This window comes from Streptomyces sp. NPDC042336 (assembly GCF_055581985.1).
This window is the reverse complement of the sequence record NZ_JBVJEA010000011.1, coordinates 110,271-318,001: the sequence shown is the minus strand read 5'-3', so window position 1 is coordinate 318,001 and position 207,731 is coordinate 110,271. Positions and strand designations below refer to the sequence as shown.

Below are 207,731 nucleotides of genomic sequence, written 5' to 3'. Positions count from 1 at the left end.
GGTGCTGGACCGGTGCCTGCACCACCTGCGGACGGCCCCTACCCAACCCACAAAGCCGCCGCAGACAGCCCAGAACCTAACGAAGCACTACTAGGGCCCGTCCGGCGGATCAACTCGCGGAAGGGGCACGGCACCTCGCCGACGCGATCGTGCCCCCGCGCGGGCCCGGTCGGGAGGGGAAGTTGCGGAGCCGCGCGTGCGGCATGAACGGCCGTACGGTCTCCGGGTCCCGGTGGCCGGTCAGTCGCCGGTCGGGCGGACCCGGATGTGCATGCGTTCGCCCTGGGCGCCGTACAGGGCGATCCACTCGACGGACCGGTCCCCGGCGTTGGCGATGCCGTGCGGTACGCGGGTGTCGAACTCCGCCGTCTCGCCGGGCGTCAGGATCAGGTCGTGCTCGCCGAGGGCGAGGAGCAGACGGCCGGAGAGGACGTAGAGCCACTCGTGGCCCTCGTGCGACCCCTGCTCGGGGCGTGGCGTCCACTCGGTCCGCGGGGTGGCCGGGGCGGGCAGGATCTGCTTGTAGGCGTGCAGGCCGTCGTTCGGGTTCCGGGTGAGCGGGACCCAGGTCTGTCCGTGCCGGGTGAAGGGGCGGGGGTGGACGCGGGGGTCGCCGGTGCGCGAGCCGACGAGTTCGTCCAGGGGCAGCCGGTGCGCGCGGGCCAGCGGCAGCAGGTGCCGCAGCCCCGGCTCGCGCTGCCCCGACTCCAGCCGGGACAGGGTGCTCACGGAGACGCCGGTGACGGCGGCGAGCTGGGCCAGTGTGAGCCCGCGGGCCTGCCGGATGGCACGCAGACGCGCCCCGAGCGAGGTCATCACCTGTGCCGTCTCGTCGTCGTCGCCGCTCATGGGACAACTGTCCCCCATCCGACCTCCCGGAGGACCGGGGGACCGGGGGGCCGGCGGGCCGTGCGTGTTCCCGGCGTAGGGGGAAGACTCGACGGCATGCGGACTGCGTACAGCGTGGAAACGGTCAGGAACGCCGAACGGGAGCTGATGGCCCGGCTGCCCGAGGGGGCGCTGATGCAACGGGCCGCGGCCGGGCTGGCCGCCGCCTGCGCCCAGGTGCTGGCACGGGTGGCCGGACGGGTCTACGGCAGCCGGGTGGTGCTGCTGGTCGGCAGTGGCGACAACGGCGGCGACGCCCTGTACGCGGGCGCGCGGCTGGCCCGGCGGGGCGCGGGCGTGACGGCGGTGCTGCTCGCGCCGGACCGGGCGCACGGCGGCGGGCTGGCGGCGCTGCGGCGGGCCGGGGGGCGGGTCGCGCAGGGCGGGGCTTCAGGTGCCGCCGGGGAGGCGATCGCACGCGCCGACCTGGTCCTGGACGGCATCGTCGGGATCGGCGGCAAGGGCGGGCTGCGGGAGGCCGCGGTGCCGCTGGCGGACGCGGCCGCGCGGTCCCGGGCCGTCGTCGTCGCGGTCGACCTGCCCAGCGGGGTCGACGCGGACACGGGCCAAGTGCGCGGGGACGCGGTCCGCGCCGACCTGACGGTGACGTTCGGGACGCACAAGCCGGGGCTGCTGATCGATCCGGCGCGGGAGTACGCCGGTGCCGTGCGGCTGGTGGACATCGGCCTGCCGCTGCCCGGCGAGGCGGCCGAGCTGGAGGCGTTGCAGCACGCGGACGTGGCACGCCTGCTGCCGGTCCCGGCGGCCGAGAGCGACAAGTACCGGCGCGGGGTCGTGGGCATCGCCGCCGGGTCGGCCCGCTACCCCGGCGCGGCCGTGCTCGCCGTCGCGGGCGCGCTGCGGGGCGGGGCCGGGGCGGTGCGGCACATCGGCCCGGCCGGGGACGCGGTGATCGCCCGCTTCCCGGAGACGCTCGTGTCCGACCAGGGGCCGAAGCGGGCGGGGCGGGTGCAGGCGTGGGTGGTCGGGCCGGGCGCCGGTGACGACGCGGCGACGGTGGCGGAAGTGCTGGCGGCCGAGGTGCCGGTACTGATCGACGCGGACGGCCTGCGGCTGGCCGACGCGGACGCGGTACGGGCGCGCACGGCACCGACGCTGATGACCCCGCACGCCGGGGAGGCGGCGGCGCTGCTCGGGGTGGGCCGGGAGGAGGTCGAGGGCGCCCGGCTGGCCTCGGTGCGCGAACTGGCGGCGCGGTACGGGGCGACGGTGCTGCTGAAGGGCTCGACGACCCTGGTCGCCGGTGCCGATGGCGGCCCCGTCCGGGTCAACGCGACGGGGACCTCGTGGCTCGCCACGGCCGGCAGCGGGGACGTGCTGTCCGGCCTGGCGGGGTCACTGCTCGCGGCGGGCCTGTCGGCGGTGGACGCGGGGAGCGTGGGCGCCTACCTGCACGGCCTGGCGGGGCGCTTCGCGACGGAGGGCGCACCGGCGGGGGCCCACGACGTGGCGGAGGCGGTCCCGCGGGCCTGGCGGGACGTGCGCGAGGGCTGAACCGCCCCGGGGCCGAGTCCGGTTTCCCCGGCCGGTCCGGCACCGGCCGCCGGGGAACCGAACCACCGGCCGCCGGTGAACCGAACCATCGCGGACCTACTCCACCGTCACCGACTTCGCCAGGTTCCGCGGCTGGTCCACCTCGTTGCCGCGGGCCGTCGCCAGTTCGCAGGCGAAGACCTGCAACGGCACCGTCGCCACCAGGGGTTGCAGCAGGGTCGGGGTGGCCGGGATCCGGACGAGGTGGTCGGCGTAGGGGACGACCGCCTCGTCGCCCTCCTCGGCGATGACGATGGTGCGGGCGCCGCGGGCGCGGATCTCCTGGATGTTGGACACGATCTTGCCGTGCAGGATCGACCGGCCACGCGGGGACGGCACCACGACGACGACCGGCAGGCCCTCCTCGATCAGCGCGATCGGCCCGTGCTTCAGCTCGCCCGCCGCGAAGCCCTCGGCGTGCATGTACGCCAACTCCTTGAGCTTGAGGGCGCCTTCGAGGGCGACGGGGTGGCCGACGTGCCGGCCGAGGAAGAGCACCGTGTTCTTGTGGGCGAGCGAGCGGGCCAGTTCGCGCACCGGGTCCATCGTCCCCAGGACCCGTTCGACCGCGCCGGAGATGCCGGACAGGTCGCGGACGACGTCGCCGATCTCGTCGCCGTACTTCGTGCCGCGCACCTGGCCCAGGTACAGGGCGACCAGGTAGCAGGCCACGAGCTGGGTGAGGAAGGCCTTGGTGGAGGCGACGGCGACCTCGGGGCCCGCGTGCGTGTAGAGCACGGCGTCGGACTCGCGGGGGATCGTCGAGCCGTTGGTGTTGCAGATGGCGAGGACCCTGGCGCCCTGTTCGCGGGCGTGGCGCAGGGCCATGAGGGTGTCCATGGTCTCGCCGGACTGGGAGATCGCGACCACCAGGGTCCGCTGGTCGAGGATCGGGTCCCGGTAGCGGAACTCGCTGGCCAGCTCCACCTCGCAGGGGATCCGCGTCCAGTGCTCGATGGCGTACTTGGCGATCAGCCCGGCGTGGAAGGCCGTACCGCAGGCGATGACGACGACCTTGTCGACCTCCCGGAGCACCCCCTGCGGGATGCGCACCTCGTCCAGGCTCAGCGTGCCGGAGCCGTCGACACGGCCGAGGAGGGTGTCGGCGACGGCCTTCGGCTGCTCGGCGATCTCCTTGAGCATGAAGGAGGCGTAACCGGCCTTCTCCGCGGCCGAGGCGTCCCAGTCGACGTGGTAGGAGCGGACGTCCGCCGGGGTGCCGTCGAAGCCGGTGACGGTGACCCCGTCCCGGCGCAGCTCGACGACCTGGTCCTGGCCCAGCTCGACGGCGTCCCGGGTGTGGGCGATGAAGGCCGCGACGTCCGAGGCGAGGAAGTACTCGCCCTCCCCCACGCCCACCACGAGCGGCGAGTTGCGGCGCGCGCCCACCACCACGTCCGGCGCGTCCGCGTGCACCGCGACCAGGGTGAACGCGCCCTCCAGCCGCCGGCACACCAGCCGCATCGCCTCGGCGAGGTCGGCGCAGGCCGAGTACTCCTCGGCGAGCAGGTGGGCGACGACCTCGGTGTCGGTCTCGGAGGGCAGTTCGTGGCCGCGCTCCGCCAGCTCGGCCCGCAGCGGCGCGAAGTTCTCGATGATGCCGTTGTGGACCACGGCCACCCGGCCCGCGTTGTCGAGGTGCGGGTGGGCGTTGGCGTCGGTGGGTCCGCCATGGGTGGCCCAGCGGGTGTGGCCGATGCCGGTGGCGGCGGACGGCAGCGGGTGTTCGGACAGTTCCTTGTCGAGGTTGACGAGCTTGCCGGCCCGCTTGGCGGTGGCCAGGCCGCCGTCGGAGAGCACGGCGACACCCGCCGAGTCGTAGCCCCGGTATTCGAGCCGCTTCAGTCCGGCCATCACGACATCGAGTGCCGACTGAGGCCCTACGTATCCCACGATTCCGCACATAAGCGGCAGCCTACGAGCAGGATCGCCCACCCGGCGGCCGAAAAGCGGGCTCGCTGTGCCCGAAATCGGAAATTCCCACCCGGGTACGAACGGCGTCCGCGCGCCGGGGCGTCAGCCGAGCTTGGCGACCTGCGCGTCGACGACCTCGGCGGGGACCTGGAATTCCGCGCCGGTCATCATCGAGGACAGGTTGACGGCGCTGAAGGTGGCGAGGGTGGCGCCCTTGCGGACCGCGACGAGCTTCATGAGCCCACTGCCGTCCCCGCCGGTGGCCACACCGATGTTGACGGTGAGCCCTTCGTCACCGGCCTTGAGGCGACCCGAGCCGCTCACCTCGGTGACCCGCATCCTGTCGCTGCCCACGGTGGCGTCGAAGCCGCCCGCGCACTTCTCGACGGCCGCCTTCAGACCCGCCATCGCCTGCTCGGCGCCGCCGTCCGCGTAGGAGGCGACGTTCAGCATGATCTTGTTCACGTCGACGTCGGTCATGTCCTGGCCGTCCGGGCCCTTGCTCTGGGAGGGCGACTCCGACTGGCCCTGCCAGGAGCGCTGCACGTCCGCCGCCGGCTCGCCCTGGGCCACCGCGCCCTGGGCGTGGACGAGCGGCAGACAGGACTTGTCGTCCACCGAGATCTGGTCCTTGGCCACCCGGTCGTCCGCCGACAGTTCGGTGGCGACCTCGCCGTTCTTGACGTCGGCCTGGGCGAGGACGACCTTCTCCAGCTCGGCGGCGGTCAGCGCCTTGCCCGCCGGCGCGGACGCTCCGGCACCCTCCGCCGGGGCGGACCGCTCCGCCTTCGCCTTGTCGTCGCCGGCCGCGCCGTCGTCGTCCGACGACCCGCCGCAGGCGGTGACGAGCAGGGCCAGGGCGGCGGCGGAGGCCGCGAGGGCGGTACGGCGGACAGCGGTCGAACTCACGTCGGCACTCTTTCGTCGGGATACGGGTGGGACCGAAGGGTCAGGTGATGTCGAATCGCGCCGGATTCTGTCGAGTCCCGTCAGGATGGAGGTGTGAATCCGGTCGACTTTGCCCGCACCTTACCTACGGCAATCGCACGTACGATCGAAACCGGCCACCCGAGACCCGACCGTGATCTCGCCGGAGCGTGACACACCCCACCTGCCGCCCCGTTCGTACTCCGTTAACAATGGACTGTGATCTCTCCGGTCCCCTCGATCCCCCGGAGCGCCCACCGGTCCCGGCCGGAGGCGACTCCCTACGTCGACCTCACCCGCCCCGAGTGGAGCGCGCTGCGCGACAAGACGCCGCTGCCGCTGACCGCCGAGGAGGTCGAGAAGCTGCGCGGCCTCGGCGATGTCATCGACCTCGACGAGGTGCGGGACATCTACCTTCCGCTGTCCCGGCTCCTCAACCTCTACGTCGGCGCGACCGACGGACTGCGCGGCGCGCTGAACACCTTCCTCGGCGAGCAGGGCTCCCAGTCCGGCACCCCCTTCGTCATAGGGGTCGCCGGCTCGGTCGCGGTCGGCAAGTCCACCGTCGCCCGCCTGCTCCAGGCGCTGCTCTCCCGCTGGCCCGAGCACCCGCGCGTGGAGCTGGTCACCACCGACGGCTTCCTGCTGCCGACGCGGGAGCTGGAGGCGCGGGGCCTGATGTCGCGGAAAGGTTTCCCCGAGTCGTACGACCGCCGGGCGCTGACCCGGTTCGTCGCCGACATCAAGGCGGGCAAGGCTGAGGTGACCGCCCCGGTGTACTCCCACCTGATCTACGACATCGTCCCGGACCAGCGGCTCGTCGTCCGCCGCCCCGACATCCTGATCGTCGAGGGCCTCAACGTGCTCCAGCCCGCGCTGCCCGGCAAGGACGGCCGCACCAGGGTCGGCCTCGCCGACTACTTCGACTTCAGCGTGTACGTCGACGCGCGCACCGAGGACATCGAGCACTGGTACCTCAACCGCTTCCGCAAGCTGCGCGAGACCGCCTTCCAGAACCCGTCCTCGTACTTCCGCAAGTACACGCAGGTGTCGGAGGAGGAGGCCCTCGACTACGCCCGCACCATGTGGCGCACCATCAACAAGCCGAACCTGGTGGAGAACGTGGCGCCCACCCGCGGCCGGGCCACCCTCATCCTGCGCAAGGGCCCCGACCACAAGGTGCAGCGGCTGAGCCTGCGCAAGCTGTGAGGCGGGCGGCGCGCGCGGGACGGCCGACGCGATAGAAATACCGGATGCTGCATCTGCGCCTGATCACTCCGGCCGACCGCACCGACGAGGTGGTCCGCCTGATCGACCGTACGGTCGGCACCACCCATCTCGTCGTCCTGCCGGGCGCCGCCCGCGAACCCGAGGGCGACGTCGTCATGTGCGACGTGGCCCGTGAGGCCGGTGACGAACTCATCAACGGTCTGCGGGCGTTGGGCATCGACAGCTGCGGCGCCATCACCGCCGAGAACATCGACCTGTCGCTGTCCGACCGCGCCGACCAGGCGGAACGGGACGCGCCCGGCGAGGCCGCCGACGCGGTGCTGTGGGAGCAACTGGAGGAGGCGACGCACGAGGAGTCGACGCTCTCCATCACCTACGTCGCCTTCATCACGCTGGCCACGATGATCGCGGCCTGCGGTGTCGTCCTCGACAACGCGATCCTGATCGTGGGCGCGATGGCGGTCGGCCCGGAGTTCGGCCCCCTCGCCGGCATCTGCACGGCGATCGTCCAGCGGGCCCCGCGGCTCGCCCTGCGCTCGGCGATCGCCCTGCTGGTGGGCTTCGCCGTGGCGATGGCGGTGACGGTGGGCTTCAGCTGGATCATGGACGCCCTCGACCTGTTCAGCGAGGGCAAGCTGGAGGGCGACCGCCCCAACACCGGCTTCGTCTACGCCCCCGACGCCTTCTCCTTCGTGGTGGCGGTCCTCGCCGGCGTCGCGGGCACGCTGTCCCTCACCTCGGCGAAGTCCGGCGCCCTGGTGGGCGTCGCCATCTCGGTCACCACGGTCCCGGCGGCCGCGAACGCCGCCGTCGCCCTGAGCTTCGGCGACACCAACCAGACGGTGGGCTCCACCGAACAGCTCCTGCTCAACCTGGCAGGCATCGTGGTCGCCGGAACCCTGACACTGCTGACCCAGAAGGCTCTGTGGTCGACTCAACGAGGCCGGATGAGCAAGTCCGCCTAGGGGCGCGGGGAACTGCGCGACAGGCCACGACGCATCCCGCAGCCCGCATCACACAGACCCCCCACCCCGAACCCGGCGTCGAAAACTAGCCGAGCGCGGACTTCACCACATCGGCCAACCGCCCCGCCACGGACCGGGCCTGCTCGATGTCCGCGGCCTCCACCATCACCCGCACCAGCGGCTCGGTCCCGGAGGATCGCAGCAGCACCCGCCCGGTGCTCCCCAGCTCCCGCTCCGCCTCGGACACCGCCGCGGCCAGCTCGGCAGAGGTACTCACCCGCGACTTGTCCACGTCCGGCACATTCACCAGCACCTGCGGCAGCCGCTCCATCACGGAGGCGAGGTCCCGCAGCGTACGCCCGGTCTGCGCGACCCGCGCCGCCAGCATCAGGCCGGTCAGCGTGCCGTCACCCGTCGTGGCGTGGTCGAGGATGATGACGTGGCCGGACTGCTCGCCGCCGAGGGCGTAGCCGTGCTCCTTCATCGCCTCCAGCACGTACCGGTCGCCGACCCCGGTCTGCACGAACTGGATGCCCTCGCGCTCCATGGCGAGCTTGAAGCCCAGGTTGGACATCACCGTCGCGACGACGGTGTCCGAGCGCAGCGCCTCCCGCTCCCGCATCGCGAGCGCGAGCACGGCGAGGATCTGGTCGCCGTCGACCTCCGCACCGGTGTGGTCCACGGCCAGGCAGCGGTCGGCGTCGCCGTCGTGGGCGATGCCGAGGTCGGCGCCGTGCTCGACGACGGCGGCCTTGAGCAGGTCGAGGTGGGTGGAACCGCAGCCGTCGTTGATGTTGAGGCCGTCGGGCACCGCGCCGATGGTGACCAGTTCGGCCCCGGCCCGCGCGAAGGCCTCCGGCGAGACCCGGGAGGCGGCGCCGTGCGCCTCGTCGAGGACGATCTTCAGTCCGTCGAGGCGGTTGGGGAGCACGCCGACGAGGTGGGCGACGTACTGGTCGAGCCCCTCGTCGTAGTCCCGGACGCGGCCGACGCCGGCGCCGGTCGGACGGTCCCAGGGGGCGCCGGTGCGGTGCTCGGCGTAGACGGACTCGATGCGGTCCTCCAGCTCGTCGGCGAGCTTGTGGCCGCCGCGGGCGAAGAACTTGATGCCGTTGTCGGGCATGGCGTTGTGACTGGCGGACAGCATCACGCCGAGGTCGGCGCCGAGCGCGCCGGTGAGATGGGCCACCGCGGGCGTCGGCAGCACACCGACCCGGAGCACGTCCACCCCGGCGCTGGCCAGGCCCGCGACCACCGCGGCCTCCAGGAACTCCCCGGAGGCGCGTGGGTCCCGGCCGACCACCGCGGTCGCCCGGTGCCCCGCGAAGGTGCCCGCCTCGGCCAGTACGTGCGCCGCGGCGACGGAGAGGCCCAGTGCCAGCTCGGCCGTCAGATCCGCGTTGGCGACACCGCGCACGCCGTCCGTGCCGAAGAGTCGTCCCACTTGTCCTCCTGAGGAAACGTCAGTTCGGAAGCGGCTGCCGATGAGTGCGGCCCACGCAGTCGGCTCCCGAAGGCCCGGGCGCACAACGCCCGACCAACGATCACATAAGCCTTAGAACGTCTTGTGCCGTTATACGCCCAACGGCAGGGATAAACGAATGCCCCGGCAGCACAGTGGCGTGCCGCCGGGGCGTTCGGAGTACAGGCAGCGAAGCTTAGCGCTTGCTGTACTGCGGGGCCTTGCGGGCCTTCTTCAGACCGGCCTTCTTCCGCTCGACCGCGCGGTCGTCGCGGCGCAGGAAGCCGGCCTTCTTGAGCGCGCCGCGGTTGTTGTCCACGTCGGCCTCGTTCAGGGCGCGGGCGACACCGAGACGGAGCGCACCGGCCTGGCCGGAGACGCCACCACCCGCGATGCGGGCGATGATGTCGTAACGGCCCTCGAGCTCGAGCACCTTGAAGGGCTCGTTGACTTCCTGCTGGTGCACCTTGTTCGGGAAGTAGTCCTCGAGGGTGCGACCGTTGATCTTCCACTTGCCGGTGCCCGGGACGATCCGGACACGGGCGATGGCGTTCTTGCGACGGCCCAGGCCGGCGGCCGGCTGGGGCTCGCCGAAGGCGGAGGCCATGGACTCCGAGGTGTACTCGCCCTCGACGGGCACCTCGGACTCGGTGGTGTAGCTGTCGATGTCGATCTCTTCGAGCGGCTGCTCGGCAGTGGTCTCGGCCACGATGCTCCTCAGATTCTCTTCAGTCTTAGGGGGTGGCCGGACTTACTGCGCGACCTGGGTGATCTCGAACGGCTGCGGCTGCTGCGCGCCGTGCGGGTGCTGGTCACCCTTGTAGACCTTCAGCTTCGAGAGCATCTGACGGCCCAGGGAGTTCTTCGGGAGCATGCCCTTGACGGCCTTCTCGATGGCCTTCTCCGGGTTCTTGTCCAGAAGCTCGTCGTAGCGGACCGAGCGCAGACCGCCCGGGTAGCCGGAGTGGCGGTACGCCATCTTCTGGGTCCGCTTGTTGCCGGAGAGGTGCACCTTGTCGGCGTTGATGATGATGACGAAGTCACCGGTGTCGACGTGGGGCGCGTAGATCGGCTTGTGCTTGCCGCGCAGGATGGAGGCCGTGGTGGAGGCCAGACGCCCCAGGACGACGTCCTGAGCGTCGATGACGTGCCACTGGCGCGTCACATCGCCGGGCTTGGGGCTGTACGTACGCACGGTTCGTAGCCTTCGCTTCTTCAGTGAGTGGTCCTGACATTGGTCACCGAAGACGATCACGACAGCCCTGACCGCACTGCGGTGACGCATACCGCGTGCAGGTCGCTGGTCATCGGTCCCGGTGGACCGGTGTAAGGGCCCCTCACGTGAGAATGAGCAAGCCAATACACATACGACTGTGCAGAATACCCGGGCCCCGGCGGCCGGGTCAAAACGGGGCCGCGGGGGCCCGCTCCCGCTCCGGCGCACGCCCCCGGGGCACCCGGTCGTCCGCGCCCGCCGGACCGGTCCGGGCCTGCCGGGCGACCGTGACCGCCAGCACGCACAGCGTGAACGCGTCCCGGAAGGCCCGCCGCCGCTCCCCCTCCAGCCAGGGCCAGGTCAGACCGGGTGCCTGGGGCACCAGGGCGATCCAGAACCACACCCCGCGGGCCACCGATCCGGTGTACGGCAGCCCGGCGAGCAGCAGCGGCAGGGCGACCAGGAGGTAGTGGTCGTAGGACGGCCGGGAGACGAGGAACGCCGAGAGCATCAGGCCCGCTCCGGTCTCCGCGAGCCGCAGCGGGCCGGGGTCGGCGCGGCGCCAGCGCCGGTAGGCGCAGAGCACCCCGGCGCAGGCCGCCGCCACCGCGAGCCCCTGCGCGAGCGCCGGTGGCACCCCGAGCCGGGGCAGTACGGCAGCCGGGGATGCCTCGTAGAGCCGGACGAAGCCGTCGTCGCCGTGCAGCAGGAAGGGCAGGGTGCGGGTGAAGAAGCCCGCCGGGTCGGGCATCGCCAGGGCCGCCGCGGCGGACGCCAGCGCCGGCACCAGGACGGCCGCGGCCAGCGCCCGCCACCGGCCGGCGAAGAGGAAGAGCAGGACGACGGGTGCGAGCAGCGGCTTGAGCGCCACGGCCGCCCCGATGACCACGCCCGCCCCCGTCCAGCGCCCCCGGCTCGCCAGCAGCAGGGCCAGCGGCAGGGCCACCGCCGCCGTCACCGTCCAGTTGCCGAGCCGCACCAGGTGCCCGAAGGGCGCGAAGCCCAGCGCGAGACCGGTCAGCCCGAGGACCGCGAGCCGGCTGCCCAGCGGCACCCGGTGCAGGCGCAGCGCGCAGGCCCAGGCCAGGGTGAGCAGCACGGTCACCGCGCAGGGCACCAGCACCCGCAGTACGGCGCCCGGCAGCAGCGCCTGCGGCACCGCGGCCAGGACGGCGCTCGGCAGGTAGAGGAAGTGCGGGTCGTCGTAGGGGGAGCCGCCGGCCAGCCAGGTGCGGGCGGCCCGCACGACGATCGCGTTGTCCATCCCGCCGTCCGGGGTCGTGCGCGCCGCGTGCACGGCGGACGCCGCCAGCACCGTCACGAGCACCGCCCACGGATGCCTTCCCACCGGTCGCACCAACCACCCGGAGATGTCGCTTTTGCCCGTCCGCATGAACGGAACGCTAGGCCCTGCGGCCCCCAAGTCCCCGCACCAGCACGCCCCTCGGCCCGTCTAAGATGCGCCCCATGAGCTTTGGGCAGGGGGGACCTCAGTCGCAGTGGGATCCCTGGACACCGCAATCGCAGCAGCCGCAGTCTCAGCAGTCGCAGCAGCCCTGGAACAGCGGGAACAGTGACGACACCCCGGACTGGGCCGCGCTCGCCGAGGCCTCCGAGGCCCGTGCCAAGCGGCGCCGGCTGTTCCTCATCGGTGGCGGGGCGCTGGCCACGGTGGCGATAGCCAGTGCCGTAGCGGTGGCCGTGGTCTCGGCGAACGGCTCGGACCAGGCGTCCGACGGCCCCTCCTCGCAGCTCCCGTCGACGGCGGACATACCCAGCGCGACGGCCACCGAGCCTTCCTTCGCCCCGACCAGTGCCCCGCCGCCGCTGGACCCGAAGGACTTCGTCTCCAGCGTCAAGAAGGACAAGGCCCCGCTCAGCCCGGACCTGCTCTTCCCCGGGACCCAGCTGACCATGGGCGACACGGTCTACAAGAAGGGCCCGACGGCCGACACCCGCACCTGCGGCTCCGCCGCGCAGGGCACCCTGCCGAAGGTCCTCGACACCAACGAGTGCACCCGCCTGATCCGCGTCACCTACACCCAGGGCGACACCGCAGTGACCGTCGGCGTGGCCGTCTTCGACACCGAGGCGCAGGCGGCGAAGGCGAAGAAGGACGCCGACAAGAAGAGCATCGTCCGCTCCCTGTCCGGCGGCGGCGTCAAGTCCTTCTGCACCGGCGCCGTCTGCCGCTCCACCACCAACTCCTACGGCCGGTACGCCTACTTCACCGTCGCCGGCTTCACGAACGGCAAGGACGTCACGGAGAAGTCCACCGGCGTGTTCCGGGCCGGTGACGACCTGGCCGAGTTCGCCTTCCGGCAGATCCGCCGGCGCGGTGAGGCCCAGGCATCGGCGGCGGCGGAGAGCTGAGCGCCCACCGCTCCCCCGCTCAGCAGCAGCCGGCTCCCGGCAGCGACCGCTTGTTGCGCGCCTCCTTGTTCCGGGCGGCCAGCAGCTCGTCGGCCGGGTAGCCGACCTCCTCCAGCGTCAGCCCGTGCGGCCGTACGACGTGCACCGCCGAGTCCCGTACGCCCGCGGCCAGCACCTTCGCCGGCCAGTCGGGCCCGCGGTGGCCGTCGCCGACGAACAGCAGCGCCCCGATCAGCGAGCGCACCATGTTGTGGCAGAAGGCGTCGGCCCGCACGGTGGCGGTGACGATCCCGTCCTCGCCCCGCAGGAGACTCAGCTCCTGCAGCGTCCGGATGGTGGTCGCGCCCTCCCGCTTCTTGCAGTAGGCGGCGAAGTCGTGCTCGCCCAGCAGGCCCCGGGCGGCCTCGTTCATGGCGTCCACGTCGAGCGGCCAGTCGTGCCACAGGACGTGTCCGCGCAGCAGCGGGTCGACGCCGCCGGGGTTGTCGGTGACCCGGTAGGCGTAGCGCCGCCAGACCGCCGAGAACCGCGCGTTGAAGCCGCTCGGCGCCTCGCGCAGGGCCCAGACCCGCACGTCCCTCGGCAGCCGCCCCGCGAGCCTCTTGAGGAGCTTCACGTGGTGCTCGGCCCACACCTCGCGCGGCAGGTCGACATGGGCGACCTGCCCCCGAGCGTGCACCCCGGCGTCGGTCCGCCCCGCCACGGTCAGCTCGTACGTCTCCCGCGACCGGGTGACCGTACGCAGCGCGTCCTCGATCTCCCCCTGCACGGTCCGCCGCCCCCCGGCCTGCTTGGCCCACCCGGAGAACTCGCTCCCGTCGTACGAGAGATCCAGCCGCACCCGCACGAACCCGGCCTCAACTTCGTCACTCACCCAGAGATCCTCTCACCAACACGAAAGCGGGCCCGCCCTTGAAAAGGACGGACCCGCAAACGCCGTTAAGGGGCGCGGGGAACTGCGCGACAAGCCACCACGAACCCGCGGCCGCCGACGCACAGCCCCCGGCAGACGCTTACGCGTCCTTGGACTCCTCGGCCGGAGCCTCGTCGGCCTTGGCCGTGTCGACCTTGGCCTCGGCAGCCTCGGTGCCCTCGGCGTCCTTGGCCGCACGCTTCGTCGCGGCCTCGGCCTCGCCGGTGGCCTGCTGCGCCACGGTCAGCGCCTCGACCAGCTCGATGACGGCCATGGGCGCGTTGTCACCACGGCGGTTGCCGATCTTGGTGATCCGCGTGTAGCCACCGGGACGGTTCTCGTAGCGCGGGCCGATCTCGGTGAAGAGCGTGTGGACGACGCTCTTGTCCGTGATCACCTGGAGCACCTGACGGCGGTTGTGAAGGTCGCCCTTCTTCGCCTTGGTGACCAGACGCTCGGCGTACGGACGCAGCTTGCGCGCCTTCGCCTCGGTGGTGGTGATCCGGCCGTGCTCGAAGAGGCTCTTCGCCAGGTTGGCGAGGAGCAGCTTCTCGTGCGCGGCACTGCCGCCCAGACGGGCACCCTTGGTGGGCTTCGGCATGGTGTTTCTCCTAGGTGTCTGCCCCGGCCGTATCAGGTACCGGAGTCAGTATCCGAGCAGGCGGTCGCCTGTCGGAGACCCCGCGCCCCAAAGGGGCGCGGGGAACTGCGCGACCAGCCACAGCGGGCCGGCAGCCAAAACGAACCGTCGAACCCGAGCGCTCAGTACTGCTCGGTCTCCACGAAACCGGCGTCCGCGTCGTCGTCGGCGCCGAAGGCGTCGGCGGCAGCGGTCGGGTCGAACCCGGGAGGCGAGTCCTTCAGCGCGAGACCCATACCGGCGAGCTTCGCCTTGACCTCGTCGATGGACTTCGCACCGAAGTTGCGGATGTCCAGGAGGTCGGCCTCGGAGCGGGCGACCAGCTCACCCACGGAGTGGATGCCCTCGCGCTTGAGGCAGTTGTACGACCGAACGGTGAGCTCCAGCTCCTCGATCGGCAGCGCCAGATCGGCGGCGAGCGCGGCGTCCGTCGGGGACGGACCCATGTCGATGCCCTCGGCGTCGATGTTCAGCTCGCGGGCGAGACCGAACAGCTCGACCAGGGTCTTGCCGGCGGACGCCATGGCGTCACGCGGACGCATGGCCTGCTTGGTCTCGACGTCGACGATCAGCTTGTCGAAGTCGGTGCGCTGCTCGACACGCGTGGCCTCGACCTTGTACGTGACCTTCAGGACCGGCGAGTAGATCGAGTCGACCGGGATGCGGCCGATCTCCTGGCCCACCTGCTTGTTCTGCACGGCGGAGACGTAGCCGCGACCGCGCTCGACGGTCAGCTCCATCTCCAGCTTGCCCTTGCCGTTGAGCGTGGCGAGGACGAGGTCGGGGTTGTGCACCTCGACACCGGCCGGGGGCGCGATGTCGGCGGCGGTGACCAGACCCGGACCCTGCTTGCGCAGGTACATCACGACGGGCTCGTCGTGCTCCGAGGAGACGACCAGCTGCTTGATGTTGAGGATCAGGTCGGTGACGTCCTCCTTGACGCCCGGCACGGTGGTGAACTCGTGCAGGACACCGTCGATGCGGATGCTGGTGACAGCAGCGCCGGGGATCGACGAGAGGAGGGTGCGGCGCAGGGAGTTACCGAGGGTGTAGCCGAAGCCCGGCTCCAGCGGCTCGATGACGAACCGGGAGCGGAACTCGTCGACGACCTCTTCGGTCAACGAGGGACGCTGAGCGATCAGCATGTGGTGATCCTTCAGTCAGGGGCGCCCGCTATTTGACGCCCGACTAGTACTGCAAGGGTACGGGCGGCACGACCCGAAGGAGCCGTACCGCCCGCAAAACCCTGGTGAAGCGTTGAAGCGATGTCGCCGTGAGGCGAGATCAGACGCGACGACGCTTCGGCGGACGGCAGCCGTTGTGCGGGGTGGGCGTGACGTCCTGGATGGAGCCGACCTCGAGACCGGTCGCCTGGAGCGAACGGATGGCGGTCTCACGACCCGAACCCGGGCCCTTGACGAACACGTCGACCTTGCGCATGCCGTGCTCCTGCGCGCGACGGGCAGCCGACTCGGCGGCCATCTGCGCGGCGAACGGCGTGGACTTCCGGGAGCCCTTGAAGCCGACGTGGCCGGCGGAGGCCCAGGAGATCACGTTGCCGGTCGGGTCCGTGATGGACACGATCGTGTTGTTGAACGTGCTCTTGATGTGCGCGTGGCCGTGAGCGACGTTCTTCTTTTCCTTGCGGCGCACCTTCTTGGCAGCGCCCTGACGTCCCTTGGGGGGCATGTCGTTCTCCTACGGGAGGTGGTCGGTCCTACAGCGAAGACCGCTGGACGGCGAAGTCCGCTGCGGACTACTTCTTGCCCGGCTTCTTCTTGCCGGCGATGGCGCGACGCGGGCCCTTGCGGGTGCGAGCGTTGGTGCTGGTGCGCTGACCGCGGACGGGCAGACCGCGACGGTGGCGCAGACCCTGGTAGGTGCCGATCTCGACCTTGCGGCGGATGTCGGCCTGCACCTCGCGACGGAGGTCACCCTCGGTCTTGATGTTGTTGTCGACGTACTCGCGGATCGCGACGAGCTGCTCCTCGGAGAGGTCCCGAACACGGGTGTTCGGGTCCACGCCGGTGGCGGCGAGCGTCTGCTGCGAGAGCGTCCGGCCGATGCCGAACACATAGGTGAGGGCGATCTCCACGCGCTTTTCGCGCGGGATGTCAACACCGGAAACGCGTGCCATTCAATGGCTCCAGTTGATTGTCGGAGGTCTTCCACAGAACCGGCGCCCAGCCGCCGTACCAGGTACGAACTGGGTCCCCGGCCTCCGAACCGGGGGTGTCGGGCGATGGCTCGCCCGGGTTCTGCGTATGAACATATTCAGCTCGCGTCGCGCGAAGTCATGCGAATCGCGGAGGGAACGGTCAGGCTTCAGCCCTGGCGCTGCTTGTGGCGCGGGTTGTCGCAGATGACCATGACCCGACCGTGACGGCGGATCACCCTGCACTTGTCGCAGATCTTCTTGACGCTCGGCTTGACCTTCATGGGTGTGAGGTTCTCCGGGTCAGTTGCCGGCGGCCCCGCGCGCGGAGCGCACGGGACGTGGGCAAGATCTACTTGTACCGGTAGACGATCCGGCCACGCGTCAGGTCGTACGGAGACAGCTCCACCACGACCCGGTCGTCAGGGAGGATGCGGATGTAGTGCATACGCATCTTGCCGCTGATGTGTGCCAGGACCTGGTGGCCGTTCTGGAGCTCGACCTTGAACATGGCGTTCGGAAGAGACTCGACGACAGTGCCCTCGATCTCGATGGCACCTTGCTTCTTGGCCACGCTTCGCCCTTCGAATCGACTACCTTGATCGGCTCCTGCGCTTCCTCGTGCCTCACGGATGCGATCTGTGAGGACATGCGTATGCACGAGAGCCGACGAGTCAGTCTACGTCAGCAAACCCGGAAAGGCGAAACGAGGAAGTCTGCCCCGGTAGTGAGATCGTTATGCAAGGGGGTCGGGCGCCGCCGTGATCCCCAGCTCCGCCAGCTTCGCCTTGCCGCCGTCGGGCGCCGTCAGGACCAGCGGGCCCTGTTCCGTCAGGGCCACCGAGTGCTCCCAGTGGGAGGACCAGGTGCCGTCCGTGGTGATGACCGTCCACTCGTCCGACAGGACCTCGGTGCGGGGGGTGCCGAGCGAGACCATGGGCTCGATGGCGAGGCAGAAGCCGGGGACGAGCTTCGGGCCCTTGCCGCGGCGCCGGTCGACGTAGTTCAGCAGATGCGGGTCCATGTGCATCTCGGTGCCGATGCCGTGGCCGCCGTAGTCCTCGATGATCCCGTACTTGCCGCCGCCGGGCTTGGGCTGGCGGCGGATGTAGGTCTCGATGGCGCGGGAGACGTCCACCAGGCGGTTGCCCTGCTTCATGGCCGCGATGCCCGCCCACATGGACTCCTCGGTCACCCGGGACAGCTCGACCAGCTCCGGGGAGTGACCGGAGCCGACGAAGGCCGTGTAGGCGGCGTCGCCGTGCCAGCCGTCGATGATCGCGCCGCAGTCGATGGAGATGACGTCGCCGTCCTTGAGGACCACGTCGTCGGACGGGATGCCGTGGACGACGACCTCGTTCACCGAGGTGCAGATGGTGGCGGGGAAGCCGCCGTACCCGAGGAAGTTCGGCTTGGCGTCATGCTCCGCGAGGACCTTGCGGGCGACCTGGTCCAGGTCCCTGGTCGTCGCGCCGGGCACGGCGGCCTCGCGCGTGGCCGCGTGGATGGCGGCGACGACCAGCCCCGCTTCGCGCATCTTGGCGATCTGCTCGGGGTTCTTGATCTGCACCATGGGGGCTGCGGCCTTTCTGGACGGGACCGGGAGGGGAACAAGGGGCCGGGGCGGGAACCGCTTCCCACGATACGGGGCGGAGCCACCCCACCCCACAGCACAGCCGCGGCCCCCTGAGCGAGGGACCGCGGCTGCAGCCGGGCGGAGTACTACTGGTCGCGCTTGAGCGCCTCCAGCGCACGGCGGGTGACCTCGTCCACGGGGCCCGTCGCCGCGATGGTGGCGACCAGGCCCTGCGACTTGTAGTAGTCGATGATCGGCTCGGTCTGCGTGTGGTAGACCTCCAGCCGCTTGCGGACCGTCTCCTCGGAGTCGTCGTCCCGCTGGTACAGCTCGCCGCCGCAGACGTCGCAGACGCCTTCCTTCTTCGGCGGCGTGTACGTCACGTGGAAGACGTGGGCCGAGTCGTTGCGGCAGACGCGCCGGCCGGCGATCCGCTTGACGACCTCGTCCTCCGGGGCCTCCAGGTCCAGCACGGCGTCGAGCTTCATGTCCTCGGTCTCGAGCAGCTCGTCCAGCGCCTCGGCCTGGGAGACGTTGCGCGGGAAGCCGTCCAGCAGGAAGCCGCCCTCGGCGTCGGGCTGCTCCATGCGGTCCTTCGCCATGGCGATGGTGACCTCGTCCGGCACGAGATTGCCGGCGTCCATGTAGGACTTCGCGAGCTTGCCCAGTTCGGTCTGCTGGCTGATGTTCGCGCGGAACAGGTCGCCCGTGGAGATGTGCGGAATGTGCAGCGTCTCGGCAAGGCGGGTGGCCTGCGTTCCCTTTCCGGCACCCGGAGGCCCGACGAGGACGATTCGCATCAGCGGAGGAACCCTTCGTAATTGCGCTGCTGGAGCTGGCTCTCGATCTGCTTCACCGTCTCGAGACCGACACCCACGATGATCAGGATGCTGGTGCCGCCGAACGGGAAGTTCTGGTTTGCCCCGAAACCAGCCAACGCCATTGTCGGGACGAGAGCGATCAGACCCAAGTACAGCGAACCCGGCCAGGTGATCCGGTTGAGTACGTAGCTCAGATACTCAGCGGTCGGTCGGCCAGCCCGGATGCCCGGGATGAAGCCACCATACTTCTTCATGTTGTCCGCGACTTCCTCGGGGTTGAACGAGATGGCCACGTAGAAGAAGGCGAAGAAGACGATCAGGAAGAAGTACAGGATGATGTGCGGCGTCGCCGCCGTGTCCGCGAGGTTCTTCGTGATCCAGGTGGCCCAGCCCGCCGTCGAGTTCGAGAACTGGACGATCAGTGCCGGGATGTAGAGCAGCGACGAGGCGAAGATGACGGGGATGACACCCGCCTGGTTCACCTTGAGCGGGATGTACGTCGAGGTACCGCCGTAGGACCGGCGGCCGATCATCCGCTTCGCGTACTGCACCGGGATGCGGCGCTGGGCCTGCTCCACGAAGACCACGAGGCCGACCATCACCAGTCCGACGAGGATGACCGTGCCGAACTCGATCCAGCCGTCGGCCAGCTCACCCTGCTTCTTGATGGCCCACAGGGCGGACGGGAAGGTCGCGGCGATCGAGATGAACATCAGGATCGACATGCCGTTGCCAATGCCGCGGTCGGTGATCAGCTCGCCGAGCCACATGACGACGCAGGTACCGGCGGTCATGCAGATCACCATGACGATGGTGGTGAAGATCGCCTGGTCGGGGACGATCTGACCGGCGACGGTGCAGCCGGAGAAGAGCGCGCCGCTGCGGGCGGTGGCCACCAGGCCGGTGCCCTGGAGGATGGCGAGCGCGACGGTCAGGTAGCGGGTGTACTGCGTGATCTTCGCCGTACCCGCCTGGCCCTCCTTCTTGAGGGCTTCCAGGCGCGGGATCACGACGGTCAGCAGCTGCAGAATGATGCTCGCCGTGATGTACGGCATGATGCCGAGCGCGAAGACCGTGATCTGCAGCAGGGCGCCACCGCTGAACATGTTGACCAGGCCGAAGAGGCCCTGGTTGCCGGACGCCTGGTCCACGCACTCCTGGACGTTCTTGTAGTCGACGCCTGGAATGGGGATGTGGGTACCGAGTCGGTACACCACGATGATGCCGAGCGTGAAGAGCAGCTTCTTGCGCAGGTCGGGCGTCTTGAACGCCCGGGCGAACGCGGTGAGCACGGTGCCTCCTGCGACCCCCGCGCTACTGCGTCAAGGGTGACGGTCTTGAGGTTCGACTGACGACTGATAAGTGGACGGCTAAGGGAGTAACGCTGAACCGCCGCCAAGAGTGCCTCATGTGACGCACCCGTGAAAGAGGGCAGCGCAGGCCACCTTACCGGCGGGAGCACTTCCCTTGGAACGACCAACCGGGGATACCCCTTTTGTGGGGCATCCCCGGTCGGGAGCGCTCAAGTCATCGAGACGCCTGAAGGGTTCAGACGAGCTCGGTGACGGTACCGCCGGCGGCGGTGATCTTCTCCTTGGCGGAGCCGGAGACGGCGTCGACCGTCACCTGCAGCGCCACGGAGATCTCGCCCTGGCCGAGGACCTTGACGAGGCTGTTCTTGCGAACGGCACCCTTGGCCACGAGGCCCTCGACGGTGACCTCGCCACCCTCGGGGTACAGCGCGGCCAGCTTGTCGAGGTTCACGACCTGGAACTCGGTCTTGAACGGGTTCTTGAAGCCCTTCAGCTTCGGAAGACGCATGTGGAGGGGCATCTGGCCACCCTCGAAGCGCTCCGGAACCTGGTAACGGGCCTTCGTACCCTTCGTACCACGACCGGCCGTCTTACCCTTCGACGCCTCACCACGACCCACACGGGTCTTGGCGGTCTTGGCGCCCGGGGCGGGACGGAGGTTGTGGATCTTGAGCGGGTTCTGCTCCGCCATGATCAGTCGACCTCCTCGACCGTCACGAGGTGGCGGACGGTGTGCACCATTCCGCGGAACTCGGGGCGGTCCTCCTTGACGACCTGCGTGTTGATCCCCTTGAGACCAAGGGAGCGCAGGGTGTCACGGTGGTTCTGCTTGCTGCCGATGTAGGACTTGACCTGCGTAATCTTGAGCTGCGCCATGATTACGCACCCGCCCCGGCACGCGCACGGAGAAGGGCCGCGGGGGCGACGTCCTCGAGCGGCAGACCACGGCGGGCCGCGATCTCCTCGGGACGCTGCAGGCCCTTGAGGGCCTCCACGGTCGCGTGCACGATGTTGATCTGGTTGTCGGAGCCGAGCGACTTCGACAGCACGTCGTGGATACCGGCGCACTCGAGCACGGCGCGCACCGGACCACCGGCGATAACGCCGGTACCGGGGGACGCGGGCTTGAGCAGCACGACGCCGGCAGCCTTCTCACCCTGGATGGGGTGCGGGATGGTGCCCTGGATGCGGGGGACCTTGAAGAAGTGCTTCTTGGCCTCCTCCACACCCTTGGCGATGGCGGCCGGCACCTCCTTGGCCTTGCCGTATCCGACACCCACGGTGCCGTCACCGTCGCCCACCACGACCAGCGCGGTGAAGCTGAAGCGACGACCACCCTTCACAACCTTGGCGACGCGGTTGATCGCGACTACGCGCTCAACGTAAGCGGTCTTCTCGGCGGCACCTGCGCCACCGTCACGGCCCTTCCGGTCCCGCCGCTCGCCGCCACCGGCACCGCTGCCGCGGCGCTGGGGTCCAGCCATTGGAATTACCTCTCTCTGTTTCCGCTAGCGATACGGAACCGGCTCAGAACTTCAGTCCGGCTTCGCGGGCGGCGTCCGCCAGGGCTGCGATGCGCCCGGCGTACTGGTTGCCACCACGGTCGAACACGACGGCCTCGATGCCGGCGGCCTTGGCACGCTCTGCGACCAGGGCGCCGACCTGCTTGGCCTGCGCGGACTTGTCGGCCTCGCCACCACGGATCGAGGTGTCCAGGGTGGACGCCGACGCAAGGGTGTGACCCTTGATGTCGTCGATCACCTGGGCCACGATGTGGCGGTTCGAGCGGGTAACGACCAGACGGGGACGCTCCGCCGTACCCGAGAGATTCTTGCGAATCCGGATGTGGCGGCGCTTGATCGCGGCGCGCTTGTAGGCGTCGCCCTTCAGGATCTTCTGTCCGTATGCCATGGCTTACTTACCCGCCTTTCCGACCTTGCGGCGGATGACTTCGCCCTCGTACTTGACGCCCTTGGCCTTGTACGGGTCGGGCTTGCGCAGCTTGCGGATGTTGGCCGCAACCTCGCCGACCTTCTGCTTGTCGATGCCCTCCACCGAGAAGTGGGTCGGGTTCTCCACCTTGAAGGTGATTCCCTCGGGGGCCTCGACGAGGATCGGGTGGCTGTAGCCGAGGGAGAACTCCAGGTTCGAACCCTTGGCGAGCACGCGGTAACCGACACCGCTGATCTCGAGCTTCTTCACGTAACCCTGGGTCACGCCGGTGATCATGTTCGCCACCAGCGTGCGGGACAGGCCGTGCAGGGCCTTGCTCTGACGCTCGTCGTTGGGGCGGGTGACGTTCAGCACGCCGTCCTCACCCTTGGCGATGTCGATCGGCGCCACGACGGTGTGAGTCAGCGTGCCCTTGGGGCCCTTGACCGAGACCGTACGGCCGTCGATGGTGACGTCCACGCCGGCGGGAACCGCGATGGGGAGCTTGCCGATGCGCGACATAGCTGTTTCCTCCGTTCCCTTCCGTTACCAGACGTAGGCGAGGACTTCTCCGCCTACGCCCTTCTTGCCGGCCTGCTTGTCGGTGAGGAGCCCGTGGGACGTGGAGATGATCGCCACGCCGAGGCCACCCAGCACCTTGGGCAGGTTGGTGGACTTCGCGTACACCCGGAGACCGGGCTTGGAGATCCGCTTGATGCCCGCGATGGAGCGCTCACGGTTCGGGCCGAACTTCAGCTCGAGAACGAGGTTCTTGCCGACCTCGGCGTCCTCGGTCTTCCAGCCCGTGATGAAGCCCTCCTGCTGGAGGATCTCCGCGATGTGAGACTTGATCTTGGACGCCGGCATCGTCACGGAGTCGTGGTACGCCGAGTTCGCGTTCCGCAGACGCGTAAGCATGTCTGCGATCGGATCAGTCATGGTCATGAATTGGCCTTCGGCCTCTCTCGCCGGGGTTTCCTGGTGCGCCATCCCTCTCCCCGATCCGAGACGGGACGGGTGCGGCGCGGTGGACCTACGGCGTAGTAAGCAGTCATTTGCGGGCGCGGCCCGCAGGCGTGCGGGCGGCAGACGCCCAACCCCGCAAGCCTACGGCATACGAGGGCGGGCCTCTGCCGACCCAGTTGCTTACCGAGAGTCTGAATAACCCGGGATTACCGGATTACCAGGAGCTCTTGGTCACGCCCGGCAGCTCGCCGCGGTGAGCCATCTCACGAAGGCACACGCGGCACAGGCCGAACTTGCGGTAGACGGAGTGCGGACGGCCGCAGCGCTGGCAGCGCGTGTAGCCGCGGACACCGAACTTGGGCTTGCGAGCAGCCTTGGCAATCAGAGCCTTCTTCGCCATCTCGCTCACGCCTCCTTGAAGGGGAAGCCGAGGTGACGGAGGAGCGCGCGGCCCTCAGCGTCGTTGGTCGCCGTGGTCACCACGGTGATGTCCATACCCCGGGTGCGGTCGATCTTGTCCTGGTCGATCTCGTGGAACATGACCTGCTCGGTGAGACCGAAGGTGTAGTTGCCACGGCCGTCGAACTGCTTGGGGGACAGACCACGGAAGTCGCGGATGCGCGGCAGCGCCAGCGACAGGGTGCGGTCCAGGAACTCCCACATGCGGTCGCCACGGAGCGTGACGTGGGCGCCGATCGGCTGGCCCTCACGCAGCTTGAACTGCGCGATGGACTTGCGGGCCTTGGTGACGGCCGGCTTCTGACCGGTGATGGTGGTCAGGTCGCGGATCGCGCCCTCGATCAGCTTCGAGTCACGGGCGGCGTCGCCGACACCCATGTTGACCACGATCTTCACGAGGCCGGGGATCTGCATGACGTTCTCGTAGGAGAACTCCTCACGCAGCTTGCCCGCGATCTCCTCGCGGTACTTCGTCTTGAGACGCGGAGTGGTGGTGGTAGCCATCAGATGTCCTCACCCGTCCGCTTGGCAACGCGGATCTTGTTGCCCTCGTCGTCGAAGCGGTAACCGACGCGCGTGACGACCTTGTTGCCGTCCTTCTCCACGACCAGCTGGACGTTGGAGACGTGGACCGGCGCCTCGGTGGTCACGATGCCACCGGCCTGCGAACCGCGAGCGGTCGGACCGGCCTTGGTGTGCTTCTTGACCCGGTTGACACCCTCGACCAGGACGCGGTCCTCACGGGGGAAGGCCGCGATGACCTTGCCCTGCTTGCCCTTGTCCTTACCGGTGATGACCTGGACCAGGTCGCCCTTCTTGATCTTCATGCTCACAGCACCTCCGGCGCGAGGGAGATGATCTTCATGAACTTCTTCTCGCGCAGCTCACGGCCGACCGGGCCGAAGATACGGGTGCCGCGAGGGTCGCCGTCGTTCTTCAGAATGACGGCGGCGTTCTCGTCGAAGCGGATGTACGAGCCGTCCGGACGGCGGCGCTCCTTGACGGTGCGAACGATGACCGCCTTGACGACGTCACCCTTCTTCACGTTGCCACCGGGGATCGCGTCCTTGACGGTGGCGACGATGACGTCACCGATACCCGCGTAGCGGCGACCGGAGCCACCGAGCACACGGATGGTGAGGATTTCCTTCGCACCCGTGTTGTCGGCGACACGCAGTCGCGACTCCTGCTGGATCACGTCTATCTCCTGAATGTCTGCCGGTTCCCCGGGAGCCGATCACTGGGTGAACGGCTCCCGGAGCCTGGCGGAACTGTCCTGCGGGGAATGCCCCGCAGGAACGTACTTTGGGAATTCGCTTGCGCGAATTGCCTACTTGGCCTTCTCGAGGACCTCGACGACGCGCCAGCGCTTCGTCGCGGACAGCGGCCGGGTCTCCATGAGGAGCACACGGTCGCCGACGCCCGCGGAGTTCTGCTCGTCGTGAGCCTTGAGCTTCTCGGTACGGCGGATGACCTTGCCGTACAGGGCGTGGGTCACGCGGTCCTCGACGGCGACGACGACGGTCTTGTCCATCTTGTCGCTGACGACCAGACCCTGCCGGGTCTTGCGGAAGCCGCGCGCGGCCTTCGTCTCTTCAGTCACGTTGCTCTCGCTCATCAGGCGCTCTCCACCGTCTCGATGCCCAGCTCGCGCTCACGCATCAGGGTGTAGATCCGGGCGATGTCCTTACGGACGGCCTTGAGCCGACCGTGGTTCTCGAGCTGGCCCGTCGCCGCCTGGAAGCGGAGGTTGAACAGCTCTTCCTTGGCCTCGCGGAGCTTCGCCAGAAGCTCCTCGTTGCCCAGCTCGCGCAGCTCGGACGCCTTGGTACCGGCCGACATCACGCTTCACCTGCCTCGCGCTTGACGATCCGGCACTTCATCGGCAGCTTGTGGGCCGCACGAGTCAGCGCCTCACGGGCGATCTTCTCGTTGGGGTAGGACAGCTCGAACATGACCCGGCCCGGGTGCACGTTCGCGATCCACCACTCCGGAGAACCCTTACCGGAACCCATGCGGGTCTCGGCCGGCTTCTTCGTGAGCGGGCGGTCCGGGTAGATGTTGATCCAGACCTTGCCGCCACGCTTGATGTGGCGGGTCATCGCGATACGGGCCGCCTCGATCTGGCGGTTGGTCACGTACGCCGGCGTGAGGGCCTGGATGCCGTACTCGCCGAACGCGACCGTCGTACCGCCCTTGGCCTGACCACGGCGCTTCGGGTGGTGCTGCTTGCGGTGCTTGACCCTACGGGGGATCAGCATGTCGGTCAGGCCTCCGTTCCGGTGCTCTCAGCCGGAGCGGCAGCGGCGGGCGCCTCGGCCTTGGGGGCCTCGGCGGCCGGAGCCGACTGCTGCTGCGGCTTGCGACCGCGCCGCTCGCCACCGCGGCCACCACGGGCCGGGCGGTCGGCGCCACCGCGGGCCGGGCGGTTACCCGCACGGGCGGCAGCGTTCTCGGCGCGGACCTCGGCGATGTTCTTGACGTCGCCCTTGTAGATCCAGACCTTCACACCGATGCGGCCGAAGGTCGTCTTGGCCTCGAAGAAGCCGTAGTCCACGTTCGCGCGGAGCGTGTGCAGGGGCACACGGCCCTCGCGGTAGAACTCCGAGCGGGACATCTCGGCGCCGCCGAGGCGGCCACCGCACTGGATCTTGATGCCCTTGGCGCCGGCCTTCATCGTGCCCTGCATGCTCTTGCGCATGGCGCGACGGAAGGAGACGCGGGAGGAGAGCTGCTCGGCGACGGCCTGGGCGACCAGCTGAGCATCGGTCTCGGGGCTCTTGACCTCGAGGATGTTCAGCTGGACCTGCTTGCCGGTGAGCTTCTCGAGCTGACCGCGGATCTTGTCGGCCTCCGCACCGCGGCGGCCGATGACGATGCCCGGACGAGCCGTGTGGATGTCCACGCGGACGCGGTCACGGGTGCGCTCGATCTCGACCTTGGAGATGCCGGCGCGCTCCATGCCGGACGTCAGCATCCGACGGATGGCGACGTCTTCCTTGACGTAGTCCTTGTACAGCTTGTCGGCGTACCAACGCGACTTGAAGTCGGTCGTGACACCGAGCCGGAACCCGTGCGGGTTTACCTTCTGGCCCATTACCGGGTTCCTTCCTTGCTGCTGACGACCACGGTGATGTGGCTGGTCCGCTTGCGGATCCGGTAGGCGCGGCCCTGGGCACGCGGCCGGAACCGCTTCAGGGTCGGGCCCTCGTCGACGTACGCCTCGGAGATGAAGAGGCTGTCGGCGTCGGTGTGGTCGTAGTTGTGCGCGGCGTTGGCGATGGCGCTGTCCAGCACCTTGCCGACCGGCACGCTCGCGGCCTGCGGGGCGAAACGCAGGACCGCCTGAGCCTCCGTGGCATCCATGCCACGGATGAGGTCCACCACGCGGCGGGCCTTCATGGGCGTGACGCGGATGTACCGCGCCTGGGCCCTGGCTTCCATGGTTGTCCCTTCAGTGTTTGTCATGGTCATTCCACCCCGCTGTTAGCGGCGCTTCGACTTCCGGTCGTCCTTGACGTGACCCCGGAAGGTGCGCGTCGGCGAGAACTCGCCGAGCTTGTGGCCGACCATGGACTCGGTGACAAACACCGGGATGTGGGTCTTGCCGTTGTGCACCGCGATCGTGTGGCCGAGCATCGCCGGGACGATCATCGAGCGACGGGACCAGGTCTTGATGACGTTCTTGGTACCGGCTTCGTTCTGCGTGTCCACCTTCTTGATCAGGTGGTCGTCGACGAAGGGTCCCTTCTTCAAGCTACGAGGCATCTCAACCCGTCCTTAGCGCTTCTTGTTCGTCTTGCGGCGGCGGACGATGTACTTGTTCGACGCCTTCTTGGGCGAACGAGTACGGCCTTCCTTCTTGCCCCAGGGGGACACCGGGTGGCGACCACCCGAGGTACGGCCTTCGCCACCACCGTGCGGGTGGTCCACCGGGTTCATGACCACACCACGCACGGTCGGGCGAACGCCCAGCCAGCGCTTACGGCCCGCCTTGCCCCAGTTGATGTTGCTCTGCTCGGCGTTGCCGACCTCGCCGACCGTGGCGCGGCAGCGCTGGTCGACCAGGCGGATCTCTCCGGACGGCATGCGCAGGTGGGCCATCGTGCCCTCCTTCGCGAGCAGCTGCACGGAGGCACCGGCGGAGCGGGCGAACTTGGCGCCGCCACCGGGACGGAGCTCGATCGCGTGGATCGTGGTACCGACCGGGATGTTGCGGAGCGCCAGGTTGTTGCCCGGCTTGATGTCGGCCCCGGGACCGTTCTCGACGCGGTCGCCCTGCTGCAGGTTGCGCGGGGCGAGGATGTAGCGCTTCTCGCCGTCCGCGTAGTGCAGCAGCGCGATGCGCGCGGTGCGGTTGGGGTCGTACTCGATGTGCGCGACCTTCGCCGGCACGCCGTCCTTGTCGTGCCGACGGAAGTCGATGACACGGTAGGCGCGCTTGTGTCCGCCACCCTGGTGGCGAACGGTCACACGACCGGCGTTGTTACGGCCGCCCTTGCTGTGCAGCGGGCGGACCAGCGACTTCTCCGGCGTGGACCGCGTGACCTCGACGAAGTCGGCGACGCTGGAGCCACGACGGCCCGGCGTAGTCGGCTTGTACTTGCGGATTCCCATTTCTCAGTCCTCGTCCGATTCCGGACGATCCGGACCTCCGTCAGGAGGTCGGACCGCCGAAGATGTCGATACGGTCGCCCTCGGCGAGGGTCACGATCGCGCGCTTGCTGTCGGCACGCTTGCCGAAGCCCGTGCGGGTCCGCTTCCGCTTGCCCTGGCGGTTGATCGTGTTGACCCCGGTGACCTTGACCGAGAAGACCGCCTGGACGGCCTCCTTGATCTGGGTCTTGTTGGAGCCCGGGGCGACGACGAACGTGTACTTGTTCTCGTCGAGGAGCGCGTAGCTCTTCTCCGACACGACCGGCTTCAGCAGCACGTCACGGGGGTCCGTGAACGCCTTGCTGGCCGGGGTGACGACGGTGTTCTTGCCCTCGGCCTCGTGGCGGCGCGCCTTGGCGACGCGCGCGGCCTTGGCGGCCTTGGCCGCCTTGGAGGCGATGCTCGGGTGACGCGTAGCCATCAGGCTTCGCTCCCTTCGGTGTCAGCGGCCTTGTTGGGGCCAGACACGAAGGACTCGAAAGCGGCCTGGGTGAAGACCACGTCGTCCGAGACGAGAACGTCGTACGTGTTCAGCTGGCCCGGCTCCAGGATGTGGATCTGGGGCAGGTTGCGGGCGGACAGCCACGCGGCCTCGTCGGCGCGGTCGACGACCAGGAGCAGGTTCTTGCGCTCCGAGATCTTGCCGAACAGCGTCCGGGCGGCCTTCGTGGACGGGTTCTCGCCCTCGATGACGCCGGTGACGACGTGGATCCGGTTGTGGCGGGCCCGGTCGGTGAGGGCGTGGCGCAGGGCCGCGGCCTTCATCTTCTTCGGGGTCCGCTGCGAGTAGTCACGCGGCTGCGGGCCGTGGACGACGCCACCGCCGGCGAACTGCGGCGCACGGGTCGAACCCTGGCGGGCGCGGCCGGTGCCCTTCTGGCGGTACGGCTTCTTGCCGCCACCACGGACCTCGCCGCGACGCTTGGTCTTGTGCGTGCCCTGGCGGGCAGCGGCGTTCTGCGCGACGACGACCTGGTGGATCAGCGGAATGCTGATCTTCTCCACGCCGAAGATCTCCGCGGGGAGCTCGACGCTTCCGGTCTTCTCGCCGGCAGGCGAAAGGATGTCAACAGTGCTCATCGGTTACCTCAGGCCCCCTTGGCCGCGGTGCGGACCAGGACGAGGCCGCCGTTCGGACCGGGAACCGCGCCCTTGATGAGCAGCAGACCCTTCTCCGCGTCAACGGCGTGGACGGTCAGGTTCTGGGTGGTGACCCGCTCGTTGCCCATGCGGCCGGCCATGCGGAGGCCCTTGAACACGCGGCCCGGGGTGGCGCAGCCACCGATGGAACCGGGCGAGCGGTGCTTGCGCTGGGTGCCGTGTCCGGCGCCGAGGCCCTTGAAGTTGTGACGCTTCATGACACCGGCGAAGCCCTTGCCCTTGCTCTTGCCGGTCACGTCGACCTTGATGCCGGCCTCGAAGACCTCGGCGGTGACTTCCTGACCGAGGGTGTACTCGGCGGCGTCGGCCGTTCGGATCTCGACGAGGTGGCGACGGGGGGTGACGTCGGCCTTGGCGAAGTGGCCCTTGAGGGGCTTGTTCACCTTGCGCGGGTCGATCTCGCCGAACGCGATCTGGACGGACTCGTAGCCGTCGACGTCGTTCGTGCGGACCTGGGTGACGACGTTGGGGCCGGCCTTGACAACGGTGACCGGAACAACGCGGTTGTTCGCGTCCCACACCTGCGTCATGCCGAGCTTCTCGCCCAGGATGCCCTTGATCTGCTTAGCCATTCTCAGATCACCGGCCTTCAGAGCTTGATCTCGATGTCGACACCGGCCGGGAGGTCGAGTCGCATCAGAGAGTCAACGGTCTTGGGGGTCGGGTCGAGGATGTCGATCAGGCGCTTGTGCGTGCGCATCTCGAAGTGCTCGCGCGAGTCCTTGTACTTGTGCGGCGACTTGATGACGCAGTACACGTTCTTCTCAGTGGGCAGCGGCACCGGGCCCGCGACCGACGCACCAGTGCGCGTCACCGTCTCGACGATCTTCTTCGCCGAGGAGTCGATGACCTCGTGGTCGTAGGCCTTGAGCCGGATGCGGATCTTCTGTCCCGCCATGGCTACTCAGTAGTCCTGTCTCTCGTAACGCTCTGGACCCGGTGGTCCTTGTCCATTCCGCTCCCCCTCCGACCCACGCGGTCGGGCGTGTCGCGCTCTCGCTGACATGGATGTCCCTTTTCGGGACTTCCCTGCAGTGGGAGTCGCGGGCCCTTCCGGAACCGCAGACCGGGGGCGAGAGGCCCACCGGGTGCCTGGCCTGCACCCCGCTGACACTTCCCGGAAGATTCCCGTACGTCCGCCCCTGATCAGGGACGACGAGTACTGTGGGACTCGCTTCCGGTCCCCCCGGCGGGAGGCGCGCAGCATCGGCACTCGACCGAGCAACCCCGCTAGTCTGCCATACGGGGCGCGGGGCTGGCCAATCGGGCGGCCGGAGAGAATACCCCGGGGGTGGCGGAGATCAAACCCGGGCAGCGGGGCCGGACGGTCACGCCGTCAAGACACCCCGAGCGACTGATCCAGAATCTCGTCGTATGCCCGGAATCCTGCCTTTCCTTCCTCCGGTGCGTCGGACTCGGGTCGCAGGATCCCAGGCAGGTGCGCGACACGCCACATGCGGAAGACCACGCCGGGAGTGCTCCCGCCGCTCGGGTCCGCCAGGCCGCAGGCGATTGTCAACACCTCGACTATCTGCTCCCCACCCCGGACGGCCTCTGTGCCGGCCGCGACGGCCGCGGTGACGAGCGCCTGGAGCAGAAGCGTGAGCTGCAGGTCCGCTGCCATACGGCACATGCGGCGGACCAGCGCCGGCTCCTCCAGCTTCGCCAAGGGCTCGGGGACCCCCGTGACACCCGCGGACCACAGGAGCAGGAACGCCGCGGGCACGTCATGATCGCGCAGCCGTCCCAGCTCGTCGACGACGGCCATGCCCGAGTCGCTGAACCGGCATACCGACCGGATACCGCTGAGCAGGCGCTCCACGTCCTCGGACCGGTCGTCCAGGAAACGGCCGACCGAGACGTCCGAGACGGACCAGGAACCCGTGGCGTTCACGGCCCCGACCTCCACGACACCGCCAAGCGGGCCGAAGACACCACGAGCCAGCATGCTCTCCGACATGGGAACGATCGAACCTGCCACTACCGCGCTCCTCGCAAGACTCTAAAATTGGCCCATCATGTGCTGAATCACCGCATCTCGCTGCGGAAGTACGCGCGGAGAACCTGCGTTCAGGATGTCGACCCCCTGCTGAGTGTCCACGAAGTACTCCGGCTGGCGCCCGGCGGGCCCGCTGTGCTCGCGGAGCACCGAATCGGCGAACGATCTCGGCACTTCGGTCCGGACCACGACTCCGTCGGGACCGGCGTACTGTGTGGCGGCCCTGTTGAAGTCGTCGGTCAGGTACACGCCGGCATCCGGTGTGTATTCGCGCTGCATGTCGTGGGAGCGACCCAACGAGAATTCCCCGCCGCTCCAGTCCCGCGAGCCATGATAAAGAACCACGCTTTCCTCGTCGCACGACATCAGACCGAAGGGGTCCGTCTGCCGCCACGGATGGGTCACGTAGCTGTAAGGATCCGGAGCGGGCGCCAGTCCGAGTGGGTCCAGCGAGGTGTAACGGCCGCTCTCCGGGTCGTAGTGCCGGTGGTAGTTGTAGTGCAGTCCTGTCTCTTGGTCCTGGTACTGCCCGGGAAAGCGCAGCGGGGTGTACGCCTCGCTTTGCCGGGGCCAGGCCGTAGCACCCCATAGCGTCCGGTGGGATCTCCAGCTCACATCGCCCTGTGGATCGACGAGTTGGGTCGGAGTTCCGACCAGATCGGTGACGATCGCGAAGAAGCGGGCGTCCACCTCTTCCTGCGTCGCCGAGTCGGTCAGACGTTCAGTCTGGGCGATCGGTCGCAGGCCGGAGTGGTCCCAGGTGAGGGTGACCGCATTCGGCAGAGCCGGGCCGATGGTGGTCTCCTCCACGAGGACCGGGCCGTCCCACGTGAAATCCGTACGCTCCACGACTGAATGACCGTCGTCGCCGAGTCGCTCCTTGGCGATACGACGACCGAGAGGGTCGTAGGAGTAGCGCCAGGCCGTGCCGTCCGGGGTCGTGACAGAGGTCAGTCGGTCCTCGGCGTCCCAGACGTACCGCCAGACTGCGGGCTTCCGGGACAGGCGCCTCTTGCGGCGCTCCACGACCCGTCCGGCAGCGTCGTGTACGTAACGCACTCCTCCCGCACGCTCCAGGCGACTTCCGGCGTAGGTACGGCGGTCTTGCGCCGCGTCCAGTCCCGGATAACCGGACCATGAAGCAGAAGTGATGTGTCCTGCGACGTCATAGTCGTAGCTTTCCGAACGGCCCTCCGCCTCCAAGCCCCTGACGCGCCCCATCGCGTCGGTGTGAAGAACGACAGGGCCGTCGATGACATCGGAAACCCGGCTCGGACCGTGGTGTACTCCGTAGCTGTATTCGCGGCCCTGGACCAGCCGGTCCGCGGTCGTCCACCGTTCTTCCACGGGCCGACCGCTCGCGTCCCAGGTCTGGTCGAGGCGCAGCGAAGCATCGATGCGACGGCTGATTTCCTGTCCGGCGGCATCGTGACCGAATTCGATGGCGTGGCCGGAAGTACTCAGACCGATCATTCGTCCGACGGCGTCATACCCGTACAGGGCACGCGCACCGGAGGGCGTGACTCGCTCGACACGACGGCCGGTGGAGTCGTACGTCGACACCGTCGATCGGCCGTTCACCCACTCGGCGACGACCCGCCCGGCGAGATCCCGCTCCAGCCTCAGGTCGCAGCCCGGCCCCACGGCGCGGACCAGCCGTCCCATGGCGTCGTGGACGTACTCGGTGGACTCGGCGCCGACAACCTTGGAACGAAGCCGCCCCATCGGGTCGTACGTGAACGCGACCTCCTGGCTCGTCGGGTTCACCCGCCGCGACAACCGGCCGGCCGCGTCCCGCTCGTAGGTTGTCCGCTGCTCGTCGAAGTCCGTTTCGGCAACGAGCCGGCTGGCCGCGTCGTAGATATACGCCCAACTCAGACCAAGGGGGTTGATCGCACGCGTAAGCCGCAGTGACGCGTCGTACTCGAATTCGTACCGTCCTCCATCGGGTTCCGTCTGCGCGGTGAGCAGGTCGAAAGGACCGTATTGGAAGGTCGTCAGGGCGCCGTTCGGCTTCACGTGGGACGTGCAGTTGCCCTCACCGTCGTACGTCCACGTCTCCTGGGTGCCGTCGGGGCCGAGGACACGGGTCGGGCGACCTTCGACGGTCCACCACAGCCTGGTCGTTTCTCCCAAGGGACCCGTGATGGCGCTGAGCCGGCCGAAGGAGTCGTACGTGCGTATGGTGCGCTCCCCCAGAGCACTGGTGGTCTCGCAGCGTAGGCCCGCGGCATTGCAGCGCACTGTCGTCGTGGCGCCGAGTGGGTCGGTCACCGACGCGATGGACCCGTGGGCGTCGTAGGCGAACCGCGTGCGGGCACCGTCAGGTGCGATGGTCTCAAGCCGGTTGCCTCGTGCGTCGTAGGTGTGTTGCCAACTCGTCCCGTCCGGCAGGTTGACGCGGGTCGGCAGGTGCAGGGAGTTGTACACCACGGTGACGACGCCACCGTCCGGCAGCGAGACGTGCGTCGGCCGACCGACCGCGTCCACCTCATAACGCGTGCTGTGCCCAAGGGAATCGGTGCGGGAGAGCAGGTGGTGGTGGTCGTCGTACTCGGTTCGAGTGCAGTGGCCAAGGGGGTCGATCTCGGCAATGACCTGGCTGTTGTCGTTGACAACGAACCGAGTGGTCGCACCGTCGGTCGTCGTATGACTGGTGACGCGGCATCCCGGCCAAGCGGAGAGTGCCTCGTCGTACGTGAACGTGCCCGCGACGTGTCCGGCTTGTCCGGCCTGTGAGACACATCGCCCGTGATCGTCGTAAACGTAGGTGTACCGGTGATTGTTGCGGTCGGCCCATGACGTCATGCGCAAGTACTCGTCGTAGGTGAACGCGAGGGCCAAGCCGGATGAGTTGACGACCTCGGTGAGGTTGCCGTCGTCGTAGCCGTATCGCCTGACAACAATGTCCGAACCGTCCTCCGCATCGGTCAGACGCAGGGCGGTGACACGACCGTCGGAGGTGGTGAATGTGATGTGGTAACCACCCGAGTGCCGGATCCCGAGCGGAGCGCCGGACTCGTCATACTCGAAGGTGAGGCTGTTGGCGTTACGGTCGGTGATGCTGGTGATGCGGGCAGCGCCGTCGGGCTGTGGAGCGAAGCGGCGGCTGAGACCGGTCCAGGGTTCGTCCACTCGATACGTCCCGTCGGCCTCCCGGCTGAGGGGCATACGGGGCCCCGACTCGGGCAGCCAGAGATGCCCTGCCTCGTTTTCGACGCGGTAGACGAGGATCATTCCGTCCTCCGTGACGAAGTAGACGCCGTCCGCCTCCATCTCCAGACGTTGATCCAGGGTCGAGGACCAGCTGGGTCCGAACCACCATCCGCATCCGTAGTTGGACGCGGCGCGGCGAATGAACGTCAGGGGCAGGGTTCCGGGAAGGGACACGTCCGTCTCGACCAGGAACGTCTCTCCAGTAGCGACGTCGACCGGGTCACCGCAGCCTCGGATCTTGCTCTTCAGCCGGTTGTAGGCCCCCTTGGCGCCGTCGGCCACCACTGTCTTGGCGTTTTTGGCGACGCCTCGCGCGCTGAGGGCCATGCCCTTCAGGCCCGTCTTGCCCAGTGCCTTGGCGCCCTTGGCCAGTCCGCCGAGGGTGGTGAGGCCCTTCATGCCGGGTATGCAGTCCAGGGCCGCGAATCCGACGTCCCACAGGGATGCCTGGCCCTTGCGATATTTGTTGAGCGTGTCCGCGAGGACGACGAGGGCGGCGACGAGGACGATCGCGCCGAGGATCGGGCCGCCGATGATCATCGCGACGATGCCGACGACGGCGACGACGACCTTGCAGACCGCGACGATGGTGTCCCAGTTGTCGGAGAACCAGTCCCCGACGTCCTCCCACCACGACCGGTTCTGGATGCCGGCGTCGGACGCCTCGTCGATCTTGTTCTTGGCCTCCCGCGCCGCATCCTCACGCATCTTGCGCGCGTCCTCGGCCATCTTCTTCGCCGCGTCCAGCGCCCCCTGCGCGGAGTCGACGGCGGACTGGGCGTCGGCGTGAGCGGTCTTGGCGTGCTGGACGTCACGGGTGGCGGCCCGGACCTTCGCCTCGTCCGGCTTGTCCGCGTCCGACTTGCTGCCCGTCGGATCGTCCTTGTACTTGTCCGCCTCCTTCGACGCCCGCGTCACCCACGAGTCCGCCGAGGACAACTTCGACTGCGCCGACGTCAGGTCCTGGCGGGCCTCCCGCGCCTTGACCAGCGCCCTGTCCGCCAGCGCCTGCGCCCGCTCCAGCTTCGGCCAGAAGTCCGCGAGCGCGTCACCGCACATCCCGTACGACTTCTCCAGCTTCCTCAAGTTCTTGGGAACGCCGGAGAACTCCTCCTTGAAGACCGTCGCCGACTTCCCCGCCCACTCGGCCAGGGTCGACTCCCCCGCCATGCCCTTCACCAGACGCAACGCCTCCGACACATCGTCGGCGAAGTCGTGCAACGTCTTGGCGAGCGTGCGCACCCGCTGCGGATCCCCCGGGGTCGGGTCCTTGTCCAGGTCCAGCACATGCCAGTCACTCGGCCTGTGGCCCACCATCCCCGCAACCCCCGTCAACTCACGCGTCGCACCAGCAACCACCCGTACGCACACGTGAACTTACGAGGGAGAAGTAGTCCGCGTCCAGGATCACGTCGGCATCGCGGATGACGCCCACGATGCCGACGCCGCCCGTGACGGCTCCGCACAGGTCGCTCAGGCAGTCCACCAGGGCGTCCCAGTTGGCGCTCATCGTCCGCGCATGGCCTTCCAGGCGTCGGTCGCCGCGTAAGCGCAGCTCAGCCGCCACGCGTCCAGCTTGTTCCGCACCGTTGAGACGACGCTCCAGCACTTCAGCCACGTCGGCAGTCGTCGGAACGGTACGAAGGTCAGGGTGTCGTCGATGGCGTTGATCGCGATGCTCGTGCGGCCGGGGCCTTCCGCCCGCAGTGCGGCGTACAACTCCGGTGTCAACGCGCCGTTGAGGCGAGCCGCCGTCCCTGCCGCGGTGAAGGCGAACCCTCGCTGGGCTACGTCCGGGAGTTGCATCGCCCGCACGATCCGGGGTGACGCCTCCTCCAGCGAGCAGTTGAAGGCGAGTCCGATGGCCGCCGTGCCGAGGCTCCTCTCCCCGCGCTCGAAAGCGGCGTCCCATTCCTGCGGGTCGTTCAGGGCAAGCAGTCGTTCGCCTGTCTGCCAGTTCCAGTCGGTCGTCATGGCCAACGTGCTTCCCGTCTTCCGCCGGGGACCGAATTGCCGGGTTCGCGCCGCATCGGTGTCATCCCCGCAGCGTCCAGAACCGAGAGTCCCGGGGCGGGGCCGGGTGGACGGGGAGGCGGGTGAAGTCGATGTGGGCGTCGGCTTCCGGGTCGCCGGTCGGCGGGAGCAGGTGGTCGCCGCGGGCGTAGTAGGCGGGCAGGGCCCAGAACTCCGGGGCTTCGTGGCACAGGAGGTCCGGGTACGGGCCGACCTCCAGGTCCGCGTACTGGCGGTTGATCCTCGCCACCGCCTCCGGGCGGGAGATGCCGCAGCGGTCCACCAGTACGTCGACCATGTCGCGGAAGTACTCCAGCATTCCCTCGTCCAGGTCGAGGACGAATTCCTCGGTCACCGGGGCCCCCGCGCCCCTCAGTCCACGAACCGGAACGTCGACGTGATCGCGTCGAAGATGTCGAAGAAGGAGTCCGCGAGGTCGAGGACCTGGCTGCTGCCCGCGACCAGGGCGACCTTGCCCTCCTGGCCCGGGACCGGGATGTACGTCTGCATGAGCACCGCGCGGACCGTGCGGTTCAGGGCGTCGCCCGGGACCGGGATGTCCTCCACGCCCTGGGTGCGGGCCGCGGGGCCCACGCCGGGGATGTCGACCGTGGTGACCTTGCGCCAGGAGTCGCCGGGCTTCCTCGCCTCCTTGACCGCGAGCTGGGCGGCTATGGCGCCCGGGTCGGTGGGGAGGGGGTCACCGGATGACGTGCGGCCGCCGATCAGGGAGACCGTGACCGAGCCCGTGATCGGGGTGTCGCCGCCGAAGCTCTCCGCCATGCAGCCGCAGTACAGCGCGCCCGACTTCCAGGCGTCGGACGCCGCCTTCTGGAGGAAGGTGACGTACGCGGATCGGGAGGGCTTCAGTTCCGGGTACCGGCGGATGCGGTCGTCGACCATGCGGCGGATCGAGTCGTCCCGTGACTCCGGGCGTACGTCGAACTCCCACCAGGATTCGGGCACCTTGATGCGGAAACCGCCCCGTTCGACGGTCAGTGCCTCCGTGTAACGGGCCATGGCGCGCCCGGCCTCCCCCGTCAGTCGCTCGAACAGTTGCCCCGTCATCGTCCCACACGGCCCGCGCGCCCTAAGTGCAGAAAGTCGTTCACCTGTTTGGACGAAAACCTGCTGTGGCCGCTGTAGACATGCGGCAGCTGATGTGGTTAGTCTTCTGCCGTAGCCAAGAGTCAGTGAGGCGCGGCAGAGACGAACTGCCCGCATGTGGAACAGCAGGATCAGCAGGACCAGCAACACCGAAAGAAGTACGACACGGAGAGAAGGAGGAGGACGCCATCAGGATCGCCCGGTCGAGGACGTTCTCACCGGGTACCGCAGGCCCCGGAACGGAAGGTGGTCCCACGGTCACGCATCCGCGATCCCTCAACAGAAGGCCGGCAGTGCAGTAGGCCGGCAGATGGTGTTACAAATCCCTCGGGGCCTTGGTGCCGTACGGCACCAAGGCCCCTCGACGCATTCCGCCTACAGAGGTGCAGATGACCGCAGACACACCGCTCCACCGAATCGACGACGACGACTACCCCGCGTACACCATGGGGCGGGCGGCAGAGATGCTGGGCACGACGCCCGCCTTCCTGCGGGCCCTCGGCGAAGCCCGGCTGATCACTCCCCTGCGCTCAGAGGGTGGTCACCGTCGCTACTCCCGCTACCAGCTGCGCATCGCCGCGCGCGCCCGCGAGATGGTCGACCAGGGAACGTCCATCGAGGCGGCCTGCCGCATCATCATCCTGGAAGACCAGCTCGAAGAGGCTCAGCGCATCAACGAGGAGCTGCGACGCGGTGGCGCCGGGGCGGCCGGGGACAAGACCGGGAGTGCCCGTTCCGGCCGGTAGTGGCACCGACCGGTCCGCCCGGGCGGGCCTGCGGATAAAATCCGTTTCCATGTCGAAGCCTGACGAGCTGATCATTGACATCGCTGCCCGTGTGGAGTCCGCGCAGAGCAGTCGGATGTCCTTGACCGTGGTCACCCACGGTGCTGTCATCACCGGTCGCCTGGCCCCCGAGTCCGTGTGGAGGAAGCGGGTGTCGGAAGTGCTGACCGACTCCGCGGACCTCAGCGACTTCTCCGCCGTATTCGATGCCCCGGCCGAGCGGGAGGGGGCGCCCACGCACCTGCACTTCCATGTCGCCCGGATCCTCCAGGGCACGATGGGGATCCCGGAGACGGGCGGGATGTACCGCGTGGCGATCGAGGACGTCACCGCCTGGACGGTGGGTGACTTCAGCTACTCCGACCACTGAGGGGCGAGGCGAAGGGGCCGGCACCGTCGGCGGCGATGTCGCGCAGGCGGACCCGGTCCGTGTACGCGGAGCCGTTCCGTACGGCGGTCAGCCGGGCACGGGTGACCAGGGCGGTGTACTGGCCGTCCTCGTCACAGACGACCAGGTGACCCGTGCGGGCGGCGGCCATGACGGACAGCGCCACCTCTACGGTCATGTCGCCCCAGACCTGCGGTCCGGCCGCGTCCACGGCGTCGGCGACCGTCCTGTGCGCGGGAGTGGTACTCGTCGAGCGGGGGTGCGTCTGGAGCAGCGTCAAGAAGTGCCTCCTGCAGAGATGGGCAGAGATGGCCGGCTTTCCGGTCAGGACGGTTCCAGGCACGGGAATCCGCGTACGTGAATTCCCGGAATTTCACGGGAATTCACGGATTCCAGAGATTTCAGGGATGCAGCTGGGGCCCGCACCCCGAAGGATGCGGGCCCCAGCTGCAAGTGCGTCAGGCGAGGACGATGTTCTCGGCCGTCGGGCCCTTCTGGCCCTGCGCGATGTCGAAGTTCACCTTCTGGCCTTCGAGCAGCTCGCGGAAGCCCTGGGCGGCGATGTTCGAGTAGTGGGCGAACACGTCAGCGCCGCCACCGTCCTGCTCGATGAAGCCGAAACCCTTTTCCGCGTTGAACCACTTCACGGTGCCAGTAGCCATGTCATTTCTCCTTCGGGGCAGTGCACCGGCGCCCGCACTGTACGGACGCCGTGTCGCCGCGTTGATCACCCCGACCGGAAAAAGACCGGTGTCAAAAATTCGGGAACCACAACTGCAACTGATAACGACAGTAGCACGTCGAAGCGCCCGATACGCGCCGATCAATTTCCCCGAGTTCGGCGCTGCAAGGAAACTGGCGGCGCGTTCCGTCAAACCCTCTCCCCGCGGATACAGATTTACGGGCGCCCATTTCGCAGGAATTATTCGGCGGGCGGGTTCCGTCAGATGACGCCCTGCGCCAGCATCGCGTCGGCCACCCGCTCGAAGCCGGCGATGTTCGCGCCGGTGACGTAGTCGCCGGGGGCGTCGTAGCGCTCGGCGGTCTCGTGGCAGGTGGTGTGGATGCTGGTCATGATGTCCGCCAGCTCCTCCTCGACGCGCGCCGCCGTCCACGAGGTACGGGCGTGGTTCTGCGCCATCTCCAGGGCGCTGACCGCGACACCGCCCGCGTTGGCCGCCTTGCCGGGGCCGAAGGCGACGCCGGCCTGCTGGAGCAGGTGGACGGCCTCCGGGGTCGTCGGCATGTTCGCGCCCTCGGAGACCGCCTTGACGCCGTTGCGGATCAGGGCCGCGGCGTCGTTCTCGTCCAGTTCGTTCTGCGTGGCCGACGGGAGGGCGAGGTCCGCCGGGACCTCCCAGACGCGGCCGCCGGGGACGAAACTGGCCGAGGCGCCCCGGCGCTCCGCGTACGCGTCGACGCGGCCCCGCTCGACCTCCTTGATCTGCTTGAGCAGGTCGAGGTCGATGCCCTTCTCGTCGACGACGTAGCCGGAGGAGTCCGAGCAGGTGATGGCGTTGGCGCCGAGGGCGGTCAGCTTCTCGATGGTGTAGATCGCCACGTTGCCGGAGCCCGAGACGATCGCGGTCTGGCCCTCCAGGTCCTCGCCGCGCTCGCGCAGCATCGCCGCCGCGAAGAGGACGTTGCCGTAGCCCGTCGCCTCCGGGCGGATCAGCGAGCCGCCCCAGCCCTGGCCCTTGCCGGTGAGGACGCCGGACTCCCAGCGGTTGGTGATCCGGCGGTACTGGCCGAAGAGGTAGCCGATCTCCCGGCCGCCGACGCCGATGTCCCCGGCCGGGACGTCGGTGTGCTCGCCGATGTGCCGGTACAGCTCCGTCATGAAGGACTGGCAGAACCGCATGACCTCGGCGTCGCTGCGCCCGTGCGGGTCGAAGTCGCTGCCGCCCTTGCCGCCGCCGATGCCGAGGCCGGTCAGCGCGTTCTTGAAGATCTGCTCGAAGCCCAGGAACTTGATGACGCCCAGGTTCACCGACGGGTGGAAGCGCAGGCCGCCCTTGTACGGGCCCAGCGCGCTGTTGAACTCGACGCGGAAGCCCCGGTTGACGCGGACGCGGCCCTGGTCGTCCTGCCACGGCACCCGGAAGATCACCTGGCGCTCCGGCTCGACCAGCCGCTCGATGAGGCCCGGCTCGGCGTACTCGGGGCGGGCCGCGACGACCGGGGCGAGCGTTTCCAGGACCTCGTGCGCGGCCTGGTGGAACTCCGGCTGGGCCGGATTGCGGTGCTCGATCTCCGTGAGGAGGTGGTCGAGAGTGGTCTGCGTCTCGCTTCGCGTCGTCACAGGGGCCCTTTCTGGCACGGCGGGCACCGGTCGCGTGCAGCGACCGGTGGGAGGCGCTCGGCGCCGTTGCCGCGCGCGGGACACTTAAGTGTTACGCGCATGTAAACCTCGTGGCCAGCACCCGATCACTGGATGAGACGAAGGCCTCCCGGCCCGTCGGCGGCTACGGGCCACGGGCTACGGGCCACGGGTTACGACGGCTACGTGTCGCCGTTGAGCATCTCGGCGGTCAGGACGTTGCCCGCGACGCCCCAGCCGCCGTCCGGGACCTCGTCGACGAGGACGACCGTAGTCGGGCGGGCGCGCTCTCCGTAGATCTCCGCGTAGAGGTCGGTGGTGCGTTCGACGATCTTCTTCTTGTCCTCCGCCGAGAGAGTGCCCGCGGGGACCTTGAAGTGGGCGAAAGGCATGTCAGATCATCCCTCCGTTGGCGCGCAGGATCTGGCCGTTCACCCAGTGCCCGGCGGGGCTGCCGAGGAAGGCGACCACGGCGGCGATGTCCTCCGGGGTGCCCAGCCGCTCCAGGGGCGGGGTCTTCGCGAGCCGGTCGATCTGCTCGGGCGTCTTGCCGTCGAGGAAGAGGTCGGTGGCCGTCGGGCCGGGGGCGACCGTGTTCACGGTGATGTCCCGCCCGCGCAGCTCGCGCGCCAGGATCATCGTCATCGCCTCCACGGCGCCCTTGCTCGCCGCGTAGCCGCCGTACGTGGGGAACTGCGTCCCGACGACGGACGTCGAGAACCCGATGAAGGCGCCACCGGCACGCAGCCGCCGCGCCGCCTGCTGGGCGACGACGAAGGTGCCGCGGATGTTGGTGCGGTGCATGGCGTCGAGCGCGGCCAGGTCCAGGTCGGCGATCGGCGACAGCGTCATCCGCCCGGCCGCGTTCACGACCACGTCGACGCCGCCGAACTCCTCCTCCGCCCGGTCGAACAGCGCGCCGACCTCCTTCTCCTCCGCCACGTCGGCCTGTACGGCGACGGCGCGTCCGCCGGCCCCGGTGATCGCGGCCACCGCCTCGTCGGCGGCCTCGGCGCCGTGGGCGTAGTTCACGACGACGGCCAGGCCGTCCTCGGCGAGCTTCTGCGCGACCGCACGGCCGATGCCGCGCGATCCGCCGGTGACGATCGCCACGCGGGCGTCCGTCACTGTGTTCTGGTTCGTGTTCGTGGTCATGCGTCCACGATGCGCCCGGCCGGGCGGCGCAGCCAGGGGATGCCATCCCCTGGGTCACCGGCCCGGCCCCGCGCAGAATGGACCGCATGAGCGCTGTGAAGTACGCCGAGCTGGGAGCGTTCCTGCGGTCGCGGCGGGAGCGCATCCGTCCCGCCGACGTCGGACTCCCGGCCGGGCCGCGCCGCCGGGTGCCGGGGCTGCGCCGCGAGGAGGTGGCCCAGCTCGCCGGGGCGTCCGTGGACTACTACAACGAGCTGGAGCGCGGCGCCGGGTCCCAGCCGTCCGAGCAGATGATCGCCGCGCTGGCGCGTGCGCTGCGGCTGTCCGCCGACGAGCGGGACTACCTGTACCGGCTCGCCGACCGGCCGGTGCCCGTGCAGGGCGGGCCCGCCTCGCACGTGCACCCCGGCATGCTGGACCTGCTGGAGCGGATGGCCTCGACCCCGGCGCAGGTGATCACCGACCTGCACGTCACCCTCGTACAGAATCCGCTGGCGGTGGCGCTGCTCGGGGACCAGTCCGGTTACCGGGGGCCCCGTGCCAGCTTCGTGCACCGGTGGTTCACCGAGCCGGAGGCCCGGCTGCTGTATCCCGAGGCCGACCACGAGAGCCAGTCCCGCGCCTTCGTCGCCGATCTACGGGCCGCCGCCGCCCGGCGGGACGCGAAGGACGCGGAGGTCGGCTCGATGATCCGCACGCTGCTCGGCGTCTCCCCCGAGTTCGCCTCCCTGTGGGCCGACCACGAGGTGGCCTTCCGGCGCGACGACCGGAAACGGCTGGTCCACCCGGTGATCGGCCTGATCGAGGTCAACTGCCTCAACCTCTTCAGCGAGGACGGCCGCCAGCGGCTCCTGTGGTTCACCCCGGCCGTCGGGACCGACAGCGCGGGGCTGCTGGAGTTGCTGGCGGTCGTCGGAACGCAGGAGGTCAGCGCTGCGACGCGTACGGCAGGAAGCTCGCCCAGGCGGCAGGGGTGAGGGCGAGGCGGGGGCCGTCGGTGTCGGTGGTCTTGGAGTCACGGACGTGGACGGTGCCGGGGGTGACGGCCAGCTCGACGCAGGAGTTGCCGTCCGTACCGCTGCTGTAGCTGCTCTTGAACCAGACCAGTTCGGTCTCGCGGATCATGTTTCTCCCAGCAGTTTTTCGATGAAGGCACGTGACTCTCTCGGTGGGAGAGCCTGCGCCCGGATGGTGCCATACCGCAGCTCAAGGATGCGCAGCTCCCTGGGCTCAGCAGTCGGCCGACCGTTGAACGCACCATCGCTACGTCCCACTGCCGTGCCATCCGGGAACTTCAGCAGCTCGATCTTGCCGTCCACACCCGGGTGGGCTTCCGTGTTCGTCGGCATCACCTGAAGCGAGACGTGGTTCAACGATCCCACCTCCAACAGGCGTTCGAGCTGCTGCTGCCTCACCATTGTGCCGCCAACCGGCCGTCGCAACGGTGCCTCTTCCAGGACGAAGTGGATCGACGGCGCCGGATCGCGTTCGAAGACCGACTGCCGAGCCATACGGGCAGCCACCATGCGCTGTACGTCGTCTGCGGAGTACGACGGCTGGGCCGCTTCCATGAGCGCGCGGGCATGCTCCGGTGTCTGCAACAGCCCATGGACGCTGTTGCACTCGTAGATACCGATCTCGACCGCGTTGCCCTCCAACTTCCCCAGCTCCCGCACCTTCTTCGGGTACCGGACCTTCTTCACGTCCTCCCAGGCGGCCGAGATGAGCCCACCGGCCCCCAACACCTCGTCGGCCCTGTCCAGGTACTCCTGCCGGGGGATCCGCCTGCCGCCCTCGACCTTGTAGACGAGGTCCTCCCCGTACCCGACCGCCACTCCGAACTCGCCGGCGCGCATCCCCGCGGCCTCGCGACGAAGCCTCAACTGCCGTCCCACCGTGGTGATGACCGCGACGCCCCACTCGTCGTCCGGGTCGACTTCCCACCCCGACTCGTCCGTCTCCACCGTCATCCCGCACCCCTTCGTCGTACTCGCCGTGTTGCCCCCAGCGCCCTACCCGTACGGCGTGTGCCGACAGCCCCGACAGCGATGGACAACCACCGGACAGTCACGGCACGTACCCGCTGAGTCACTTTTCACGGTACGCACACGCCGCCACGCTGAGTGACGTGAATCAGAAATCCGCCGAACTCCCGGCGTCCGTCCGCAACTTCAGCGTGCAGCTGTCTCCCACGCCACGCGGTGCCCGCCTCGCCCGCCTGCTCGCGACCGAGCAGCTCCGCTCCTGGGGGCTGCCCCTGGATCCTGCACGGCTCCTCGTCGCCGAGCTGGCCAACAATGCGAGCGCCCACGGACGCGTCCCGGGCCGCGATTTCCGGCTCACGCTCTACGTCGTCGGCGACACCCTCCGCATCGAGGTGACCGACACCAGAGGCCAGGAGCTTCCCCACCCCCAGCCGCCCTCCCCCGAGGCCGAATCCGGCCGTGGCCTGCTGCTGGTGGAGGCGCTGGCGAGCCGCTGGGGGGTGACGGAGGGCCGCTTTCCGCGCAAGACGGTCTGGGCCGAACTGCGCTGTACGCCGCCGGAACCCACGTTCTGAGGTTCCGGCGCCGCCGGTGCCCTACAAAAGAAAAAACCGGGGGAAATGACCCCCACCAAGCCCCACCCCTCCCGCCCGAGGCGCGTCATCACTCGGGCGGGTGAACATCACCGGCTGAGTTGGATTTCCGGTCCCCCAACTCCCCTACTCTCAGCGCAAGCAAGAACATCCGAAACAACCGAAAAAGACTTCGGCCCCCGCTGGGACTGGCATCCCGGAGCGAGGGCCTAACCACCAAGGAAGCAAACCCTAGGAACTTCCCGATGGATACCCAAAACCCTAGCGCGCCCCCGCGCGCCCAGTCAGCCCCCGCCGCCGATCCGACCCGTACGCGTCGTCACGCTGGCGGCATCGTCCACGACAACACCCGCCACACCACCCGCTTCGTGGTGATCGGCAACCACCTGGTCCAGCACAAGGAGCTGTCGCTCCTGGCGATCGGCCTCAGCTGCGACCTCCAGTCGCTGCCCACCGGCGCGGGCGCCGACATCAAGTCGCTCGCCGCCCGCTTCCCGGAGGGGCCGACCCGTATCGCCGCCGCCCTGCGCGAGCTGGAGGCCCACGGCTACCTGCGCCGCGAGCGCCACCGCACCGAGACCGGCCGGATCGTCACCCGCACCGTCTCCTGCAACCAGCCGCGTCACCGGCGCGAAGCAGCCGACACGGGCTGCCCGCCCGCGAAGCGCACGCCTCCGTCGCCCCGCCGTACGGGACCCAAGGCGCTCCCCGCCGTACCGCAGCCCGGCAGCAAGGCCCCGGCCCTCCTCCAGACGGCCCTCGACCTCCTGGCCGACCTGCGGCGACACGACGCCCGTCTGCTGCTCTCCGCGACGGAGACGGCCCACCTGGTCCCAGGGGTCGCAGCCTGGCTGGAGCGGGACGTCGGTCCCGGCGCCGTACGGCACGCCCTGACCGCCGGCCTCCCGGACGAGCCCCTGCGCCGCCCCGCCGCCCTGCTGGCCCACCGCCTCACCGACCGACTGCCACCGCCGCCCCCGTTCCGTACGCCGTCGGCCGCCATGCCGCCGCCGCGCCAGCCACTCCAGAACTGCGAGGGCTGCGACCGCGGCTTCCGGGCCCCGGACTCCGAGACCCACTGCCGCGACTGCCGAGAGCCCAGGCGTCCCACCCCGTCAGCCCGCTCGTCCCAACCGTGAACAGGACCCTCAGCGCCGTGCCTGCATTCTCACGCCCCTGCCGTCCGGGCGACTGACCTGGCCAGTGCACTCCCGGGAGGACATCGGACGAGGCTTTCGCCAAGGCCGACGAACTGGTCAGAGCGGCGGAGGAGTGGAAACCCCGCCCTCAGGCCACCGTGGAAACACAGAACGGATGACCCGCCGGGTCCAGCAGCACGCGCCAGCGGTCCGGCGACGGCTGGAACTCCGGCTTGGTCGCGCCCAGGGCGAGCAGGCGGGCCTCCCCCGCGTCCAGGTCGTCGACGCCGACGTCGATGTGGGCCTGCTTCTCCTGGTCGGTGCCCGGCCAGGTCGGCGGGCGGTAGTCGGGGAGGCGGCAGAAGCCGAGGCCGGGCGCGCCGTCCTTGCCGCCGAGGAGGTAGAAGTCGTCCGTGTTGAAGGCCACGGGGAGGTCGAGGGCCTCGCCCCAGAAGCGGGCCAGTGCGGCGGGGTCGGAGCAGTCGAAGGTGACGGCCGAGTAGCGGAAGGCCGGTGCCGAGGTGTGCTGCGTTGTCGTCATGGGAGAGACCGTAGGACGTGACCAGGACAGGTTCGGTCCTGGTCATGTCGGTCGACCGTGGCAGACTTCCAAACCGTGCTCAGTACTTCCGCCCGGCTGCTGCGGCTGGTCTCCCTGCTCGCCGTCCGTCCCGCCTGGACCTGCGGTGAGCTGGCCGAGCGGATGGAGGTCACGGAGCGGACGGTGCGGCGGGACGTGGCGCGGCTGCGAGAGCTGGGGTACACCGTCGACTCCGACCCGGGGCCCTGGGGCGGGTACCGGCTGCGGCCGGGGACGCGTACGCCGCCGTTGATCCTGGACGACGAGGAAGCCCTCGCCGTGGCCGTCGGGCTGCGGGAGGCCGCGCTGAGCGGGGCGCTCGGCGGGGACCAGGCGGCGCTGTCGGCGCTGCTGAAGCTGCGGCAGGTGCTGCCCAAGCGGCTGGGCGACCGGCTCGGGGACATGGACGCCGCGTTCGTGCAGACGCCGAGGGCCGGAGAGCCGCAGGTCGCGGCGGGGATGCTGCTGGAGCTGGCGGCCGCGTGCCGGCGGGGCGAGCGGGCCCGGATGGCGTACCGGGACTGGGGAGGGCGGAGCAGTGTGCGGGATGTCGACCCGTACCGGCTCGTGCACACCGGGCGGCGCTGGTACTTCGTGGCGCTCGACGTCGAGCGGGGCGAGTGGCGGACCTTCCGGGCGGACCGGGTCGAGCGGCTGCAACCGACGGGGCGGGCCGTCGAGTTCACCGACCCGCCGCCCGATCCGGCGCTCCTCGTGTCCCGCGCGAGCGCGACCGGGCCGTACGCGCTGCTGGCCACCGTCCGCCTGCCGGTGCCCATGGAGCAGGCGCTGCGGTCCGTTCCCGCCACGGTCGGGCTGCACCGGGCCGACGGGCCGGACGCCACGGTCGTCGAGATCGGCGGGTCGAGCGCGGAGGGGCTGGCCCGGTATCTGTTCAGCCTCGCCACGCCGTTGCGCGTCCTGGCGCCGGACTCCGTGCGGGAAGCGCTGCTGCGCCGGACGCGGGAGCTGCTCGCCGCGAACGGCGACGCGAGTGCTTGAAGTTTCCTCCACAGGTCCGTACCAACCTCTTGCCCCCGTCCTCCCCGCGTCGCAAGCTCCCCTCATGGAGCTGGAGTTGCGGCATCTCAAGACGGTCCGGGCCATCGCCGACGCCGGCAGCCTCACCAGGGCGGCGACGGCTCTCGGTCTCGCGCAGCCCGCGCTGAGCGCACAGCTCAAGCGGATCGAACGGGCCCTGGGCGGCGCACTGTTCGTACGCGGGCGGCACGGGGTGCGGGCCACCGCGCTGGGCGAACTGGTGCTGGAACGGAGCCGGATCGTGCTGCCCGCGGTGACCGAGCTGCAGCAGGAGGCGGCCCGGTTCGCCCGCGCACCGCGCACGGCCGAGCGGCTGCGGATCGGCGGCACCCACGGGCCCTTGCTGGGCGCCCTCCTCGACCGGCTGGCCGGTGTGGCGCCCGACGCCCGGATGACGACCTGCACCTCCTGGTCCGAGCGGGAGCTGGCCGGACAGCTCTCCGAGGGCCGGTTGGACTTCGCGCTCGCCGGGACCTGCGGCACCGCGCCGCCGCCCGCGGGCGAGGGGCTGGTGTGGCGGGAGGTCGCCGTCGACCCGGTGTTCGTCATGATGACCGACGGCCACCCGCTCGCCCACCGCGCGGAGGTGGGCCTGACCGAGCTGGCCGACGAGGAGTGGGCCTGCGTTCCCGGCGACGGCTGCTTCGGCGACTGCTTCACCGCCTCGTGCGCCCGCGCGGGCTTCACCCCGCGCCGCATGTACGAGACGGACACCGCGTCCCTCGTGCACCTGGTGCAGGTGGGGCGGGCGGTCGGGCTGTGCCGGGCGACCTTCCCGACCACGCCCCAGATCGTGACCCGGCCGCTGGCCGACACCCCGCTGACCTGGCGGCACCTGCTCGGCTGGCACGCGGCGACGCAGCGGCAGGACACCGCCGCCGCCGTGCTCGCGCAGGCCCGCATGGCGCACGCCGGCGTGGCGGCGAACAGCGACAGCTACACGGAGTGGATGTCGGCCCACCGGGTTCCCTGACGCCTTCTCCCCCGCTCCCCCCCGACCGCCCTCGCGGCCTTCCATAACGCCGGGGAGAGGGACGGCTGACCTCTTATGCCGGCCGGTCGTCCCTCCCTACGGTTTCGGCACCTCCCCACCGAGACCGAGGAGATCCCCCATGTCCCACCGACACCGACACCACAGAGCCGTGGGTGCCGCCGTCGCCGCGACCGCGGCCCTGCTCGTGGCCGGGCTCAGCGGCTCCGCGAGCGCCGGGACGGCACCCGCCGACTCCGCCCCCACCGCGGCCGAGACCCTGCGCACCGACGCCGCGCCCCCCGCTCTCCTCAAGGCCATGCAGCGGGACCTCGGCCTCGACCGTCAGCAGGCGGAGCGCCGCCTCGTCAACGAGGCCGAGGCCGGGGCCACGGCGGGCCGGCTGCGGGCCGCGCTCGGCGGCGACTTCGCGGGCGCCTGGGTGCGCGGTGCCGAGTCCGGCACCCTGACCGTGGCGACGACCGACGCGGGCGACGTCGCCGCGATCGAGGCGCGCGGCGCCGAGGCCGAGGTCGTACGCCACTCGCTCGCCGACCTGGACGCGGCCAAGGCCCGCCTGGACAAGGCGGCGGCCGGCCTGAACACCGCCGACGCGCCCGTCTGGTACGTGGACACGCGCGACAACAGCGTCGTCGTCGAGGCGATACGTCCGGCCGCGGCACGTTCGCTGCTGGCGGCGGCCGGTGTGGACCGTTCCCTCGCCCGCGTCGAGTCCCGCACCGAGCGGCCCCGCACCTTCTACGACCTGCGCGGCGGCGAGGCGTACTACATCGACAACAGCAGCCGCTGCTCGATCGGCTTCCCCGTCACCAAGGGCACCCAGCAGGGCTTCGCCACCGCCGGCCACTGCGGCCGGGCCGGCGCCGGCACCACGGGCGCCAACCGGGTGGCCCAGGGCACCTTCCAGGGCTCGGTCTTCCCGGGGCGCGACATGGCGTGGGTGGCCACCAACTCCAGCTGGACGGCGACCCCGTACGTCCTGGGCGCCGGTGGGCAGAACGTCCAGGTCACCGGTTCCACGGCGGCGACGGTCGGCGCCTCCGTGTGCCGCTCCGGCTCGACGACCGGCTGGCACTGCGGCACCATCACGCAGCTGAACACCAGCGTCACCTACCAGGAAGGCACCATCTCCCCGGTCACCAAGACCACCGTCTGCGCGGAGCCCGGTGACTCGGGCGGCTCCTACATCTCCGGCAGCCAGGCGCAGGGCGTCACCTCGGGCGGTTCGGGCGACTGCCGCTCCGGCGGCGAGACCTTCTTCCAGCCGATCAACGCGCTGCTCCAGAACTACGGGCTCACGCTCAAGACCACCGGCGGCGGCGACGGCGGCGAGGAGCCCGGCGGCACCTGGGCGGCCGGCACCGTCTACCAGCCGGGCGACACGGTGACGTAGGGCGGCGCGACCTACCGCTGCCTGCAGGGCCACCAGGCCTACGCGGGCTGGGAGCCGCCGAACGTTCCCGCGCTCTGGCAGCGGGTGTGACGCCCCACTGACCCCCACAGGGGACAACGGGGGACGGGTCCGGGCGTGCGTGAGGGAGAGCGCCCGGGCCCGGTCACGTCCGTGTCAGGTGCGGGTGACCTGGCCGCAGCCCTCCGATCCGGAGCCGGTGAGGGGGCGGCTGCGGTCGTAGGGGTCGGTCGGGGGGCCGGTGGGCCGCGCGCCGCCGGGACCGTCGTCGTCGGGGAAGCCGGGGTGCAGGAAGCCGTCGTGGACGTCGCAGTCGGTGTTGCCGTACTCGGAGAAGTACTTCTCCACCAGGAGCCTGCCCTCGGTCACGTTCCACTTCGCCGGGTCGTTCAGGGTCAGGGTGAGCACGCGGCGGATGACGGTGCGGGCGACCGGTCCGTCGTTCTCGCCGGTCCGCACCAGCGGGTAGACGAAGGTGTAGTCCGCGTCGACCTTCACCACGCCCGGTTCACCGGCGGCCACGGTCATGCGGCCACGGACCTTGACCACGTCACCGGCCAGGCGGGTCTCGGTCGGGTCGAAGCGGGTGAAGAGGCGGAGCGGGTCGTGGTCCTCGTCCGGGTCGCTCAGTGAGCGGCGCAGCTTCGGGAGCAGCTCGGGCTGCTTGGGGTCCAGGACGGCCAGCGCCTCGTCCGGCCGTTCCCCGCGCAGTACGGCGGGGTCGAGGTTGGCGGCGACCAGGAGTTCCTTGGTACGGCGCAGCGCGAACGCCACGTCGTCCTCGCCCAGGCCGGACAGCGCCTTCGCCCGCGGCGGCTCGATGGCGTCGGCGCCCTCGGCCCACCGCTCGGCGGGCGAGCCGCGGAAGGGGTGCTCGCGCGTGGCCGACCCGGCCGCTTCCCCGGGAGCGCCGGTCGGCCGCGCCGTCTCGGCCGCGGAGGCCGGCCGCGCGGAGGCGTCGTCCCCGCCGGGCAGCCGGTCCAGGACCAGGGAGGGCCGTACGGCGACCAGCGCGAGCGCCGCCAGCACCAGGACGACGGCGCCCGCGCCCCACCCGCGCCGACGGGTGCGGCCGGTGCCCCTCGGGCTGTGCTGCGGGGCACGCCAGGGCGTCGGCTCCGCCTGGTCCCGCAGCCGGGCCGCCACCATCCGCGCCCGCGCCGACGGCTCCTTGGGCGCCGGGACGCCCTCGCCCTCGGCCGCCTCCCGCAGGAACGTCGCCAACTCCTCGTCGGAGATCGCGGGGGCCGGTTCGTCGTCGGAGCGGTCGGGGGGCGGGACGGAACTCACGGGCTCACTTTCTGACTCGGTGCGGGCGAGCGCTCGCGGTGATCCATTCTGCCGTCGCGTGCGGGGCACGTGCCGTTCCGTGCGGGACTCGTGATTGATTCCGTACGCCTGTGGCCGGACCGACCGGCGATCCGCGTCAGGCCCGCAGATACGTCAGCACCGCCAGTACCCTGCGGTGGGTCTCGGTCGCCGGGGGCAGGTCGAGCTTGGTGAGGATGCTGCCGATGTGCTTGCCCACGGCCGCCTCGGAGACGACGAGTTCGCGGGCGATGGCCGCGTTGGACCGGCCCTCCGCGATCAGGGCGAGCACCTCGCGCTCGCGCGGGCTCAGCCGCTCCAGCGGGTCCCGGCGGCGGCGCAGCAACTGGCGTACCACCTCCGGGTCGACGACCGTGCCGCCGGCCGCGACCTCGGCCAGCGCGTCGACGAACTCCTCGACCTGGCCGACGCGGTCCTTGAGCAGGTAGCCGACGCCGGTGCCGTCGCCGGAATCCAGCAACTCGGCCGCGTAGGCCCGTTGCACGTACTGGCTGAGGACGAGGACGGGCAGGGCGGGCCGCTCCTCGCGCAGGCGCACGGCCGCGTGCAGGCCCTCGTCCTGGAAGCCGGGCGGCATGCGCACGTCGGTGACGACGATGTCCGGGGCGTGCTCCGTCACGGCCGCGACGAGGGCCTCCGCGTCGCCGACGGCCGCCACGACCTCGTGACCGAAGCGGGCCAGCAGGCCGGTCAGGCCGTCCCGCAGCAGCACGCTGTCCTCGGCCAGTACTACGCGCAGGGATCGCAGGGGCCGTACGGATCGCAAGGAATCTCCACGCTCAGCAGGGTCGGCCCGCCCGGCGGGCTGGACAGGGAGAGTCTGCCATCGAGGACCGACACCCGGTCGGCGAGCCCGGTCAGCCCGCTGCCCGCCGCGGCGTCGGCCCCGCCCCGGCCGTCGTCGCGGACGCGCAGCACGAGCCGTCCGTCGCGGTGGCCGCCGGTCACCTCCGCGCGGGCGGCGCCGCTGTGCCTGCCGATGTTGGCGAGGGCCTCGCAGACCACGAAGTAGGCGGCGGCCTCGACCGCCTGGGGCAGCCGTCCGGGCAGTTCCAGGGCGACGTCGACGGGGACGGCGGAGCGGTCGGCGGCGTCGGCGACGGCCGCGGGCAGGCCGTAGTCGGCGAGCACCTTGGGGTGGATGCCGTGGATGAGTTCCCGCAGTTCCTCCAGGGCCTTGCCCGCCTCGCCGTGCGCCTTGGCGAGCTGGTCGGCCAGCGGGCCGGGCGGGGCGTCCAGGCGGGCCAGGCCGAGGGCCATCGTGAGGGCGACGAGGCGCTGTTGGGCGCCGTCGTGCAGGTCGCGTTCGATCCGGCGCCGCTCGGCCTCGAAGGCGTCCACCAACCGCACGCGGGAGCGGGTGAGTTCGACGACCCTGGCCTCCGGGTCGCCCTCGCGCGGGGCGCGCACGAGCACGCGGGCCAGCTCGCCGCGCGCGCCCGCGGCAAGGCCCAGCGCGTAGCCGCCGAGGGCGAGGAGCAGCAGCCCGAGCAGCGCGACGCCGGACGCGGCCGGCCAGGTGGTGACCGTCCACTGCTTGAGGATCTTCGCCTCCTCGCCCCCGCCGGCCGTGGCCATCAGCAGGGGGGTGGCGGCGAGATGGAGGGGCGCCGCCAGGGCGAGGGCGACGACCAGGGCGTCCAGCGGCCACAGCAGCAGGGCGAACAGCAGCGCGTGGCCCAGCTCCCGCCAGGTCGCCCGCTCGCGCAGCCGGGTGAGCAGCCAGGGCCAGGGGCCGGTGGCGGGCGGCTGCCGTACCGGCCGGGCGGGCACGGCGGCGCGGTCGACCAGGCGCAGCCGGTGCCGTTCCATGCGGGCCACGGGGATGCCGACCAGGGCGGTGAGCACCAGCAGCGGCAGGCCCACCAGGACGACGGCGAGTGCGCCCGCGAGGGTGAGGGCGGCCACCGTCCCCACCAGGACCAGGGCACCGGCCACCGCCCCGGTCACCAGGTAAGCGACCGCGCGCCAGGGCCAGGCCGAGCGCAGGTAGCCGCGGGCGGACAGGGCCTGCCACACGTTTCGGGGGTGCATGCGGATCACCGTAGGACCCGCGCGTGGGGCGGGGCCATCGGTCCAGTGGGCGCCTCGCGGGTATGGCCTGCCCTACCCCGGCTCTCGCCCCTGCCGCACTGCGCCGGGGTGACCGCGAGCGGTTTCGTGGACCCCGTCAGCGAGCCGGGCACCGAGGTCCGGCCCCGAACGAGGGGGACACGATGAACGACGACGCGGTACGGCTGCGCTCCGTCAGCCGCAGGTACGGGTCGGGCGACAGCGCGGTGACGGCCCTCGACGCCGTCTCCGCCGTCTTCTCCCGGGGCACGTTCACCGCGGTGATGGGCCCCTCCGGCTCGGGCAAGTCGACCCTCCTGCAGTGCGCGGCCGGCCTGGACCGGCCCACGTCGGGGTCGGTCGTCCTCGGGGGCACCGAGCTGACCGGGCTGAGCGAGCGGCGGCTGACCCTGCTGCGGCGTGAGCGCGTCGGTTTCGTCTTCCAGGCGTTCAACCTGCTGCCGTCCCTGACCGCCGAGCAGAACGTGGCACTCCCCCTGCGGCTGTCCGGTCGCCGCCCTCCCCGCGGGCGGGTGCGCGAGGTGCTGCGCCGGGTCGGTCTCGCCGACCGCGCCCGGCACCGGCCGGCCGAGCTGTCCGGCGGTCAGCAGCAACGCGTCGCCCTGGCCCGGGCGTTGATCACCCGCCCGGAGGTGCTGTTCGCCGACGAGCCGACGGGGGCGCTGGACTCGCGCACCGGCCAGGACGTGCTGACCCTGCTGCGCGGCATGGTCGACACGGACGGCCAGACGATCGTCATGGTCACCCACGACCCGGTGGCAGCCGCCCGCGCCGACCGCGTGCTGTTCCTCGTCGACGGCCGCGTCCACGACGAACTGACCGGCTCGGGCCCCGACACCATCGCCGCCCGCATGACCCACCTGGAGACCGCCCCGTGCTGACCCCCGCCCCGCCCGTCACACGCCCCCACCGCCCCGCCCCCGGCAGCCGAAGGACCGCACCGGGCGCCGCCCTCACCGCCCCGGCCGGAGGCCACCGGCTGCTGACCGCCACCCCGCGTGCCATACACCCCCGGCAGGCCACCCGCGCCACCGCCACACCCGACACCCCACCACCGACCCCGACCGGCCCCACCCCCCAGCAGCCGAAGGACCGCACCACACGCCGCCCTCACCACCCGGCCAAAGGCCACCAGGTGCTGACCACCACCCCGCGTGCCATACGCCCCCGGCAAGCCGCCCGCGCCGCCGTCGCACCGGCACCGGCACCGGCACCAGCACCGGCACCGGCACCGGCACCGGCACCGGCCACCCCACCACCCGTCGCGGCGAACCCCGCACCGCCCCCGGCCGGCCAACCGGCCGCACCGCCCACCGGCACCACCACCCACCCGTCCCGGCCGGAGGCCGCCCCGTGCTGACCGCCACCCTGTCTGGCATGCGCGCCCGCTGGGCCGCTTTCGTCGGGAGCTTCGTCGCGTTGGCGCTGGGGGTGGCGCTACTGACCGTCACGGGGCTCGCGCTGGCCGCCTCGCTGGACGCGCCCGACCGTGCGCCGGAGCGGTTCGCCGCCGCGCCGGTGGTGGTGCGGGGGCAGGACACCCTGCGGGTGCCGACGCCCGCCGGGGAGCGTACGGAGGAACTGGCCCGGCCGCGTGCCGTGCCCGCCGCGGTCGTGGCCCGGCTGGAGCGGCTCGGCAGGGTCGTCGAGGACCGGTCCTTCCCGGTACGCGTCCGGGGCGGGAGCGGCCCCGGTGAGCTGGTGGGCCACCCCTGGTCCACCGCCGCGTTCGCCCCGTACCGGATCGGCGCGGGCCGCGCGCCCCGCGCCGCCGGCGAGGTCGTCGTCACCGGCGGCTGGGCCGCCCCGGGCGAGCGGGTGCGTACGGACCGGGGCACGCTGCGGGTGGTGGGGACCGTGTCCGGCCTGGGGTTCGAGGACGCCGTCTTCTTCACCGACGCGCGGGCGGCCGCACTCGCGCCGGTCAGCGTGCAGTCGGCGGTCGACGCGGGGGCGGCCGCCGTACGGGAGGCGGTGCGGGACGCCGTACGGGACTCGGTGCCCGGCAGCGCGGGCGTCCGGGTGCTCACCGGGGACGAGCGGCGGTACGCGGACGCCGACCCCGACCGGGACGACGAGGCGCTGACCGCCCTGAACGCCCTGTTCGGCACGGCCGGCGGCGTCGCCGCCTTCGTGTCGGTCTTCGTCGTGGCGTCCACCTTCGCCTTCGCGGTGGCCCAGCGGCGCCGAGAGTTCGGGCTGCTGCGCACGGCCGGGGCGACGCCGGGGCAGCTGCGCCGGACGGTGCTGGCCGAGGCCCTCGCCGTCGGCGTCCTCGCGTCCGCGGCCGGCTGCGTGCTCGGCGGGTACGGCGCCCCGCACCTGGCGGCACGCGTGGTCGACGGCGGCCTCGCACCGGCCTGGTTCGCCATCGGCGACCACACCTGGCCGTACCACGCGGCCTTCTGGACGGGGCTCGTCGTCGCCCTGTGCGGTGCGGCCGCGGCCTCGTGGCGAGCGGGACGGACCGGCCCCGTGGAGGCACTGCGCGAAGCCTTCGTCGACGCCGGACCGATGACCCGGGGGCGGTGGCTGCTCGGCACGGCGCTGCTGCTGACCGCGCTGGTGACGCTGGGCGCCTCCCTCGCCGGCGACCCCGGCGACCTGCTGCACCGCAAGACGTACGTGAGCCGCCCCATGCTGCTGATCACGGCGGTGGCCCTGCTCACGCCGGTCGCGGTGCGCCCGCTGACCCGGGTGCTCGCCTGGCTCCCGGCGCGGTTGCCGGGCGCCACGGGCATGCTGGTGCGGGAGAACGCGGCCGCCGGGGTCCGCCGTACCGCGGCCGTCGCCGCCCCCGTCCTGGTCACCGTCGCGCTCGCGGGCTCGCTGCTCGGCGCCACCGCGACGCTGAACGGGGCGAAGGCCGCCGAGGCGCGTGAGCGGACCCTGGCCGCCTTCGTGATCACCGCGCCGGGCGAGGGCGGCCAGGGCTTCGACGCCGGGACCCTGGAACGGCTGCGCGCGATCCCCGGGACCCTCGTCTCACCGTCCGCGTCGAGCGCGGTGTACGTCCTGGAGGACGACGTGGCACTCGTCGGCTCCGACGCCCGTGCCGTCGCCGGCCCACAGGCGCTCACCGCGACCACGCGGCTGCCGCTCGCGGCCGGGAGGGCGACCGACCTGGACGACCGCTCGATCATCGTGAACGAGGAGTGGGCGGAGCACACGGTCGGCCGCGACGTGCGGGTGTGGCTCGGGGACGGCACGGAGCGGACGCTGCGCATCGCCGCGGTCATGCACACCGGCACCGGCGGCAACGGGGTCTACGTCACCCCCGCCAACGCCCCCCGCGCCCCGGTCGACCGGGTGGACGTCGCCCTCGCGGACGGCGCCGACGCCGACGCGGTGGCGGACCGGCTGCGGCAAACGGTGGGACCGGCCGGCGGACAGGTGTCGACCAGGGACGAGTGGATCGCGGCCACCCACCCGCGGACCAACGGCACGACCCGGCTCGGCCTCCTGCTGGTCCTCGGCATCGCCCTGCTCTACACCGGGATCTCCGTGGTCAACACGATGCTGATGGCCGCCTCCGACCGGGTCCGCGACCTCACGGCACTGCGCCTCGCCGGAGCCACCGGCGGCCAGGTCCTCCGCCTGCTCGCCGCCGAGTCCCTCACGGTCGCCGCGGTCGGCACCCTGCTGGGCCTGACGGTCGCCGGGCTCAACCTGGCCGGCATGTGGGCCGCGCTGAGCCTGCTCTCGGTACCCGCCGCACCGGTACTGCCGTGGGCCGCCATCGGCACCACCGCAGCCGCCTGCACGGCACTCGCGACCACCGCCTCGGTCGTCCCCGCCGCCCTCCACCGCATCCGCCCTTGCCACCCACGAACGCCGCGGCAAGCGACGCCACCGCGATGGCCCGCGTGAACCGGTCTCCAACGTCTCAGGATTCTCACCACCCCGCCGACGGCAGTTGACGCGCTCCGGCCCCGGCCATGCGAAAGGGCCCGTACGACCGAAGTCGTACGGGCCCTTTCAGGCATCAGCCCATGTCAGGTCTGGTCGACCGACAAGCAAGCGGAGCTTACTTGTTGATCTTGGTGACCTGGCCGGCGCCCACGGTCCGGCCACCCTCGCGGATGGCGAACTTCAGGCCCTCTTCCATGGCGACGGGCTGGATGAGCTCCACCTTCATCTCGGTGTTGTCACCCGGCATGACCATCTCGGTGCCCTCGGGGAGGGTCACGACGCCGGTCACGTCCGTCGTACGGAAGTAGAACTGCGGACGGTAGTTGTTGAAGAAGGGGGTGTGACGGCCACCCTCGTCCTTCGACAGGATGTAGGCCTGGGCCTCGAACTCGGTGTGCGGGGTGACCGAGCCCGGCTTGATGATGACCTGGCCGCGCTCGACGTCCTCACGCTTGATGCCGCGAAGCAGCAGACCGACGTTCTCACCGGCCTGGCCCTCGTCGAGGAGCTTCCGGAACATCTCGATGCCGGTGACCGTGGTGGTGGTCTTCTCCTGCTTGATGCCGATGATGTCGACGGTCTCGTTGACCTTGAGGACACCACGCTCGATGCGGCCGGTGACGACCGTACCGCGACCGGTGATGGTGAAGACGTCCTCGATCGGCATCAGGAACGGCTTGTCGACGTCGCGCTCGGGCTCCGGGATGGCCTCGTCCACGGCCTTCATGAGCTCGAGGACCGAGTTGCCCCACTCCTTGTCGCCCTCGAGGGCCTTCAGAGCGGAGACCTTGACGACCGGCAGCTCGTCGCCCGGGAACTCGTACTCGGAGAGGAGCTCACGCACCTCGAGCTCGACGAGCTCCAGGATCTCCTCGTCGTCCACCATGTCGGCCTTGTTCAGCGCGACGACGATGTACGGAACGCCGACCTGGCGGGCCAGGAGCACGTGCTCCTTGGTCTGCGGCATCGGGCCGTCGGTGGCGGCGACCACGAGGATCGCGCCGTCCATCTGCGCGGCACCCGTGATCATGTTCTTGATGTAGTCCGCGTGACCGGGGCAGTCGACGTGGGCGTAGTGACGGGTCTCCGTCTGGTACTCGACGTGCGCGATCGAGATGGTGATACCGCGCTGGCGCTCCTCGGGAGCCTTGTCGATCTGGTCGAAGGCCGAGGCCTCGTTCAGGTCCGGGTACGCGTCGTGCAGCACCTTGGTAATGGCGGCCGTGAGGGTCGTCTTACCGTGGTCGATGTGACCGATGGTGCCGATGTTGACGTGCGGCTTAGTCCGCTCGAACTTCGCCTTCGCCACTGGGGTCCTCCTGTGGAGTGGTTCTGTACGCCTTACTCATCGGCGCCAGGTGATCTTTGCTGGAAAGCCCGGGTGCCGGGGGCATTCCGTCGGGTTCACGGCGGAATGCCCCATGCAGGCTCCGGGGTCAAGCCTAAAGCGTGAGAACGGGGTCCGTTAAACGGAGTAGCCCGTTACTCGCCCTTGGCCTTCGCGATGATCTCCTCGGCGACGTTCCGGGGAACCTCGGCGTAGGAGTCGAACTGCATCGAGTAGCTTGCGCGACCCGACGTCTTGCTGCGGAGGTCTCCGACGTAGCCGAACATCTCCGACAGCGGCACGAGGCCCTTCACGACGCGGGCACCCATCCGCTCCTCCATGGCCTGGATCTGGCCACGGCGGGAGTTGATGTCGCCGATGACGTCGCCCATGTAGTCCTCGGGCGTGGTGACCTCGACGGCCATCATCGGCTCCAGGAGCACGGGCGAAGCCTTGCGCGCGGCCTCCTTGAAGGCCTGCGAACCGGCGATCTTGAAGGCGAGCTCGGAGGAGTCGACCTCGTGGTAGCCACCGTCGATGAGCGTGACGCGGACGCCCGTCATCTCGTAGCCGGCCAGGATGCCGAACTGCATGGCCTCCTGCGCACCGGCGTCCACCGAAGGGATGTACTCCTTCGGGATGCGGCCACCGGTCACCTTGTTCACGAACTCGTACGAGGCGTCGCCGCCCTCGATCGGCTCGATCGCGATCTGCACCTTGGCGAACTGACCGGTACCACCGGTCTGCTTCTTGTGGGTGTAGTCCACGCGCTCGACGGCCTTGCGGATCGTCTCACGGTAGGCGACCTGCGGCTTGCCGACGTTGGCCTCGACCTTGAACTCGCGGCGCATGCGGTCGACCAGCACCTCGAGGTGCAGCTCGCCCATACCACCGATGATGGTCTGGCCGGTCTCCTCGTTGGTGTGGACCTGGAAGGACGGGTCCTCCTCGGCCAGGCGCTGGATCGCGACGCCGAGCTTCTCCTGGTCGCCCTTCGACTTGGGCTCGATGGCGACCTGGATGACCGGCGCCGGGAAGTCCATGGACTCCAGGATGACCGGGTTCTTGTCGTCGGACAGCGTCTCACCGGTGGTGGTCTGCTTGAGGCCCATGACGGCGACGATGTCACCGGCGCCCACCGACTCGATCTCCTCACGCTTGTTGGCGTGCATGCGGTAGATCTTGCCGATGCGCTCCTTGCGGCCCTTGACCGAGTTCAGCACCGCGGTGCCGGACTCCAGGCGGCCGGAGTACACCCGGACGAAGGTGAGCTTGCCGAGGTGCGGGTCGCTCATGATCTTAAAGGCGAGCGCGGCGAGCGGCTCGTCCTCCGACGGCTTGCGCTTGACGACGACCTCGGGGTCCTTGACGTCGTGGCCCTCGATGGCCTCGACGTCGAGGGGGGTCGGCAGGTAGCGCACGACCGCGTCGAGCAGGGGCTGGACGCCCTTGTTCTTGAACGCGGTGCCGCAGAACACCGGGGTGACCGTGGTGTCGCTGGACTTGCCGGAGGCGATGGTGATGCGACGGATCGCGGCGTACAGCTGCTCCTCGGTGGGCTCCTGGCCCTCCAGGAACAGCTCCATGACCTCTTCGTCGTTCTCCGCGACGGCCTCGACCAGCTTGCCGCGCCACTCCTCGGCGGCCTCGGTGTGCGTGGCCGGGATGTCGACGGTGTCGTACATCTCGCCCTTGGCGGCCTCGGCGGACCACACGAGCGCCTTCATGCGGACCAGGTCCACGACGCCCTTGAAGTCGGCCTCGGCACCGATCGGGAGCTGCATGACCAGCGGCTGGGCGCCCAGGCGGTCCGAGATCATCTCCACGCAGCGGTGGAACTCGGCGCCGGTACGGTCCAGCTTGTTGACGAAGCAGATACGCGGCACGCCGTAACGGTCGGCCTGACGCCACACCGTCTCGGACTGCGGCTCGACACCGGCGACACCGTCGAACACGGTCACGGCACCGTCGAGCACACGCAGGGAGCGCTCCACCTCAACGGTGAAGTCGACGTGCCCGGGGGTGTCGATGATGTTGATCGTGTAGTCGTTGTCCTCGAGCGGCCAGTGACAGGTGGTCGCAGCAGACGTGATCGTGATGCCACGCTCCTGCTCCTGCTCCATCCAGTCCATCGTGGCGGCGCCGTCGTGGACCTCACCGATCTTGTACGACACGCCCGTGTAGAACAGGATCCGCTCGGTGGTGGTCGTCTTGCCCGCGTCGATGTGGGCCATGATCCCGATGTTGCGGACCTTGGCCAGGTCAAGTGAAGTGGTAGCCATAAGGCTTCAGTCTTCTCTCGGTCTCGATGTGGGTAGCGACTACCAGCGGTAGTGCGCGAAGGCCTTGTTGGACTCGGCCATCTTGTGCGTGTCCTCGCGCTTCTTCACAGCGGCACCCAGGCCGTTGGAGGCGTCGAGGAGCTCGTTGAGCAGACGCTCGGTCATGGTCTTCTCGCGGCGGGCGCGGGAGTAACCGACCAGCCAGCGCAGCGCGAGGGTGTTGGCGCGACCGGGCTTGACCTCGATCGGCACCTGGTACGTCGCACCACCGACACGGCGGGACTTGACCTCGAGGGTCGGCTTGATGTTCTCGAGAGCGCGCTTGAGCGTGATGACCGGGTCGTTGCCGGTCTTCTCGCGCAGGCCCTCCATGGCGCCGTAGACGATGCGCTCGGCGGTGGAGCGCTTGCCGTTCAGCAGCACCTTGTTGATCAGGGAGGTCACCAGAGGAGAACCGTAGACCGGGTCGATGATGACCGGGCGCTTCGGGGCGGGGCCCTTACGAGGCATTCTTACTTCTCCTTCTTGGCGCCGTAGCGGCTGCGGGCCTGCTTGCGGTTCTTGACACCCTGGGTGTCGAGGGAGCCGCGGATGATCTTGTAGCGAACACCCGGCAGGTCCTTCACACGGCCGCCGCGCACGAGCACGATCGAGTGCTCCTGCAGGTTGTGCCCCTCACCCGGAATGTAAGCGGTGACCTCGATCCCACTGGTCAGACGCACACGCGCGACCTTACGCAGGGCCGAGTTCGGCTTCTTCGGGGTGGTCGTGAACACACGCGTGCAGACGCCACGACGCTGAGGGGAACCCTCGAGTGCGGGCGTCTTGTTCTTCTCGACCTTGTCCTGCCGGCCCTTGCGGACCAGCTGCTGGATCGTAGGCACTACTTCTCCGGTTTCTGTGTGCCGAATGGTGAAGCTAACCTGGAACGTCACCGACCCACGCGGTCGGGTGTGTCGAAGCCGCGAACTCCCGCCGCGAGGCGGAAGGAGACGCGAATTGCGGTGGCCACACACGGCCCTGGTGCGGCTGTAGACACGCACGAGGGCCAGGGCACACCCCAGGCACAAGGTCTGAGCGTACCTAGCGCATTCGCTGCGGTCAAAACAAATGGGCGACACCGGCCTCCACGCCCGGTTCACCCCACTTTGCCCTGATCGACAGGCGCCCGCCTCAGGCCCGCGGCATCGGGACGCTCGGCGCGTCCTCGTCCTCGTCCTCGCCGGCGTCCTCGTCCACGCCGGCGCCGGCAGCCGTGTCGTGGCGGACGAAGTACGTCGGCCGGTTCTGCACAGCCGTGTATATGCGCCCGACGTACTCGCCGAGCAGGCCCACGCAGACCAGCTGCACGGCGCCGATGAACACGATGCCGGTGAAGAGCGAGGTCCAGCCGGGCACCGTGCGGCCCAGGGCGAACGCGGTCAGCGTGTAGACCAGCAGCCCCAGGCAGACCACGAAGGCCCCGCCGCCCAGCCAGGTGGCGATGCGCAGCGGGGCCGCGGAGAAGCCGGTGACGCTGTCGACCGCCAGCCGGATCATCCGGCCCAGCGGGTACTTCGTGCGGCCCGCCGTACGCGGCGCGCGCTCGTACGTCACCTGCCCGCTCGGGAAGCCCAGCCAGGGCACCAGCAGGCGGTACACCCGCTGCTGGTCCGGCAGCGCCTTGAGCGCCTCCACGGCGGCCCGGCTCAGCAGCCGGAAGTCCCCCGCCTGGGCGGGGACCGAGGGTCCGGCCAGGCGCCGCATGAGCCGGTAGTAGACGCCCGCCGTCCACCGCTTGAACCCGGAGTCGCTGCTGCGGTCGGCGCGCACGCCGTAGACGATGTCGAGGCCCTCCGCGCGGGCCAGCGCGAGCATGTCGGGGATCTTCTCCGGCGGGTCCTGGAGGTCGGCGTCCAGGCTGACCACGTACGCGCCGCGGGCCCGGTCGAGCCCGGCCGTGAGCGCCGCCTGGTGGCCGGAGTTGCGCCGCAGGGCGACCACGCGCAGCTCCGGCCAGCCCAGCCGGAAGGCGTCGAGCAGCTCCGCCGTGCGGTCGCCGCTGCCGTCGTCGACGGCGACGACCTCGTGGGGGACGCCCAGCTCCGTCAGGACCGGACGCAACCTGGTGACCAGCGCGGGCAGGACGTCCTCCTCGTTGAACATCGGAATGACGACCGACAGCACGACCGGTTCGTGCCGCTCCGCGTCCCGTCCCTCGGGCACCGCGCCTCCCTCCGCATGACCTTGAGTACAGATGTGCGACTCTTGTGCGATCTTATGGCAGCAATTGACGGTTGAGGGTGGCCCGAGGGGGATGACAGCCATGGACACGGCTGCCGATGACACGGTGACCGACGGGCCGGCCGGCAGCGGCGGACGGCCGCCCGGCGAGGCCGGGGCACGCACCTGGCGGAGCCGGCTCCCCGCCCTCCCGGCCGGCGCGCGACCCTACCTCGCCCCCTTGGTGCTGTACGGCGTCACCAAACTCGTCGGCCTCGGGGTCTTCGCCTCCCTCCTGACGTACGCCGGGGACTTCCGGGGGAAGAACCCGCGCTTCGGCGGCGGCGCCCACTGGTGGGACGTGCTGGGCACCTGGGACGGCTGGTGGTACCTCCAGGTCGCCGAGCACGGGTACAGCCCTTCCCTGGTGCGGCTCGGCGGCGACGGCCTGTTCACGGTCCAGCAGAACTCGGTCGCGTTCTTCCCGCTCTACCCGGCCCTCATCCGCATGGTCTCGGAGACCACCGGCCTCGGCCTGTACGGCTCCGGGATCCTGGTCTCCGTCCTCACCTCGTTCGTCGCCGCGGCCGGGATCTACGCCGTGATCTCGCTGCTCGCGGGAGCCCGGGCGGGCACGATCGCGGCCGGGCTGTGGGCGGTGGCGCCCGGCGCGGGCGTCGAGTGGGCGGTGTACTCCGAGTCCCTGTTCGTCGCCCTCGCCGCCTGGACCTGCTACGCCGTCATGAAGGGCCGCTGGGTGGCGGCCGGCCTGCTGGCCTTCACCGCGGGCCTGAACCGGCCCACCTCCGCCGTCCTCATAGGCGCCGTGGGGCTCGCCGCGCTGGTGACGCTGGCCCGTCCCGCGTCCCGGCGCGAGCACGGCGTGCGCGGCCCGGTGTACGCCATGCTCGTCGCGCCGCTCGGCCTGCTCTCCTACATCGCCTGGGTCGGTTACAGCACCGGCGAGGCCACCGCCTACTTCACCCTCCAGCGCGAGGGCTGGGCGCACTTCTTCGACTACGGCGCCTACACCTGGGACGTGCTGCGCAACCTCGCGGTGGGCCGCGGCGACTACCCCTTCGCCTTCTCCACCCCGGACCTGCTTTCCCTCCAGCTGGTCCTGGCGCTGCCCTTCCTCGTCGCGCTGATGCTGCGCAGGAAGCCCCCGCTGGTCCTGGTCGCGTACACCCTGGCGACGATCGTCACGGTCCTGGGCACCCAGCAGATGTTCGGCAACACGATGCGCTACCTGCTCCCCGCCTTCCCCCTGCTCCTCGCTCCGGCCGCGGCCCTGAGCCGCCTGAAGCTCCCGAGCCTGATCGTCTTCTTCACCACGGCCTCGATCGCCTCCGGCTGGTACGCCCACTACGTCATCTTCGAACTGGGCGTGCCGTAGCCACCGCGCGGTGCGGCGGCGCCGTCACAGCGTGAAGAGCAGCCCCGTCACCGCCGCCGCCCACATCGCGCGGTGGTACGTGCAGACCGCGCAGACCGCGCCCACGTAGCCGCCGCTCGGCCAGTAGTGGCTGATGCATTCGCCCTCGACGCGGGTGCCCGCGGACTCCAGCCGCTTCGCCTTCCGCAGGGCGCTTCTGCCCCGCGGTCCGAGCACGCCGGAGGGCGGCCACCCCGCTCGGGGTGACCGCCCTCCGTTCGTATCAAGCTGCCCGCTTACTGGTTGTACGGACCGTAGTCGTAGTCCTCCAGCGGAACGGCCTGGCCGGAGCCCGTGCCGAACGGCGAGTAGTCGATGTCGTCGTAGCCGACGGCCGAGTACATCGCGGCCTTGGCCTCCTCGGTCGGCTCCACCCGGATGTTGCGGTAGCGGGACAGGCCCGTACCGGCCGGGATGAGCTTACCGATGATGACGTTCTCCTTGAGGCCGATGAGGCTGTCGGACTTGGCGTTGATCGCCGCGTCCGTCAGGACTCGGGTCGTCTCCTGGAAGGAGGCGGCCGACAGCCAGGATTCCGTCGCCAGCGAGGCCTTGGTGATACCCATCAGCTGCGGACGACCGGAGGCCGGGTGACCGCCCTCCTGGACCACACGACGGTTCTCGGTCTCGAACTTCGTGCGCTCGACCAGCTCGCCGGGCAGCAGCTCGGCGTCGCCGGACTCGATGATCGTCACACGGCGCAGCATCTGCCGGATGATGATCTCGATGTGCTTGTCGTGGATCGACACGCCCTGCGAGTTGTAGACCTTCTGGACCTCGCCGACCAGGTGGACCTGGACGGCACGCTGACCCAGGATGCGCAGCACGTCGTGCGGGTTGGTGGCACCCACGGTGAGCTTCTGGCCCACCTCGACGTGGTCGCCCTCGCCCACCAGCAGACGGGCACGCTTCGAGATCGGGAACGCCGTCTCGTCGCTGCCGTCGTCGGGGGTGACGACGATCTTCTTGGTCTTCTCGGTCTCCTCGATCCGGACGCGGCCGGAGGCCTCGGAGATCGGGGCGACACCCTTCGGGGTACGGGCCTCGAAGAGCTCGACGACACGCGGCAGACCCTGCGTGATGTCGTCACCGGCCACACCACCGGTGTGGAAGGTACGCATCGTCAGCTGGGTGCCGGGCTCACCGATGGACTGGGCGGCGATGATGCCGACCGCCTCACCGATGTCGACCAGCTTGCCGGTGGCCAGCGAGCGGCCGTAGCACATGGCGCAGGTGCCGACCTGGGACTCGCAGGTCAGGATCGAGCGGGTCTTGACCTCCTCGACGCCGTGGGCGACCAGGGCGTCGATCAGGACGTCACCGAGGTCGACGTTGGCCGGCGCGATGACCTTGCCGTCGATGACGACGTCCTCGGCGAGCATGCGGGCGTAGACGCTGGTCTCGACGTCGTCCGCCTTGCGCAGCGTGCCGTCCGCGTCGCGCACGGCGATCGGCAGCTTGAGGCCGCGCTCGGTGCCGCAGTCCTCCTCGCGGATGATGACGTCCTGGGAGACGTCGACCAGACGACGCGTGAGGTAACCCGAGTCGGCGGTACGCAGAGCGGTGTCCGCCAGACCCTTACGGGCACCGTGCGTGGAGATGAAGTACTCCAGCACGGACAGGCCCTCACGGAACGACGCCTTGATCGGACGCGGGATCGTCTCGTTCTTCGCGTTCGACACCAGACCACGCATACCGGCGATCTGACGCATCTGCATCATGTTGCCTCGTGCGCCCGAGTTCACCATCATGAAGATCGGGTTGGTCTTCGGGAAGTTGTCGTTCATCGCCTCGGCGACCTCGTTGGTCGCCTTGGTCCAGATCGCGATGAGCTCCTGCGTGCGCTCGTCCTTGGTGATCAGACCGCGCTCGTACTGCTTCTGGACCTTCTCGTCCTGCGCCTCGTAGCCCTTGACGATCTCCTTCTTCGCCTCGGGAACGACGACGTCGGAGATGGCCACGGTGACGCCGGAACGAGTCGCCCAGAAGAAGCCGGCCGCCTTCAGGTTGTCGAGCGTCGCCGCCACGATGACCTTCGGGTAGCGCTCGGCGAGGTCGTTGACGATCTCGGAGAGCTGCTTCTTGCCGACCTCGTAGTCGACGAACGGGTAGTCCTCGGGCAGCAGCTCGTTGAAGAGCGCGCGGCCCAGCGTGGTCTTCAGGGTGAAGGTGTCACCCTGCTGCCACTCCGGCTCACCCTCCTCGCGGGCCGGGGGCTCCCAGCCGCGGGGCGGGATGGTACCCACCGGGAAGCGGATGTCGACCTTCGACTGGAGCGACAGGTCGCCCGCGTCGAACGCCATGATCGCCTCGGCGGCGGAACCGAAGGCACGGCCCTCGCCCTTGAGGTCGCGGCCCTCGCCGTCGGTGGTGAGGAAGAACAGACCGAGGACCATGTCCTGGGTCGGCATCGTCACCGGACGGCCGTCGGCCGGCTTGAGGATGTTGTTCGAGGACAGCATCAGGATGCGGGCCTCGGCCTGCGCCTCCGCGGACAGCGGCAGGTGCACGGCCATCTGGTCACCGTCGAAGTCCGCGTTGAACGCGGTGCAGACGAGCGGGTGGATCTGGATGGCCTTGCCCTCGACCAGCTGCGGCTCGAAGGCCTGGATGCCGAGGCGGTGCAGGGTGGGCGCACGGTTCAGCAGCACCGGGTGCTCGGCGATGACCTCTTCGAGGACGTCGTACACCACGGTGCGGCCGCGCTCGACCATGCGCTTGGCGCTCTTGATGTTCTGCGCGTGGTTCAGGTCGACCAGGCGCTTCATCACGAACGGCTTGAAGAGCTCCAGCGCCATGGCCTTGGGCAGACCGCACTGGTGCAGCTTCAGCTGCGGGCCGACGACGATGACGGAACGCGCCGAGTAGTCGACTCGCTTGCCGAGCAGGTTCTGACGGAAGCGGCCCTGCTTGCCCTTGAGCATGTCGGACAGCGACTTCAGCGGACGGTTGCCGGGGCCCGTCACCGGGCGACCACGACGGCCGTTGTCGAAGAGCGCGTCGACGGCCTCCTGGAGCATGCGCTTCTCGTTGTTCACGATGATCTCGGGCGCGCCGAGGTCGAGAAGCCGCTTCAGGCGGTTGTTGCGGTTGATGACACGGCGGTACAGGTCGTTCAGGTCGGAGGTCGCGAAGCGGCCACCGTCCAGCTGCACCATCGGACGCAGGTCCGGCGGGATGACCGGCACGCAGTCCAGCACCATGCCCTTGGGGCTGTTGCTGGTCTGCAGGAACGCGGAGACGACCTTGAGGCGCTTGAGCGCACGGGTCTTCTTCTGGCCCTTGCCGGTGCGGATGATCTCGCGGAGGCGCTCGGCCTCCTCGTCGAGGTCGAAGGACTCCAGGCGCTTCTGCAGCGCGGCGGCGCCCATCGAGCCGTCGAAGTAGGTGCCGAAGCGGTCGCGCAGCTCGCGGTAGAGCAGCTCGTCGCCCTCCAGGTCCTGGACCTTGAGGTTCTTGAACCGGTTCCACACCTCGTCGAGGCGGTCGATCTCGCGCTGCGCACGGTCGCGCAGCTGCTTCATCTCACGCTCGGCGCCCTCGCGCACCTTGCGGCGCACGTCGGCCTTGGCGCCCTCGGCCTCCAGCTCGGCCAGGTCGGTCTCGAGCTTCTTGGCGCGGGCTTCGAGGTCGGAGTCGCGGCGCTGCTCGATCTGCTGGCGCTCGACGGAGACGTGGGCCTCCAGCGACGGCAGGTCGCGCGTACGGCGCTCCTCGTCCACGAACGTGATCATGTACGCGGCGAAGTAGATGACCTTCTCGAGGTCCTTCGGCGCCAGGTCCAGCAGGTAGCCCAGGCGCGACGGGACGCCCTTGAAGTACCAGATGTGGGTGACGGGAGCGGCCAGCTCGATGTGGCCCATCCGCTCACGGCGCACCTTGGCGCGAGTGACCTCGACGCCGCAGCGCTCACAGATGATGCCCTTGAAGCGGACGCGCTTGTACTTGCCGCAGTAGCACTCCCAGTCCCGGGTCGGACCGAAGATCTTCTCGCAGAAGAGTCCGTCCTTCTCGGGCTTGAGGGTGCGGTAGTTGATGGTCTCGGGCTTCTTGACCTCGCCGTGGCTCCACTGACGGATGTCGTCAGCGGTGGCCAGACCGATCCGGAGCTCGTCGAAGAAGTTGACGTCGAGCACTATGCGTCAATCCCTCTCAGGGTTGTAAGTCTGTGGTCTGAAACGGGGGTCGCGGGATCGGCGGGGCCTGTGGGTGACAGGCCCCGCCTGACTCCCGTCAGACCTCTTCGACGCTGCTCGGCTCGCGCCGGGACAGGTCGATGCCGAGCTCCTCCGCAGCGCGGAAGACGTCCTCGTCGGTGTCACGCATCTCGATGGACATGCCGTCCGAGGACAGCACCTCCACGTTGAGGCACAGGGACTGCATCTCCTTGATGAGCACCTTGAAGGACTCGGGGATGCCGGGCTCAGGGATGTTCTCGCCCTTGACGATGGCCTCGTAGACCTTCACGCGGCCGGTCACGTCGTCGGACTTGATGGTCAGCAGCTCCTGGAGGGCGTACGCGGCGCCGTAAGCCTCCAGCGCCCACACCTCCATCTCACCGAAGCGCTGGCCACCGAACTGGGCCTTACCACCCAGCGGCTGCTGGGTGATCATCGAGTACGGGCCGGTCGACCGGGCGTGCAGCTTGTCGTCGACCAGGTGGTGGAGCTTGAGGATGTACATGTAGCCGACCGAGATCGGCTCCGGGAACGGCTCGCCGGAGCGGCCGTCGAACAGCCTCGCCTTGCCGGTCGGGAGCACCATGCGCTCGCCGTCGCGGTTCGGGATGGTGTGCTGGAGCAGGCCGGCCAGCTCGTCCTCGCGCGCACCGTCGAAGACCGGGGTGGCGACGTTGGTGCCGGGCTCGACCTTGTCGGCGCCGATGGCCTGGAGCCGCTGCGCCCACTCCTCCGCGAGGCCGGAGACGTCCCAGCCGCGGCTGGCGAGCCAGCCGAGGTGGATCTCCAGGACCTGTCCCGGGTTCATTCGGGACGGGACACCCAGCGGGTTCAGGATGATGTCGACGGGCGTGCCGTCCTCCAGGAACGGCATGTCCTCGATCGGGTTGATCTTGGAGATGACGCCCTTGTTGCCGTGGCGGCCGGCGAGCTTGTCACCGTCGGTGATCTTGCGCTTCTGCGCCACGTACACGCGCACCAGCTGGTTCACACCGGGGGGAAGCTCGTCGCCCTCCTCGCGGTCGAAGACGCGGACGCCGATGACCTTGCCGATCTCGCCGTGCGGCACCTTCAGGGAGGTGTCGCGCACCTCGCGCGCCTTCTCACCGAAGATCGCGCGGAGCAGGCGCTCCTCCGGGGTCAGCTCGGTCTCACCCTTGGGCGTGACCTTGCCGACGAGGATGTCGCCGGCGACGACCTCGGCACCGATGCGGATGATGCCGCGCTCGTCGAGGTCGGCGAGGACCTCCTCGGAGACGTTCGGGATGTCCCGGGTGATCTCCTCGGGGCCGAGCTTGGTGTCACGGGCGTCGACCTCGTGCTCCTCGATGTGGATCGAGGAGAGGACGTCGTCCTGCACGAGGCGCTGCGACAGGATGATCGCGTCCTCGTAGTTGTGACCCTCCCACGGCATGAAGGCGACCAGCAGGTTCTTGCCGAGCGCCATCTCGCCGTTCTCGGTGGCCGGACCGTCGGCGAGGACCTGGCCCTCGATGACGCGGTCGCCCTCGGAGACGATGACCTTCTGGTTGACCGAGGTGCCCTGGTTGGACCGGGAGAACTTGGCCAGGCGGTACGTGATGTACGTGCCGTCGTCGTTGGTCGTGGTGATGTAGTCCGCGGAGACCTCCTGGACCACACCCGGCTTCTCGGCCTTGACCACGTCACCGGCGTCGGCGGCGGAGCGGTACTCCATGCCGGTGCCGACGAGCGGGGACTCGCTCTTGATGAGCGGCACGGCCTGACGCATCATGTTCGCGCCCATGAGGGCACGGTTGGCGTCGTCGTGCTCGAGGAACGGGATCATCGCGGTCGCGACCGACACCATCTGGCGCGGCGAGACGTCCATGTAGTCGACGTCGTCACCGGGGACGTAGTCGACCTCGCCGCCACGACGGCGGACCAGGACGCGGGCCTCGGCGAACCGCATGTCGTCGTTGAGCGTGGCGTTGGCCTGCGCGATGACGAAGCGGTCCTCCTCGTCGGCGGTCAGGTAGTCGACGTCGTCGGTGACCTGGCCCTCGACGACCTTGCGGTACGGCGTCTCGATGAAGCCGAAGGGGTTGATCCGGCCGTAGGACGCGAGCGAGCCGATCAGACCGATGTTCGGGCCTTCGGGCGTCTCGATCGGGCACATGCGGCCGTAGTGCGACGGGTGCACGTCGCGGACCTCGAAGCCGGCCCGCTCACGGGAGAGACCACCCGGGCCGAGGGCGTTCAGACGACGCTTGTGCGTCAGCCCCGACAGCGGGTTGTTCTGGTCCATGAACTGGGACAGCTGGCTGGTGCCGAAGAACTCCTTGATGGAGGCGACGACCGGCCGGATGTTGATCAGGGTCTGCGGCGTGATGGCCTCGACGTCCTGGGTCGTCATGCGCTCGCGCACGACGCGCTCCATACGGGCGAGACCCGTACGGACCTGGTTCTGGATCAGCTCGCCGACGTTGCGGATGCGGCGGTTGCCGAAGTGGTCGATGTCGTCGGTCTCGACGACGATCTCCCGGCCCGACTCGCCGACCGTCTCGGTCTCACCGGCGTGCAGCTTCACCAGGTACTTGATCGTGGCGATGATGTCGTCGGTGGTGAGCACGCCGGCGTCCAGCGGCTCGTCCGCGCCGAGCTTCTTGTTCACCTTGTAGCGGCCGACCTTGGCGAGGTCGTAGCGCTTCGGGTTGAAGTAGAGGTTCTCGAGCAGCGTCTGCGCGGCCTCACGCGTGGGCGGCTCGCCCGGACGCAGCTTGCGGTAGATGTCGAGCAGCGCGTCGTCCTGGCCCTGGGTGTGGTCCTTCTCCAGGGTGGCACGCATGGACTCGTACTCGCCGAACTCCTCGAGGATCTGCTCGGTCGTCCAACCGAGGGCCTTGAGCAGGACGGTCACGGACTGCTTGCGCTTGCGGTCGATGCGCACACCGACCATGTCGCGCTTGTCGATCTCCATCTCCAGCCAGGCACCCCGGGACGGGATGATCTTGGCGGAGAAGATGTCCTTGTCGGACGTCTTGTCGATGGAGGAGTCGAAGTAGACACCCGGCGAACGGACCAGCTGCGACACCACGACACGCTCGGTGCCGTTGATGACGAAGGTGCCCTTGTTCGTCATGAGCGGGAAGTCGCCCATGAAGACCGTCTGGGACTTGATCTCGCCGGTCTCGTTGTTGGTGAACTCGGCGGTGACGAAGAGCGGGGCCGCGTACGTGAAGTCACGGTCCTTGCACTCGTCGATGCTGTTCTTCGGGGGCTCGAAACGGTGGTCGCGGAACGTCAGCGACATCGACCCGGAAAAGTCCTCGATCGGAGAGATCTCCTCGAAGATCTCCTCCAGACCGGACTTGGTGGGGACGTCCTGACCGGACTCCAGAGCCGACTCGACGCGAGCCTTCCACGCGTCGTTGCCGAGCAGCCAGTCGAAGCTCTCGGTTTGCAGCGCGAGAAGGTTCGGAACCTCGAGGGGCTCCTTGATCTTTGCAAAGGAGATGCGCAGCGGGGCGGTGCTGGCAGCGTTGTTCGTATTCGCGGTCGAGGCATTGCGCGAGGCGGCCAAGAGGGGGTCCTTCCGAGGGCTCGGACTCACTACGCGCGTACCGGCCCCTCTTCCGTGCACGGAGACAGGGGGTGCCTGATGTGGCTAAAGAGCCAGGTCAGACATGCTCTGGTCGTCAGTGCTCGGGCGAGGGTAGACCCCTGGTGACGGGCAGGGGGCAGCTAACAGGCAGCGCAAAGGGTCAGTGTAGCCACTTGGCACACTGATGTCCAGTGCGGTTCTCGGGGACCGTGTTCACTCCTCGTTGTTCTCACCACCTGTGCGGCAAGGCCTCGCCCTCAACGCACCCAGATACTGCCCTCTTCGCCGTCGATCCATGCCTCGGATTCGGATCCTTGTGACGACGCCCTGAGAATTGCGCGCTGCGTGCGGTTCGTCAAGGCCCCCCTTGCCCAAACCGGTTGTCGCCAGGGGGCTCTCAGGGCCCCGGCGACGGCACGACGAAGATCACCCTACTCTTCACCGTCACACGTGCAAGGCGACCGCCGCCGGACCCCGGATACGCCGAAGAGCGACCACCCGGATGGATGATCGCTCTTCGGTGCTACGGCGTTACAGACCCTGACGGATCCGTGGTGCCGGTGCGGTCTTACTTGACCTCGACGGAGGCGCCGGCGCCCTCGAGGGACTCCTTGGCCTTGTCGGCGGCGTCCTTGGCGACCTTCTCGAGGACGGGCTTCGGGGCGCCGTCCACGAGGTCCTTGGCCTCCTTCAGACCCAGGGAGGTCAGCTCACGCACGACCTTGATGACCTGGATCTTCTTGTCGCCGGCACCGGTGAGGATGACGTCGAACTCGTCCTTCTCCTCGGCGGCCTCGGCGGCGGCGCCACCAGCGGCACCACCGGCGACGACGACCGGCGCGGCAGCGGCGGCGGTGACGTCGAACTTCTCCTCGAAGGCCTTCACGAACTCGGAGAGCTCGATGAGGGTCATCTCCTCGAACTGGGCGAGCAGGTCGTCCTGGCTGAGCTTCGCCATGATGGCGGTCCTTCCACTAATTCGGCAGGTGCCGGATGTACGGGGTGTGGCGGGCGTACGTCGGCCCGCTGCGACCCGTGCCGCGCTCAGGCGGCCCGGATCAGAAAGCGAGCCGAGTTACTCGGCACCGCCCTGCTCGTCCTGCTTGGCACGGAGCGCGTCCACGGTGCGGACGAGCTTCGACGGCAGCGCCTGGAAGACGGAGGCAGCCTGGGACTGCTTCGCCTTGAAGGCACCGGCCAGCTTGGAGAGCAGAACCTCGCGGGACTCGAGGTCCGCAAGCTTCTTGATCTCGTCGGCGGACATCGCCTTGCCGTCAAGGACACCGCCCTTGATGACGAGATTCGGGTTGTCCTTGGCGAAGTCGCGCAGACCCTTCGCCGACTCCACCGGGTCACCGGTGACGAAGGCGACGGCCGTCGGACCAGCGAAGAGCTGGTCGTCGAGCGTGATCCCGGCCTCGTTGGCCGCAATCTTGGTCAGCGTGTTCTTCACCACGGCGTACTGGGCGTTCTCACCGAGCGACCGGCGCAGCGTCTTGAGCTGCGCCACGGTGAGACCGCGGTACTCGGTCAGCACGGCGGCGTTCGAGCTGCGGAACTTGTCCGTCAGCTCGGCAACCGCGGCAGCCTTTTCGGGCGTCGCCATAGAGCCTCGGCCTCCTTCCGGGTGATTCGGACCGCGCGGACCCGAAGGAGGACTGGGGAAAACGAAACGCCCCGGCGCAGGCGCTCGGGGCGTGACTCGACCGGTCGGCATCCGCACGGGGCGGGCACTCCGGGAGTTCATCCACAGTCACCTGCGCGGGTCGTCCGCAGTTCAGCGGATCCTTCGGCCACCGTGTCCTCTTTCGAACACACGGCAACGACCAGCGGTCTTTGGCTTCTGTGGAAGCGTACGGGAACGGGGCAGTGCCAAGCAAATCCGCCCCGACGGCGACCCCACGGGGCGGGCGCCGGGGCTCAGCCCTGCTGGGCGTCCTTCATCATCTCGGCCAGGTCGGCGGTCTCCGCGGCCGGCGGGGCGGTGACCTTCACGGGCTCGTTGAACCCGAGGAAGGTGATGGTCATGTCCATCGGGCCCTTGTCCGCGTCGCCGCGCATGCGGAACTGCTTGGCCTGGTCGTCGCCGTCGACCCACATGTCGATCGTGAGCTTGTCGACGCCCATCTTCTCGTACTGCTCAAGGCTCTTCTGGCGCTTCTCCCGGGTGGCCTCGCCCTCGTCCCCGATGGTCTTCTCCAGGTCGGCGAGGGAGACCGTGCCCTTGTAGTGGGTGGTCTTCACGCCGTCGACGGTCTCGGTGCCGACCTTCTCGACGTCCTTGGCCCCGGTGAGGAAGGTGGACTCGGTCGCCGGGTTCTTGTCGGCCTGGGAGGCGCCGCCCAGCTGGTTCAGCTCCTCGTCGGCGCCCAACGCGGACATGTCGAACTTGATCCAGCTCTTGCCGTCCATCTCCTTGGCCGCCTCGGCGCCGCCGCCGATGTACATCGCGTTGTCGACGAGCCGGATCTCCGCGGTGCCGTCGGCGCCCTGGTCGAGCGCCGTCATCTTCATGCTCATCGCGAGCTTCGGCTTGATCTGCATCTGCGCCTCCGCCTTGACCCGGCCCTCCTCGGGGACCTTGCCGGTCATGCGGTAGCGGAAGGAGTCGATGTCCTCCGTGTTCTTCGCCGCCTTGGCGACGGCGGCCGCGGGCGTCATCTCCGGGGACTCGGAGGCCTTGTCCTCCTTGGAACAGCCCACCGCCCCGGCGGCGAGCAGCAGTGCGGCCAGTCCGGCGCCGACGGGCACACGTACGGAAGTCTTCATCGTCATCCCCCCACGGGATTCAAGGAGCACAGGAGCATGGAGGGGCACAGGAGACGCACCGCCGCTCCACAGCAGTTCTTTGCGGTTCTTTGGAACAAGGACGCGAGCCTAGCCGAATCGGTTCGGAACGATCTCGTGATTTCTCCGCCGGTCCCTCCGGCCCTAGTTCTCCTCGGACGCGAGCAGTTCCTTGAAGTCCGCCGTGTCCGCGGCCGGTGGGCGTTCGGCGGAGACCGTGACGCCGTAGTCGCTGTAGTACGCGGTCTGGGTCAGCTCCCCGGTCTTCGTACGTCCCCGCTCGACCTTCTTGACCAGCAGATCCCGGTCGTCGACCCAGATGTCGACGGTCTGCTCGGTGGCCCCGCCCACCGTGCCGGACCAGTGCGTGGTGCGCCGGCCGCGCGTCGTCTCCTCGCCCACCCGGCGCACGTCCCCGGCCGTCAGCAGCAGCTTCACCGCCTGGTGGGGCGTGGTGTTGCGCATCTGGTCGGCGAATCCGGCGCCCGCGTCGCCGCCCAGGTCCTCCAGGTCCTCGTACACGTACTTGATCCAGTGCCGGCCGTCGAGCCGCTCGGCGAACTCGTCGCCCATCCTGGCGTAGTAGGCGTCGGGCAGGTACCGGGCCTCCATCGCGGTGGTGCCGAGGCTGCGCATGGTCTCGGCGGTCGTGCCGCCCGTGTAGGTGATCGTCAGGGTGCCGGTGAGACCGTCGTCCCAGCCGAGGGCGCCCGCGGCCGCCAGGGACAGCTCGCGGCCCATCACGGTCGTGGACTCCACCCGAGCCGAACCCGCCCGCCCGGTGGCCCGCTCGACGGCCCGCAGGGCGTCCGCCGAAGGTCCCGTGAGGGCCGGGGGCCGGGGGGACGGCGGAGCGGAGGCGGAGGGTGCCGTCGAGCCGGTGGCCCCGGTCGCGCCGCCGGGGTCGTCGGGTCCCCCGGAGCCGGTGCACGCGGTGGAGCACGCCAGCGCGGCCGACACCGCGATCGAGACGACCGTACGGCGTGCCGTCGTGCCCGTCATCCACCCACCCCTTGCGCCCCGTACGGCTCCTGCGCCCCGTGCGCGGTCCGTTGCCCGCACGCTAACCCAGGGCGCCGGAAAAGGGGACGGGCCAAAAGGGACGGGCCCCGCACCTCGAAAGGTGCGGGGCCCGTGAACCCTTGGGGCGAGCCGCCCGCTCAGACCGCGGCCGGGTCCTCCTCGACGAGGAGGTTGCGGGTGCGGTTGGAGTCCAGCGGAATGCCGGGGCCCATCGTGGTGCTGATGGCGGCCTTCTTGATGTAGCGGCCCTTGGCGGCGGACGGCTTCAGACGGAGGATCTCGTCCAGCGCCGCGCCGTAGTTCTCCACCAGCTTGGTGTCGTCGAACGACGTCTTGCCGATGATGAAGTGCAGGTTCGAGTGCTTGTCGACGCGGAACTCGATCTTGCCGCCCTTGATCTCGGTGACGGCCTTGGTCACGTCCGGGGTCACGGTGCCGGTCTTCGGGTTCGGCATCAGACCACGGGGACCGAGCACGCGGCCGAGGCGGCCGACCTTGCCCATGAGGTCCGGGGTGGCGACGACGGCGTCGAAGTCCAGACGCCCCTTCGACACCTCGTCGATCAGCTCGTCGGCGCCGACGATGTCGGCGCCCGCGGCACGCGCGGCCTCGGCACGGTCACCGGTCGCGAAGACCAGGACCCGGGCGGTCTTGCCGGTGCCGTGCGGGAGGTTCACGGTGCCACGGACCATCTGGTCCGCCTTGCGCGGGTCGACACCCAGACGGAAGGCGACCTCGACGGTGCCGTCGAACTTGGAGGTGGAGGTCTCCTTGGCGAGACGGACGGCCTCGAGCGGGGCGTACAGCTTCTCCCGGTCGATCTTGGCGTCCGCAGCGCGGAGAGACTTGCTGCGCTTGCTCACTACTGCTCCTGTGGCTTCTTAGGAGTCGTGGTCCGGGCCGAGCAGGCCCCGCCACTTCTGCTGCTGGAAGGTGGGGTTCAGCCCTCGACCGTGACGCCCATGGAACGGGCGGTACCGGCGATGATCTTCTCCGCCTGGTCCAGGTCGTTGGCGTTGAGGTCGGGCATCTTGGTGGTGGCGATCTCACGGACCTGGTCACGCGTGATCTTCGCGACCTTGGTCTTGTGCGGCTCGCCGGAGCCCTTCTCCACGCCCGCGGCCTTGAGGATCATCTTGGCGGCCGGCGGCGTCTTGGTGATGAAGGTGAAGGAGCGGTCCTCGTAGACCGTGATCTCCACCGGGATGACCCAACCGCGCTGCGACTCGGTCGCGGCGTTGTAGGCCTTGCAGAACTCCATGATGTTGACGCCGTGCTGACCCAGCGCGGGGCCGACCGGCGGAGCCGGGTTCGCGGCACCGGCCTGGATCTGGAGCTTGATGAGCCCCGTGACCTTCTTCTTCTTGGGAGGCATAGCTCTCCGGGTCCTTTCGATTCGGGTCCTGCCCGCGTTCGGGAGCTACCCGGACACAGGCATACCGCACAACGATAACGGGTATGGATGCGCGGCCAAAAACCGAGCAGGTCAGGCAGGGCACGAGGCCCCGCCTGACCTGCTCGGAAGCAGTACGTCCAGAAGGTGTGGTCTCAGTTCTTCTGGATCTGGTCGAAGCTCAGCTCGACCGGGGTCTCGCGGCCGAAGATCTCGACGAGGCCCTTGACCTTCTTCGAGTCGGCGTTGATCTCGTTGATGGTGGCCTGCAGCGTCGCGAACGGGCCGTCGGTGACGGTGACCGAGTCGCCGACCTCGAAGTCCAGGACCTGGACCTCGACCTTGCGCTGCGGAGCCGGCTTGCCCTCGGCCTCGGCGGCCTCGCGGGCGGCCTTCTCCTCGGCCTCCGGGGCGAGCATCTTGACGATCTCGTCCAGGGTCAGCGGGTACGGGTCGTAGGCGTTGCCGACGAAGCCGGTGACGCCGGGGGTGTTGCGGACGACGCCCCAGGACTCGTTGGTGAGGTCCATGCGGACCAGGACGTAACCGGGCAGCTTGTTCTGGCGGATCGTCTTGCGGTCGCCGTTCTTGATCTGGACGACCTCTTCCTGCGGCACCTCGGCCTGGAAGATGTAGTCCTCGACGTTGAGCGAGACGGCGCGCTGCTCGAGGTTGGTCTTCACGCGGTTCTCGTAACCGGCGTAGGTGTGGATGACGTACCACTCGCCGGGGAGGACGCGCAGCTCCTGGCGGAGCTTCTCGACCGGGTCGAGGTCGGGCTCCTCCGCCTCGGGCTCCTCGCCTTCGGCTTCCTCGGCTTCGGCCTCGGTGGTCTCCGCGTCGGTCGCCTCGGCGGTCTCGTCCGCCTCCGCCTCCGCCGCGTCCTCTTCCGTCTCCGCGACGACCGTGTCGTCGGCAGCCTCGGCCTCGACGGAGGCCTCGGTGTCCTCGTTGTCGGCGCCCTCGACGGTGCCGAGCTCGTCCTCGACGGACTCGACCGGCTCGATGGCGTCGTTCACGTTCGGGTCAGACACTGTGGCTGCTTCTTCCTGGATACATAGGGGTGGAACACGCGAAAGGGGCGCCGGGTACCTCGGCGCCCTTCGCTCTCGACTCAGCCGAAGACGTACTTGGCGGCGTGAGAGAAGCCATAGTCAATCAGAGTCACCAGGCCGATCATGATGACCACGAAGATGATCACCACGGTGGTGTACGTCGTCAGCTGGTTGCGGCTCGGCCAGACAACCTTGCGCAGCTCCGCGACGATCTGGCGGTAGAAGAGCGCGAGCCGCTTCAGCGGGCCCTTCTTGCCGCGCTTGCCGCCCTTGCGCGACTTCCTCTTGGAGTCCGGCGCCTCGTCCTGGGCATCAGGCATGTCGATGGAGCCCACGGCGTCCGTCACTCGTCCTCACCTGATTCCGGGTCGTGGCCGTGCCGCGCCCGGTTGGAGCCGCACGGCGGTGCATTGCTGTACGTACATGCGCACACATCCTGGCGATGGTGTGTGTAGCAGGGCCGGAGGGACTTGAACCCCCAACCGCTGGTTTTGGAGACCAGTGCTCTACCAATTGAGCTACGACCCTTTGTTCGTCCCCCAACGTACCGCATCCGCCCGGATGCTTGGTGTGCACCGGGTGATCGCGGACCGCTGAAGGCCAACGAGGTGAGAGTGTACGTGCTCACGGCCCGGGCGTCGAACAGAAAGGATGTCCGGACTGATGTTCAAGGCGTGGACCGGACAGGCGTTCAGGTCCTGGACCGGTCCGGTTCAGTCCGTGAAACCCCTGTGCCCGGGAAGTTTCCGGTCTGGAACGATGGGGTCATGAGCGCTGCAACCCCTCCCACCGAGCGCCGGGTCTCCGCCCGAGTCGGCGCGATCTCCGAGTCCGCGACCCTCGCCGTGGACGCCAAGGCGAAGGCCCTCAAGGCCGCCGGACGTCCCGTGATCGGCTTCGGCGCGGGTGAGCCCGACTTCCCGACGCCGGACTACATCGTCGAGGCCGCCGTCGAGGCGTGCAAGAACCCGAAGTTCCACCGCTACACGCCGGCCGGCGGGCTGCCCGAGCTGAAGGCCGCCATCGCCGCGAAGACGCTGCGCGACTCCGGCTACGAGGTCGACCCGTCGCAGATCCTCGTCACCAACGGAGGCAAGCAGGCCATCTACGAGGCGTTCGCCGCGATCCTCGACCCGGGCGACGAGGTCATCGTCCCGGCGCCCTACTGGACGACGTACCCGGAGTCGATCCGGCTGGCCGGCGGTGTCCCGGTCGAGGTGGTCGCCGACGAGACGACCGGCTACCGGGTGACGGTGGAGCAGCTGGAGGCCGCGCGCACCGAGAAGACCAAGGTCGTCCTCTTCGTGTCGCCGTCGAACCCGACGGGCGCGGTGTACAGCGAGGCCGAGACCGAGGCCATCGGCACGTGGGCCGTCGAGCACGGCCTGTGGGTGCTGACCGACGAGATCTACGAGCACCTCGTCTACGGCGACGCCGTCTCGGTGTCCCTGCCGGCGCTGCTGCCCGAGCTGCGCGACAAGTGCATCGTGGTCAACGGCGTGGCGAAGACGTACGCGATGACCGGCTGGCGGGTCGGGTGGGTCATCGGCCCGAAGGACGTGGTCAAGGCCGCGACCAACCTCCAGTCGCACGCCACGTCCAACGTCGCCAACGTGTCCCAGGCGGCGGCACTGGCCGCGGTCTCCGGGGACCTGGAGGCGGTGGCGAAGATGCGGGAGGCCTTCGACCGGCGCCGCCAGACCATCGTGCGGATGCTCAACGAGATCGACGGCGTGCTCTGCCCGGAGCCCGAGGGCGCGTTCTACGCCTACCCGTCGGTGAAGGCGCTGCTCGGCAAGGAGATCCGCGGCAAGCGTCCGCAGGACTCGGTCGAGCTGGCCGCGCTCATCCTGGAGGAGGCCGAGGTCGCCGTGGTGCCGGGTGAGGCGTTCGGCACGCCGGGGTACCTGCGGCTGTCGTACGCGCTCGGGGACGAGGACCTCGTCGAGGGCGTGAGCCGGATCCAGAAGCTGCTGGCGGAGGCCAGGGACTAGGACCGGTCTCCAGCCGTTCTTCGGCAGGGGCCGCACACCGGAACGTTCCGGTGTGCGGCCCCTGCTTTGTTTGTGCGAGCAAGACCACGTACGGGGAAAGTGCTGTCGGGCCGGGCGTGTCGTACGGCAGGATCACCAGATGGAGCGTGTACGTGATGTCTCTGAACTGCCCAAGGCCCATCTCCACCTGCACTTCACCGGCTCGATGCGGCCCACCACCCTGCTGGAACTGGCCGACAAGCACGGCGTCCGGCTGCCCGAGGCGCTGACCGAGGCGCTGGGCCGCGGGGAGTCGCCGAAGCTGCGGGCGACGGACGAGCGGGGCTGGTTCCGCTTCCAGCGGCTGTACGACGCGGCGCGGTCGTGCCTCCAGGAGCCCGAGGACATCCAGCGGCTGGTCCGGGAGGCCGCGGAGGAGGACTTGCGGGACGGGTCGGGGTGGCTGGAGATCCAGGTCGATCCGACGTCGTACGCGCCGCGGCTGGGCGGGCTGATCCCGGCGCTGGAGATCATCCTGGACGCGGTGGAGACGACCGTGCGGGACACCGGGATCGGGATGCGGGTGCTGGTCGCCGCGAACCGGATGAAGCATCCGCTGGACGCGCGGACGCTGGCGCGGCTGGCGGTGCGGTACGCGGAGCGGGGCGTGGTCGGCTTCGGGCTGTCGAACGACGAACGGCGCGGGATGGCCCGGGACTTCGACCGGGCGTTCGCGATCGCGCGGGACGGGGGGCTGTTGAGCGCGCCGCACGGGGGCGAGCTGACCGGGCCCGCGTCGGTGCGGGACTGCCTGGACGACCTGGAGGCGGACCGGATCGGGCACGGGGTGCGGGCGGCGGAGGACCCCCGGCTGCTGAAGCGGCTCGCGGACCGGCAGGTGACGTGCGAGGTGTGCCCGGCGTCGAACGTCGCGCTGGGCGTGTACGAGAAGCCGGAGGACGTGCCGCTGCGGACGCTGTTCGAGGCGGGGGTGCCGATGGCGCTGGGCGCGGACGATCCGCTGCTGTTCGGGGCCCGGCTGGCCGCCCAGTACGAGATCGCGCGCGAGCACCACGGCTTCACGGACGCGGAACTGGCGGAACTGGCGCGTCAGTCGGTGCGGGGGTCGGCGGCGCCGGAGGAGGTGAAGGGGAAGCTGTTGGCGGGGGTGGACGACTGGCTCGCGGGGTAGGTGGCGGGGGCTCGCGGTGCCTGCGGGTGCCTGCGGGTGCCTGCGGCACCTGTGCGGGTTCGGTGGGGGGTGCCTGCGGCACCTGTGCGGGTTCGGTGGGGGGCGCCTGCGGCGCCTGTGCGGCTCCGGTGGGGGGTGCCTGCGGCGCCTGTGCGGCTCCGGTGGGGCGTGCCTGCGGCGCCTGTGCGGGTGCGGGTTCGGGTTGGGGGTGCCTGCGGCGCCTGTGCCGGTTCGGTGGGGGGTGCCTGCGGCGCCTGTGCGGGGTGGTGGGGGTTCGCGGTGCGCGGTGCGTTGTGGGTGGGTCGGGGCCGCGCCGGGGGGTGTCCGTCCTCGGAACGGCGCGGAATCGGTCGGCCACGGGGGCTCGCGGCGTTGACGCGCCAACCGCTGCGGGCGGACACCCCCCGACACGACCCCTTCTCGCCGTACGCGACTGCGGCCCGCCGACGCCCGCCCCGCCCCGGCCCGCCGTCGGCGGCTTCCTCGCCGTAGCTGCGGGCAGTCGTGCTGGGCTGTGGGAGCCGCGCCTACGGCGCGTTGAGGTGGGTCGGGTCAGAGGGTGACGCCGACCGTCACCGGTTCGTTGACCAGTGTGACGCCGAAGGCCTCGTGGACTCCGGTGACGACCTCGCGGGCCAGCGCGAGCAGGTCCTCGGTGGTCGCCTCGCCGCGGTTGGTGAGGGCGAGGGTGTGCTTGGTGGAGATGCGAGCGGGGCCGGAGCCGTACCCCTTGGTGAAGCCCGCCTTGTCGATCAGCCAGGCCGCGGAGGTCTTGACGCGGCCTTCCCCGGCCGGGAAGGCGGGCGGCTCCACTGCGTCACCCAGGCGTTCGGCGACGCGCGAGCGGAACGCGGCGAACTGCTCGTCCGTGAGGATCGGGTTGGTGAAGAACGAACCCGCCGACCAGGTGTCGTGGTCCTCGGGGTCCAGCACCATGCCCTTCCCGGCGCGCAGCTTCAGCACCGTCTCCCGGGCGGCCGTCAGCGGCACCCGGTCCCCCGCCTCGACGCCGAGGGCGCGGGCCGTCTCGGCGTAGCGCAGCGGCGCGGAGAGACCGCCGGCGTCCTCCAGCTCGAAGCGGACCCGCAGGACGACGTACCGCTCGGGCTCGGCCTTGAAGCGGCTGTGGCGGTAGGAGAAGGCGCAGTCGGTGTTGGAGAGGGCGACCGTCGCACGGCTCCTGCGGTCGTACGCGGTCACCTCGGTGATCGTCGCGGACACCTCCTGGCCGTACGCGCCGACGTTCTGGATCGGGGTCGCGCCCGCCGAGCCGGGGATGCCGGCCAGGCACTCGACGCCCGCCAGGCCCGCCTCGACGGTCCGGGTGACGGCGTCGCTCCAGATCTCGCCGGCCGCCAGCTCCAGCGTCGTGCCGTCGAGGCTCAGGCCGCGGGTGGCGATGTGCAGGGCGGTGCCGTCGAAGCCCTTGTCGCCGATGACCAGGTTGGATCCGCCGCCGATGAGCAGCAGCGGGGTCCCGGTGTCGTCGGCCTCGCGGACGGCGGCGATCACCTCTTCGTCGGTGGTGGCCGTGACCAGCCGGGTCGCGGGCCCGCCCAGGCGGAAGGTGGTCAGCGGGGCGAGGGGGGCGTCGTGGAGTTCCTGCACGCGCTCAAGACTACGAGACGCCACCGACGGCCCCGGGCAGCGGGAAACACGGGAACGCCCCGACCGGTCGGCCGGGGCGTCGCCGGGTGCGCGGGTACGCCTCACGTCAGGCGCCTGCGCACCTCCGTCCAGCTCACCGGGAGCTCGTCGCTCGACGCCGGCCACGAGACGAACTTCGCGTCCCGCATCTGCGCCGACAGCCCGCGGGAGGCCGGCACGTGGGTGCCGGAGTGGGCGAAGGCCTTGAGTGCCTCGGGCGACTCCCAGGCGGAGAGCGTCCAGAAGGTCCGCTTGAAGGGCTCCGCCTTCAGGGAGGCGCCGTACGCTCCGGGCGCGCTCCCGACCTGCCGCCACACGCCCGGCGTGCGCGCCAGGAACTTCAGCGCTCCCCACAGGGTCCTGGTCTCGAAGCGGGACGCGAAGACGTGCACCTCGGTGGCCCGGGGAGGCCGGTTCGGCACGGTCCAGGGAAGGGTGGGCATGTCGTACTCCTCGCGTGTCCTGTGCGTTGTGTGGGGTGCGGTGTGTGTTCTGGGGTTCGTGTCGTGCGGTTCAGTGCGGGGTCGTCGGTGCGGTCGTGGCCAGGCTCGGTCCGGGTGCCGGGGCGGGCTCCGTCGCCGGTGCGGCCGAGGGGCGCCGGCCCCCGTCGCCGGTCCGGCGGCGTGCCGGGATCATCAGGGCCGCGACACCGCCGAGGGCCACCACAGCGGCGCCCACGGCGATCGCGGGCCGCAGTCCGTCCACGAAGGTCTGCGCGGACGCGTAGCCGCCCTGCGCCGCGAAGATCGACGACATGACCGCGATGCCGAGCGCGCCGCCCACCTCGCGCAGCGCGTTGTTGGCGCCGGAGGCGACGCCCTGCTCCTTCACGGCGACGCTGGACATCACCAGCGCGGAGGCGGGCGCGAAGTAGAGGGCCATACCGATCCCGCTGACGATCAGGCCGGGCAACTGGACCGCGTACGAGGCGTCGGCCGTGATCACGGAGGCGAGGTAGCCGAGGCCGGCTGCCTGGAGGAAGAGTCCGGCCGCGACGACCGGGCGGCCTCCGATCCGGTCGGAGAGGATGCCGGCGATCGGCGCCACCAGCATGGGCATGCCGGTCCAGGGCAGCATGCGCAGGCCCGCCTCGGTGGGCGAGTAGCCGAGCACGCCCTGCATGTACTGGCTGAGCAGGAAGATCGAGCCGAACATCCCCAGGAACATCAGCAGGCTCGCCGCGTTGACGCCGGAGAAGGCACGGGAGCGGAACAGCCGCATGGGGAGCATGGGGTTCTTGGCGCGGGTGCTGTAGAGGACGAAGCCGGCGAGCAGCGCGGCCCCGGCGAACAGGGAAGTCAGCACCACGGCGCCGGTCCAGCCGTCGACGGGGCCGCGGACCAGGCCGTAGACGACGCCGAAGAGTCCGCCGCTGGCGAGCAGGGTGCCGGGTATGTCGAGCGGGGCGCCGGTGCCGCGCGACTCGGCGAGACGGAGGCGGGCGAGGGGCAGCAGGGCCAGGCCCAGCGGAACGTTCAGCCAGAAGATCCACTGCCAGGAGATGTGCTCGGTGAGACTGCCGCCGACCAGCGGCCCGGAGGCCACGGCGAGCCCGTTGACGGCACCCCAGATGCCGTACGCCATCCCGCGGCGTTCGGCGGGTACCGCGGCCGTGAGCAGGGTCAGCGTCAGCGGCATCATGATCGCCGCGCCGACTCCCTGCACCGCGCGGGCGGCGATGAGCGAGTCGATGCCGGGCGCCATGGCCGCGGCGGCGGAGGCCCCGGTGAAGACGGTGAGGCCGACGAGGAAGAGCCTGCGGCGGCCGAAGCGGTCGCCGAGGGCCGCGCCGAACATCAGGAGGACGGCGAAGGTGAGCGTGTAGGCGCTCACCGTCCATTCCAGGTCGTGCAGCGCGCCGCCCAGGTCCTCGCGGATGGAGGGCAGGGCGGTGGTGACGACGAGGTTGTCCAGGGCCGCCATGAAACCGGCGACGCTGGTGATGACGAGGGCCCAGGCCGCGCCCCCGCCCCGTGCGTTCTGACGTGCTCCGTGCTGTGACATCTCTCCCCCAGAGGGTGTGCACTCGTCGTGAACTGGTTAGTAATTGATGACTAACTTTCAGGCCCATGCGGATACCGGAAGCGATCGCTTCCGCACGCCTTCGTGCCTTGGTGCCCGCGCCCTACGCGTCGTCCCGGGCCGGTTTGGCCTGCCCGGATTCGTAGATACCGCCGTAGACCCGGTGTCCCGGCGGGAACCCCATGCCGACCAGGGTGTTGATCAGCATGCCGTACGCCAGGAAGGTCGTCGTCTCGCTGATGTCGGCCCCCAACGGCAGGTGCACGGTGTCCCAGATCTCGAGCCAGCCCTTGCGGACCATCTCGCCGAACTCGTGGTCCCCGGCCGCCTCGGCGGCGGCGACGGTGACGTACACCTGCAACTGCATTTGGAGCTTCTCGGGGTGGTCGGCGATCAGCCGCGTGTAGGCGTCGGCCATGGCGTGCAGGGCCTCTTCCCCGTGCAGCCCCTCGGACGCCTTCTCGAAGACCTCCCGCGTGTCCCGCAGACAGCGCTCCGCCACCGCGAGGAAGATCGCCTTCTTGCCCGGGAAGAGGCGGAAGAGGTACGGCTGGGAGACTCCCACCCGCTTGGCGATGTCCTCCGTGGAGGTGCCGTGGTAGCCACCCCTGGCGAACTCGCTCGTCGCCGCGCGGATGACGCTCTCGCGCCGCTCCGCCGCACTCATCCTGACCATGGAAGGTAAGTTAGTACTCAATCACTAACTTGGTCAAGGGCGGCTCCCCTGCTGGTCACGCCGGAAGCCTGGAGAGACGTGCGGGGTCAGTGCGGCCGCCGCCGCACGACGTCGGCGAGCACCGTGTTCACCAGCTGGCCGACGGTCGCCGTGGACGGCGGGCCGGGGTCGCGGTCCGCGAACAGGAGATGCCCTCCGCCGACCAGGGAGAGGGTGAGCGAGTCGATGTCGGCGTCGGCCGAGATCCGGCCCCTGGCGCGCTCGTCGGTCAGGTAGGCGGAGACCGCCGACGCGACCTGGGCGAGGATCGCGATGCCGCCGCCGGGCACGGCTTGCCGCAGCCGCGCCCGCAACTCGTCCCGGAAGGTGACGAGCGGGATGATCGCCACCGGAACCGGCCCGAACAGGCTGGTCAGCGCGTTGGTGAGGTTGTCGGCCACGGTGCCGGTGCCCACGGTTTCGCGCAAGGCCAGGGCCTGCGTCTCGAGCTGCGCGGCCCGGTCGAGCACCAGCTCGGCGAGGAAGGCGTCGAAGTCGGCGAAGTGCCGGTGCAGGACGCCTTTGGCGCAGCCCGCCTCGTCGGTCACGGCCCGGCTGGTCAGCCCGTCCGGGCCGTCCCGCAGAAGCACGCGTTCCGCGGCGTCGAACAGCTGTCGGCGCGCGTCGCGAAGGTGCACTCCGGTCGGCACTGGCGGATCCTCCGTTCCTCCCGCACGCCCGGCACTCCTGGCGTCCGTCGACTCGTGGGCGTCTGCCCTCTGTTGCGTGTGGGCGCTTGCCCACTAAGGTGAACGCATGCCCACTCTATCGCCGCGGGAGCAACCGGAACCCACACCACCGCACCGGGCCCGACAGACGGCGGAGTCCTTCGGCGCGGACGCGCAACGCTACGACCGGGCCCGGCCGAGCTACCCCGGTGACCTGGTGACGCGTGTCGTCGCGGGGAGCCCGGGGCCCGACGTACTCGACGTCGGTTGCGGCACGGGCATCGCGGCCCGGCAGTTCCGGGCCGCCGGCTGCACCGTGCTCGGCGTCGAGCCGGACGCGCGGATGGCCGACTTCACGCGGGCCTGCGGGCTGCCGGTCGAGGTGGCGACCTTCGAGGCCTGGGAACCGGCCGGCCGGGCCTTCGACACGGTGATCGCCGCCCAGTCGTGGCACTGGGTGGACCCGGCCGTCGGCGCCCTGAAGGCAGCCCGGGTCCTGCGTCCGAACGGGCGCCTGGCGGTCTTCGGGCACGTCTTCGAGCCGCCGCCCGAGGTGGCCGAGCCGTTCGCGGCCGCCCACCGTCGGGTGGCGCCCGAATCGCCGTTCAGCGGTCAGCCGGCGCGGCGTCCGCTGGAGACGTACCAGGCGGGGTACGCCAAGATCGCCGACCGGATCCGAGAGACCGGCCGGTTCGACGACCCGGAGCAATGGCGATTCGACTGGCAGCGGTCCTACACGCGCGACCAGTGGCTGGAACTGCTCCCCACCACCGGCGGTCTCACCCGGCTTCTCCGCGGTCAACTCGCCGAGATACTGGGCGCGGTCGGCCGCGCCATCGACGCTCTGGGTGGCCGCTTCACGATGCACTACACGACACTGGCGACCACCGCGGTGCGCGCCGGCACCAGCCACTGATCCCCTCCGCCCCGGCCGGTCGGGCGGCCGGCCCGGCCCGGTCAGGGGCGGGGTAAGCAGAGGGGAGCGCGGGGGAAGCGGTCAGCCCAGTCGTACGACCGCCCGGGACATGCCGAGGACCTTCTGGCCGCCGCTGGTGGCCGTGAGGTCGACGCGGACGGTGTTGTCGTCGAGCTTGGCCGCGACCTTGCCGCTGACCTCGATCACGGCGCCCTCGTCGTCGTTCGGGACGACTACGGGCCGGGTGAAGCGGACTCCGTACTCGACGACCGAGCCCGGGTCGCCGGTCCAGTCGGTCACCACGCGGATCGCCTCGGCCATGGTGAACATGCCGTGCGCGATGACGTCCGGCAGGCCCACCTCCTTGGCGAACCTCTCGTTCCAGTGGATCGGGTTGAAGTCACCGGAGGCACCCGCGTAGCGCACGAGCGTGGCGCGGTCCACGGGGAAACTCTGCGCGGGCAGCTCGGTGCCGACCTCGACGTCGCTGTACGTCACCTTCGCCGTCGCGGGCTGCGTCTGGGGCTGCGTCATGGGAATGCTCACGCCTCCTCGGCCGCGCGGGCCACGAGCTTGGTCCAGGCGGTCACGACGTGCTCGCCGGCCTCGTCGCGGACCTCGCCTCGGATGTCCAGGATGTCGTTGCCGGCGAGTGACTTGATCGCCTCGATGGTCGAGGTGACGGTGAGCCGGTCACCGGCCCGCACCGGGCGGGCGTAGGCGAACTTCTGGTCGCCGTGCACGACCCGGCTGTAGTCCAGCCCGAGCTGCGGGTCCTCGACGACCTGACCGGCCGCCTTGAACGTGATCGAGAACACGAAGGTCGGCGGAGCGATCACGTCCGGATGACCGAGCGCCTTCGCGGCCTCCGCGTCGGTGTACGCCGGGTTGGCGTCCCCCACCGCTTCCGCGAACTCGCGGATCTTCTCCCGGCCCACCTCGTAGGGCGCGGTGGGCGGATAGGTCCGCCCCACGAACGACTGGTCGAGCGCCATGGGCTGGCAACCTCCTGCTGCTCTTCGTATCCGTGCCGACGGGGTATCCGTGTCGACGGGGTATCCGTGTCGACGAGCGACGGTGACAACGACACGAGGCCGCCCCCAAACCTCGGGGACGGCCTCGTGTACGAGCCTGTTCTATCGCGTCTCGCGGTGCGCGGTGTGCGCGTTGCAACGCGGGCAGTGCTTCTTCATCTCCAGTCGGTCCGGGTTGTTACGCCGGTTCTTCTTGGTGATGTAGTTCCGCTCCTTGCACTCCACGCAGGCCAGCGTGATCTTCGGGCGGACGTCGGTGGCAGCCACGTGAGTGCACTCCTTGACGAACGGATTGATGGTATTAACGCAAGAAAGAGTAGCCGATTGAAGGACCGACCCCGCAATCGGCTACTGAGAGTAGCGGTGACCGGACTTGAACCGGTGACACAGCGATTATGAGCCGCTTGCTCTACCGACTGAGCTACACCGCTGTGATGCGATCGGGCCCCGCCTCGCGACGGGAACCTCTCACACCAGAGCCCCAAAACGGAATCGAACCGTTGACCTTCTCCTTACCATGGAGACGCTCTGCCGACTGAGCTATTGGGGCGAGCGATGAAGACATTACACGGTCGCCCGCCGTTCGCCCAAATCCGTTTCGCCGCCCCTGCCCCGTCCCGTCCCGACCGCCGCGGAACGGGACGGGACCGGCCCGGACGACGCGGACCGCACCGGTACGACTATTGCGCTCCTCCGCGCCACGGACTGATCACCGTCCTAGGCTCGACTCACTCTGCGTGATCTTGCGTCCCCCACTGCGCAGCCCCGAGCCCAGAGGAGCGCGATGCCCGACAGCCAGCCGCAGCCGCCCCACTCGCCCTCCCCCTCGGACCCCGCCGACCGCGGCTCGCTGCTGCTCTCCGGGGCGCGGCTCACCGACGGCCGGACCGTGGACGTACGGCTCCACGGCGGCCGCATCGAGGCGGTCGGCACGGCCGGCAGCCTGACCCCGCGCCGCACCCTCGGCAGCCTGCCCCCGGGACGCGCGCCGGGCACCGGCACCCGCCCGCGCCCAGGCGGCCACCTCGACCTGGGTGGCTACCTGCTGCTCCCGGCCCCGGCCGACCCCCATGTCCACGCCGACACGGCGCTCACGGCCGACTCCCCCGGCCCCGTCTCCTACGAGCCCGAGGACGTCCAGCGCCGGGCGACCGAGGCCGCCCTGCTCCAGCTGGGGCAGGGCGCCACCGCGCTGCGGGCGCATGTGCGGGTGGGCGACGTCGCGGGCCTCGGCGCGCTGACCGCCGTACTGCGGACCCGGCGCTTCTTGCGCGGGCTCGCCGAACTGACCGCTGTGGCGATGCCGAGGGTGCTGACCGGGGTGGCCGGCGCCGACGGGCTGGCGATGCTGCGGGACGCGGTCAAGATGGGCGCGGACGTGGTGGGCGGATGTCCGGACCTGGACCCCGATCCGACGGGGTACGTGGAGGCGGTCCTGGAGGTCGCCGCCGAGCACGGCTGCCCGGTCGACCTGCACACGGACGCCGCCGATCCGGCGCGGCTGGCCCGGCTGGCGGCGATGGTGGGCGGGCTGCGCCCCTCAGTCGCCATCGGCCCCTGCGACGGCCTGGGCCGGCTGCCCGCCGACGCGGTCTCCCGGGCCGCGGACCAACTCGCGGCGGCGGGAGTGACGGTGGTCTGCCTGCCGCAGGGCGCCTGCGGGACGGCGGACCGCCCCGGCGGCACTGCTCCGGTACGGCTGCTGCGGGCGGCCGGGGTACGGGTCGCCGCCGGGAGTGGCGCCCTGCGGGACGTGTCCAACCCGGTCGGGCGCGGCGATCCCCTGGAGGCGGCCTACCTGCTGGCCTCACGCCACGGGCTGCGCCCCGAGGAGGCGTACGACGCGGTGAGCGCGGCGGCACGGTCGGCCCTCGGTCTGCCCGAGGTGCGGGTGGAGGCGGGCTTCCCGGCCGAACTCGTCGCCGTGCGCGGGGACCGGCTGGCGGGCGCGCTGTCGCTGGCGTACAGCCGGATCGTGGTGCACCGGGGGCGCGTGGTGGCGCGGACCAGCGCGGTACGGGAGTACGGCGACTCGACCGCCGCGTCGGAGCCGGGGCTGCCCCGGCAGGGCGGTGGCGGGCGAGGACGCCGTGACGGGCGCGGCGGGTCCGGCGGTCTTGACGGGCGTGGGGACATGGCCTGAGCGGGAGCGGGCGGGCGGCGGGTGGGCCGTGCGCGGAGTCGGGCGCGGGGCCGTGCGCGGGCCGTGCGCGGAGTCGGGCGCGGGGCCGTGCGCGGGCCGTGCGCGGGGCCGTGCGCGGGGTGGTCGAAGTCGTGCGGCGCGGGCGGCCGTCGGGGCGTACGGTCGAAGACATGCGCATTGTCATCGCTGGTGGTCATGGTCAGATCGCGCTGCGGCTGGAGCGGTTGCTCGCCGCGCGCGGTGACGAGGTGGCGGGCATCGTCCGCAAGGCGGAGCAGGCCGACGATCTGCGCGCCGCGGGGGCCGAACCGGTCGTGCTGGACCTGGAGTCGGCCTCGGTCGAGGAGGTGGCGGAGCGGCTGCGGGGCGCGGACGCGGCGGTCTTCGCGGCGGGGGCGGGGCCCGGCAGCGGGGCGGCCCGCAAGGACACGGTGGACAAGGCGGCGGCCGTCCTCTTCGCGGACGCGGCGGTCCGGGCGGGCGTACGGCGCTTCCTGATCGTGTCGTCCATGGGCGCCGACCCGGGGCACCAGGGCGACGAGATCTTCGACGTCTACCTGCGTGCCAAGGGCGAGGCGGACGCGTACGTCAGCTCACTGGACGACCTGGACTGGACGATCCTGCGCCCCGGTGCCCTGACGGACGACGCGGGCACGGGTCTGGTGCGTCTGGAGGCGCACACCGGCCGCGGCCCCGTCCCGCGCGACGACGTCGCGGCCGTCCTGGCAGAACTGGTCGACAGCCCGGCCACGAGAGGTCTGACCCTGGAGCTGATCAGCGGTTCGGCGCCGGTGTCGGTGGCGGTGAAGTCGGTGGCCGGGAACTGAGGGCGGCGGGGCGGCCCGGCGTGCGAGGGCTCACGGCGCGTGGCGGCCCGGGACCGCGGGCGAAGGATCAGAAGAGGGGCAGCTGTCCGGGGAATTCAGGGACCACGTATCCGTCCAAGGACGGCTGCACCGCACCGAGTTGCGCCGACCGACGCGAACCCGGACAGGACACGAGCTCACCGCTCTCCCGTGCACCGGGCGGGTCGTGGCGCGCGTACCGCCCCGCGACGACGGCGATCTCGCGACGGCACTCGGGGCAGGTTCTGCGGCGGGAGGACGAGGCCATGACACCAGTCTGCCCGCCCCTCGCGAACGGTGCGCCGCCCCACGCTCCCTCGTACGGACCGACCCATGACGAAGGGCCCCGTGACCTGCTGTTCGGGCAGGTCACGGGGCCCTTTCGTTCCCGTGTGGCGGCGCCAGGATTCGAACCTGGGAAGGCTGAGCCGGCAGATTTACAGTCTGCTCCCTTTGGCCGCTCGGGCACACCGCCGGGGTTCGCTGCCCGGCGAACCGCTTGTGGGCGGTGCTCCGTGGCAACGACGTAAACAATACCTGATGTGGAGGGGTGCTTCGCCACCCGATTGATCGCCGCCCGGACCGCGGCGGGTGGCTAGGCTTGTCCGGATGCGGCCGAGGACCCTGCCGGGCCCGGCGGCCGCCGACGTATGCCGGTACGGACCCGATACGCGGCCCGACACGCACCCAGATACAAGGAGCCACAGGACATGGCCGACTCCAGTTTCGACATCGTCTCGAAGGTCGAGCGGCAGGAGGTCGACAACGCCCTCAACCAGGCCGCCAAGGAGATCTCGCAGCGCTACGACTTCAAGGGCGTGGGCGCCTCGATCTCGTGGTCCGGGGAGAAGATCCTCATGGAGGCCAACTCCGAGGACCGGGTGAACGCAGTCCTCGACGTCTTCCAGTCCAAGCTGGTCAAGCGCGGCATCTCGCTCAAGGCTCTGGACGCGGGCGAGCCGCAGCTCTCCGGCAAGGAGTACAAGATCTTCGCTTCGATCGAGGAGGGCATCTCCCAGGAGAACGCGAAGAAGGTGGCCAAGCTCATCCGCGACGAGGGCCCCAAGGGCGTGAAGGCCCAGGTGCAGGGCGAGGAGCTGCGGGTCTCCTCGAAGAGCCGGGACGACCTGCAGACCGTGATCGCCCTGCTGAAGGGCCAGGACTTCGACTTCGCGCTGCAGTTCGTCAACTACCGGTGATCAGCTGCTGAGGCTTCCGCTGACGGAGAAGGGTGGGCATCCCGACGGTGCCCACCCCTTCTCGTCCGGTCCGCTTCTCGTCCGGTCCGGGCGCGTTCAGTCGCGCGAGTTGCCGAACAGGAGCCGGTAGGCGACCAGGAGCACCAGCGAACCGCCGATCGCCGCCGCCCAGGTGGCGCCGTCGTAGAAGTCCTTGCTGACCGGGTGGTCGAGCCAGCGGGCCGATATCCAGCCGCCGATGAAAGCGCCCGCGATGCCGATGAGGGTGGTGCCGATGAGCCCTCCGGGGTCGCGGCCCGGCAGCAGGAACTTGGCGATGGCTCCGGCCAGCAGTCCGAGGATGATCCAGCTGATGACGGTCATGCCGTGACCCTGCCCTTTCTCTCTGTGCCCACACTGCGCCAGTGCTGCGGGCCGTTCCTCCGCGCGGTGTTCATGTCCTCTTGGTGAAGGGGACGTTCCGATCGCGTCGGGTGGTTGCGCCGATCAGTAGGGTGCGGCGCATGACACCTGCGGGTTCGGAGCTGCGTCGCACCCTCGGTCTGGGCGACGCCGTCGTCGTGGGGCTCGGTTCCATGATCGGTGCCGGGGTCTTCGCCGCCCTGGCTCCGGCGGCGCGCGCCGCCGGCTCGGGGCTGCTGCTCGCCCTGGCCGTGGCAGCCGTCGTCGCCTACTGCAACGCCATGTCGTCGGCCCGGCTGGCGGCCCGGTATCCGGCCTCGGGTGGCACCTACGTCTACGGGCGTGAGCGGCTCGGGGAGTTCTGGGGCTATCTCGCGGGCTGGTCGTTCATCGTCGGCAAGACGGCCTCCTGTGCCGCCATGGCGCTCACCGTGGGCGCGTACGTCTGGCCGGAACAGGCGCATGCGGCGGCGGTCGCTGCCGTGGTGGCGCTGACCGCGGTGAACTACGGCGGGATCCGGAAGTCCGCCTGGCTGACCCGGGCGATCGTGGCGGTGGTTCTCGCTGTCCTCGCTTCCGTGGTGGTGGTGTGTCTCGGTTCGGCGCGGGCCGACGCCGGGCGGCTGGACATCGGCTGGTCGGGCGGCGTCGGCGGAGCCCTTCAGGCGGCCGGCCTACTGTTCTTCGCGTTCGCGGGGTACGCGCGCGTCGCGACCCTCGGTGAGGAGGTGCGGGACCCGCGGCGCACCATTCCACGGGCGATTCCGCTGGCGCTGGGGCTCACCCTGGCGGTGTACGGGTGTGTCGCGGTGGCTGTCCTCTCCGTGCTGGGTCCGGCCGGTCTGGGGCAGGCGACGGCGCCCCTGGCCGACGCGGTACGGGCGGCCGGCGTGCCGGAGCTGGCGCCGGTCGTGCGGGTGGGTGCGGCCGTGGCCGCGCTGGGCTCCCTGCTGGCGCTGATCCTGGGCGTTTCCCGGACGACGCTGGCCATGGCCCGGGACCGTCATCTGCCCCGGGCGCTGGCCGCGGTGCATCCGCGTTTCCGGGTGCCGCACCGGGCGGAGCTGGCCGTGGGCGCGGTGGTCGCGGTGCTGGCGGCGACGGTGGACGTGCGAGGGGCGATCGGCTTCTCCTCCTTCGGTGTACTGGCGTACTACGCGGTGGCCAACGCGTCGGCCTGGACGCTCGACCACGCGCGGGTGTCGCGGGTCGTGCCGGCGCTGGGACTGATCGGCTGTGTGGTGCTCGCCTTCTCGCTCCCGGCGGTGTCGGTCGTCGTGGGTGTGGGTGTGCTGGCGGTGGGTGTGGTGGCGTACGGGGTGCGGGGGCAGCAGGTCCCGCGGTAGCCGACGGCTGGGTGCACCGAGGTGGTCGCACGTCGGCACCCCGGGGTATGTCCCGGCGGAAAGAGCCTCGGCGGCCGGTTTCCTTCAGGACGCCGGTGCGGGCGATCTGTCCGTCGTCGCGGGTCCTCTGCCGGTGCGTATGGCGAAATCGCTCCAGGGGGCCGGTTCCGGGCCCTCGTGGGCCTCCTCGTACCAGCCCGTGCCCTCGACCCAGGCGCGCAGCCAGTCGGCGAGGCTCGGGGCGTCGACGTACCAGGCGCGGTCGGGGTCACCGGCATTGGGCTCGAAGAGGAGGACGGTGGCCTGCGGGGAGCGGCAGTCGACGCACGCGTACATCGCGCAGCCCCAGTGGGATATGGGCAGAACTCCCTCGGGCCAGGGCCAGTCGGGGTCCTTCGCGCCGCTGTCGCGGTTGGCGAGGTACTGGGCGACGGCGGCGGGCTCGCCCGAGGGCGGGCTGTCGAGCAGGGGCAACAGACCGTACTCCGGGCCGAATCCGCCATCCCCTATGCGCAGGTACAGCTCGGCGAGCAGTGCGGGGAGAGGGAAGCCCAGGGCTGCCTCGGCGCGGGCCGACGTCGCCCCGTCCACGGGCTCGGGCAGGGAGGCCCAACCCCACGGGTGGGTGACCCGCGCCTTGGCGGCCACCCGTGCCAGCAACTGCTCGTTCTCGGTCATGGGTTCATGATGCAGGCCGCCGCTGACATCCGTGCGGGCCTGTGGACAACCTGGAGGCTGTGGACAACGAGGGCCACGCGACGGCTCGCGGAGACTCTTTACCAGCCGGTCCGCTGTGACGTTCCCGCGGCGGTGAACGGCTGGTCCGTGCGTACGATCTCGCGCCCCAGCGGGAGCAGCGAGACGGGGATCAGCTTGAAGTTGGCGATGCCGAGCGGGATGCCGATGATCGTCACGCACAGCGCGATACCGGTGACGATGTGGCCGAGGGCCAGCCACCAGCCGGCCAGGACGAGCCACAGCACGTTCCCGATGCAGGAGGGTGCTCCGGCGTCGCGGCGCTCGACCGCCGTGTACCCGAAGGGCCACAGGGCGTAGACGCCGATGCGGAAGGCGGCGATGCCGAAGGGGATTCCGATGATCGTGACGCAGAGCAGCGCGCCCGCGAGCAGGTAGCCGAGGAACAGCCAGAAGCCGCTGAGCACGAGCCAAATGACGTTGAGGATGGTCTTCACTGCTGACGACCTGCCATCTTTTCGAGCCGGGCGATTCGCTCCGCCATCGGCGGGTGGGTGGAGAACATCTTCGAGAGTCCCTGCCCCGGCCGGAAGGGGTTGGCGATCATCATGTGGCTGGCGGTCTCGAGCCGGGGCTCCGGGGGGAGCGGGAGTTGCTTGGTGCCGAGTTCCAGTTTGCGCAGGGCGCCGGCCAGGGCGAGCGGGTCGCCGGTCAGCTGGGCGCCGGAGGCGTCGGCCTCGTACTCCCGGGAACGGCTGATCGCCAGTTGGATGACGGTGGCGGCGAGCGGTCCGAGCAGCATGATGAGGAGCATGCCCAGCAGCCCGGGTCCGTCGTCGTCGTTGGACCGTCCCACGGGGATCAGCCAGGCGAAGTTGACCAGGAACATGATCACCGAGGCGAGGGCGCCGGCGACGGAGGAGATGAGGATGTCGCGGTTGTAGACGTGGCTGAGTTCGTGCCCGATGACGCCGCGCAGTTCGCGTTCGTCGAGCAGGCGCATGATGCCCTCGGTGCAGCACACGGCCGCGTTGCGCGGGTTGCGGCCGGTCGCGAAGGCGTTGGGTGCCTCCGTCGGCGAGATGTACAGGCGGGGCATCGGCTGGCGGGCCTGGGTGGAGAGCTCGCGGACCATGCGGTACAGCGCCGGGGCCTCGAACTCGCTGACCGGGCGGGCGCGCATGGCCCGGAGTGCGAGCCTGTCGCTGTTCCAGTACGCGTACGCGTTGGTGCCCAGGGCGACGAGGACGGCGACGACGAGCCCCGCTCGGCCGAAGAAGCTGCCGATGACGATGATGAGCGCGGACAGTCCCCCGAGGAGTACTGCGGTCCTGAGCCCGTTGTGCCGGCGGTGCACGGTACGCCCTCCAAGTCGTGCAGCAGGGGAACCCTTTGCTTGCTGGTCTCGCTCGCTGTGGTTGCTTCCTGGTCTCCAGTGCCACCGGTGCCGTGGGTGACACGTCCAGTGGACCCTTCCGTACTGGTCAACGCCAGGCGAGGGCCACCAGTTCCCCGGCGCCCGGCGCGGCACCTGTGGTCCGTACGGGTGACAGCCGCGGCGTACGGCACGCGCGCGTGGAGCCGGGTGCCGTACGCGCGCGTGCCCGGGCGGGTGCGTGCGGGTGCGGTCAGAAGAGCCCGGTGTCGGCGAAGCGCAGGATCAGCTGGGGTGCTCCGGAGAGGGCGACGGCGAGGACCGCGGTCACGGTGATCGCGGCGGTGAGGGGGCCGGGGGCACGGTGGCCGGCGGTCGCTTCCTTGGGCGCCCGGAACAGCAGAGCCGTCCATTGGAGGTAGTAGAAGAGGGCGATCACCACGTTGACGGCCATGACGACGGCCAGCCAGCCGAGTCCGGCGTCGACGGCCGCGGTGAACACCGTGACCTTGGCGAACAGGCCGATGACACCCGGCGGCAGCCCGGCGAGGCAGAGCAGGAAGAAGGCCAGGATCAGGGCGGTGAGGGGGTTGGACGCGTACAGGCCGCGGTAGTCCGCGACGCGGTTGAGTGCCCTCGTGCGGCCCACCAGCACGGCCACCGCGAAGGCGCCGAGGTTCACCGCGGCGTACATGAGGGCGTAGGCGACGGTGGAGCCGATCGAGCGTTCGGGGTCGTCGGAGTACGCGGCGGCGGCGATCGGCACCAGGAGGTAGCCGGCCTGGCCGACGGACGACCAGGCGAGCAGGCGTACCGCGCTGTACGCGCGCGTGGCCTGCTGCCGGAGGGCGCCGACGTTGCCGACGGTCATGGTGAGCGCGGCCAGTGCCGCGAGGGCGGGGCCCCAGACGTCCGCGTAGGACGGCAGGGCGACGACCGTGACCAGGATGAGGCCGGAGAAGCCGACCGCCTTGCCGATCACGGACAGGTAGGCCGCGATCGGCAGGGGGGCGCCCACGTAGGTGTCGGGCACCCAGAAGTGGAAGGGGACGGCGGCCGTCTTGAAGGCGAAGCCGACGAGGGTGAGGACGACGCCGGTCTGGGCGAGGGTCGTGAACTGCCCGTCGACCTGCTGGATGCGGTCGGCCACCTGGGTGAGGTAGAGGGTGCCGGTGGTGGCGTACACGAAGCTGATGCCCATGAGGCTGACCGCTGTCGCCGTGACCGAGGACAGGAAGAACTTCAGGGCCGCTTCGGAGGACCTGCGGTCGCCCTGCCGGAGGCCGACCAGGGCGAAGGCGGGCAGGGAGGCGACCTCCAGAGCGACGACGAGGGTCGCGAGGTCGCGGGAGGCGGGCAGGAGCGCGGCGCCGGCGGCGGAGGAGAGCAGCAGGAACCAGAACTCGCCCTCGGGCAGTCCCCGGTCGGCGTCCTTCACCGCGGTGACGGACAGGAGGGCGGTCAGCAGGGCGCCGCCGAGGACCAGGAACTGGATCGCGAGGGTGAAGGTGTCCGCGGTGTAGCTGCAGACGCGGGGCTCGCCGGCCAGGCAGAACGTCGAGCGGTCGTCGTTCACCAGGGGCAGCAGCATGAGGGCGGAGGCGGCGAGTCCGGCGACCGAGAACCAGCCGAGCAGGGACTTGCGGGCGTCCTTGACGAACAGGTCGGTGACGAGGACGACGAGTCCCACGACCGCCGTGATGGTGGGGGGCGCGATGGCGAGCCAGTCGACGGACTGGACGAGGTTCTGGGCCAGTGGCTGCGTCAGGGGCTCGGCGAGGAGCTGGACCGGGGAGCTCATCGGGTGCCTCCTGAGAGGAGCTGCTGCACGGCCGGGTCGGTCAGCCCGAGGAGGGTCCTGGGCCACAGTCCGGCGACGACGGTGAGGGCGACGAGCGGCGTCCAGGCGGCGAACTCGTAGGTGCGCACGTCGGCGAGCTTCGGCTGCGGGGCGTCCTGCGGTACGGCGCCCATGCAGACGCGGCGGACCACGATCAGCATGTACGCGGCGGTCAGCAGGGTGCCGAAGGCAGCGATGGCCATGAAGGTGAGGAAGGTGGGGCGGCTGAGGTCGTCGTGCGGGTCGAACGCGCCGAACAGGGCGAGCATCTCGCCCCAGAACCCGGCCAGGCCCGGCAGACCGAGCGAGGCGACCGCGGCGAAGGCGAGCAGTCCGCCCAGGCGCGGTGCCCTGCCGTACAGGGCGTGACCGGACTCCTCGGCGAGGGCGTCGAGGTCGGTGGTCCCGGTGCGGTCCTTGAGCGCGCCGACCACGAAGAAGAGCAGGCCGGTGATGAGGCCGTGGGCGATGTTGGCGAAGAGTGCGCCGTTCACGCCGGTCGGGGTCATGGTCGCGACACCGAGCAGGACGAAGCCCATGTGGCCGACGGAGGAGTAGGCGATGAGGCGCTTGAGGTCGCCCCTGGCGCCTCTTCTGGCGAGGGCCAGGCAGGCCAGGGAGCCGTAGATGATGCCGACCACGGCAAAGGCGGCGAGGTAGGGCGCGAAGGTGCGGAAGCCGTCCGGCGCGACCGGGAGCAGGATCCGGACGAACCCGTACGTACCCATCTTCAGCAGGACACCGGCCAGCAGGACCGAGCCGACGGTCGGCGCGGCGGTGTGGGCGTCGGGCAGCCAGCTGTGCAGCGGCCACATCGGGGTCTTGACCGCAAGCCCGATCCCGATCGCCAGAACGGCGATGACCTGCACGGATGTGGTCAGCGACCGGCCGTTGTCAGTGGCGAGTGCCACCATGTCGAATGTACCCGCCGTGATTCCGATCAGGAGCAGGCCGAGCAGCATGACGACGGAGCCGAGGAGCGTGAAGAGGATGAACTTCCAGGCGGCCCCGGCCCGTCCCTCGCCGCCCCAGCGGGCGATGAGGAAGTACATCGGGATGAGGACCGTCTCGAAGGCGAGGAAGAACAGGATCAGGTCGAGGACGGCGAAGGTCGCGAGGGTGCCGGACTCCAGGACGAGCAGCAGCGCGACGAATGCCTTGGGGCTCGGGCCCGTTGGCATCTTGAAGTACGAGTAGAGCGCGCAGAGGAAGGTCAGCAGCGCGGTCAGGACCAGCAGGGGGAGGGAGATGCCGTCGATGCCGAGGTGGATGCGTACGTCGAGTGCGGGGATCCAGCTGATGTCCGTGCTGGCCTGCATCTTCGACGGATGGTCGTGGTCGAAGCCGAGCACGAGGACGACCGCCGCGACCAGGACGACGCCGGTGACGGTGACGCCGTGCCGGAGCACGGCCTGCTCGGGTGACTTCCCCTTCAGTCCGGGCGGGGCCGGCAGAAGGGCGGCGGCGGCGCCGAGGAGCGGGCCGACGACGATGAACGCGAGAAGGACCTGCATCACGGACTCGTTGATATCGATCACGCCTGCTCACGCTCCCGTGGCGACGAGGACGGCGGCGACCGCGAGGACGACGGTGCCGGCGAGCAGCGCGCTCACATAGGTCTGCACATTGCCGGTCTGGGCACGCCGTACGGCGGCCCCGAGCAGGCGGGGCAGTGCGCCCGCCGCTCGTACGTAGGTGTCGACGACCTCGCGGTCCAGGAACCGGACGAGGCTTGCGCCTGCCGTGACCGGGCGGACGAAGAGGGCCGTGTACACCGCGTCCAGATGGAAGCCGGCGGCCGCGTGCCGGTGCACCGGGCCCAGCAGAAGGCGTCCCGGATCCGAGGGGTCGGGCGCGGAGGCGAGGTCTCCGTAGGCGGGCCGGTGGGCGGCGATGGCCTCGGCCTCCACCAGGGCGGCGTCGCCCTCGGGGTGGGCCGCGACGGCGCCCATCGGGGTGCGGGCCGCGAGCGCCGAGGTGTGCCGCCAGGCGGCGTAGGTGACGATGCCGCCGACCAGCGCCACTCCCGTGCCCAGCACGGAGGTGGTGAGGGTCGGGGTGAGGTCGTGGCCGTCGAACCAGTCGGGCAGCAGTCGGAAGGCGAGTCCGCCCAGGGCGAGTGAGGGGAGGGCGAGCACCCAGAGCACGGCGTTCATGACCACCGGCTGCCTGCCGTGGTCGGGGGCCTCGGCGCCTCGGCCGCGGAAGGCCAGCAGCCACAGGCGGGTGGCGTAGGCGGCGGTGAGCAGGGCCGTGATCAGAGCGGCGACGAGCACGGTCCAGCCCGCGGCGCCGGGCGCGTGCTCGGTGTGGCCGGTGGCGACGTGCTCCGCGGCGCCGAGGACCGACTCCTTGGAGAAGAAGCCGCTGAAGGGCGGGATCGCGGCGAGCGCGAGCAGGGCCACGGTCATCGTCCAGTAGGCGTCCGGGACGCGTTCGCGCAGGCCCCGCATACGGGACATGGCGGCCAGCGAGTTGGTGCCGGCGGCGTGGATGATCAGGCCGGCGGCGAGGAACAGGAGCGCCTTGAAGGCGCCGTGGGACAGGAGGTGGAAGACGGCGGCACCCCGGTCGCCGGTGGCGAGGGCACCGGTCATGTAGCCGAGCTGTCCGATCGTCGAGTAGGCCAGGACGCGTTTGATGTCGTCCTGGGCGAGGGCGGCGAGCGCGGAGCCGACCATCGTGACGGCGGCCATGACGGCCAGGACGACCATCGCGGCCCGTGAGGCCTCGAAGAGCGGAAGGAGCCGGGCGACGAAGTACACACCGGCGGCGACCATCGTCGCGGCGTGGATCAGCGCGGAGACGGGTGTCGGGCCCGCCATCGCGTCGGGGAGCCAGGTGTGCAGGGGGAACTGCGCCGACTTGCCCGCCACACCGGCCAGGAGGAGCAGGGCGATCACCGTCGGGTGGTCGAGCGATCCGTCGGCCACCGCGCCGAGGATCCGGGTGATGCGGAAGGAGCCCGCCTCGGTGGCCAGCGCCAGCAGACCGATCAGGAAGGGGACGTCGCCGAGCTTGGTCACCAGGAATGCCTTGAGGGAGGCGGCGCGCGCCTCGGGGGTCTCCCAGTAGTGGCCGACCAGGAAGTACGAGCAGATGCCCATGACCTCCCAGCCGACCAGCAGCACCATCAGGTCGCCGGAGTAGACGACGAGGAACATCGCGGAGGTGAACAGGGAGACGAGAGCGGCGTACGAGGGGTAGCGCGGGTCGTCGCGCAGATAGCCCGTCGAGTAGATCTGCACGCAGGCGGCGACGGTGCCGACCAGAAGGGCGACGAGGGCGGCGAAGCCGTCGATGTGCAGGGCGAGTTCGATCGGGACCGAACCGGTGGGGGTCAGCTCCGTGACGGCGTCGAGGGCCGGGCCGCCGCCCTGACGGGCCGCGATGACTGCGGCCAGGACGAGGGCCGCCAGCGTCGGCAGCACGGCGAGGGGGCGGACGAACCCGGGTGCCGACCGGCCGAGCAGGAGACCGGCGGCAGCCCCGAGGAAGGGAAGGAGGGGGACGAGTACGGCGAGGGTGGTCGTGGTCACGCGGTGGCCTCAGCCTTCTCGGCGGCCGTCCCGGTCGCGGGGGTGTCGGTGCCGGGGCCGTCGGGTTCGTGGCCCTCGGCCGTGTCGCGGAGCTTGTCGATGTCAGAGGTGCCGCGGTTGCGGTGGACGGCGAGGACGATCGCCAGGCCGATGCCGATCTCGGCGGCCGCGATGGCGATGGTGAACAGGGTGAGGGCCTGGCCGGAGTGCAGGGTCTCCTCCGCGGCCCTGCTGAGCCAGACGTCGAAGGCGACCAGATTGAGGTTGACGGCGTTGAGCATCAGCTCGACCGACATCAGGACCAGGATCGCGTTGCGGCGGGCGAGGACGCCGTAGAGGCCGGTGCAGAACAGGAGGGCGGAGAGGACGGCTGGATAGGCGAGGTGCATCAGCGGACACCGTCCGTTTGGGAGGGGCCGGCCTGGGTGGTTCCTGTCTGGGATGTTCCTGCCCCGGGGGCCTCGCCCGCGCGGGCCGCCTTGGCCTTGCGGGACAGGACGATGGCGCCGACCAGGGCGGCGAGGAGGAGTACCGAGAGAGCCTCGAAGGGCAGGACCCAGTTCTGGAAGAGGCTCGCTCCGGTGACGGCGGTGGAGCCGGCGGCCGGGCCGTCCAGGTCGATCCAGGTGGTGCGGAAGGCGTCGACGACGACCCACACCAGGGCCGCGGCGGAGGCCACGGCCACGGTGAGCGCGGCCCAGCGGTTGCCGGAGTCGGCGTCCGGGGACCGTCCGATGGGCGCCCTGGTGAGCATCAGCCCGAACAGGATGAGGACGACGACAGCACCGACGTAGATGAGGACCTGGACCCAGGCGATGAACTCGGCGGTGAGCAGCAGGTATTCGACGGCGAGGCCGCCCAGGGCCACCACCAGCCACAGGGCGGCGTGGACGAGCTGGGGGGTGGTGACGGTGATGACGGCGGCTCCGAGCGTGACCAGGCCGACGAGGAGGAAGGCGATCTCCACGCCGGTCGGGGACAGGAAGCCGTGGGATCCGGCGGCGAGGATCACGACTGGTCCTCCTGTCCGGGCTGGTCCGTCCGCTGCTGCGCGGCCAGCTTGTCGACGGCCTTGCGGGCGGCGGCGAGTTCCTTGGGCTCCTCCGCGCCGGGGTCAAGGGCGGGCGGGGCCGGCACGGTCCACATCCACTCGCGGAGCTTGTCCCGCTCGTGGGTGAGGTCGCGGATGTCGGTCTCGGCGTACTCGAACTCCGGGGACCAGAACAGGGCGTCGAAAGGACAGACCTCGATGCAGATACCGCAGTACATGCACAGGGAGAAGTCGATGGCGAAACGGTCGAGGACGTTGCGGCTGCGGTCGCGTCCGCCGGGGGCGGCCGCCGGGACCGTCTCCTTGTGGGAGTCGATGTAGATGCACCAGTCGGGGCACTCTCGGGCGCACAGCATGCAGACCGTGCAGTTCTCCTCGAACAGGCCGATCACGCCGCGGGTACGGGGCGGCAGTTCGGGCTGGGCGTCCGGGTACTGCTCGGTGACGGTCTTCCTCGTCATCGTGCGCAGGGTGACGGCCAGGCCCTTGGCCAGGCCGCTGCCGGGGACGGGGGCCATTACGCGATCACCACCTTGACGACGCCGGTGAGGGCGATCTGGGCGAGGGAGAGGGGGACGAGGAGCGTCCAGGACAGTTTCTGGAGCTGGTCCTCGCGCAGACGCGGATAGGTGACGCGCAGCCAGATCACGACGAAGGCGAGGACGGCCGCCTTGAGCAGGGTCCACACCCAGCCGAGGCCGTCGGCGCCCCAGGGGCCGTGCCAGCCGCCCAGGAAGAGGACGGTGGTCAGACCGCACAGGACGACGATTCCGGCGTATTCGGCGAGGAGGAACAGGGCGAAGCGCAGGCCGGTGTACTCGGTGTAGGCGCCGAAGATGATCTCCGAGTCGGCGACCGGCATGTCGAACGGGGGGCGCTGCAGTTCGGCCAGTCCGGCGACGAAGAAGACGAGCGCGCCGACGATCTGCCAGGGCAGCCACCACCACTCGAAGGCGTCGAGGATGCCGACGAGGGAGACCGTGCCGGCCGCCATGGCCACGGAGGCCGCGGTCAGCAGCATCGGGAGTTCGTAGGCGAGGAGCTGGGCGGCGGTACGCAGGCCGCCGAGGAGGGAGAACTTGTTGGCCGAGGACCAGCCCGCCATGAGCGAGCCGAGGACGCCCACGCCCATGACGGCGAGGACGAAGAAGACGCCCGCGTCGACGACCTGACCGACCGCGCCCTCCCCGGGCCCGACCGGGATGGCCAGGAGAACCAGGAGGTACGGGAGCAGGGCCACGGCCGGGGCGAGCTGGAAGATGCGGCGGTCCGCGTCGGCGGGGACCACGTCCTCCTTCTGCGCGAACTTCACGCCGTCCGCGACGAGCTGGGCCCAGCCGTGGAAACCACCCGCGTACATCGGGCCCAGCCGGCCCTGCATGTGGGCCATCACCTTGTGCTCGGTCTGGCCGACGATCAGGGGGAACGCGAGGAAGACGACGAAGACGGCCAGAAGGCGCAGGGTGACGTCGAGCGCGTCGTTCACTGCGGGCCTCCTGAGGAGTTCGGCGGATCGGGCGGGGTGTCGGTGTCGCCGGGGGCGTCGGGCTCCTTCGGAGCGTCGGAGTCCTGGGGAGCCTCCGACTCGTGGGCGGCCTCTGGCCCGTCGTCGGGAGTGTCCGGTGTCTCCTCGGAAGGCTCCGGCTCCTCGGTGGCGGCAGGCTCGGCGAACGCCGGGCGGGCGTGATGCCACGGGGCGTCCGGGCTGCGCGGTGCCGAGGGCGTCGGCTTCGGGGCCGGTTCCTCGGTGGGCGAGGGCGCGGTGCCGCCCCGCGTGTCGTCGCCGGAACCCGCGTCGTCCGGCTGCCCAGCGTCGGCGGCCTCCCGCTGGCTCGCCGAGCCCTGCGACGCACTCCGGCTACGCCGTGGGCCGACCGTGCCGGCGACTTCCCGCCGTCCGGCGGCCGGCTGCCCGGTGTCCTGCTGGCCGGAGCCCTGGCGACCGGAGTCCTGCCGTCCGGAGCCCTGCCGACCGGAGTCCTGCTGTCCGGAGCCCTGCCGACCGGAGTCCTGCCGGCCGGCGGCCTGCCGGCCGGAGTCCGTATCGCCACCGGCCGCGTCCGTCGGACCGGCCGCTCGTTGGGAGGCGGAGCCCTGGCTCGCACTGCGTGACCGCCGCGGTGCCGGCGCGGCCGTCGGCTCGCCGGCCGGGGAGGTCTGGCCGGCCGAGCCCTCGGCCGCCGTACGGGAGCGGCGCGGCGCGGCCGGGGTCTCGGTGGCCGGAGCCGTCTGGCCGACGGAGCCCTCGGCGGCCGTACGGGTCCGGCGGGCGGGGCGTTCGCCCGCTCCACGGGCCGGGCGCTCCCCCGCCGCACGCCCCGCGCCTCGGGCCGGGCGGGCGGGAGCGGGAGGCAGCTGGCCCTTCAGCGGGCCCCATTCGTTGGGGTCGGGGACGCCCGGCGGCAGCATCTGGCGGCGACGGGGACCGCCGTGCTCGGACTCGCCGGGCTCCTTGGCCCCGGGCCAGGCCTTGGCGACACGGGCGGCGAGGACGAAGTCCTTGCGCAGCGGGTGGCCCTCGAAGCCCTCCGGCAGGAGCAGGTGGTCCAGCGCGGGGTGGTCCTCGAAGGCGACACCGAACATCTCGTGGGTCTCGCGCTCGTGCCAGGCCGCGCCCGCGTACACCGCGACGGCGGTGGGCAGCACCGGGGCGTCGTGCGGGACGGTCGTCCGCAGCAGCAGCCTGCGTACCGGTCCGAGCGCCACGACATGCGCCGCGACGCGGAACCCGGTGCCCGGCTCGTCGACCGCGCTCAGCCAGTCGAAGTAGGTGCAGCCGAGCCGGTCACGCGCCGTCTCCAGGGCGGTGATCCAGGACGTGGGCGGCACGTCGACGGTCAGGAGGCCGTACGACTCCGCTGCCGTGGCGTCCGGTCCGAAGAGCTCCTCGGCGTCGGCGGGCAGCCAGCCGACCGCGGTCATCGGTCCTCCTCGGCGTCGGAGGCCGGGGCGGGCGGTCGCACCAGGCCGCTCCGCAGCGCGGCCGTCGACGGGCGGGGCGGGGTGCCGTACCGCTCCCCCAGCGACTCCCGCGCGATCTTCTCCTGGAGCTTGAGGATCCCCTGGAGCAGCGCCTCGGGGCGCGGCGGGCAGCCGGGGACGTAGACGTCGACGGGGATGATCTGGTCGACGCCCTTCGTCACGGAGTAGGAGTCCCAGTAGGGGCCGCCGCAGTTGGAGCAGGCGCCGAAGGAGATGACGTACTTCGGCTCGGGCATCTGCTCGTACAGGCGTTTGACGGCCGGCGCCATCTTGTCGGTCACCGTGCCCGAGACGACCATCAGGTCGGCCTGGCGGGGGCCGGGCGCGAACGGGATCACACCGAGGCGGATGAAGTCGTGGCGGGCCATCGACGCGGCGATGAACTCGATCGCGCAGCAGGCGAGGCCGAAGTTGAAGACCCAGAGCGAGTAGCGCCGGCCCCAGTTCAGGACGACCTTCATCGGCTCCGGGGCGAGGCGTGCGAGCGTGCCCAGCCTCTTGGGCTCGGGGAGCGGCACGGGTGCCGGGTCGGTGCGGTCGGCGGGCTTCACGTCCACGACAGGACGCCCTTCTTGTATGCGTACAACAGACCCACGGCGAGGAAGCCGAGGAAGATGAACATCTCCACGAGGGTCGTGGCCCCGTAACCAGGGTCGGCGAAGACCGTGGCCCAGGGGAAGAGGAAGATCGAGTCGACCGCGAAGATGACGTAGAGGAAGGCGTAGACGTAGTAGCGGACCTGGGTGTGTGCCCAGCCCTCTCCGACGGGGTCGACGCCGCACTCGTAGGTGAGCAGCTTCTCGGGCGTCGGGACCACCGGTCGCAGCAGACGTCCGGCGCCGAAGGCCACGGCGACGAAGAGCACCCCCACGACGGCGAGCAGGCCGACGACCGAATAGGACTGGAAGTAGTCCGCGGCGAGCCCGACGGGTGCGTCGGCGGCGGTCGCATCGCCGGCGATCACGGCACCGACGGTCGGTTCCGGCACGTGCGTCCCTCGCTCCCTGTCGTGAACGCTGGTGTTCGACGATCTGTACGCACGGGAGTCTAGGGCCTGATAAAGACACGGTAAGCAGCCCGTCGCACCTTGGGACGCGGGGGTGGGGTTTTCCTCAGTGCGTCCCGGCGGCCCACCTCATGGCGCGGCGCCGCGCCGCACGGCACGCTGACGTGTATGACCGAACGCCTCTCGACCTCCAGCCTCGCCGGGACCACCGGCGCAGCGGCCGGCGACCGCCTGCCTCCGGCCCGTTTCGCCTACGACCGGCACACCTGGAAGGAGATCGCCCATCTGCTGGCGAATCTCCCGGCGGCGCTGCTCGGATTCGTCTACGTCGTGACGACGCTGTCCGTCGGCATCGGGTTGACGGTCACGGTGATCGGGCTCCCGCTGCTGGCGGCCGGTCTGCTGGGCGCGCGGCAGCTGGGCAAGCTGGAGCGGGCGCGGGCCCGGACGCTGCTCGGCGTGCGGGTGGACGAGCCGAGCCCGCTGCCGCTGCGGGCCAGGCGCGGCTTCTTCGCACAGTTGTGGATGTCCTTGAAGGACCCGGTGGGCTGGCGCACGGTGCTGTACGAGTTCATCAGGTTCCCCTGGGGCGTTCTCACCTTCGTCGTCACCCTGACGTCGTTGTTCGTGCTGTGGCCGGTGCTGCCGTTCGTCGCGCGGGGCCTCACCAACGTCGACCGGGCCATGGTGCGCGGGCTGCTGTCACCCTCCGACGAACTGGAGCGGCGGATCGCCGAGCTGGAGTCGGACCGGGGGGTCGTGGTCGACACGGCCGCGGCCGACCTGCGGCGCATCGAGCGCGACCTGCACGACGGGGCGCAGGCCCGCCTGGTCAACCTCGCGATGGGGCTGGGCCTGGCCAAGGAGAAGCTCCTGGAGGACCCGGACGCGGCGGCGGCCATGGTCGACGAGGCGCACGGCGAGGTGAAGCTGGCCCTTCAGGAGTTGCGGGACCTGGCTCGCGGGATCCATCCGGCCGTCCTGACCGACCGGGGCCTGGACGCGGCGCTCTCCTCGGTCGCCTCCCGCTGCACCGTGCCGGTCAGGGTGACCGTCGACCTGGCGGAGCGCCCCGCGCCCGCCATCGAGGGCATCGCCTACTTCACCGTCTCGGAGCTGCTCCAGAACGTCAGCAAGCACAGCGGGGCCGGCTCGGCCTCCGTGGAGGTGTGGCGGTCGTCCGACCGGCTGCTCATACAGGTGGGGGACAACGGCCGCGGGGGCGCGCGTCTCGACGGCGGTACGGGGATGAAGGGCCTCGCCGACCGGCTGTCGGCCGTCGACGGTCTCTTCGTCGTCGACTCCCCGGAGGGCGGCCCGACGCTGATCACGGCCGAGCTGCCGTGGCGCGACCGCGCGGAGGCCGACGCGGCCGGCTCTCCCGCCAGGAGGTAGGGAAAACCCCCCTCCCCGGACGCCGACGGGCTCCATTGGCCGCGGACGTGCGGCCGAGGAGGGTGGAGGTACGACGGCACAGCCGCAGACGACGAGGAGAAGGACGGCACCGATGGCCACGGAATACGGACAGGGTTACGGGCTCGGGAGCGGGTCCGGCTTCCCCGGGGACGCCGGTGCGCGGCGCCACCGGCTGCCGGCGGGACTGCGGGCACCGTTCGAGGCGCGCAGCTGGCGGGAGTTCGGCTACGTCCTGATGGGCCTGCCGGTCGCCGTCCTGCTCTTCACCTACGCCGTGACCATGGTGTCGCTGGGGGCGGGCCTGCTGGTGACGTTCCTGGGGGTGCCGGTGCTGGCGGCCGCACTCGCCGGGTGCCGGGGCTTCGGGGCGATGGAGCGGGCACGGGCCCGCGCCCTGCTGGGTCTGCGGGTGGCCGACCCGGAGCCGCTGCGGCTGAAGAAGCAGGGCGCGATGGGCTGGATGGGAGCCGTGCTCAAGAGCGGCACCTCCTGGCGGAGCCTGCTGTACGCGCTGGTGCAGTTCCCCTGGGCCGTGTTCTCGTTCGTTGTCGCCGTGACCGTCTGGGCGGTCGGGTGGGCGATGCTGACGTACCCGCTGTGGTTCTGGGTGTTCCCGATGTACGCCGGCCAGGACGGGCTCCAGCTGTACGGCGACGAGACGCACCGGATCTACCTGGACAACCCCTTCGAGATCGCCGTGACCGCGCTGGTCGGGCTCCTGTTCACCCTGGCGACGCCGTGGCTGGTCAGGGCGCTGACCATGGTGGACCGGGTCATGGTGCACGGGCTGCTGGGACCGTCGCGGCTGGCGACGCGGGTGGTGGAGCTGGAGTCGGACCGGGGGGTCGTGGTCGACACGGCCGCGGCCGACCTGCGGCGCATCGAGCGCGACCTGCACGACGGGGCCCAGGCCCGCCTGGTCAGCCTGGCCATGGACCTGGGCCTGGCCAAGGAGAAGCTGAAGGAGGACCCCCGGGCCGCGGCCGTCATGGTGGACGAGGCGCACGGCGAGGTGAAGACGGCGCTCCAGGAACTGCGGGACCTGGCTCGGGGCATCCACCCCGCGGTGCTGACCGACCGTGGCCTGGACGCGGCGCTCTCCTCGGTCGCCTCCCGCTGCACCGTGCCGGTACGGGTGGAGGTCGACCTGGTGGAGCGGCCGGCGTCGGCGATCGAGGGCATCGCCTACTTCACCGTCTCGGAGCTGCTCCAGAACATAAGCAAGCACTCGAGGGCCACGTCGGCCGCCGTGGAGGTGTGGCGGGTGGAGAACCGGCTGATGCTCCAGGTCGTGGACAACGGCGTGGGCGGGGCGCAGACCTCGGCCGGGTCCGGGCTGGCGGGTCTGGCGGACCGGCTCGACGCGGTGGACGGGATCCTCGTGGTGGACTCGCCCGCCGGGGGGCCGACGCGGATCACGGCGGAGCTGCCGTGGCGGAACGAGCCGGTCACCGGCTGACCGGCACGAGGCAGGCGGCGGGTCCGGTGGGGTGACCGGAACCCGCCGACGGGAACCGGCCGTCAAGAACCCGCCGACGGGAACCCGTCGCCGGGAACCGGCCGTCAAGAACCGGCCATCGAGTGGACCGCACCCGGAGCGATACCCAGGACTTCCCTTTTCTCTTCCCGTTCCCCGAGGGCATCCGGCCTCCGATGCTGGGATGCTGGACCTGTCGCACGGACGGTTCGTGGACGCGGCGTGGGCCGCGGGGGCCGTCAGGTGCACGGGCTGTGGGGGGCCGAGGATCGTGGAGGACAGGGTGCGGGTGGTCATCGCCGAGGATTCAGTGCTGCTCCGAGAGGGGCTGACCCGGTTGCTGACCGACCGCGGGCTCGAGGTCGTGGCCGGTGTCGGCGACGGTGAGGCACTGATCAAGACCATCACCGAGCTGGATGCGCAGGGCGAGTTGCCGGACGTCGTGGTGGCGGACGTGAGGATGCCGCCGACGCACACCGACGAGGGGGTGCGGGCGTCGGTGCTGCTGCGCAAGGCTCATCCCGGTCTCGGCGTGCTGGTGCTGTCCCAGTACGTGGAGGAGCGCTACGCGACGGAGCTGCTGGCCGGTTCCAGCCGGGGCGTCGGGTATCTGCTCAAGGACCGGGTGGCCGAGGTCCGGGAGTTCGTGGACGCCGTGGTTCGGGTGGCGCAGGGCGGTACGGCGCTGGACCCGGAGGTGGTCGCGCAGTTGCTCGGGCGCAGCCGCAAGCAGGACGTGCTGGCGGGGCTCACCCCGCGTGAGCGGGAGGTGCTGGGGCTGATGGCCGAGGGCCGGACGAACTCGGCGATCGCCCGGCAGCTCGTCGTGAGCGACGGGGCCGTCGAGAAGCACGTCAGCAACATCTTCATGAAGCTGGGTCTGTCCCCGAGCGACGGTGATCACCGGAGGGTGCTCGCCGTGCTCACCTATCTCAATTCCTGACATCAGCGGCCCACGCCTCGGAAAGACCGGCCGGGCCCGGCGACGCGGACGCTCATCCGGACGAATGAGAAACCGGAGGCGGGCGCGGTGCGTCCTCGACGGTGCCGGAGCAGAAAAGCCCTGGGATTCCAGGGCTGTGGGTCATCTCGAAGTCGTGTCCATCATGCGAATCTCCACCGGAAGTCATCGCGTGCGGACGTAGGGTTGATCCCGGGACGGTCGGTGGGAGACCAGTCCCCGGACAGCCGTCCCTAGGGAGGTCCAGTAAGTGACCAGCCAGGTCAGCAGCCCAGCGGAGCAGGCCGACGGTACCGACGAGACCGTCGTGGGAGCGCAGCGCAAACCGGTCGGGGCGAAGGACGTCCGCCGGCTGGACCGGGTGATCATCCGGTTCGCGGGTGACTCGGGCGACGGAATGCAGCTCACCGGCGACCGTTTCACCTCGGAGACCGCGTCGTTCGGCAACGATCTGTCGACGCTGCCGAACTTCCCGGCCGAGATCCGGGCACCCGCCGGCACCCTGCCGGGCGTCTCGTCCTTCCAGCTGCACTTCGCCGACCACGACATCCTCACGCCGGGCGACGCGCCCAACGTGCTGGTGGCGATGAACCCGGCCGCGCTGAAGGCGAACGTGGGCGACCTGCCCCGCGGCGCGGAGATCATCGTCAACACGGACGAGTTCACCAAGCGGGCGATGCAGAAGGTCGGCTACGACACCTCTCCGCTGGAGGACGGCTCGCTCGACGGGTACCACCTGCATCCGGTGCCGTTGACCACGCTGACCGTCGAGGCGCTCAAGGATTTCGACCTCAGCCGCAAGGAGGCCGAGCGCAGCAAGAACATGTTCGCGCTCGGACTGCTGAGCTGGATGTACCACCGGCCCACCGAGGGCACGGAGAAGTTCCTGAAGTCGAAGTTCGCGAAGAAGCCGGACATCGCCGCAGCCAACATCGCGGCCTACCGGGCCGGCTGGAACTTCGGTGAGACGACCGAGGACTTCGCGGTCTCCTACGAGGTGGCACCGGCGGCGACGGCCTTCCCGCCCGGCACCTACCGCAACATCTCCGGGAACCTGGCCCTGTCCTACGGCATGATCGCCGCGTCCCGGCAGGCGGATCTGCCGCTGTTCCTGGGCTCGTACCCGATCACCCCGGCTTCGGACATCCTGCACGAGCTGTCCCGGCACAAGAACTTCGGCGTGCGCACCTTCCAGGCCGAGGACGAGATCGCCGGCATCGGCGCGGCGCTCGGTGCGGCCTTCGGCGGGTCGCTGGCGGTGACGACGACGAGCGGTCCGGGGGTGGCGCTGAAGAGCGAGACGATCGGGCTCGCGGTGAGTCTGGAGCTGCCGCTGCTGGTGGTGGACATCCAGCGCGGCGGTCCGTCCACCGGTCTGCCGACCAAGACGGAGCAGGCCGACCTGCTGCAGGCGATGTACGGGCGCAACGGCGAGGCGCCGGTTCCGATCGTGGCCCCGCGCACCCCGGCCGACTGCTTCGAGGCCGCCCTGGAGGCCGCGCGGATCGCGCTGACGTACCGGACGCCGGTCTTCCTGCTCTCCGACGGCTACCTGGCCAACGGCTCGGAGCCGTGGCGGATCCCCGAGCCGGACGAGTTGCCGGACCTGACGGTGCGGTTCGCGCAGGGGCCCAACCACACCCTGGAGGACGGCTCCGAGGTGTTCTGGCCCTACAAGCGCGACCCGCACACCCTGGCCCGTCCCTGGGCCGTGCCCGGCACGCCCGGCCTGGAGCACCGGATCGGCGGCATCGAGAAGCAGGACGGCACGGGGAACATCTCCTACGACCCGGCCAACCACGACTTCATGGTCCGCACCCGCCAGGCGAAGGTGGACGGCATCGAGGTCCCCGACCTGGAGGTCGACGACCCGGACGGCGCGCGGACCCTCGTGCTGGGCTGGGGCTCGACGTACGGGCCGATCACGGCGGCGGTGCGGCGGATCCGCAAGGAGGGCGGCCGGATCGCCCAGGCCCACCTGCGCCACCTCAACCCCTTCCCGGCCAACCTCGGCGCGGTGCTGAAGCGGTACGACAAGGTGGTGGTCCCGGAGATGAACCTCGGGCAGCTCGCCACCCTGATCCGGGCGAGGTATCTGGTCGACGCCCGCTCGTACAACCAGGTCAACGGCATGCCGTTCAAGGCGGAACAGCTCGCCACCGTCCTGAAGGAGACCATCGATGGCTGACACCAACGCACTGCTCCAGCTCGTCCCCAGGGCCGAGGGCAAGCAGTCCATGAAGGACTTCAAGTCCGATCAGGAAGTGCGCTGGTGCCCCGGCTGCGGCGACTACGCCATCCTCGCCGCCGTGCAGGGCTTCATGCCCCAGCTCGGTCTGGCGAAGGAGAACATCGTCTTCGTCTCCGGCATCGGCTGCTCCTCCCGCTTCCCGTACTACATGAACACCTACGGGATGCACTCCATCCACGGCCGCGCCCCCGCCATCGCCACCGGCCTCGCGGCCTCGCGGCGCGACCTGAGCGTGTGGGTCGTCACCGGTGACGGCGACGCGCTCTCCATCGGCGGCAACCACCTCGTCCACGCCCTGCGCCGCAACGTCAACCTCAAGATCCTGCTGTTCAACAACCGGATCTACGGCCTGACCAAGGGCCAGTACTCCCCCACCTCCGAGGTCGGCAAGATCACCAAGTCGACGCCGATGGGATCCCTGGACGCGCCCTTCAACCCGGTCTCCCTCGCCCTCGGCGCGGAGGCGTCCTTCGTCGCCCGGACCGTCGACTCCGACCGCAAGCACCTCACCGAGGTCCTGCGCCAGGCCGCCGACCACCCCGGCACCGCCCTGATCGAGATCTACCAGAACTGCAACATCTTCAACGACGGCGCCTTCGACGCCCTCAAGGACAGGGAGCAGGCCGAGGAGGCGGTGATCCGCCTGGAGCACGGGCAGCCGATCCGCTTCGGCGCCGGCGGCGCCAAGGGCGTCGTACGCGATCCGCGCACCGGTGACCTGGAGGTCGTCACCGTCACAGCGGACAACGAGGCGGACGTCCTGGTCCACGACGCCCACGCCGCGTCCCCGACCACGGCCTTCGCGCTCTCCCGTCTCGCCGACCCGGACACCCTGCACCACACGCCGATCGGTGTCCTGCGCTCGGTCGAGCGGCCGGTCTACGACACGCTCATGTCCGACCAGCTCGACGCCGCCGTCGAGCAGAACGGCAAGGGCGACCTCGCCGCACTGCTCGCGGGCGGCGACACCTGGACGGTCGTCGGCTGACAGACCGCCGTTCACAGCACACGAGGGCCCGGGCGCACAGCGTCCGGGCCCTGTGCCTTACCCAAAGGTAAGTACCTTACTTCAGAGTTGGCACTTTCCTTCAGATAGCGCAGCCTTTAGGGTTAGTGGCAACACACCCCCCAAGGAGCGCTGACACCATGAGCATCGTCGTCACCGGAGCCACCGGACACCTGGGCCGCCACGTCGTGCGGCAACTGCTGGAGAAGGTGCCCGCCGACCAGGTCACCGCCGTCGTCCGGGACCGCGACAAGGCCGCCGACCTCGCCGCCCGGGGCGTACGGCTCGCGGTCGCCGACTACAACGCCCCCGAGACCTTCGACGGTCTGTTCGCGTCCGGCGACCGGGTGCTGCTGATCTCCGGGAACGAGTTCGACAAGGGCCGCGTGCGGCAGCACACGATCGTGATCGACGCGGCGAAGAAGGCCGGTGTCGCCCTGCTCGCCTACACCAGCGCCCCCAGCAGCCTCAAGGCCGCGCTCGCCGACGACCACCGCGCCACCGAGGAGGTACTGCTCGGCTCGGGCGTGCCGTACGTGCTGCTGCGCAACGGCTGGTACCACGAGAACTACACCGAGCAGCTCGCCCCGGTCCTGGAGCACGGCGCCGTGGTGCAGGCGGCCGGCGAGGGCCGGGTCTCCTCCGCCTCCCGCGCGGACTACGCGGCCGCCGCCGTCGCCGTACTGACCGGCGAGGGCCACGAGAACACGGCGTACGAGCTGGGCGGCGACGAGGCCTGGAGCTTCGCCGAGTACGCCGCCGAGCTGAGCAGGCAGACGGGCAAGGAGATCGTCTACAACCCCGTCTCCGTCGAGGCCTACACCGGCATCCTGACCGGCGCCGGGGTGCCGGGACCGCTCGCGGACGTCTTCGCGGGCGTGGACGCCGCCATCGCCCGGGGCGAGCTGGTGGTCTCCACCGGCGACCTCTCCCGGCTGGCCGGCCGCCCGACGACGCCGCTCGCGGAGGCCGTCAGCGCCGCCCTCAAAGGCTGACTCCGCCCTCCCCCGCACACACCCACCTCGCCTGTCATGACCGTATTCCGATACGGGCATGACAGGCGGCCGGGTGCGGCGCTACCTTCGTCCTGGCATGCCTCCCCCGTCCCCGGCATGCCGTGTGCGAGAAGGAGGTGCCCGTGGCCGGGTCGTCCAGGAGTGAGCAGCGCATAGGCCTGCTCAACGGCTTCGCGGCGTACGGGATGTGGGGCCTCGTCCCGCTGTTCTGGCCGCTGCTCAAGCCCGCCGGGGCCGGGGAGATCCTCGCCCACCGGATGGTGTGGTCCCTCGCCTTCGTCGCCGTCGCGCTGCTCTTCGTGCGGCGCTGGGCCTGGGCCGGGGAGCTGCTGCGGCAGCCGCGCAGGCTCGCGCTCGTCACGGTTGCCGCCGCGGTGATCACCGTCAACTGGGGCGTCTACATCTGGGCCGTGAACAGCGGCCACGTCGTCGAGGCGTCGCTCGGGTACTTCATCAACCCGCTGGTCACCATCGCGATGGGAGTGCTGCTGCTCAAGGAGCGGCTGCGGCCCGCGCAGTGGGCGGCGGTCGGCACCGGCTTCGCGGCCGTGCTCGTCCTCACCATCGGCTACGGCCAGCCGCCGTGGATCTCGCTCTGCCTCGCCTTCTCCTTCGCCACCTACGGACTGGTGAAGAAGAAGGTCAACCTCGGCGGCGTCGAGTCGCTGGCCGCGGAGACGGCGATCCAGTTCCTGCCGGCGCTCGGTTATCTGCTGTGGCTGGGCGCCCGGGGCGAGTCGACCTTCACCACCGAGGGGCCCGGGCACTCGGCCCTGCTCGCCGCGACCGGCATCGTCACCGCGATCCCGCTGGTCTGCTTCGGCGCGGCGGCGATCCGCGTGCCGCTGTCCACGCTGGGGCTGCTGCAGTACCTGGCGCCGGTCTTCCAGTTCCTGCTCGGCGTCCTGTACTTCGGCGAGGCCATGCCGCCCGAGCGCTGGGCGGGCTTCGCGCTGGTCTGGCTGGCGCTGACGCTGCTGACCTGGGACGCCTTGCGCACGGCCCACCGGACGGCGCGGGCGCTGCGGGAGGGGCTGGACCGGGCGGGCGCGGGCGTACCGCCGGTCAAGGGGGGCGCCGCCACGCGGGAGTCGGGGGTGGTGGCCTCCGGGACTCCGGCGCCGGGTGCCACGGACGCGCCGCGGCAGCAGCACGGCACCAGGGCGGGGCAGCCGTAACGGCACCTCGTGAGCACGGGGTCAGTGCTCGTCCGGCGTCCGGCGGGCTCGGTGGGCGCGGACCTTCTCCCGGTTGCCGCAGTGTTCCATCGCGCACCAGCGGCGGCGGCCGGGACGCGAGGTGTCGACGAACAGCAAGTAGCAGTTGTGGGCACCGCACTCGCGGACGCGGTCCGCGTGCGGACCGGTGAGCAGTTCGATCGCGTCGCGTGCCACCGTCGACAGCAGCCGGGGCCCGGTGGCACCCGGGGCCCAGCCGCGCGTGCCGTCCGGTTCGAGGCGGGCGACGAGCGGGGGCGCGGCCGCGGCGGCGTTGACGACGTCCAGGTGGGCGGGGCGGAGGGGCCGCCCGTGGGCGCGGTCCGCGGCGAGGAGGAAGAGGGCGTCACGCAGGGTCCTGGCCCGTTCCACGTCCGCCCGGTCCACCGACAGGTCCAGCCCGTCCGGCAGCCGGCTGCGGTCGGCCCAGGCCATCAGATCGGCGGGCTCGTGCAGCACCTCCCAGCGCGCGAAGGGGCCCGGCCCTCCGGTCGTCAGCAGTTCGAGGCAGAGCGCGCCCGGGTCGAAGCGGAACGACCTGCCCTGGGACGACACCAGCGTCAGTCCGGGCGGACGGCCCGGGGCCGGCTTCGGTGATTTGGGCGATTCCGCTGTCGGCTCGGTCATGCAACCAGTATTAGTGGTTACATGACATCGACCTCAAGGCCCGCTCCCCTGCACATCAAGATCGTCATCGACGCGGCGGCTCCGCACGCCCAGGCGGACTTCTGGGCCGCGGCCCTCCACTACGAGGTGGAGGACAACAGCGCGCTCGTCGGGAAACTGCTGGGCTTCGGGGCGGTACCGGCGGAGTTGACCGTCGAGTCCCACGGCCGCCGCGCCTGGCGGGACCTGGCCGCCGTGCGCCACCCCGACGACCCCTTCCAGGAGGAGAGCGGCACCGGGCTGGGGCGGCGGCTGCTGTTCCAGCGCGTGCCGGAGGCCAAGACCGTCAAGAACCGGGTCCACCTCGACGTGCACGCGCCGGACGGCCGTCGGGAGGAGGAGGTCGCCCGGCTCGAGGCGCTGGGGGCGAGCGTGCAGCGGCAGGTGAAGGAGCCGGGCGGGGAGTGGGTGGTGATGGCGGACCCCGAGGGCAACGAGTTCTGCGTCCACTAGGACGGGGCGGGGCCGACCGGGCGCGACCGGGCGCGACCGGGTGCGACGGGGGCTCGATGGGCGCGACCGAGTGCGACCAGGTACTGCCGGGTGTGATCAGCGGACTTCCGGTATGTGCGACACCGTGGCCGAATAGCGGTCTTGACGGGCGGTCAGTCCCGCCCGCACCATCCAGGCACCCCATTCACTGCGGAGTCCCGTCCCCAGGGACCCCCTAGGAATCCGGAGCCCCCCACATGAAGCTCCTCCTTTCCGGGCGCGCACTGACGGCCGGAGCCGTCGCCGTCGCCACACTGGTGACCGGCGGTTCCGCCGCCGGAGCGGCGACCGCGCCCGTACACCCCACGGCCGCCGCCACTGCCGCCGCCGCGCCCGACATACCGATAGCCAACGTCAAGGCCCATCTCTCGCAACTGCAGTCGATCGCCACGGCGAACGGCGGCAATCGCGCCCACGGCCGCGCCGGCTACCAGGCCTCGCTCAACTACGTGAAGGCCAAGCTGGACGCGGCCGGGTTCACCACCCGCGTCCAGCAGTTCACGGCCTCGGGCCGCACCGGGTACAACCTGATCGCGGACTGGCCGGGTGGCGATGCCCAACAGGTTGTCATGGCCGGGTCACATCTGGACAGCGTCACCTCAGGCCCCGGCATCAACGACAACGGCTCCGGCTCCTCGGCTGTCCTGGAGACCGCGCTCGCCGTCGCCCGGTCCGGCTACCAGCCCACCAAGCACCTGCGCTTCGCCTGGTGGGGCGCGGAGGAGCTGGGACTCGTCGGCTCCCGCTACTACGTCAACAGCCTCGGCTCCGCCGAACGCGCGAAGATCAGCGGCTATCTGAACTTCGACATGATCGGCTCGCCCAACCCCGGCTACTTCGTCTACGACGACGATCCCACGATCGAGAAGACGTTCAAGGACTACTTCGCCGGCCTGGGCATCTCCACCGAGATCGAGACCGAGGGCGACGGACGCTCCGACCACGCGCCCTTCAAGAACGCCGGCGTCCGAGTGGGCGGCCTCTTCAGCGGCGCGGACTACCGCAAGACGTCCGCGCAGGCGGCCAAGTGGGGCGGCACCGTGGGCCAGCCGTTCGACCGCTGCTACCACTCGTCCTGCGACACGACCGCCAACATCAACGACACGGCCCTGGACCGCAACAGCGACGCCATCGCGTACGCGGTCTGGGAACTGTCGCAGTAGGTCGGGCGTCAGCCCGTCCGGGCGCCGACGCGTCGGGTGAGGCGGTCCATGCGGGCGCGGGCGGACTGCAGTTCCTCGGCGTCGTCGGCGGCCGGGCCGTCCTCGGCGGCGAGTTCGTCCCACAGGCCGACCAGGTCGTCCCCCAGCTCCAGGCCCCGTGCGGGGTCGCGTACGGCACGCCAGGCGGTGGCCGCGCTCTGGACGTTGCCGTACGCGGCCTCGGCGTCGCCCGAGCGCCGGTGTATCCGGGCCAGGTCGAGGGAGAGCCGGAAGGCACGGTCCGGGTCGCCCGACAAGTAGGCGATGTACGCGGTGAGTTCACGGAGCCGGAGTACCTCAGGGTGCTCCGGCCCCAGCGTGCGCGAGGCCTCCGTCACCGTCTCCTCCGCCAGCCGTGCCGCGTCCTGTGTACGCCCCTCCTTGACGGCCTCGTTGATGCGGACCGTCGGCTCCGCGAGCAGGGCGGGCGCGGTGGCGTCGCCGGGCGCCGTGAGCGGTGCGTCCCCGAGCACGGCCTCGGCAACGGCGTCGAAGCCGCGGGCCGGCGTGGGCTTGGGGTCGGGGTCGGAGTACGGGTCGGGGCGGGGGCCGAGGTCGGGGGCGGTTTCCCGCTTGGGGGCCCCTGCCGGCTCAGGGGCGGAGGTGGTGGCGGGTGCCGGTTCGGGGATCGAGGCGGGGATCGGTTCGGGTGCGGGAGTCGGCTCCGGTGCGGTGGCGAACGGGCCGGGCACCGACCACGTCCCCGCGTCCTGCGAGGCGCGGGTCGTGGCAGCGGCGTCCATGCTGGGCGGCGGTCCGAACTCACCCGTCGGCGGTGCCACCGTGCCGGGAGGCGTCCCCCCGGCCGGTTCCGGCAGGGCGCGCAGCGTGAACGTCGGCACGCTGTCCCGCACCGGCGCCACCGAGCGCAGGACCCGCGTGTGCCGGTCCTGCCGTACGGGTGCTTCCGCGGATGCCTCCACCACCTCCACGGTTGCTTCCGCGGGTGCCGCCGCCGGTGTCTGCTCGGGTGCCGTCGGCACCGGTTCCGCCGCGAGGTGGCTGGAACCGTCCGGATCGACCCGGAGGGGGACGGAGTAGCCGACGCGACGGTCGTGAATCGTGGCGAGGACGGGGCGACCGGCGGCGAGGGCGAGGCGGTGGAGGCGGTTCAGCACGGCGTTCTGGATCTCCTCGCCCGGGGCCGCGACGACCGGTGCCCCGTCGACCGTGGCAACACGTGCGCCGGAGTCGCCCTCCGGCACGTGGACGTCGATCGGCGTCGCCGCGGGATCGGGCGAGCCCTCGGCGCGCTCGTGCTCCCGCTGCTTGTCGCGGCCGAGTCGAGACATCGTTCCCCCACTCATCGGCGGCTTCCGTCGGCGGTTCCCGTTTCCTGCCGTCCAGAGCCTGTCATGCCTGTCGTGCACCTACCGTCGAGTCTCTCCGCTGACTCCCGATTCTGGCGTCACCGGGGTGTCACAGGCTCGTTCCAGGAGGTCACGCCGGGCGGTGGCCGCGCATGCATGACGAGTATCGATGCGTGTGCATATAATGCGTACGCAGGTTACCGTCTATCGCCGAACGACCTTGGGGTCATCATGACGCGCCGCTTCCTCTTCCTGCCGGGCAGCACCCGCCCCGACGGCAACACCGAGTTGCTCGCCCGCCGCGCTGCCGAGCAGTTGCCCGCGGGCGTCGAGCAGCACTGGATCGACCTGGCCCGGCACCCCTTGCCGGAGTTCGAGGACCTGCGGCACGACAGCGACCACACGCGCCCCACGGAGGGCAACGCGCGCCTGCTGCTCGACGCGACCCTCGCCGCCACGGACATCGTGATCGCCTCACCGCTGTACTGGTACACGCTGTCCACACCGGTCAAGCGCTACCTCGACCACTGGTCCGGCTGGCTGCGCACCCCTGGCCTCGACTTCAAGGCGACCCTGGCCGGCCGCACCCTGTGGGGCGTCACCGCGCTCGCCCACGAGGAGCGGGAGGTCGCGGACCCGCTGATCGGCGCACTGCACCACTCAGCGGCCTACATGGGCATGCGCTTCGGCGGGGTGCTGCTCGGCAACGGCAGCAAGCCCGGTGACGTCCTGCGGGACACGGAGGCGCTGGCCCGCGCCAAGACCTTCTTCGCCCGTCAGGCGCCGTTCGCCCGCTTCCCGTACGAGGAGGCGGACGCCGGCGCTACGCGGTGATGTCCTTCGTCGTGAACCGGGCCCAGGCCGCGGAGCCGAAGACCGCCGCGTACAGGGCCTGGAGGCCGAGGTTCTTCACCAGGTCGTCCCAGTAGACCGGTTCGCGCATCACGTCGGCGAAGGAGAGCCAGTAGTGCGAGAAGAAGTACGGCTGGAGGGCGTCGAGCTGCGGGATCTGGTCGAGGATCTGGACGGTGATCAGCAGGCCGACCGTGGTGGCCATCGCCGCGATGCCGCTGCCCGTCAGGGTGGAGACGAACAGCCCCAGGGCCGCGATGCCGACGAGTGAGGCGGCCACGACCAGGGCGATCAACAGCGCCCGGCCCAGCCCCTCGGCGTAGGTGATGCGGGTGCCGGAGATGGTGACCAGGTCACCGACCGGGAACAGCAGCGCGCCGACCGCGAGCGCCGAGACCGCGACCACCAGGGTGGCGGCGAGGCAGAAGGCGATCACCGTCGCGTACTTGGTGAGCAGCAGCCGGGAGCGCCCGGCCGGGGCGACCAGGAGGTAGCGGAGCGTGCCCGCGCTCGACTCGCCCGCGATCGCGTCGCCCGCGACGACGCCGATGGCCATCGGCAGGAAGAACGGGAGGGTCGCGGCGAGCGCGGTGAAGACCAGGAACAGCCCGTTGTTGCTGATCTGCGAGATGAACGCCGGCCCCTCGCCGCCGCCACCCCCGCCGAGCGAGGACCCGTCGCTCGTCTCGATCCTCACGGCGATGCCCACCAGGACCGGCACGGCCGCGAGCACGGCCAGCAGGGCGAGCGTCCGCCAGCGCCGGAAGACGGTCAGCAGCTCGCTGCGGAGCAGTCCGAGGGACCACAGCGGACTCGGTGCCCGCGCCGCACCCCGGCCCGGCACCACGTCCGGCGCCGCCGCCTCGGTCGGCCCCACCCCGGCCTCCCCCACCGGTTCGCCGTGCACGTCAGCCCGCGACATCGAAGCCCTCCCCGGTCAGCGCCACGAACGCGTCCTCCAGCGAGGCCCGCTCCAGCACGAAGCCCCGGACCCGGACCCGGGCCGCGACCAGCGCCTCGTTCACCTCGGCGAGGTCGCGCTCCGGCGGCTCCGCCGTCACCCGCTCCCCGTCGACGACCACGTCCGCGGCCCCCTGCTCCTTCAGCACCCGGGCTGCGTCCCCAGCGTCCGGCGTCGTCACCACCAGGCGTCCGCGCGCCCCGGCCGCCAGGTCGGCGACCGCGCCCTGGGTGATCAACCGCCCCTGCGCCATCACGGCTGCGTGCGTGCACACCTGCTCGATCTCGTCCAGCAGGTGGGAGGAGAGGAAGACGGTGGTGCCGTCCGAGGCCAGTTCGCGTACGAGGGTGCGGATCTCGCGCATGCCCTGGGGGTCGAGTCCGTTGGTCGGTTCGTCCAGGACGAGCAGTCGGCGCGGCTGGAGCAGCGCCGCGGCGAGACCCAGCCGCTGCTTCATGCCGAGCGAGTACGCCTTCGCCTTCTTGCCGCCGGCGGCCGCGAGGCCCACCCGGTCCAGCGCCGCGGCGACGCGCCGGCGCCGGGTGCGCGGGTCGGCGGTCGGGTCGGCGGCGTCGTAGCGCAGCAGGTTGTCGCGCCCGGAGAGGAAGCCGTACAGGGCCGGACCCTCGATGAGGGCGCCGACCCGGGGCAGTACGGCGCGGGACGCGCGCGGCATGGGCCGGCCGAGGACCCGGACGCTGCCCGAGGTGGGTTCGATCAGGCCCATCAGCATGCGGATGGTGGTGGTCTTGCCCGAGCCGTTCGGGCCGAGGAAGCCGAAGACGCTGCCCGCCGGGACGGTCAGGTCCAGACCGTCGACGGCGAGCTGTCCGCCGCGGTAGCGCTTGGTGAGCCCGCGGGTGGCGATGACGGCGTCATCGGCGCGGTCCCGGTCCGGGCGCTCCGGCTCCGTGGCGGACGCTTCGGCCATCGGCTCCCTCTCTTCGTCCTCTTCGCCGTCCGGCTGGGGATGCTGGGCGGGTCCTGCTTCTGCTACTTCGCGGCGTCGGCCGCCTTCACCAGCGCGTCCTTGGTGACCGCGCCGGCGTAGACCTTGCCGTCGTCCGTGATCAGCGCGTTGACCAGGCGGGTCTTGAAGACCGTGCCCGAGCCGAAGTCGCCCTTGACCTGGTCTCCGAAGGAGCCGAGGAAGCCGCCGAGGGCCCCGAGGTCGCCGCCCGTGGAGCCCGTGGGCAGGCCGCCCCCGGCGCCGGTGTCGAAGGCGGCGATCGAGTTCCAGCCCTCGCCGATGACCTTGAGGCCGTCCAGCTCCTTGGCCAGGCCGCCCTCGGCCTCGCGTCCGCGCTCCGGGGTCTTGGCCCGCTCGCCGGTCTCGTCGGCCTCGGTGACCTTGGCTCCCTCGGGCGGCGTGAAGTCGAACGTCGACGCGTCCGGCTTCGCGAAGCTGACCTTGGTGAAGCCCACGTCCACGACGGCGGCGCCGCCGCTCGCCGGGGTCAGGGTGAACTTCAGCGGGGTGCCGGTCTCGGCGTCCACGGCCACGGTGATCGCACCGATCGTGGAACCGCCCTGCTTGGGCTCGACGACCAAGCGGTAGGCGTCCCGGCCGGCCACCTGGGCGGTGCCGCCGACGGTCACCGACGTGGTGTCGTCGACCGCCTTGAGCGCCTGGTCGGCGAAGTCCTTCGGGGTGGCCGGCACGTCCTTGCCCGGCACGTCCTTGCCCGGCCGCTCGGCGCCGTCGGCGGCGGTGGAGTGGTAGACCTCGTTGGACCGGCTGTCGTAGCCCCAGACGTCCTTGCCGTTGTGGATCAGGCTGTACTCGGCGGCGTTCTCCAGCAGGGAGAGCTTCTGCCGGTCGGGGCCGTCGGCCGCGACGCGCAGCGTGTGACTGCCGGACACCAGCTCGGTGAGCTTGGCCGAGGGGTCGGCGGCGGAGCCCTCGCCGTCCTCGCCGGAGCCCGGACCACCGGACATTCCGGACATCAGGCCGCTCTCCAGTCCGCCGAGGTCCGGCAGTCCCAGGTCGGTGTTGATGCGCACCGTGCCGGACAGCTGCTGGACGTCCGACTTGGCGATCTTCTCTATGAGCTGCTCCGCCGTGACCTTCGGCAGGTCGGGGTCGCCGGAGTCGGCGAGCGCGGGGACGAGCCCGATCGTCGCGGCCGCCACCCCCATCACCGCGACCGGGACGACGTACCGCGCGGCCTTGCGCCGTCCGGCCCGCAGCTCCTCGCCCTCCCCGGCGGTCGTGTTGTCGTCGGAATCGATCGGTGCCATGTGTGCCCTACCTCCGTCGTCGGCGGCGGCTGTCTCGCGACCTCGCACTCGTTCACCCGTGAGCCGCCATTCTCACCCGAATCGGTGAGGATTGGTGTTTTTCCGTGGTGTCCATCTGACCAAATCACCGGAGCACAAGCGTCAGACCGCGGGCTCAACTCCGCCTACTCCTGCGGGATGACACGCAGGGGTGCCGACTCCCCCGGCCCGTAGGGGGCGGTGTACGCCAATCGACAGCGCCGCCCGGCAGCGGACGGTCGCGTGCGTGACACACATCACGGATGGCGGCACGCGACGGACGACGGGCAGGCGACGGGCGACGGACCACACGCGACGGGCGACACACCCGACGACCGACCGGACGACGGACCGACCGGACGACGGACGACACGCGACGGCCGGCGCACGCCGGGCCGCCGGGCGGTCAGCCGGCCCGGTGGACCACCGCGTCGCACAGCTCGATCAGCGCGGCCTTGGCGTCGCACTCCCGCAGCGGAGCCAGCGCGGCCCGGGCGTCCTTGGCGTACCGGACGGTGTCCCGGCGGGCCTGCTCCAGCGCGGGGTGGGCGCGCAGCAGGCGCAGCGCCTCGGCGTGCCGCGCGTCGTCGCTCAGGTCGGAGTCGAGCAGCTCGCACAGCGCGATGTCCTCGGCGAGCCCCAGCCGGGCCGCCCGCTCGCGCAGCCGCAGTACCGGCAGCGTGGGAATGCCCTCGCGCAGGTCCGTGCCGGGCGTCTTGCCGGACTCGTCGGAGTCGGAGGCGATGTCCAGGACGTCGTCCGCGAGCTGGAAGGCGACGCCGAGCCGCTCGCCGTACTGGGTCAGCACGTCCACCACCGTCTCGTCGGCGCCGGACATCATCGCGCCGAACCGGCAGGAGACCGCCACCAGCGAGCCCGTCTTGCCGCCCAGTACGTCCAGGTAGTGGTCGACCGGGTCGCGGCCGTCCTGCGGGCCGGCCGTCTCCAGGATCTGACCGGTGACCAGCCGCTCGAACGCGAGGGCCTGGACGCGGACCGCCTCGGGGCCGAGGTCGGCGAGGATCTGCGAGGCGCGGGCGAACAGGAAGTCGCCGGTGAGGACCGCGACCGAGTTGCCCCAGCGGGTGTTCGCGCTGGGCACCCCGCGGCGCACGGCGGCCTCGTCCATCACGTCGTCGTGGTACAGCGTGGCGAGGTGGGTCAGCTCCACGACCACGGCCGAGGGCACGATCCCGGGGGCGTAGGGGTCGCCGAACTGGGCCGAGAGCATCACCAGCAGCGGCCGGAACCGTTTCCCGCCGGCCCGCACCAGGTGCTGGGCGGCCTCCGTGATGAACGGCACCTCGCTTTTGGTTGCCTCAAGCAACCCTTCCTCGACAGCAACCAATCCGGCCTGGACATCGGCTTCCAGAGCCTGGTCCCGCACGCTCAGCCCGAACGGCCCGACGACGGTCACGAGGGGTCTCCTGTCTGCTGGTGTCTACTGGCGATTACCTGGTTTGTCGATAGGTCGCTGCCACCACTCAAGTCAGCGTATCCGGTCACCTTTCGATCACCGCTAGCGCCCACCGTTACAGGCTGGTCGGTATCGGATCATGAACGGTATGTTTTTGATCAGGTGATATGAGCAGATTTTGATTGATAGCGCCAGAGGGATGAGCCGGACCGGGAGCGCGAACGAGCCGGAAGCCGCCACCGAAGATCCCACCACCCCTCCCAACGGCCCGCACTTCGAGAACGTCACCCGATCGACCCACGCGCCCGAGGCGGTCCGCACCGGTCCACACGCACTCGCGCCGGTCCGCGCCCACCCTCCCGGCAGGCGCGAAAGGCACCTCCGCGGCCACCCACTCCCCACCCCGCTTCCCTCCACCCGCGACTCGACACCCGAAGCCGTCGCCACCCGTGGCCGGTTGACGCATGGTTGAGATGAATGCCCGTTTTGCCATGCTTGTTGAGGCCAGTGAGTTGGCTCACTCCGAACCGCCCACAGGCAACCCCTTCCGAACCTGTGCCCTCCCTTTGCCCCGCAAGCCAGTTGAGGCTTGGCAACAGCAAAGGATCAAGAGCCTCAAATGCCTCAGACCAAGGTCAACAGGCACGTGGGGTGATTCCTGCACTTGTTCCGAACATGTGCTCTCGCATACGTTCCCGGCCTGTCGGGTGGACGCCGAATCCTGCCACCGCCCGTCGCACAGTCATCCACCCAACAAACTCGCAGGCAGGAGCGGGGGACCCAAGGTAAGTCGCCGCACCGGTCACCACCGGAGCGGCTAGGGGTGAAGCCGTACCCGTCAGGGCACGGCCGGGCACCTCCCCGCCCGAACCCGACAGCTCACCTCGTAGGCGTAAGGAGAGGGACACTGCATGTCTGCCAACGGTCAGAACCGTCACGCCCGCACCAGCCGCCTCGCCCGCAAGCTCGCCGTGGCCGGCACCGGTGCCGCGGTGCTCGCGCTGCCGCTCATCGGCGCCGCCACCGCCTCCGCGGCCACCCCGGCCACCCCGGCCGCCGCCACGACCGCCACCACGGCGGCCACGACGTACCCGGACAACCTCGACGGCTGGATCCGTGAGTCGCTCGACATCATGGCCCAGCACGGCATCCCCGGGACCTACGAGGGCATTCACCGCAACATCATGCGGGAGTCCTCCGGCAACCCGCTCGCCATCAACAACTGGGACATCAACGCCGTCAACGGCACCCCGTCCAAGGGCCTGCTCCAGGTGATCGACCCGACCTTCCAGGCGTACCACGTGCCCGGCACCTCATGGGACCCGTACGACCCGGTCGCCAACATCACCGCCGCCTGCAACTACGCGGCCGACCGCTACGGCTCGATGGACAACGTCTTCAGCGCGTACTGAGCCGTACCCGCGTGGTGGCGCACCCACCGGTGACGCGGCCATGGTGACGCAGCCCTCGGTGGCGCGCTGAGCGGTGGCGCAGCCCTCGGTGGCGCACCGAGCGGTGGCGCGCTGAGCGGTGGCGCGTCACGAAGTACCGAAGATCCGCTCGAGGACGACGGCCACGCCGTCGTCCTCGTTCGTCGTGGTGACCTCGTCGGCCACCGCCTTGAGTTCGGGGTGGGCGCCGGCCATGGCGACGCCGTGGGCCGCCCAGTGGAACATCGGGATGTCGTTGGGCATGTCCCCGAAGGCGATCGTCCGCCGCCGCTCCAGGCCGAGGTGCTCGGCGGCCAGCGCCAGGCCGGTCGCCTTGGTGATGCCGCACGGCTGCAGCTCCACCGTGCCGGGCCCCGACATGGTGACCGTCGCGAGGGAACCGACCACCGCGCGCGCCGTCGCCGCCAGTTCGTCGTCGGTCAGCTCGGGGTGGCGCAGCAGCACCTTGCTGATCGGCCTGGACCACAGCTGCTCACGCCGCCCGACGCGCACCGCGGGCAGCGTCGGGTGGGGCATCAGGTAGCCCGGCTCGATGAGCGTCAGCCCGTCGACGCCGTCCTGGTCGACGGCGGCATGCACCTGACCCACCTCGGCCTCGATCTTGCCGAGCGCGGTCTCGGCCAGCTCCCGGTCCAGGGTGACCGACCAGAGCATCCGGTGCGCCCCGGCGTCGTACACCTGCGCGCCCTGCCCGCACACCGCGAGTCCCGTGCAGCCGAGCCGGTCGAGCAGGGGGCGCACCCGGGGCGCCGGCCGCCCCGTCACCACCAGGTGCCGGGCACCCGCCCCGGCGACCCGCGCCAGCGCGGCCAGCGACCGGTCGGAGACGGTGTCGCCGCCTCGGAGCAGCGTGCCGTCCAGGTCGGTGGCGACGAGTGAATATGCGGTGCGGTCCATGATCAGAGAATACGGACACCGCACCCGTCCGACTCACCCGTGACCGCTTCCGAACGAGGGCGTAGCGAGTGCGTTCGGACCGGAACGAGGATGCACGAGGGCGTCCGTTCGTGCCCGAAACCTGACACATCATCGGCTAAAGCCGCTTCAGGGCCTCTGCACCGGTTGGCGACGACATGGCCCGGCGCCCGTCTTCCGGGCGGTCCCGGAGGTGCCTTCCGTCTGTTCAGGGGAAGGTGACCGGGGGCCGCTCGAACGGCGGACGCAGACGTGTGCCGCCACCTTCCGCCGCACTGCCCAAGACCGGCATGTCAGCCGTAACGTGTGGCCCGACCAGCACAGCGCAGACACGGCGCACATGGCGAGCACGAAAGCGAGGCAGCACCCGATGCCCCCCTTCGATGTCCCCGAGGGCGACCCCTTCGGCCCGCACAACCTTCCGTACGGCGTGTTCTCGATCCCCGGCTCGCGCGAGCGGACGGTGGGCGTCCGGCTCGGCGACCACGTCCTCGACGCGGGCGCGGCGGCCCACGCGCTGGGATCGCCGTACGCGTCCCTGCTCGCCCGGCCCACCCTCAACCCGCTGCTGGCGGCCGGGCGCACGGCGTGGTCGGACGTGCGGCGGGCGCTGACGGCGTGGGTGACCGTCCCCTCCCACCGCGAGGTCCTGGAGCCGCTCTTCCATCCGCTGGCGTCGGTGACCCTGCACCTGCCCTTCGAGGTCGCCGACTACGTCGACTTCTACGCCTCCGAGAACCACGCCCGCAACGTCGGCCGGATCTTCCGCCCCGACGCCGCCGACTCCCTCACCCCGAACTGGAAGCACCTGCCGATCGGCTACCACGGCCGCTCCGGCACGGTCGTCGTGTCCGGCACGGACGTCGTACGCCCCTCCGGGCAGCGCAAGGCGCCGGCCGACGCCGCTCCCGTCTTCGGCCCGTCCGTCCGCCTCGACATCGAGGCCGAGGTCGGCTTCGTGGTGGGCGTGCCCTCCGAGCCGGGCACTCCGGTGGCGCTCGGCGACTTCCGCGGGCACGTCTTCGGGCTCTGCCTGCTCAACGACTGGTCCGCGCGGGACGTCCAGGCCTGGGAGTACGTGCCCCTCGGCCCGTTCCTCGGCAAGTCCTTCGCCACGTCGGTCTCGGCGTGGATCACGCCGCTGGACGCCCTGGACGAGGCCCGGGTGGCGCCGCCCGAGCGCACCCACGAGCTGCTGCCCTACCTGGACGACACGCACGACGACCAGGACGGCCCCGGCGGCTACGACCTGCGGATCTCCGTCGCCGTCAACGGCCACGTCGTCTCCGAGCCGCCGTTCTCCACCATGTACTGGACGGCCGCCCAGCAGCTGGCCCACATGACGGTCAACGGCGCCTCGCTGCGCACCGGCGACCTCTACGGCTCGGGCACGGTGAGCGGGCCGGCCGAGCGGGAGCGGGGGTCGCTGCTCGAACTGACCTGGAACGGCCGCGACCCGCTGGAACTCCCCGACGGCAAGCGGACGTTCCTGGAGGACGGGGACGTGGTGACCCTCTCGGCCTGGGCCCCGGGGCCGAACGGGGTCCGGGTCGGGCTGGGCGAGGTGACCGGGCGGGTGGTCGGGCGGGACGTCTGACCGGGCGCGGGGGAGGCCCGATGGCGCGCGCGGCGAGTGCGGTGGCGCGCGCGGCGAGCACGGTGGCGCGCGCGGCGAGCACGGTGGCGCGTGCGGCCCGGAGGTTCCCTGCGACCGGTTGGCTGGGGCACGAATTCCGGAACCGGTGCCCGCCGACACCTGACTCGCACCGCCCGACCCCGTCATACTGGCGTCGGGCGGTGCGCGCGCACGGCACGGCCCGGCGCAGCCCCAGCACCGCCCTGTACAGCCAGAGCCGCCCATCCTTCGACCAGGATCCGGAGCCAGTGGCATGACCGTCTGCCTGCTCCTGCTGTTCGTCGTCGCCGTGACCGCCGCGGTGCCGGTGCCGCGCGCGCTGACCCGTTCGGCGTGGCCCGAGCGGGACCCGGTGGTCGGGCTGTGGGTGTGGCAGTGCCTGGTCGCCACCGTGCTGCTGTGCTGTCTGACGGCTCTCGTCCTCGGTGCCACGGCCGTCTTCGGGACCGTCCGCACCCAGCTCTTCGCACCGGCGCCGCCCGCGGTGACCGCGGCGTACAACCTCTCCGCCGGTCCGGTCTGGGCGGCCGTCCTCACCCTGCTGCTGGCGGCCGGTGCCGCCTGGACGACCGCGATGCTCGTGCGCGAACTCGTCGAGGCCCGCCGCCGGCGCGCCCGGTCCCGCGCCCATCTGCGCGAGCGCGCCCCCGACCTGCCCGCCGGACTCCCCGCCGCCCGCGGGCCCCTGCTGGTACTGGAGGACGAGTACCCGGACGCCTGGTGGATGCCCGGCAGCCCGCCGCAGCTGATCGTCACCACCGGTGCCCTGCACCGCCTCACCGACCATCAGCTGGACGCCGTGCTCACCCACGAGCGCGGCCACGCCCGGGCCCGCCACGACTGGCTGCTGCATCTGTCGACCGCCCTGGCCACCGGATTCCCGAGCGTCCCGCTCTTCGCCCACTTCTGCGACCAGACCCACCGCCTGGTCGAACTCTCGGCCGACGACACCGCCTCCCGGCGCTGCGGCCACCTGACCACCGCGCTGGCCCTGATCGAGCTGAACCAGCACCGCGGCGTCCTGTCCTGCGCCTCCAGCCACCGCCTCCTCGGCGAACGGGTCGACCGCCTCCTGGAGCCCCGGCCCCGCCTGCCCCGCCGCCATCGCGCCCTGACCACGGCGACCGCCGCCCTGGTCCCTCTCCTCCCCCTCCTGATCACCTTCGCTCCGGGCCTGACGGCCTTGACATAGCCGCGGCCATCCGGCTGCGGGCAGTCGCCACGGCGCCCGGCTGCAAGCGGGGATGCGTGAACCCCCACGCCCCGCGCCGTGCGGACCCCGGTGGCGGATCTCCTCCGTTCCCAGGAGAAACCCCCAGCTCACCCCCGCAACCGGCGGAGCCCCAGGTGGCGCAACATTCCCGCAACACCACTAATCCCACCGGATAGGTATGGTTCCAGCCATGCCGCCCACCGACCGCATCCGAGACCACGCCGGCCAGGGTGCGACCACCGTCGCCGCCCACCGCACGCGGCGCCGGTTGCGCGCCGACCGGGCCCGTCAACTGGCCGACCTGCTCCGCCGTCAGCTGCTCGACGACGCCTTCCCCGACGGCACCCTCCCGCACGAGGACACCCTCGCCGCCGACTACGACACCACCCGCAACACCGTCCGCCAGGCGCTCGACCTGCTGCGCGCCGAAGGGCTCGTGGCCCGCCAGCCCGGCATCGGCACGGTGGTCGTGGCCCGCAAGTACGCCCACGGACTGGACCGCCTGATGGGCCTCGCGGAGACCCTGCACGAACACGGCCGCGTCACCAACGAGGTCCGCACCACCGTCCCCGTCCCGGCCCCCGCACCGGTCGCCGAACGCCTCCGCGTCCCACCCGGCGCCGACGTCCTCTACATCGAACGCCTGCGCCGTCTCAACGGCGTCCCCCTTTCCCTGGACCTCACCTACCTCCCCCTCGACATCGGGACCGCCCTGCTCGGCGCGGACCTGGAGAACACCGACGTGTTCCGGCTCCTGGAGTCCGTCACCGGCAAGCCGCTCGGCCACGCCGAGATCACCCTGGAGGCCGTCACCGCCGACGCGCACTCCGCCGCCGTACTGGAGGCACCGCGCGGCACGGCGGTCCTCATGCTGGAACGGCTCACCCACCTCGCCGACGGCCGCCCGGTCGACCTGGAGTTCGTCCGCTTCCGCGGCGACCGCATCGCCATGAGCGGCCTGCTGCACCGGTCCCTGTGACCCGCTGAACCCCCTTTTCGCGCACCCTCCCTGGAGACAGCCATGCCCTTGGCGCCCCAGCGGGCCGACGTGCCCGTGACCATCGACGAGTCGAAGTGCATCGAAGGCTGCACGCTCTGCGTGGACATGTGCCCGCTGGACTCCCTCGCCATCGACGAGCGCAACGGCAAGGCGTACATGCACGTCGACGAGTGCTGGTACTGCGGCCCGTGCGCCGCCCGCTGCCCCACCGGGGCGGTCACGGTCAACATGCCCTACCTGCTCCGGTGAGAGGCCGACTCCCATGAAGGCGAAACGCACCGCACTCCCCGCCGCCGCGGCCGCCGTGGCCCTGCTCCTCTCCCTCACCGCCTGCGGCGGAGACGCCTCCGCCGACGGGGACGGCTCCACGGTCACCGTGACGGTCGGCTACCAGTCCAGGACGATCAACACGGTCACCGCCGGCACCCTCCTGCGCTCCCTCGGCTACTTCGAGAAACAGCTCAACTCCCTCGGCGACGGCGTCACCTACAAGGTCGACTGGCAGGACTACGCGACCGGCGCGCCCATCACCGCCCAGATGACCGCGGGGAAGATCGACATCGGCTCGATGGGCGACTTCCCCCTGCTCATCAACGCGGCCCGCGGCAAGCAGCTCGGCAAGCCGACCCGCCTGGTCTCGGTCACCGGCTACAACCTCCGCGGCGGCCTCAACACCATCGTCGTCCCACCCGGTTCCTCTCTCACCTCCCTGAAGGACCTCAAGGGCAGGAAGGTCTCGACGAGCGTCGGCTCGGCCGCCGACGGGACCCTCGTACGCGCCCTGCAACGCGCCGGTCTCGATCCCGCCGAGGACATCGAGAAGCTCAACCAGCAGCCCGCCGTGGGCGCCTCGGCCCTGGACGCGGGAAGCGCGGACGCCCTGTCGCAGTTCGTCGCCTGGCCCGGCCTGCTCGCGCACCAGGGCAAGGCCAAGGCTCTGTACGACGGGGCGCAGCTGAACCTGCCCACCTTCCACGGGGTCACCGCCGTCGAGGACTTCGCGAAGAAGCGCCCCGCCGTGCTGGAGGCGTTCCTGAAGGCCCAGACGCAGGCGACCGACTATCTGGACGCGCATCCCGTGGCCGCCGCCGAGAAGGTCGCGAAGGCCACCGGCCTGCCCGCCGAGACCGTCTACCTCTACAACGGCGCCCAGGGCATCGCCACCTTCGACCCGGCGATCAAGCCGCAGCTCGTCGCAGCCCTGAAGGAGGACGTCTCGGTCCTCAAGGACGCGAAACTCACCGGCGACGTGGACGTGGACGCCTTCGTCGACGACCAGTACGTGAAGAAGGCGCTCGGACCGGCCGAGTACGCCGAGCGGCTCGCCGCCACGCCCCCGGAACCGGCCGGCGAGGTCTGGCCCAAGGGCGCGCGGAAGACGCTCTCCTTCTCCTCCCCCACCGCGCTGCTGCGGCACGTGGCCGGACACCGCGACGAGGTCCGTGCCGCCTACGTCCCCGACACCACCACCGGCACCCTGTGGTTCGCCGACCAGGCGGTGTGGGTGGCCGACGGCGGTGACCTGCTGCCCTTCGTCGCCCCGGAGACCGCGCGGGCATACGTCGCCGGGCACGGCGGAGCGCGCGTCGTCCCGTACGCCGAGGCACTGGAGCGGGCGTCGTGAAGCGCTCCGCCCGGTACGCGCTGCGAATCGCCTCGCTCGCCGCCGCCCTGGGGCTGTGGCAGCTGGTGACAAGCCAGGACATCGACCTGTGGCTGCGCTTCTCGCAGTTCCCCACCGTCACCGACGTGGCCCACACCTTCGCCGACCGGCTGGCGGGGCCCGACTACTGGACCGACCTCACCGACAGCCTGACCCGCATCCTCACCGGCTTCCTGCTCGCCGCAGTCCTGGGCGTGGCCACGGGCGTGCTGGTGGCCCGCTCGCGGCTGGCCGAGGACCTGCTCGGCCCGGTCCTCGAAGTGATCCGGCCCATTCCCGCCATCGCCCTCGTCCCGGTGGCGATCCTCCTCTTCCCCTCCAACGAGCAGGGCATCGTCTTCATCACCTGCGCCGCCGCCTTCTTCCCCGTCCTGGTCTCCACCCGGCACGCGGTGCGCGCACTGACCCCCGTGTGGGAGGAGGCGGTCCGCACCATGGGCGGCGGCCGGTGGCGGATCCTCGGCTCGGTGGTCCTGCCGGGCGCGCTGCCCGGCGTCTTCGGTGGTCTGTCGGTCGGCATCGGCGTCTCGTGGATCTGTGTGATCTCCGCCGAGATGATCTCCGGTCAATACGGCGTGGGATACCGCACCTGGCAGGACTACACGGTGATCGACTACCCGGGCGTCTTCGTCGGCATGGTCACCATCGGTGTGCTCGGCTGGCTGACCTCCACGGCCGTGGAACTGCTGGGCCGCCGCCTGACCCGCTGGCTGCCGCGCACGGCGTACGCCCCCGCCACCCGTCCGAACCCCGCGCGGCCCGGCGCGGCGGCGGCGCCCGCCCGCGCCGCCGTACCCGAGGACACCCGCGCCCACCCCGAGGAGGCACGCGATGAGCACCTCGTCCGAGACTGAGACCGGGACCACCGGGACCGGCGCCGGGACCGGGTCCACTGAGACCGGTGCTGGGGCCGGGACTGGTGCCGGGGCCGGGACTGGTGCCGGGGCTGGGATCGGGGCTCGGGTCGGGACCGGTGCCGGGGCCCGTCCGTCGGCCGGCGCCGGGACGTCGCCCCGCGGCACCCGGCTCACGCTGCGCGACGCCATCCTCGGACGCCCGGACGCCGCCGCGGTGAGCGGTGTGGACGTCGACGTCTCCCGCGGCGAGATCCTCACCGTGGTCGGGCCCTCGGGCTGCGGCAAGTCGACGCTGCTGCGCACGCTGGCCGGTCTGCTGCCGCCGCTGGCCGGGACGGCGGAGCAGGACGGGCGCCCCGTGGACGGCCCGGGCGCGGACCGGGCACTGGTCTTCCAGGAGGACGCCCTCCTGCCCTGGCGCACCCTGCGCGCCAACGTCGAACTCCCCCTCGCCATCCAGGGCCTGCCCCGCACCGAACGCCGGCGACAGGCGACGGCCTGGCTGGAGCGGGTCGGCCTCGCCGCGCAGGCCGGGCAACTGCCGCACCGTGTCTCCGGGGGACAGCGCCAGCGCGCCCAGCTGGCCCGTGCGCTGGCCGGACGTCCCCGCGCCGTCCTGATGGACGAACCCTTCGGCGCCCTCGACGCCCAGACCCGCGCCGGCATGCAGGACCTGCTGGTGGAGGTACTGCACGGCACGGGAGCCACGGTCGTCTTCGTCACCCACGACGTGGACGAGGCCCTGTTCCTCGGAGACCGCGTCGCCCTGCTCGGCGCCGGCCGCCTGATCGCCGTACGCGACGTGCCCCGCCCCCGGGACCGCACCGCGCACGACGACCCGGCCCGCGTGGCGCTGCGGCGCGACGTCCTGACATCCCTCGGCACCTGAAAGGCCACCTGGTGGAGATCCCCGCCCTCACCGACGCCGAAGAACTCACCTGCGACGTCCTCGTCATCGGCGGCGGTACCGCCGGCACCATGGCCGCGCTGACCGCCGCCGAACACGGTGCGGACGTACTGCTGCTGGAGAAGGCCCACGTCCGCCACTCCGGCGCCCTCGCCATGGGCATGGACGGCGTCAACAACGCCGTCGTCCCCGGCCGCGCCGAACCCGACGACTACGTCGCCGAGATCACCCGCGCCAACGACGGCATCGTCGACCAGTCGACCGTCCGCCAGACCGCCACCCGCGGCTTCGCGATGGTCCAGCGGCTGGAGTCGTACGGCGTGAAGTTCGAGAAGGACGAGCACGGCGACTACGCGGTCCGCCAGGTGCACCGCTCCGGTTCCTACGTGCTGCCGATGCCGGAGGGCAAGGACGTCAAGAAGGTCCTGTACCGGCAGCTGCGGCGGCGCGAGATGCGCGAGCGGATCCGCATCGAGAACCGCGTGATGCCGGTGCGGGTCCTGACGGCGGAGGGGCGGGCGGTGGGCGCGGCGGGCTTCAACACCCGCACGGGGCGGTTCGTGACCGTCCGCGCGGGTGCCGTGATCCTCGCGACCGGTGCCGCGGGCCGGCTCGGTCTGCCCGCCTCCGGCTACCTCTACGGCACCTACGAGAACCCCACCAACGCCGGTGACGGCTACGCCATGGCCTATCACGCGGGCGCCGAACTGACCGGCATCGAGTGCTTCCAGATCAACCCGCTGATCAAGGACTACAACGGTCCCGCCTGCGCCTACGTCGCCAACCCCTTCGGCGGTTACCAGGTCAACCGGCACGGCGAGCGCTTCGTCGACTCCGACTACTGGTCGGGCCAGATGATGGCCGAGTTCGCGGCGGAGGTCGCCAGCGACCGAGGTCCGGTGTATCTGAAGCTCAGCCACCTCCCCGAGGAGTCGGTCTCCGCGCTGGAGTCCATCCTGCACTCCACCGAACGGCCGACCCGCGGCACCTTCCACGCGGGCCGCGGGCACGACTACCGCACCCACGACGTCGAGATGCACATCTCCGAGATCGGTCTGTGCGGTGGCCACTCCGCCTCGGGCGTCCGGGTCGACGACCACGCCCGCACCACCGTCCCCCGCCTCTACGCGGCCGGTGACCTGGCCTGCGTACCGCACAACTACATGATCGGCGCGTTCGTCTTCGGCGACTTGGCGGGCGCGGACGCCGCCCGGTACACGGCCTACGCGGGCGAACTGCCGCCCGAGCAGCTGCGCGAGGCGCACGAGCTGGTCTACCGCCCGCTGCGCAACCCCGACGGCCCGCCGCAGCCCCAGGTCGAGTACAAGCTGCGGCGCTTCGTCAACGACTACGTGGCACCGCCGAAATCCGGCGCCCGGCTGTCGCTCGCCCTGGAGTCCTTCGAGCGGATGCGCACGGACATCGCGGCGATGGGCGCCCGCACCCCGCACGAGCTGATGCGCTGCGCCGAGGTCACCTTCATCCGCGACTGCGCGGAGATGGCCGCCAGGGCATCCCTGGCCCGCACGGAGTCCCGCTGGGGCCTCTACCACGAGCGCGTCGACATCCCCGAGCGCGACGACGCGGCCTGGTTCCACCACCTCGATCTGCACAAGTCCCCCTCCGGTGCGATGGAGTTCACGGCTCGTCCCGTGGCTCCCTACCTGGTGCCGATCGACGAGTTCACGCCGGTCGGCGGTCCTTCCCGGCACCTCGGCGAGGTGCACCCGGAACAGGTGGCGACGGCCGGGGCCCGCGATGCCGCGCCCCGCGCCACCGGGGTCCCCCCCACGGCCACCGCGGTCACCGCGACCGCCGAGCCGGGCGCCGCCGGTTCCCCCAGGCTGCTGGAACTGCTCGCCCTGGCCGAGAGCGAGCCCGACCTCGGCGCCCTCCGCCCGTACCTGTCCGACCTCGAACCGGGCGTCCGGCGTACGGCGGTCACCGTGCTCACCGAGACGGTCCCGGCCGGTACCGGTCCGGCGCTCGCCGCCGCTCTGTCCGATCCCGACGGCGAGGTGCGCTCCGCCGCGGCCGCGTCCCTGCGTGAACTGGCCGAGACGCTGACGCCCGAACCCGCCCTGGGCGAGCCCCTCGCCGAAGCACTGGCCCAGACCGACCCGGTCGTCCGCGCCACCGCCCTCGACCTGCTGCGCATCCTGCGGCTGGGCGACGCCGGCACGTTCGCCGCGGCCCTCGGCGACCCCGAGGTCCCGGTGCGCATCGAGGCGGTGCGCGGGCTGGTCTCGCTGGACGACGCGGAGTCGCTCTCCCCGGCCGCCGACGACTCGTCCCGCGAGGTGCGGGTCGCGGTCGCCAAGGCGCTGGGGACGCTGCGGGCGGCTCCCCGCACCGGCGGTGCCCTCGACCGGCTCACCGAGGACCCCGACGTCCTGGTCCGCGGCGCCGCCCTCGCGGCCCTGGCGGACACGGGCTGCCCCGCCCCGCTGGCGGCCCGTGCGGTCACCGCGCTGTCCGACCCGGCCTGGCAGGTGCGGGCGGGTGCGGCCACCGCGCTGTCCGCCGCCGACTCCCGCCGTGCGGTCCCCGTCCTCGCCAAGGCCCTCGCCGACCGGAACGCCGACGTCCGCAAGGCGGCCGTCCTCGCCCTGACCCGGCACACGGCCACCACCGAGGACGCCCGTACGGCGCTCGCGACCGTCACCGGTGACACAGACGCCGACGTCAGGGCGTACGCGACCCGGGCGTTGTGACGCCGCGGACGGACACAGGGACCTGGACCCGGGAGGACTGGTCCCAGCGAGTGCCTATATCCAGTCGTCGGGCTCCGGCTCCGGCTCCGGCTCGTGCTCGGGCCAGTCGTCCGCGCCGGAGTGCGAGCCGGAAGCGGTGGCAGGGCCGGCCGGAGAGTCCGGCGCGGGCGCCGGCACGGTGGCCGGTCCCTCCAGTCCGGCCAGCACCTCGATCACGCCCTCCCCGTACGTCGCCAGCTTCTTCTCACCGACGCCGCTGATGCCCCCGAGCTGCGCCATCGAGGTGGGCCAGACGGTGGCGATCTCCCGGAGGGTGGCGTCGTGGAAGATGACGTACGCCGGGACGCCCTGCTCACGGGCCTGTTCCGCGCGCCAGGCACGCAGCGCCTCGAAGGCGGGGACCAGCTCCGTGGGCAGCTCGGCAGCGGCGGCCTTCGCCTTGCGGTCACCGCGTCCGCCGCCCGCCGACCGGGTCGCGGCGGGCTTCTTGGGCTCCTTGCGCAGCGGCACCTCGCGCTCCCGCCGCAGGACCTCGCCGCTGGTCTCGGTCAGCACCAGCGTGCCGTACTCCCCCTCGACCGCGAGCAGGCCCTGGGCCAGCAGCTGCCGGGCGACACCCCGCCACTCGCCCTCGGTCAGCTCCTCGCCGATGCCGAACACGGAGAGCTGGTCGTGGTCGAACTGGATCACCTTGGCGGTGCGCTTGCCCAGCAGGATGTCGATGATCTGCCCGGCGCCGAACTTCTGCCCGCGCTCCCGCTTCAGCCGCACCACCGTCGACAGCACCTTCTGCGCCGCCACCGTGCCGTCCCAGGTCTCGGGCGGGGTCAGGCAGGTGTCGCAGTTGCCGCAGCCGGCCCGGTCCGGGTCCTGTCCGAAGTAGGCGAGGAGCTGGCCGCGGCGGCACCGTGCGGTCTCGCACAGGGCGAGCATGGCGTCCAGGTGGGACTGTGCCCGGCGGCGGAACGCCTCGTCGCCCTCTCCGGACTGGATCAGCTTGCGCTGCTGTATGACGTCGTTGAGGCCGTACGCCATCCAGGCCGTGGAGGGCAGGCCGTCCCGCCCCGCGCGCCCGGTCTCCTGGTAGTAGCCCTCGACCGACTTGGGCAGGTCCAGGTGGGCGACGAACCGCACGTCCGGCTTGTCGATGCCCATGCCGAAGGCGATGGTCGCCACGACCACCAGCCCTTCCTCACGCAGGAACCTCGACTGGTGCGCCGCGCGGGTGCCCGCGTCCAGGCCCGCGTGGTAGGGCACCGCCTCGATGCCGTTGCGCGAGAGGAACTCGGCGGTCTTCTCGACGGAGTTGCGCGACAGGCAGTAGACGATGCCCGCGTCCCCCGGGTGCTCCTCGCGCAGGAAGCTCAGGAGCTGCTTCTTGGGGTCGGACTTCGGCACGATCCGGTACTGGATGTTGGGCCGGTCGAAGCTGGCCACGAAGTGCCGCGCCGCCGGCATGTTCAGCCGCTCGGTGATCTCGCGGTGGGTGGCGTCGGTGGCCGTCGCCGTGAGCGCCAGCCGGGGCACGTCCGGCCAGCGCTCACCGAGCAGCGACAGGGCGAGGTAGTCGGGCCGGAAGTCGTGGCCCCACTGGGAGACGCAGTGCGCCTCGTCGATGGCGAAGAGGGAGATCTTGCCGCGGGAGAGCAGGTCGAGGGTGCTGTCCAGGCGCAGCCGCTCGGGCGCCAGGTAGAGCAGGTCCAGCTCGCCGGCGAGGAACTCCGCTTCCACCACGCGCCGCTCGTCGAAGTCCTGCGTGGAGTTCATGAACCCGGCCCGCACACCGAGCGCCCGCAGCGCGTCGACCTGGTCCTGCATCAATGCGATCAGCGGCGAGACCACGATTCCCGTCCCGGGCCTGACCAGGGACGGAATCTGGTAGCACAGCGACTTTCCGCCACCGGTGGGCATGAGCACGACGGCGTCACCACCGGCGATCACGTGCTCAACGACCGCCTCCTGCTCGCCGCGGAAAGCGTCGTACCCGAAGACCCGGTGCAGGGTGGCCAGCGCCTCGCTGTCCCCGTCCCTCACCTGCGCCGTCTCTGTCATCTCGCCGATCACGCCCGTCCCGCCCATCGTCTGGTCCCCCGTGGATACTGCCTCGCCCGTCCGGTCTGTCTGGTCCGTCCTGCCCCGACCACTGCCTCAACGATAGGGGCCCGCACCGACAGCCCCGGAGTTATCCACAGGCTGCCCGAGGCGGCCTGCGTCAAGGACACGGCGATCGTTCACACGTTCGCGGGAGACCCGCCCGTTTCCGGCGGACAGTCTGATTGCACCCGCGAGACTCCGTCCCATGGGAGCACTGATGAGCGTCTCACCGAAGGCGTCCACGCCCGACTAAGCGATCCCGCCGGAGGGCGGCTGGACCGCGGACGACCTGGACCGGCTTCCGAACCTGCCTCCGCACACGGAGCTGATCGACGGGAGCCTCGTCTTCGTGAGTCCGCAGACTCTTTTCCGCTCACGCGCTGTCGACTCAACTGGCAGCTTCAGTCCCTCGCCCCGGCGGAGTTCGAGGTCGTCCGAGAGCTCACCATCGACATCGACCGGCAGAACCGGCCCGAACCGGACGTGATCGTCGTGCGAGGCGACGTGGTGGACGACCCGGAGCAGACCCGCTACCCCGCCGAGGCCGTCACCCTGGCCATCGAGGTCGTCTCCGTGGAGTCCGTCTCCCGGGACCGCGAGACCAAGCCCGTGAAGTACGCCCGGGCCGGTATCGGCCATTACTGGCGGGTGGAGAACGAGAAGGGCCTCGCCGTCGTCCACGCCTTCGAGCTGGAGCCCACCACCGGTGCCTACACCAGCGTCGGCATCTTCCGCGAACGCATGAAGGTGAGCGCGCCCTTCCCGATGGATCTGGACCTGACCGGCATCACACCGCGCCGCGGCGGCGAGTAACCCCCGCACACACGGCTGTGGTCCGGCACCCCTGCGAAGAGGTGCCGGACCACAGCCGCACTGCCGCGGTACCGCGGGCGCGGTGTCAGCGCACGAACACTCCCGCCTGTCCCGCCAGGTCCAGGAAGTACTGCGGTGCCACGCCGAGCACCACCGTGACCGCCACGCCCACGGCGATGGCCGTCATCGTCAGCGGGGACGGCACCGCGACGGTCGGACCCTCCGGGCGCGGTTCGCTGAAGAACATGAGCACGATCACGCGGATGTAGAAGAACGCGGCGATCGCCGACGAGATCACACCGATCACGACCAGCGGGGCCGCGCCGCCCTCCGCCGCCGCCTTGAACACGGCGAACTTGCCCGAGAACCCGGAGGTCAGCGGGATGCCGGCGAAGGCCAGCAGGAACACCGCGAACACGGCCGCCACCAGCGGGGACCTGCGGCCCAGCCCGGCCCACTTCGACAGGTGCGTCGCCTCGCCGCCCGCGTCGCGCACCAGCGTGACGACCGCGAAGGCGCCGATCGTGACGAAGGAGTACGCGGCCAGGTAGAAGAGGACGGACGAGATGCCCTCCGGCGTGGTCGCGATGACACCGGCGAGGATGAAGCCCGCGTGCGCGATCGACGAGTACGCCAGCAGCCGCTTGATGTCGGTCTGCGTGATCGCGACGATCGCACCGGCCAGCATCGTGATGATCGCCACGCCCCACATCACCGGCCGCCAGTCCCAGCGCAGGCCGGGCAGGACGACGTAGAGGATGCGGAGCAGGGCGCCGAAGGCGGCCACCTTGGTCGCCGCCGCCATGAAGCCGGTCACGGGCGTCGGCGCGCCCTGGTACACGTCCGGCGTCCACATGTGGAACGGCACGGCGCCCACCTTGAACAGCAGGCCCATGACGATCAGCGCGGAGCCCACGAGCAGCAGCGCGTCGTTGCCCATGGTGTTCGCGAGCGCCGGGGTGACGTTCTGGACGGTGCCGTCGACGACCTGGGCGATCGTGCCGTACGACATGGAGCCCGCATAGCCGTAGAGCAGGGCGATGCCGAACAGGGTGAACGCGGAGGCGAAGGCACCGAGCAGGAAGTACTTGACCGCCGCTTCCTGCGACATGAGCCGCTTGCGGCGGGCCAGCGCGCACAGCAGGTACAGCGGGAGGGAGAAGACCTCCAGGGCCACGAAGAGCGTCAGCAGGTCGTTGGCCGCCGGGAAGACCAGCATGCCGGCGACGGCGAAGAGCAGGAGCGGGAACACCTCGGTGGTGGTGAAGCCCGCCTTGACCGCCTTCTGCTCGCTCTCGCTGCCGGGTACGGCGGCCGCCTGCGCGGCGAAGGAGTCGACGCGGTTGCCGTGCTGCTCCGGGTCGAGGCGCCGCTCGGCGAAGGTGAACAGGCCGACCAGGCTGGTCAGCAGGATGGTGCCCTGCAGGAACAGGGCCGGTCCGTCGACGGCGACGGCGCCCATCGCCGCGATGCCTGCCTTGGTCGTGCCGTACCCGCCCGCCGCGAGCGCGACGATCGCGGCGAACGCCGCGATCAGCGCGACGGCGGACACGAACATCTGCGCGTAGTAGCGGGTCCGGCGCGGCACGAAGGCCTCGACCAGGATTCCGATGATCGCCGCGCCGAGGACGATGAGGACGGGCGAAAGCTGCCCGTACTCGATCTTCGGCGCGTCGATCTTGGAGATCGGGTCGGCCGCCGTCGCCGCCGTTGTCCACAGGCTGTGGACGGCTGTTGCGCTCACTTGGCCGCCTCCACCTCAGGCTGGGGGTCCGTTTTGTGTACGTCGGACATGGTCTGCTCCACCGCCGGGTTGACGATGTCCGTCACGGGCTTGGGGAAGACGCCCAGGAAGATCAGCAGCGCCACCAGCGGTGCCACGACCACCAGCTCGCGCACCCGCAGGTCGGGCATGCCGTTCACCTCCGCCTTCACCGGGCCCGTCATCGTCCGCTGGTAGAGGACGAGGGTGTAGAGCGCGGCGAGGACGATGCCGAGGGTGGCGATGATGCCGATCACCGGATAGCGGGTGAACGTGCCGACCAGGACCAGGAACTCACTGACGAAGGGCGCCAGCCCCGGCAGCGACAGCGTCGCCAGGCCGCCGATCAGGAAGGTGCCGGCCAGGATCGGGGCGACCTTCTGCACACCGCCGAAGTCGGCGATGAGCCGCGAGCCGCGCCGCGAGATCAGGAACCCGGCGATCAGCATCAGCACCGCGGTCGAGATGCCGTGGTTGACCATGTACAGCGTGGCGCCGGACTGGCCCTGGCTGGTCATCGCGAAGATGCCCATGATGATGAAGCCGAAGTGCGAGATCGACGCGTAGGCGATCAGCCGCTTGATGTCGCGCTGGCCGACCGCGAGCAGCGCGCCGTAGATGATGCTGATGACCGCCAGGACCAGGATGACCGGTGTCGCCCACTTGCTGGCCTCCGGGAAGAGCTGGAGGCAGAAGCGGAGCATCGCGAAGGTGCCGACCTTGTCGACGACCGCCGTGATGAGCACGGCGACCGGCGCGGTCGACTCCCCCATGGCGTTGGGCAGCCAGGTGTGCAGCGGGAACAGCGGCGCCTTCACCGCGAAGGCGAAGAAGAAGCCGAGGAACAGCCAGCGCTCGGTGTTGGCCGCCATGTCCAGCGAGCCGTTGGCCCGCGCCTCGGCGATCTCCGTGAGCGAGAAGTTCCCGGCGACCACGTAGAGGCCGATCACCGCGGCCAGCATGATCAGACCGCCGGCCAGGTTGTAGAGGAGGAACTTCACCGCGGCGTACGACCGCTGGGTCGCCGCCGTCTTCTCACCGTGCTCGTGGGCACGGTCCCCGAAGCCGCCGATCAGGAAGTACAGCGGGATCAGCATGGCTTCGAAGAAGATGTAGAAGAGGAAGACGTCGGTGGCCTCGAAAGAGATGAGCACCATCGCCTCGACGGCCAGGATCAGGGCGAAGAAACCCTGCGTCGGCCGCCACCGGCTGCTGCCGGTCTCCAGCGGGTCGGCGTCGTGCCAGCCCGCGAGGATGATGAACGGGATCAGCAGGGCGGTCAGCGCGATCAGCGCCACCGCGATGCCGTCCACGCCCAGTTCGTACCGGACGCCGAAGTCCGCGATCCAGGCATGGGACTCGGTGAGCTGGTAGCGGTCGCCGTCGGGGTCGAAGCGGACCAGGACCGCGACGGCCAGCCCGAGCGTGGCCAGCGAGACCAGCAGCGCCAGCCACTTGGCCGCGGTGCGTTTCGCGGCCGGCACGGCTGCCGTGGCGATCGCCCCGACGGCCGGGAGGGCCGCCGTGACTGTCAGCAGGGGAAAGGACATCGGTATCAGACCGCCCTCATCAGCAGGGTCGCGGCGACGAGGAGTGCCGCACCGCCGAACATCGAGACCGCGTACGAGCGCGCGAAGCCGTTCTGCAGCTTGCGCATCCGCCCGGACAGGCCGCCGACCGAGGCCGCCGTGCCGTTGACGACTCCGTCGACCAGGGTGTGGTCGACGTAGACCAGGGAGCGCGTGAGGTGCTCGCCGCCGCGGACCAGGACCACGTGGTTGAAGTCGTCCTGGAGCAGGTCGCGGCGGGCGGCCCGGGTGAGCAGCGACCCGCGCGGGGCGACGGCCGGGACCGGGCGGCGCCCGTACTGCGCCCAGGCGACGGCGACGCCGATGACCATGCAGGCCACCGTCGCCCCGGTGACCGCCCCGGCGCTGATCGGCGAGTCGCCGTGGCTGTGTCCGGTGATGGGCTCCAGCCAGTGCAGGAAGCGGTCGCCGATGCTGAAGAAGGCACCGGCGCCGACCGAGCCGACGGCCAGCACGATCATCGGGATCGTCATGAGCCCCGGCGACTCGTGCGGGTGCGGCGGCTCGTACGCGCCGCGCGTCTCGGCGGCGGGCTCCACGTCGGGCTTGGCCGGCGACGGCGTCGGGGCGTTGCGCCAGCGCTCCTCGCCGAAGAACGTCATCAGCATCACGCGCGTCATGTAGTACGCGGTGATGGCCGCGCCCAGCAGGGCGCAGGCGCCGAGGATCCAGCCCTCGGTGCCGCCCTTGGCGAACGCCGCCTCGATGATCTTGTCCTTGGAGAAGAAGCCGGACAGGCCCGGGAAGCCGATGATGGCGAGGTAGCCGAGGCCGAAGGTGACGAAGGTGACCGGCATGTACTTGCGCAGTCCGCCGTAGCGGCGCATGTCGACCTCGTCGTTCATGCCGTGCATGACGGAGCCGGCGCCGAGGAACAGCCCGGCCTTGAAGAAGCCGTGCGTCACCAGGTGCATGATCGCGAAGACGTAGCCGATGGGGCCGAGGCCCGCGGCGAGCACCATGTAGCCGATCTGCGACATGGTCGAACCGGCCAGCGCCTTCTTGATGTCGTCCTTGGCACAACCGACGATCGCACCGAAGAGCAGCGTGACCGCGCCCACGATGGTGACGACCAGTTGCGCGTCGGGCGCGCCGTTGAAGATGGCGCCGGAGCGGACGATCAGGTACACGCCCGCCGTCACCATGGTCGCGGCGTGGATGAGGGCCGAGACCGGGGTCGGGCCCTCCATCGCGTCCCCGAGCCAGGACTGCAGCGGCACCTGGGCGGACTTGCCGCAGGCGGCGAGCAGCAGCATCAGGGCGATCGCGGTGAGCTTGCCCTCGTCCGCCCCGGCCGCGAGTCCGGCCTCCCCGTGGCCGCCGAGCACCGGCCCGAAGGCGAAGGTGCCGAACCACAGGAACATCAGCATGATGCCGATGGACAGGCCCATGTCGCCGACGCGGTTGACCAGGAAGGCCTTCTTCGCGGCCGTCGCGGCGCTGGGCTTGTGCTGCCAGAAGCCGATCAGCAGGTAGGAGGCGAGACCGACGCCCTCCCAGCCGACGTACAGCAGCAGGTAGTTGTCGGCGAGGACGAGGATCAGCATCGCCGCGAGGAACAGGTTCAGATAGCCGAAGAAGCGGCGGCGGCGCTCGTCGTGCTCCATGTACGCGACCGAGTACAGGTGGATGAGCGAGCCGACGCCGGTGATCAGCAGGACGAACGTCATCGACAGCTGGTCGAGCCGGAAGGCGACGTCGGCCTGGAAACCCTCCACCGGGATCCAGCTGAACAGGTGCTGCGTCAGGGTGCGGTCCTCGGCGCCGCTGCCGAGCAGGTCGGCGAAGAGGACCACGCCGAGCACGAAGGACACGGCGGCCAGCAGGGTGCCGATCCAGTGGCCGACGCGGTCCAGCCGGCGTCCGCCGCACAGCAGGACGACCGCTCCGAGCAGGGGCGCCGCCACCAGCAGCGCAATCAGGTTCTCCACGTTTCAGCAGCCCCTCACAGCTTCATCAGGCTGGCGTCGTCGACCGAGGCCGAGTGGCGGGAACGGAACAGGGACACGATGATCGCGAGCCCGACCACGACCTCCGCGGCGGCGACGACCATCGTGAAGAAGGCGATGATCTGGCCGTCGAGGTTGCCGTGCATCCGGGAGAAGGCGACGAACGCGAGGTTGCAGGCGTTGAGCATCAGCTCGATGCACATGAAGACCACGATCGCGTTGCGCCGGATCAGCACGCCGGTGGCGCCGATCGTGAACAACAGGGCCGCGAGGTAGAGGTAGTTGACGGGATTCACTTCGGCGCCTCCTCGGACCGCCCGGACCCCGCCGGGCCGACGGCCTTGCGTTCCAGCCGCTCTTCGGACCGCTGCTCCAGCGCCTTCAGATCGCCCAGCGCCTCCATCGACACGTCGCGGATCTGGCCCCGGTCCCGCAGCGTCTTGCTGACCGTCAGCTCGGACGGGGTGCCGTCGGGCAGCAGGCCCGCGATGTCGACCGCGTTGTGCCGGGCGTACACGCCGGGGGCCGGCAGCGGTGGCAGGTGCTTGCCCTCGCGGACGCGCTGCTCGGACAGCTCGCGCTGGGTCTTGGCACGCTCGGTGCGCTCGCGGTGGGTGAGCACCATGGCGCCGACGGCGGCCGTGATGAGCAGGGCGCCGGTGATCTCGAAGGCGAAGACGTACTTGGTGAAGACGAGGGACGCGATGCCCTCCACGTTGCCGTTCGCGTTGGCCTGGGCGAGACCGGTGAACTCGGTGACGGAGGCGTTGCCGATGCCGGCGACCAGCAGGATGCCGAAGCCGAGCCCGGACAGCAGGGCCAGCCAGCGCTGCCCCTTGATGGTCTCCTTCAGCGAGTCCGCCGCCGTGACGCCGACGAGCATCACCACGAACAGGAACAGCATCATGATGGCGCCGGTGTAGACGACGATCTGCACGATGCCGAGGAAGTAGGCACCGTTGGCGAGGTAGAACACCGCCAGGACGATCATGGTCCCGGCGAGGCACAGCGCGCTGTGCACGGCCTTCTTCATGAAGACGGTGCACAGGGCGCCGATCACCGCGACCGTGCCGAGGATCCAGAACTGGACGGCCTCGCCGGTGGAAGTCGAGTAGGCGGCGAGCTGCGCGCTCATCGGCGGATCACCTCCTCCGACGCCGGCTCCGTCCCGCCGAAGGTCGAGTCGCCCTCCTGGACGACCTCCCCCTCGGAGTGGGCGGCCTGCTGGACCGTGCCGGGCGCGGCCTCGGTCACCAGGCCCCGGTAGTAGTCCTGCTCGTCGGTGCCCGGGTAGATGGCGTGCGGCGAGTCGACCATGCCCTCCTCCAGACCGGCGAGCAGCTGGTCCTTGGTGAAGATGAGGTTGGCACGGCTGGAGTCGGCAAGTTCGAACTCGTTGGTCATCGTCAGCGCGCGCGTGGGGCAGGCCTCGATGCACAGGCCGCACAGGATGCAGCGGGCGTAGTTGATCTGGTAGACGCGGCCGTACCGCTCGCCCGGCGAGTAGCGCTCCTCGTCGGTGTTGTCCGCGCCCTCCACGTAGATGGCGTCGGCGGGACAGGCCCAGGCGCACAACTCGCAGCCGACGCACTTCTCCAGGCCGTCCGGATGGCGGTTGAGCTGGTGCCGTCCGTGGAAGCGCGGAGCGGTGGTCTTCTGCTGCTCCGGGTACTGCTCGGTCAGCCGCTTCTTGAACATGGCCTTGAAGGTCACGCCGAAGCCGGCCACGGGGTTCATGAAACCGGGGTCGGTCGCCTTGCCTTCCGGGTGTTCCATGGGTTCCTTCTGCTCCTCAGTCATCGGACGCCTCCTTTCCATCCGTAGATCCGCCCACAGGTCCGTCACTGTGAGTATCGGGCCCGCCACTGACAATCAGCTCCCGCTCCCGGCGGGGACGGCGCCTCGGCACCGGTGGCACCGCCTGCCCGGGCATCGGCGGGACGGGGAATCCACCGGCCATCGGGTCGAAGGCGGCCTCCGCCTCGGCCGGCGGTTCGGCGGCCTTGCCGCCCTTGTCGCGGTACATGTCCACGAGGAAGGACAACAGCAGCAGGACCAGGACGCCGCCGCCGATGTAGAGGGCGATGTCGCTGAAGCCGTAGTTCTCGTTCCTGAGGGCCCGCACGGTCGCGACCAGCATCAGCCAGACCAGGGAGACCGGGATGAGGACCTTCCAGCCGAGCTTCATCAACTGGTCGTAGCGGACCCGGGGCAGGGTGCCGCGCAGCCAGATGAAGAAGAACAGCAGCAGCTGGACCTTGACCACGAACCAGAGCAGCGGCCACCAGCCGTGGTTGGCGCCCTCCCAGAAGGTGCTGATCGGCCAGGGGGCCCGCCAGCCGCCGAGGAAGAGCGTGGTGGCGACCGCCGAGACCGTCACCATGTTCACGTACTCGGCGAGCATGAACATCGCGAACTTGATCGACGAGTACTCGGTGTTGAAGCCGCCCACCAGGTCGCCCTCGGACTCGGGCATGTCGAAGGGGGCGCGGTTGGTCTCGCCGACCATCGTGACGATGTAGAGGATGAAGGAGACCGGCAGCAGCACGATGTACCAGCGGTCGTTCTGCTGGGCGACGATCTCCGAGGTGGACATCGAACCGGAGTAGAGGAACACCGAGGCGAACGCGGCGCCCATCGCGATCTCGTAGGAGATCATCTGGGCGCAGGACCGCAGTCCGCCGAGCAGTGGGTACGTCGATCCGGAGCTCCAGCCGGCGAGCACGATGCCGTAGATGCCGACCGAGGCGACCGCCAGGATGAACAGCATCGCGATCGGCAGGTCGGTGAGCTGCATGGCGGTGCGGTGGCCGAAGATCGAGACCTCGTTGCCGGCCGGTCCGAAGGGGATCACCGCGATCGCCATGAACGCCGGGATGGCCGCCACGATCGGCGCGAGGATGTAGACCGCCTTGTCGGCGCGCTTGACGACGACGTCTTCCTTGAGCATCAGCTTGATGCCGTCGGCGAGCGACTGGAGCATGCCCCAGGGGCCGTGCCGGTTCGGGCCGATGCGCAGCTGCATCCAGGCGACGACCTTGCGCTCCCACACGATGGAGAACAGCACGGTCACCATCAGGAAGGCGAAGCAGAACACCGCCTTGATGACGACCAGCCACCAGGGGTCGGTGCCGAACATCGAGAGGTCTTCAGCGGCGAGGTACGGGCTCATGCCTCCACCTCCTTGGGGGCGGCGCCCGCGGACGTCGCCGGACCGATGCGGACGAGGGTTCCGGGCAGTACCCCGGCGTCGGAGGCGACGCCGCTGCCGGCCGAGTTCAGCGGGAGCCAGACCACCCGGTCGGGCATCTCGGTGACCTGGAGCGGGAAGGCGACGGTCCCGGCCGGTCCGGTGACGGCGAGGACGTCGCCGTCCTTGACACCCGCCTCGGCGGCCGTGGCGGCCGACACGCGCGCGCGGGCGGCGTGCCGGGTGCCGGCCAGCGCCTCGTCGCCCTGCTGGAGCAGTCCCTGGTCGAGCAGCAGCCGGTGTCCGGCCAGGACGGCCTCTCCGGCGGCCGGTCGCGGCAGCGCGCCCGCGGTCTGCAGGGGCTCGCCGCCCCGCGGTCCGTCCCAGGTGCCGAGCCGGTCGATCTCCGCGCGCGTGGTGCGCAGATCGGGCAGGCCCAGGTGTACGTCCATGGCGTCGGCCAGCATCTGCAGGACGCGGGCGTCGGCGGGAGCGAGACGGCGCGTCATCTGGTCGGGCTTGAGCGCGGCCTCGAAGAAGCGCACCCTGCCCTCCCAGTTGAGGAAGGTGCCGGGCTTCTCGGCGACCGCCGCGACGGGCAGGACCACGTCGGCGCGCTCGGTGACCTCGCTGGGCCGCAGCTCCAGCGACACCACGAACCCGGCCTCGTCGAGTGCCGCACGCGCGCGCGTGGGGTCGGGCAGGTCGGCGACCTCCACGCCCGCCACCAGCAGCGCCTGGAGTTCGCCCCGGGCCGCGGCCTCGACGATCTCGCCGGTGTCGCGGCCGTAGCGGTGCGGAAGGTCGGCCAGGCCCCACAGGGCGGCGACCTCCTCACGCGCGCGCGGGTCGGTCGCCGGACGCCCGCCGGGCAGCAGCGACGGCAGCGCGCCCGCCTCGATGGCGCCGCGTTCTCCGGCCCGGCGCGGGATCCACACCAGCTCGGCGCCGGTCGCCGCCGCGGTCCGTACGGCGGAGGTGAGGCCGCCGGCCACGGACGCCAGCCGTTCACCGACGACGATCACGGCGCCCTCGGCGCGCAGGGCCGCGGCCGCCTCGGCTCCGCCCTCCTCCAGACCGACGGCGCTCGCGAGGGCGTCCAGCCACTCGGTCTCCGTGCCGGGAGCTGCGGGGAGCAGGGTGCCGCCCGCCTTCTCCAGGCCCCGTGTGGCGTGCGTGGCCAGGGAGAAGACCTTCTGCCCGTGCTTGCGCCAGGCCTTGCGCAGCCTGAGGAAGACGCCGGGCGCCTCCTCCTCGGCCTCGAAGCCGACCAGCAGGACCGCGGGCGCCTTCTCCAGCGACGTGTACGTGACGCCGGAACCTCCCCCGAGGTCACGGCCGCGGCCGGCGACGTGAGCGGCCAGGAAGTCGGCCTCCTCGGCGCTGTGCACGCGCGCGCGGAAGTCGATGTCGTTGGTGTCGAGCGCCACGCGCGCGAACTTGCTGTAGGCGTACGCGTCCTCGACGGTGAGCCGCCCGCCGGTCAGGACCCCGGTGCGGCCCCTGGAGGCGAGCAGTCCCTGCGCGGCGATCTGCAGCGCCTCCGGCCAGGAGGCCGGCTCCAGCTCGCCCTCGGCGTTGCGCACCAGGGGCGTGCTGAGCCGGTCCCGCTGCTGGGCGTACCGGAAGCCGAAGCGCCCCTTGTCGCAGATCCACTCCTCGTTGACCTCGGGCTCGTTGGCCGCGAGGCGCCGCATGACCTTGCCGCGCCGGTGGTCGGTGCGGGTGGCGCAGCCGCCGGAGCAGTGCTCGCACACGGAGGGCGAGGAGATCAGGTCGAAGGGCCGGGAGCGGAACCGGTACGCCGCCGAGGTGAGCGCGCCGACCGGGCAGATCTGGATGGTGTTGCCGGAGAAGTACGACTCGAAGGGGTCGCCCTCGCCGGTACCGACCTGCTGGAGCGCGCCCCGCTCGATCAACTCGATCATCGGGTCGCCCGCGACCTGGTTGGAGAACCGGGTGCAGCGCGCGCACAGCACGCAGCGCTCGCGGTCGAGCAGGACCTGCGTGGAGATCGGCACGGGCTTCTCGTAGGTCCGCTTCTTGCCCTCGAAGCGGGAGTCGGCCTGACCGTGCGACATCGCCTGGTTCTGCAGGGGGCACTCGCCGCCCTTGTCGCAGACCGGGCAGTCCAGCGGGTGGTTGATGAGGAGCAGCTCCATCACACCGTGCTGGGCCTTCTCGGCGACGGGCGAGGTGAGCTGCGTCTTCACCACCATCCCGTCGGTGCAGGTGATGGTGCACGACGCCATCGGCTTGCGCTGGCCCTCGACCTCGACGATGCACTGGCGGCAGGCGCCGGCCGGGTCGAGGAGGGGGTGGTCGCAGAACCGGGGGATCTCGATGCCGAGCTGCTCGGCGGCCCGGATGACCAGGGTGCCCTTGGGCACGCTGATCTCGGCGCCGTCGATCGTGAGCGTGACGAGATCCTCCGGCGGGAGGGCCGCTTCTCCCCCACCCGAGGGAGCATTGGTGGTCACGGTCATGCCTTCACCTCCGTGCGGTCGGCCCAGGCCGTCGACTTGGCCGGGTCGAAGGGGCAGCCGCGGCCCGTGATGTGCTCCTCGTACTCCTCGCGGAAGTACTTGAGCGAGGAGAAGATCGGCGAGGCGGCACCGTCGCCGAGGGCGCAGAAGGACTTGCCGTTGATGTTGTCGGCGATGTCGTTCAGCTTGTCGAGGTCTGACATCTGTCCCTTGCCGGCCTCGATGTCGCGCAGCAACTGGACGAGCCAGTACGTCCCTTCGCGGCAGGGTGTGCACTTGCCGCAGGACTCGTGGGCGTAGAACTCGGTCCAGCGGGTGACGGCGCGCACCACGCAGGTCGTCTCGTCGAAGCACTGGAGCGCCTTCGTGCCGAGCATGGAACCGGCGGCGCCCACTCCTTCGTAGTCGAGGGGGACGTCGAGGTGCTCGTCGGTGAACATCGGCGTCGAGGAGCCGCCCGGTGTCCAGAACTTCAGCCGGTGACCGGGGCGCATGCCGCCGCTCATGTCGAGGAGCTGGCGCAGCGTGATGCCGAGCGGGGCCTCGTACTGGCCGGGGCCCGCGACGTGGCCGCTGAGCGAGTAGAGCGTGAAGCCCGGGGACTTCTCGCTGCCCATCGACCTGAACCAGTCCTTGCCCTTGTTCAGGATGGCGGGAACTGAAGCGATCGATTCGACGTTATTCACCACAGTCGGGCACGCGTAGAGGCCCGCGACGGCAGGAAAGGGGGGACGGAGCCGCGGTTGACCCCGGCGGCCTTCGAGCGAGTCGAGCAGTGCGGTCTCCTCACCGCAGATGTACGCGCCCGCGCCCGCGTGCACGGTGAGTTCGAGATCGAGTCCGCTGCCCAGGATGTTCTCGCCGAGAAAGCCGGCCGCGTAGGCCTCGCGCACGGCCTCGTGCAACCGCCGCAGCACTGGGACGACTTCACCACGCAGATAGATGAAGGCATGCGAAGACCTGATGGCGTAACACGCGATGACGATGCCCTCGATGAGGCTGTGCGGGTTCGCGAAGAGGAGCGGGATGTCCTTGCAGGTCCCCGGCTCCGACTCGTCGGCGTTGACAACTAGATAGTGAGGCTTGCCGTCCCCCTGAGGAATGAACTGCCACTTCATCCCCGTCGGGAACCCGGCACCGCCGCGTCCACGCAGACCGGACTCCTTGACGTACGCGATCAGGTCGTCCGGCGCCATCGCCAGCGCCTTGCGGAGTCCCTCGTACCCCTCGTGCCTCCGGTAGACGTCGAGAGTCCACGACTCGTCCTCGTCCCAGAAGGCCGACAGCACGGGTGCGAGCAGCTTCTCCGGGCTGCTGCCCTTGATCTCGGCTGCCACGGTCATCACTCCCCCTCCTCGGCGGTAGGCCCTGCCGGGTTGGAAGGGTCGGATGCCGATGTGTCCTGCGGCGCGTCGTGCGAGCTGAGGTGTTCCGTCGGGGACGGGTCGTGCACGGCCCGGTCCTGCGGCGCGTCCTGCGGCCCGCCGTCCCGCGGGTGCACCACGCGCGCGGCGGGCGCCTCGCCCTTGGCGAGCTTGAGCCCGGCCAGGGAGGCGGGACCCGCGCTGCCGCCGGCCGCGACGGCGCCGTCCCGCTCGTCGGGGAAGCCCGCCAGGATCCGGGCGGTCTCCTTGAAGGTGCACAGCGGCGCACCGCGCGTGGGTGTCACGGGCCGGCCCGCGCGCAGGTCGTCGACGAGGGCCTTGACGCTCGCCGGGGTCTGGTTGTCGAAGAACTCCCAGTTGACCATCACAACCGGTGCGAAGTCGCAGGCCGCGTTGCACTCGATGTGCTCCAGGGTGACCTTGCCGTCCTCGGTGGTCTCGCCGTTGCCGACGCCCAGGTGCTCCTGGAGCGACTCGAAGATGGCGTCGCCGCCCATCACCGCGCACAGCGTGTTGGTGCACACGCCGACCTGGTAGTCGCCGCTCGGCCCGCGCCGGTACATGGTGTAGAAGGTGGCGACCGCGGTGACCTCGGCGGTGGTGAGGCCCAGCATGTCCGCGCAGAACTGCATCCCGGTGCGCGTGACGTGTCCCTCCTCCGACTGCACGAGGTGCAGCAACGGCAGGAGGGCGGACCGGGAGTCCGGGTAGCGGGCGATGACCTCGCGCGCGTCGGTCTCCAGCCGGGCCCGGACGTCGTCCGGGTAGGCGGGCGCGGGCAGTTCCGGCATGCCCAGGCTGACGCCCCGCTCCGAAGAAGAGGTGGTCACCGGTCGACGCCTCCCATCACGGGGTCGATGGACGCCACGGCGACGATGACGTCGGCGACCTGGCCGCCCTCGCACATCGCCGCCATGGCCTGCAGATTGGTGAAGGACGGGTCGCGGAAGTGGACCCGGAAGGGGCGGGTGCCGCCGTCGGAGACGACATGCACCCCCAGCTCGCCCTTGGGCGACTCGACCGCCGTGTACGCCTGTCCCGGCGGCACCCGGAAGCCCTCGGTGACCAGCTTGAAGTGGTGGATCAGGGCCTCCATGGAGGTGCCCATGATCTTCTTGATGTGGTCGAGGGAGTTGCCGAGGCCGTCCGGCCCCAGGGCGAGCTGGGCGGGCCAGGCGATCTTCTTGTCGGCGACCATGACCGGGCCGGGCTGGAGCCGGTCCAGGCACTGCTCGACGATGCGGAGCGACTGGCGCATCTCCTCCAGCCGGATCAGGAAGCGCCCGTAGGAGTCGCAGGTGTCGGCGGTCGGGACGTCGAAGTCGTACGTCTCGTAACCGCAGTACGGCTGGGTCTTGCGCAGGTCGTGCGGGAGGCCGGTGGACCTGAGGACGGGGCCGGTGGCGCCGAGGGCCATGCAGCCGGCCAGGTCGAGGTAGCCGACGTCCTGCATGCGGCCCTTGAAGATGGGGTTCCCGGTGGCGAGCTTGTCGTACTCCGGGAGGTTCTTCTTCATCTTCTTCACGAACTCGCGGATCTGGTCCACCGCGCCCGGCGGCAGGTCCTGGGCGAGTCCGCCCGGGCGGATGTACGCGTGGTTCATCCTGAGGCCGGTGATCAGCTCGTAGATGTCGAGAATCAGTTCACGATCACGGAAGCCGTAGATCATGATCGTGGTGGCGCCCAGCTCCATGCCGCCGGTGGCGATGGCGACCAGGTGCGAGGAGAGCCGGTTCAGCTCCATCAGCATGACCCGGATGATCGTGGCCCGGTCCGGGATCTGGTCCTCGATGCCGAGGAGCTTCTCGACGCCCAGGCAGTACGCCGCCTCGTTGAAGAACGGCGTCAGGTAGTCCATGCGCGTCACGAACGTGGTGCCCTGCGTCCAGTTCCGGTACTCGAGGTTCTTCTCGATGCCGGTGTGCAGGTAGCCGATGCCGCAGCGGGCCTCGGTGACCGTCTCGCCGTCGATCTCCAGGATGAGGCGGAGCACGCCGTGCGTGGACGGGTGCTGGGGGCCCATGTTGACGACGATGCGCTCGTCGTCGGCACGGGCCGCGGACTGGACGACCTCGTCCCAGTCGCCGCCGGTGACCGTGTAGACGGTGCCTTCGGTGGTCTCCCTGGGGGAGGCGTGGGAAGTGCTCACGAGTACGACCTCCGCTGGTCCGGAGCCGGGATCTGGGCGCCCTTGTACTCGACGGGGATGCCGCCGAGGGGGTAGTCCTTGCGCTGCGGGAAGCCCTGCCAGTCGTCCGGCATCATGATCCGCGTCAGCGCCGGGTGATCGTCGAAGACGATGCCGAAGAAGTCGTAGGTCTCGCGCTCGTGCCAGTCGTTCGTCGGGTAGACGGCGACCAGCGACGGGATGTGCGGGTCGCTGTCGGGCGCGCTGACTTCGAGGCGGATCAGCCGGTTGTGGGTGATCGAGCGCAGGTGGTAGACGGCGTGCAGCTCGCGGCCCTTGTCGTGCGGGTAGTGGACGCCGCTGACGCCGGTGCACAGTTCGAAGCGCAGGGCGGGGTCGTCGCGCAGGGTGCGGGCGACCCGGACCAGGTGCTCACGCTCGATGTGGAAGGTCACCTCGCCGCGGTCGACGACCGTCTTCTCGATGGCGTTCTCGGGCAGGAGCCCCTGCTCCTCCAGCGCGCCCTCGAGTTCGTCGGCGACCTCGTCGAACCAGCCGCCGTAGGGCCGGCTCGCCGGCCCGGGGAGCCGGACGGAGCGGACCAGGCCGCCGTAGCCGGAGGTGTCGCCGCCGTTGTTGGCGCCGAACATGCCGCGCTGGACGCGGATCTCCTCGCCGCCCTGGCCCCGCTGGCCGGGGAGGTTCTCCGCGGACAGGTCCTTCTCGGGATTGACCTCGTTCGCGTCACCCGCGGTGTTGTTCGCGTCGCTCACCGCAGCAGCCCCTTCATCTCGATCGTGGGCAGGGCCTTGAGCGCCGCTTCCTCCGCCTCGCGGGCCGCCTCCTCGGCGTTCACCCCGAGCTTGGAGCTCTGGATCTTCTGGTGGAGCTTGAGGATGGCGTCCATCAGCATCTCGGGGCGCGGCGGGCAGCCGGGGAGGTAGATGTCGACCGGGACGATGTGGTCGACGCCCTGGACGATGGCGTAGTTGTTGAACATGCCGCCCGAGGAGGCGCAGACCCCCATGGAGATGACCCACTTCGGGTTCGGCATCTGGTCGTAGACCTGCCGCAGCACCGGCGCCATCTTCTGGCTGACCCGACCCGCGACGATCATCAGGTCCGCCTGCCGCGGCGAGCCGCGGAAGACCTCCATGCCGAAGCGCGCCAGGTCGTAGCGGCCGGCGCCGGTGGTCATCATCTCGATGGCACAGCAGGCGAGGCCGAACGTGGCCGGGAAGACGGACGACTTGCGCACCCAGCCCGCGGCCTGCTCGACGGTGGTCAGCAGGAAGCCGCTCGGCAGTTTTTCTTCGAGTCCCATGTCAAAGGCCCCTCAGTCCCATTCCAGGCCGCCGCGCCGCCATACGTACGCGTACGCGACGAAGACGGTGAGCACGAAGAGCAGCATCTCCACGAGCCCGAAAATCCCCAGGGCGTCGAAGGTGACGGCCCAGGGGTAGAGGAAGACGATCTCGATATCGAAGATGATGAAGAGCATCGCCGTCAGGTAGTACTTGATGGGGAAGCGCCCGCCGCCGGCCGGCGTGGGGGTCGGCTCGATGCCGCACTCGTAGGCCTCGAGCTTCGCCCGGTTGTACCGCTTCGGACCGATCAGCGTGGCCATCACCACGGAGAAGATCGCAAAGCCTGCCCCGAGGGCTCCCAGTACGAGGATGGGCGCATACGCGTTCACCGCTCCTCGCTCCTCTCAGTCGGCACTGACTGCTGGCGGTTGCACTGGACTCACAGCCGCCCCAACAGCCCCACGAGCCACGCCCGTCCCGACGAAGATCGCGAACATGTGAAGCAGGTCACAAGCCCAACTGCCTCGCATCCTATGCCCGACGCTCTGTGATCTGCGACACGGGGTATTGCACAAGCTTTGTGATCTCCACCACCTGACGAACGATCATGAAGTCGGATGAGCGGTGATCTTCACACAAGAAGCGTTCACCTGATCACCAGAGGTGACAATTTCGCTCGTCGTCGCTGGCCAGAGGGCCCCGGCAAGGTGCGTCTCCATATCAAGAGGGTTCCCTTGCATGCAAATTGGCGCTGGACGCAGACCCTTGATAGAGGAGGCGTTCACACATGAGGGGGAGGGCTGGGGGTCGGTGTGGACACGTGCACGCGTTCACGAGCGCCGTCGAGCACCGGTCGGACCATCCCCCCGCCGGCCGCCGGGTCGATCCGAGCCGCTCCGCACGCGACGGACGCGCACGCCGGGGTAACCGTTCCGTGACCTGTGCCACATTCATGAGAGGCGTCTGAGAACCGGGCTTGGCCAAGTGCCCCAACAAGTGGTAGGCGCGGGGCAATTCGGGCGTAACGATCAAAGACCGTGATCACAGGCCGGTTACGGCCCGTCCGCAATGTCCGTTACGGCGTCAATAAAGAGCGACACGCCCGGGATTCGACGGCTCGATTGAACAACTGTGGCGCAGCACACGTTTCTTGAAGGTATGGAGGAGCTACTGATACCGGTTGTCCCTATGTCCCACACCGCTCACATACGCAGCCACCGGAAACCCCGCCGCAACGCGTCGACGATCGCGATGCGGGCCGGAGTTGCCGGTGGCGTCCTCAGCACCCTGGCAGTGGCCGGTGCGTCGGGGTCGGCCAACGCGGCCGAACCGGTGACGCAGACCCTCGAACTGCCCACCCTGACGGCCGACCTGGCCGCTCAGGTCGCCCAGTCCGCGGACGTCACGCAGCAGGCGGCCGCGAGCTACCAGCTGCAGGCCGAGCGTGACGCGGCGGCCGCGAAGGCCGCCAAGCAGGCCAAGGCGGATCTCGCCGAGGCCAAGAAGAAGGCCGCGGAGGCCAAGAAGAAGGCCGAGGAGGCCGCTCGCAAGGAGGCCGCCGAGCGCGCCTCGCGCGCCGCCGAGCGCACCACCCTGAGCGCCTCCACGGACAGCGGCTCCTCCACCGGCACGAGCAGCGGCAGCAGCGCGAGCACCAGCACGTCCACGGCGACCGGTTCGGCCGCCGCCGTCGTCTCCTTCGTGCAGGCCCAGGTCGGCAAGGCGTACGTCTCCGGCGCCACCGGCCCGTCCGCCTACGACTGCTCCGGTCTCGTGCAGGCCGCCTTCAAGCAGGTCGGCATCAGCCTGCCCCGCGTCTCCCAGGCGCAGTCGACGGCCGGCACCCAGGTCGGCCTGGACAACCTCCAGCCGGGCGACATCCTCTACTGGGGCGGCGCGGGCAGCGCGTACCACGTGGGCGTCTACGTCGGCGGCGGCATGTTCGTCGGCGCGCAGAACTCCTCCACCGGTGTCGTCGAGAAGCCGCTGTCGTACGACCCGCCGAGCGGCGCGGTGCGCGTGCTGTAACCGGCACCCACCCCTGCACACGCGAAAGGGCCGCAGCCGCTCGGGGGCTGCGGCCCTTCGCGGGCTCCTGGCATGCTCGGGCGCGGGCCGGTTCCCTCCGGCCCGTCCACGAGCCGAAGGAGACAACGTCATGCCGAGTGTGTTCGTCCAGGGGCGGGCCACCGCCTCCTGTCCCCCGTTCGCGCCGGAGGCCCTGCGCGGATCGGTGCGACGCGTCACCGAGGTCGGCGAGGAGGTGCTGCACCGGCCCTGCCGTGACGTCACGGAGTTCGGGCCCGACCTCGCCGCGCTCATCGACGACATGTTCCGCACGATGTACGTCGCGGAAGGGGCCGGGCTGGCGGCCAATCAGGTCGGGGTCGACCTGCGCCTGTTCGTCTACGACTGCCCGGACGACGACGGTGTCCGACATGTCGGGCACATCGTGAACCCGGTCCTCGACGCCCTCGATCCGGTCGCGCGGCGGCTGCTCGACGAGGGCGAGGGGTGCCTGTCGGTGCCGGGCGCCGTCATGGCCGTACCCCGGCCCGACCGGGCCGTCGTGCGCGGCCTGGACAAGGACGGCGCGCCGCTCCTCATCGAGGGCACGGGCTACTTCGCGCGCTGCCTGGCGCACGAGACCGACCACCTGAACGGGCAGGTCTACCTGGACCGGCTCTCCGCCCGGGAACGGAAGGCGGCACTGCGGCAGTCGGCGGACCGGCGCGAGGAGGTCTTCGCGCGCCGGGCCGCCAACGCCGCGGCCTTCGCCGCCTGACCAGGCACCACTGGCCGGACGCCTCTGATCAAGCCGATCCGATCAGGCTTTCGGCGCGACCTTGCTCAGTCCGTTGATGATGCGGTCCATCGCGTCGCCGCCCGTCGGGTCCGTCAGGTTGGCGAGCATCTTCAGGGTGAACTTCATCAGGATCGGGTGGGTGAGGCCGCGCTGGGTCGCGATCTGCATGACCTTCGGGTTGCCGATGAGCTTCACGAAGGCGCGGCCCAGCGTGTAGTAGCCGCCGTAGGTGTCCTTCAGGACGCGCGGGTAGCGCTGCAGGGCGATCTCGCGCTGGGCGGGCGTGGCCCGCGCGTGCGCCTGGACGACGACGTCGGCGGCGATCTGGCCGGACTCCATGGCGTAGGCGATGCCTTCGCCGTTGAAGGGGTTCACCAGGCCGCCGGCGTCGCCGACGAGGAGCAGGCCCTTGGTGTAGTGGGGCTGGCGGTTGAAGGCCATGGGCAGGGCGGCGCCGCGGATCGGGCCGGTCATGTTGTCCGGGGTGTAGCCCCAGTCCTCGGGCATGGACGCGCACCAGGCCTTGAGGATCTCGCGCCAGTCCAGCTCCTTGAAGGCGGCGGAGGTGTTCAGCACGCCCAGGCCGACGTTGGAGGTGCCGTCGCCCATGCCGAAGATCCAGCCGTAGCCCGGCAGCAGGCGGTCCTGCGAGCCGCGCCGGTCCCACAGTTCCAGCCAGGACTCCAGGTAGTCGTCGTCGTGGCGGGGCGAGGTGAAGTACGTGCGGACCGCGACGCCCATGGGGCGGTCCTCGCGGCGGTGCAGGCCCATCGCCAGGGACAGCCGCGTGGAGTTGCCGTCGGCGGCCACGACCAGCGGCGCGTGGAAGGTGACCTCGCGCTTGTCTTCGCCCAGCTTGGCGTGCACGCCGGTGATGCGGCCGGTGCGGTCGTCGACGATCGGCGCGCCGACGTTGCAGCGCTCGTACAGGCGCGCACCGGCCTTCTGCGCCTGCCGGGCGAGCTGCTCGTCGAAGTCGTCGCGCTTGCGGACGAGTCCGTAGTCGGGGAAGGAGGCCAGGTCTGGCCAGTCCAGCTGGAGGCGGGAGCCGCCGCCGATGATGCGCAGGCCCTTGTTGCGCAGCCAGCCGGCTTCCTCGGAGATGTCGATGCCCATGGCGACGAGCTGTTTGACCGCGCGCGGGGTGAGGCCGTCGCCGCAGACCTTCTCCCTGGGGAACGCGGTCTTCTCGAGGAGCAGGACGTCGAGTCCCGACTTGGCCAGGTGGTACGCGGTGGTGGAGCCGGCCGGCCCCGCGCCCACGACGATCACGTCGGCGGTGTTCTCGGAGAGCGGCTCAGTCTCGACGGTCACGGCGGGATCTCCCCAAGTTCGGAATCTGCGTGCCGACCGGCACTGGTCATGGGCAGTCTATTCAGCGTCACCGACCACCCGGCTGAAGGGCTGCCCAGTGAAGCGACCTCTCCCCGTTGTACGGCTGCGCGTCCCCACCGACGAGGACGCCGTCGCCTGGCACCGGGTCTTCGACGACCCGGACGTCATGGAGTTCCACGGCGGGAGGCCGGCGGAGCTGTCCGTCTACGAGGAGCTGACCGCCCGCCAACGCCGGCACGACGCCGAGCACGGCTTCTGCCTGTGGACCATGGTGGACGAGTCCGACCGGGTCATGGGGTTCACCGGCGCCCAGCCGTGGCCGGGCGACTGGGGCCCCAAGGGCGCGATCGAGATCGGCTGGCGGCTCGGGCGGGCGCACTGGGGCAAGGGGTACGTCACGGCGGCCGCCCGGCAGACGCTGGAGCGGGTGCGCGGCGCGGGGGTCGCGGAGGTGGTCGCGATGGTCAACGCGCGCAACACCCGGTCCATCGCGGTCACGGAGCGGCTGGGCATGCGGCTCGCCGAGGTCTTCACGATCCCGTCCTCCGAGCAGCGGGGGCACTGCTACCGCCTCGCCCTGCACCCGCAGCACGGACGAGCGTGACGCGGAGTAACGGACTGTCACAGTCAGCCACTTGACGCTTCCGGGCGGTGCGCGGCGGGGCTACTGTGCCGGGTACCGCTGGGGGTGACGTCCGTGCGCCTGGTATCCGAGAACCCCGAGAACCGTGACGTCCGCGTACCGCGCCTGGTCGGTCTGACGGCCGTGGACGCGCACGAGGCCGCCCGCGCGCAGGGCCTGCTCCTGACCGCGCCGGACCGGCCCGATCTCCGGACCGCCGTCGTCGACCACGTCGTACGCCAGTACCCGCGGCCCGGTGCGCAGGTGGCGCGGGAGTCGACGGTGTACGTGTGGTTCGACTTCGGGGAGGGCGAGGGCGGCGGGGGCAGCCGTGAGCCGCGCGTGCCGCACCCGCCCCTGGGTGGGCTCCGCCGGGAACTGGCGGAGCCGGCCGAACCACCGACCTGCCGCGCCGCGCTCAGCTCGCCTTGAAGCCGCGGTGCAGCGTCACCACGCCGCCCGTCAGGTTGCGCCAGGCCACCTTGGACCAGCCGGCCTTGCCGAGCCGCTCGGCGAGCGCCGGCTGGTCGGGCCAGGCCCGGATGGACTCGGCGAGGTAGACGTACGCGTCGGGGTTGGACGACACCGCGCGGGCGACCGGGGGCAGGGCGCGCATCAGGTACTCGGTGTAGACGGTGCGGAACGGCGCCCAGGTCGGGTGCGAGAACTCGCAGATGACGACCCGGCCGCCGGGCCGCGTCACCCGGTACATCTCGCGCAGCGCGGCGTCCGTGTCCTGCACGTTGCGCAGCCCGAAGGAGATGGTGACGGCGTCGAAGACGTCGTCCTTGAACGGCAGCCGCGTCGCGTCGCCCGCGGTGAACGGCAGCCAGGAGCGCCGTTCCTTGCCGACCTGGAGCATGCCCTGGGAGAAGTCGCAGGGGACGACGTAGGCGCCGGTGCGGGCGAAGGGCAGGGAGGAGGTCGCCGTGCCGGCCGCGAGGTCCAGGACCTTCTGCGCCGGGCGGGCGTCGACGGCTCTGGCGACCGCCTTGCGCCACGCCCGGTCCTGGCCGAGCGAGAGCACGGCGTTCGTCAGGTCGTACCGTTCCGCGACGTGGTCGAACATCGAGGCGACTTCGTGCGGCTGCTTGTTCAGGGAAGCGCGGGTCACGGGCCCATTGTTGCAGCACCGTGGTGCGCGCCCGCGCCGCAGCCCCCGGCCCACGGCGGCGGCACCGGCTCACGGCAGCAGCCGCGGCCTCCTCCGCGCGGCGACGTCCTCCACCCACCCGAACAGCAGCACGGACACCGCGATCAGGACCCAGCCCACCGCCAGCAGGAACCACTGGCTCCCCAGCGGCAGGTACGCCTCGAAGGCCGGCACGTCCCAGAGCCGGTCGATCAGCGGCACGGCCAGGACCAGGGCCAGCTCGTGCCAGAGGTAGACCGTCACCGCGCGGGCGTTGAACATCCCCACCAGCCGGTCCAGCCGCCGCAGCCCGGCCAGTCCCGAGAAGTCGGTCCCGAGCCGGGCCTTCGCGTACATCAGCAGCGTCACGAACCCGGCCGACCAGAAGGCCTGCGCCAACGGGATGTCGTCCAGGTCGTACGTGCCGTACTCACGCTGGTGCGCGAAGGCGTACCAGGCGCCGCAGGCGAGGGCGGCGAGCGACAGGACGACGACGGCGCCCGGCCTCAGACGGGCCAGCACCCCGTCGCGGTGGGCGAAGCCGAGGACCCAGCAGAAGAGGTACGTCGCCAGGTCGAGCAGCCCGGTCCCGAAGCGGTTGTCCGGCGGCTGCCACAGGAACCGGAACGCCACGACCGGTGCCAGGGACAGCAGCAGCACCGGCACGGGCGCGAGCCGGAAGACCCGCAGCAGCAGCGGGGAGAGCAGCACGAACCACAGATACGTCCTGAGGTACCAGAGGATCTCCCAGGCCTGCTCGCCCCACGCGCTGCCCGGCGGGTCGCCGAGCGGCACCACCCAGTAGACGATCTGCCACCCCGGCATCCAGCCGCGCGCCAGCATCGCGCCCACCACGAAGAGGCCCCAGCACCAGAACGGCGGCAGCAGGCGGCGCAGCCGGCTCCGGAGCACCCCCGCGGCGGGCCGCTGGAGCGAGCGGGCCATCAGGGTGCCGGCCAGGCCGAACATGATCCCCATGGAAGGGAAGAGCAGCCCGGCCCAGGGCCAGCCGAAGGCGTGGTACGCGACGACCCGGACCAGGGCGAGGGCGCGCAGGGTGTCGAAATACCGGTCCCGCGCCGGGGCACCACCGTCGGCGCGCACGGCCGGCACGGTGCGCGCGGCGCCCTTGCCGTGCGCCCCCATCAGCCCGTCCCCGTGGGCCCCGCCGGGGTCCCGACCTCGCCCGTCCGTTTCAGCTTCTGCCAGCGCAGCCGCCCGCCGGTCAGCGCGGTGACGCAGGAGTGGATGAGGACGAGGTACATCATCTGCCGGTAGGCCAGCTGCTGGAGCGGCAGCATCAGCAGATACCGGTACTTCTCCCGGTCGAGCCGGAAGGCGTACGCCGCGCACACCAGCTGCACGCCCAGCACCGCGAGCCACGCCAGGAGCGCGGCGCGGAAGTCGACGAAGACCATCGAGTAGACGGTGAACACGTCGATGAGCGGCGCGAAGACCGGCGTGACCACCTGGAAGAGCACCACCAGCGGCATCCCGACCCGCCCGAAGCGGCCCGAGGGCCCCTTGTCCGTCAGCGAGCGGCGGTGCTTCCACAGCGCCTGCATCGTGCCGTACGACCAGCGGTAGCGCTGCGACCAGAGCTGCCCGAGCGACCCCGGCGCCTCCGTCCAGGCGCGGGCGTGCTCCTCGTAGACCACCCGCCATCCCGCGCGGTGCAGGGCGATGGTGATGTCGGTGTCCTCGGCGAGGGTGTCGTCGCTCATGCCGCCGACCTGGAGGACCGCCTCGCGCCGGAACGCGCCGATCGCGCCCGGGATGGTCGGCATGCAGCGCAGCAGGTCGTACATGCGCCGGTCGAGGTTGAAGCCCATCACGTACTCGATGTGCTGCCAGGCGCCGATGAGGGTGCGCCGGTTGCCGACCTTGGCGTTGCCCGCGACCGCGCCGACGGAGGGGTCGGCGAAGGGCTGCACCAGGTGCCGTACGGTGTCGGGCTCGAAGACGGTGTCGCCGTCCATCATCACGACGATGTCGTACCGGGCCTGCCGGACGCCGTTGTTGAGGGCGGCGGGCTTGCCCGCGTTGGCCTGCCGCACGACGCGGACGCCCGGCAGCCCCAGGGACTCGGCGATCTCCGCCGTGCCGTCCGTCGACCCGTCGTCCACGACGATGATCTCGACGGGATGCGTACTGCGCGCCAGGGACCTCAGGGTGGCCTCGATGCACTCCTTCTCGTTGTACGCCGGGACGATCACGCTCACCGGCCCGGTCACCGGCGGACCCCAGCCGAACCGGCGTCGGTTGCGCTGTCTGTGGTGGCGGCGGGCGAGGACCAGCATCATCGCGAACCGGCCCATGACGGCCACACCCACAATCACCAGCCCGGCCGACAGCGCCGGGACCGTCCACTCGGCGACCGCGACGGCGGCGACGAGCGCCTTGCCCTCGTAGAGGGTGGCTCCGGTGGCGTCGTGGTGGGCGGCCTGGAGGCCCTCGCCGGAACCCGTCGCGTCCGGGGCCGCGGCGGAGGGCCCGCCCGTGGGCCGCTGACCGGCCTGATCGGCCATGACGCCGCTGACGGTGGTGAAGGTGTAGCCCTTCGCCTTCATCTTCTCGATGTACTTCGGCAGCGCCTCGATCGTCTGCGACCGCTCGCCCCCGGCGTCGTGGAAGAGGACGGACGCGCCCTCGTCGTCCTCCGGCGTCGCCCACTCGACGATCTTCGAGACGCCGGGCCGCTTCCAGTCGTCGCTGTCCGTGTCGATGAAGACGCTGGTGTAGCCGTCCTCGCCGAGGCTTTCGTAGACCGGCCAGCTGTAGTTGTCGATGGCGTCCGTCTGGGAGGAGTACGGCGCCCGGAACAGCGTGGTGGTGATGCCGGCCGCGCCCGCGAGGGCCAGCTGGGTCTGCTCGATCTCGCGGGTGACGCGGGCCTGGCTCTGGTAGGAGAGGTCGACGTGGGTGAAGGTGTGGACGCCCACCTCGTTGCCCTGCTCGACCAGGTCCCGCACGATGCCCGGGTGGCGCGCGACCATCGAGCCGACCAGGAAGAAGGTGCCGGGCACGTCGTACTTCTCCAGGATCTCCAGCACCTGCGGCGTCCAGGTGGGGTCCGGGCCGTCGTCGAAGGTCAGCACGATCGTCTTGTCCGGGACGGAGACGGTGGTGGCCTGTCCGCCAGGGAAGGACAGGATCGGCCCGCCGTCCAGTACGTCGTCGGGGACGTCGCTCGCCGAGGCCCCGGTACGGACGCGCTGGTCGCCGCCGACCTCCGCGCGCAGGTAGCCGTCGAGGAGCATCACGCAGGTCAGCGCGAGCAGGAGGAGCAGGGCGAGGAGGACGCGGGGGCGTTGCAGTGCGGCGGCCCGGCCCGCGGCGCGTTCCATGCGGGAGGGGGCGCGGCGGCGGCCCCGTGCGGGCGGGGCGGGGGGTGTGCTGGGCGTGGTCATGAGGGTGGGGGCGTCCGGTCAGTCGGTGCGGGCGGCGGTGGGAGCGGTGGCGGCGGTGCCGGTGACCGCGCTGGGGGCGGCGGAGGGTCCGGTGCTCGGCGGGGCACCGGTGGGAGCGGCGCCGCCCTGTGGACGCGTGCCGCCGCCGGGGCCCTGACCGCCCTCCGGTCCGCCACCACCACCACCGCCACCACCGAAGGGCAGCAGCGAGGACGGGTTGACCGAGATGCCGACGCCCATGAAGGCCAGGCCCAGGACGGCCGTGTAGCCGACGCACACGGCCCCCACCAGCAGGCCCAGCCGGCGCAGCAGCCGGGCCCGGCGCCCGGTGCTGTCGACGAACACGGGCCCCTCGGCGGCTCCGTCGTCGCTTGTGCGGCGGCGACCGCGCGTGGCGGCGCGGGATGCGGCGCGGGATGCGGCGCGGGGTGGGTAGGCAGGCTCGGAGTGCATGCCCCCGGACGTTAGGGAGCCTTGCCTGTCGTCGACTGGCAGGTTCTTGAGAGGTCCCGGTGAAAAGCGACCCATCCTGTCCGTTTCCTGGGAGATGGCGCCGAACCGCGCCCTTTCCTCAGCGAAGACCCAGGAACGCGTGCCACCTTCACTTGTCCGACGCCGACAACGGACGAGAACGGGAGTGTGCGCTCATGAGGGTTCACCGGAACGCGGCAGCCGGGTGCGCCCTGTTGTTCGCCCTGGCCGCCGCGGGCTGCGCCGGACAGGACGGCACCACCGACCCGGCAGCACCCGCGACCCCCACCGCGCCGTCCGCTCCGTCCGCGTCATCCACGCCGGCCACCGGCTACGCCCCCTACGTCAGTGCCACCACCGCCTCCGCCACCGACACGGCGGGCTCCCCCACGGCGTACAACCTGGCGTTCGTCATCGCGTCCGGCGACGACTGCGTCCCCCGCTGGAACGGCGTACAGGACATCGACGACGCCTCCGTCGCCTCCCGCGTCGAGAAGCTGAAGAAGTCGGGCGCCACAGTCCGCGTCTCCTTCGGCGGCGCGTCCGGCACGGAGCTGGCGGCGGCCTGCGACAGCGCCTCGGCGCTGGCGGCGGCGTACGGCGCGGCCCTGGACGCCGCCGGGTCCACACAGGCGGACTTCGACGTCGAGGGCGACGAGCTGGCCGACGCCGACTCCGTCACGCTGCGCTCGGAGGCGATCGCGCTGCTCCAGGAGGAACGGAGCGGCCTGGAGGTCTCCTTCACCCTCCCGGTGATGCCCTCGGGCCTGGACGGCGGCGGTCTGGCGCTGCTCGCGTCGGCCAACGACCACGGCGTACGGGTCTCCGCGGTCAACCTCATGACCATGAACTACGGCGAGTCGTACACCGACGACATGGGTGACTACGCCCTCGCCTCGGCGAAGGCCGCGCACAGCCAGCTGCGGAAGGTCTTCGGCACCTCCGACGCGGACGCCTGGCGGGGCATGGCGCTCACCTCGATGCTGGGCGTCAACGACGTCACCGGTGAGACGTTCACGCTCGCGGACGCGGCCGTGGTCCGGGCCTTCGCCGAGGAGAAGGGCGTCGCCTGGGTGTCGATGTGGGCGGCCTTCCGCGACCAGCGGTGTGGCGCGGACGCGTCGGCCACCGACGCGCTCACCACGTGCAGCGGCGTGGAGCAGGAGGACGGGGCGTTCGGTACGGCGTTCGGCGCGTAGGCCCCTCGGACGGGCCCGCGGGACCGCGCGGTCAGCGCCCCCGGTATACCAGACGGCCGCCCACGACGGTGGCCACGCACGTGGACGCGCCCTGACGCACGAGCGCGGCCCGGTCGGGTACGTCGAACACCGCGAACCGTGCGGGGTTCCCGGCAGCGAGCGCGGGAAGCAGCACCAGCGGCACCGGCGACAAGGATGCGGGCCCGGGCAGGGTGGGCGGACGCGCCGCCACGGCGAGCCCCGCCCCGCGCACCGCGTCCAGGGCCGCGCGACTGCGCAGCTCTCCGGCGACGGCGACCGTGCCGTGCGCCAGCAGGCGCTGTACCCCTCGGCGCGCGCTGGCGCCCCGCGCGGACGGGTCGGCGGCGAGAAGTGCGAGCGCGCGCTTCCCGAGGACCGGCTCGGTACCGAGCCGGTCCGCTTCGCGCGGGTCGGGGTGGTAGGCCTGTTCCAGCAGTTCCGGACCGTAGGGGTTGAGCAATCCGGGCGTCATGAGTCCGGGCCACCGGCGCACCCGTGCCCGCGGGTGGTCGGCGGCCAGTGCCTCGTAGGGGCCGACGGCGGCGAGCTGCGCGCCGTCGACCACGACGGCCGCCTCGGGCGAGGCTTCGGCGACATGGATCGTCAGCACGGCGGCGTCAGTTGGAGGCGAGCAGCTTCAGCTCGGGGTGCGCCGTACCGCCCTCGATCGCCGTGGACGAGATGTGGGAGACGACGCGCTCGTCGACGGGGTCGTTCGCCGGGTCGTCGTGCACGACGAGGTGCTCGTACGTCGTGGCCCGCTGCGCCGGGACGCGTCCCGCCTTGCGGATCAGGTCGATGATCTCCAGCCGGTTGGAGCGGTGCTTGGCGCCGGCCGACGACACGACGTTCTCCTCCAGCATGATCGAACCGAGGTCGTCCGCGCCGTAGTGCAGGGAGAGCTGGCCGACCTCCTTGCCGGTGGTCAGCCACGAGCCCTGGATGTGGGCGACGTTGTCGAGGAACACGCGGGCGATGGCGATCATCCGCAGGTACTCGAAGAGCGTGGCCTGGGTGCGGCCCTTCAGGTGGTTGTTCTCGGGCTGGTAGGTGTACGGGATGAAGGCGCGGAAGCCACCGGTGCGGTCCTGCACGTCCCGGATCATGCGCAGGTGCTCGATGCGCTCGGCGTTGGTCTCGCCGGTGCCCATCAGCATGGTGGACGTCGACTCGACGCCCAGCCCGTGCGCGATCTCCATGATCTCCAGCCAGCGCTCGCCGGACTCCTTCAGCGGCGCGATCGCCTTGCGCGGCCGCTCGGGGAGCAGTTCCGCGCCGGCGCCTGCGAAGGAGTCGAGCCCGGCGGCGTGGATGCGGGTGATGGCCTCCTCGACCGGGACACCCGAGATCCGCGCCATGTGCTCGACCTCGCTCGCCCCCAGGCTGTGGATGACGAGCTGGGGGAACTCCTTCTTGATGGCGGCGAAGTGCTTCTCGTAGTACTCGACGCCGTAGTCCGGGTGGTGGCCGCCCTGGAACATGATCTGCGTGCCGCCCAGCTCGACCGTCTCCGCGCAGCGGCGCAGGATGTCGTCGAGGTCGCGGGTCCAGCCCTTCTTGGTGTCCTTGGGGGCCGCGTAGAAGGCGCAGAACTTGCACGCCGTGACGCACACGTTCGTGTAGTTGATGTTGCGCTCGATGATGTACGTCGCGATGTGCTCCGTACCCGCGTACCGGCGCCTGCGTACGGCGTCGGCGGCGGCGCCCAGCGCGTGCAGCGGGGCGTCGCGATAGAGGACGAGCGCCTCTTCGGGGGTGATCCGCCCACCGGCGGCGGCGCGGTCGAGGACGGGCTGAAGGTCGGCCTTCTCGGTCACCGGCGTCCCTTTCGCAAGGTTCGTAAGGGTTGTGGACGGACGCGACCAGCGTACGCCAGGCCTTTTGGCCGCTCGTGCTCAGGCCGCGTACGCCCCGGCCAGGACGCCCAGGAAGGCGCCCGCGATGAGGAAGGGGCCGAAGGGGATGGCCGTCTTGCGGTGCGCGCGCCGGGCGACGAGGAGGGCCCCGCCGTACAGCGCGCCGAGCAGGAATCCGGCGAAGGTGCCCAGCATCAGTGTGGGCCAGCCGTACCAGCCGAGGACGGCACCGGCCGTGAGGGCGAGCTTGACGTCGCCGAAGCCCATGCCGGCCGGGTTGATGAGGAACAGCACCAGGTAGCCGGCGCCGAGGGCGAGGGCGCCCAGCAGGGCGGTGGTCCACTCCCCCGCGTGCTCGGGCACGAGCGCGGTGAGGCCGAGCAGGACGAGCGCGGCCCCGGCCATCGGCAGGGTGAGCGGGTCGGGCAGCCGCCGTACCTTCAGGTCGACGACGGCCAGCAGCACGCCGACCGGGGCGAGCAGCAGCCAGACGGCGACCTCGGGCCGGGTCCCGGTGGCGGCGGCGAGGGCGGCGCAGACGAGGGCGGTGGCGACGGCGAGGGACGCGGTGCGGGGCCCGTAGGACGCCTGGCCGGCCGGGCACCGCGGACACCGGGCCCGGCCGAGCCAGCCCCGGACGGGGTGCCCGTCCGGGCACCGCTCGCGCCATGCCTGACCGGAGGGCGCGGAGAACCGGTAGGCCGCGCGGGGCAGCAGCGCACCCGTCGCCGCGCCCCACAACGCGGCGACGAGGACGACCAGGAGGTCGAGGTCGGTGCTCATCCGGCGGCGGAGACGCCCTCGCGCCAGGTCGGCAGCAACTCGTCGAGCAGCGCCTCGGTGCGGGGCGGCAGTCCGCGTGCACCGCTGCGGTCCACGAGGTCGGCGGCGAGGGCGCGCAGCCGGTCGGGGTCGCCGGTGGCCTCCGTGGCGCGCAGCAGCTCGTGCCACAGGCGCTCGTCCGCGGGGGCCGTGCGCAGCGCCGCGTTCAGTGCCTCGATGGCCTTCTCCGCGCGGTTCTTCTCCAGGTGGAACTCGGAGAGCGCCAGCCCGGTGTCGGCGACGAGCAGCGGCAGCTGGGCGTCGACGATCTCGTGGGTGAGCCAGCGGTAGCGGCCCTCGGGCCGGTCGGCGAGCAGCGGCCCGCGCACCAGCACCAGCGCGTCGGTGAGCAGCCGCCCGCGCACCTGGCGGCTGCCGACGCCCCGGCCCTGGGTCGCCTCGTAGTAGAGGGAGCGCAGGACGTCGAGGTCGGAGACGACGGACTTGGCGAGGGTGAGCCGTCCGGTGGCGTCGGTGGCGAGCCGCGGTGTGCCGTCGGGGTCGGTGCCCAGCCAGGTCCGCAGCCGCTCCAGCAGCGCGTCGCGCACGTCCGGCGTCACACCGCGCGGCCACAGCGCGGAGGACAGCACGCGCGGGTGGACGCCCTCGCGGTGCAGCAGGAGCAGCGCCAGCGCCTCGTGCAGCAGGGCGCTGCGCTCGCCGTCGGGCGCGTCCAGGCCGATGATCTCGTACGACCCGACGAGGCGGGCGTAGACGGCGGGCCGGCCCTGCTCGCTGATGTCGACGAGGAACGGCGGGGCGTTGGCCGGCCGGCCGGGGCCGCCCTCGGGGTCGGAGCCGGGGTCGGCGTCGGTGAACAGCTCGACGACGGCACGCCGCTGCGCGGCCGGCAGCATCTGGGCGTCCAGTTCGAGCCCGAGCAGCGGTGCGAGCAGCCGGCCCTTGCCGGTGATCTCCATCTCCCAGGCGGCGCCGGGCAGGTCGGTGCCCTCGGTACCGACGAGGTAGCCGATGCCGAGCCGGCCGGCGTCGGCGGCGAGTTCGGCCAGCCGCAGCGCGTCCTCGTCGGAGGGCTGGGCGGCGAGCAGGACGAGGTGCGGGGCCCAGCGGGTGTGCTGGGCGGGCCCGGTGCGGCCGGTGAGCACGGAGTCGTGTCCGGCGGCCCCGAGCGCGCCGCGCCGCTGCCGGGTCTCGGCCGACATGGTCTCGAAGAGGTCCTCGAACCCGTCGAGGTGCCGGATCCGGTTGGGCGCGAGGGGCGTGAGGTCGTCCCCGAACCCGACCAGGGTGATGGTCATGCGGTCCGACCAGCCGTTGGTGGCCAGTTCGGCGGCGACCGACGCGAACACGGCGGCCCGGTCGGCCTCGGCGCCGCCGAGCGAGACGATGCCGGGCACGGCCTCCAGGTTGAGCAGCAGCCGGGAGTCGTCCATGGTGCCGAGGCTGACGAGACCGGGGTAGGGCGCGGCCGTCTCGGCGTCCTCGTACCGCTCGGCGTCGGCGCGGGCGAGCATCCAGAAGGTCTGGTCCTGGCCCTGCTGCCAGGGCGTGGGCGGCTTCCCGGAAGGCTGGGCGAGCTGGAGGTGCAGGTCGCCGTTGCCGCTCATCCAGGCCGCGTAGACGACGGGCAGCGGGCGGGACTCGGCGGCCAGGGAGGCGGCCAGTCCGCGCAGCGACCGGTCGAGCAGGCGTACGCCCTCGGGGTCGGCGCCGACGAGCAGCGCGTCCTGCACGTCCTGGGCGTCGCCGGTCGGCGTGGGCGGCTCCATGCCGCGGCGTCCGCCGACCGCGCCCAACGCCGACTGCCACATCGCCTGCCGGCGCCGGCGGCCGAGGGCGCCGAGCAGACCGGCGGCGAGCAGCGGCGCGGCGAGCAGTGCCTCGGGCAGTCCGAAGGAGTGTCCGGCCTGTCCGGCGGCGGGCGCGGCGTGTTCCCCGCCCGTGCCGGGGACGGGGGTGGCGGGCGTGACGGGGTTCGCGGGCGTGGGCGCGGGCCGCTGCTCGGGCAGGGAGACCTGGGCGTCGCCGCTGCCCTGCTGTCCGCCTCCGCCCTGGGCGTGGTCGCCGGTCCGGGCGTAGTCGCTGATTTGCTCCTGCACCTGCTCGGAGACGTTCGGCGCCTCGTCGGGCATCTCGACCAGCTCGCCGCCGCGGGCGTCGCCTGGCATCTCCATGATCCAGCCGGGCCGGATGAGCGAGGCCTCCGACAGCCGGGACCCGTCGGGCTGCACGCGGTCCTTGTTGAGCTCGAAGATCTCCTTGTAGCGCCGTCCGTCGCCCAGGTGCCGTTCGGCCACCTCCCAGAGGGAGTCGTGGTGACGCCCCTCGGGCGGCTGGATCCGGTAGTACTTCGTGTCGCCGTGCGCGGCGGAGGAGCCACCGTCGGCACGGGCGGCGGCCTGGCCCGCCTGGCCCGCCTGCTCGGCGAGGGCGTTGGCGGTGGCGGCGGCCTGCTCCTGCTGCTGGGCGAAGATCCCCGGCGTCTGCTGGGCGGCGGCGACGGAGGGCTTCTGGTTCCCCTCCAGGCTCTGCCCCAGCTGCGACAGCCCCGGCGTGAGGCTCGCCGCGGTGGCGCCGACGAGCAGCAGGGCGGCGACGAGCTGCCGGGCCAGCAACTGACTGGGCCCGGACCCGGGCACCCGCCCCGGCACCCCGACGCCGGACAGCGCGGCCTTGACCTCGACGAGCACGCAGGCGGTGAACTGCGCCCAGGCGAGCCAGACGATGACGGTGAGGATGTGCAGGAAGGTGCTGACGGTGATCTCACGCTGCAGCCAGTCGAGGCTCGGCGCGCCTCCCGGCAGCGGCCACCCGACGCTCACGGCCAGCGCGAACGGCACCCCGACGACCAGCACGAGCAGCACCACGAAGGCGAGGAACGCCTTGACGAAGTCCCCGAACGACCGCCGCCGCACCCGCACGGGCTGGGGCGTGCGGTTTCTCGGTGCGGAGGGTGCCGAGGGAGCCGTCGAGCTTGAGGAGCTTGATGTGCGGCGTCGCGGCATGGCGGGTGTCCTGTGTCGAGTGTGAGGGGGAGTCAACTGCGTCAGCTGTCGGGGGCTCGTCGAGCCTACAGAGATCTTATGGACTGGCGCCGACAGCGGAGAAGGCCACGAAGAGCCGGACCCGCAACTCCTGCACCGTTCCTCCCCCTTTGTCCGTCAAGCCCCCGGGCCGCTCCATCGTGGGGAAGTCGCCCACCACCCGGTGTCTGCCGGCGCCTAACGGTTGACGGCCTGGATCTCCCGCACAGTCATGTCCTGCGTGGTCTCGAAGGTGCCGTCTGGCAGATTGCCCTGGGCTCCGCCGGAGCCCTCCCAGGAGATCTCCCATGTGATCGACGCCTTCAACTGGTACGGAGCCCCGCCACTGGCGCGCAGGTACTTGACCCCGCAGGACGGTGTCCTCTCGGCATCTCCCTTGGCATAGGGAGTGCCGATGGAACCATCGGCGTTGATCTCGCAGTCGCCGGACGAGGGATACGTCTCGGCGTCCTCGGTACCCGGGTCCAGGTGCAGTGCCACGGGCTTGGCGGTGGTTTCCGCCCACACGCCGGCCGCCTCCAGGTCGGCACGGACCTTGACTTCCTGGAAGGTTGCCTTGTCCAGCCACGCCCAGGTCGGCAGATTCACCTTGGACTCGGCCGCAGGCTTGAGCTCGACCTCCGTACCGGGCACCTTGATCTTGTCGTACGCATAGGCGGCGAGGACGTCGGGAGTAGGAGCGTGATCATTGTCCGGGAGAGTGTTGGCGTCCTGCCAGAACAAGGTGCGATCGCATTCGTACGACGCCGCGTCGTTCTCCCTATCCTTGTTGATTACACCGCGCCAGAACTGACCGTCCTCTCCGATGTTGTAATTCTTGTAGCCCTCGCTGTCACTGGTCCGGGCCTCACCCTTCTCGTACTGCGTCACCATCAACTCCTCACCCCAGGAAAGCGATGGCGTGACAGCCACCAACTCGCCACCCTTCTTGAGGCGGTCCACGGCAGCCTTGAGCTGCTCGGGCGTTGCTACGGGCTCGTACCAACAGGCCGGCGGCTCCCAGTTGGGGTCCACCGGCGCGAGCGCCTTGGGAGAGTTGCCGGAGCCGCTGCCGCTGACCTGTGTGACCTTGATGCTGGTCGTGGTGGCGGAAGCAGTCAGTGTGCCGCCACTCGCATTTCCGGAAGGGCCCGTGGACGGCTGTCTGTTTTCCTCGTCACCGATCGCCTGCGCACTCGGAGCAGCCAGGGCCACCGCGCAAAGCGAACCGGAGAGCAGGAGACATGCCTTCGACAGGGCCCTCATCAGCCGCACGCCCCCGGCACCACGTTGACGGACTCCGCCTTCCACACCCCTTGCGGTGACTTGCCGAGATTGATCCGATACTGAATCACACTCTCCGGCTTGTCCGGGGTCTTGGTGACCTCACCGGTCTTGCGGTCCTTCGTCGACGCCTGTCGCTCGTCGACGCAGTAGAAGAGCACACCGGATCCGGAGTCACCGATGCTGACCTGGGGATCGAATACCCTGACCTTGCCGATCAGTGTCTCGTCGTCATCGACGAACTGCTTGATCCACTTGTGAGCGGTCGGCAGGGTGGCTTCCGAGTTGTAGAAAGCCACTGCTTCCGAATCCGGGTCCGCGTCGATCACCGCAGCGTACTGGGAACGAAGTTCCTCACGACCGTCGTTGAGGATCGCCTGGAGCTTCGGGTCGCTGTTCGTCCAGCGCTCGAAGTCCGCCTGGAACTCCTTGGGGAGCGTGATCTCCGGCCGATCGGTACCTTCCGGCGCAGCCGAAGCCGTAGGACTCGCGGAAGCGGTCGCCCCGCCGCCGGTGTCTGCACCCTTGATCTTGTCGGATGACGCGTCATTGTCACCTGAACCGCAGGCGGTCAACAGCAGGGCCGCAGATGCGGTAAGCGCGGCGGTCACTAGCCGGGTGGGGCGGTTCACGCTTCGACTCCCGTTGAGGTGGGGGTAGCTGGAGTGAACCCACGCTATCCAAGAGCCGGGCCCTGCCAACAGACGGGTCCCGGCCTCGACGGGAGCCGACTGTTGACGAACCATGCCCGCCCGGTTGTCACGCCCCGTCCCCAGCGAAGAGATCCTCGGCATGCGTGACATGAACAGCCCGCTGTGACCACGTCTTGAGCTGCTCAGGGTCGGAACAGGAAAGTACCCGCTCTCGAATGGCATCGGGCACCGAAATGCCCCGCCACTCCAGAATCTCCAGCGTGATTTCGGAACGAACCTCGGCCCGGCCTTCTTCACGGCCCTCCTCGCGAACCTTTTCGGCCACGGGATTGTTGAAGAAATAGCGGATCTCCGACATCAGGTCCCTCCAGATCTCCTTGGCCCGGGAATCGGCCAGGCATGACTCGATGAGCTGTCCGAACACCGCGGCGCTGTCACCGTCGACGGTCCGCAGAGCGAAAGCCAACGGCTCCAGTATGGCGGCGGCCTGTGCGCCCCGCCCGTGTGTCATGGCCGACAGAACGGCAAGCGGGACGTCCCGCTCGGCCTCACGCTCGCTCGCGATCACCGGCACGTTGTCCGGGCCGATCACCAGCGGCCGTACCGTCAGCGAATCCCAACCGGGCAGCCCCCGACGGATGGGCTGCGCCGCCCAGCGTGCCGTCGTGCTGTTCTGCGTGATCACGACGAGGACCGGCTCGCAGCGGTACTTCTCGTACAGGTACGCGAGGTAGTACGGCCAGCTGCCGCGCTTCCTCTCGTCCTTCTTCCCCTGCGACTCGACGACGAGCAGGTACGCCCCTTCGTCCGTCTCCACCCGCATCAACGTGTCCACACGCCGCTCGACGGGCTCGATCTCCGTGACATCGGCGTTCAGGACCGCGAAGTCACGCGGCTCCGGGAACGGAACGTGCAGCACCCTCTGAAACGCCCGCGTCAGCAGTGCCGGGTCCTTCTGGAAGACCCAGTGCAGTGCCTCGTGCGACGAGCCGACCATCAGCTCACCCTCCTGTACGACGTGATCAACGCGCTACGCCGCGACAAGGTCACACCACACGTACTTGCCCCGGTTCCCGCCACGGGCCAACGGCTGCCACCCCCACAGGTCCGCACACGCTCGCACGAGCGCGAGACCCCGCCCTTCCTCCGCCTCCGTGAGGGCGTCCAGGTTCCCGGGCGGCTCCGGTGGCCCCGGGTCGGCGTCCCACGCCCCGACCCGCAGCACACCCGCCGCCCACCGCACTCGCAGCGCGGCGGGCCCCTTGGTGTGCCGTACGGCGTTGGAGACCAGCTCGGTCGCGAGCAGTTCGGCGGTGTCCACGAGGCGGATGAGGCCGTGCATAGTGAGGATGAGACGGAGGGTGCGGCGACAGATGGTCACCGCACGCGGGTCGTTGGGGATGTAGAGGGTGTACTCCCAGGGGGCCGCCGGGTCGCCGGGCTCGGTTTCGGGCATGGGGAACTCCGTTCGGTGGAGAGGGGGGAGGCAGGTGGCATCGCCGCAACCGTCATGGTCAGGACGGCACGGTGCACTTCCGGCACATCAACAGCGCTCTGTGTGCGTTACATCACCGACGGTAGAGCAAAAATTTTTGCTCACGCAAGCCGCTGCTCTAATCTGACCCCGTAAGCGGTACAGCGACAGGCGAGTTGAGGCCCGGAGGAAGCACGTGGCGCCAAGGAGTCGACCAACGGCGCGGCAGGTACGTCTGGGTACGGAACTGCGCAGGTTGCGCGAGGCCGCCGGGCTGAAGGCGCGGGAGGTGGCGGGGCTGATCAGCTCGACCTCGGCCCAGATGAGTCAGGTTGAGGCAGGCTTCGCCGGAGCGAGCGAGGAGCGTGTGCGACGGCTGGCCGCTCACTATGCCTGCGCCGACGAAGCCCTGGTCGACGCCTTGGTGGCGATGGCGACCGATCGCACTCAGGGCTGGTGGGAGGAGTTCCGCGGCATCCTGCCCCCGGTGTTCCTGGACGTCGCCGAACTGGAGCACCACGCGACGTTCTTGCACGAGGTCGTGATCACTCATGTCCCGGGACTGCTACAGACGCCCGACTACGCACGCGCGGTCTTCGGCTACATGGTGCCGGAGTTGCCCGACAGCGAGCTGAGTCCACGCGTGGAGCATCGCTTGAGACGCCGTGCAGTGATCGAGCGCGACGCTCCGGCGGCCTACGAGACCGTGGTCCACGAAGCCGCGCTCCGCATCCGTGTGGGCGACCGCGGAGTGTCGCGAGCGCAGTTGCACAGGCTCCTGGACGAGTCGGAGAGGGAACACGTCACGGTGCGGGTCATCCCGTTCGACACCGATCACTTCGCCGGCGCCAGCGCCGCCATGATGCATGTGGGCGGACCCCTCCCTCAGCTGGACACCGTGCTTCGCGACTCCCCCAACGGCACGGCGTTCCTGGACGCCCAGTCACAACTGGAGCGCTTTCGAACGCTGTTTCGTAAGGTGGAGCAGGCGTCACTCGATCCCAACCGGACGCGTGATTTCATCCACCACCTGGCGAAGGAATTGTGAGGTACGGGACCGTGACCGTACGCCCCCACTGGCGGAAGTCCTCGTACTCCGAGGGAGGCGACGGCAACACCTGCGTGGAGATCGCTCCGCTGCCCGCCCGCGTGGCCATACGCGACTCGAAGGCGCCATCCCGGGGCACGCTCACCATCCCGATCGGATCTTTCGCCGCCCTCATACAGAGCTTCAAGACGACCACTGTCTGACCGGGCGCACGCTCGGGTGCGATAAATTCATACGCGCGTTCCAAGCGAGGGCATCGCACGTGCACGGGGGAGAAACACGGTGTCGCACAGGCCGGCGGACTGGTACGTACTCGACCTGGACAAGGACCCGACTCCGGGCGATCCGGACCGCATTCGCAAACTCGCCGGTACGCTGCACGACTTCGCCGACGACGTGTCCGACGTCCTGCGCGATCTCAAGGGCATCGCCAAGGAGGAGGAGATCCTCTCCTGGGCGGGCAAGACGGCGGAGGTGTTCGCCGAGGAGTTCGAGGACGCCCCGAAGAAGCTGCGCAAGCTGAAGAAGTCGTACAACCTGGCGGGCGACGCGCTGGCCACCTTCTGGCCCGATCTCCAGGATGCCCAGGACAAGGCCGACAAGGCGCTGCGCGACGGCCGCAAGGCCCGCGAGGAACTCACCACCGCGCAGACCGCACTGACCGGTGCCGAGGACTGGGTGCGCAGGGCGACCGAGAAGACCGACTCGTACGACCCTGCCAAGAACGGCGGCAACGACGTCCCCAAGCCCGACGAGGCCGACGTCCGCCGCGCCACGCGTGACGCCCAGCACGCGAAGGCCCGCCAGGCGGCGGCGGAGCGGAACGTCGAGAGTGCTCAGAGCGCCCTGGACGCGGCCAAGAAGCTCGCCGGTCAGGCGAAGGGGCTGCGCGAGGAGGCCGCACGCCGGACCGTGACCAAGCTCCGGGAGGCCTCCGACGCCGGTATCCCGAACCGGCACTGGTGGGAGGAGATCGGCGACTGGGTCTCCAACCACTGGGACGAGATCGTCACCGTATGCAAGTGGGTCGTGACGATCGTCGGCATCGTCGTGATGATCGTGGGCGGCCCGTTGGGCTGGTTGGTCTTCGCTGCGGCACTCGTCGTGATGGCGGACACGATAAGAAAAGTCATCAAAGGGGAGGCAGGCTGGGGCGATCTCCTATGGGCCGCCTTGGACTGCATACCCGCCACCAAGGGCTTCACCAGCCTCGCCAAGCTCGGCAAGCTGTGGAAGGCGGGCGGCCTGCGGGCCCTGGGCACCGGGTTCATGAAGGGCATCGGTGGAGGGCTGCTCAAGAAAGTCCAGCAGCTGAGGTCGGGAGAAGGCCTACGCGGCATCTACCGCCCGTTCAAGGGTTCTACCCGCCTCTTCGGCGGCACGATTCCCTACCGGGCGCTCACCCCCAAAGCACGGCAATTGGCAAGGGATCTGACCAAAGGGCCCGTTCGCATCTCTCCCAACGAAGTCAACATATCCCATATGTCCGAACTTCAGCAGTTCCACGGAGTGGAGCACGCGGTCGTACAGAACCCATCGGGTCAGATGCGTCTCTTCCAGGGGGACGAGGTAACGACGATCGTCCCGAAGGAACTGCGCGACGAGGGCTACAAGTTCACCGTGCACACGCACCCCGAAGACCGCTTGCCCGGGCCGCCTGACGAGATGGAAGCCGCGCGCGGCATGAAGAACAGTATGAGCCGCGACCTGGACAACAAGAGGACCCCGCATATGGAAGCGGTCATCAGCCGCGACGGGCAAGTCCGGTTCTTCGACAACACCGGCGTTCTGGAATTACCTCCGGGCACTTACCCTCCAGGCGGCCCCATCAGTGAGCGCGGCGGAATCGTCCGAGTCACCGGCCTATGATGACGGAAGAATCGACGCACCGCCCACCTTCCGCTGCGATTCAAGTGACCCTAACCCGGACCGACAGGCGATCAATATGCCAGACGTGAATGAGTGCCAGATCTGTGGTGCTCCGGCTCCACTCATCACGGGACAGTGCGACAGTGTCGCCGGGTACCGCCTGCTGCGGGATCCATGGGCCCCGAAACCGTCCTTCCTCGACGGAAACCTCCACTTCTCCTGCCTGTCGGAGTCCGATCGAAACGGGCTCTTCTTCGACGAGTTCACCCGTATGCTGCGCGCCGGTCACGAAGAGATTGAGAGCCTGGACGGCTCTCTTCCTCCACTCACCAGGATGGGCCTGGGAATGACGGAAATCTTTTCCGGCACCGAATGCTGCGTGTTCCAGAGCGGCGTTGCCGATCGCTGGATGGTGGTGAAACGCAACGGGCCGTGGTTCCGTCTACGCCTGGACGACATTACGGAACTCGCCCGCGGCGCCGATCTCCGATCTTCCTCGGACGTCGTCCCGTACCGTCTTCCGGTCGACCTTGGCAGCGATGTCAGGGAGTTGAGCCTTGCGTCCCTGCTGTCCGTCCTGGGCGTGGCGGATCGCTACGAGCCGGACGTCGTGGAATACGAAGCGGTCGACTACTACCCCCCGAAACTGCTCCTCGAGTACGTGGCGCGCGCACCGTTGCGCCTACCTCGTGAAGCGGTCGCATTCCTCACGGAGTACGTTCAGGATTACACCCCGGTAAGTTACGACGACGAGGCCTGATGTCCACACGTTCCACGCCCCTTGGTGTATCCCTTTCAGTCCCGGAATCGTGGTGGGAGTTCGACATCCGTCCCGAAGGCCGGGAGGCGACGATCCGTGCCTTGGTGGATGAACGTCTCGATGAGACGCCCGAGCTGGCGCCGTACCGCGCCGATCTGACCGCCATGCTGCGGAAGATGGCCAAGGACGCTCACGACTCCGGTGCTCTGTACCTGGGCTGCATGGCCGAGAACTTCGACGGTGTGCCGCTCGCCGCGACCGTCACCATCTCCGTTCTCGGCGCCAAGAACAAGGAGGGAGTCGCCCTGTCCACCGATCCCCGGGCCATCGCCGACAGCCTGCGGACGATCACCGCGCGGCGGGAAGGGGACGCCTGGCGCGAGGTGACGACCGTCGAGATTCCCGAAGTGGGGTCGGCCGCGCGGACGTTCGGCGTGGAGGACGTGCCCGTGGCGCCGGGCGACAGCCGTACCCTTCGTATGGTGCTGACGCAGACGTACATCCCCGTCCCGGGAACCACCGACCAGGTCGTCCTCGTCTCCGGAGCCAGCCCGGTGCTGGATCTCGCCGAGGCGTTCCACGACATCTTCGACGCTGTGACCGGCACGTTCCGTTTCGTCTGACCCGCAGAGAGGACTTCGGGCCATGGGCAAGAGCGACCTCGCACTGCCGTTGACCGAGCTGGAGGACTACGGGCGCCGGCTGCGGTCCCTCAAGACGCGGCTGAACCACACGAAGAAGCTCTTCGAGTCCTACAAGGACGACATCGGCGACGGCAGCGTCAACGACGCCCTCGGCGACTTCGAGTCCAACTGGGAGGACGGCCGCGAGGACATCACCCAGCAGCTCGACGCCCTCGCCAGCATGTCGGACGCCGTGGTCCGCGAGTTCAAGAAGCTCGACGACGATCTCACCAAGAAGGTCAACGACGCCGTGAAGACGGAGGACAAGCGGGGCGGCAAGGGCGGTAAGGGCGGCGACAAGTAGCGGATGGCCAGGGTTCCCGTGCCTCATCTCGTCGGCGAGCCACAGTTGGAGGACGACTTCGCTTCCGGCACGCTCCCCAGCGAGCTGGCCGAGCCCTTGGCCAGGTTCTTGGAAGAAGCCGAACCCGTACTGATCTCACCGGGCACGCTGCCGGATCCGTTCTCCGACTCGGCACGTATGCGGACACGCGTGGGGGTCATGACCGACGGACGCTGGGTCTGGACCCTCGCCTGGTCGGACCACGTCAGACAGCACCGCGTGGCGCCGCCACCGGCCTTCGTCCGGCACGCCGTCTCGCTTCGTTTCTCGGCACCGGAGGTCAGCGTTGAACGAGCACTGGACATCGCACGGGCCGAGAGCATCCCTATCCCCGACTGAGGGCGCCCGGACGTCACGTACGGTCCGGGCCGTCGGGTTCTTCGACGAGCTCTCACCCGGCTGGGGGTTCCCCACCGACGGCACCATCGAAGACGCGGTCAGATCGTCTGCGGACAACGACGAGCGCCGACTCGTCGCCTACCTCCGGCGAGGCTCCGCGATCTGGTCGGAGATGGGCGCGCAGGCCGACGTGCTGGATCCCGAAGGGCCGACCCTGGTGAGCGCCGGCTCGCTCCTCACGGACGGTGTCTGGCTCTGGCGTGACGATCTCGCGTATTACGTGGACAAGTATCACCTGGTCCTGCCTGGAGACTTCGTCAAGCGTGCCAGAGAGCTGGACTACCGACCCCCGGAGGTCCCGGAGAGCAGGCTCGTCGAGATTCTTACGCGGGATCTCGGGATCCCTATGGGCTGAACGGCGCCGCCACGCCCGCTCATCCCACCTCGTTCTCCGCCACCGCCCGGGTCGGCAGGCGGCGCCCGCCGGCCTTTCGGGTCACAGGTGCAGCGTCCCCGCGATGGTGTCCACGATGCTTTCCAGCGGCTCGTCCAGGACCGGTTCCGTCCAGGAGACCAGGAGGGTGATGGCCGCGTCCGTCGTCGCGGGGCGGACGGCGTAGAAGAGGGTGTGGACGACCGGGCGGGGACCGAGGAGGCGTTTCCTCTCCTCGATGATGTTCTGGCGGATGCGGACCGCGTCGCCCCGGGGGAGGCCCACCTCGCGGACGTCGGGTTCGCCGAAGTCCCCCGCCGTCATGTCCTCGGTGAGGAGCGGGAGGGTGACCTCCGGGAACGTGGCGTCCGGGTGGATCGCGTCGAGTTCGAGGACGGCCGCCACCGTCCGGTGGCCGCTGAGGTACCAGCCGAAGGCGCCCAGGGGCTCGCGGGTACGGCTGTCGGCCGCGGCGCGCTTGAGGTTGCGGGCCAGGAGACGGGCGTTGCCCTTCTCGCCGTCGCGTGCGTACCGTTCGACCAGTTCCCCGGCCTGGTGCCGGGCCCAGTAGTCGAGGTCGATCGTCCCCGCGACGGGGAACGGAGGCTCGCGCTCACCCGGCCCGGCCGCGGGGCTCACCCCACCTCGTTCTCCGCCACCGCCTGGCCGTGGACCACCACGTCGCCGCCGTAGAACATGCCGGTGAAGACCGGGGAGTACGTGAGCTGGACCTCGACCTGCACCTGGGCCGCGTCGGCGGTGACGCAGTGGGTCGCGGCGATGTCCGCGCCGGTCATGTCCATCTCGGCGGCGAAGGCCTTGACGCGGGCGTTGCAGTTCTCGTAGTTGATCGGGGCGGGGCCGCCCACGTCGTCGTAGAGGGCCTCGCGGTCGATGTCCTGGGCGGCGTAGCGGGCCGCCTGTTCGGCGATGTCCGCGGCGCGTTCCCGCTTGGAGATGGACATGCCGCCGTCGATGACGAAGGCCGACAGGGAGAGGAAGACCAGCGCGAAGATGATGACCGCGCCGGCTCCCGAGCCGCGGTCGTCCAGCCGGGTGCGCCGGTCCGCGAGCCACTCGCGTACCTGGGATCTCACGCCGTCCTCCGGTACGGGTCCAGCGGGGAACTGAAGGTCGCCGACAGGGTGGTGGGGATGTCCAGGCCGATCGAGGCCAGGCCGCGCACCTCGCAGCTCACCTCGACCGTGAAGAGGGTGTCCGGTTCGAAGCCCGCGCTCTTCTGGACGACCGAGACCGGGCCGGAGCAGACGTCCGCGAGGTTCGCCTCGGCGGCCCTCTTGGCCTCCGCGATCGCCGTACCGTGGTCCTTCTGGATCGAGCCCGCGCGGGCCGCGTCCCTGGCGGCGCCGTCGAGTGCGCCGCGGCCGTCGACCAGCTGGCCGAAGGCCACCAGGACGAGGATGAAGAGGATCATCACGGGGGCCAGGATGACCACCTCGATGGTGGACAGTCCCCGGTCGGCGTCGTCACGACGCGGGCGGCCGTCCATGGGCCGGAAGGGGTTCATCTAGTTGCCCCCCTCCTGGACGAAGCGCTCGACCGGGCCCATCGACTGCGCGTGCACCGTCAGGTCCAGGCCCGGGAAGACCGTGGGGATGCGGGCCGTGATCTCCACCCCGACCGTGTTCTGCTCCGGCTGGAGCGTCTTCACGTCGGGGGACAGGACCAGCTGCGGGCCGAGTTGGCGGATGTAGCTGTCGACCACGTCCTGGGCCTCGCCCCGCCACGCGCCGGGCTGGGCGTCGGCCGTCGCGCGGGCCTTGCGCGCGCCCGCCTGCGCCGCGGCCTGCGCCACGTGGTCGGCGAAGAAGTACAGACCGAACTGCACCGTCGCGAAGATCATGAAGAACAGGACCGGAGTGAGCAGCACGAACTCGATCGCGGTCATGCCGGAGTCGTCGCCGCGGGTGGTCGCGGCCTCCCGCGCGGCATCCACCCTGCGGCGCACCCGTCTGTGTACGCCCCTGAGCACGCCGCGCGCGGCGCCCGGCGTCCTCGTCCCCGTCTGTCCCGTCACGTCGTCCCCGTCAGCGCCGTATGGCCCTAGAGCCGTATAGCCGTGTAGCCCGTGTACGGCCGGTCAGCAGGTCTTGCCCGCGTCCGCGCCCTTGATGCAGTCGCCGACCTTGTTGGCGCCGTCGCTGAGCGCGGCGTTGATGATGGCGGCCACCACACCGACGATCGCGACGACGACCGCGGAGATGATGACCCACTCGACCGCGGAGGCGCCGCGGTCCAGTTCACCGGAGCGGGCGCGGTCCACACGGGCCCGCAGGAAGGTGATCAGGAAGTCGACGGGCACGATGCCCGTGGTGCCGGTGCGGAGGTTCCGTCCGTTCATGGTGCGTTCTGTCCTCTCGTATCAGTTCGGGGAGCGAAGCGGCTCGGAGCTGTAGGCTCGGGGCCGGGGCGGGGGCGGGGAAAGCTGCGTCACACCTGGAACACCCTCATCGCCGCCGGGTAGATCAGGAACACCAGGAACCCGGCGCACAGCAGGAGCTGGGCCACGAGCATCGACTGGGACTTCTCACCCGCGCTGCCCTCGATCTCGGAGAGTTCGCGGTGCCGCATGGTCTCGGCGCGGGAGGCGAGGGACTCGCGGACCTTGGCGCCGTCGTCCGCCACCAGGGCGAGGGATGCGGAGAGGTCCTTGAGCTCCTCGACGCCCAGATCCTCGCCGAGCTGGCCCAGCGCCTGCCACTGGCTGATGCCGGTGATGCGCGCGTCGGCCAGCGCGTTGCGGATGCGGTGGGTGGCCCAGCCGTCCGACACCTCGGCCGCCGACATCAGCGCCTCCGGCAGACCGCGGCCGCCGGCCAGGCTCATGGAGACCAGGTCCAGATAGGCGCCGATCACACGCCGCAGGTCACGGCGCTTCTCTGCGGCGTCCCTGCGGACCTCCAGGTCGGGGAGGAAGAAGAAGACGACCGCGCAGAGCAGGGCCAGCCAGACCGGGACGATCGGGCTGTCGTTGAAGCCCAGCGTCCAGACGATCGCGAACAGCAACGGTCCGAAGAACAGCCCGCCCGCGGCCAGCAGCGCCTTCGTCGCCAGGAACTTCTCCCAGCTGCGGTCCAGTACCGCCAGGTCCGCGCGCAGCGAGCGCTGCTCCCAGCCCTGCTGGAGGTACAGCTCGGCGACCCGTGCGCCGACCTGGGCCCGCAGCGAACCGAGACGGCTGGTGTCCTTCGCCGCGCGGGACGACTCGTACGCCGCTCCGCGCGCCCGCATCGCGTCGATCCGGGCGACCTGCTGGATCGGGCTGCGCCTGCTCGGCATCAGGGCGCGGACCAGGGCGTAGACGCCCAGGCCGATGACGGCGCCCACCAGGACCGGCATGGTCAGGTTCATCGTCGTACCCCCTCGTCCCCAGACGCCGGCGACGGCTGCGCCGGTTGCGGCAGGCGCTGCACGGGCTGCCCCGGCTGGCCGGCGGGGCCCGGCTGGCCCGGCGTGCGGGGGCGCACGAACTGGACGTCGGCGCCGTCCCGGACCAGGAAGCGTTCCGGAGTCTCGATGGTCGACAGCTTGCGCAGCCACCAGAAGCCCAGCGCGAACAGCCCGCACACACAGGCCAGGACGAGCTGCCCGACGGGTGAGCCGTACGGCTCGACGAAGTCCCGGTTGAAGATGGACAGGCCGAGGACGAACAGGACCGACACCGCCACCACGATCTGCACGGACCGGCGGGTCGAGGCGCGCTGCGCCATCACGCGCTGGCGCATGTCGACCTCCTCGCGGGCCGACTTGGCCAGCGCGCCGAGGACCTGCCGCAGACCCGGGCCGCGCAGCCGCGCGTTGAGGATCAGCGCCGCGACGATGATGTCGGCGGACGCGTCGTCGATCTCGTCGGCGAGGTACTGGAGCGCGTCGGGCAGCGGGGTGCGCGAGCGCAGCCGGTCGACCAGGGCGTCCAGGTGGGGCCGCAGGACCGGCGCGGCGGCACGGGCCGAGGCCGGGATGGCCTGCTCCAGGCCGACCGCGCCCGCGATGGTGTCGCGCAGCGACTCCGTCCAGGAGGCGAGGGCCTCGACCCGCTTCATGGCGGCGCGCTCCTCGGAGGCACCGCCGAAAAGGCGGTCCCAGAAGAAGACGAGGACACCGGCCGCGATGCCGAGCACCGCCCAGCGGGTCAGGAGCAGGACGGCGAGGCCGACGAGGGCCGCTGCGGAGCCGCGCCGGCCCGCCCAGCGGATCAGCTCGTTGACGCGCTCGCTGGCCTGCCGCTTCTCGTGCTCGGGCTTGGCGGGCAGTCCGCGCACCGCGACCAGGAAGAGGGCGAGGCCGCCGCCGACGGCGACACCGCAGCCGAGCGCGTACAGGACGGTGGTCGAGAACAGTCCGCCCATGGAGCCGAGCGAGTCCAGTGCCGCGAGTGTGGTCATCCGCATCTTCCCCGTCACCCCCACGTTCCGTTGGGCCGGTAGCCGTAGGCGATGAGATCCTCCAGGCAGGCGATGGGGGCGTGCGGCACGACCTGGCCGTCGGGCGTCTCGGCGAACACCTCGCTGGACAGCACCCGGCCGTCGACGCCGTTGACCTCGCGGACCGAGGTGACCACACGCTGGAGGCGGCCGCCGCTGTGGAAGTCGTTGCGCCGCTGGACGAAGACGACGAAGTTGACGGCACCGGCCACCAGCATCTGGCTGGCCTCGATCGGCAGCCGCTCGGTCGCCTGGAGGGCGTACGTGGAGATGCGGTTGAAGACCTCGTGCGAGCTGTTGGCGTGGATCGTGGAGAGCGAGCCGTCGTTGCCCTGCGACATCGCGTTCAGCATGGTGACGATCTCGTCGCCGAGCACCTCACCGACGATGACGCGGGAGGGGTTCATACGCAGGGAACGGCGGACCAGTTCCGCCATGCTGATGGCGCCCTGCCCCTCGGAGTTGGGCAGCCGCTCCTCGAACGCCACGACGTTGGGATGGAGTTCGGGGAAGGTGTCGAGGCCCAGCTCCAGCGCGCGCTCCACCGTGATGAGCCGCTCGTGCGGCGGGATCTCGTTGGCGAGGGCGCGCAGCAGCGTCGTCTTTCCGGCGTTGGTGGCGCCCGCGATCATGATGTTCTTGCGGGCCCGGACCGCGCAGGCCAGGAAGTGGCCCAGCTCGGGAGTGAGGGTGCCGTTGCCGACCAGGTCGGAGATGAAGACCTTGCCCAGGCGGGCGCGGCGGATGGAGAGCGCCGGGCGCCGGGCGACGTCCATGACCGCCGACAGTCGCGAACCGTCCGGCAGCCTGAGGTCGAGCTGCGGGTTGGCGGAGTCGAAGGGGCGGGAGGACAGGCCCGAGTAGGCGCCGAGGATCTGGATCAGCTCGATGAGTTCCTCGTCGGTCTCGGCGACCGGCTCGCCGCGCGTCTCGCGTCCGTCGGAGTAGCCGACGAAGACGTGGTCGCAGCCGTTGATGTCGATGTTCTCGACCTCGGGGTCGTCGAGCAGCGGCTGCAGCCGCCCGACGCCGAAGAGCGCGGCGTGCACGGCGGCCGCGTACGCCTCCTCCGTCTCCGCGTCCAGCGGCGTACGCCCGGCGTTGATCTCGGCGCGGGCGTACTCCTCGAGTATCTGCGCGATGACGGCGCGGGCGTAGTGCCGCTCGTCCTCGGTGGACATCGGCGTGACGCCGGCGACCTGGTCCTGGCGGCGCTGCTCGGAGATGCGGTCGCCGGCGTCCTGCCGGAACCGCTTGACCAACGAGTGGTCGACAGCGGTCATCGGCCGGCCCCCGCGTGGCCGGACATGCCGGTGCCGGCGGGACCGGTGGGACCTGCCGCGCCCGGACCGGAGTGACCGGCGTGACCGGCGGGGCCGGTGGGCATCGACCAGGCGGCGCCGAACTGCTGGTACAGGTCCGAGGTGACCTTGCGGGCCGAGCGGATGAGCAGCGACTTCTCCAGCCGCCCGCGCCTGCGGCCGGCCAACTGGTCTGCACCGGCCGGGTCGTCGGCGATCGTGCCGACCACGCGGGCGCCGGTCTGGGCGTGCACCAGCATGTCGTTGACCTGGCCGGAGAGCTTGGCGGCGCTGTTGGTGTCGGCGACCAGGACCACGCCGATCAGCGGCATGCCGAGACTCGCGGTACCGCGCGCTCCGCCGTGCAGCTTGTTGGACAGGGCGGCGGCACGGTCGCGTACCCGGGCGATGGCCTCCGGCTCGGTGCGGGAGATCAGCAGCACCAGGGCGGCGTGCGGGAAGAGTTCGGTGGCCGGGGAGTCCCCGCTGACGCGGCCGCAGTCGGCGATGACGTCGGCGGGCGCGTTCGGGGAGTCGGCGAGGGAGGCGAAGGCCCGGCCGAGGGTGGGCCACAGGCCGGCGAGTCCGGCGGCCTGCTCGGAGATGCCGAGTCCGACGAGGACCTCGAGGCCGCCGCTGAGCGGCTGCACGTGGTCCCAGAGCTGGTCGGGCACGAGACCGCGGCGCGCGGTGGCGGCGATCGACAGCATGCCGGTGTTCGGGTTCAGCGGACCGCCGTGCGCGGCGGCCGACCGGTACACCAGGTCGCCGCCCGCCGGGTCGGTCTCGGCGAGCAGGACACGGCGCGGCCAGACCGCCGCGAGGGCGACGGCCGCGGTGGTGACGCCGGGGGAACCCTTGTCGGCGGCGAGGGCGATGAGGGCCATGGCTTCTTCGGTCGCCTTCTAGTTGCCGGGGATCAGGACGACGGCGACCTCGCCGGCGGACGCGGCCTGCGTCAGTGCCGCGGCGTCGTCCGCGTCGACGGTCAGCGTGACGGGCAGGTTGGTGCTGGCGAGGCTGTCGCCGGAGGACCCGTCGGCGGCCACGACCACCGCGCGCTCGACCAGCAACGAGTTGGAGGCACCGGCCGAGCCGGAGGCGCCGCCCTGGTCGCCGCTGCCGGAGGACTTGTTGCCGACGCGGTAGACGGCCACGTTGTCGCCCGAGTCCAGGCCCTTCGGGTACTGGCCCTCCTTGAGGGAGACGCCGACCGTGACCTTGCCCTCCTCCATGGCGGTCTTGTCGGCGAACATCTCGCCGACGACCACCGTGCCCTTGTAGAGGGTGGACTTGGCCTGGAGCTTCATCAGGCCCGCACGCTGGGACCAGGCCACGAAGTTGGCACCGGAGTCGTCGTTCACCATGACGGACTTGATGTTGTCGTCGGTGATGGACTCACCGGCCTTGATGTCGGCCGTCAGCTGGATGGCCTCCACCCGGTCCCCGGCCCGCAGCACCAGCATCGTCGCGCCCAGCGCGCCCACCAGGATCAGCAGCACCGCCAGCGCGGCCAGCGCCGGCTTGCGCTCGCGAGGAGGGCTGGGAAGCCGGTCACCGACCGACGGCTGAGCCGGAGCCGCGGAACGTCCCGCGCCCGCCCCCGTACGCTCCTGGATCTTCACGCAACCGCTCCCCGTACAACCAAGAAAATTGTCTGCCACGTACCCACTCGGACGCCGATCGCCCAAGTACGCAGAACCATCTGCGATTTCGGACACTTCGCCCGTGACCGCCCGACCGTTGGCGTCCCGGGGCATCCCCTGACGCACCCGCCCGACCTGGGCGAATAACCAGCAGTAAGGCGAGTGTCAAGCCATCGCACCGTATCAGCCGCTCATAAGCCCCTCAAGGCATGCCCACCCACTGCCCACCCGGCCCGCCCACCGTTACTCATCTGCAACTTCGCACCTGCGCAAGGCCGTTGAGCACGGCCCGCCGAGCGGGCCCTCCCACTGTGCTCGCGCTAATCCAGGGCGACCAGTCCCGGCCACCGTCCGCGTGCTGTTCGTCACGGAGCGCCCATGGGTCCTGCACGATTCACTCACGAGGGACCCGACGGCCCGTGCCATGATCTTCGCTCGGATCGGTGACGGGGCGAGCACGGAGGAGTACGGGGGGACACAGATGAGTCTGCTTCCGGTGAGCGGGGCGGCGTTGCTGTCCGACGCCCGGGTACGGGATGCCGCGCGGGACCTCGGCACCCGGTACGGCGTCGACTACACCGACGACGCGGCCGTGACGGAACTGCTGACGGAACGCCGCAAGGCCCTGGAGGCGGAGCAGCGCCGGCCGGCCGCCTGGCTGGGTCTGCTGGCGCTGATGGCAGGCATGTTCCTGCCGTTCGGCATCCCCGCGTCCCCGGCGCTGGACGCGCACCTGTTCGCCGTACTGGGTGCCGCGGGCGCCCTGACGGTCGTCGGCGCGGCCCTGGTCGTGCACGCGCGGTCCCGTTGGAAGCACGCGCTGCGGACCGGCCCCCTCGACGGCTACCGCGAGGTCCTCGGCATCGCCCGCGCCCACGGCATCCCGCTGGCGCACATACCGCCGTGGCTGGAGGGCCGGACGACGAGCGGGGGCGGGAAGGGCGCGGCACCGATCCCGACGTACCCGCCGGTGGGACCGGCGCCGGTGGCCCCTTCGGAGGCCGCGACGGCGTCACCGGCCTCGGCCGCCGCGTCCGTACCCGTTCCTGTACCTGCACCTGTACCGCCGAAGCCCTGGGCCGTCTCGTACTACGAGCAGACGGCGGACGCGGGCGGCTGGCACGACGAGACGGGCTGCCTCCTGGTCCTCGCCGGCGCGGGCGGCGTGACCTGGGCCGCCACCGTGGGCACCGCGGTCGGGTACGCGGCCCTCCTCCTCGTTCCCGTGGCCGTCTGGGTGTGGCTGGCGGGCCGTCGCCAGGGCCGCGAGAAGGAGGAGTCGCGCGAGGAGGCCCGGCAGTACGTCAAGGCGCTGGAGGCGGCGCAGGCAGCGGGCGCACACATCCCGGAGCTGTCCCCGCAGCTGCGCCGGCTGGTCGAAGGCGACTGACCCCTCTCTCCCCCGCACCACCACCCGCCCACGGAGCAACGGAGCACCCGTGAACCGCCCCACATCCCCAGCCCTCGCCGCCCTGTCCTGCAGCCTGAGGAGAGCCGGCTGACAGGACACGCCTACCGCTGCCGTGCGGCGCGGCTCTTCCCCTTGCCCTTCCTGCGCAGCTTCCGCAGTCGTTCACGCTCCCGCGCACGGCGCTGTTCGAGGACGGCACGGCGCCGACGGTGGGTGAGCCATCCCCCGGCGGCCACGCAACCGACGTACACGAGGAGCGCGGGGCCGGTGCCGGGGACGTACGCACAACCCGTCTCGTACGACCGGCAGTTCTTGCCCTGGAGTCCGCTGTAGAGAAAGAGCACCGGTGCGACGGCAGCCATCCAGCACGCGCCGCGGGCCGCCCCGCACAGAACCCGGGAAGCGTGCCCCGAGCCGTTCACGCCGGGGCCCTCGAGCTTCCCCGACACGGCCCCGCCCCACCCGAGGAGCGTGACCAGCCCAAGGACGCCCCCGACACCCCAGGACCCCCCGGGCAGGTCGTACAGCACGGGCGCACTCTCGCGGGCGGCCCACCTCGACCCTCCGAACACGCCGACGAGCACCGCGGCTCCGGCCACGACGAACAGCACGAGCCCAACGCCGTCCCGCACCCGGAACCGGCGGTCACGATCCTTCGCCGCCTCGACCATGTCCCGCTCAGGCACCGCCGTACGCCCGGTCCCACCGGCTCTGCCGCACGGGCAGTCCCAGCGAACCCCCGGCGCACAGCAGGCTGAACACCAGCCACCGCACCACGTCGGATCTGGCCGCGGTCCTGGCCCCGGATATGACGTCAGCCACGTGACTCCTCGCCCCTCTCTGGCCCCTCGCGTGTCCAGGGCACCGTAGCGATTCCTGAAGCAGTTCACTCTGGCGAAACCGGGAAGCACGCAGATACCGTCAGTAGCCTTGACCGCACTTCTGTCTCACGGGGAGTTCACTGTGAAGCGCCGCTCTTTGCCCGTTGCTGCCGCGCTCGCCGCCTCAGCAGCCTTGCTGCTCACGGCCTGCGGGGGCGGGGACGACAAGTCCAGCGACAACGACAAGATCGCGGGAGCCGACCAGGGCTCTAAGACCCCGGAGCAGTCGGCGGAAGCCTCGGGAGCACCGGCGGAGGACAAGCCGGACGGCGTGGACCTGTCCCTCCCGAAGGACATGAACCTCGTCTTCGACTGGGACAAGCCGAAGGACAAGAACGAGGCGGCCGCGATGGACGACGCGGCGAACTACCTGCGTGCCATCTACCGGGGCGTCGACAAGCGCACGACCAAGGACGCCTCCTTGGCCGCCTACGCCACCGGGGACGGGCTGAAGTACGCGCGCACGCAGATCGACGCCCGGCTCGAAGGCGACTGGACGTCGACCGGCACCCGCCGCCACTACCAGGCCACCACTCGGTCCGCGCCCAACGGCAACTCAGTGGAGGTCGCGTTCTGCGTGGACTCGAGCAAGTTCTACTCCAAAGAGGTCAAGACCGGGAAAGTCCTGAAGGGCGCGCCCAGCATCGCGGACTTCGATTACTTCAAGATCATCATGGCCAAGTACCCGACGGGGTACGGGATGTGGCAGGCGTCCAAGGTGTTCGTCGAGACGAAGGCGGCGAAATGTCAGTGACAACGTCGCGGCGCACGGCTCTCATCACCGGCGTGGCTGCCCTGACGTTAGCCCTGGGCACCTCCCTCGCGGATCCCGCGTACGCGGGAGAGCAGCCGAGCAACGGCCAGGGCGCCAACACCGAACAGTCCGGCGGCGGCGACAAGACCGGCATCTACGCCGCCGCACGCATCACGTACTCCGGTTCCGTCGCGCCGAACGGCGGGACCGGGAACGTGACGTCCGCCGACGTCAACTGGACTCCCCCACCCTGCTGGTACGCCCCCTACCTCGGCGCCAAGGACTTCAAGAAGAAGATGTCCGCCGACATCAAGGAGGCCGCGAGCGCACCCGGCATGACGGGGACCCCGGCCGCGGCGATCGGCCAGACGAAGGCACACTACGAGGACGAGTACGGCTGGACGGACACCCCCGGCTACAAGGACTACAACGTCGCCAAGGACGGCGAGGGCATGTTCTGGGCCGGCGTGGAGAACCCCAACGAGCCGGACTACCTCAAGCGCAACTCCTGCACCGACCTCCCCTTCTGGGTGGACAACGGCGAGGCCCCGCCTCCCCAGTACGAAGAGGCCATCACCCCGGAGATACTCGCCGCCCTCGCGTACCAGCACATGGAACTGCCCGGCACAAAGGTCACCCTCGCCCCCGCCGGGACAACGAAGGTGAACCTGCCGACCTGGGCGTGGCTCGACAAGGCAGACTTCCACGAGGTCCAGGCCACGGCGGCCATCGACGCCCCCGGCTTCGCCCTCACGGCCACGACCACCGCCAAGCCGGTGTCGCTCAAGCTGGAGCCGGGCACCCCGGACGCCGAGACGTACCCTGCGTCCGGCGAGTGCACGATCAACGGCGACGGTTCCATCGGCGAGCCCTACGCCAAGGGCAAGGCCGACCGGACGCCGCCCTGCGGCATCAAGTACCTCCGCTCCTCGGGAGACGGCACGTTCGACCTCCAGGCCACCATCACCTGGGAGATCGCCTGGACCGGCACCGGCGGCGCGGGCGGCGACCTGCCCGACGGCACCTTCGAGAACGCCCAGGCGGTCACGGTCCAGGAGATCCAGTCGGTCAACCGATGAGCCGGGGTACGCTCGGGCACGGGTGCTCATCAAGAGAGGAAGAAGGGGAAGAGTCAGTTGTCCTTTCTGCGTTTCGCGAGCGATGAGGTCCTTGGCATGGCGAGCACGCTGGAGACCAGCGGCGGCCAGATGAAGTCTGCCTCCAAAGAGATGAAGCACGCCGACTCCAAACAGATCGGACACGGCGGTCTCGAGTCCGCCTGTGACGACTTCGCGGACTCCTGGGATTACGGCTTCGGTCAGCTGTCCAAGCTGACCAAAGGCGTTTCCAAATTCGCCAAGAAGTCCTCGGAGGAGTTCACCAAGCTCGACCAGAAACTGTACGACGAGCTGAAGAAGAAGCAGCGCGAAGGCAAGAAGTAGCCTGATACGCCCTCCACCGGTCACTTCAGCGGTTGCGGTCTTCCACGTCGAAGGTGAAGGTCCGGCCGATCTGCGCCAGGCGCCCGCAGTAGGAGTCGAGCAGGAACACCGACGGCGTGGAGATCGTCACGTAGACGCAGTAGTCACGTGGCGCGGGGACGACGAGTTGGAGCGAGGCCACCGGCAGGGTCGGGCGTATGGCCTCGCCGGTGTCGGCCGCGTCCACGACCCCGCTCTCGGCGACGAAGCTCGCGGGCAGAGTGAGCAGGCGGAGCGAGGCGGACATCACGGCCGGACCTGAGGGTAGTTTCACCGCCAGGAGCATGTCCTGTCGTCCCTGCACGCCCTTGCCCAGGGCGAAGTCGAGCTCTTGCAGGTCGTTTTCGTCAGCGAAGAACCTGTGGTGCTTCGCCCGGTAGACGCCTTCGGCTGTCAGCAGCCGATCGTGGTGCCCGCTTGCCTTCACGGTCACGGCGAGCAGTCCCATGGAAAGCCGTTCCTCGCCCGCGACGTCCTCGGTGCCCAGACACATCGCCGTCAGGTCGACGGTGTCCTCCCCGCCCGCGGAGAGTCCGGGGAGCATGGTCCTCATTTGCTCCGTGGCCGAGGCCAACTGCTCGTCGTCGGCGTCCGGGACGAGTCGTTTGAGTGCCTCGTCCCATCCCTCGACGGCCGTGGGGTCGGGCAGCCGCACGAATTCGTCGGGCACCGTGTACTGGAACGCGTAGGGGATCTGGCGGGCAGCGGCCGCGTCGATCGGTGAACGGCTCATGCGGCGGTTCCGAAGTTGCCGGGCCGGAGGCCCTTGGTGAAGCTTTCACCGGCAGAGGTGAGTGTGGTGGTGCTGTCGAATCGGGGGCCCAGTGGGCCGGGGGCCATCGTCTTCGGCTTGTTGTCCGGCGCCTCGTAGTCGACGAAGCCGGCTCCTGGACCGACGACGGGTATGTCGGAGATGTTCCAGTCGCCGTCCAGCCACCGGCCTTCGTTGGTGTTGGAGCCGAACGCGAAGCCGGCGCCGGTCACCGTGCCGACGACGTCGAGGGTCTTGCCCGTGGCGACGTGCACCCACCCCTTGCCCGCCGTGGCGAAGCCGCGCATCGAGTTCGCCATGCCGCTGGGAATCTTCGCAATGTTGCCCCACCCGCCGGGACCGATCCTGCCGAGCGTCGCCATGAGACCCTGCGAGGCACGCAGGGAGCGACCGGACTGCACCAGCGCCCGTCCGGCCTGAGCCAACTTCGCCCCGCCGAGAGAGGCGCCGCCGGCGACCACGCCGAGCGCGTCCCAGGCCAAGGTCTGCCACGTGACACCCTCCGCGCCACCGGCCATGGCGGCACCGTGGGCGGCCAGCGCGCCGACACCGACGATGAATCCGATGAGCCCAAGCGCGCCCACACCGGTGCCCAGCATCAGGGCGACAAGGCACACAACGCCGATGACCATGGCGATGTCGGCGAGGATGTCGCCGACAAGCTTCCAGAAGTTGGGGTCGCTGAGGACGTTCCACGCGTCGGACAAGAACTCGGTGAAGCCGTCCACGAGGTCGTCGAACCAGCCGGGCTCGGGCGGAGCGTCGTCCGCTGCCTGCTTGACCGTACGCGCCGTCGTGTCCGCCGCCGTGACGTACTCGGCGTGCAGGGTACGAGCCCGGCCCCGCACGGCTTCCAGCTCACCGTTCGCCGAGTCGTAGGCCGCCTTCTTGCTCTCCTTGTCCTTGTCGTGCTCCTTCTTCTCCTTGTCCGTCAACTGGGACGTGTCGTCGGGCAGACCGTCCAGGGTGCCCTTGGCCGTACTCACTTTCCTGGCCGCGGCCGCCGCCTCTTCCTCCAAGGCACGAGCCCGCGCCTGGAACCCGTCCAGGCTGGTCTCCCAGTTGGACAACGCCCGGTGGGCTGAGGCGACCGAATCGAGGGCCTTCTCCAGGTAGGGCGGGATCTTGTCGACGGACTTCGCGAACGCGTCCGCTGCCTTGCCCGTCCAGATGCCGTCCGAGGTGCCGATCTTGCTGAGCTGCGTGTGCGCCGTGCCGCTCTCGCGACTGACGCGGCCGATCGCGCTCACCATCAACCGCACCGTCTCCAGGTCTCCCGGAGCCGGGTCGAACCCCAGATTGGGGTACTTGGACGAACCCACTCTGTCCCCCTGTGTGTGTCTGTGTGTCGGACGCCTCCCACCGCGGGGAGCTTGCCTGACCCAGTGATAGGAAGCTATCCGTGGGGCGAGTGGTTGCACCATCTCGCCGATCACACGGTAACGGCGCCCCGGCGTCGTGCTACGACCCGGTCTCAGGAGGTTGGTCCGATGTTCCTGCAGCCCCAGCTCAGAGCACTGCTGCGGGACGGCTCGCAGGGCGCCGAGCGGCATGACGCCCGCAACCTACAGCGGTCGTGGCGCAAGTTCGCCGCCTTCGCCTACGTGGCCGAGCAGTACGGGTACCGGTACGAGGGGCTGTCCCCGCTCTCCCCGAAGGGAAGCCCCAACCCGTACTTCGCCTTCCGCCGGCTGCCGGACGCGGCGCAGCGGGCGGCTCGGAGTGGACAGCACTACCCCGCGGCGACGGAGGGCGGACAACTGCCCGGCATGCGGCCCGGAGGCAGCCGCTTGCGGCCGCTGGCCGAGGTACGGCAGGACGTCGATCTCCTGCACGCCCGCATCATGGTCGACTACAGCAGCACCCACCGGCGGCGAGGACTGACCGCCCTCCTGGTCCTGCTGGCCGTCATGCTCATTCCCCTGTCCCAGACCGGCTTCAGTTCTCAGTCACTGCTCGTGTGCGGCGGCATCTGGCTGTTCTTCGCCGCACTGTGGCTGACGGGCCTCGTCATCGCACGGCGGCGGTACACCAAGTACAGTCGCGTACTCCGCGACTCCGGGGTCGACTGGCCTCCGAATCCTTCACTCGCCTAGAGCCGTGGGAGGCCGGGCGAGGCGCCTCGCCCGGCGGAGACGGAACACGAGACGCCTCTCATCCGTTTCCCACGGCTCGATCACTTGACGCGTCGTCCAGAGCCCCGGGGCCCGGCCCATGACGTGGCGAAGCCAGGACAAACCGCCCGTCCCCCTCCTCACCAGGTGCTGCTGCCCCCGCACGGCGCCGCTTCCTCGGCGCCGTGGCCTCTTCAGCCGTACTACTTCCGCTCTGCTCCGGCCCGAGAGGGGCGGATACGCTCTCGTGAGAGTGGATACGTCGCCACATGGAGCCGAGGAGACCAGCCGTGACGTCCAGACGCGAGCAGCGTGCAATGGCGGACCGCCTGGGCGTGCACGCCGACGCTTGCGCGTGGTGCACGATCGACAAGATCCCGCAACCGCCGGCGGACGTGCTCGACGCTGCGGGCAACCCCCGGCTCCGCCCCGGAAAGCTGCGGCCGCTGGGCATGGTCGGGGCGGCACTCGCCGTGCTGTTCGCGCCCCTTGTCATGCTGTTGGCCCTCTTGTCCAATGCGGAAGAAGCGCTCAAGCGGACGCTCGCGACCAAGGAGGAGAAGGGGCGGCTGCGGGCCAAGGGCGAGGACGAAAGGCGCCGGGACGCCATCATCGTCCAGCGTGGCTTCGACCAGGTCTTCGACGGGAACTGGCACGGCAGTGCAGGGCGGTTCCTGCTCCGCTGGTACGACCACTCACCGCACCACCAGCGGCTACTGCTGGTGACGCCCGAAGAGCTCGTGCTGGCGGCTCCCCCGCGGCGCGTCAGCGTGGGACGCGAGAAGAGCATGCGGGTCGTCGCGCGGCTCTCGGCGGCCGAGGCGTACCTGATCGACCCATTCTCCGGTGAGTTCGCGACGCAGACGCTCCTGATCCGCTTCCAGGACGGCTCCTGGCTGCGTGTGGAGACGGAGGACCCTCGAAGCGCCCTGCACATGCACACACTGCGCCGACCTCACGCATCCTGACGCACGACGTTCCTGGCGTTCTGGCCGTCCCCACAGGCCCAGGATCTCCTCGACCGCGCCACGGGGCCGCCGCCCGGCAACACTTGACCAGTTCGCGCTGGTGAAATCGGGCCACTGGTCGATACCGTCAGTGAGCTTGACCCCAACGCCCGGAGGGATCCGAACGCCGCATGAGCGACCTGACACTCGACGACACCATCTTCCAGCACCTGAAGGAGACGTTCTCCACCATCAGTGACCGCATGGAAGCCACGCGCCGGACGTTGCGCGGCGCCGACGCCTCGGCCGTCGGCGAGCCGAAACTCATCGACGACGTCCAGGACTTCGCGGACGAGTGGGGCTACGGGATCAAGCAGCTGGGCAAGCACACGCAGGGCGCCGTGAAGATGATCAACCACATCGGAGACACGTTCAGCGACCTCGACCTGGAGCTGGCCGAGTCCCTCAAAGCCGCCAAGGCCAAGAAGGGGAAGTAGACGTGGCCGGTACGCGTCCAGCGTTCCCGAACATAGGCTGGGACCCGACCCCCGGAGATGTCGAGGACACCCGCGACCTCGCCAAGAAGCTCGGCGGTCTGGCCAGTGACCTGGGCACCGCGGTGAGAGAACTCGAGCGCATCGAATGCGGCGCCTGGAAGGGCAAGACCGCGATCGCGTTCACCGAGTACATAGGCGAGGACGTCACCCCGCTCATACGCAAGAGCTTCGAGTCCTTCGACAAGGCCTCGCGCGCGTTGCACCGCTGGTCCAACGAGCTGAAGGAGTTCCAGGACGAGGCGAACCGGCTGGAGAAGTCGGCCGGTGACAAACTCGACGCGAGGGCCGACGCCGAGGCCAAGGCCGACGGGAAGGGCAGCAAGGAACTCGGCGAGGCGTCCAGCGCGGTCGACGGAGTCATCCAGAAGGTCCACGACCTGGAGGAACGTTTCAGGGAAGCGGCCCGCAACATCGGCAAGGAGCTGGACAAGGCCGCCGACATCGCCCCCAACGAGCCCGGCTTCTGGGACAAGCTCGGCAAGGGCATCGCCGACGCCTGGGACGCGACCGGCGACTGGCTGAAGGAACACGCGGACCTGATCAAGGCGATCGGCGACGTGCTGAGCGATATCACGGCGGTCCTGGGCCTTCTCGCCATCGTCACGCTCCCGTTCCCGCCCCTCGCGGCCATCTTCGGCACGGCGGCTCTCATCGGCAGCGGGCTCACGCTGGCAACTCACGGCGTCGCCATGGCGGCGGGCGCGGACGTGAGTTGGGGGACCTTGGGGCTCGACGCCCTCGGTCTGATGCCGGGAATCGGCATGTTCAGCAAGGGCATCAAGGTGGCTGGGGAGACCGCAGACGTGGCCAGGGCCGCGGCCCAGGCCAAGGTCGGCCTGCTCGGGCGGGGCTTCCAGTACACGGATATCGGAAAGTCCCGGATTCTGATGTCGTTCGGCAAGGCGTCCAGGGATCTCTCAGGCGGACTCGGCAAGGCGGGCCTCGTGAAAATCGGCGGCACGTCAGACTTCGTCTATGAGGTCTCGCACGCCGGCAGCGGGCTGGCGTCACGTATGGGGGGCCTTGTGAGCGCGGGTTACCACGAGGGACAGTGGTTGGGCACGAAGGGGATCAACACCCTCTTCAAGGGCAACCTGGATCCGCTGAGCGGTGTCGGCAGGGCGATCGACGGCAGCCTGAAAATCGCGCCGAAGATCGCGACGCACATCGGCCAAGCAGTGTCCGGTGATTGACAGTGAAGGCAAGGGAACCCGTGAGCGAGGGCACACTGCGGTGAACATGTGGCAGCCTGATCCAGGAGAGACGCTGGTAGCGCGTTCTCCCGTGGCCTTCGCGACAGGAACCGCCCCACAGGTCAAGGGCATGCGCTGGTTCCGGGACACTGAGCGCACCGACATTCAGCATGAACTGGCAGGCTGGCCGGAGGGCCCGGCTTTCGCCGTACGTTCGGCGGGTGGCGAGGCCGCCCAGAAGACGCTGAAGGGCGTGGCCAAAGTCGCGGGTGTGGCGGTGATGGCCCTGCTCAGCGCGGCAGGCGGCAACGTCAGTGGCAGCAGCGTCGCACCCGCCAAGGACGGCTCGGACACCCCTGACGATCCTGCCGACGAGGTCGATGACTTTCCGGTCATGTGGGCTTCACCATCGACCCTCGCCCGCACCCTGCCATGGCAACTGGACCCCGGCCGGATGGACAGGAAGCGCGCGCTCACCCATCTGATCGTCACCGACCGCAGGTTGGTCGTCGTCCTCCTTCCTGTCCACAGGAAGGAGCCGGAACGTCTGGACGACGAGATGATCTGGCAGTGCCCGCTCACCGAAGTCGCCAGTGTCGTGCCCAAGAACTTCAAGAACGGCGAAGATTTCACCATCACCTTCGTGGACGGCTCGTGGTGCAGGCTCGGATCGTTCCGGCGCCACAAGCTCATGCGCTACCTGGCCCCGCCCCGTGAACTGATCCCGCTCAGCTCACTTTCCCCGAAACAGCAGGAGACTGTCCTGGCTTTCGCAGAGGAAGTAGGGATGCCGGACTCAGTGGCGCCCAACATCACTCGCAATCCAACCGGTCGTCTTCGTGTCGAGATCCTCCTTCCCAGCCGAACCACCTCTGATTTCGGCGCCTCTGAGACGACTATCACCATGGGTGCGGACGGGGAACGAATCGAGATCGACAACTTCCTTCCCGGCGACTTCTGACCCAGGACGTCAAGACTTTCTCAGAACGGGCCCAGGCAGCTCAATGACATCGACTTATGAAAACGCCGTTCCGGTAACACCTTCCGAACCTCCACCGCTCTGGTTCCTCACACCTGAGGGCTTCTTCGCACTGCCACTGGCCGAGCGTTCAGAAGACCGGGCCGCGCAGGCAGACGCGTTCGTGCGGAACCTCTACTCTCGAGGAGACGAGAGCATATGGGGCCCGTCGGCGCCGTACTATGCGGCTTTGGCGGAGCTACTGGCGGACACCGGTGTCTCTTACGCCGCACTGGGCCTGTTCTCCACGGCGGGGGAGGAACTCGCGCAGGACGGAGAGGAAACCCGGCGGGAGCCGGCCGAAGGCGCCGCCCAGTGTGCCTTCACTCTCGCAGCGGTTCCCACGGACCATGGGGAAGCCGACACCGACGTAGTGACCCACGGCATCGTTGCCACGTTGTCGAAGGATCCGTTCAACGACGTCCGCTGGCTCGACCTTCCGTGCGGCCCGGCAGCGGCCTGTATCACCTGGCGCCAGTACCGGATCAAGCCAGAAGTGACCGTCGACGGAGAAGCAGAGGAGGTTGTCACTGCTCAGATCCAGGTCCACGTCCCATTCCCCACGGGCCCTTTCACAGCTGTCTTCACGCTGCTCACTGCCTATGTGGACCAATGGCCACAGTTTTGCGACATGCTGGAAGCCATCCTTCAGACGGTCTCCTTCGTCGACCCTGCCGAAGCCTCGGCCGACGAGCCAGTCCGGAGGAGCGCTTCGCACCGCCAGTCTTGAGGGCCCGAGCCGCTTACGCGTCTCGCTCTCGGCAGAAGGCGATACGTCGCGAAGAACGGCCCCCGGACAAGGTTCCGAGGGCCGCTCCGAGCGACAACACGCATGCCTATCGGCAAGGAGTCACTTGCTCCGCGCCTGCTTCGCCAGCTCATCGTCGATCTGCTCGAACTTGTCGGCCGCCATGGTGAGGTAGTCGCCCATGCCGTCGAGGCCGTCGAGGGTGTCCTTGGCGCCGCGGGTGAACTCGTCGAAGTTGTCGTCGAAGGCCTTGGAGGAGGACTTCGTGACGTAGCCCGACTCGACCAGGTTCGCGATGTACTTGCGGAGGCCGTCGAGCTTCTCCTGGAGCTTTTCCTTCTCCTTCACGACATGCTTGGCGGCATCCCGCATGTCCTGATATGTGATGTCAAGGTCTTTGGGCATGAAGCCGCTTCCTCTCACAACGCCGCAGGGCCAACCCCCGTGGCTCCTCGTTTGCGGATCGAACCGGCGCACCGGTCAGACCGGTCGTATGTCACGACCGGTGTGATCGTCCGCTCTTGAGGCAGCAGCTTACGGGGGAGGCCACTGGTGTCACATCCCTGCGTTGCCAACGGGAACGTCCGGTCACCGCCCTGTTGCCGGACCGCGACACCCAGCGGATATCGTCGCCTGGACCGTGCGCCGTGGTGTGGAAGCGGCCGCAGGGGCTCGCCTGGGGAGGACAAGCGTGCGACTGACTCTGACCGTCGTCGATCCGTACGGCGGGGGCTCCGCCGACGTCGTGCTCGACGCGGATCCCGAGTCCACCGTCGGAGACATCGCCGAGGAACTGGCCAAGCAGGTCGGGGTCGCGGGCGCGCAGGTCATTCCGATCGGGCACCAAGGCCAGGCGGGTGCCGGCGGGGCGCCGCTCGTCTACGTCGACGGGTACGCCGTCGATCCGTCCGCCACGGTCGTCGGGTCGCCGTTGCGCGAGGGCGCGGTCGTCAGTCTGCAGGATCCGTCCGGGTGTCTGCCCGGGGAGCCCACCGGGCTGGTGGAGTTGCGGGTCGTCGGCGGGCCGGGGGCCGGGTTCGTGCACCGGCTCGGGGTGGGGAAGTACGACATCGGCAGCGGTCCCGCCGCGTACGTCCGCATCGAGGACCCCGAGGTCGACGCCCGTGCCCTCACCCTCTCCGTCGCCACCGACGGGACCTGCAAGGTCGCCGTGCACGGGGACAAGGAGGGCGTCACCCTCGACGGGGAGCCCGTCAAGGACCGGGACGGGGACGACTGGCCGCTCGGGGGGCAGATAGCGGTCGGCAACTCGCTGGTCGAGCTGGCCCGGTACGCGCCGCCCAACGCCGCGCTCAAGTGGTCCGAGGACGGTGTGGGACTGGACTACAACCGGCCGCCGCGGCTGCGTCCGGCCGAGCGGCAGACCACCTTCCGGCTGCCCTCGCCGCCGCGCGAGTACGAGGCCCGGCCGCTGCCCTGGCTGATGGCGTTGACGCCGCTCGTCGGCGCGGTGGTCGCCGTGGCGGTGTTCGGGCGCTGGTACTACCTGATCATGGCGGGGCTCAGCCCGATCCTGCTGTTCGCCAACTACTTCAACGACAAGAAGCACGGGCGCAAGTCCCATGCCAAGCAGGTCAAGGAGTACGAGGAGCAGAAGGCCCGGATCGAGAAGGACGCGCAGGACGCGCTGGTCGCCGAGCGGGACGACCGGCGGCAGGCCATTCCCGACCCGGCGGTCGTCCTGTCCATCGGGACCGGCCCGCGGACGCGGCTGTGGGAGCGGCGGCGTACCGACCGTGATCACCTGCTGCTGCGGGTGGGGACCGGGCGGCTGCCCTCCGAGGTGGTGCTCGACGACCCGGAGCAGGACGACCACCGGCGCCAGGTCACCTGGAAGATCGAGGACGCGCCCGTCGCGCTGTCGCTGCGCGGCCTCGGGGTCGTCGGCATCGCGGGGCCCGGGGACTCGGCGCGGTCGCTGGGGCGGTGGGCCGTCGCGCAGACCGCCGCGCTGCACAGTCCGATGGACGTGCAGTTCTACGTACTGAGCGAGAACTCCGCGCAGAGTGACTGGGACTGGGTGCGCTGGCTGCCGCACGCGCGGCCCGCCGGCGGTCAGGACGTCAACGTCCTCATCGGCACCGACGCCGAGACCGTCGGCGCCCGCATCGGCGAGCTGACGCAGATCCTCGACGCCCGCAAGAAGGCCGCCGAACAGAAGGGCGGCGGCGCGCAGGGGACCAGCTTCGCCGACCCGGACATCGTGGTCGTGTGGGACGGTTCGCGGCGGCTGCGGTCGCTGCCCGGAGTCGTACGGCTGTTGCGCGAGGGGCCGGCCGTGTCCATGTTCGCCGTCTGCCTCGACTCCGAGGAGCGGTTCCTGCCGGGCGAGTGCCAGGCGTTCGTCGTCGCCGAGCCCAAGGCCGAGGAGAGCGGGCGGCAGGGGCGGGACGAGCAGCCGCAGCCCGCTCGGCAGGTCCCGGGGGGCTTTCCGTCCTTCCAGGCGTGGCACACCGACTCCCCCGCCGAGCCCGAGCAGCGGGCCCGTACCGAGAAGCTGCGGCTGCGGGTCGAGGAGGCGGGGGTCGAGCGGATCACCGACGTACGGCCCGACTTCGTCACGCCCGCCTGGTGCCTGCGGCTGGCGCGGTCGTTGTCCGCGCTGCGCGACATCAGCGGCGAGACCGAGGACTCCGCGCTGCCCGGCGCCAGCCGGCTGCTGGACGTGCTCCAGCTGGAACCGCCGACGGCCGACGCGATCGGCGCGCGGTGGCGAATGGGCGGCCAGTCGACGATGGCCGTCATCGGCGAGTCGTACGACGGACCGTTCGGCATCGACATGCGCAAGGACGGCCCGCACGGCCTCATCGCCGGTACCACCGGTTCCGGCAAGTCGGAGCTGCTGCAGACCATCGTGGCGGCCCTCGCCGTCGCGAACACGCCCGAGAACATGACCTTCGTGCTCGTCGACTACAAGGGCGGCTCCGCGTTCAAGGACTGCGTGAAGCTGCCGCACACCGTCGGCATGGTGACCGACCTCGACGCGCACCTGGTCGAGCGGGCGCTGGAGTCCCTGGGCGCCGAGCTGAAGCGGCGCGAGCACATCCTCGCCGCCGCCGACGCCAAGGACATCGAGGACTACCAGGACCTCGTCAGGCGCGACCCCTCGCACGCTCCGGTGCCCCGGCTGCTCATCGTCATCGACGAGTTCGCCTCCATGGTGCGGGACCTGCCCGACTTCGTGACCGGGCTCGTCAACATCGCCCAGCGAGGGCGTTCGCTCGGCATCCACCTGCTGCTCGCCACCCAGCGGCCCAGCGGTGTGGTCTCCCCCGAGATCCGCGCCAACACCAACCTCCGGATCGCGCTGCGCGTGACCGACGGCGGCGAGTCGTCGGACGTCATCGACTCGCCGGAGGCCGGGCACATCTCCAAGAACACCCCGGGCCGCGCCTACGTGCGCCTCGGCCACTCCTCCCTGGTCCCCTTCCAGTCGGGGCGCGTGGGTGGCCGTCGGCCCGGCGCCGCCGACCCCGCCGCGCTCGCGCCCTGGGTCGGGCCGCTGGGCTGGGAGGACCTGGGCCGGGCGGCGCTGACCAAGCCGAAGACCGAGTCCCGCGAGGACGACGAGATCACCGACCTCAAGGTGCTGGTGGACGCGGTGCGCGAGGCCAACCGGTCGATGGGCATCCCCGCCCAGCACAGCCCCTGGCTGCCGGCGCTGGACGAGAAGCTGCTGCTGGACGAGATCGAGGTCCCGGCGCTCGCCGGCGCCGTACCGGGCAAGCTGCCGCCTGCCCCGTACGGCATCGAGGACCTGCCGTCCGACCAGGCCCGCCGCCCGGTCGTCGTGGACTTCGCGAGCTTCGGGCACCTGATGATCGGCGGTGCGCCGCGCAGCGGCCGCTCCCAGGTGCTGCGCACCATCGCGGGGTCGCTGGCCCGCACCCACTCCACCGCCGACGTCCACCTGTACGGCATCGACTGCGGCAACGGTGCCCTCAACGCCCTGACCCGGCTGCCGCACTGCGGCGCGGTCGTGGGCCGCAACCAGACCGAGCGGGTGGTACGGCTGGTCAACCGGCTCAAGGGCCAGCTGTCGCGCCGTCAGGACCTGCTGGCCGACGCCGGGTTCGCGGACATCGGCGAACAGCGTGCCTCGGTGGCGGAGGACGAGCGGCTGCCGCACATCGTCGTGCTCCTGGACCGCTGGGAGGGCTGGGTGCCCACCCTCGGCGAGGTCGACCACGGGTCGCTGACCGACGAGTTGCAGACGATGATGCGCGAGGGCGCCAGCGTCGGCATCCACCTGGTCCTGACCGGTGACCGCACGCTGCTCGTGGGCCGTATCGCGACCCTCACGGAGGACAAGTACGGCCTGCGCCTGGCCGACCGCAGCGACTTCGCCTCGCTCGGCATCCCGACCCGCAAGGTCCCGGAGGAGATCCCGCCGGGCCGCGCCTTCCGCAACGAGTCCGGAACGGAGACGCAGTTCGCCCTGCTCTCCGAGGACACCACCGGCCAGGGCCAGGCGGCGGCGATCTCCGCGATCGGCGAGGCCGCCGCCGCGCGCGACGCCGACGTGCCGCGCGCCCGGCGCCCGTTCCGCGTCGACAGCCTGCCCAGCCGGATCTCCTTCCCCGAGGCCTGGGAGATGCGCGACCCGGAGGCGTCCCGCTCCAAGCTGTGGGCGCTGATCGGCATCGGCGGCGACGAGATCGTCGGCTTCGGCCCCGACCTCGCCGACGGCGTGCCGTCCTTCGTCATCGCGGGACCGGCCAAGTCGGGCCGCTCCACGGTGCTGATGAACGTCGCCCAGTCACTCCTCGCCCAGGGCACCCGCCTGGTGGTGGCGGCGCCCCGCCAGTCGCCGGTGCGTCAACTGGAGGGCACGGAGGGCGTGCTGAAGGTCTTCACCGGGGACGACATCGACGAGGACGAGTTCGAGGAGCTGATCGACGGGGCGAGCCCGGAGGAGCCCATCGCCGTCCTCGTCGACGACGGCGAGATCCTTGAGGACTGCGACGCCGAGAGCCAGATGAAGAAGATCGTCTCCCGGGGTGCCGAACGCGGCCTGGCCCTCGTCATCGCCGGTGACGAGGAGGACGTGTGCAGCGGCTTCTCCGGCTGGCAGGTCGACGCCAAGAAGGCCCGCCGCGGCATCCTGCTCTCCCCGCAGGAGTCCTCCAGCGGCGACCTCATCGGGCTGCGCGTCTCGCGCCAGATGGTCGGCGGCCAGGTCACGCCGGGCAAGGGCATGCTGCACCTCGGCGACGGGGAGCTGCGCACGGTCGTGGTACCGGGCTGAGCCGGTGGGAGGCGGGGTCCCCGCCGCGTTCCTCGCCTCCTGCCGCCCCCGCTACCCGGTCTTCGACAGCCGCGCCTTCGGCCGTCCCGACCTCTCGCTACCCGGTCTTCGACAGCCGCGCCTTCGGCCGTCCCGACCTCTCGCTACCCGGTCTTCGACAGCCGCGCCTTCGGCCGTCCCGACTCCTCGCTCCTCGACGCGTAGTCCAGGTCGTCGCCGACCGGGGTGAAGGTGACGGTGGTGGGCGCGGGGTTGCAGCCGTCGTGGTTGCCCTCGGCGCCGACGGACCCGGCGACGATCTGCTTCTCCGTCACCTTCTTGAGGGTGATCACGTCGACGCAGACGCCGCCCAGTGCGTCGGTCTGGCGGAGCCTGCCCAGCTCCTGGCCGGCCCGCGCCTGCTTGATGGTGATCCGGAAGGTGCCCAGCGGCAGCTTGCCGTCCAGGGCGGCGGCCTGCCCCTCCCAGGTGCCGAAGTAGCGTGCGGGCAGCCCGCCGGGGGTGGCGGCGGGGGGTTCGTGGGAGGCGTCGCTGCCTCCGGCGTTGTTCGCGTCGTTGCCCGAGCCCGGCAGCAGGTCCAGGACGAACACCGACCCCACCGTCACCGCCGCCAGCGCTCCCGCCACCGCCAGCGCCACGGTGCAGCTGATCCGCCGGCCGCGCCCCTGGGCGCCCTGCGTCGAGGTCGCCGCGACGGAGAGCGCGAGCCTGCCGGACGGGTGCCCGGCGCCCGGCCCGGCGTCCGCATCGCCGCCCGGCTGCTCGGAGTCCCGCGGACCGGGGACGGACGAAGAGGGGGACGAGGACGAGGAGGAGGGATACGGCGGCGGTGACGGCGGCGACGACGAAGGCGCCGTAGGCACCGGCATCACCGGCGGCGGGCCGAAGACACCGGAGGCCGCGGGCGCCGCCCCACCCTCCGGCCCCGGCGAGGCACCCGCCCCGCCCGCCGTGACGGACGGCCGACTGAATCCCACCGGTCCCGACGCCTCCCCCGCGGACGCCCCCGGCCCCGGCTCCGCCGCCTCCAGGTTCAGCAGCTGTACGGCGCTCCGGCTGACCCGCTCCACCAGCGCCCCCGGCAGCCAGCCCCCG

The 207,731-nt window shown here is 70.5% G+C and carries 209 protein-coding genes, 4 tRNA genes, 3 pseudogenes and 1 riboswitch (1 of these 217 only partly in view); of the genes and pseudogenes, 67 read left to right on the top strand and 149 right to left on the bottom strand.

Features of this window, described 5'->3' with window-relative positions:
• Positions 1-240 precede the first annotated feature (240 nt).
• Positions 241-849, bottom strand: coding sequence for a helix-turn-helix domain-containing protein (locus ACZ6IM_RS24890; protein WP_469559127.1), 609 nt, complete (start codon positions 847-849; stop codon positions 241-243).
• Between the two features lie 96 nt (positions 850-945).
• Between ACZ6IM_RS24890 and ACZ6IM_RS24885 the strand changes: the two genes are divergently transcribed.
• On the top strand, positions 946-2,403 hold the full coding sequence (locus ACZ6IM_RS24885; protein ID WP_469559124.1) for an NAD(P)H-hydrate dehydratase: 1,458 nt from the start codon (positions 946-948) through the stop codon (positions 2,401-2,403).
• A gap of 96 nt (positions 2,404-2,499) precedes the next feature.
• Here ACZ6IM_RS24885 and glmS read toward each other — a convergent pair whose 3' ends face one another.
• Together glmS and ACZ6IM_RS24875 are read right to left on the bottom strand one after the other, a co-directional pair.
• Positions 2,500-4,347 (bottom strand): glutamine--fructose-6-phosphate transaminase (isomerizing), encoded by a 1,848-nt coding sequence (glmS, locus tag ACZ6IM_RS24880; protein WP_052839837.1) that lies wholly within the window; start codon positions 4,345-4,347, stop codon positions 2,500-2,502.
• A gap of 111 nt (positions 4,348-4,458) precedes the next feature.
• Positions 4,459-5,265, bottom strand: coding sequence for a hypothetical protein (locus tag ACZ6IM_RS24875; protein WP_469559121.1), 807 nt, complete (start codon positions 5,263-5,265; stop codon positions 4,459-4,461).
• Positions 5,266-5,502: 237 nt separating this feature from the next.
• Between ACZ6IM_RS24875 and coaA the strand changes: the two genes are divergently transcribed.
• Both coaA and ACZ6IM_RS24865 read left to right on the top strand, forming a co-directional pair.
• Positions 5,503-6,492 (top strand): type I pantothenate kinase, encoded by a 990-nt coding sequence (gene coaA / locus ACZ6IM_RS24870; RefSeq protein ID WP_052839839.1) that lies wholly within the window; start codon positions 5,503-5,505, stop codon positions 6,490-6,492.
• A gap of 44 nt (positions 6,493-6,536) precedes the next feature.
• On the top strand, positions 6,537-7,478 hold the full coding sequence (locus tag ACZ6IM_RS24865) for a DUF389 domain-containing protein (RefSeq protein WP_052839840.1): 942 nt from the start codon (positions 6,537-6,539) through the stop codon (positions 7,476-7,478).
• Between the two features lie 85 nt (positions 7,479-7,563).
• Here ACZ6IM_RS24865 and glmM read toward each other — a convergent pair whose 3' ends face one another.
• The 4 genes from glmM to ACZ6IM_RS24845 all read right to left on the bottom strand — a co-directional run bounded on the left by glmM (position 7,564) and on the right by ACZ6IM_RS24845 (position 11,549).
• Positions 7,564-8,922 (bottom strand): phosphoglucosamine mutase, encoded by a 1,359-nt coding sequence (gene glmM, locus ACZ6IM_RS24860; RefSeq protein WP_052839841.1) that lies wholly within the window; start codon positions 8,920-8,922, stop codon positions 7,564-7,566.
• Between the two features lie 214 nt (positions 8,923-9,136).
• Positions 9,137-9,649, bottom strand: a complete 513-nt coding sequence (gene rpsI, locus ACZ6IM_RS24855) for a 30S ribosomal protein S9 (protein WP_052839842.1) — start codon at positions 9,647-9,649, stop codon at positions 9,137-9,139.
• 42 nt (positions 9,650-9,691) lie between these two features.
• Complete coding sequence (gene rplM, locus ACZ6IM_RS24850; RefSeq protein ID WP_031041507.1) at positions 9,692-10,135, bottom strand: 50S ribosomal protein L13; 444 nt, start codon at positions 10,133-10,135, stop codon at positions 9,692-9,694.
• 208 nt (positions 10,136-10,343) lie between these two features.
• The gene (locus tag ACZ6IM_RS24845; RefSeq protein ID WP_469559112.1) at positions 10,344-11,549 is read right to left on the bottom strand and encodes a glycosyltransferase family 87 protein; all 1,206 of its coding nucleotides are present in this window, start codon (positions 11,547-11,549) and stop codon (positions 10,344-10,346) included.
• Positions 11,550-11,623: 74 nt separating this feature from the next.
• On the opposite strand from ACZ6IM_RS24845, the gene ACZ6IM_RS24840 reads away from it, so the two are divergent.
• Positions 11,624-12,529, top strand: a complete 906-nt coding sequence (locus ACZ6IM_RS24840) for a hypothetical protein (protein ID WP_052839844.1) — start codon at positions 11,624-11,626, stop codon at positions 12,527-12,529.
• Positions 12,530-12,548: 19 nt separating this feature from the next.
• Here the strand turns inward: ACZ6IM_RS24840 and truA are convergent, their stop codons facing one another.
• The 37 genes from truA to ACZ6IM_RS24655 all read right to left on the bottom strand — a co-directional run bounded on the left by truA (position 12,549) and on the right by ACZ6IM_RS24655 (position 37,369).
• Entirely contained in the window at positions 12,549-13,403 is an 855-nt protein-coding gene (gene truA, locus ACZ6IM_RS24835) for a tRNA pseudouridine(38-40) synthase TruA (RefSeq protein WP_052839845.1), read from the bottom strand.
• 139 nt (positions 13,404-13,542) lie between these two features.
• The gene (gene rplQ / locus ACZ6IM_RS24830) at positions 13,543-14,043 is read right to left on the bottom strand and encodes a 50S ribosomal protein L17 (RefSeq protein ID WP_052839846.1); all 501 of its coding nucleotides are present in this window, start codon (positions 14,041-14,043) and stop codon (positions 13,543-13,545) included.
• A 161-nt stretch (positions 14,044-14,204) separates the two neighbouring features.
• On the bottom strand, positions 14,205-15,227 hold the full coding sequence (locus tag ACZ6IM_RS24825; RefSeq protein ID WP_003966937.1) for a DNA-directed RNA polymerase subunit alpha: 1,023 nt from the start codon (positions 15,225-15,227) through the stop codon (positions 14,205-14,207).
• Positions 15,228-15,366: 139 nt separating this feature from the next.
• A complete protein-coding gene (rpsK, locus tag ACZ6IM_RS24820; RefSeq protein ID WP_003948617.1) occupies positions 15,367-15,771 on the bottom strand; it encodes a 30S ribosomal protein S11 in 405 nt (134 codons plus the stop codon).
• Between the two features lie 67 nt (positions 15,772-15,838).
• Positions 15,839-16,219, bottom strand: coding sequence for a 30S ribosomal protein S13 (gene rpsM / locus ACZ6IM_RS24815; protein WP_003974244.1), 381 nt, complete (start codon positions 16,217-16,219; stop codon positions 15,839-15,841).
• 188 nt (positions 16,220-16,407) lie between these two features.
• A complete protein-coding gene (gene rpmJ / locus ACZ6IM_RS24810) occupies positions 16,408-16,521 on the bottom strand; it encodes a 50S ribosomal protein L36 (RefSeq protein ID WP_003974245.1) in 114 nt (37 codons plus the stop codon).
• A gap of 68 nt (positions 16,522-16,589) precedes the next feature.
• Positions 16,590-16,811, bottom strand: coding sequence for a translation initiation factor IF-1 (gene infA / locus ACZ6IM_RS24805; protein ID WP_003948620.1), 222 nt, complete (start codon positions 16,809-16,811; stop codon positions 16,590-16,592).
• Between the two features lie 162 nt (positions 16,812-16,973).
• Positions 16,974-17,810 (bottom strand): type I methionyl aminopeptidase, encoded by an 837-nt coding sequence (gene map, locus ACZ6IM_RS24800; protein WP_052839847.1) that lies wholly within the window; start codon positions 17,808-17,810, stop codon positions 16,974-16,976.
• 149 nt (positions 17,811-17,959) lie between these two features.
• Positions 17,960-18,613, bottom strand: a complete 654-nt coding sequence (locus ACZ6IM_RS24795; RefSeq protein ID WP_003974247.1) for an adenylate kinase — start codon at positions 18,611-18,613, stop codon at positions 17,960-17,962.
• Positions 18,613-19,926 (bottom strand): preprotein translocase subunit SecY, encoded by a 1,314-nt coding sequence (gene secY, locus ACZ6IM_RS24790; RefSeq protein ID WP_052839848.1) that lies wholly within the window; start codon positions 19,924-19,926, stop codon positions 18,613-18,615. The genes ACZ6IM_RS24795 and secY overlap by 1 nt, the downstream gene beginning before the upstream one ends.
• A gap of 256 nt (positions 19,927-20,182) precedes the next feature.
• Positions 20,183-20,638 carry a 50S ribosomal protein L15 gene (gene rplO / locus ACZ6IM_RS24785; protein ID WP_023547373.1) on the bottom strand — a complete coding sequence of 152 codons (456 nt, stop codon included), beginning with the start codon at positions 20,636-20,638 and terminating at the stop codon, positions 20,183-20,185.
• Between the two features lie 2 nt (positions 20,639-20,640).
• Positions 20,641-20,823 (bottom strand): 50S ribosomal protein L30, encoded by a 183-nt coding sequence (gene rpmD, locus ACZ6IM_RS24780; RefSeq protein ID WP_003974250.1) that lies wholly within the window; start codon positions 20,821-20,823, stop codon positions 20,641-20,643.
• Between the two features lie 2 nt (positions 20,824-20,825).
• Positions 20,826-21,431 (bottom strand): 30S ribosomal protein S5, encoded by a 606-nt coding sequence (gene rpsE, locus ACZ6IM_RS24775; RefSeq protein WP_003974251.1) that lies wholly within the window; start codon positions 21,429-21,431, stop codon positions 20,826-20,828.
• Between the two features lie 43 nt (positions 21,432-21,474).
• Complete coding sequence (rplR, locus tag ACZ6IM_RS24770; RefSeq protein ID WP_052839849.1) at positions 21,475-21,858, bottom strand: 50S ribosomal protein L18; 384 nt, start codon at positions 21,856-21,858, stop codon at positions 21,475-21,477.
• Between the two features lie 3 nt (positions 21,859-21,861).
• A complete protein-coding gene (rplF, locus tag ACZ6IM_RS24765; RefSeq protein ID WP_030145478.1) occupies positions 21,862-22,401 on the bottom strand; it encodes a 50S ribosomal protein L6 in 540 nt (179 codons plus the stop codon).
• Positions 22,402-22,425: 24 nt separating this feature from the next.
• Positions 22,426-22,824: a 30S ribosomal protein S8 gene (gene rpsH, locus ACZ6IM_RS24760; RefSeq protein ID WP_026248232.1), complete on the bottom strand. Its 399-nt coding sequence runs from the start codon at positions 22,822-22,824 to the stop codon at positions 22,426-22,428.
• A gap of 235 nt (positions 22,825-23,059) precedes the next feature.
• Positions 23,060-23,245, bottom strand: coding sequence for a type Z 30S ribosomal protein S14 (locus ACZ6IM_RS24755; protein ID WP_003948630.1), 186 nt, complete (start codon positions 23,243-23,245; stop codon positions 23,060-23,062).
• A 5-nt stretch (positions 23,246-23,250) separates the two neighbouring features.
• Complete coding sequence (rplE, locus tag ACZ6IM_RS24750) at positions 23,251-23,808, bottom strand: 50S ribosomal protein L5 (RefSeq protein ID WP_003974255.1); 558 nt, start codon at positions 23,806-23,808, stop codon at positions 23,251-23,253.
• A complete protein-coding gene (rplX, locus tag ACZ6IM_RS24745; protein ID WP_052839850.1) occupies positions 23,808-24,131 on the bottom strand; it encodes a 50S ribosomal protein L24 in 324 nt (107 codons plus the stop codon). The genes rplE and rplX overlap by 1 nt, the downstream gene beginning before the upstream one ends.
• Positions 24,132-24,133: 2 nt before the next feature.
• Entirely contained in the window at positions 24,134-24,502 is a 369-nt protein-coding gene (rplN, locus tag ACZ6IM_RS24740; RefSeq protein ID WP_003974257.1) for a 50S ribosomal protein L14, read from the bottom strand.
• A gap of 132 nt (positions 24,503-24,634) precedes the next feature.
• Positions 24,635-24,922 carry a 30S ribosomal protein S17 gene (gene rpsQ, locus ACZ6IM_RS24735; RefSeq protein WP_052839851.1) on the bottom strand — a complete coding sequence of 96 codons (288 nt, stop codon included), beginning with the start codon at positions 24,920-24,922 and terminating at the stop codon, positions 24,635-24,637.
• Positions 24,922-25,146, bottom strand: a complete 225-nt coding sequence (gene rpmC / locus ACZ6IM_RS24730) for a 50S ribosomal protein L29 (RefSeq protein ID WP_003974259.1) — start codon at positions 25,144-25,146, stop codon at positions 24,922-24,924. Before rpmC ends, rpsQ begins: the two co-directional genes overlap by 1 nt.
• Positions 25,146-25,565 (bottom strand): 50S ribosomal protein L16, encoded by a 420-nt coding sequence (gene rplP, locus ACZ6IM_RS24725; protein WP_004927269.1) that lies wholly within the window; start codon positions 25,563-25,565, stop codon positions 25,146-25,148. The genes rpmC and rplP overlap by 1 nt, the downstream gene beginning before the upstream one ends.
• 5 nt (positions 25,566-25,570) lie before the next feature.
• Positions 25,571-26,401, bottom strand: coding sequence for a 30S ribosomal protein S3 (gene rpsC / locus ACZ6IM_RS24720; RefSeq protein ID WP_052839852.1), 831 nt, complete (start codon positions 26,399-26,401; stop codon positions 25,571-25,573).
• Positions 26,401-26,748 (bottom strand): 50S ribosomal protein L22, encoded by a 348-nt coding sequence (rplV, locus tag ACZ6IM_RS24715; RefSeq protein ID WP_003974262.1) that lies wholly within the window; start codon positions 26,746-26,748, stop codon positions 26,401-26,403. Before rplV ends, rpsC begins: the two co-directional genes overlap by 1 nt.
• A 42-nt stretch (positions 26,749-26,790) precedes the next feature.
• Entirely contained in the window at positions 26,791-27,072 is a 282-nt protein-coding gene (gene rpsS, locus ACZ6IM_RS24710; protein WP_003974263.1) for a 30S ribosomal protein S19, read from the bottom strand.
• A gap of 12 nt (positions 27,073-27,084) precedes the next feature.
• Positions 27,085-27,921, bottom strand: coding sequence for a 50S ribosomal protein L2 (rplB, locus tag ACZ6IM_RS24705; protein WP_003974264.1), 837 nt, complete (start codon positions 27,919-27,921; stop codon positions 27,085-27,087).
• 40 nt (positions 27,922-27,961) lie between these two features.
• Entirely contained in the window at positions 27,962-28,381 is a 420-nt protein-coding gene (gene rplW / locus ACZ6IM_RS24700; RefSeq protein WP_003974265.1) for a 50S ribosomal protein L23, read from the bottom strand.
• Entirely contained in the window at positions 28,381-29,040 is a 660-nt protein-coding gene (rplD, locus tag ACZ6IM_RS24695) for a 50S ribosomal protein L4 (protein WP_052839853.1), read from the bottom strand. Before rplD ends, rplW begins: the two co-directional genes overlap by 1 nt.
• A gap of 8 nt (positions 29,041-29,048) precedes the next feature.
• Entirely contained in the window at positions 29,049-29,693 is a 645-nt protein-coding gene (rplC, locus tag ACZ6IM_RS24690) for a 50S ribosomal protein L3 (protein WP_030400223.1), read from the bottom strand.
• Between the two features lie 17 nt (positions 29,694-29,710).
• Positions 29,711-30,019 (bottom strand): 30S ribosomal protein S10, encoded by a 309-nt coding sequence (rpsJ, locus tag ACZ6IM_RS24685; protein WP_003948644.1) that lies wholly within the window; start codon positions 30,017-30,019, stop codon positions 29,711-29,713.
• Between the two features lie 438 nt (positions 30,020-30,457).
• Positions 30,458-31,081 carry a hypothetical protein gene (locus ACZ6IM_RS24680; protein ID WP_469559095.1) on the bottom strand — a complete coding sequence of 208 codons (624 nt, stop codon included), beginning with the start codon at positions 31,079-31,081 and terminating at the stop codon, positions 30,458-30,460.
• A 42-nt stretch (positions 31,082-31,123) separates the two neighbouring features.
• Complete coding sequence (locus ACZ6IM_RS24675; protein ID WP_469559092.1) at positions 31,124-35,653, bottom strand: DUF6531 domain-containing protein; 4,530 nt, start codon at positions 35,651-35,653, stop codon at positions 31,124-31,126.
• A gap of 19 nt (positions 35,654-35,672) precedes the next feature.
• Positions 35,673-35,846, bottom strand: coding sequence for a hypothetical protein (locus ACZ6IM_RS24670; RefSeq protein ID WP_469559089.1), 174 nt, complete (start codon positions 35,844-35,846; stop codon positions 35,673-35,675).
• The gene (locus tag ACZ6IM_RS24665; RefSeq protein ID WP_052839575.1) at positions 35,843-36,310 is read right to left on the bottom strand and encodes a hypothetical protein; all 468 of its coding nucleotides are present in this window, start codon (positions 36,308-36,310) and stop codon (positions 35,843-35,845) included. Before ACZ6IM_RS24665 ends, ACZ6IM_RS24670 begins: the two co-directional genes overlap by 4 nt.
• Positions 36,311-36,371: 61 nt before the next feature.
• A complete protein-coding gene (locus ACZ6IM_RS24660) occupies positions 36,372-36,704 on the bottom strand; it encodes a hypothetical protein (RefSeq protein WP_052839574.1) in 333 nt (110 codons plus the stop codon).
• Positions 36,705-36,721: 17 nt separating this feature from the next.
• Positions 36,722-37,369 carry a hypothetical protein gene (locus ACZ6IM_RS24655; RefSeq protein ID WP_052839573.1) on the bottom strand — a complete coding sequence of 216 codons (648 nt, stop codon included), beginning with the start codon at positions 37,367-37,369 and terminating at the stop codon, positions 36,722-36,724.
• A 476-nt stretch (positions 37,370-37,845) separates the two neighbouring features.
• Between ACZ6IM_RS24655 and ACZ6IM_RS24650 the strand changes: the two genes are divergently transcribed.
• Both ACZ6IM_RS24650 and ACZ6IM_RS24645 read left to right on the top strand, forming a co-directional pair.
• Complete coding sequence (locus ACZ6IM_RS24650; RefSeq protein WP_052839572.1) at positions 37,846-38,202, top strand: MerR family transcriptional regulator; 357 nt, start codon at positions 37,846-37,848, stop codon at positions 38,200-38,202.
• A gap of 49 nt (positions 38,203-38,251) precedes the next feature.
• The gene (locus ACZ6IM_RS24645; RefSeq protein WP_052839571.1) at positions 38,252-38,611 is read left to right on the top strand and encodes a hypothetical protein; all 360 of its coding nucleotides are present in this window, start codon (positions 38,252-38,254) and stop codon (positions 38,609-38,611) included.
• Here the strand turns inward: ACZ6IM_RS24645 and ACZ6IM_RS24640 are convergent.
• The 5 genes and pseudogenes from ACZ6IM_RS24640 to ACZ6IM_RS24620 form a co-directional block, all read right to left on the bottom strand.
• Positions 38,607-38,909 (bottom strand): annotated as a pseudogene (locus ACZ6IM_RS24640) (CBS domain-containing protein); the annotation flags it as partial. The gene ACZ6IM_RS24645 and the pseudogene ACZ6IM_RS24640 sit on opposite strands and share 5 nt — an antisense overlap.
• Positions 38,910-39,087: 178 nt before the next feature.
• Positions 39,088-39,291: a cold-shock protein gene (locus ACZ6IM_RS24635; RefSeq protein WP_003974279.1), complete on the bottom strand. Its 204-nt coding sequence runs from the start codon at positions 39,289-39,291 to the stop codon at positions 39,088-39,090.
• A 281-nt stretch (positions 39,292-39,572) separates the two neighbouring features.
• Positions 39,573-40,931, bottom strand: a complete 1,359-nt coding sequence (gene gdhA, locus ACZ6IM_RS24630; RefSeq protein ID WP_469559083.1) for an NADP-specific glutamate dehydrogenase — start codon at positions 40,929-40,931, stop codon at positions 39,573-39,575.
• A gap of 200 nt (positions 40,932-41,131) precedes the next feature.
• Positions 41,132-41,341, bottom strand: a complete 210-nt coding sequence (locus tag ACZ6IM_RS24625) for a 4-oxalocrotonate tautomerase family protein (protein ID WP_052839568.1) — start codon at positions 41,339-41,341, stop codon at positions 41,132-41,134.
• A 1-nt stretch (position 41,342) separates the two neighbouring features.
• Positions 41,343-42,104 (bottom strand): SDR family oxidoreductase, encoded by a 762-nt coding sequence (locus ACZ6IM_RS24620; RefSeq protein WP_469559080.1) that lies wholly within the window; start codon positions 42,102-42,104, stop codon positions 41,343-41,345.
• A 77-nt stretch (positions 42,105-42,181) separates the two neighbouring features.
• Between ACZ6IM_RS24620 and ACZ6IM_RS24615 the strand changes: the two genes are divergently transcribed.
• Positions 42,182-43,081 carry a helix-turn-helix transcriptional regulator gene (locus tag ACZ6IM_RS24615; RefSeq protein ID WP_469559078.1) on the top strand — a complete coding sequence of 300 codons (900 nt, stop codon included), beginning with the start codon at positions 42,182-42,184 and terminating at the stop codon, positions 43,079-43,081.
• On the opposite strand, the gene ACZ6IM_RS24610 is transcribed toward ACZ6IM_RS24615, so the two are convergent.
• On the bottom strand, positions 43,032-43,229 hold the full coding sequence (locus ACZ6IM_RS24610) for a DUF397 domain-containing protein (protein ID WP_052839565.1): 198 nt from the start codon (positions 43,227-43,229) through the stop codon (positions 43,032-43,034). The two genes, ACZ6IM_RS24615 and ACZ6IM_RS24610, sit on opposite strands and share 50 nt — an antisense overlap.
• Positions 43,226-44,074, bottom strand: a complete 849-nt coding sequence (locus tag ACZ6IM_RS24605; RefSeq protein ID WP_052839564.1) for a helix-turn-helix domain-containing protein — start codon at positions 44,072-44,074, stop codon at positions 43,226-43,228. The genes ACZ6IM_RS24610 and ACZ6IM_RS24605 overlap by 4 nt, the downstream gene beginning before the upstream one ends.
• A 158-nt stretch (positions 44,075-44,232) precedes the next feature.
• On the opposite strand from ACZ6IM_RS24605, the gene ACZ6IM_RS24600 reads away from it, so the two are divergent.
• Together ACZ6IM_RS24600 and ACZ6IM_RS24595 are read left to right on the top strand one after the other, a co-directional pair.
• On the top strand, positions 44,233-44,664 hold the full coding sequence (locus ACZ6IM_RS24600; protein ID WP_052839563.1) for an ATP-binding protein: 432 nt from the start codon (positions 44,233-44,235) through the stop codon (positions 44,662-44,664).
• Between the two features lie 263 nt (positions 44,665-44,927).
• A complete protein-coding gene (locus tag ACZ6IM_RS24595; RefSeq protein ID WP_469559073.1) occupies positions 44,928-45,821 on the top strand; it encodes a helix-turn-helix domain-containing protein in 894 nt (297 codons plus the stop codon).
• A 148-nt stretch (positions 45,822-45,969) separates the two neighbouring features.
• On the opposite strand, the gene ACZ6IM_RS24590 is transcribed toward ACZ6IM_RS24595, so the two are convergent.
• Positions 45,970-46,362: a VOC family protein gene (locus ACZ6IM_RS24590; protein WP_052839561.1), complete on the bottom strand. Its 393-nt coding sequence runs from the start codon at positions 46,360-46,362 to the stop codon at positions 45,970-45,972.
• Between the two features lie 75 nt (positions 46,363-46,437).
• Between ACZ6IM_RS24590 and ACZ6IM_RS24585 the strand changes: the two genes are divergently transcribed.
• The 3 genes and pseudogenes from ACZ6IM_RS24585 (at position 46,438) to ACZ6IM_RS24575 (ending at position 49,916) form a co-directional block, all read left to right on the top strand.
• On the top strand, positions 46,438-47,403 hold the full coding sequence (locus ACZ6IM_RS24585) for a helix-turn-helix transcriptional regulator (RefSeq protein ID WP_052839603.1): 966 nt from the start codon (positions 46,438-46,440) through the stop codon (positions 47,401-47,403).
• A 64-nt stretch (positions 47,404-47,467) separates the two neighbouring features.
• Positions 47,468-48,415: a LysR family transcriptional regulator gene (locus ACZ6IM_RS24580; RefSeq protein WP_052839560.1), complete on the top strand. Its 948-nt coding sequence runs from the start codon at positions 47,468-47,470 to the stop codon at positions 48,413-48,415.
• A 139-nt stretch (positions 48,416-48,554) separates the two neighbouring features.
• Positions 48,555-49,916, top strand: a pseudogene (locus ACZ6IM_RS24575) (alpha-lytic protease prodomain-containing protein).
• An 84-nt stretch (positions 49,917-50,000) separates the two neighbouring features.
• Here ACZ6IM_RS24575 and ACZ6IM_RS24570 read toward each other — a convergent pair.
• From ACZ6IM_RS24570 to ACZ6IM_RS24560, 3 genes are all read right to left on the bottom strand, one after another.
• Positions 50,001-51,134 (bottom strand): hypothetical protein, encoded by a 1,134-nt coding sequence (locus ACZ6IM_RS24570; RefSeq protein WP_052839558.1) that lies wholly within the window; start codon positions 51,132-51,134, stop codon positions 50,001-50,003.
• Between the two features lie 136 nt (positions 51,135-51,270).
• Positions 51,271-51,939, bottom strand: a complete 669-nt coding sequence (locus tag ACZ6IM_RS24565; RefSeq protein WP_469559068.1) for a response regulator — start codon at positions 51,937-51,939, stop codon at positions 51,271-51,273.
• Positions 51,903-53,207: a sensor histidine kinase gene (locus ACZ6IM_RS24560; protein WP_052839557.1), complete on the bottom strand. Its 1,305-nt coding sequence runs from the start codon at positions 53,205-53,207 to the stop codon at positions 51,903-51,905. The genes ACZ6IM_RS24565 and ACZ6IM_RS24560 overlap by 37 nt, the downstream gene beginning before the upstream one ends.
• A 182-nt stretch (positions 53,208-53,389) precedes the next feature.
• Between ACZ6IM_RS24560 and ACZ6IM_RS24555 the strand changes: the two genes are divergently transcribed.
• The 3 genes from ACZ6IM_RS24555 to ACZ6IM_RS24545 are packed head-to-tail and all read left to right on the top strand — an operon-like array spanning position 53,390 to position 57,116.
• Entirely contained in the window at positions 53,390-54,127 is a 738-nt protein-coding gene (locus tag ACZ6IM_RS24555) for an ABC transporter ATP-binding protein (protein ID WP_469559064.1), read from the top strand.
• Complete coding sequence (locus ACZ6IM_RS24550; RefSeq protein ID WP_469559061.1) at positions 54,121-54,606, top strand: hypothetical protein; 486 nt, start codon at positions 54,121-54,123, stop codon at positions 54,604-54,606. Before ACZ6IM_RS24555 ends, ACZ6IM_RS24550 begins: the two co-directional genes overlap by 7 nt.
• A complete protein-coding gene (locus ACZ6IM_RS24545; RefSeq protein ID WP_469559059.1) occupies positions 54,600-57,116 on the top strand; it encodes an FtsX-like permease family protein in 2,517 nt (838 codons plus the stop codon). Before ACZ6IM_RS24550 ends, ACZ6IM_RS24545 begins: the two co-directional genes overlap by 7 nt.
• 157 nt (positions 57,117-57,273) lie before the next feature.
• Here the strand turns inward: ACZ6IM_RS24545 and tuf are convergent, their stop codons facing one another.
• The 5 genes from tuf to ACZ6IM_RS24520 all read right to left on the bottom strand — a co-directional run bounded on the left by tuf (position 57,274) and on the right by ACZ6IM_RS24520 (position 62,972).
• On the bottom strand, positions 57,274-58,467 hold the full coding sequence (gene tuf, locus ACZ6IM_RS24540; protein WP_052839555.1) for an elongation factor Tu: 1,194 nt from the start codon (positions 58,465-58,467) through the stop codon (positions 57,274-57,276).
• Positions 58,468-58,640: 173 nt separating this feature from the next.
• The gene (fusA, locus tag ACZ6IM_RS24535) at positions 58,641-60,767 is read right to left on the bottom strand and encodes an elongation factor G (protein ID WP_052839554.1); all 2,127 of its coding nucleotides are present in this window, start codon (positions 60,765-60,767) and stop codon (positions 58,641-58,643) included.
• A 39-nt stretch (positions 60,768-60,806) separates the two neighbouring features.
• A complete protein-coding gene (gene rpsG, locus ACZ6IM_RS24530) occupies positions 60,807-61,277 on the bottom strand; it encodes a 30S ribosomal protein S7 (protein WP_003974303.1) in 471 nt (156 codons plus the stop codon).
• A 2-nt stretch (positions 61,278-61,279) separates the two neighbouring features.
• Positions 61,280-61,651, bottom strand: a complete 372-nt coding sequence (gene rpsL, locus ACZ6IM_RS24525) for a 30S ribosomal protein S12 (RefSeq protein WP_003948652.1) — start codon at positions 61,649-61,651, stop codon at positions 61,280-61,282.
• A gap of 289 nt (positions 61,652-61,940) precedes the next feature.
• The gene (locus ACZ6IM_RS24520; protein WP_469559054.1) at positions 61,941-62,972 is read right to left on the bottom strand and encodes a glycosyltransferase family 2 protein; all 1,032 of its coding nucleotides are present in this window, start codon (positions 62,970-62,972) and stop codon (positions 61,941-61,943) included.
• A gap of 100 nt (positions 62,973-63,072) precedes the next feature.
• Here ACZ6IM_RS24520 and ACZ6IM_RS24515 point away from each other — a divergent pair, with 100 nt between their 5' ends.
• Entirely contained in the window at positions 63,073-64,365 is a 1,293-nt protein-coding gene (locus tag ACZ6IM_RS24515) for a hypothetical protein (protein ID WP_469559051.1), read from the top strand.
• A 24-nt stretch (positions 64,366-64,389) separates the two neighbouring features.
• Here the strand turns inward: ACZ6IM_RS24515 and ACZ6IM_RS24510 are convergent, their stop codons facing one another.
• The 12 genes from ACZ6IM_RS24510 to ACZ6IM_RS24455 form a co-directional block, all read right to left on the bottom strand.
• Complete coding sequence (locus tag ACZ6IM_RS24510; protein ID WP_469559048.1) at positions 64,390-64,581, bottom strand: hypothetical protein; 192 nt, start codon at positions 64,579-64,581, stop codon at positions 64,390-64,392.
• A 59-nt stretch (positions 64,582-64,640) separates the two neighbouring features.
• Positions 64,641-68,540, bottom strand: coding sequence for a DNA-directed RNA polymerase subunit beta' (locus ACZ6IM_RS24505; RefSeq protein WP_052839550.1), 3,900 nt, complete (start codon positions 68,538-68,540; stop codon positions 64,641-64,643).
• A gap of 97 nt (positions 68,541-68,637) precedes the next feature.
• Positions 68,638-72,123: a DNA-directed RNA polymerase subunit beta gene (gene rpoB, locus ACZ6IM_RS24500; RefSeq protein ID WP_052839549.1), complete on the bottom strand. Its 3,486-nt coding sequence runs from the start codon at positions 72,121-72,123 to the stop codon at positions 68,638-68,640.
• Between the two features lie 589 nt (positions 72,124-72,712).
• Positions 72,713-73,102 (bottom strand): 50S ribosomal protein L7/L12, encoded by a 390-nt coding sequence (gene rplL, locus ACZ6IM_RS24495; protein WP_052839548.1) that lies wholly within the window; start codon positions 73,100-73,102, stop codon positions 72,713-72,715.
• A gap of 117 nt (positions 73,103-73,219) precedes the next feature.
• Positions 73,220-73,750 carry a 50S ribosomal protein L10 gene (gene rplJ, locus ACZ6IM_RS24490; protein ID WP_052839547.1) on the bottom strand — a complete coding sequence of 177 codons (531 nt, stop codon included), beginning with the start codon at positions 73,748-73,750 and terminating at the stop codon, positions 73,220-73,222.
• Between the two features lie 314 nt (positions 73,751-74,064).
• On the bottom strand, positions 74,065-74,913 hold the full coding sequence (locus ACZ6IM_RS24485; RefSeq protein ID WP_052839601.1) for an SCO4651 family lipoprotein: 849 nt from the start codon (positions 74,911-74,913) through the stop codon (positions 74,065-74,067).
• Between the two features lie 162 nt (positions 74,914-75,075).
• Entirely contained in the window at positions 75,076-75,933 is an 858-nt protein-coding gene (locus ACZ6IM_RS24480; protein ID WP_052839546.1) for an SCO4651 family lipoprotein, read from the bottom strand.
• A 158-nt stretch (positions 75,934-76,091) separates the two neighbouring features.
• Positions 76,092-76,817 carry a 50S ribosomal protein L1 gene (gene rplA, locus ACZ6IM_RS24475; RefSeq protein ID WP_052839545.1) on the bottom strand — a complete coding sequence of 242 codons (726 nt, stop codon included), beginning with the start codon at positions 76,815-76,817 and terminating at the stop codon, positions 76,092-76,094.
• A gap of 77 nt (positions 76,818-76,894) precedes the next feature.
• On the bottom strand, positions 76,895-77,329 hold the full coding sequence (gene rplK / locus ACZ6IM_RS24470; protein ID WP_003974315.1) for a 50S ribosomal protein L11: 435 nt from the start codon (positions 77,327-77,329) through the stop codon (positions 76,895-76,897).
• 173 nt (positions 77,330-77,502) lie between these two features.
• Positions 77,503-78,381, bottom strand: coding sequence for a transcription termination/antitermination protein NusG (gene nusG, locus ACZ6IM_RS24465; protein WP_052839544.1), 879 nt, complete (start codon positions 78,379-78,381; stop codon positions 77,503-77,505).
• Positions 78,382-78,461: 80 nt separating this feature from the next.
• Complete coding sequence (gene secE / locus ACZ6IM_RS24460; protein WP_052839543.1) at positions 78,462-78,749, bottom strand: preprotein translocase subunit SecE; 288 nt, start codon at positions 78,747-78,749, stop codon at positions 78,462-78,464.
• A gap of 108 nt (positions 78,750-78,857) precedes the next feature.
• A tRNA-Trp gene (locus tag ACZ6IM_RS24455) sits at positions 78,858-78,930 on the bottom strand.
• A gap of 239 nt (positions 78,931-79,169) precedes the next feature.
• Here ACZ6IM_RS24455 and ACZ6IM_RS24450 point away from each other — a divergent pair.
• Both ACZ6IM_RS24450 and ACZ6IM_RS24445 read left to right on the top strand, forming a co-directional pair.
• Positions 79,170-80,396, top strand: coding sequence for a pyridoxal phosphate-dependent aminotransferase (locus tag ACZ6IM_RS24450; RefSeq protein ID WP_052839542.1), 1,227 nt, complete (start codon positions 79,170-79,172; stop codon positions 80,394-80,396).
• Positions 80,397-80,535: 139 nt separating this feature from the next.
• Positions 80,536-81,567 carry an adenosine deaminase gene (locus ACZ6IM_RS24445; RefSeq protein WP_052839541.1) on the top strand — a complete coding sequence of 344 codons (1,032 nt, stop codon included), beginning with the start codon at positions 80,536-80,538 and terminating at the stop codon, positions 81,565-81,567.
• A 552-nt stretch (positions 81,568-82,119) separates the two neighbouring features.
• On the opposite strand, the gene ACZ6IM_RS24440 is transcribed toward ACZ6IM_RS24445, so the two are convergent.
• The 5 genes from ACZ6IM_RS24440 to ACZ6IM_RS24420 all read right to left on the bottom strand — a co-directional run bounded on the left by ACZ6IM_RS24440 (position 82,120) and on the right by ACZ6IM_RS24420 (position 86,601).
• Entirely contained in the window at positions 82,120-83,199 is a 1,080-nt protein-coding gene (locus ACZ6IM_RS24440; RefSeq protein ID WP_469559038.1) for a UDP-N-acetylmuramate dehydrogenase, read from the bottom strand.
• Between the two features lie 77 nt (positions 83,200-83,276).
• Positions 83,277-83,657 carry a DUF3291 domain-containing protein gene (locus ACZ6IM_RS24435; protein WP_052839539.1) on the bottom strand — a complete coding sequence of 127 codons (381 nt, stop codon included), beginning with the start codon at positions 83,655-83,657 and terminating at the stop codon, positions 83,277-83,279.
• A gap of 70 nt (positions 83,658-83,727) precedes the next feature.
• Positions 83,728-85,218: a DHA2 family efflux MFS transporter permease subunit gene (locus ACZ6IM_RS24430; protein WP_469559035.1), complete on the bottom strand. Its 1,491-nt coding sequence runs from the start codon at positions 85,216-85,218 to the stop codon at positions 83,728-83,730.
• Between the two features lie 121 nt (positions 85,219-85,339).
• Entirely contained in the window at positions 85,340-85,912 is a 573-nt protein-coding gene (locus ACZ6IM_RS24425) for a TetR/AcrR family transcriptional regulator (RefSeq protein WP_469559032.1), read from the bottom strand.
• An 86-nt stretch (positions 85,913-85,998) separates the two neighbouring features.
• Positions 85,999-86,601 carry a TetR/AcrR family transcriptional regulator gene (locus ACZ6IM_RS24420; protein WP_052839536.1) on the bottom strand — a complete coding sequence of 201 codons (603 nt, stop codon included), beginning with the start codon at positions 86,599-86,601 and terminating at the stop codon, positions 85,999-86,001.
• A 106-nt stretch (positions 86,602-86,707) separates the two neighbouring features.
• Between ACZ6IM_RS24420 and ACZ6IM_RS24415 the strand changes: the two genes are divergently transcribed.
• Positions 86,708-87,535 carry a class I SAM-dependent methyltransferase gene (locus ACZ6IM_RS24415; RefSeq protein WP_052839535.1) on the top strand — a complete coding sequence of 276 codons (828 nt, stop codon included), beginning with the start codon at positions 86,708-86,710 and terminating at the stop codon, positions 87,533-87,535.
• An 81-nt stretch (positions 87,536-87,616) separates the two neighbouring features.
• Here the strand turns inward: ACZ6IM_RS24415 and ACZ6IM_RS24410 are convergent, their stop codons facing one another.
• From ACZ6IM_RS24410 to ACZ6IM_RS24390, 5 genes are all read right to left on the bottom strand, one after another.
• Entirely contained in the window at positions 87,617-88,069 is a 453-nt protein-coding gene (locus ACZ6IM_RS24410) for a MaoC family dehydratase (RefSeq protein WP_052839534.1), read from the bottom strand.
• 8 nt (positions 88,070-88,077) lie between these two features.
• A complete protein-coding gene (locus ACZ6IM_RS24405; protein ID WP_052839533.1) occupies positions 88,078-88,530 on the bottom strand; it encodes an FAS1-like dehydratase domain-containing protein in 453 nt (150 codons plus the stop codon).
• 141 nt (positions 88,531-88,671) lie between these two features.
• The gene (gene rpmG, locus ACZ6IM_RS24400) at positions 88,672-88,836 is read right to left on the bottom strand and encodes a 50S ribosomal protein L33 (protein ID WP_003948671.1); all 165 of its coding nucleotides are present in this window, start codon (positions 88,834-88,836) and stop codon (positions 88,672-88,674) included.
• Positions 88,837-88,927: 91 nt separating this feature from the next.
• Positions 88,928-89,000, bottom strand: a tRNA-Met gene (locus tag ACZ6IM_RS24395).
• 46 nt (positions 89,001-89,046) lie between these two features.
• Positions 89,047-89,119 (bottom strand) — tRNA-Thr (locus ACZ6IM_RS24390).
• A gap of 234 nt (positions 89,120-89,353) precedes the next feature.
• On the opposite strand from ACZ6IM_RS24390, the gene ACZ6IM_RS24385 reads away from it, so the two are divergent.
• Together ACZ6IM_RS24385 and ACZ6IM_RS24380 are read left to right on the top strand one after the other, a co-directional pair.
• A complete protein-coding gene (locus ACZ6IM_RS24385; RefSeq protein ID WP_469559026.1) occupies positions 89,354-90,712 on the top strand; it encodes an amidohydrolase family protein in 1,359 nt (452 codons plus the stop codon).
• 170 nt (positions 90,713-90,882) lie between these two features.
• Positions 90,883-91,539: an NAD(P)H-binding protein gene (locus ACZ6IM_RS24380; protein ID WP_052839600.1), complete on the top strand. Its 657-nt coding sequence runs from the start codon at positions 90,883-90,885 to the stop codon at positions 91,537-91,539.
• A gap of 67 nt (positions 91,540-91,606) precedes the next feature.
• Here the strand turns inward: ACZ6IM_RS24380 and ACZ6IM_RS24375 are convergent, their stop codons facing one another.
• Positions 91,607-91,825, bottom strand: a complete 219-nt coding sequence (locus ACZ6IM_RS24375) for a hypothetical protein (RefSeq protein WP_352147523.1) — start codon at positions 91,823-91,825, stop codon at positions 91,607-91,609.
• Positions 91,826-91,950: 125 nt separating this feature from the next.
• Positions 91,951-92,032: transfer RNA gene (locus ACZ6IM_RS24370), tRNA-Tyr, on the bottom strand.
• Positions 92,033-92,267: 235 nt separating this feature from the next.
• On the opposite strand from ACZ6IM_RS24370, the gene ACZ6IM_RS24365 reads away from it, so the two are divergent.
• Entirely contained in the window at positions 92,268-92,756 is a 489-nt protein-coding gene (locus ACZ6IM_RS24365; protein ID WP_052839509.1) for a YajQ family cyclic di-GMP-binding protein, read from the top strand.
• Positions 92,757-92,852: 96 nt separating this feature from the next.
• Here ACZ6IM_RS24365 and ACZ6IM_RS24360 read toward each other — a convergent pair whose 3' ends face one another.
• Entirely contained in the window at positions 92,853-93,119 is a 267-nt protein-coding gene (locus tag ACZ6IM_RS24360) for a GlsB/YeaQ/YmgE family stress response membrane protein (protein ID WP_052839508.1), read from the bottom strand.
• Between the two features lie 140 nt (positions 93,120-93,259).
• Here ACZ6IM_RS24360 and ACZ6IM_RS24355 point away from each other — a divergent pair, with 140 nt between their 5' ends.
• Entirely contained in the window at positions 93,260-94,504 is a 1,245-nt protein-coding gene (locus ACZ6IM_RS24355) for an APC family permease (protein WP_469559021.1), read from the top strand.
• Positions 94,505-94,588: 84 nt separating this feature from the next.
• On the opposite strand, the gene ACZ6IM_RS24350 is transcribed toward ACZ6IM_RS24355, so the two are convergent.
• The 13 genes from ACZ6IM_RS24350 to ACZ6IM_RS24290 all read right to left on the bottom strand — a co-directional run bounded on the left by ACZ6IM_RS24350 (position 94,589) and on the right by ACZ6IM_RS24290 (position 106,975).
• Positions 94,589-95,182 (bottom strand): SMI1/KNR4 family protein, encoded by a 594-nt coding sequence (locus ACZ6IM_RS24350; protein ID WP_052839506.1) that lies wholly within the window; start codon positions 95,180-95,182, stop codon positions 94,589-94,591.
• Positions 95,183-95,280: 98 nt separating this feature from the next.
• Positions 95,281-95,697 (bottom strand): YccF domain-containing protein, encoded by a 417-nt coding sequence (locus tag ACZ6IM_RS24345; RefSeq protein ID WP_052839505.1) that lies wholly within the window; start codon positions 95,695-95,697, stop codon positions 95,281-95,283.
• A complete protein-coding gene (htpX, locus tag ACZ6IM_RS24340) occupies positions 95,694-96,557 on the bottom strand; it encodes a zinc metalloprotease HtpX (protein ID WP_052839504.1) in 864 nt (287 codons plus the stop codon). The genes ACZ6IM_RS24345 and htpX overlap by 4 nt, the downstream gene beginning before the upstream one ends.
• A 271-nt stretch (positions 96,558-96,828) precedes the next feature.
• Complete coding sequence (locus tag ACZ6IM_RS24335) at positions 96,829-98,376, bottom strand: NADH-quinone oxidoreductase subunit N (protein WP_052839503.1); 1,548 nt, start codon at positions 98,374-98,376, stop codon at positions 96,829-96,831.
• Positions 98,373-99,953 carry an NADH-quinone oxidoreductase subunit M gene (locus ACZ6IM_RS24330; RefSeq protein ID WP_469559017.1) on the bottom strand — a complete coding sequence of 527 codons (1,581 nt, stop codon included), beginning with the start codon at positions 99,951-99,953 and terminating at the stop codon, positions 98,373-98,375. Before ACZ6IM_RS24330 ends, ACZ6IM_RS24335 begins: the two co-directional genes overlap by 4 nt.
• Before the next feature lie 6 nt (positions 99,954-99,959).
• Positions 99,960-101,954 (bottom strand): NADH-quinone oxidoreductase subunit 5 family protein, encoded by a 1,995-nt coding sequence (locus tag ACZ6IM_RS24325; protein WP_469559014.1) that lies wholly within the window; start codon positions 101,952-101,954, stop codon positions 99,960-99,962.
• A complete protein-coding gene (gene nuoK, locus ACZ6IM_RS24320; RefSeq protein WP_104634603.1) occupies positions 101,951-102,343 on the bottom strand; it encodes an NADH-quinone oxidoreductase subunit NuoK in 393 nt (130 codons plus the stop codon). Before nuoK (ACZ6IM_RS24320) ends, ACZ6IM_RS24325 begins: the two co-directional genes overlap by 4 nt.
• Entirely contained in the window at positions 102,343-102,966 is a 624-nt protein-coding gene (locus tag ACZ6IM_RS24315) for an NADH-quinone oxidoreductase subunit J family protein (protein ID WP_469559011.1), read from the bottom strand. The genes nuoK (ACZ6IM_RS24320) and ACZ6IM_RS24315 overlap by 1 nt, the downstream gene beginning before the upstream one ends.
• Entirely contained in the window at positions 102,963-103,523 is a 561-nt protein-coding gene (locus ACZ6IM_RS24310; RefSeq protein WP_469559008.1) for a NuoI/complex I 23 kDa subunit family protein, read from the bottom strand. Before ACZ6IM_RS24310 ends, ACZ6IM_RS24315 begins: the two co-directional genes overlap by 4 nt.
• Positions 103,523-104,491, bottom strand: coding sequence for a complex I subunit 1/NuoH family protein (locus ACZ6IM_RS24305; protein WP_052839497.1), 969 nt, complete (start codon positions 104,489-104,491; stop codon positions 103,523-103,525). The genes ACZ6IM_RS24310 and ACZ6IM_RS24305 overlap by 1 nt, the downstream gene beginning before the upstream one ends.
• Positions 104,488-105,927: an NADH-quinone oxidoreductase subunit C gene (locus ACZ6IM_RS24300; protein ID WP_469559004.1), complete on the bottom strand. Its 1,440-nt coding sequence runs from the start codon at positions 105,925-105,927 to the stop codon at positions 104,488-104,490. Before ACZ6IM_RS24300 ends, ACZ6IM_RS24305 begins: the two co-directional genes overlap by 4 nt.
• Positions 105,924-106,544, bottom strand: coding sequence for an NADH-quinone oxidoreductase subunit B (locus ACZ6IM_RS24295; RefSeq protein ID WP_469559001.1), 621 nt, complete (start codon positions 106,542-106,544; stop codon positions 105,924-105,926). The genes ACZ6IM_RS24300 and ACZ6IM_RS24295 overlap by 4 nt, the downstream gene beginning before the upstream one ends.
• Positions 106,535-106,975: an NADH-quinone oxidoreductase subunit A gene (locus tag ACZ6IM_RS24290; protein ID WP_052839494.1), complete on the bottom strand. Its 441-nt coding sequence runs from the start codon at positions 106,973-106,975 to the stop codon at positions 106,535-106,537. The genes ACZ6IM_RS24295 and ACZ6IM_RS24290 overlap by 10 nt, the downstream gene beginning before the upstream one ends.
• A gap of 186 nt (positions 106,976-107,161) precedes the next feature.
• Between ACZ6IM_RS24290 and ACZ6IM_RS24285 the strand changes: the two genes are divergently transcribed.
• The 7 genes from ACZ6IM_RS24285 to rarD all read left to right on the top strand — a co-directional run bounded on the left by ACZ6IM_RS24285 (position 107,162) and on the right by rarD (position 116,298).
• Positions 107,162-108,388 carry a sensor histidine kinase gene (locus ACZ6IM_RS24285; protein ID WP_469558998.1) on the top strand — a complete coding sequence of 409 codons (1,227 nt, stop codon included), beginning with the start codon at positions 107,162-107,164 and terminating at the stop codon, positions 108,386-108,388.
• Between the two features lie 112 nt (positions 108,389-108,500).
• A complete protein-coding gene (locus ACZ6IM_RS24280; RefSeq protein ID WP_052839492.1) occupies positions 108,501-109,868 on the top strand; it encodes a sensor histidine kinase in 1,368 nt (455 codons plus the stop codon).
• A 301-nt stretch (positions 109,869-110,169) separates the two neighbouring features.
• Positions 110,170-110,829 (top strand): response regulator transcription factor, encoded by a 660-nt coding sequence (locus ACZ6IM_RS24275; protein ID WP_469559144.1) that lies wholly within the window; start codon positions 110,170-110,172, stop codon positions 110,827-110,829.
• Between the two features lie 268 nt (positions 110,830-111,097).
• Positions 111,098-113,035 carry a 2-oxoacid:acceptor oxidoreductase subunit alpha gene (locus ACZ6IM_RS24270; protein ID WP_469558994.1) on the top strand — a complete coding sequence of 646 codons (1,938 nt, stop codon included), beginning with the start codon at positions 111,098-111,100 and terminating at the stop codon, positions 113,033-113,035.
• Entirely contained in the window at positions 113,028-114,086 is a 1,059-nt protein-coding gene (locus ACZ6IM_RS24265) for a 2-oxoacid:ferredoxin oxidoreductase subunit beta (protein WP_052839490.1), read from the top strand. Before ACZ6IM_RS24270 ends, ACZ6IM_RS24265 begins: the two co-directional genes overlap by 8 nt.
• Positions 114,087-114,244: 158 nt before the next feature.
• Complete coding sequence (locus tag ACZ6IM_RS24260; protein ID WP_052839489.1) at positions 114,245-115,099, top strand: SDR family oxidoreductase; 855 nt, start codon at positions 114,245-114,247, stop codon at positions 115,097-115,099.
• Positions 115,100-115,242: 143 nt separating this feature from the next.
• Entirely contained in the window at positions 115,243-116,298 is a 1,056-nt protein-coding gene (gene rarD / locus ACZ6IM_RS24255; protein ID WP_052839488.1) for an EamA family transporter RarD, read from the top strand.
• 21 nt (positions 116,299-116,319) lie between these two features.
• On the opposite strand, the gene ACZ6IM_RS24250 is transcribed toward rarD, so the two are convergent.
• The gene (locus ACZ6IM_RS24250; protein ID WP_469558989.1) at positions 116,320-116,964 is read right to left on the bottom strand and encodes a CGNR zinc finger domain-containing protein; all 645 of its coding nucleotides are present in this window, start codon (positions 116,962-116,964) and stop codon (positions 116,320-116,322) included.
• Between the two features lie 21 nt (positions 116,965-116,985).
• Here ACZ6IM_RS24250 and ACZ6IM_RS24245 point away from each other — a divergent pair, with 21 nt between their 5' ends.
• Together ACZ6IM_RS24245 and ACZ6IM_RS24240 are read left to right on the top strand one after the other, a co-directional pair.
• Positions 116,986-117,456 (top strand): VOC family protein, encoded by a 471-nt coding sequence (locus ACZ6IM_RS24245; RefSeq protein WP_469558986.1) that lies wholly within the window; start codon positions 116,986-116,988, stop codon positions 117,454-117,456.
• Positions 117,457-117,692: 236 nt separating this feature from the next.
• On the top strand, positions 117,693-118,658 hold the full coding sequence (locus ACZ6IM_RS24240) for a M28 family metallopeptidase (RefSeq protein WP_469558984.1): 966 nt from the start codon (positions 117,693-117,695) through the stop codon (positions 118,656-118,658).
• An 8-nt stretch (positions 118,659-118,666) separates the two neighbouring features.
• Here the strand turns inward: ACZ6IM_RS24240 and ACZ6IM_RS24235 are convergent, their stop codons facing one another.
• The gene (locus ACZ6IM_RS24235; RefSeq protein WP_469558981.1) at positions 118,667-119,989 is read right to left on the bottom strand and encodes a tetratricopeptide repeat protein; all 1,323 of its coding nucleotides are present in this window, start codon (positions 119,987-119,989) and stop codon (positions 118,667-118,669) included.
• 249 nt (positions 119,990-120,238) lie between these two features.
• Here ACZ6IM_RS24235 and ACZ6IM_RS24230 point away from each other — a divergent pair, with 249 nt between their 5' ends.
• The gene (locus tag ACZ6IM_RS24230) at positions 120,239-120,841 is read left to right on the top strand and encodes a flavodoxin family protein (RefSeq protein ID WP_052839483.1); all 603 of its coding nucleotides are present in this window, start codon (positions 120,239-120,241) and stop codon (positions 120,839-120,841) included.
• Here the strand turns inward: ACZ6IM_RS24230 and ACZ6IM_RS24225 are convergent.
• The 4 genes from ACZ6IM_RS24225 to ACZ6IM_RS24210 form a co-directional block, all read right to left on the bottom strand.
• Positions 120,831-121,781 carry an ABC transporter permease gene (locus tag ACZ6IM_RS24225; RefSeq protein ID WP_469558977.1) on the bottom strand — a complete coding sequence of 317 codons (951 nt, stop codon included), beginning with the start codon at positions 121,779-121,781 and terminating at the stop codon, positions 120,831-120,833. The genes ACZ6IM_RS24230 and ACZ6IM_RS24225 overlap by 11 nt on opposite strands.
• Positions 121,768-122,751, bottom strand: a complete 984-nt coding sequence (locus tag ACZ6IM_RS24220) for an ABC transporter ATP-binding protein (protein ID WP_052839482.1) — start codon at positions 122,749-122,751, stop codon at positions 121,768-121,770. The genes ACZ6IM_RS24225 and ACZ6IM_RS24220 overlap by 14 nt, the downstream gene beginning before the upstream one ends.
• 62 nt (positions 122,752-122,813) lie before the next feature.
• Positions 122,814-124,061: a LolA family protein gene (locus ACZ6IM_RS24215; protein WP_469558974.1), complete on the bottom strand. Its 1,248-nt coding sequence runs from the start codon at positions 124,059-124,061 to the stop codon at positions 122,814-122,816.
• A gap of 424 nt (positions 124,062-124,485) precedes the next feature.
• Positions 124,486-125,496, bottom strand: coding sequence for a polyprenyl synthetase family protein (locus ACZ6IM_RS24210; protein ID WP_052839480.1), 1,011 nt, complete (start codon positions 125,494-125,496; stop codon positions 124,486-124,488).
• Between the two features lie 737 nt (positions 125,497-126,233).
• Positions 126,234-126,403, top strand: a riboswitch (cyclic di-AMP (ydaO/yuaA leader).
• Between the two features lie 4 nt (positions 126,404-126,407).
• Between ACZ6IM_RS24210 and ACZ6IM_RS24205 the strand changes: the two genes are divergently transcribed.
• Complete coding sequence (locus ACZ6IM_RS24205; protein WP_469558971.1) at positions 126,408-126,908, top strand: transglycosylase SLT domain-containing protein; 501 nt, start codon at positions 126,408-126,410, stop codon at positions 126,906-126,908.
• Positions 126,909-127,034: 126 nt separating this feature from the next.
• Here the strand turns inward: ACZ6IM_RS24205 and ACZ6IM_RS24200 are convergent, their stop codons facing one another.
• A complete protein-coding gene (locus tag ACZ6IM_RS24200; RefSeq protein WP_469558968.1) occupies positions 127,035-127,844 on the bottom strand; it encodes an HAD family hydrolase in 810 nt (269 codons plus the stop codon).
• A gap of 388 nt (positions 127,845-128,232) precedes the next feature.
• Here ACZ6IM_RS24200 and fahA point away from each other — a divergent pair, with 388 nt between their 5' ends.
• The 8 genes from fahA to ACZ6IM_RS24160 all read left to right on the top strand — a co-directional run bounded on the left by fahA (position 128,233) and on the right by ACZ6IM_RS24160 (position 137,852).
• Positions 128,233-129,459, top strand: coding sequence for a fumarylacetoacetase (gene fahA / locus ACZ6IM_RS24195; protein ID WP_469558965.1), 1,227 nt, complete (start codon positions 128,233-128,235; stop codon positions 129,457-129,459).
• 292 nt (positions 129,460-129,751) lie between these two features.
• Positions 129,752-130,690, top strand: coding sequence for a M56 family metallopeptidase (locus tag ACZ6IM_RS24190; RefSeq protein WP_052839476.1), 939 nt, complete (start codon positions 129,752-129,754; stop codon positions 130,688-130,690).
• 211 nt (positions 130,691-130,901) lie between these two features.
• Positions 130,902-131,690 (top strand): GntR family transcriptional regulator, encoded by a 789-nt coding sequence (locus ACZ6IM_RS24185; RefSeq protein WP_469558962.1) that lies wholly within the window; start codon positions 130,902-130,904, stop codon positions 131,688-131,690.
• A 42-nt stretch (positions 131,691-131,732) separates the two neighbouring features.
• The gene (locus ACZ6IM_RS24180) at positions 131,733-131,960 is read left to right on the top strand and encodes a 4Fe-4S dicluster domain-containing protein (RefSeq protein WP_030145386.1); all 228 of its coding nucleotides are present in this window, start codon (positions 131,733-131,735) and stop codon (positions 131,958-131,960) included.
• 13 nt (positions 131,961-131,973) lie between these two features.
• Positions 131,974-133,335 carry an ABC transporter substrate-binding protein gene (locus tag ACZ6IM_RS24175; RefSeq protein WP_052839474.1) on the top strand — a complete coding sequence of 454 codons (1,362 nt, stop codon included), beginning with the start codon at positions 131,974-131,976 and terminating at the stop codon, positions 133,333-133,335.
• Positions 133,332-134,228: an ABC transporter permease gene (locus ACZ6IM_RS24170; RefSeq protein ID WP_469558957.1), complete on the top strand. Its 897-nt coding sequence runs from the start codon at positions 133,332-133,334 to the stop codon at positions 134,226-134,228. Before ACZ6IM_RS24175 ends, ACZ6IM_RS24170 begins: the two co-directional genes overlap by 4 nt.
• Positions 134,206-135,120: an ABC transporter ATP-binding protein gene (locus tag ACZ6IM_RS24165; protein WP_469558954.1), complete on the top strand. Its 915-nt coding sequence runs from the start codon at positions 134,206-134,208 to the stop codon at positions 135,118-135,120. Before ACZ6IM_RS24170 ends, ACZ6IM_RS24165 begins: the two co-directional genes overlap by 23 nt.
• An 11-nt stretch (positions 135,121-135,131) precedes the next feature.
• Positions 135,132-137,852, top strand: coding sequence for a fumarate reductase/succinate dehydrogenase flavoprotein subunit (locus ACZ6IM_RS24160; protein ID WP_469558951.1), 2,721 nt, complete (start codon positions 135,132-135,134; stop codon positions 137,850-137,852).
• A 54-nt stretch (positions 137,853-137,906) separates the two neighbouring features.
• On the opposite strand, the gene recQ is transcribed toward ACZ6IM_RS24160, so the two are convergent.
• Positions 137,907-139,931: a DNA helicase RecQ gene (gene recQ, locus ACZ6IM_RS24155; RefSeq protein ID WP_469558949.1), complete on the bottom strand. Its 2,025-nt coding sequence runs from the start codon at positions 139,929-139,931 to the stop codon at positions 137,907-137,909.
• Between the two features lie 271 nt (positions 139,932-140,202).
• Here recQ and ACZ6IM_RS24150 point away from each other — a divergent pair.
• A pseudogene (locus ACZ6IM_RS24150) lies at positions 140,203-140,759 on the top strand (Uma2 family endonuclease).
• Between the two features lie 85 nt (positions 140,760-140,844).
• Here ACZ6IM_RS24150 and nuoN read toward each other — a convergent pair.
• The 14 genes from nuoN to ACZ6IM_RS24080 are packed head-to-tail and all read right to left on the bottom strand — an operon-like array spanning position 140,845 to position 156,944.
• Positions 140,845-142,503, bottom strand: a complete 1,659-nt coding sequence (gene nuoN / locus ACZ6IM_RS24145; protein WP_469558946.1) for an NADH-quinone oxidoreductase subunit NuoN — start codon at positions 142,501-142,503, stop codon at positions 140,845-140,847.
• The gene (locus ACZ6IM_RS24140; RefSeq protein WP_469558943.1) at positions 142,500-144,071 is read right to left on the bottom strand and encodes an NADH-quinone oxidoreductase subunit M; all 1,572 of its coding nucleotides are present in this window, start codon (positions 144,069-144,071) and stop codon (positions 142,500-142,502) included. The genes nuoN and ACZ6IM_RS24140 overlap by 4 nt, the downstream gene beginning before the upstream one ends.
• Before the next feature lie 5 nt (positions 144,072-144,076).
• The gene (gene nuoL / locus ACZ6IM_RS24135; protein WP_052839468.1) at positions 144,077-146,041 is read right to left on the bottom strand and encodes an NADH-quinone oxidoreductase subunit L; all 1,965 of its coding nucleotides are present in this window, start codon (positions 146,039-146,041) and stop codon (positions 144,077-144,079) included.
• Positions 146,042-146,055: 14 nt separating this feature from the next.
• Entirely contained in the window at positions 146,056-146,355 is a 300-nt protein-coding gene (gene nuoK, locus ACZ6IM_RS24130) for an NADH-quinone oxidoreductase subunit NuoK (protein WP_003974374.1), read from the bottom strand.
• Positions 146,352-147,194, bottom strand: a complete 843-nt coding sequence (locus ACZ6IM_RS24125) for an NADH-quinone oxidoreductase subunit J (protein WP_469558939.1) — start codon at positions 147,192-147,194, stop codon at positions 146,352-146,354. The genes nuoK (ACZ6IM_RS24130) and ACZ6IM_RS24125 overlap by 4 nt, the downstream gene beginning before the upstream one ends.
• A complete protein-coding gene (nuoI, locus tag ACZ6IM_RS24120) occupies positions 147,191-147,859 on the bottom strand; it encodes an NADH-quinone oxidoreductase subunit NuoI (protein ID WP_469558936.1) in 669 nt (222 codons plus the stop codon). The genes ACZ6IM_RS24125 and nuoI overlap by 4 nt, the downstream gene beginning before the upstream one ends.
• Positions 147,852-149,231 (bottom strand): NADH-quinone oxidoreductase subunit NuoH, encoded by a 1,380-nt coding sequence (gene nuoH, locus ACZ6IM_RS24115; RefSeq protein ID WP_469558932.1) that lies wholly within the window; start codon positions 149,229-149,231, stop codon positions 147,852-147,854. The genes nuoI and nuoH overlap by 8 nt, the downstream gene beginning before the upstream one ends.
• Positions 149,228-151,735 carry an NADH-quinone oxidoreductase subunit G gene (locus ACZ6IM_RS24110; RefSeq protein WP_052839464.1) on the bottom strand — a complete coding sequence of 836 codons (2,508 nt, stop codon included), beginning with the start codon at positions 151,733-151,735 and terminating at the stop codon, positions 149,228-149,230. Before ACZ6IM_RS24110 ends, nuoH begins: the two co-directional genes overlap by 4 nt.
• On the bottom strand, positions 151,732-153,081 hold the full coding sequence (gene nuoF / locus ACZ6IM_RS24105) for an NADH-quinone oxidoreductase subunit NuoF (RefSeq protein ID WP_469558929.1): 1,350 nt from the start codon (positions 153,079-153,081) through the stop codon (positions 151,732-151,734). The genes ACZ6IM_RS24110 and nuoF overlap by 4 nt, the downstream gene beginning before the upstream one ends.
• Entirely contained in the window at positions 153,078-153,950 is an 873-nt protein-coding gene (nuoE, locus tag ACZ6IM_RS24100; protein WP_052839462.1) for an NADH-quinone oxidoreductase subunit NuoE, read from the bottom strand. The genes nuoF and nuoE overlap by 4 nt, the downstream gene beginning before the upstream one ends.
• Positions 153,947-155,269, bottom strand: coding sequence for an NADH-quinone oxidoreductase subunit D (locus ACZ6IM_RS24095; RefSeq protein WP_052839461.1), 1,323 nt, complete (start codon positions 155,267-155,269; stop codon positions 153,947-153,949). Before ACZ6IM_RS24095 ends, nuoE begins: the two co-directional genes overlap by 4 nt.
• Positions 155,266-156,021: an NADH-quinone oxidoreductase subunit C gene (locus ACZ6IM_RS24090; protein ID WP_052839460.1), complete on the bottom strand. Its 756-nt coding sequence runs from the start codon at positions 156,019-156,021 to the stop codon at positions 155,266-155,268. Before ACZ6IM_RS24090 ends, ACZ6IM_RS24095 begins: the two co-directional genes overlap by 4 nt.
• Complete coding sequence (locus ACZ6IM_RS24085; protein ID WP_018528252.1) at positions 156,018-156,572, bottom strand: NuoB/complex I 20 kDa subunit family protein; 555 nt, start codon at positions 156,570-156,572, stop codon at positions 156,018-156,020. The genes ACZ6IM_RS24090 and ACZ6IM_RS24085 overlap by 4 nt, the downstream gene beginning before the upstream one ends.
• Before the next feature lie 12 nt (positions 156,573-156,584).
• On the bottom strand, positions 156,585-156,944 hold the full coding sequence (locus ACZ6IM_RS24080) for an NADH-quinone oxidoreductase subunit A (RefSeq protein ID WP_003974383.1): 360 nt from the start codon (positions 156,942-156,944) through the stop codon (positions 156,585-156,587).
• A gap of 799 nt (positions 156,945-157,743) precedes the next feature.
• Here ACZ6IM_RS24080 and ACZ6IM_RS24075 point away from each other — a divergent pair.
• Together ACZ6IM_RS24075 and def are read left to right on the top strand one after the other, a co-directional pair.
• Positions 157,744-158,583 carry a C40 family peptidase gene (locus ACZ6IM_RS24075; RefSeq protein ID WP_469558924.1) on the top strand — a complete coding sequence of 280 codons (840 nt, stop codon included), beginning with the start codon at positions 157,744-157,746 and terminating at the stop codon, positions 158,581-158,583.
• 130 nt (positions 158,584-158,713) lie between these two features.
• Positions 158,714-159,340, top strand: a complete 627-nt coding sequence (gene def / locus ACZ6IM_RS24070; protein ID WP_469558921.1) for a peptide deformylase — start codon at positions 158,714-158,716, stop codon at positions 159,338-159,340.
• A 42-nt stretch (positions 159,341-159,382) separates the two neighbouring features.
• On the opposite strand, the gene ACZ6IM_RS24065 is transcribed toward def, so the two are convergent.
• The gene (locus ACZ6IM_RS24065) at positions 159,383-160,675 is read right to left on the bottom strand and encodes a geranylgeranyl reductase family protein (RefSeq protein ID WP_052839458.1); all 1,293 of its coding nucleotides are present in this window, start codon (positions 160,673-160,675) and stop codon (positions 159,383-159,385) included.
• A 97-nt stretch (positions 160,676-160,772) separates the two neighbouring features.
• Between ACZ6IM_RS24065 and ACZ6IM_RS24060 the strand changes: the two genes are divergently transcribed.
• Both ACZ6IM_RS24060 and ACZ6IM_RS24055 read left to right on the top strand, forming a co-directional pair.
• Positions 160,773-161,300 carry a GNAT family N-acetyltransferase gene (locus tag ACZ6IM_RS24060; protein WP_052839457.1) on the top strand — a complete coding sequence of 176 codons (528 nt, stop codon included), beginning with the start codon at positions 160,773-160,775 and terminating at the stop codon, positions 161,298-161,300.
• A 93-nt stretch (positions 161,301-161,393) separates the two neighbouring features.
• A complete protein-coding gene (locus ACZ6IM_RS24055) occupies positions 161,394-161,750 on the top strand; it encodes a PASTA domain-containing protein (RefSeq protein WP_052839592.1) in 357 nt (118 codons plus the stop codon).
• On the opposite strand, the gene ACZ6IM_RS24050 is transcribed toward ACZ6IM_RS24055, so the two are convergent.
• The 4 genes from ACZ6IM_RS24050 to ACZ6IM_RS24035 form a co-directional block, all read right to left on the bottom strand.
• Positions 161,737-162,432: a demethylmenaquinone methyltransferase gene (locus ACZ6IM_RS24050; RefSeq protein ID WP_469558917.1), complete on the bottom strand. Its 696-nt coding sequence runs from the start codon at positions 162,430-162,432 to the stop codon at positions 161,737-161,739. The genes ACZ6IM_RS24055 and ACZ6IM_RS24050 overlap by 14 nt on opposite strands.
• Before the next feature lie 69 nt (positions 162,433-162,501).
• Positions 162,502-163,596: an acyltransferase family protein gene (locus ACZ6IM_RS24045; RefSeq protein WP_469558914.1), complete on the bottom strand. Its 1,095-nt coding sequence runs from the start codon at positions 163,594-163,596 to the stop codon at positions 162,502-162,504.
• On the bottom strand, positions 163,596-165,860 hold the full coding sequence (locus ACZ6IM_RS24040; RefSeq protein ID WP_052839455.1) for a bifunctional polysaccharide deacetylase/glycosyltransferase family 2 protein: 2,265 nt from the start codon (positions 165,858-165,860) through the stop codon (positions 163,596-163,598). The genes ACZ6IM_RS24045 and ACZ6IM_RS24040 overlap by 1 nt, the downstream gene beginning before the upstream one ends.
• Before the next feature lie 18 nt (positions 165,861-165,878).
• The gene (locus ACZ6IM_RS24035; RefSeq protein WP_469558911.1) at positions 165,879-166,313 is read right to left on the bottom strand and encodes a hypothetical protein; all 435 of its coding nucleotides are present in this window, start codon (positions 166,311-166,313) and stop codon (positions 165,879-165,881) included.
• 194 nt (positions 166,314-166,507) lie between these two features.
• On the opposite strand from ACZ6IM_RS24035, the gene ACZ6IM_RS24030 reads away from it, so the two are divergent.
• Positions 166,508-167,530 (top strand): glycoside hydrolase family 18 protein, encoded by a 1,023-nt coding sequence (locus ACZ6IM_RS24030; protein WP_469558908.1) that lies wholly within the window; start codon positions 166,508-166,510, stop codon positions 167,528-167,530.
• Between the two features lie 31 nt (positions 167,531-167,561).
• Here ACZ6IM_RS24030 and ACZ6IM_RS24025 read toward each other — a convergent pair whose 3' ends face one another.
• The 8 genes from ACZ6IM_RS24025 to ACZ6IM_RS23990 form a co-directional block, all read right to left on the bottom strand.
• Complete coding sequence (locus ACZ6IM_RS24025) at positions 167,562-168,161, bottom strand: hypothetical protein (protein ID WP_052839452.1); 600 nt, start codon at positions 168,159-168,161, stop codon at positions 167,562-167,564.
• A 7-nt stretch (positions 168,162-168,168) separates the two neighbouring features.
• Positions 168,169-169,368: a cyclic dehypoxanthinyl futalosine synthase gene (mqnC, locus tag ACZ6IM_RS24020; protein ID WP_469558903.1), complete on the bottom strand. Its 1,200-nt coding sequence runs from the start codon at positions 169,366-169,368 to the stop codon at positions 168,169-168,171.
• A gap of 78 nt (positions 169,369-169,446) precedes the next feature.
• On the bottom strand, positions 169,447-170,190 hold the full coding sequence (locus tag ACZ6IM_RS24015) for a prepilin peptidase (protein WP_052839450.1): 744 nt from the start codon (positions 170,188-170,190) through the stop codon (positions 169,447-169,449).
• On the bottom strand, positions 170,187-173,195 hold the full coding sequence (locus tag ACZ6IM_RS24010) for a BTAD domain-containing putative transcriptional regulator (RefSeq protein WP_469558899.1): 3,009 nt from the start codon (positions 173,193-173,195) through the stop codon (positions 170,187-170,189). Before ACZ6IM_RS24010 ends, ACZ6IM_RS24015 begins: the two co-directional genes overlap by 4 nt.
• A 216-nt stretch (positions 173,196-173,411) precedes the next feature.
• Positions 173,412-174,479, bottom strand: coding sequence for a hypothetical protein (locus tag ACZ6IM_RS24005; protein WP_469559141.1), 1,068 nt, complete (start codon positions 174,477-174,479; stop codon positions 173,412-173,414).
• The gene (locus ACZ6IM_RS24000) at positions 174,479-175,129 is read right to left on the bottom strand and encodes a hypothetical protein (RefSeq protein ID WP_469558897.1); all 651 of its coding nucleotides are present in this window, start codon (positions 175,127-175,129) and stop codon (positions 174,479-174,481) included. The genes ACZ6IM_RS24005 and ACZ6IM_RS24000 overlap by 1 nt, the downstream gene beginning before the upstream one ends.
• A 127-nt stretch (positions 175,130-175,256) precedes the next feature.
• On the bottom strand, positions 175,257-176,147 hold the full coding sequence (locus ACZ6IM_RS23995) for a hypothetical protein (RefSeq protein ID WP_469558894.1): 891 nt from the start codon (positions 176,145-176,147) through the stop codon (positions 175,257-175,259).
• A 33-nt stretch (positions 176,148-176,180) separates the two neighbouring features.
• Positions 176,181-176,606 (bottom strand): ATP-binding protein, encoded by a 426-nt coding sequence (locus ACZ6IM_RS23990; RefSeq protein ID WP_469558891.1) that lies wholly within the window; start codon positions 176,604-176,606, stop codon positions 176,181-176,183.
• Between the two features lie 214 nt (positions 176,607-176,820).
• Between ACZ6IM_RS23990 and whiJ the strand changes: the two genes are divergently transcribed.
• From whiJ to ACZ6IM_RS23950, 8 genes are all read left to right on the top strand, one after another.
• The gene (gene whiJ / locus ACZ6IM_RS23985; RefSeq protein ID WP_469558888.1) at positions 176,821-177,672 is read left to right on the top strand and encodes a transcriptional regulator WhiJ; all 852 of its coding nucleotides are present in this window, start codon (positions 176,821-176,823) and stop codon (positions 177,670-177,672) included.
• An 11-nt stretch (positions 177,673-177,683) separates the two neighbouring features.
• A complete protein-coding gene (locus ACZ6IM_RS23980) occupies positions 177,684-177,875 on the top strand; it encodes a DUF397 domain-containing protein (RefSeq protein ID WP_469558886.1) in 192 nt (63 codons plus the stop codon).
• 193 nt (positions 177,876-178,068) lie between these two features.
• On the top strand, positions 178,069-179,541 hold the full coding sequence (locus ACZ6IM_RS23975; RefSeq protein WP_469558883.1) for a putative T7SS-secreted protein: 1,473 nt from the start codon (positions 178,069-178,071) through the stop codon (positions 179,539-179,541).
• A complete protein-coding gene (locus ACZ6IM_RS23970; RefSeq protein ID WP_469558880.1) occupies positions 179,504-180,301 on the top strand; it encodes a hypothetical protein in 798 nt (265 codons plus the stop codon). The genes ACZ6IM_RS23975 and ACZ6IM_RS23970 overlap by 38 nt, the downstream gene beginning before the upstream one ends.
• Entirely contained in the window at positions 180,301-180,924 is a 624-nt protein-coding gene (locus ACZ6IM_RS23965) for a hypothetical protein (RefSeq protein ID WP_052839440.1), read from the top strand. Before ACZ6IM_RS23970 ends, ACZ6IM_RS23965 begins: the two co-directional genes overlap by 1 nt.
• Positions 180,925-180,946: 22 nt before the next feature.
• Positions 180,947-181,288: a thiamine pyrophosphate-dependent enzyme gene (locus tag ACZ6IM_RS23960; protein WP_052839439.1), complete on the top strand. Its 342-nt coding sequence runs from the start codon at positions 180,947-180,949 to the stop codon at positions 181,286-181,288.
• A gap of 3 nt (positions 181,289-181,291) precedes the next feature.
• Positions 181,292-181,666, top strand: coding sequence for a hypothetical protein (locus ACZ6IM_RS23955; protein ID WP_052839438.1), 375 nt, complete (start codon positions 181,292-181,294; stop codon positions 181,664-181,666).
• Positions 181,614-182,081 (top strand): hypothetical protein, encoded by a 468-nt coding sequence (locus ACZ6IM_RS23950; protein ID WP_052839437.1) that lies wholly within the window; start codon positions 181,614-181,616, stop codon positions 182,079-182,081. Before ACZ6IM_RS23955 ends, ACZ6IM_RS23950 begins: the two co-directional genes overlap by 53 nt.
• A gap of 81 nt (positions 182,082-182,162) precedes the next feature.
• On the opposite strand, the gene ACZ6IM_RS23945 is transcribed toward ACZ6IM_RS23950, so the two are convergent.
• The 10 genes from ACZ6IM_RS23945 to ACZ6IM_RS23900 form a co-directional block, all read right to left on the bottom strand.
• Positions 182,163-182,738: a hypothetical protein gene (locus ACZ6IM_RS23945; RefSeq protein WP_052839436.1), complete on the bottom strand. Its 576-nt coding sequence runs from the start codon at positions 182,736-182,738 to the stop codon at positions 182,163-182,165.
• Positions 182,735-183,196 (bottom strand): TadE/TadG family type IV pilus assembly protein, encoded by a 462-nt coding sequence (locus ACZ6IM_RS23940; protein ID WP_052839435.1) that lies wholly within the window; start codon positions 183,194-183,196, stop codon positions 182,735-182,737. Before ACZ6IM_RS23940 ends, ACZ6IM_RS23945 begins: the two co-directional genes overlap by 4 nt.
• Complete coding sequence (locus ACZ6IM_RS23935; protein WP_052839434.1) at positions 183,193-183,627, bottom strand: TadE/TadG family type IV pilus assembly protein; 435 nt, start codon at positions 183,625-183,627, stop codon at positions 183,193-183,195. Before ACZ6IM_RS23935 ends, ACZ6IM_RS23940 begins: the two co-directional genes overlap by 4 nt.
• Positions 183,628-184,008 carry a TadE family protein gene (locus ACZ6IM_RS23930; RefSeq protein WP_469559138.1) on the bottom strand — a complete coding sequence of 127 codons (381 nt, stop codon included), beginning with the start codon at positions 184,006-184,008 and terminating at the stop codon, positions 183,628-183,630.
• A 192-nt stretch (positions 184,009-184,200) separates the two neighbouring features.
• Positions 184,201-184,461: a hypothetical protein gene (locus tag ACZ6IM_RS23925; RefSeq protein WP_030145342.1), complete on the bottom strand. Its 261-nt coding sequence runs from the start codon at positions 184,459-184,461 to the stop codon at positions 184,201-184,203.
• 89 nt (positions 184,462-184,550) lie between these two features.
• Positions 184,551-185,471, bottom strand: a complete 921-nt coding sequence (locus ACZ6IM_RS23920) for a type II secretion system F family protein (protein ID WP_052839432.1) — start codon at positions 185,469-185,471, stop codon at positions 184,551-184,553.
• Positions 185,468-186,469, bottom strand: a complete 1,002-nt coding sequence (locus ACZ6IM_RS23915) for a type II secretion system F family protein (protein ID WP_052839591.1) — start codon at positions 186,467-186,469, stop codon at positions 185,468-185,470. The genes ACZ6IM_RS23920 and ACZ6IM_RS23915 overlap by 4 nt, the downstream gene beginning before the upstream one ends.
• A gap of 50 nt (positions 186,470-186,519) precedes the next feature.
• Entirely contained in the window at positions 186,520-187,827 is a 1,308-nt protein-coding gene (locus tag ACZ6IM_RS23910) for a CpaF family protein (protein ID WP_052839431.1), read from the bottom strand.
• Positions 187,824-188,732: a hypothetical protein gene (locus ACZ6IM_RS23905; RefSeq protein WP_052839430.1), complete on the bottom strand. Its 909-nt coding sequence runs from the start codon at positions 188,730-188,732 to the stop codon at positions 187,824-187,826. The genes ACZ6IM_RS23910 and ACZ6IM_RS23905 overlap by 4 nt, the downstream gene beginning before the upstream one ends.
• An 18-nt stretch (positions 188,733-188,750) precedes the next feature.
• Positions 188,751-189,470: a hypothetical protein gene (locus tag ACZ6IM_RS23900; RefSeq protein ID WP_052839429.1), complete on the bottom strand. Its 720-nt coding sequence runs from the start codon at positions 189,468-189,470 to the stop codon at positions 188,751-188,753.
• 502 nt (positions 189,471-189,972) lie between these two features.
• Between ACZ6IM_RS23900 and ACZ6IM_RS23895 the strand changes: the two genes are divergently transcribed.
• Positions 189,973-190,881: a hypothetical protein gene (locus ACZ6IM_RS23895; RefSeq protein ID WP_469558869.1), complete on the top strand. Its 909-nt coding sequence runs from the start codon at positions 189,973-189,975 to the stop codon at positions 190,879-190,881.
• A 122-nt stretch (positions 190,882-191,003) separates the two neighbouring features.
• Here ACZ6IM_RS23895 and ACZ6IM_RS23890 read toward each other — a convergent pair whose 3' ends face one another.
• Positions 191,004-191,588, bottom strand: a complete 585-nt coding sequence (locus tag ACZ6IM_RS23890) for a hypothetical protein (protein ID WP_469558867.1) — start codon at positions 191,586-191,588, stop codon at positions 191,004-191,006.
• On the bottom strand, positions 191,581-191,724 hold the full coding sequence (locus ACZ6IM_RS23885; protein WP_469558864.1) for a hypothetical protein: 144 nt from the start codon (positions 191,722-191,724) through the stop codon (positions 191,581-191,583). Before ACZ6IM_RS23885 ends, ACZ6IM_RS23890 begins: the two co-directional genes overlap by 8 nt.
• A gap of 141 nt (positions 191,725-191,865) precedes the next feature.
• Between ACZ6IM_RS23885 and ACZ6IM_RS23880 the strand changes: the two genes are divergently transcribed.
• The 3 genes from ACZ6IM_RS23880 to ACZ6IM_RS23870 are packed head-to-tail and all read left to right on the top strand — an operon-like array spanning position 191,866 to position 193,979.
• Positions 191,866-192,537, top strand: coding sequence for a hypothetical protein (locus ACZ6IM_RS23880; RefSeq protein ID WP_469558861.1), 672 nt, complete (start codon positions 191,866-191,868; stop codon positions 192,535-192,537).
• Positions 192,528-193,616 carry a hypothetical protein gene (locus ACZ6IM_RS23875; RefSeq protein ID WP_469558859.1) on the top strand — a complete coding sequence of 363 codons (1,089 nt, stop codon included), beginning with the start codon at positions 192,528-192,530 and terminating at the stop codon, positions 193,614-193,616. Before ACZ6IM_RS23880 ends, ACZ6IM_RS23875 begins: the two co-directional genes overlap by 10 nt.
• Before the next feature lie 57 nt (positions 193,617-193,673).
• A complete protein-coding gene (locus tag ACZ6IM_RS23870; RefSeq protein ID WP_052839426.1) occupies positions 193,674-193,979 on the top strand; it encodes a hypothetical protein in 306 nt (101 codons plus the stop codon).
• A 25-nt stretch (positions 193,980-194,004) separates the two neighbouring features.
• Here ACZ6IM_RS23870 and ACZ6IM_RS23865 read toward each other — a convergent pair whose 3' ends face one another.
• Positions 194,005-194,751 (bottom strand): hypothetical protein, encoded by a 747-nt coding sequence (locus ACZ6IM_RS23865; RefSeq protein WP_052839425.1) that lies wholly within the window; start codon positions 194,749-194,751, stop codon positions 194,005-194,007.
• The gene (locus ACZ6IM_RS23860; RefSeq protein WP_052839424.1) at positions 194,748-196,112 is read right to left on the bottom strand and encodes a putative T7SS-secreted protein; all 1,365 of its coding nucleotides are present in this window, start codon (positions 196,110-196,112) and stop codon (positions 194,748-194,750) included. Before ACZ6IM_RS23860 ends, ACZ6IM_RS23865 begins: the two co-directional genes overlap by 4 nt.
• 168 nt (positions 196,113-196,280) lie before the next feature.
• On the opposite strand from ACZ6IM_RS23860, the gene ACZ6IM_RS23855 reads away from it, so the two are divergent.
• The 6 genes from ACZ6IM_RS23855 to ACZ6IM_RS23830 all read left to right on the top strand — a co-directional run bounded on the left by ACZ6IM_RS23855 (position 196,281) and on the right by ACZ6IM_RS23830 (position 201,349).
• Positions 196,281-196,886, top strand: a complete 606-nt coding sequence (locus ACZ6IM_RS23855) for a hypothetical protein (protein ID WP_052839423.1) — start codon at positions 196,281-196,283, stop codon at positions 196,884-196,886.
• A 308-nt stretch (positions 196,887-197,194) separates the two neighbouring features.
• On the top strand, positions 197,195-197,872 hold the full coding sequence (locus ACZ6IM_RS23850; protein ID WP_469558854.1) for a hypothetical protein: 678 nt from the start codon (positions 197,195-197,197) through the stop codon (positions 197,870-197,872).
• A gap of 170 nt (positions 197,873-198,042) precedes the next feature.
• A complete protein-coding gene (locus ACZ6IM_RS23845) occupies positions 198,043-198,348 on the top strand; it encodes a hypothetical protein (protein ID WP_030145324.1) in 306 nt (101 codons plus the stop codon).
• A 2-nt stretch (positions 198,349-198,350) separates the two neighbouring features.
• Positions 198,351-199,601 (top strand): hypothetical protein, encoded by a 1,251-nt coding sequence (locus tag ACZ6IM_RS23840; protein WP_052839421.1) that lies wholly within the window; start codon positions 198,351-198,353, stop codon positions 199,599-199,601.
• The gene (locus ACZ6IM_RS23835) at positions 199,594-200,562 is read left to right on the top strand and encodes a hypothetical protein (protein ID WP_469558850.1); all 969 of its coding nucleotides are present in this window, start codon (positions 199,594-199,596) and stop codon (positions 200,560-200,562) included. Before ACZ6IM_RS23840 ends, ACZ6IM_RS23835 begins: the two co-directional genes overlap by 8 nt.
• 43 nt (positions 200,563-200,605) lie before the next feature.
• A complete protein-coding gene (locus ACZ6IM_RS23830) occupies positions 200,606-201,349 on the top strand; it encodes a hypothetical protein (RefSeq protein ID WP_052839419.1) in 744 nt (247 codons plus the stop codon).
• A 120-nt stretch (positions 201,350-201,469) separates the two neighbouring features.
• On the opposite strand, the gene ACZ6IM_RS23825 is transcribed toward ACZ6IM_RS23830, so the two are convergent.
• The gene (locus ACZ6IM_RS23825) at positions 201,470-201,772 is read right to left on the bottom strand and encodes a WXG100 family type VII secretion target (protein WP_016326975.1); all 303 of its coding nucleotides are present in this window, start codon (positions 201,770-201,772) and stop codon (positions 201,470-201,472) included.
• 286 nt (positions 201,773-202,058) lie between these two features.
• Between ACZ6IM_RS23825 and ACZ6IM_RS23820 the strand changes: the two genes are divergently transcribed.
• Positions 202,059-206,636, top strand: coding sequence for an FtsK/SpoIIIE domain-containing protein (locus tag ACZ6IM_RS23820; RefSeq protein ID WP_469558846.1), 4,578 nt, complete (start codon positions 202,059-202,061; stop codon positions 206,634-206,636).
• Positions 206,637-206,779: 143 nt separating this feature from the next.
• Here ACZ6IM_RS23820 and ACZ6IM_RS23815 read toward each other — a convergent pair whose 3' ends face one another.
• Positions 206,780-207,731, bottom strand: partial view of a serine/threonine-protein kinase gene (locus ACZ6IM_RS23815; protein WP_469558843.1) — the 3' portion only. 821 nt of this gene lie beyond the right edge of the window; only the last 952 of its 1,773 coding nucleotides appear in the window; its start codon lies off the right edge, out of view; its stop codon occupies positions 206,780-206,782.

Excerpts from the sequence above, each read along its gene's own strand:
- ACZ6IM_RS24350 (WP_052839506.1), bottom strand. The coding sequence starts at position 95,182 with ATGACCGAGAACGAGCAGTTGCTGGCACGGGTGGCCGCCAAGGCGCGG.
- ACZ6IM_RS24215 (WP_469558974.1), bottom strand. The coding sequence starts at position 124,061 with ATGGCACCGATCGATTCCGACGACAACACGACCGCCGGGGAGGGCGAG.
- ACZ6IM_RS24415 (WP_052839535.1), top strand. The coding sequence starts at position 86,708 with ATGCCCACTCTATCGCCGCGGGAGCAACCGGAACCCACACCACCGCAC.
- ACZ6IM_RS24045 (WP_469558914.1), bottom strand. The coding sequence starts at position 163,596 with ATGGGGGCGCACGGCAAGGGCGCCGCGCGCACCGTGCCGGCCGTGCGC.
- rpsJ (WP_003948644.1), bottom strand. The coding sequence starts at position 30,019 with ATGGCGGGACAGAAGATCCGCATCCGGCTCAAGGCCTACGACCACGAG.
- ACZ6IM_RS23865 (WP_052839425.1), bottom strand. The coding sequence starts at position 194,751 with ATGAGCCGTTCACCGATCGACGCGGCCGCTGCCCGCCAGATCCCCTAC.
- ACZ6IM_RS24560 (WP_052839557.1), bottom strand. The coding sequence starts at position 53,207 with ATGCACCCCCGAAACGTGTGGCAGGCCCTGTCCGCCCGCGGCTACCTG.
- ACZ6IM_RS24125 (WP_469558939.1), bottom strand. The coding sequence starts at position 147,194 with ATGAGCGCGCAGCTCGCCGCCTACTCGACTTCCACCGGCGAGGCCGTC.
- rplL (WP_052839548.1), bottom strand. The coding sequence starts at position 73,102 with ATGGCGAAGCTCAGCCAGGACGACCTGCTCGCCCAGTTCGAGGAGATG.
- ACZ6IM_RS24030 (WP_469558908.1), top strand. The coding sequence starts at position 166,508 with ATGAGGGTTCACCGGAACGCGGCAGCCGGGTGCGCCCTGTTGTTCGCC.
- rpsC (WP_052839852.1), bottom strand. The coding sequence starts at position 26,401 with ATGGGCCAGAAGGTAAACCCGCACGGGTTCCGGCTCGGTGTCACGACC.
- ACZ6IM_RS24140 (WP_469558943.1), bottom strand. The coding sequence starts at position 144,071 with ATGTCCTTTCCCCTGCTGACAGTCACGGCGGCCCTCCCGGCCGTCGGG.
- rplQ (WP_052839846.1), bottom strand. The coding sequence starts at position 14,043 with ATGCCGAAGCCCACCAAGGGTGCCCGTCTGGGCGGCAGTGCCGCGCAC.
- ACZ6IM_RS23930 (WP_469559138.1), bottom strand. The coding sequence starts at position 184,008 with ATGACCGCGATCGAGTTCGTGCTGCTCACTCCGGTCCTGTTCTTCATG.
- ACZ6IM_RS24335 (WP_052839503.1), bottom strand. The coding sequence starts at position 98,376 with ATGAGCTCCCCGGTCCAGCTCCTCGCCGAGCCCCTGACGCAGCCACTG.
- ACZ6IM_RS23915 (WP_052839591.1), bottom strand. The coding sequence starts at position 186,469 with ATGGGCGGACTGTTCTCGACCACCGTCCTGTACGCGCTCGGCTGCGGT.
- ACZ6IM_RS24405 (WP_052839533.1), bottom strand. The coding sequence starts at position 88,530 with ATGGCGCTCGACCAGTCGTTCGTGGGGCGGACCTATCCGCCCACCGCG.
- rplK (WP_003974315.1), bottom strand. The coding sequence starts at position 77,329 with ATGCCTCCCAAGAAGAAGAAGGTCACGGGGCTCATCAAGCTCCAGATC.
- ACZ6IM_RS24555 (WP_469559064.1), top strand. The coding sequence starts at position 53,390 with ATGAACGACGACGCGGTACGGCTGCGCTCCGTCAGCCGCAGGTACGGG.
- ACZ6IM_RS24610 (WP_052839565.1), bottom strand. The coding sequence starts at position 43,229 with ATGATCCGCGAGACCGAACTGGTCTGGTTCAAGAGCAGCTACAGCAGC.
- rpsM (WP_003974244.1), bottom strand. The coding sequence starts at position 16,219 with ATGGCACGCGTTTCCGGTGTTGACATCCCGCGCGAAAAGCGCGTGGAG.
- ACZ6IM_RS24435 (WP_052839539.1), bottom strand. The coding sequence starts at position 83,657 with ATGCCCACCCTTCCCTGGACCGTGCCGAACCGGCCTCCCCGGGCCACC.
- rplB (WP_003974264.1), bottom strand. The coding sequence starts at position 27,921 with ATGGGAATCCGCAAGTACAAGCCGACTACGCCGGGCCGTCGTGGCTCC.
- ACZ6IM_RS24650 (WP_052839572.1), top strand. The coding sequence starts at position 37,846 with ATGACCGCAGACACACCGCTCCACCGAATCGACGACGACGACTACCCC.
- ACZ6IM_RS24225 (WP_469558977.1), bottom strand. The coding sequence starts at position 121,781 with ATGTCGCGGGCTGACGTGCACGGCGAACCGGTGGGGGAGGCCGGGGTG.
- ACZ6IM_RS24240 (WP_469558984.1), top strand. The coding sequence starts at position 117,693 with ATGAAGCTCCTCCTTTCCGGGCGCGCACTGACGGCCGGAGCCGTCGCC.
- ACZ6IM_RS24220 (WP_052839482.1), bottom strand. The coding sequence starts at position 122,751 with ATGGCCGAAGCGTCCGCCACGGAGCCGGAGCGCCCGGACCGGGACCGC.
- ACZ6IM_RS24625 (WP_052839568.1), bottom strand. The coding sequence starts at position 41,341 with ATGCCTTTCGCCCACTTCAAGGTCCCCGCGGGCACTCTCTCGGCGGAG.
- ACZ6IM_RS24375 (WP_352147523.1), bottom strand. The coding sequence starts at position 91,825 with ATGGCCTCGTCCTCCCGCCGCAGAACCTGCCCCGAGTGCCGTCGCGAG.
- ACZ6IM_RS24205 (WP_469558971.1), top strand. The coding sequence starts at position 126,408 with ATGTCTGCCAACGGTCAGAACCGTCACGCCCGCACCAGCCGCCTCGCC.
- fahA (WP_469558965.1), top strand. The coding sequence starts at position 128,233 with ATGCCCCCCTTCGATGTCCCCGAGGGCGACCCCTTCGGCCCGCACAAC.
- ACZ6IM_RS24310 (WP_469559008.1), bottom strand. The coding sequence starts at position 103,523 with ATGGCCCCCGTCCCCGGCAGCGGCCTGGCCAAGGGCCTGGCCGTCACC.
- ACZ6IM_RS24845 (WP_469559112.1), bottom strand. The coding sequence starts at position 11,549 with ATGCGGACGGGCAAAAGCGACATCTCCGGGTGGTTGGTGCGACCGGTG.
- ACZ6IM_RS24825 (WP_003966937.1), bottom strand. The coding sequence starts at position 15,227 with ATGCTGATCGCTCAGCGTCCCTCGTTGACCGAAGAGGTCGTCGACGAG.
- ACZ6IM_RS23845 (WP_030145324.1), top strand. The coding sequence starts at position 198,043 with ATGAGCGACCTGACACTCGACGACACCATCTTCCAGCACCTGAAGGAG.
- rpsK (WP_003948617.1), bottom strand. The coding sequence starts at position 15,771 with ATGCCCCCCAAGGGACGTCAGGGCGCTGCCAAGAAGGTGCGCCGCAAG.
- ACZ6IM_RS23990 (WP_469558891.1), bottom strand. The coding sequence starts at position 176,606 with ATGCCCGAAACCGAGCCCGGCGACCCGGCGGCCCCCTGGGAGTACACC.
- ACZ6IM_RS24645 (WP_052839571.1), top strand. The coding sequence starts at position 38,252 with ATGTCGAAGCCTGACGAGCTGATCATTGACATCGCTGCCCGTGTGGAG.
- ACZ6IM_RS24035 (WP_469558911.1), bottom strand. The coding sequence starts at position 166,313 with ATGCACTCCGAGCCTGCCTACCCACCCCGCGCCGCATCCCGCGCCGCA.
- ACZ6IM_RS24360 (WP_052839508.1), bottom strand. The coding sequence starts at position 93,119 with ATGACCGTCATCAGCTGGATCATCCTCGGACTGCTGGCCGGAGCCATC.
- ACZ6IM_RS24200 (WP_469558968.1), bottom strand. The coding sequence starts at position 127,844 with ATGGACCGCACCGCATATTCACTCGTCGCCACCGACCTGGACGGCACG.
- ACZ6IM_RS24655 (WP_052839573.1), bottom strand. The coding sequence starts at position 37,369 with ATGGCCCGTTACACGGAGGCACTGACCGTCGAACGGGGCGGTTTCCGC.
- ACZ6IM_RS24380 (WP_052839600.1), top strand. The coding sequence starts at position 90,883 with ATGCGCATTGTCATCGCTGGTGGTCATGGTCAGATCGCGCTGCGGCTG.
- ACZ6IM_RS24450 (WP_052839542.1), top strand. The coding sequence starts at position 79,170 with ATGAGCGCTGCAACCCCTCCCACCGAGCGCCGGGTCTCCGCCCGAGTC.
- ACZ6IM_RS24795 (WP_003974247.1), bottom strand. The coding sequence starts at position 18,613 with ATGCGAATCGTCCTCGTCGGGCCTCCGGGTGCCGGAAAGGGAACGCAG.
- rplE (WP_003974255.1), bottom strand. The coding sequence starts at position 23,808 with ATGGCTACCACCACCACTCCGCGTCTCAAGACGAAGTACCGCGAGGAG.
- rplD (WP_052839853.1), bottom strand. The coding sequence starts at position 29,040 with ATGAGCACTGTTGACATCCTTTCGCCTGCCGGCGAGAAGACCGGAAGC.
- rplP (WP_004927269.1), bottom strand. The coding sequence starts at position 25,565 with ATGCTGATCCCCCGTAGGGTCAAGCACCGCAAGCAGCACCACCCGAAG.
- ACZ6IM_RS24190 (WP_052839476.1), top strand. The coding sequence starts at position 129,752 with ATGACCGTCTGCCTGCTCCTGCTGTTCGTCGTCGCCGTGACCGCCGCG.
- ACZ6IM_RS24280 (WP_052839492.1), top strand. The coding sequence starts at position 108,501 with ATGGCCACGGAATACGGACAGGGTTACGGGCTCGGGAGCGGGTCCGGC.
- ACZ6IM_RS24180 (WP_030145386.1), top strand. The coding sequence starts at position 131,733 with ATGCCCTTGGCGCCCCAGCGGGCCGACGTGCCCGTGACCATCGACGAG.
- ACZ6IM_RS23965 (WP_052839440.1), top strand. The coding sequence starts at position 180,301 with ATGTCCACACGTTCCACGCCCCTTGGTGTATCCCTTTCAGTCCCGGAA.
- ACZ6IM_RS23855 (WP_052839423.1), top strand. The coding sequence starts at position 196,281 with ATGTTCCTGCAGCCCCAGCTCAGAGCACTGCTGCGGGACGGCTCGCAG.
- ACZ6IM_RS24885 (WP_469559124.1), top strand. The coding sequence starts at position 946 with ATGCGGACTGCGTACAGCGTGGAAACGGTCAGGAACGCCGAACGGGAG.
- nuoK (WP_104634603.1), bottom strand. The coding sequence starts at position 102,343 with ATGCACCTCGCCTATCCAGCCGTCCTCTCCGCCCTCCTGTTCTGCACC.
- ACZ6IM_RS23935 (WP_052839434.1), bottom strand. The coding sequence starts at position 183,627 with ATGAACCCCTTCCGGCCCATGGACGGCCGCCCGCGTCGTGACGACGCC.
- rplO (WP_023547373.1), bottom strand. The coding sequence starts at position 20,638 with ATGGCGGAGCAGAACCCGCTCAAGATCCACAACCTCCGTCCCGCCCCG.
- rpsS (WP_003974263.1), bottom strand. The coding sequence starts at position 27,072 with ATGCCTCGTAGCTTGAAGAAGGGACCCTTCGTCGACGACCACCTGATC.
- rpmC (WP_003974259.1), bottom strand. The coding sequence starts at position 25,146 with ATGTCGGCCGGTACCAAGGCGTCCGAGCTGCGCGAGCTGGGCAACGAG.
- rplV (WP_003974262.1), bottom strand. The coding sequence starts at position 26,748 with ATGGAAGCCAGGGCCCAGGCGCGGTACATCCGCGTCACGCCCATGAAG.
- rplR (WP_052839849.1), bottom strand. The coding sequence starts at position 21,858 with ATGGCATACGGACAGAAGATCCTGAAGGGCGACGCCTACAAGCGCGCC.
- ACZ6IM_RS24005 (WP_469559141.1), bottom strand. The coding sequence starts at position 174,479 with ATGAGGGCCCTGTCGAAGGCATGTCTCCTGCTCTCCGGTTCGCTTTGC.
- ACZ6IM_RS24620 (WP_469559080.1), bottom strand. The coding sequence starts at position 42,104 with ATGACCACGAACACGAACCAGAACACAGTGACGGACGCCCGCGTGGCG.
- ACZ6IM_RS24355 (WP_469559021.1), top strand. The coding sequence starts at position 93,260 with ATGACACCTGCGGGTTCGGAGCTGCGTCGCACCCTCGGTCTGGGCGAC.
- ACZ6IM_RS24110 (WP_052839464.1), bottom strand. The coding sequence starts at position 151,735 with ATGACCGTGACCACCAATGCTCCCTCGGGTGGGGGAGAAGCGGCCCTC.
- ACZ6IM_RS24285 (WP_469558998.1), top strand. The coding sequence starts at position 107,162 with ATGACCGAACGCCTCTCGACCTCCAGCCTCGCCGGGACCACCGGCGCA.
- ACZ6IM_RS24425 (WP_469559032.1), bottom strand. The coding sequence starts at position 85,912 with ATGGTCAGGATGAGTGCGGCGGAGCGGCGCGAGAGCGTCATCCGCGCG.
- ACZ6IM_RS24665 (WP_052839575.1), bottom strand. The coding sequence starts at position 36,310 with ATGACGACCGACTGGAACTGGCAGACAGGCGAACGACTGCTTGCCCTG.
- recQ (WP_469558949.1), bottom strand. The coding sequence starts at position 139,931 with ATGGGCGGGACGGGCGTGATCGGCGAGATGACAGAGACGGCGCAGGTG.
- ACZ6IM_RS24085 (WP_018528252.1), bottom strand. The coding sequence starts at position 156,572 with ATGGGACTCGAAGAAAAACTGCCGAGCGGCTTCCTGCTGACCACCGTC.
- ACZ6IM_RS24245 (WP_469558986.1), top strand. The coding sequence starts at position 116,986 with ATGACATCGACCTCAAGGCCCGCTCCCCTGCACATCAAGATCGTCATC.
- ACZ6IM_RS24230 (WP_052839483.1), top strand. The coding sequence starts at position 120,239 with ATGACGCGCCGCTTCCTCTTCCTGCCGGGCAGCACCCGCCCCGACGGC.
- ACZ6IM_RS24040 (WP_052839455.1), bottom strand. The coding sequence starts at position 165,860 with ATGACCACGCCCAGCACACCCCCCGCCCCGCCCGCACGGGGCCGCCGC.
- ACZ6IM_RS24635 (WP_003974279.1), bottom strand. The coding sequence starts at position 39,291 with ATGGCTACTGGCACCGTGAAGTGGTTCAACGCGGAAAAGGGTTTCGGC.
- def (WP_469558921.1), top strand. The coding sequence starts at position 158,714 with ATGCCGAGTGTGTTCGTCCAGGGGCGGGCCACCGCCTCCTGTCCCCCG.
- rpsE (WP_003974251.1), bottom strand. The coding sequence starts at position 21,431 with ATGGCTGGACCCCAGCGCCGCGGCAGCGGTGCCGGTGGCGGCGAGCGG.
- ACZ6IM_RS24840 (WP_052839844.1), top strand. The coding sequence starts at position 11,624 with ATGAGCTTTGGGCAGGGGGGACCTCAGTCGCAGTGGGATCCCTGGACA.
- ACZ6IM_RS23925 (WP_030145342.1), bottom strand. The coding sequence starts at position 184,461 with ATGAACGGACGGAACCTCCGCACCGGCACCACGGGCATCGTGCCCGTC.
- ACZ6IM_RS24235 (WP_469558981.1), bottom strand. The coding sequence starts at position 119,989 with ATGTCTCGACTCGGCCGCGACAAGCAGCGGGAGCACGAGCGCGCCGAG.
- ACZ6IM_RS24680 (WP_469559095.1), bottom strand. The coding sequence starts at position 31,081 with ATGTCGGAGAGCATGCTGGCTCGTGGTGTCTTCGGCCCGCTTGGCGGT.
- ACZ6IM_RS24670 (WP_469559089.1), bottom strand. The coding sequence starts at position 35,846 with ATGAGCGCCAACTGGGACGCCCTGGTGGACTGCCTGAGCGACCTGTGC.
- ACZ6IM_RS24605 (WP_052839564.1), bottom strand. The coding sequence starts at position 44,074 with ATGACGGTGGAGACGGACGAGTCGGGGTGGGAAGTCGACCCGGACGAC.
- ACZ6IM_RS24485 (WP_052839601.1), bottom strand. The coding sequence starts at position 74,913 with ATGAAGACTTCCGTACGTGTGCCCGTCGGCGCCGGACTGGCCGCACTG.
- ACZ6IM_RS24385 (WP_469559026.1), top strand. The coding sequence starts at position 89,354 with ATGCCCGACAGCCAGCCGCAGCCGCCCCACTCGCCCTCCCCCTCGGAC.
- ACZ6IM_RS24265 (WP_052839490.1), top strand. The coding sequence starts at position 113,028 with ATGGCTGACACCAACGCACTGCTCCAGCTCGTCCCCAGGGCCGAGGGC.
- ACZ6IM_RS24675 (WP_469559092.1), bottom strand. The coding sequence starts at position 35,653 with ATGGTGGGCCACAGGCCGAGTGACTGGCATGTGCTGGACCTGGACAAG.
- rpmD (WP_003974250.1), bottom strand. The coding sequence starts at position 20,823 with ATGGCGCAGCTCAAGATTACGCAGGTCAAGTCCTACATCGGCAGCAAG.
- ACZ6IM_RS24755 (WP_003948630.1), bottom strand. The coding sequence starts at position 23,245 with ATGGCGAAGAAGGCTCTGATTGCCAAGGCTGCTCGCAAGCCCAAGTTC.
- ACZ6IM_RS23825 (WP_016326975.1), bottom strand. The coding sequence starts at position 201,772 with ATGCCCAAAGACCTTGACATCACATATCAGGACATGCGGGATGCCGCC.
- ACZ6IM_RS24260 (WP_052839489.1), top strand. The coding sequence starts at position 114,245 with ATGAGCATCGTCGTCACCGGAGCCACCGGACACCTGGGCCGCCACGTC.
- rplF (WP_030145478.1), bottom strand. The coding sequence starts at position 22,401 with ATGTCGCGCATCGGCAAGCTCCCCATCGCGGTTCCCGCCGGCGTGGAC.
- ACZ6IM_RS24865 (WP_052839840.1), top strand. The coding sequence starts at position 6,537 with ATGCTGCATCTGCGCCTGATCACTCCGGCCGACCGCACCGACGAGGTG.
- ACZ6IM_RS24010 (WP_469558899.1), bottom strand. The coding sequence starts at position 173,195 with ATGCCGCGACGCCGCACATCAAGCTCCTCAAGCTCGACGGCTCCCTCG.
- rplC (WP_030400223.1), bottom strand. The coding sequence starts at position 29,693 with ATGGCTAAGCAGATCAAGGGCATCCTGGGCGAGAAGCTCGGCATGACG.
- ACZ6IM_RS24075 (WP_469558924.1), top strand. The coding sequence starts at position 157,744 with ATGTCCCACACCGCTCACATACGCAGCCACCGGAAACCCCGCCGCAAC.
- nuoI (WP_469558936.1), bottom strand. The coding sequence starts at position 147,859 with ATGACTGAGGAGCAGAAGGAACCCATGGAACACCCGGAAGGCAAGGCG.
- nuoH (WP_469558932.1), bottom strand. The coding sequence starts at position 149,231 with ATGAGCCCGTACCTCGCCGCTGAAGACCTCTCGATGTTCGGCACCGAC.
- ACZ6IM_RS23910 (WP_052839431.1), bottom strand. The coding sequence starts at position 187,827 with ATGACCGCTGTCGACCACTCGTTGGTCAAGCGGTTCCGGCAGGACGCC.
- ACZ6IM_RS24590 (WP_052839561.1), bottom strand. The coding sequence starts at position 46,362 with ATGACGACAACGCAGCACACCTCGGCACCGGCCTTCCGCTACTCGGCC.
- map (WP_052839847.1), bottom strand. The coding sequence starts at position 17,810 with ATGGTGCAGATCAAGAACCCCGAGCAGATCGCCAAGATGCGCGAAGCG.
- ACZ6IM_RS23920 (WP_052839432.1), bottom strand. The coding sequence starts at position 185,471 with ATGAACCTGACCATGCCGGTCCTGGTGGGCGCCGTCATCGGCCTGGGC.
- rpmJ (WP_003974245.1), bottom strand. The coding sequence starts at position 16,521 with ATGAAGGTCAAGCCGAGCGTCAAGAAGATCTGCGACAAGTGCAGGGTG.
- ACZ6IM_RS24580 (WP_052839560.1), top strand. The coding sequence starts at position 47,468 with ATGGAGCTGGAGTTGCGGCATCTCAAGACGGTCCGGGCCATCGCCGAC.
- fusA (WP_052839554.1), bottom strand. The coding sequence starts at position 60,767 with ATGGCTACCACTTCACTTGACCTGGCCAAGGTCCGCAACATCGGGATC.
- ACZ6IM_RS23960 (WP_052839439.1), top strand. The coding sequence starts at position 180,947 with ATGGGCAAGAGCGACCTCGCACTGCCGTTGACCGAGCTGGAGGACTAC.
- ACZ6IM_RS24300 (WP_469559004.1), bottom strand. The coding sequence starts at position 105,927 with ATGACCGCGGTCGGCTGGCTGCCCGCCGACGCCGAGGAGCTCTTCGGA.
- ACZ6IM_RS24890 (WP_469559127.1), bottom strand. The coding sequence starts at position 849 with ATGAGCGGCGACGACGACGAGACGGCACAGGTGATGACCTCGCTCGGG.
- rplW (WP_003974265.1), bottom strand. The coding sequence starts at position 28,381 with ATGGCTACGCGTCACCCGAGCATCGCCTCCAAGGCGGCCAAGGCCGCC.
- ACZ6IM_RS23905 (WP_052839430.1), bottom strand. The coding sequence starts at position 188,732 with ATGGCCCTCATCGCCCTCGCCGCCGACAAGGGTTCCCCCGGCGTCACC.
- ACZ6IM_RS23955 (WP_052839438.1), top strand. The coding sequence starts at position 181,292 with ATGGCCAGGGTTCCCGTGCCTCATCTCGTCGGCGAGCCACAGTTGGAG.
- ACZ6IM_RS24445 (WP_052839541.1), top strand. The coding sequence starts at position 80,536 with ATGGAGCGTGTACGTGATGTCTCTGAACTGCCCAAGGCCCATCTCCAC.
- ACZ6IM_RS24410 (WP_052839534.1), bottom strand. The coding sequence starts at position 88,069 with ATGACGCAGCCCCAGACGCAGCCCGCGACGGCGAAGGTGACGTACAGC.
- ACZ6IM_RS24515 (WP_469559051.1), top strand. The coding sequence starts at position 63,073 with ATGGACACGGCTGCCGATGACACGGTGACCGACGGGCCGGCCGGCAGC.
- ACZ6IM_RS24175 (WP_052839474.1), top strand. The coding sequence starts at position 131,974 with ATGAAGGCGAAACGCACCGCACTCCCCGCCGCCGCGGCCGCCGTGGCC.
- ACZ6IM_RS24185 (WP_469558962.1), top strand. The coding sequence starts at position 130,902 with ATGCCGCCCACCGACCGCATCCGAGACCACGCCGGCCAGGGTGCGACC.
- ACZ6IM_RS24595 (WP_469559073.1), top strand. The coding sequence starts at position 44,928 with ATGGATACCCAAAACCCTAGCGCGCCCCCGCGCGCCCAGTCAGCCCCC.
- ACZ6IM_RS24165 (WP_469558954.1), top strand. The coding sequence starts at position 134,206 with ATGAGCACCTCGTCCGAGACTGAGACCGGGACCACCGGGACCGGCGCC.
- ACZ6IM_RS23830 (WP_052839419.1), top strand. The coding sequence starts at position 200,606 with ATGACATCGACTTATGAAAACGCCGTTCCGGTAACACCTTCCGAACCT.
- ACZ6IM_RS24015 (WP_052839450.1), bottom strand. The coding sequence starts at position 170,190 with ATGAGCACCGACCTCGACCTCCTGGTCGTCCTCGTCGCCGCGTTGTGG.
- glmS (WP_052839837.1), bottom strand. The coding sequence starts at position 4,347 with ATGTGCGGAATCGTGGGATACGTAGGGCCTCAGTCGGCACTCGATGTC.
- ACZ6IM_RS24430 (WP_469559035.1), bottom strand. The coding sequence starts at position 85,218 with ATGTCACAGCACGGAGCACGTCAGAACGCACGGGGCGGGGGCGCGGCC.
- rplJ (WP_052839547.1), bottom strand. The coding sequence starts at position 73,750 with ATGGCGACGCCCGAAAAGGCTGCCGCGGTTGCCGAGCTGACGGACAAG.
- rpsH (WP_026248232.1), bottom strand. The coding sequence starts at position 22,824 with ATGACCATGACTGATCCGATCGCAGACATGCTTACGCGTCTGCGGAAC.
- ACZ6IM_RS24250 (WP_469558989.1), bottom strand. The coding sequence starts at position 116,964 with ATGACCGAGCCGACAGCGGAATCGCCCAAATCACCGAAGCCGGCCCCG.
- rpsQ (WP_052839851.1), bottom strand. The coding sequence starts at position 24,922 with ATGAGCGAGAGCAACGTGACTGAAGAGACGAAGGCCGCGCGCGGCTTC.
- ACZ6IM_RS24480 (WP_052839546.1), bottom strand. The coding sequence starts at position 75,933 with ATGACGGGCACGACGGCACGCCGTACGGTCGTCTCGATCGCGGTGTCG.
- ACZ6IM_RS23875 (WP_469558859.1), top strand. The coding sequence starts at position 192,528 with ATGTCAGTGACAACGTCGCGGCGCACGGCTCTCATCACCGGCGTGGCT.
- ACZ6IM_RS24615 (WP_469559078.1), top strand. The coding sequence starts at position 42,182 with ATGGACCGCATGAGCGCTGTGAAGTACGCCGAGCTGGGAGCGTTCCTG.
- ACZ6IM_RS23995 (WP_469558894.1), bottom strand. The coding sequence starts at position 176,147 with ATGGTCGGCTCGTCGCACGAGGCACTGCACTGGGTCTTCCAGAAGGAC.
- ACZ6IM_RS24365 (WP_052839509.1), top strand. The coding sequence starts at position 92,268 with ATGGCCGACTCCAGTTTCGACATCGTCTCGAAGGTCGAGCGGCAGGAG.
- ACZ6IM_RS23895 (WP_469558869.1), top strand. The coding sequence starts at position 189,973 with ATGAGTCTGCTTCCGGTGAGCGGGGCGGCGTTGCTGTCCGACGCCCGG.
- rpsG (WP_003974303.1), bottom strand. The coding sequence starts at position 61,277 with ATGCCTCGTAAGGGCCCCGCCCCGAAGCGCCCGGTCATCATCGACCCG.
- rplX (WP_052839850.1), bottom strand. The coding sequence starts at position 24,131 with ATGAAGATCAAGAAGGGCGACCTGGTCCAGGTCATCACCGGTAAGGAC.